At 41.6% G+C, this 230,686-nt stretch carries 224 protein-coding genes, 1 tRNA gene, 1 other RNA gene, 3 pseudogenes and 4 riboswitches (2 of these 233 running past the window's edge); of the genes and pseudogenes, 167 read left to right on the top strand and 62 right to left on the bottom strand.

Features of this window, described 5'->3' with window-relative positions; genetic code table 11:
* From hprK to JOC78_RS08265, 22 genes are all read left to right on the top strand, one after another.
* Nucleotides 1-749: the 3' portion of an HPr(Ser) kinase/phosphatase gene (hprK, locus tag JOC78_RS08370; RefSeq protein WP_204554081.1), read on the top strand. It extends 187 nt beyond the left edge of the window; the window shows 749 of its 936 coding nt (coding positions 188-936); its start codon lies off the left edge, out of view; its stop codon occupies nt 747-749.
* A gap of 27 nt (nt 750-776) precedes the next feature.
* The gene (lgt, locus tag JOC78_RS08365) at nt 777-1,586 is read left to right on the top strand and encodes a prolipoprotein diacylglyceryl transferase (RefSeq protein ID WP_204554079.1); all 810 of its coding nucleotides are present in this window, start codon (nt 777-779) and stop codon (nt 1,584-1,586) included.
* A 31-nt stretch (nt 1,587-1,617) separates the two neighbouring features.
* A complete protein-coding gene (locus JOC78_RS08360; protein WP_204554077.1) occupies nt 1,618-2,559 on the top strand; it encodes a nucleoside recognition domain-containing protein in 942 nt (313 codons plus the stop codon).
* Nucleotides 2,556-3,212: a pyrophosphatase PpaX gene (ppaX, locus tag JOC78_RS08355; RefSeq protein WP_204554075.1), complete on the top strand. Its 657-nt coding sequence runs from the start codon at nt 2,556-2,558 to the stop codon at nt 3,210-3,212. Before JOC78_RS08360 ends, ppaX begins: the two co-directional genes overlap by 4 nt.
* The gene (locus JOC78_RS08350) at nt 3,209-3,691 is read left to right on the top strand and encodes an acyltransferase (RefSeq protein WP_204554073.1); all 483 of its coding nucleotides are present in this window, start codon (nt 3,209-3,211) and stop codon (nt 3,689-3,691) included. Before ppaX ends, JOC78_RS08350 begins: the two co-directional genes overlap by 4 nt.
* Before the next feature lie 464 nt (nt 3,692-4,155).
* A complete protein-coding gene (locus JOC78_RS08345) occupies nt 4,156-5,592 on the top strand; it encodes a carbon starvation CstA family protein (protein WP_204554071.1) in 1,437 nt (478 codons plus the stop codon).
* A gap of 196 nt (nt 5,593-5,788) precedes the next feature.
* On the top strand, nt 5,789-6,973 hold the full coding sequence (locus JOC78_RS08340; protein ID WP_204554069.1) for an ATP phosphoribosyltransferase regulatory subunit: 1,185 nt from the start codon (nt 5,789-5,791) through the stop codon (nt 6,971-6,973).
* The gene (gene hisG, locus JOC78_RS08335) at nt 6,973-7,614 is read left to right on the top strand and encodes an ATP phosphoribosyltransferase (RefSeq protein WP_420829915.1); all 642 of its coding nucleotides are present in this window, start codon (nt 6,973-6,975) and stop codon (nt 7,612-7,614) included. Before JOC78_RS08340 ends, hisG begins: the two co-directional genes overlap by 1 nt.
* A 1-nt stretch (nt 7,615) precedes the next feature.
* Nucleotides 7,616-8,881, top strand: coding sequence for a histidinol dehydrogenase (gene hisD / locus JOC78_RS08330; protein WP_204554067.1), 1,266 nt, complete (start codon nt 7,616-7,618; stop codon nt 8,879-8,881).
* A gap of 22 nt (nt 8,882-8,903) precedes the next feature.
* Complete coding sequence (gene hisB / locus JOC78_RS08325) at nt 8,904-9,497, top strand: imidazoleglycerol-phosphate dehydratase HisB (RefSeq protein ID WP_204554065.1); 594 nt, start codon at nt 8,904-8,906, stop codon at nt 9,495-9,497.
* Complete coding sequence (gene hisH, locus JOC78_RS08320; RefSeq protein WP_204554063.1) at nt 9,498-10,133, top strand: imidazole glycerol phosphate synthase subunit HisH; 636 nt, start codon at nt 9,498-9,500, stop codon at nt 10,131-10,133.
* Nucleotides 10,130-10,858 (top strand): 1-(5-phosphoribosyl)-5-[(5-phosphoribosylamino)methylideneamino]imidazole-4-carboxamide isomerase, encoded by a 729-nt coding sequence (gene hisA / locus JOC78_RS08315; protein WP_204554061.1) that lies wholly within the window; start codon nt 10,130-10,132, stop codon nt 10,856-10,858. Before hisH ends, hisA begins: the two co-directional genes overlap by 4 nt.
* Entirely contained in the window at nt 10,858-11,616 is a 759-nt protein-coding gene (hisF, locus tag JOC78_RS08310) for an imidazole glycerol phosphate synthase subunit HisF (RefSeq protein WP_204554059.1), read from the top strand. Before hisA ends, hisF begins: the two co-directional genes overlap by 1 nt.
* Nucleotides 11,613-12,248, top strand: coding sequence for a bifunctional phosphoribosyl-AMP cyclohydrolase/phosphoribosyl-ATP diphosphatase HisIE (gene hisIE / locus JOC78_RS08305; protein ID WP_204554057.1), 636 nt, complete (start codon nt 11,613-11,615; stop codon nt 12,246-12,248). Before hisF ends, hisIE begins: the two co-directional genes overlap by 4 nt.
* Nucleotides 12,249-12,731: 483 nt before the next feature.
* Nucleotides 12,732-14,252, top strand: coding sequence for a tetratricopeptide repeat protein (locus JOC78_RS08300; RefSeq protein ID WP_204554055.1), 1,521 nt, complete (start codon nt 12,732-12,734; stop codon nt 14,250-14,252).
* A gap of 103 nt (nt 14,253-14,355) precedes the next feature.
* Nucleotides 14,356-15,306: a thioredoxin-disulfide reductase gene (gene trxB, locus JOC78_RS08295; RefSeq protein WP_204554053.1), complete on the top strand. Its 951-nt coding sequence runs from the start codon at nt 14,356-14,358 to the stop codon at nt 15,304-15,306.
* 318 nt (nt 15,307-15,624) lie between these two features.
* On the top strand, nt 15,625-16,083 hold the full coding sequence (locus tag JOC78_RS08290) for an NUDIX domain-containing protein (protein ID WP_204554051.1): 459 nt from the start codon (nt 15,625-15,627) through the stop codon (nt 16,081-16,083).
* A 27-nt stretch (nt 16,084-16,110) separates the two neighbouring features.
* Nucleotides 16,111-17,001: an RNase adapter RapZ gene (gene rapZ / locus JOC78_RS08285; protein WP_204554049.1), complete on the top strand. Its 891-nt coding sequence runs from the start codon at nt 16,111-16,113 to the stop codon at nt 16,999-17,001.
* Nucleotides 16,998-17,960 (top strand): gluconeogenesis factor YvcK family protein, encoded by a 963-nt coding sequence (locus JOC78_RS08280; protein ID WP_204554047.1) that lies wholly within the window; start codon nt 16,998-17,000, stop codon nt 17,958-17,960. Before rapZ ends, JOC78_RS08280 begins: the two co-directional genes overlap by 4 nt.
* A 53-nt stretch (nt 17,961-18,013) precedes the next feature.
* Nucleotides 18,014-18,973: a DNA-binding protein WhiA gene (gene whiA / locus JOC78_RS08275; RefSeq protein ID WP_204554182.1), complete on the top strand. Its 960-nt coding sequence runs from the start codon at nt 18,014-18,016 to the stop codon at nt 18,971-18,973.
* Between the two features lie 31 nt (nt 18,974-19,004).
* Nucleotides 19,005-19,268, top strand: a complete 264-nt coding sequence (locus tag JOC78_RS08270) for an HPr family phosphocarrier protein (protein ID WP_204554045.1) — start codon at nt 19,005-19,007, stop codon at nt 19,266-19,268.
* 125 nt (nt 19,269-19,393) lie between these two features.
* Complete coding sequence (locus tag JOC78_RS08265) at nt 19,394-20,797, top strand: MFS transporter (protein WP_204554043.1); 1,404 nt, start codon at nt 19,394-19,396, stop codon at nt 20,795-20,797.
* 47 nt (nt 20,798-20,844) lie between these two features.
* Here JOC78_RS08265 and clpP read toward each other — a convergent pair whose 3' ends face one another.
* A complete protein-coding gene (gene clpP / locus JOC78_RS08260) occupies nt 20,845-21,441 on the bottom strand; it encodes an ATP-dependent Clp endopeptidase proteolytic subunit ClpP (RefSeq protein WP_204554041.1) in 597 nt (198 codons plus the stop codon).
* 340 nt (nt 21,442-21,781) lie between these two features.
* Here clpP and JOC78_RS08255 point away from each other — a divergent pair.
* From JOC78_RS08255 to JOC78_RS08150, 23 genes and pseudogenes are all read left to right on the top strand, one after another.
* A tRNA-Arg gene (locus JOC78_RS08255) sits at nt 21,782-21,853 on the top strand.
* 211 nt (nt 21,854-22,064) lie between these two features.
* Nucleotides 22,065-23,396, top strand: coding sequence for an RNA polymerase factor sigma-54 (rpoN, locus tag JOC78_RS08250; RefSeq protein WP_204554038.1), 1,332 nt, complete (start codon nt 22,065-22,067; stop codon nt 23,394-23,396).
* Between the two features lie 24 nt (nt 23,397-23,420).
* Nucleotides 23,421-23,663, top strand: coding sequence for a glutaredoxin family protein (locus tag JOC78_RS08245; protein WP_204554036.1), 243 nt, complete (start codon nt 23,421-23,423; stop codon nt 23,661-23,663).
* Nucleotides 23,664-23,818: 155 nt separating this feature from the next.
* Complete coding sequence (locus JOC78_RS08240; RefSeq protein WP_204554034.1) at nt 23,819-24,853, top strand: sugar-binding transcriptional regulator; 1,035 nt, start codon at nt 23,819-23,821, stop codon at nt 24,851-24,853.
* A gap of 106 nt (nt 24,854-24,959) precedes the next feature.
* Entirely contained in the window at nt 24,960-25,967 is a 1,008-nt protein-coding gene (gene gap / locus JOC78_RS08235) for a type I glyceraldehyde-3-phosphate dehydrogenase (protein WP_204554032.1), read from the top strand.
* Between the two features lie 578 nt (nt 25,968-26,545).
* Nucleotides 26,546-27,730, top strand: coding sequence for a phosphoglycerate kinase (locus tag JOC78_RS08230; RefSeq protein ID WP_204554030.1), 1,185 nt, complete (start codon nt 26,546-26,548; stop codon nt 27,728-27,730).
* A 42-nt stretch (nt 27,731-27,772) separates the two neighbouring features.
* On the top strand, nt 27,773-28,534 hold the full coding sequence (gene tpiA / locus JOC78_RS08225) for a triose-phosphate isomerase (RefSeq protein WP_204554029.1): 762 nt from the start codon (nt 27,773-27,775) through the stop codon (nt 28,532-28,534).
* Nucleotides 28,527-30,062, top strand: a complete 1,536-nt coding sequence (gene gpmI / locus JOC78_RS08220; RefSeq protein WP_204554028.1) for a 2,3-bisphosphoglycerate-independent phosphoglycerate mutase — start codon at nt 28,527-28,529, stop codon at nt 30,060-30,062. The genes tpiA and gpmI overlap by 8 nt, the downstream gene beginning before the upstream one ends.
* 27 nt (nt 30,063-30,089) lie before the next feature.
* Nucleotides 30,090-31,385 (top strand): phosphopyruvate hydratase, encoded by a 1,296-nt coding sequence (eno, locus tag JOC78_RS08215; protein WP_204554027.1) that lies wholly within the window; start codon nt 30,090-30,092, stop codon nt 31,383-31,385.
* Between the two features lie 166 nt (nt 31,386-31,551).
* Nucleotides 31,552-32,352 (top strand): annotated as a pseudogene (locus JOC78_RS17850) (cache domain-containing protein); the annotation flags it as partial.
* Nucleotides 32,347-33,297 carry a methyl-accepting chemotaxis protein gene (locus JOC78_RS17845; RefSeq protein ID WP_420829925.1) on the top strand — a complete coding sequence of 317 codons (951 nt, stop codon included), beginning with the start codon at nt 32,347-32,349 and terminating at the stop codon, nt 33,295-33,297. The pseudogene JOC78_RS17850 and the gene JOC78_RS17845, both read left to right, overlap by 6 nt.
* 108 nt (nt 33,298-33,405) lie before the next feature.
* Nucleotides 33,406-33,639 (top strand): preprotein translocase subunit SecG, encoded by a 234-nt coding sequence (gene secG, locus JOC78_RS08205; RefSeq protein WP_204554025.1) that lies wholly within the window; start codon nt 33,406-33,408, stop codon nt 33,637-33,639.
* Nucleotides 33,640-33,822: 183 nt separating this feature from the next.
* Nucleotides 33,823-34,569: an alpha/beta hydrolase gene (locus JOC78_RS08200; RefSeq protein ID WP_204554024.1), complete on the top strand. Its 747-nt coding sequence runs from the start codon at nt 33,823-33,825 to the stop codon at nt 34,567-34,569.
* Between the two features lie 67 nt (nt 34,570-34,636).
* Entirely contained in the window at nt 34,637-36,943 is a 2,307-nt protein-coding gene (rnr, locus tag JOC78_RS08195; RefSeq protein WP_204554180.1) for a ribonuclease R, read from the top strand.
* Between the two features lie 107 nt (nt 36,944-37,050).
* Nucleotides 37,051-37,518 (top strand): SsrA-binding protein SmpB, encoded by a 468-nt coding sequence (gene smpB, locus JOC78_RS08190; protein ID WP_204554023.1) that lies wholly within the window; start codon nt 37,051-37,053, stop codon nt 37,516-37,518.
* A gap of 166 nt (nt 37,519-37,684) precedes the next feature.
* Nucleotides 37,685-38,041: a transfer-messenger RNA gene (gene ssrA / locus JOC78_RS08185) on the top strand.
* A gap of 547 nt (nt 38,042-38,588) precedes the next feature.
* Nucleotides 38,589-38,672: riboswitch (cyclic di-GMP riboswitch) on the top strand.
* 358 nt (nt 38,673-39,030) lie between these two features.
* Nucleotides 39,031-40,689: a diguanylate cyclase gene (locus JOC78_RS08180; RefSeq protein ID WP_204554022.1), complete on the top strand. Its 1,659-nt coding sequence runs from the start codon at nt 39,031-39,033 to the stop codon at nt 40,687-40,689.
* 12 nt (nt 40,690-40,701) lie between these two features.
* The gene (locus JOC78_RS08175; protein ID WP_204554021.1) at nt 40,702-41,064 is read left to right on the top strand and encodes a response regulator transcription factor; all 363 of its coding nucleotides are present in this window, start codon (nt 40,702-40,704) and stop codon (nt 41,062-41,064) included.
* Nucleotides 41,057-44,308 (top strand): ATP-binding protein, encoded by a 3,252-nt coding sequence (locus tag JOC78_RS08170; protein ID WP_204554020.1) that lies wholly within the window; start codon nt 41,057-41,059, stop codon nt 44,306-44,308. The genes JOC78_RS08175 and JOC78_RS08170 overlap by 8 nt, the downstream gene beginning before the upstream one ends.
* A 278-nt stretch (nt 44,309-44,586) precedes the next feature.
* Nucleotides 44,587-44,853 (top strand): hypothetical protein, encoded by a 267-nt coding sequence (locus JOC78_RS08165; protein ID WP_204554019.1) that lies wholly within the window; start codon nt 44,587-44,589, stop codon nt 44,851-44,853.
* A 214-nt stretch (nt 44,854-45,067) separates the two neighbouring features.
* Entirely contained in the window at nt 45,068-45,247 is a 180-nt protein-coding gene (locus JOC78_RS08160; RefSeq protein ID WP_204554018.1) for a YjzC family protein, read from the top strand.
* Between the two features lie 188 nt (nt 45,248-45,435).
* On the top strand, nt 45,436-48,129 hold the full coding sequence (locus JOC78_RS08155) for an ATP-binding protein (RefSeq protein ID WP_204554017.1): 2,694 nt from the start codon (nt 45,436-45,438) through the stop codon (nt 48,127-48,129).
* A gap of 15 nt (nt 48,130-48,144) precedes the next feature.
* Complete coding sequence (locus JOC78_RS08150; protein WP_204554016.1) at nt 48,145-48,990, top strand: CheR family methyltransferase; 846 nt, start codon at nt 48,145-48,147, stop codon at nt 48,988-48,990.
* A 153-nt stretch (nt 48,991-49,143) separates the two neighbouring features.
* On the opposite strand, the gene JOC78_RS08145 is transcribed toward JOC78_RS08150, so the two are convergent.
* Nucleotides 49,144-49,407 carry a hypothetical protein gene (locus JOC78_RS08145; protein ID WP_204554015.1) on the bottom strand — a complete coding sequence of 88 codons (264 nt, stop codon included), beginning with the start codon at nt 49,405-49,407 and terminating at the stop codon, nt 49,144-49,146.
* Between the two features lie 373 nt (nt 49,408-49,780).
* Entirely contained in the window at nt 49,781-50,923 is a 1,143-nt protein-coding gene (locus JOC78_RS08140) for a SpoIIE family protein phosphatase (RefSeq protein WP_204554178.1), read from the bottom strand.
* 227 nt (nt 50,924-51,150) lie between these two features.
* Between JOC78_RS08140 and JOC78_RS08135 the strand changes: the two genes are divergently transcribed.
* Nucleotides 51,151-52,266, top strand: coding sequence for an RNA-guided endonuclease InsQ/TnpB family protein (locus JOC78_RS08135; RefSeq protein ID WP_204554014.1), 1,116 nt, complete (start codon nt 51,151-51,153; stop codon nt 52,264-52,266).
* A 362-nt stretch (nt 52,267-52,628) separates the two neighbouring features.
* On the opposite strand, the gene JOC78_RS08130 is transcribed toward JOC78_RS08135, so the two are convergent.
* A complete protein-coding gene (locus JOC78_RS08130; protein WP_204554013.1) occupies nt 52,629-54,239 on the bottom strand; it encodes an MDR family MFS transporter in 1,611 nt (536 codons plus the stop codon).
* Nucleotides 54,240-54,257: 18 nt separating this feature from the next.
* The gene (locus JOC78_RS08125) at nt 54,258-55,127 is read right to left on the bottom strand and encodes a TetR/AcrR family transcriptional regulator (RefSeq protein WP_204554012.1); all 870 of its coding nucleotides are present in this window, start codon (nt 55,125-55,127) and stop codon (nt 54,258-54,260) included.
* 360 nt (nt 55,128-55,487) lie between these two features.
* Here JOC78_RS08125 and JOC78_RS08120 point away from each other — a divergent pair, with 360 nt between their 5' ends.
* Together JOC78_RS08120 and JOC78_RS17720 are read left to right on the top strand one after the other, a co-directional pair.
* Nucleotides 55,488-56,474: a nuclease-related domain-containing protein gene (locus JOC78_RS08120; protein WP_204554011.1), complete on the top strand. Its 987-nt coding sequence runs from the start codon at nt 55,488-55,490 to the stop codon at nt 56,472-56,474.
* A 296-nt stretch (nt 56,475-56,770) separates the two neighbouring features.
* Nucleotides 56,771-58,048 carry a DEAD/DEAH box helicase gene (locus JOC78_RS17720; protein ID WP_338023188.1) on the top strand — a complete coding sequence of 426 codons (1,278 nt, stop codon included), beginning with the start codon at nt 56,771-56,773 and terminating at the stop codon, nt 58,046-58,048.
* Nucleotides 58,049-58,092: 44 nt separating this feature from the next.
* On the opposite strand, the gene JOC78_RS08110 is transcribed toward JOC78_RS17720, so the two are convergent.
* The gene (locus JOC78_RS08110; RefSeq protein ID WP_204554009.1) at nt 58,093-58,266 is read right to left on the bottom strand and encodes a hypothetical protein; all 174 of its coding nucleotides are present in this window, start codon (nt 58,264-58,266) and stop codon (nt 58,093-58,095) included.
* Between the two features lie 91 nt (nt 58,267-58,357).
* On the opposite strand from JOC78_RS08110, the gene JOC78_RS08105 reads away from it, so the two are divergent.
* Nucleotides 58,358-58,894: a dihydrofolate reductase family protein gene (locus JOC78_RS08105; RefSeq protein WP_204554008.1), complete on the top strand. Its 537-nt coding sequence runs from the start codon at nt 58,358-58,360 to the stop codon at nt 58,892-58,894.
* 33 nt (nt 58,895-58,927) lie between these two features.
* Here the strand turns inward: JOC78_RS08105 and JOC78_RS08100 are convergent, their stop codons facing one another.
* Nucleotides 58,928-61,081: an MMPL family transporter gene (locus JOC78_RS08100; RefSeq protein WP_204554007.1), complete on the bottom strand. Its 2,154-nt coding sequence runs from the start codon at nt 61,079-61,081 to the stop codon at nt 58,928-58,930.
* A gap of 201 nt (nt 61,082-61,282) precedes the next feature.
* On the opposite strand from JOC78_RS08100, the gene JOC78_RS08095 reads away from it, so the two are divergent.
* Nucleotides 61,283-61,792, top strand: coding sequence for a DUF3231 family protein (locus tag JOC78_RS08095; protein WP_204554006.1), 510 nt, complete (start codon nt 61,283-61,285; stop codon nt 61,790-61,792).
* A 25-nt stretch (nt 61,793-61,817) separates the two neighbouring features.
* On the opposite strand, the gene JOC78_RS08090 is transcribed toward JOC78_RS08095, so the two are convergent.
* Both JOC78_RS08090 and JOC78_RS08085 read right to left on the bottom strand, forming a co-directional pair.
* Nucleotides 61,818-62,327 (bottom strand): DUF2812 domain-containing protein, encoded by a 510-nt coding sequence (locus JOC78_RS08090; protein WP_204554005.1) that lies wholly within the window; start codon nt 62,325-62,327, stop codon nt 61,818-61,820.
* Complete coding sequence (locus tag JOC78_RS08085) at nt 62,308-62,670, bottom strand: PadR family transcriptional regulator (RefSeq protein WP_204554004.1); 363 nt, start codon at nt 62,668-62,670, stop codon at nt 62,308-62,310. Before JOC78_RS08085 ends, JOC78_RS08090 begins: the two co-directional genes overlap by 20 nt.
* Before the next feature lie 238 nt (nt 62,671-62,908).
* Between JOC78_RS08085 and JOC78_RS08080 the strand changes: the two genes are divergently transcribed.
* The gene (locus JOC78_RS08080; RefSeq protein WP_204554003.1) at nt 62,909-63,064 is read left to right on the top strand and encodes a DUF1540 domain-containing protein; all 156 of its coding nucleotides are present in this window, start codon (nt 62,909-62,911) and stop codon (nt 63,062-63,064) included.
* 267 nt (nt 63,065-63,331) lie between these two features.
* On the opposite strand, the gene JOC78_RS08075 is transcribed toward JOC78_RS08080, so the two are convergent.
* From JOC78_RS08075 to JOC78_RS08065, 3 genes are all read right to left on the bottom strand, one after another.
* A complete protein-coding gene (locus tag JOC78_RS08075) occupies nt 63,332-64,750 on the bottom strand; it encodes a sensor histidine kinase (protein WP_204554176.1) in 1,419 nt (472 codons plus the stop codon).
* A complete protein-coding gene (locus tag JOC78_RS08070; RefSeq protein ID WP_204554002.1) occupies nt 64,704-65,429 on the bottom strand; it encodes a response regulator transcription factor in 726 nt (241 codons plus the stop codon). Before JOC78_RS08070 ends, JOC78_RS08075 begins: the two co-directional genes overlap by 47 nt.
* Before the next feature lie 164 nt (nt 65,430-65,593).
* Nucleotides 65,594-66,241, bottom strand: a complete 648-nt coding sequence (locus JOC78_RS08065; RefSeq protein ID WP_204554001.1) for a hypothetical protein — start codon at nt 66,239-66,241, stop codon at nt 65,594-65,596.
* Between the two features lie 269 nt (nt 66,242-66,510).
* Between JOC78_RS08065 and JOC78_RS08060 the strand changes: the two genes are divergently transcribed.
* Nucleotides 66,511-67,572 carry an S-layer homology domain-containing protein gene (locus tag JOC78_RS08060; protein WP_204554000.1) on the top strand — a complete coding sequence of 354 codons (1,062 nt, stop codon included), beginning with the start codon at nt 66,511-66,513 and terminating at the stop codon, nt 67,570-67,572.
* Between the two features lie 567 nt (nt 67,573-68,139).
* On the opposite strand, the gene JOC78_RS08055 is transcribed toward JOC78_RS08060, so the two are convergent.
* The 5 genes from JOC78_RS08055 to JOC78_RS08035 form a co-directional block, all read right to left on the bottom strand.
* A complete protein-coding gene (locus JOC78_RS08055; protein WP_204553999.1) occupies nt 68,140-69,525 on the bottom strand; it encodes a short-chain fatty acid transporter in 1,386 nt (461 codons plus the stop codon).
* Nucleotides 69,526-69,529: 4 nt separating this feature from the next.
* Entirely contained in the window at nt 69,530-71,092 is a 1,563-nt protein-coding gene (locus JOC78_RS08050; protein ID WP_204553998.1) for an AMP-binding protein, read from the bottom strand.
* A complete protein-coding gene (locus tag JOC78_RS08045) occupies nt 71,089-72,696 on the bottom strand; it encodes a class I adenylate-forming enzyme family protein (protein WP_204553997.1) in 1,608 nt (535 codons plus the stop codon). The genes JOC78_RS08050 and JOC78_RS08045 overlap by 4 nt, the downstream gene beginning before the upstream one ends.
* 25 nt (nt 72,697-72,721) lie before the next feature.
* Nucleotides 72,722-73,495 carry an SDR family NAD(P)-dependent oxidoreductase gene (locus JOC78_RS08040; RefSeq protein ID WP_204553996.1) on the bottom strand — a complete coding sequence of 258 codons (774 nt, stop codon included), beginning with the start codon at nt 73,493-73,495 and terminating at the stop codon, nt 72,722-72,724.
* Nucleotides 73,496-73,668: 173 nt separating this feature from the next.
* Nucleotides 73,669-75,093, bottom strand: coding sequence for a sigma-54 interaction domain-containing protein (locus tag JOC78_RS08035; RefSeq protein ID WP_204553995.1), 1,425 nt, complete (start codon nt 75,091-75,093; stop codon nt 73,669-73,671).
* A gap of 153 nt (nt 75,094-75,246) precedes the next feature.
* Between JOC78_RS08035 and JOC78_RS08030 the strand changes: the two genes are divergently transcribed.
* The gene (locus tag JOC78_RS08030; RefSeq protein ID WP_204553994.1) at nt 75,247-76,455 is read left to right on the top strand and encodes an acyl-CoA dehydrogenase family protein; all 1,209 of its coding nucleotides are present in this window, start codon (nt 75,247-75,249) and stop codon (nt 76,453-76,455) included.
* Nucleotides 76,442-77,467, top strand: a complete 1,026-nt coding sequence (locus JOC78_RS08025; protein WP_239587067.1) for a phosphotransferase family protein — start codon at nt 76,442-76,444, stop codon at nt 77,465-77,467. The genes JOC78_RS08030 and JOC78_RS08025 overlap by 14 nt, the downstream gene beginning before the upstream one ends.
* A 179-nt stretch (nt 77,468-77,646) precedes the next feature.
* Here JOC78_RS08025 and JOC78_RS08020 read toward each other — a convergent pair whose 3' ends face one another.
* Nucleotides 77,647-78,123 carry a hypothetical protein gene (locus JOC78_RS08020; protein WP_204553993.1) on the bottom strand — a complete coding sequence of 159 codons (477 nt, stop codon included), beginning with the start codon at nt 78,121-78,123 and terminating at the stop codon, nt 77,647-77,649.
* Between the two features lie 211 nt (nt 78,124-78,334).
* Between JOC78_RS08020 and JOC78_RS08015 the strand changes: the two genes are divergently transcribed.
* The 6 genes from JOC78_RS08015 to JOC78_RS07990 all read left to right on the top strand — a co-directional run bounded on the left by JOC78_RS08015 (nt 78,335) and on the right by JOC78_RS07990 (nt 82,719).
* The gene (locus JOC78_RS08015) at nt 78,335-78,481 is read left to right on the top strand and encodes a hypothetical protein (RefSeq protein ID WP_204553992.1); all 147 of its coding nucleotides are present in this window, start codon (nt 78,335-78,337) and stop codon (nt 78,479-78,481) included.
* Nucleotides 78,482-78,528: 47 nt separating this feature from the next.
* Nucleotides 78,529-79,506, top strand: a complete 978-nt coding sequence (locus tag JOC78_RS08010) for a S66 family peptidase (protein WP_204553991.1) — start codon at nt 78,529-78,531, stop codon at nt 79,504-79,506.
* 369 nt (nt 79,507-79,875) lie between these two features.
* Nucleotides 79,876-80,046 (top strand): hypothetical protein, encoded by a 171-nt coding sequence (locus tag JOC78_RS08005; RefSeq protein WP_204553990.1) that lies wholly within the window; start codon nt 79,876-79,878, stop codon nt 80,044-80,046.
* Entirely contained in the window at nt 80,046-80,432 is a 387-nt protein-coding gene (locus JOC78_RS08000; protein WP_204553989.1) for a hypothetical protein, read from the top strand. Before JOC78_RS08005 ends, JOC78_RS08000 begins: the two co-directional genes overlap by 1 nt.
* 205 nt (nt 80,433-80,637) lie before the next feature.
* On the top strand, nt 80,638-81,234 hold the full coding sequence (locus JOC78_RS07995; RefSeq protein ID WP_204553988.1) for a TetR family transcriptional regulator: 597 nt from the start codon (nt 80,638-80,640) through the stop codon (nt 81,232-81,234).
* A gap of 171 nt (nt 81,235-81,405) precedes the next feature.
* Entirely contained in the window at nt 81,406-82,719 is a 1,314-nt protein-coding gene (locus JOC78_RS07990) for a GntP family permease (protein ID WP_204553987.1), read from the top strand.
* Between the two features lie 153 nt (nt 82,720-82,872).
* On the opposite strand, the gene JOC78_RS07985 is transcribed toward JOC78_RS07990, so the two are convergent.
* The gene (locus tag JOC78_RS07985; protein ID WP_204553986.1) at nt 82,873-83,469 is read right to left on the bottom strand and encodes a nitroreductase family protein; all 597 of its coding nucleotides are present in this window, start codon (nt 83,467-83,469) and stop codon (nt 82,873-82,875) included.
* Between the two features lie 166 nt (nt 83,470-83,635).
* Here JOC78_RS07985 and JOC78_RS07980 point away from each other — a divergent pair, with 166 nt between their 5' ends.
* The 3 genes from JOC78_RS07980 to JOC78_RS07970 all read left to right on the top strand — a co-directional run bounded on the left by JOC78_RS07980 (nt 83,636) and on the right by JOC78_RS07970 (nt 84,746).
* The gene (locus JOC78_RS07980) at nt 83,636-83,986 is read left to right on the top strand and encodes a winged helix-turn-helix transcriptional regulator (RefSeq protein WP_204553985.1); all 351 of its coding nucleotides are present in this window, start codon (nt 83,636-83,638) and stop codon (nt 83,984-83,986) included.
* Nucleotides 83,987-84,071: 85 nt separating this feature from the next.
* Nucleotides 84,072-84,209, top strand: coding sequence for a hypothetical protein (locus tag JOC78_RS07975; RefSeq protein WP_204553984.1), 138 nt, complete (start codon nt 84,072-84,074; stop codon nt 84,207-84,209).
* A gap of 138 nt (nt 84,210-84,347) precedes the next feature.
* Complete coding sequence (locus JOC78_RS07970) at nt 84,348-84,746, top strand: hypothetical protein (protein ID WP_204553983.1); 399 nt, start codon at nt 84,348-84,350, stop codon at nt 84,744-84,746.
* Nucleotides 84,747-85,010: 264 nt separating this feature from the next.
* On the opposite strand, the gene JOC78_RS07965 is transcribed toward JOC78_RS07970, so the two are convergent.
* A complete protein-coding gene (locus JOC78_RS07965; protein WP_204553982.1) occupies nt 85,011-85,325 on the bottom strand; it encodes a thioredoxin family protein in 315 nt (104 codons plus the stop codon).
* Nucleotides 85,326-85,509: 184 nt separating this feature from the next.
* Here JOC78_RS07965 and JOC78_RS07960 point away from each other — a divergent pair, with 184 nt between their 5' ends.
* The 8 genes from JOC78_RS07960 (at nt 85,510) to JOC78_RS07925 (ending at nt 93,888) form a co-directional block, all read left to right on the top strand.
* Nucleotides 85,510-85,977 (top strand): hypothetical protein, encoded by a 468-nt coding sequence (locus tag JOC78_RS07960; RefSeq protein ID WP_204553981.1) that lies wholly within the window; start codon nt 85,510-85,512, stop codon nt 85,975-85,977.
* A gap of 194 nt (nt 85,978-86,171) precedes the next feature.
* Entirely contained in the window at nt 86,172-87,338 is a 1,167-nt protein-coding gene (locus JOC78_RS07955) for an FtsW/RodA/SpoVE family cell cycle protein (protein ID WP_204553980.1), read from the top strand.
* Between the two features lie 146 nt (nt 87,339-87,484).
* Complete coding sequence (locus JOC78_RS07950; RefSeq protein ID WP_204553979.1) at nt 87,485-88,822, top strand: D-serine ammonia-lyase; 1,338 nt, start codon at nt 87,485-87,487, stop codon at nt 88,820-88,822.
* A gap of 165 nt (nt 88,823-88,987) precedes the next feature.
* Nucleotides 88,988-89,746, top strand: coding sequence for a FixH family protein (locus JOC78_RS07945; RefSeq protein ID WP_204553978.1), 759 nt, complete (start codon nt 88,988-88,990; stop codon nt 89,744-89,746).
* Between the two features lie 188 nt (nt 89,747-89,934).
* Nucleotides 89,935-91,134, top strand: a complete 1,200-nt coding sequence (locus JOC78_RS07940; protein WP_204553977.1) for a thiolase family protein — start codon at nt 89,935-89,937, stop codon at nt 91,132-91,134.
* 40 nt (nt 91,135-91,174) lie between these two features.
* Nucleotides 91,175-91,564, top strand: a complete 390-nt coding sequence (locus JOC78_RS07935; RefSeq protein WP_204553976.1) for a MaoC family dehydratase — start codon at nt 91,175-91,177, stop codon at nt 91,562-91,564.
* Nucleotides 91,565-91,582: 18 nt separating this feature from the next.
* Nucleotides 91,583-92,320: an SDR family NAD(P)-dependent oxidoreductase gene (locus tag JOC78_RS07930; protein WP_204553975.1), complete on the top strand. Its 738-nt coding sequence runs from the start codon at nt 91,583-91,585 to the stop codon at nt 92,318-92,320.
* A gap of 26 nt (nt 92,321-92,346) precedes the next feature.
* On the top strand, nt 92,347-93,888 hold the full coding sequence (locus JOC78_RS07925) for a class I adenylate-forming enzyme family protein (protein WP_204553974.1): 1,542 nt from the start codon (nt 92,347-92,349) through the stop codon (nt 93,886-93,888).
* Nucleotides 93,889-93,943: 55 nt separating this feature from the next.
* Here JOC78_RS07925 and JOC78_RS07920 read toward each other — a convergent pair whose 3' ends face one another.
* Complete coding sequence (locus JOC78_RS07920) at nt 93,944-94,459, bottom strand: STM3941 family protein (RefSeq protein WP_204553973.1); 516 nt, start codon at nt 94,457-94,459, stop codon at nt 93,944-93,946.
* 218 nt (nt 94,460-94,677) lie between these two features.
* Here JOC78_RS07920 and JOC78_RS07915 point away from each other — a divergent pair, with 218 nt between their 5' ends.
* The 4 genes from JOC78_RS07915 to JOC78_RS07900 all read left to right on the top strand — a co-directional run bounded on the left by JOC78_RS07915 (nt 94,678) and on the right by JOC78_RS07900 (nt 98,576).
* On the top strand, nt 94,678-95,442 hold the full coding sequence (locus JOC78_RS07915; protein WP_204553972.1) for an enoyl-CoA hydratase-related protein: 765 nt from the start codon (nt 94,678-94,680) through the stop codon (nt 95,440-95,442).
* Between the two features lie 59 nt (nt 95,443-95,501).
* Nucleotides 95,502-95,645 (top strand): acid-soluble spore protein N, encoded by a 144-nt coding sequence (locus JOC78_RS07910; RefSeq protein WP_204553971.1) that lies wholly within the window; start codon nt 95,502-95,504, stop codon nt 95,643-95,645.
* A gap of 198 nt (nt 95,646-95,843) precedes the next feature.
* Nucleotides 95,844-98,207 (top strand): PAS domain S-box protein, encoded by a 2,364-nt coding sequence (locus JOC78_RS07905; protein WP_204553970.1) that lies wholly within the window; start codon nt 95,844-95,846, stop codon nt 98,205-98,207.
* Nucleotides 98,208-98,309: 102 nt separating this feature from the next.
* Nucleotides 98,310-98,576 (top strand): hypothetical protein, encoded by a 267-nt coding sequence (locus JOC78_RS07900; protein ID WP_204553969.1) that lies wholly within the window; start codon nt 98,310-98,312, stop codon nt 98,574-98,576.
* 772 nt (nt 98,577-99,348) lie between these two features.
* Here JOC78_RS07900 and JOC78_RS07895 read toward each other — a convergent pair.
* Nucleotides 99,349-102,300 carry an EAL domain-containing protein gene (locus JOC78_RS07895; protein WP_204553968.1) on the bottom strand — a complete coding sequence of 984 codons (2,952 nt, stop codon included), beginning with the start codon at nt 102,298-102,300 and terminating at the stop codon, nt 99,349-99,351.
* Between the two features lie 504 nt (nt 102,301-102,804).
* Between JOC78_RS07895 and JOC78_RS07890 the strand changes: the two genes are divergently transcribed.
* Nucleotides 102,805-103,020 carry a hypothetical protein gene (locus tag JOC78_RS07890; RefSeq protein WP_204553967.1) on the top strand — a complete coding sequence of 72 codons (216 nt, stop codon included), beginning with the start codon at nt 102,805-102,807 and terminating at the stop codon, nt 103,018-103,020.
* A gap of 11 nt (nt 103,021-103,031) precedes the next feature.
* A complete protein-coding gene (locus JOC78_RS07885; RefSeq protein ID WP_204553966.1) occupies nt 103,032-103,913 on the top strand; it encodes an alpha/beta fold hydrolase in 882 nt (293 codons plus the stop codon).
* Between the two features lie 46 nt (nt 103,914-103,959).
* Here JOC78_RS07885 and JOC78_RS07880 read toward each other — a convergent pair whose 3' ends face one another.
* Nucleotides 103,960-104,514, bottom strand: coding sequence for a hypothetical protein (locus JOC78_RS07880; protein ID WP_204553965.1), 555 nt, complete (start codon nt 104,512-104,514; stop codon nt 103,960-103,962).
* Between the two features lie 306 nt (nt 104,515-104,820).
* On the opposite strand from JOC78_RS07880, the gene JOC78_RS07875 reads away from it, so the two are divergent.
* The 9 genes from JOC78_RS07875 to JOC78_RS07835 all read left to right on the top strand — a co-directional run bounded on the left by JOC78_RS07875 (nt 104,821) and on the right by JOC78_RS07835 (nt 112,295).
* Nucleotides 104,821-105,084 carry a YiaA/YiaB family inner membrane protein gene (locus JOC78_RS07875; protein ID WP_204553964.1) on the top strand — a complete coding sequence of 88 codons (264 nt, stop codon included), beginning with the start codon at nt 104,821-104,823 and terminating at the stop codon, nt 105,082-105,084.
* A 168-nt stretch (nt 105,085-105,252) separates the two neighbouring features.
* Nucleotides 105,253-105,897 carry an SDR family oxidoreductase gene (locus tag JOC78_RS07870; protein WP_204553963.1) on the top strand — a complete coding sequence of 215 codons (645 nt, stop codon included), beginning with the start codon at nt 105,253-105,255 and terminating at the stop codon, nt 105,895-105,897.
* Nucleotides 105,898-106,426: 529 nt separating this feature from the next.
* Nucleotides 106,427-107,158, top strand: a complete 732-nt coding sequence (locus JOC78_RS07865; RefSeq protein WP_204553962.1) for a LytR/AlgR family response regulator transcription factor — start codon at nt 106,427-106,429, stop codon at nt 107,156-107,158.
* A gap of 275 nt (nt 107,159-107,433) precedes the next feature.
* Nucleotides 107,434-107,964, top strand: coding sequence for an HXXEE domain-containing protein (locus tag JOC78_RS07860; protein ID WP_338023190.1), 531 nt, complete (start codon nt 107,434-107,436; stop codon nt 107,962-107,964).
* A 63-nt stretch (nt 107,965-108,027) separates the two neighbouring features.
* Nucleotides 108,028-108,142, top strand: a riboswitch (TPP riboswitch).
* Nucleotides 108,143-108,279: 137 nt separating this feature from the next.
* Nucleotides 108,280-110,061 (top strand): phosphomethylpyrimidine synthase ThiC, encoded by a 1,782-nt coding sequence (thiC, locus tag JOC78_RS07855; protein ID WP_204553961.1) that lies wholly within the window; start codon nt 108,280-108,282, stop codon nt 110,059-110,061.
* Between the two features lie 22 nt (nt 110,062-110,083).
* Nucleotides 110,084-110,251, top strand: coding sequence for a serine protease (locus tag JOC78_RS07850; RefSeq protein WP_204553960.1), 168 nt, complete (start codon nt 110,084-110,086; stop codon nt 110,249-110,251).
* Nucleotides 110,252-110,490: 239 nt separating this feature from the next.
* Entirely contained in the window at nt 110,491-110,757 is a 267-nt protein-coding gene (locus JOC78_RS07845; protein ID WP_204553959.1) for a CD3324 family protein, read from the top strand.
* 498 nt (nt 110,758-111,255) lie between these two features.
* Nucleotides 111,256-111,522 (top strand): CD3324 family protein, encoded by a 267-nt coding sequence (locus JOC78_RS07840; protein ID WP_204553959.1) that lies wholly within the window; start codon nt 111,256-111,258, stop codon nt 111,520-111,522.
* 137 nt (nt 111,523-111,659) lie between these two features.
* A complete protein-coding gene (locus tag JOC78_RS07835; protein ID WP_204553958.1) occupies nt 111,660-112,295 on the top strand; it encodes a FusB/FusC family EF-G-binding protein in 636 nt (211 codons plus the stop codon).
* Nucleotides 112,296-112,347: 52 nt separating this feature from the next.
* Here the strand turns inward: JOC78_RS07835 and JOC78_RS07830 are convergent, their stop codons facing one another.
* Genes JOC78_RS07830 through JOC78_RS07820 form a run of 3 tightly spaced genes read right to left on the bottom strand, consistent with a single transcriptional unit; the run spans nt 112,348 to nt 114,274 of the window.
* The gene (locus tag JOC78_RS07830) at nt 112,348-112,881 is read right to left on the bottom strand and encodes a hypothetical protein (RefSeq protein WP_204553957.1); all 534 of its coding nucleotides are present in this window, start codon (nt 112,879-112,881) and stop codon (nt 112,348-112,350) included.
* A 23-nt stretch (nt 112,882-112,904) separates the two neighbouring features.
* Nucleotides 112,905-114,095: an acyltransferase family protein gene (locus tag JOC78_RS07825; RefSeq protein ID WP_338023184.1), complete on the bottom strand. Its 1,191-nt coding sequence runs from the start codon at nt 114,093-114,095 to the stop codon at nt 112,905-112,907.
* Nucleotides 114,083-114,274, bottom strand: a complete 192-nt coding sequence (locus JOC78_RS07820) for a hypothetical protein (protein WP_204553956.1) — start codon at nt 114,272-114,274, stop codon at nt 114,083-114,085. The genes JOC78_RS07825 and JOC78_RS07820 overlap by 13 nt, the downstream gene beginning before the upstream one ends.
* 190 nt (nt 114,275-114,464) lie before the next feature.
* Between JOC78_RS07820 and JOC78_RS07815 the strand changes: the two genes are divergently transcribed.
* The 5 genes from JOC78_RS07815 (at nt 114,465) to JOC78_RS07795 (ending at nt 120,915) form a co-directional block, all read left to right on the top strand.
* A complete protein-coding gene (locus JOC78_RS07815; RefSeq protein ID WP_204553955.1) occupies nt 114,465-114,791 on the top strand; it encodes a nucleoside triphosphate pyrophosphohydrolase in 327 nt (108 codons plus the stop codon).
* Between the two features lie 11 nt (nt 114,792-114,802).
* Complete coding sequence (locus tag JOC78_RS07810; RefSeq protein WP_204553954.1) at nt 114,803-115,678, top strand: phosphorothioated DNA-binding restriction endonuclease; 876 nt, start codon at nt 114,803-114,805, stop codon at nt 115,676-115,678.
* Between the two features lie 13 nt (nt 115,679-115,691).
* On the top strand, nt 115,692-118,133 hold the full coding sequence (locus tag JOC78_RS07805; protein WP_204553953.1) for a DEAD/DEAH box helicase family protein: 2,442 nt from the start codon (nt 115,692-115,694) through the stop codon (nt 118,131-118,133).
* A gap of 17 nt (nt 118,134-118,150) precedes the next feature.
* Nucleotides 118,151-119,911, top strand: a complete 1,761-nt coding sequence (locus tag JOC78_RS07800) for a GmrSD restriction endonuclease domain-containing protein (protein ID WP_204553952.1) — start codon at nt 118,151-118,153, stop codon at nt 119,909-119,911.
* Between the two features lie 188 nt (nt 119,912-120,099).
* A complete protein-coding gene (locus JOC78_RS07795) occupies nt 120,100-120,915 on the top strand; it encodes a hypothetical protein (RefSeq protein ID WP_204553951.1) in 816 nt (271 codons plus the stop codon).
* Between the two features lie 57 nt (nt 120,916-120,972).
* Here the strand turns inward: JOC78_RS07795 and JOC78_RS07790 are convergent, their stop codons facing one another.
* Nucleotides 120,973-121,263 (bottom strand): hypothetical protein, encoded by a 291-nt coding sequence (locus tag JOC78_RS07790; RefSeq protein WP_204553950.1) that lies wholly within the window; start codon nt 121,261-121,263, stop codon nt 120,973-120,975.
* Between the two features lie 129 nt (nt 121,264-121,392).
* On the opposite strand from JOC78_RS07790, the gene JOC78_RS07785 reads away from it, so the two are divergent.
* The 3 genes from JOC78_RS07785 to JOC78_RS07775 all read left to right on the top strand — a co-directional run bounded on the left by JOC78_RS07785 (nt 121,393) and on the right by JOC78_RS07775 (nt 122,830).
* On the top strand, nt 121,393-122,202 hold the full coding sequence (locus tag JOC78_RS07785; protein WP_204553949.1) for a hypothetical protein: 810 nt from the start codon (nt 121,393-121,395) through the stop codon (nt 122,200-122,202).
* Nucleotides 122,203-122,228: 26 nt separating this feature from the next.
* Entirely contained in the window at nt 122,229-122,411 is a 183-nt protein-coding gene (locus tag JOC78_RS07780; protein WP_204553948.1) for a hypothetical protein, read from the top strand.
* 125 nt (nt 122,412-122,536) lie between these two features.
* Nucleotides 122,537-122,830, top strand: a complete 294-nt coding sequence (locus JOC78_RS07775; protein ID WP_204553947.1) for a hypothetical protein — start codon at nt 122,537-122,539, stop codon at nt 122,828-122,830.
* A 59-nt stretch (nt 122,831-122,889) separates the two neighbouring features.
* On the opposite strand, the gene JOC78_RS07770 is transcribed toward JOC78_RS07775, so the two are convergent.
* The 3 genes from JOC78_RS07770 to JOC78_RS07760 all read right to left on the bottom strand — a co-directional run bounded on the left by JOC78_RS07770 (nt 122,890) and on the right by JOC78_RS07760 (nt 124,993).
* Entirely contained in the window at nt 122,890-123,744 is an 855-nt protein-coding gene (locus JOC78_RS07770; protein ID WP_204553946.1) for a glycerophosphodiester phosphodiesterase, read from the bottom strand.
* Nucleotides 123,745-123,995: 251 nt separating this feature from the next.
* Complete coding sequence (locus JOC78_RS07765; RefSeq protein WP_204553945.1) at nt 123,996-124,652, bottom strand: YczE/YyaS/YitT family protein; 657 nt, start codon at nt 124,650-124,652, stop codon at nt 123,996-123,998.
* Nucleotides 124,653-124,846: 194 nt separating this feature from the next.
* Nucleotides 124,847-124,993, bottom strand: a complete 147-nt coding sequence (locus JOC78_RS07760; RefSeq protein ID WP_204553944.1) for a hypothetical protein — start codon at nt 124,991-124,993, stop codon at nt 124,847-124,849.
* 195 nt (nt 124,994-125,188) lie between these two features.
* Here JOC78_RS07760 and JOC78_RS07755 point away from each other — a divergent pair, with 195 nt between their 5' ends.
* Nucleotides 125,189-125,530 (top strand): hypothetical protein, encoded by a 342-nt coding sequence (locus JOC78_RS07755; RefSeq protein WP_204553943.1) that lies wholly within the window; start codon nt 125,189-125,191, stop codon nt 125,528-125,530.
* 74 nt (nt 125,531-125,604) lie between these two features.
* On the opposite strand, the gene JOC78_RS07750 is transcribed toward JOC78_RS07755, so the two are convergent.
* Entirely contained in the window at nt 125,605-126,030 is a 426-nt protein-coding gene (locus tag JOC78_RS07750) for a hypothetical protein (protein WP_204553942.1), read from the bottom strand.
* A gap of 473 nt (nt 126,031-126,503) precedes the next feature.
* On the opposite strand from JOC78_RS07750, the gene JOC78_RS07745 reads away from it, so the two are divergent.
* The 3 genes from JOC78_RS07745 to JOC78_RS07735 all read left to right on the top strand — a co-directional run bounded on the left by JOC78_RS07745 (nt 126,504) and on the right by JOC78_RS07735 (nt 128,772).
* Entirely contained in the window at nt 126,504-127,556 is a 1,053-nt protein-coding gene (locus tag JOC78_RS07745; protein WP_204553941.1) for a hypothetical protein, read from the top strand.
* Between the two features lie 114 nt (nt 127,557-127,670).
* Nucleotides 127,671-128,480: a YitT family protein gene (locus tag JOC78_RS07740; protein WP_204553940.1), complete on the top strand. Its 810-nt coding sequence runs from the start codon at nt 127,671-127,673 to the stop codon at nt 128,478-128,480.
* A gap of 79 nt (nt 128,481-128,559) precedes the next feature.
* The gene (locus tag JOC78_RS07735) at nt 128,560-128,772 is read left to right on the top strand and encodes a hypothetical protein (protein ID WP_204553939.1); all 213 of its coding nucleotides are present in this window, start codon (nt 128,560-128,562) and stop codon (nt 128,770-128,772) included.
* 42 nt (nt 128,773-128,814) lie between these two features.
* Here JOC78_RS07735 and JOC78_RS07730 read toward each other — a convergent pair whose 3' ends face one another.
* Genes JOC78_RS07730 through JOC78_RS07720 form a run of 3 tightly spaced genes read right to left on the bottom strand, consistent with a single transcriptional unit; the run spans nt 128,815 to nt 132,623 of the window.
* Entirely contained in the window at nt 128,815-129,924 is a 1,110-nt protein-coding gene (locus JOC78_RS07730; protein ID WP_204553938.1) for a GerAB/ArcD/ProY family transporter, read from the bottom strand.
* A gap of 18 nt (nt 129,925-129,942) precedes the next feature.
* Nucleotides 129,943-131,148 carry a Ger(x)C family spore germination protein gene (locus tag JOC78_RS07725; protein WP_204553937.1) on the bottom strand — a complete coding sequence of 402 codons (1,206 nt, stop codon included), beginning with the start codon at nt 131,146-131,148 and terminating at the stop codon, nt 129,943-129,945.
* On the bottom strand, nt 131,148-132,623 hold the full coding sequence (locus JOC78_RS07720) for a spore germination protein (protein WP_204553936.1): 1,476 nt from the start codon (nt 132,621-132,623) through the stop codon (nt 131,148-131,150). The genes JOC78_RS07725 and JOC78_RS07720 overlap by 1 nt, the downstream gene beginning before the upstream one ends.
* A 186-nt stretch (nt 132,624-132,809) precedes the next feature.
* Here JOC78_RS07720 and JOC78_RS07715 point away from each other — a divergent pair, with 186 nt between their 5' ends.
* The 4 genes from JOC78_RS07715 (at nt 132,810) to JOC78_RS07700 (ending at nt 135,046) form a co-directional block, all read left to right on the top strand.
* Complete coding sequence (locus JOC78_RS07715) at nt 132,810-134,312, top strand: potassium/proton antiporter (protein ID WP_204553935.1); 1,503 nt, start codon at nt 132,810-132,812, stop codon at nt 134,310-134,312.
* Nucleotides 134,313-134,413: 101 nt separating this feature from the next.
* Nucleotides 134,414-134,611 carry a hypothetical protein gene (locus tag JOC78_RS07710; protein WP_204553934.1) on the top strand — a complete coding sequence of 66 codons (198 nt, stop codon included), beginning with the start codon at nt 134,414-134,416 and terminating at the stop codon, nt 134,609-134,611.
* A gap of 1 nt (nt 134,612) precedes the next feature.
* Entirely contained in the window at nt 134,613-134,756 is a 144-nt protein-coding gene (locus JOC78_RS07705) for a hypothetical protein (protein WP_204553933.1), read from the top strand.
* A gap of 104 nt (nt 134,757-134,860) precedes the next feature.
* The gene (locus tag JOC78_RS07700; protein ID WP_204553932.1) at nt 134,861-135,046 is read left to right on the top strand and encodes a hypothetical protein; all 186 of its coding nucleotides are present in this window, start codon (nt 134,861-134,863) and stop codon (nt 135,044-135,046) included.
* 391 nt (nt 135,047-135,437) lie between these two features.
* Here JOC78_RS07700 and JOC78_RS07695 read toward each other — a convergent pair whose 3' ends face one another.
* The 4 genes from JOC78_RS07695 to JOC78_RS07680 all read right to left on the bottom strand — a co-directional run bounded on the left by JOC78_RS07695 (nt 135,438) and on the right by JOC78_RS07680 (nt 139,250).
* A complete protein-coding gene (locus tag JOC78_RS07695) occupies nt 135,438-136,766 on the bottom strand; it encodes a (Fe-S)-binding protein (protein WP_204553931.1) in 1,329 nt (442 codons plus the stop codon).
* The gene (glcD, locus tag JOC78_RS07690) at nt 136,763-138,175 is read right to left on the bottom strand and encodes a glycolate oxidase subunit GlcD (RefSeq protein ID WP_204553930.1); all 1,413 of its coding nucleotides are present in this window, start codon (nt 138,173-138,175) and stop codon (nt 136,763-136,765) included. The genes JOC78_RS07695 and glcD overlap by 4 nt, the downstream gene beginning before the upstream one ends.
* Before the next feature lie 143 nt (nt 138,176-138,318).
* Nucleotides 138,319-138,711 carry a hypothetical protein gene (locus JOC78_RS07685; protein WP_204553929.1) on the bottom strand — a complete coding sequence of 131 codons (393 nt, stop codon included), beginning with the start codon at nt 138,709-138,711 and terminating at the stop codon, nt 138,319-138,321.
* Complete coding sequence (locus JOC78_RS07680; RefSeq protein ID WP_204553928.1) at nt 138,708-139,250, bottom strand: hypothetical protein; 543 nt, start codon at nt 139,248-139,250, stop codon at nt 138,708-138,710. Before JOC78_RS07680 ends, JOC78_RS07685 begins: the two co-directional genes overlap by 4 nt.
* 397 nt (nt 139,251-139,647) lie before the next feature.
* Between JOC78_RS07680 and JOC78_RS07675 the strand changes: the two genes are divergently transcribed.
* The 9 genes from JOC78_RS07675 (at nt 139,648) to JOC78_RS07635 (ending at nt 150,976) form a co-directional block, all read left to right on the top strand.
* Nucleotides 139,648-141,129 (top strand): aldehyde dehydrogenase family protein, encoded by a 1,482-nt coding sequence (locus tag JOC78_RS07675; RefSeq protein WP_204553927.1) that lies wholly within the window; start codon nt 139,648-139,650, stop codon nt 141,127-141,129.
* 12 nt (nt 141,130-141,141) lie between these two features.
* On the top strand, nt 141,142-142,518 hold the full coding sequence (locus tag JOC78_RS07670) for an NAD(P)-dependent oxidoreductase (RefSeq protein ID WP_204553926.1): 1,377 nt from the start codon (nt 141,142-141,144) through the stop codon (nt 142,516-142,518).
* A gap of 39 nt (nt 142,519-142,557) precedes the next feature.
* Nucleotides 142,558-143,826, top strand: coding sequence for an NAD-dependent dihydropyrimidine dehydrogenase subunit PreA (gene preA, locus JOC78_RS07665; RefSeq protein ID WP_204553925.1), 1,269 nt, complete (start codon nt 142,558-142,560; stop codon nt 143,824-143,826).
* Between the two features lie 37 nt (nt 143,827-143,863).
* On the top strand, nt 143,864-145,276 hold the full coding sequence (gene hydA, locus JOC78_RS07660) for a dihydropyrimidinase (RefSeq protein WP_204553924.1): 1,413 nt from the start codon (nt 143,864-143,866) through the stop codon (nt 145,274-145,276).
* Nucleotides 145,277-145,451: 175 nt separating this feature from the next.
* Nucleotides 145,452-146,924, top strand: coding sequence for an NCS1 family transporter (locus JOC78_RS07655; RefSeq protein WP_204553923.1), 1,473 nt, complete (start codon nt 145,452-145,454; stop codon nt 146,922-146,924).
* Nucleotides 146,925-146,959: 35 nt separating this feature from the next.
* Nucleotides 146,960-147,193, top strand: a complete 234-nt coding sequence (locus JOC78_RS07650; protein WP_204553922.1) for a hypothetical protein — start codon at nt 146,960-146,962, stop codon at nt 147,191-147,193.
* A gap of 35 nt (nt 147,194-147,228) precedes the next feature.
* Nucleotides 147,229-148,431, top strand: a complete 1,203-nt coding sequence (locus JOC78_RS07645) for an NAD(P)-dependent malic enzyme (protein WP_275582016.1) — start codon at nt 147,229-147,231, stop codon at nt 148,429-148,431.
* Between the two features lie 38 nt (nt 148,432-148,469).
* Nucleotides 148,470-149,813: an aminotransferase gene (locus JOC78_RS07640; RefSeq protein ID WP_204553920.1), complete on the top strand. Its 1,344-nt coding sequence runs from the start codon at nt 148,470-148,472 to the stop codon at nt 149,811-149,813.
* Nucleotides 149,814-149,899: 86 nt separating this feature from the next.
* Nucleotides 149,900-150,976, top strand: a complete 1,077-nt coding sequence (locus JOC78_RS07635) for an Mrp/NBP35 family ATP-binding protein (RefSeq protein ID WP_204553919.1) — start codon at nt 149,900-149,902, stop codon at nt 150,974-150,976.
* 216 nt (nt 150,977-151,192) lie between these two features.
* Here the strand turns inward: JOC78_RS07635 and JOC78_RS07630 are convergent, their stop codons facing one another.
* The 7 genes from JOC78_RS07630 to JOC78_RS07600 form a co-directional block, all read right to left on the bottom strand.
* Nucleotides 151,193-151,735, bottom strand: coding sequence for a hypothetical protein (locus JOC78_RS07630; RefSeq protein ID WP_204553918.1), 543 nt, complete (start codon nt 151,733-151,735; stop codon nt 151,193-151,195).
* Between the two features lie 194 nt (nt 151,736-151,929).
* Entirely contained in the window at nt 151,930-152,745 is an 816-nt protein-coding gene (locus tag JOC78_RS07625) for an ABC transporter ATP-binding protein (protein ID WP_204553917.1), read from the bottom strand.
* 104 nt (nt 152,746-152,849) lie between these two features.
* Nucleotides 152,850-153,119, bottom strand: a complete 270-nt coding sequence (locus JOC78_RS07620; protein WP_204553916.1) for a hypothetical protein — start codon at nt 153,117-153,119, stop codon at nt 152,850-152,852.
* A gap of 40 nt (nt 153,120-153,159) precedes the next feature.
* Nucleotides 153,160-154,293: an alanine dehydrogenase gene (ald, locus tag JOC78_RS07615; RefSeq protein ID WP_204553915.1), complete on the bottom strand. Its 1,134-nt coding sequence runs from the start codon at nt 154,291-154,293 to the stop codon at nt 153,160-153,162.
* Nucleotides 154,294-154,321: 28 nt separating this feature from the next.
* Nucleotides 154,322-155,479, bottom strand: a complete 1,158-nt coding sequence (locus JOC78_RS07610; RefSeq protein WP_204553914.1) for a CaiB/BaiF CoA transferase family protein — start codon at nt 155,477-155,479, stop codon at nt 154,322-154,324.
* A gap of 1,094 nt (nt 155,480-156,573) precedes the next feature.
* The gene (locus JOC78_RS07605; RefSeq protein ID WP_338023183.1) at nt 156,574-157,230 is read right to left on the bottom strand and encodes a GntR family transcriptional regulator; all 657 of its coding nucleotides are present in this window, start codon (nt 157,228-157,230) and stop codon (nt 156,574-156,576) included.
* Between the two features lie 183 nt (nt 157,231-157,413).
* Nucleotides 157,414-158,382, bottom strand: coding sequence for an ABC transporter substrate-binding protein (locus JOC78_RS07600; RefSeq protein WP_204553912.1), 969 nt, complete (start codon nt 158,380-158,382; stop codon nt 157,414-157,416).
* A gap of 321 nt (nt 158,383-158,703) precedes the next feature.
* Here JOC78_RS07600 and JOC78_RS07595 point away from each other — a divergent pair, with 321 nt between their 5' ends.
* The 4 genes from JOC78_RS07595 to JOC78_RS07580 are packed head-to-tail and all read left to right on the top strand — an operon-like array spanning nt 158,704 to nt 162,384.
* Complete coding sequence (locus JOC78_RS07595; RefSeq protein WP_204553911.1) at nt 158,704-159,699, top strand: FecCD family ABC transporter permease; 996 nt, start codon at nt 158,704-158,706, stop codon at nt 159,697-159,699.
* Nucleotides 159,696-160,751 (top strand): FecCD family ABC transporter permease, encoded by a 1,056-nt coding sequence (locus JOC78_RS07590; protein WP_204553910.1) that lies wholly within the window; start codon nt 159,696-159,698, stop codon nt 160,749-160,751. The genes JOC78_RS07595 and JOC78_RS07590 overlap by 4 nt, the downstream gene beginning before the upstream one ends.
* Before the next feature lie 12 nt (nt 160,752-160,763).
* Complete coding sequence (locus JOC78_RS07585; protein WP_204553909.1) at nt 160,764-161,588, top strand: ABC transporter ATP-binding protein; 825 nt, start codon at nt 160,764-160,766, stop codon at nt 161,586-161,588.
* Between the two features lie 28 nt (nt 161,589-161,616).
* Nucleotides 161,617-162,384, top strand: coding sequence for a (2Fe-2S)-binding protein (locus JOC78_RS07580; protein ID WP_204553908.1), 768 nt, complete (start codon nt 161,617-161,619; stop codon nt 162,382-162,384).
* 17 nt (nt 162,385-162,401) lie between these two features.
* Here the strand turns inward: JOC78_RS07580 and JOC78_RS07575 are convergent, their stop codons facing one another.
* On the bottom strand, nt 162,402-163,493 hold the full coding sequence (locus tag JOC78_RS07575) for a sugar diacid recognition domain-containing protein (RefSeq protein ID WP_204553907.1): 1,092 nt from the start codon (nt 163,491-163,493) through the stop codon (nt 162,402-162,404).
* Between the two features lie 264 nt (nt 163,494-163,757).
* Nucleotides 163,758-165,590 (bottom strand): L-lactate permease, encoded by a 1,833-nt coding sequence (locus JOC78_RS07570; RefSeq protein ID WP_204553906.1) that lies wholly within the window; start codon nt 165,588-165,590, stop codon nt 163,758-163,760.
* Between the two features lie 335 nt (nt 165,591-165,925).
* Between JOC78_RS07570 and JOC78_RS07565 the strand changes: the two genes are divergently transcribed.
* The 4 genes from JOC78_RS07565 to JOC78_RS07550 all read left to right on the top strand — a co-directional run bounded on the left by JOC78_RS07565 (nt 165,926) and on the right by JOC78_RS07550 (nt 169,781).
* Nucleotides 165,926-166,666, top strand: a complete 741-nt coding sequence (locus JOC78_RS07565; RefSeq protein WP_204553905.1) for a FadR/GntR family transcriptional regulator — start codon at nt 165,926-165,928, stop codon at nt 166,664-166,666.
* A gap of 223 nt (nt 166,667-166,889) precedes the next feature.
* The gene (locus tag JOC78_RS07560; protein ID WP_204553904.1) at nt 166,890-167,609 is read left to right on the top strand and encodes a (Fe-S)-binding protein; all 720 of its coding nucleotides are present in this window, start codon (nt 166,890-166,892) and stop codon (nt 167,607-167,609) included.
* Between the two features lie 22 nt (nt 167,610-167,631).
* On the top strand, nt 167,632-169,065 hold the full coding sequence (locus tag JOC78_RS07555; RefSeq protein ID WP_204553903.1) for a LutB/LldF family L-lactate oxidation iron-sulfur protein: 1,434 nt from the start codon (nt 167,632-167,634) through the stop codon (nt 169,063-169,065).
* Nucleotides 169,065-169,781 carry a LutC/YkgG family protein gene (locus JOC78_RS07550; protein ID WP_204553902.1) on the top strand — a complete coding sequence of 239 codons (717 nt, stop codon included), beginning with the start codon at nt 169,065-169,067 and terminating at the stop codon, nt 169,779-169,781. Before JOC78_RS07555 ends, JOC78_RS07550 begins: the two co-directional genes overlap by 1 nt.
* A gap of 368 nt (nt 169,782-170,149) precedes the next feature.
* Here the strand turns inward: JOC78_RS07550 and JOC78_RS17930 are convergent, their stop codons facing one another.
* Both JOC78_RS17930 and JOC78_RS07545 read right to left on the bottom strand, forming a co-directional pair.
* On the bottom strand, nt 170,150-170,260 hold the full coding sequence (locus tag JOC78_RS17930) for a putative holin-like toxin (protein ID WP_476693181.1): 111 nt from the start codon (nt 170,258-170,260) through the stop codon (nt 170,150-170,152).
* 244 nt (nt 170,261-170,504) lie between these two features.
* A complete protein-coding gene (locus tag JOC78_RS07545; protein ID WP_204553901.1) occupies nt 170,505-170,678 on the bottom strand; it encodes a hypothetical protein in 174 nt (57 codons plus the stop codon).
* A gap of 289 nt (nt 170,679-170,967) precedes the next feature.
* On the opposite strand from JOC78_RS07545, the gene JOC78_RS07540 reads away from it, so the two are divergent.
* The 5 genes from JOC78_RS07540 to JOC78_RS07520 all read left to right on the top strand — a co-directional run bounded on the left by JOC78_RS07540 (nt 170,968) and on the right by JOC78_RS07520 (nt 178,958).
* Nucleotides 170,968-172,242: a sensor histidine kinase gene (locus tag JOC78_RS07540; RefSeq protein ID WP_204553900.1), complete on the top strand. Its 1,275-nt coding sequence runs from the start codon at nt 170,968-170,970 to the stop codon at nt 172,240-172,242.
* Nucleotides 172,243-172,410: 168 nt separating this feature from the next.
* Nucleotides 172,411-173,328 carry a proline dehydrogenase family protein gene (locus JOC78_RS07535; protein ID WP_204554168.1) on the top strand — a complete coding sequence of 306 codons (918 nt, stop codon included), beginning with the start codon at nt 172,411-172,413 and terminating at the stop codon, nt 173,326-173,328.
* 188 nt (nt 173,329-173,516) lie between these two features.
* A complete protein-coding gene (locus tag JOC78_RS07530) occupies nt 173,517-175,901 on the top strand; it encodes a 3-hydroxyacyl-CoA dehydrogenase/enoyl-CoA hydratase family protein (protein WP_275582015.1) in 2,385 nt (794 codons plus the stop codon).
* Between the two features lie 61 nt (nt 175,902-175,962).
* A complete protein-coding gene (locus tag JOC78_RS07525; RefSeq protein ID WP_204553898.1) occupies nt 175,963-177,138 on the top strand; it encodes an acetyl-CoA C-acetyltransferase in 1,176 nt (391 codons plus the stop codon).
* Between the two features lie 32 nt (nt 177,139-177,170).
* The gene (locus tag JOC78_RS07520; RefSeq protein WP_204553897.1) at nt 177,171-178,958 is read left to right on the top strand and encodes an acyl-CoA dehydrogenase family protein; all 1,788 of its coding nucleotides are present in this window, start codon (nt 177,171-177,173) and stop codon (nt 178,956-178,958) included.
* 311 nt (nt 178,959-179,269) lie between these two features.
* Here the strand turns inward: JOC78_RS07520 and JOC78_RS07515 are convergent, their stop codons facing one another.
* Entirely contained in the window at nt 179,270-182,278 is a 3,009-nt protein-coding gene (locus JOC78_RS07515; RefSeq protein ID WP_204553896.1) for an efflux RND transporter permease subunit, read from the bottom strand.
* Between the two features lie 128 nt (nt 182,279-182,406).
* Here JOC78_RS07515 and JOC78_RS07510 point away from each other — a divergent pair, with 128 nt between their 5' ends.
* On the top strand, nt 182,407-183,249 hold the full coding sequence (locus JOC78_RS07510) for a TetR/AcrR family transcriptional regulator (protein WP_204553895.1): 843 nt from the start codon (nt 182,407-182,409) through the stop codon (nt 183,247-183,249).
* Between the two features lie 199 nt (nt 183,250-183,448).
* On the opposite strand, the gene yhfH is transcribed toward JOC78_RS07510, so the two are convergent.
* The 3 genes from yhfH to JOC78_RS07495 all read right to left on the bottom strand — a co-directional run bounded on the left by yhfH (nt 183,449) and on the right by JOC78_RS07495 (nt 185,183).
* Nucleotides 183,449-183,577 carry a protein YhfH gene (gene yhfH, locus JOC78_RS07505; RefSeq protein WP_204553894.1) on the bottom strand — a complete coding sequence of 43 codons (129 nt, stop codon included), beginning with the start codon at nt 183,575-183,577 and terminating at the stop codon, nt 183,449-183,451.
* 339 nt (nt 183,578-183,916) lie between these two features.
* Nucleotides 183,917-184,162 carry a YueH family protein gene (locus tag JOC78_RS07500; RefSeq protein WP_204553893.1) on the bottom strand — a complete coding sequence of 82 codons (246 nt, stop codon included), beginning with the start codon at nt 184,160-184,162 and terminating at the stop codon, nt 183,917-183,919.
* A gap of 118 nt (nt 184,163-184,280) precedes the next feature.
* Nucleotides 184,281-185,183 (bottom strand): aldo/keto reductase, encoded by a 903-nt coding sequence (locus JOC78_RS07495; protein ID WP_204553892.1) that lies wholly within the window; start codon nt 185,181-185,183, stop codon nt 184,281-184,283.
* A 183-nt stretch (nt 185,184-185,366) separates the two neighbouring features.
* On the opposite strand from JOC78_RS07495, the gene JOC78_RS07490 reads away from it, so the two are divergent.
* The 17 genes from JOC78_RS07490 (at nt 185,367) to JOC78_RS07410 (ending at nt 197,836) form a co-directional block, all read left to right on the top strand.
* Nucleotides 185,367-185,723, top strand: coding sequence for an arsenate reductase family protein (locus JOC78_RS07490; RefSeq protein WP_204553891.1), 357 nt, complete (start codon nt 185,367-185,369; stop codon nt 185,721-185,723).
* A gap of 83 nt (nt 185,724-185,806) precedes the next feature.
* A complete protein-coding gene (gene gcvH, locus JOC78_RS07485) occupies nt 185,807-186,190 on the top strand; it encodes a glycine cleavage system protein GcvH (RefSeq protein ID WP_204553890.1) in 384 nt (127 codons plus the stop codon).
* A 366-nt stretch (nt 186,191-186,556) separates the two neighbouring features.
* Nucleotides 186,557-186,901 (top strand): toprim domain-containing protein, encoded by a 345-nt coding sequence (locus JOC78_RS07480; RefSeq protein ID WP_204553889.1) that lies wholly within the window; start codon nt 186,557-186,559, stop codon nt 186,899-186,901.
* Nucleotides 186,902-186,914: 13 nt separating this feature from the next.
* The gene (locus tag JOC78_RS07475) at nt 186,915-187,226 is read left to right on the top strand and encodes a thioredoxin family protein (protein ID WP_239587064.1); all 312 of its coding nucleotides are present in this window, start codon (nt 186,915-186,917) and stop codon (nt 187,224-187,226) included.
* Nucleotides 187,227-187,324: 98 nt separating this feature from the next.
* Complete coding sequence (locus JOC78_RS07470; RefSeq protein ID WP_204553887.1) at nt 187,325-187,678, top strand: SCP2 sterol-binding domain-containing protein; 354 nt, start codon at nt 187,325-187,327, stop codon at nt 187,676-187,678.
* 97 nt (nt 187,679-187,775) lie between these two features.
* A riboswitch (SAM riboswitch) is annotated at nt 187,776-187,884 on the top strand.
* 94 nt (nt 187,885-187,978) lie between these two features.
* Nucleotides 187,979-189,004, top strand: a complete 1,026-nt coding sequence (locus JOC78_RS07465) for a methionine ABC transporter ATP-binding protein (RefSeq protein WP_204553886.1) — start codon at nt 187,979-187,981, stop codon at nt 189,002-189,004.
* On the top strand, nt 188,997-189,665 hold the full coding sequence (locus JOC78_RS07460; RefSeq protein WP_204553885.1) for a methionine ABC transporter permease: 669 nt from the start codon (nt 188,997-188,999) through the stop codon (nt 189,663-189,665). The genes JOC78_RS07465 and JOC78_RS07460 overlap by 8 nt, the downstream gene beginning before the upstream one ends.
* A gap of 27 nt (nt 189,666-189,692) precedes the next feature.
* A complete protein-coding gene (locus tag JOC78_RS07455; protein ID WP_204553884.1) occupies nt 189,693-190,535 on the top strand; it encodes a MetQ/NlpA family ABC transporter substrate-binding protein in 843 nt (280 codons plus the stop codon).
* A gap of 97 nt (nt 190,536-190,632) precedes the next feature.
* On the top strand, nt 190,633-190,998 hold the full coding sequence (locus JOC78_RS07450; protein WP_204553883.1) for a carboxymuconolactone decarboxylase family protein: 366 nt from the start codon (nt 190,633-190,635) through the stop codon (nt 190,996-190,998).
* 298 nt (nt 190,999-191,296) lie between these two features.
* A complete protein-coding gene (locus tag JOC78_RS07445) occupies nt 191,297-191,458 on the top strand; it encodes a YuzK family famiily protein (protein ID WP_204553882.1) in 162 nt (53 codons plus the stop codon).
* Between the two features lie 347 nt (nt 191,459-191,805).
* A complete protein-coding gene (gene sufC, locus JOC78_RS07440) occupies nt 191,806-192,588 on the top strand; it encodes a Fe-S cluster assembly ATPase SufC (RefSeq protein ID WP_204553881.1) in 783 nt (260 codons plus the stop codon).
* A 192-nt stretch (nt 192,589-192,780) separates the two neighbouring features.
* On the top strand, nt 192,781-194,091 hold the full coding sequence (sufD, locus tag JOC78_RS07435; protein ID WP_204553880.1) for a Fe-S cluster assembly protein SufD: 1,311 nt from the start codon (nt 192,781-192,783) through the stop codon (nt 194,089-194,091).
* Entirely contained in the window at nt 194,091-195,320 is a 1,230-nt protein-coding gene (locus JOC78_RS07430; protein ID WP_204553879.1) for a cysteine desulfurase, read from the top strand. The genes sufD and JOC78_RS07430 overlap by 1 nt, the downstream gene beginning before the upstream one ends.
* Nucleotides 195,310-195,747 (top strand): Fe-S cluster assembly sulfur transfer protein SufU, encoded by a 438-nt coding sequence (sufU, locus tag JOC78_RS07425; protein ID WP_204553878.1) that lies wholly within the window; start codon nt 195,310-195,312, stop codon nt 195,745-195,747. The genes JOC78_RS07430 and sufU overlap by 11 nt, the downstream gene beginning before the upstream one ends.
* Before the next feature lie 23 nt (nt 195,748-195,770).
* A complete protein-coding gene (gene sufB, locus JOC78_RS07420; protein WP_204553877.1) occupies nt 195,771-197,168 on the top strand; it encodes a Fe-S cluster assembly protein SufB in 1,398 nt (465 codons plus the stop codon).
* 1 nt (nt 197,169) lies between these two features.
* On the top strand, nt 197,170-197,592 hold the full coding sequence (locus JOC78_RS07415; protein WP_204553876.1) for a hypothetical protein: 423 nt from the start codon (nt 197,170-197,172) through the stop codon (nt 197,590-197,592).
* Nucleotides 197,593-197,611: 19 nt separating this feature from the next.
* Nucleotides 197,612-197,836 (top strand): hypothetical protein, encoded by a 225-nt coding sequence (locus tag JOC78_RS07410; RefSeq protein WP_204553875.1) that lies wholly within the window; start codon nt 197,612-197,614, stop codon nt 197,834-197,836.
* A gap of 201 nt (nt 197,837-198,037) precedes the next feature.
* Here the strand turns inward: JOC78_RS07410 and JOC78_RS07405 are convergent, their stop codons facing one another.
* Entirely contained in the window at nt 198,038-200,032 is a 1,995-nt protein-coding gene (locus JOC78_RS07405) for an alkaline phosphatase family protein (RefSeq protein ID WP_338023181.1), read from the bottom strand.
* Between the two features lie 193 nt (nt 200,033-200,225).
* Here JOC78_RS07405 and JOC78_RS07400 point away from each other — a divergent pair, with 193 nt between their 5' ends.
* From JOC78_RS07400 to JOC78_RS07355, 10 genes are all read left to right on the top strand, one after another.
* A complete protein-coding gene (locus JOC78_RS07400) occupies nt 200,226-200,438 on the top strand; it encodes a helix-turn-helix transcriptional regulator (RefSeq protein ID WP_204553874.1) in 213 nt (70 codons plus the stop codon).
* Entirely contained in the window at nt 200,432-200,857 is a 426-nt protein-coding gene (locus tag JOC78_RS07395; RefSeq protein ID WP_204553873.1) for a hypothetical protein, read from the top strand. Before JOC78_RS07400 ends, JOC78_RS07395 begins: the two co-directional genes overlap by 7 nt.
* An 11-nt stretch (nt 200,858-200,868) precedes the next feature.
* Nucleotides 200,869-202,407, top strand: coding sequence for a CPBP family intramembrane glutamic endopeptidase (locus tag JOC78_RS07390; RefSeq protein ID WP_204553872.1), 1,539 nt, complete (start codon nt 200,869-200,871; stop codon nt 202,405-202,407).
* 141 nt (nt 202,408-202,548) lie between these two features.
* Nucleotides 202,549-203,394, top strand: coding sequence for a DUF72 domain-containing protein (locus tag JOC78_RS07385; RefSeq protein WP_204553871.1), 846 nt, complete (start codon nt 202,549-202,551; stop codon nt 203,392-203,394).
* 18 nt (nt 203,395-203,412) lie between these two features.
* Nucleotides 203,413-204,231 carry a TSUP family transporter gene (locus JOC78_RS07380; RefSeq protein WP_204553870.1) on the top strand — a complete coding sequence of 273 codons (819 nt, stop codon included), beginning with the start codon at nt 203,413-203,415 and terminating at the stop codon, nt 204,229-204,231.
* Between the two features lie 30 nt (nt 204,232-204,261).
* The gene (locus JOC78_RS07375) at nt 204,262-205,653 is read left to right on the top strand and encodes a bifunctional metallophosphatase/5'-nucleotidase (RefSeq protein ID WP_204553869.1); all 1,392 of its coding nucleotides are present in this window, start codon (nt 204,262-204,264) and stop codon (nt 205,651-205,653) included.
* A gap of 135 nt (nt 205,654-205,788) precedes the next feature.
* Nucleotides 205,789-206,538: a sporulation protein YunB gene (gene yunB, locus JOC78_RS07370; RefSeq protein WP_204553868.1), complete on the top strand. Its 750-nt coding sequence runs from the start codon at nt 205,789-205,791 to the stop codon at nt 206,536-206,538.
* A gap of 115 nt (nt 206,539-206,653) precedes the next feature.
* A riboswitch (Lysine riboswitch) is annotated at nt 206,654-206,843 on the top strand.
* A 140-nt stretch (nt 206,844-206,983) separates the two neighbouring features.
* Entirely contained in the window at nt 206,984-208,564 is a 1,581-nt protein-coding gene (locus tag JOC78_RS07365) for a Na+/H+ antiporter NhaC family protein (RefSeq protein WP_204553867.1), read from the top strand.
* Nucleotides 208,565-208,825: 261 nt separating this feature from the next.
* Nucleotides 208,826-210,340: a sodium-dependent transporter gene (locus tag JOC78_RS07360; protein WP_204553866.1), complete on the top strand. Its 1,515-nt coding sequence runs from the start codon at nt 208,826-208,828 to the stop codon at nt 210,338-210,340.
* A complete protein-coding gene (locus tag JOC78_RS07355) occupies nt 210,340-210,447 on the top strand; it encodes a methionine/alanine import family NSS transporter small subunit (protein WP_204553865.1) in 108 nt (35 codons plus the stop codon). Before JOC78_RS07360 ends, JOC78_RS07355 begins: the two co-directional genes overlap by 1 nt.
* Before the next feature lie 46 nt (nt 210,448-210,493).
* Here the strand turns inward: JOC78_RS07355 and JOC78_RS07350 are convergent, their stop codons facing one another.
* A complete protein-coding gene (locus JOC78_RS07350) occupies nt 210,494-211,423 on the bottom strand; it encodes a M23 family metallopeptidase (protein ID WP_204554164.1) in 930 nt (309 codons plus the stop codon).
* A gap of 279 nt (nt 211,424-211,702) precedes the next feature.
* Between JOC78_RS07350 and lipA the strand changes: the two are divergent.
* Nucleotides 211,703-212,641 (top strand): annotated as a pseudogene (lipA, locus tag JOC78_RS07345) (lipoyl synthase); the annotation flags it as partial.
* Between the two features lie 320 nt (nt 212,642-212,961).
* Here the strand turns inward: lipA and JOC78_RS07340 are convergent.
* Complete coding sequence (locus JOC78_RS07340) at nt 212,962-213,627, bottom strand: YhcN/YlaJ family sporulation lipoprotein (protein ID WP_204553863.1); 666 nt, start codon at nt 213,625-213,627, stop codon at nt 212,962-212,964.
* Nucleotides 213,628-213,735: 108 nt separating this feature from the next.
* Between JOC78_RS07340 and JOC78_RS07335 the strand changes: the two genes are divergently transcribed.
* Nucleotides 213,736-214,011: a YutD family protein gene (locus JOC78_RS07335; RefSeq protein ID WP_204553862.1), complete on the top strand. Its 276-nt coding sequence runs from the start codon at nt 213,736-213,738 to the stop codon at nt 214,009-214,011.
* Between the two features lie 101 nt (nt 214,012-214,112).
* Here the strand turns inward: JOC78_RS07335 and JOC78_RS07330 are convergent, their stop codons facing one another.
* Nucleotides 214,113-214,421, bottom strand: a complete 309-nt coding sequence (locus JOC78_RS07330; RefSeq protein ID WP_239587062.1) for a cytosolic protein — start codon at nt 214,419-214,421, stop codon at nt 214,113-214,115.
* 100 nt (nt 214,422-214,521) lie between these two features.
* Nucleotides 214,522-214,788, bottom strand: coding sequence for a DUF3055 domain-containing protein (locus JOC78_RS07325; protein ID WP_204553861.1), 267 nt, complete (start codon nt 214,786-214,788; stop codon nt 214,522-214,524).
* Nucleotides 214,789-214,942: 154 nt separating this feature from the next.
* Between JOC78_RS07325 and hepT the strand changes: the two genes are divergently transcribed.
* Together hepT and JOC78_RS07315 are read left to right on the top strand one after the other, a co-directional pair.
* A complete protein-coding gene (gene hepT, locus JOC78_RS07320; RefSeq protein ID WP_204553860.1) occupies nt 214,943-215,380 on the top strand; it encodes a type VII toxin-antitoxin system HepT family RNase toxin in 438 nt (145 codons plus the stop codon).
* 66 nt (nt 215,381-215,446) lie between these two features.
* A complete protein-coding gene (locus JOC78_RS07315) occupies nt 215,447-216,217 on the top strand; it encodes a TIGR01457 family HAD-type hydrolase (protein WP_204553859.1) in 771 nt (256 codons plus the stop codon).
* Nucleotides 216,218-216,764: 547 nt separating this feature from the next.
* Here JOC78_RS07315 and JOC78_RS07310 read toward each other — a convergent pair.
* A complete protein-coding gene (locus JOC78_RS07310) occupies nt 216,765-217,265 on the bottom strand; it encodes a phosphatidylglycerophosphatase A family protein (protein ID WP_204553858.1) in 501 nt (166 codons plus the stop codon).
* Nucleotides 217,266-217,457: 192 nt separating this feature from the next.
* Between JOC78_RS07310 and yutH the strand changes: the two genes are divergently transcribed.
* A complete protein-coding gene (yutH, locus tag JOC78_RS07305; RefSeq protein WP_204553857.1) occupies nt 217,458-218,465 on the top strand; it encodes a spore coat putative kinase YutH in 1,008 nt (335 codons plus the stop codon).
* Between the two features lie 53 nt (nt 218,466-218,518).
* A complete protein-coding gene (locus JOC78_RS07300) occupies nt 218,519-219,499 on the top strand; it encodes an NAD(P)-dependent oxidoreductase (RefSeq protein WP_204553856.1) in 981 nt (326 codons plus the stop codon).
* A 101-nt stretch (nt 219,500-219,600) separates the two neighbouring features.
* Here the strand turns inward: JOC78_RS07300 and JOC78_RS07295 are convergent.
* Nucleotides 219,601-219,816, bottom strand: a pseudogene (locus tag JOC78_RS07295) (NifU family protein); the annotation flags it as partial.
* Between the two features lie 194 nt (nt 219,817-220,010).
* Between JOC78_RS07295 and JOC78_RS07290 the strand changes: the two are divergent.
* From JOC78_RS07290 to JOC78_RS07255, 8 genes are all read left to right on the top strand, one after another.
* On the top strand, nt 220,011-220,331 hold the full coding sequence (locus JOC78_RS07290) for a YuzD family protein (protein ID WP_204553854.1): 321 nt from the start codon (nt 220,011-220,013) through the stop codon (nt 220,329-220,331).
* Between the two features lie 220 nt (nt 220,332-220,551).
* Entirely contained in the window at nt 220,552-221,910 is a 1,359-nt protein-coding gene (gene gabT, locus JOC78_RS07285) for a 4-aminobutyrate--2-oxoglutarate transaminase (RefSeq protein ID WP_204553853.1), read from the top strand.
* 84 nt (nt 221,911-221,994) lie between these two features.
* Nucleotides 221,995-223,362 carry a sigma-54 interaction domain-containing protein gene (locus JOC78_RS07280; protein WP_204553852.1) on the top strand — a complete coding sequence of 456 codons (1,368 nt, stop codon included), beginning with the start codon at nt 221,995-221,997 and terminating at the stop codon, nt 223,360-223,362.
* Complete coding sequence (locus tag JOC78_RS07275) at nt 223,355-224,752, top strand: APC family permease (protein WP_204553851.1); 1,398 nt, start codon at nt 223,355-223,357, stop codon at nt 224,750-224,752. Before JOC78_RS07280 ends, JOC78_RS07275 begins: the two co-directional genes overlap by 8 nt.
* 16 nt (nt 224,753-224,768) lie before the next feature.
* On the top strand, nt 224,769-226,178 hold the full coding sequence (locus JOC78_RS07270; RefSeq protein ID WP_204554160.1) for an NAD-dependent succinate-semialdehyde dehydrogenase: 1,410 nt from the start codon (nt 224,769-224,771) through the stop codon (nt 226,176-226,178).
* A gap of 245 nt (nt 226,179-226,423) precedes the next feature.
* Complete coding sequence (locus tag JOC78_RS07265; RefSeq protein ID WP_204553850.1) at nt 226,424-227,044, top strand: superoxide dismutase family protein; 621 nt, start codon at nt 226,424-226,426, stop codon at nt 227,042-227,044.
* A gap of 290 nt (nt 227,045-227,334) precedes the next feature.
* Nucleotides 227,335-227,982 (top strand): methanogen output domain 1-containing protein, encoded by a 648-nt coding sequence (locus tag JOC78_RS07260; RefSeq protein ID WP_204553849.1) that lies wholly within the window; start codon nt 227,335-227,337, stop codon nt 227,980-227,982.
* A 126-nt stretch (nt 227,983-228,108) separates the two neighbouring features.
* Nucleotides 228,109-228,951, top strand: coding sequence for an STAS domain-containing protein (locus JOC78_RS07255; protein WP_204553848.1), 843 nt, complete (start codon nt 228,109-228,111; stop codon nt 228,949-228,951).
* Nucleotides 228,952-229,037: 86 nt separating this feature from the next.
* On the opposite strand, the gene JOC78_RS07250 is transcribed toward JOC78_RS07255, so the two are convergent.
* Nucleotides 229,038-230,105, bottom strand: a complete 1,068-nt coding sequence (locus JOC78_RS07250; RefSeq protein WP_204553847.1) for an NAD(P)/FAD-dependent oxidoreductase — start codon at nt 230,103-230,105, stop codon at nt 229,038-229,040.
* 212 nt (nt 230,106-230,317) lie between these two features.
* Here JOC78_RS07250 and JOC78_RS07245 point away from each other — a divergent pair, with 212 nt between their 5' ends.
* On the top strand, nt 230,318-230,554 hold the full coding sequence (locus tag JOC78_RS07245) for a YuzB family protein (protein WP_204553846.1): 237 nt from the start codon (nt 230,318-230,320) through the stop codon (nt 230,552-230,554).
* A gap of 98 nt (nt 230,555-230,652) precedes the next feature.
* Here the strand turns inward: JOC78_RS07245 and JOC78_RS07240 are convergent, their stop codons facing one another.
* On the bottom strand, nt 230,653-230,686 hold the 3' portion of the coding sequence (locus JOC78_RS07240; protein WP_204553845.1) for a DUF2225 domain-containing protein. The gene runs 656 nt beyond the window's last position; the window shows 34 of its 690 coding nt (coding positions 657-690); the start codon falls outside the window, past its right edge; its stop codon occupies nt 230,653-230,655.

Raw genomic sequence — 230,686 nt, 5'->3', positions numbered from 1 at the left:
TTGAAAAGTTAACTAGTCAGGAGAAGCAAGCACGGATGGAACGGCTTTGTGACGATCAAACACCAGCGATCATTATTGCACGTGGCCTAGAGGTGCCGGAAGAGCTGATGGAATCATCCGAACGTCATTCGGTTCCGGTCATGCGTTCAAATTTAACGACGACACGATTATCTAGTCACTTAACAAATTATTTAGAAAGTATGCTGGCACCGACGACAGCCGTACATGGTGTATTAGTAGATATTTACGGCGTGGGTGTGCTGATCACAGGACAAAGCGGCGTCGGTAAAAGTGAAACGGCTCTTGAACTGGTGAAGCGGGGACATCGTCTTGTTGCGGATGACTGTGTAGAGATTCGCCAGGAGGATATTGATACGCTTGTGGGCAGCTCACCGGAACTGATTGAGCATCTGCTTGAAATTCGCGGACTGGGAATTATTAACGTGATGACGCTGTTCGGTACGGGAGCGATTCGCGGACATAAACGGATTTCTTTAAATATTAACTTAGAAATTTGGGATTCCAAAAAGCAATATGACCGTTTGGGTATCGAAGAAGATAAGATGAAAATTATTGATTCAGAGATTACAAAAATTACTTTGCCCGTTCGCCCAGGCCGAAATCTTGCGGTTATTATTGAGGTAGCAGCGATGAATTTCCGATTAAAACGCATGGGTGTGAATACCGCTCAGGAGTTTACGGATAAACTGGCTAACGTGATTAACGATCGTGATCCGGATCAGCTATAGGCGAGAGTGTCAGGAAGGGGAGGAAGAATGGAAGGTTATCCATTAAATCCGATAGCCATTGATTTAGGTCCGCTGCAAGTGCATTGGTACGGTCTGATCATCGGCTTTGGGATTGCATTAGGCTTTTATTTAGCAACAAAAGAAAGTGAGCGTCTCGGCTGGGATAAAGAGATGTTCGCCGATTTATTAATTTGGGCTATCCCAGCTGCCATTATCTGTGCCCGCCTTTACTATGTTATTTTTCAATGGGGCTATTATTCACAAAACCCCGGAGATATTATTAAAATATGGAATGGTGGAATTGCTATACATGGAGCGTTAATCGGGGCAGTTGCCACAGCCATTATTTTCTCGCGTGTGAAAAAGATTTCCTTTTGGAAGCTGGCAGACATTGCGGCGCCTAGCTTAATTTTAGGCCAGGCAATCGGACGCTGGGGCAACTTTATGAACCAGGAAGCACACGGGGGCGAAGTGTCGCGCTCCTTTTTAGAAGGCTTGTCGCTGCCTGATTTTATTATTAATCAAATGTATATTGACGGGACGTATTACCACCCGACATTCTTGTATGAATCGATTTGGAATTTACTTGGATTTGCGCTTCTGATGTGGCTGAGAAAAGTCAATTTGAAACGAGGCGAGATCTTCTTAACGTATGTCATATGGTATTCCATTGGCCGCTTTTTCGTGGAAGGCTTGCGAACAGACAGCTTAATGCTGACGGATTCGCTGCGAATTGCTCAGGTCATTTCGCTGGTCTTGATTGCCGGGGCTGTCACACTGTTTGTCATTCGCAGAAAAAATAAAGAAAACGTGCCATACGATAGTCAATTGGGTTAAGAGAGGAACGAACACAAGGGGAGAAAAAGAGATGATATCAACCATCAAGACAGGCCTGGGGGCAGGATTAAAAACCACCTGGTCGCTTGGGAAAATTATTTTTCCGATCACGTTAATTGTGACATTGCTTCAATATACACCTGTTCTGCCATGGGTCATTGATTTAATTAGTCCGGTCATGAGCATTTTCGGTTTGTCAGGAGATGCAGCCATACCGCTAGTTTTTGGGAATTTTCTTAACTTATATGCCGGAATCGGTGCAATTCTTTCGCTGGATTTAACAGTAAAAGAAGTATTTATACTGGCCGTCATGCTTTCGTTTTCTCATAACTTGCTAATCGAATCCAGTGTAGCCACGCGAGTAGGTGTGAAAATTTGGCTCATGCTCGTTGTGCGAATTGGGCTTGCTGTTATATCAGCAATTGTGATTAACCTCGTATGGAATGGCGGAGGGGAGCTGGCTGTTTATGGAATGATGCCTCCGCAGCAGGATTCACCTGAAGGCGTCATGGAAATATTGTCAGCAGGACTTGTGAAAGCTGGATTTGGTGTCTTTCAATTAGCACTGATCGTCATTCCGCTAATGGTGGGAATTCAGATTCTAAAGGACTTAAAATGGCTGGCCGTCTTTTCACGGTGGATGTCACCGATCACTCGTATGCTCGGCATGAAGGAGAATACGTCAACAACTTTAGCAGCTGGCTTAATGTTTGGCTTGGCGTATGGTTCAGCCGTTATGATCCAAGCGGTGGAAGAGGATGGAGTCAGCCGTAAAGATGTAACCATCGCGTTTATCTTTTTAGTTGCCTGCCATGCGGTCGTCGAGGATACGCTGATCTTTGTTCCGCTCGGCATTCCTGTCTTGCCGCTTCTGCTGATTCGTTTAATTACAGCGATCTTGCTTACGCTGCTTGTTTCCTATTTCTGGAGACGAGCGGAAATTGCTCAAGGAAAGGAAGCAACCATTTCATGAAGAATATCAACACCTTACTGTTTGATCTCGATGGAACGCTGATCAACACGAATGAGCTAATCGTTTCATCGTTTTTGCACACATTAAATCATTATTATCCGAATCAATATGTACGTGAAGATGTCTACCCATTTTTAGGTCCGACACTTCATGAAACGTTCCACAAGATGAACCCGGAAGCGGTAGAAGAAATGATTACGCACTACCGGGCATTCAATCATGCGAAACATGATGAGTTAGTAACAGAATTTGAGGGAGTATTTGAAACAATCCGCACGTTAAAAGAAAACAATTATAAGCTGGCGATCGTTTCGACAAAAATTCGGGAAACGGTGATTAGAGGGTTGAAGTTAACGAATCTAGATCAGTTTTTCGATGTGATTATTTCTTTAGATGAAGTCACTAATCCGAAACCAGATCCTGAACCGCTATATAAAGCGCTCGACTTATTGGACTCTCGGCCGGAAGAAGCGATCATGATTGGCGATAACTATCATGACATCGATGGCGGTAAAAATGCAGGAACATTAACCGCTGGTGTAGCGTGGTCCATTAAAGGTAAGGAATTTTTAGAAACGTTTAAACCGGACTTCATGTTAGAAACAATGCCTGATCTGTTAGATATTTTAGAAATAGGGAAGGCCGGGAAATGAGACGAACGAAACGGTATGAAGTGAAAGGTGCCAATTCTCTTTGGAATATCTATCAAACCGTTTCCTTTTGGAAAACCTTTAAAAATACGGCTGTCATTGAAATCAGCCGATTTGTTCCTTTTATGCGCATGAAAAATTGGATGTACCGGACATTTTTACGGATGAAAATCGGTGAACAGACGGCGCTCGCCTATAAAGTTGTGCCGGACATCATGTTCCCTGAGTATATCTCGATTGGCCGCAACACGATTATCGGCTACAATACAACGATTCTTGCTCATGAGTATTTAATTCACGAGTACCGGCTCGGTGAAGTCGTAATTGGCGACAACGTGATGATCGGAGCCAACTGCACAATTTTACCCGGTGTGACGATTGGGGACGGTGCAGTGGTGTCCGCAGCGACACTCGTTCACCGAGATGTGCCGCCGGGCGCCTTTGCCGGGGGAAATCCGATGCAAATTAAAGAAAGAACATGAAGAAAACTGGCCTTCCGCTTGGGAAGCCGGTTTTTTTGTGGAGTCTTGGGAGAAATCAACGCGATTTCGGTCCGATATTGCAGAAGAATGAGGCTTTATCGGCGCTTTCGGGTACTCTATCAGCGGATGCGGACGTTCTATCAGCGACTTCCATAGAGATATCAGCAACTTTTAGATTATATCGGCAACTTCCAAGGGGATATCAGCAACTTCCAAACACTTATCAGCAACTCCTCCTGTACGCTTCTTTCTCCAATCTTCCACAACCCGTCATAACAACGTATCGCAATCGTCACATCCATTCTATTATTCTAAAAACATATAGTAAAATAGTACTAATTTCGCAAAAATCCAATAATATCGCGATTTTTCTCAAAAAAAGCTTGTTATTTAATTTTTCAGAATATAGAATATAAATTAAATTATTCGACAAAAACGTTTTAGACATCTGGGAGGTTCTACATATGGCAACTTTTTTTGCAGCATTATTATTACTAGTAGGAGGATATGCGGTTTACTCAAAAATTGTTGAGCGCGTATTCGTTGTAGATGATACAAACGAGACACCAGCCTATACAAAGCAGGATGAAATGGACTATGTGCCAATGAGCTGGTGGAAGGGTTCGTTAATTCAATTATTAAATATCGCGGGTCTAGGCCCGATCTTCGGTGCCGTTGCTGGCGCTTTATATGGTCCAGTTGCTTTTATCTGGATTGTTCTTGGTACGATTTTTGCAGGAGGGGTGCATGATTACTTCTCAGGCATGCTTTCCTTACGTCATGGTGGAGCACAATACCCGACACTGGTTGGGCGTTATTTAGGAAATGCAGTGAAGAAAGCAATTAACGTCATTTCGCTCATTCTTATGGTGCTTGTAGCGGCGGCCTTCACAGCAGGTCCAGCTCAACTAATTGCTCAAATCACACCGCTTGGCTTTATGTCAGCATTAGCACTTGTCTTTTTCTACTTTATCTTAGCGGCGGTGCTGCCGGTTAATAAGATCATCGGCCGAATCTATCCGTTATTTGGAGCTATCCTTATCTTTATGGCTGTAGCTATCGCTGCTGCATTGCTAATGGGGGACAAGCCCATCCCGAATCTGACACTTGAAAATCTTCACCCGGGTGAATTGCCAATCTGGCCTTTATTAATGGTGACGATCTCATGCGGAGCAATTTCCGGTTTCCATTGTACACAAAGCCCGATCGTTTCTCGTACGATGAAAAAAGAGTCTGATGGACGTAAAATTTTCTACGGAGCAATGGTTGCTGAAGGCGTAATCGCATTAATCTGGGCGGCTGCAGGTATGACATTCTTTGGCGGTACAGGCGGATTGCAAGAAGCGCTGGCTGCAGGAGGACCAGCAGGCGTAGTTAATGAAATCTCTACTTCTTTATTAGGCACACTTGGCGGGATTTTAGCGGTACTTGGTGTTATTATTTTGCCAATCACAACAGGAGACACGGCTCTTCGTTCGTCTCGAATGATGCTGGCTGAAATGATGGAGAAATTTGTCAATCCAGAGAAAAAGATGGTTCCTGTTTTCATCACATTGGCTGTAGGAGTTCCAGCCTTTATTTTATCAACAATTGATTATTCCTTCTTATGGCGTTATGTAGGGTGGACGAACCAAGTCGTAGCAACAGTTATGCTATGGACGGCTGCTTCTTACCTTTTAAAAGAAGGAAAAGCTCACTTAATCGCAGGCGTACCAGCCTTATTTATGAGTGGTGTGGTTTGTACGTATATCTTTTACGCACCTGAAGGGTTTGGTTTCAGCTACAATACATCCCTATTAGCTGGCGGCGTACTTACATTAGGCATCCTGGCGTTATACGTTTGGAAAATTATTCAGCATAAACAGAAGCGGGCCATCCAACGCAAAACGGTGGCTGCGTAAAGATACTTTGACAAGAAAGCCTTTCAAGTGATCTCGCTTGAGAGGCTTTTGTTCGTTTTTTCGTTCGGATACAATGAAAGAGTCATATTCTTTCTTGACGGAAATTATCAGAAACGTTACACTACTTATAACTTCAATGTGGTAACATATTAGCGAACTAAAGGATTTTCAAAAATAATGCGGTCAGGTGATGATTATGTCGAAATTATTTATGTTTGAAAAACCGGTGGGAATGAGAGATACCCTTCCTCATATTTATGAAACGAAACGAAATATAAAAGATCAGATTGAAAATGAAATGAAGAGCTGGGGCTATCAATTTATTGAAACGCCGGCTTTAGAATATTATGAAACGGTTGGAGAAGCATCAGCCATTTTAGATCAGCAGCTGTTTAAACTGCTAGATCAGCAAGGCCATACATTGGTGCTTCGTCCGGATATGACAGCTCCGATTGCGCGGGTTGCAGCCGCTAAACTATTAAAAGAACAAGTGCCACTCCGTCTGGCTTATTCAGCTAACGTCTATCGGGCGCAGCAGCGTGAAGGCGGGCGTGCAGCAGAGTTTGATCAAATTGGGGTAGAAAACATTGGCGATGAAACGATTAGTGCTGATGCGGAAGTCATTGCTTTAATGGTTTCCTCTTTAAAGAAATTAGGGCTGAAAAGCTTCCCGATTTCCATTGGGCATATCCGGTTTGTCAGTGAATTATTTACGCAAATTCTTGGTACAGAAGAACGGGCAAGTGTGCTGCGCCGTTACTTATACGAAAAGAACTATGTTGGCTATCGTGAGCATGTGAAAGAATTGCCGCTTTCTTCTATTGATAAGCAGCGTCTGTTGAACTTCTTAGAACTTCGCGGCGGAGAAGAGTGCCTGGATCAAGCGGGTTCCTTGATTGAAGGAGAAGCTGGACAAGAAGCGATTGATGAACTTCGCCAGCTGTTTGCGCTATTAAAGGATTATGGAATTGATCAATATGTGAAGTTTGATTTATCCCTCGTCAGTCATATGAGCTACTATACGGGTATACTATTTGAAGTCTATGCAGACGGAGTAGGTTATCCAATTGGAAATGGCGGCCGCTATAACGATTTATTAGAGAAGTTTGGGCGGTCGGCGAGTGCGACAGGATTTGGGCTTCGACTGGACTTTTTACTTGAAGCTGTTGGGGAGCTGGCGGAAAAAGAAAGCGTTCATTGTATTCTTTTCAGCCAGGAGAGACGGAAAGAAGCTATTGACGCAGCGGCGGCGCTTCGTGAACAAGGGGAGCGGGTCGTGCTGCAGGACTTATCTGGTGTGAAAAACGTCGATCATTTTACAAGTGCTTGTGCAGAGGTAAGTTTTTATGTAGGAAAAGCAACAAATGGAGGGGAAGCCTGATGTCGATGCTGACCATTGCGATGCCAAAAGGAAGAATATTTGAAGAAGCTGCTGAATTGCTCCGCTTAGCCGGCTATCAGCTGCCGCCTGAATTAGACGATTCCCGCAAGCTGATCATTGAAGTGCCAGAAGAAAATTTGCGCTTCTTTCTAGCTAAGCCGATGGATGTGGCAACCTATGTGGAATATGGCGTGGCTGATCTCGGAATTGCAGGAAAAGATGTCTTGCTTGAAGAAGATAGAGATGTATACGAGCTTCTTGATTTAAAGATTAGCCCATGTTATTTGGCGGTGGCTGGTTTACCAGATACACCGATGAATGAAGTAGCGCCAAAAATTGCGACGAAATATCCAAACGTGGCATCCACCTATTTCCGTGAGCAAGGGGAACAAGTGGAAATCATTAAATTAAATGGTTCGATTGAGCTTGCGCCTTTGATAGGACTGGCCGATCGGATTGTGGATATCGTTTCAACTGGGCGGACGCTGAAGGAGAACGGGCTCGTTGAATATGAAACGATTGTCGGCATTACATCCCGATTAATCGTAAACCCGGTAAGCTATCGGATGAAGGATGGAGAAATTCATGATCTGGTTGACCGTCTGACAGGGGTTATTGCAGATAAGGCGGTGTCTTCTTAAGATGAAGATTCAAAAGGTAACAGGAGATTTAACATTAAAGCGTTCAGTCGATAATGGAACGGAAGAGCAGCGCGCGGCAGTCCGTGAGATCATTGAACAAGTAAAGCAAGAGGGCGATGCGGCTCTTCGTGAACTGACAGAGAAATTTGACGGAGCTAAGCTGTTTAGCCTCAAAGTGACGCAAGAGGAAATAAACGAAGCCTATACGGAAATGGAAGAAGGCGTCATTGCAATTATTAAAGAAGCGGCAGAGAACATTTCCGCTTTTCACCAGAAACAGCTGCGTGAAACATGGATGTACACAGATGAATCTGGCACGATGCTTGGGCAAAAAATGACAGCGCTTGATTCAGTAGGTGTGTATGTGCCAGGCGGAACAGCTGCGTACCCATCTTCTGTATTGATGAATGTCATGCCGGCAAAAGTGGCTGGTGTAAAACGGATTGTCATGGTTTCACCACCAGGGGCTGATGGCAAACTGCCAGCTGGTGTTCTTGTGGCAGCGGACATTGCTGGAGTGAAGGAAATCTATAAAGTGGGCGGAGCACAAGCGATTGCGGCTCTTGCTTATGGAACGAAATCTGTGAGATCTGTCGATAAAATTACAGGGCCGGGCAATATCTATGTGGCACTAGCGAAACGAGAAGTATTTGGCGATGTGGATATTGATATGATTGCCGGCCCAAGTGAAATTGCCATTTTAGCAGACGATACAGCCATTGCAGAAGAAGTGGCGGCTGATCTTTTATCTCAAGCAGAACATGATGTTCGCGCGAGCAGTGTGCTTGTGACCACTTCAGAAAAGCTAGCAGAGGACACAGCGCTTGAAGTAGAGAAACAATTGAAAGAACTTCCGCGTGAAGAAATTGCCCGTGCGGCGATTCAAAACTATGGCGCCATCTATTTAGCAAAAGACAAGGAAGAAGCCATTGATGTCATTAATCAGCTGGCACCTGAGCATTTAGAAATCATTACAGAACAGGCATTAGAAACAGTCGCATCTATTCGTCATGCCGGCGCCATCTTTATTGGCCGATACAGTTCCGAGCCGATCGGTGATTATTTCGCTGGTCCGAATCATGTCTTGCCGACCAATGGAACCGCTCGTTTTTCAAGCCCATTGTCAGTCGATGATTTCATGAAGAAGTCCAGTCTGATTATGTACAGTGAACAGGCGATTAGGGAAAACGGAGAAAAAATTGCTGCGTTTGCCCGCTTAGAAGGATTGGAAGCACATGCCCGGGCAGTCGAAAAACGCTTGAAATAACACAATAGATGAGGTGTACAAAATGGAACGTTTACGCAGTGCAGAATTAAACCGTTATACCAATGAAACAAAAATAGATTTAAATTTTTCCGTGGATGGGGAAGGAAAATCCGACATTCAGACCGGTGTTCCGTTTATGGATCACATGCTTGATTTATTCACGAAGCATGGCCAGTTCGATTTAACGGTGAAAGCTGATGGGGACGTGGAAGTGGATGATCACCATACAACTGAAGATATTGGAATTTGCCTTGGGCTTGCCTTAAAAGAAGCGCTTGGGGATAAAAAAGGCATCAAACGCTACGGTAATTCGTTTGTACCAATGGATGAAACGCTGGCACAGGTCGTCGTGGATCTCAGCAACCGCCCTCACTTGGAAATGCGCGCTGAGTTCCCTTCGCAAAAGGTCGGCACATTCGATACGGAGCTTGTCCACGAATTTCTTTGGAAGCTGGCTCTTGAAGCCCGCATGAATTTACATGTCATTGTTCACTACGGACACAACACTCACCACATGATTGAAGCGGTCTTTAAGGCGCTGGCACGTGCGCTTGATGAAGCAACGATGATTGATCCTCGCGTCAAAGGGGTTCCGTCAACGAAAGGAATGTTGTAAATGATCGGCATCGTTGATTATGGCATGGGGAATTTATTCAGTGTCAGCAAAGCGCTGGAACGTATTAATATTCCTTATATCATTAGTGATTCACCAGAAGAACTTGGGAAAATGAAGGGATTAATTTTACCGGGAGTCGGTGCATTTAAAGATGCAATGGTTCTATTAAAAGAGAAAAAATTGGATCAATTTTTGCATACATATGTAGACAGCGGCCGCCCGCTTCTTGGGATTTGCCTTGGCATGCAGCTGCTGTTTCAAGAAAGTGAAGAAAACGGACTTCACCAAGGACTAGGATTACTAAAAGGGAGAGTAACGAGAATCCCGGCTGAATTGAATGGCGAATCGGTGAAAGTTCCGCATATGGGATGGAACAAGCTGACATTTAATCAGCATTCTCCTGTCCTGCATGACATTGAGGAAGGCTTCGTCTATTTCGTTCATTCCTATTATGTCAGCGAAATGAAAGAGCAAGATTTAATTGCCAGCTCAACGTACAATGTCACAATCCCGGCCGTTGTCGGTGAAGGAAAAGTATTCGGCATGCAATTTCACCCGGAAAAAAGCAGCAAAGTCGGTATGCAGCTGCTGACTAATTTTGCAAACGCAATGGAGCAATCGGAGGCGATTTTATGAGTTTTACTATTTATCCCGCTATCGATATGAGAGGCGGAAAATGCGTTCGGCTGACGCAAGGGGACTATAATCAAGAAACGGTCTATGGCGATTCTCCATTTGATATGGCCAAGTCATTCGTCGATCAAGGAGCCGATTGGATTCATATGGTGGATCTTGATGGTGCAAAAGACGGTAAGCGCATCAACGACCGCTTTGTCATCGAAGCCGCGCAGAAATTAGATGCGAAAGTGCAGATCGGCGGAGGCATTCGGACAGAAGAAGATGTGAAGCATTATTTAGATCAAGGTGTGGACCGTGTGATCATCGGCAGTCTAGCCGTATCTAATCCTGAACTAGTGAAAGAATGGCTGAAGAAATACGGCGAGAAAATTGCCATTGGTTTAGATGCCAAAGACGGGTATGTGGCGACGCATGGCTGGCTTGAGACGTCTTCCTTAAAAGCGGTTGACCTTGGCAAGGAGCTAGCAGGTGCTGGAGCGAAAACATTTATCTTCACTGATATTGCGACAGACGGCATGCTGTCAGGCCCGAACATTGAAGCGGTAGCGGAATTGGCGAAAGCAACAGGAGCAAGTGTCATTGCATCGGGCGGAGTCAGTTCCATTGAAGATCTGCAAAATGTGAAAAAATATGAATCGGACGGCGTTAGCGGAGTGATTGTCGGAAAAGCTATTTATTCTGGTAAATTCACCGTTTCAGAAGCTTTAAAAGAGGTGAAATAATGATTACAAAAAGAATCGTTCCTTGTCTGGACGTAAAAGATGGACGAGTCGTCAAAGGCATTCAGTTTGTACAGATTCGAGATGCCGGCGACCCTGTTGAATTGGCTCGCGCCTATGATGATCAAGGAGCGGATGAATTGGTCTTTTTAGACATCTCTGCTTCGCACGAAGGAAGAAAAACAATGGTCGATGTCGTAAAAGCGGTAGCATCTGAACTAGCGATCCCATTTACCGTCGGCGGCGGCATCAATGCGCTTGAGGATATGAAAAAAATGCTTCGTGCCGGTGCGGATAAAGTATCGTTAAATACAGCAGCCGTGATGCGTCCTGAATTAATTACCGAAGGAGCGGATTATTTCGGCACTCAGTGTATCGTTGTCGCCATTGATGCGAAGTATGATGAATCAATCGGTTCATGGCGTGTGTACACACATGGCGGACGGACAGCGACCGAACGTGAAGTCATTGCTTGGGCGAAGGAAGCAGTGGAACGTGGAGCTGGAGAAATCCTTTTAACAAGCATGGATAGCGATGGAGAGAAGAAAGGTTTCGACTTGGCGCTCACAAAAGCGGTAAGTGAGGCGGTATCGGTTCCTGTCATTGCCTCAGGCGGAGCAGGAAATGCAGATCATTTTCTTGAAGTGTTTACAGACGGAAAAGCCGATGCGGCGCTGGCAGCGTCCATCTTCCATTATAAAGAGACGAGTGTAAATGAAGTGAAAAGCTTTTTAAAAGACAAAGGAGTGAATATGAGATGAGCGTAAATATTGATAGCTTAACATTTGACGAAAAAGGCTTGATCCCGGCGATCGTTCAAGATGCAACAACTTACGAAGTACTGACGCTTGCTTATATGAATAAAGAGTCTTTGAAAAAAACATTGGATTCAGGTGAAACTTGGTTCTACAGCCGTTCTCGTCAAGAGCTGTGGCACAAAGGGGCTACGAGCGGAAACACACAAAGAGTGGTGAATATTAAGCTGGATTGTGACCAAGATGCACTTGTGGTTCTAGTGAAGCCGAATGGTCCAGCTTGTCACACAGGAACGACGAGCTGTTTTGAGCAATCATTATACGGCGAGCAAACAGAAATTCTGCCTTATACGATTCTGCAAAAGCTAGAAGAAGTGATTGCCGACCGCGAAGAAAACCGTCCGGACGGTGCATACACGACGTACCTATTTGAAAAAGGCGTCGATAAAATCTTGAAAAAAGTCGGAGAAGAAGCAGCGGAAGTCATCATTGCTGCGAAAAACCGCGATACAGAAGAGCTGAAGTGGGAATCAGCTGACTTGCTTTACCACTTGTTAGTGCTGCTTCGTGAGCAAAAAATTGAACTTGCCGACGTTCTCAGTGTGCTGGCGAAACGCCACGAGGATAAAGGGAAGTAATAGGTGGATGTAAGAAGCCGAGATGAAGCTCATTTTTCTAAATGACGCTCCATTGCGGCTTTTTATTTTCACTTGTGTCCCTTTGTTTACACTCGGGCGCGGGTTCTTTACATTGGCAGAGTGGTTTTTTTCATTCAGCAAGCACTTCTTTTCAAAGAGTTACTTTGTTTACACTCGCGTCGCATTTGTTTACACTCGGGCGCGGGTTCTTTACATTGGCAGAGTGTTTTTTTCATTCAGCAAGCACTTCTTTTCAAAGAGTCACTTTGTTTACACTCGCGTCGCATTTGTTTACACTCGGTCCCAGGTTCTTTACATTCACGGGATATTTGTTTTCATTTAAGCTATTTTACATTCATTATTTTGTTTCCTCGCACACAATATTCCACTCATTTTCCACACATAATTATCATTAACTTGTTATCAATTTTCGCCGGGCATGTTATACTACATTAGTTAATTATGTACGTTCGGAGGACTTTCATGAGAAAAGACTCAAAGATAAGAGAAGAGAAAGATAAAGGCCAAGTGGTTTCTTTTCTTCCTACAGGAGAGTATTACTATACAAAAGGATTAAAGGCTCTCAGAAAGAGGGAGCTTCAAAAGGCGAAGAAGTATTTATCTCGCGCCGTAGATTTAGATCCGCTTGAACCGATGATTGCCTGTCAATTGGCTGTGGTTGAAACGGAACTTGGAAATTTCGAGCAATCCAATGGTTTGCTTCATTTTATTTTAGATGATTTAGATCCGCTAATTAGTGAGTGTCACTACTTTTTGGCTAATAATTATGCCCATTTAGGGATGTTTAAAGAAGCGTTTAAGCACGCAAAGGAATATTTAGAGCAGGATGAAAAAGGCGAATTCAGCGAAGATGCGGAAGACCTTTTAGAATTGATCAGTCTCGACAGCGATGATCCATTTGATCTTTTATCTGAGCAAGATGATTTGATCACGATGCAGGAAGAGGCCCGCTACTTGCTTGAAGGCGGCAGTTTTGAAAAGGCGGTTGAACGTCTGGACGAAATGGTCGAGAAGTTTCCTGATTTCTGGTCGGCTCACAACAATTTAGCACTGGCTCACTTTTATTTAGGGGATATCGAAAAAGCGCATCAGGTGCTAGAAGAAGTACTGGAGAAAAATCCAGGCAATCTTCATGCGCTCTGCAATCTGGCTGTATTTATGTACTATGAGAAAAAATATGGCATGCTAAAGGAACTGGTAAATGTTCTTCGCAAGATTCATCCGATGACACTGGATCAGCAATTCAAGCTAGGAGTGACATTTGCCTTAATTGGACAGTTTGAAGATGCTTACCGCTGGCTAAAGAAATTGTATAAAAATGGGTACGACGGGGAGCCAAGCTTTTATTACTGGCTTTCACATTCAGCTTACTTTACCGGTCATCATGAAACGGCAAAAGCGGTATGGAAACAAGTGCTGAAGCTGAGCCCTGAAAAAGAGGGGCAGGAGCCGTGGAATGAAAAGGAAAGAACGAAGGAAGGCTTTGAACATCATGTTCCTTCACTTGTAAAACGGCTGAACAGCGAGCATGAAGAGGAGCGGTTCTTCGGCATCTTTTTGCTGTCGTTAACAGATGATCAAAAGAAGGTCATGAGCCACGCGGATTTTTGTGATATTGATACGCTAAATGTCCATGAAAAAGTCTATATGGCAGATGTGCTTGGGATGCCGATTGATCCGAAGCTTAAAGAAGAGACGAGGGTTGAGCTAGGTCATGAAACGGCCTTGCAGCTCTACAAGCACTTTAAGCCAATCGGCAATGACGAAGCCGGTCTCTTGATGATGTGGTTCTCTATTTTCAACGAAATGCTTCATATTGAAACGAAGCTGAAAAATAAAAAAGCTCTCGCTGCTTCAACGGAATACATCTGGCGAAAGTTCAGGGGAGAGAAAACGTCTCAGACAAAATTGGCAGAGAAATATGATGTTTCTGCGTCTACTGTAGGGAAATATATTAAGTATATTCGCGAGCATCTTCTGTGAGCATAATAATAGACGAAAAGACCAAGATTGCATACGATAGAGTGGTATAGAGAACAATACAAGTAAGGGTATATGAAAACAGAAAATAAAGGAGTGTCTTGTTTTGGCAGAAGAAAAAATTTATGACGTCATCATTATCGGTGCAGGTCCTGCCGGCATGACAGCAGCTGTTTATACATCACGTGCGAATCTTTCCACTTTGATGATTGAACGCGGTGTGCCGGGCGGGCAAATGGCCAATACAGAAGAAGTAGAGAACTATCCGGGATATGACCATATCTTAGGTCCTGAGCTTTCTACGAAAATGTTTGACCATGCTAAGAAGTTCGGTGCCGAATACGCGTATGGCGACATTAAAGAAGTCATCGACGGAAAAGAATATAAAACCATTAAAGCTGGTTCCAAAGAATATAAAGCCCGCGCTGTTATCATTACAACGGGAGCCGAGTATAAGAAACTTGGTGCGCCTGGAGAGCAAGAACTTGGCGGCCGCGGCGTATCTTATTGTGCGGTTTGTGACGGCGCCTTCTTTAAAGAGAAAGAATTGGTCGTAGTCGGAGGCGGAGATTCTGCCGTTGAAGAGGGCGTGTACTTAACGCGCTTTGCTAAAAAAGTAACGATCGTTCATCGCCGTGATGAACTGAGAGCGCAAAAAATTCTTCAAGACCGGGCATTTGCTAACGAAAAAGTTGATTTTATCTGGAGTCATACAGTGAAAGAAATTAACGAAAAAGACGGCAAAGTCGGCAGTGTCACATTAGTATCTACTGAAAATGGAGAAGAGCGCGAATTTCCAACGGATGGCGTATTCATTTACGTAGGGATGCTGCCGTTAACTAAACCATTTGCTAATTTAGGAATTACGAATGAAATGGGCTACATTTTAACGAATGAGCAAATGGAAACGAAAATTCCTGGTATTTATGCAGCTGGCGATGTTCGTGAAAAGATGCTGCGCCAAATAGTAACGGCTACTGGTGATGGAAGTATTGCCGCACAGGCAGCTCAGCACTATATTGAAGAATTGAAAGAGGAATTAGGGGTAGAAGCATAATTGTCATATCTTTTAATGAAGGGGTAATGGTTTCGTCACACCAGTGTAACAGCTTCTTGTTATACTAAGTGAGTGTTAAAGAAATCCCCCAAAATTTAACTTATATCCCTATCCCATTTGAGGTTGTTTCTATTTAATGATCGTTCCTGCCTAATCTTTTAGATCTCTAAAAGACAGGCGAGGATTCGATCATTGAGGACAACCTCCTTTTTTTTTGAAGCCGGAAGCATTGAGATTGTCTGACGGAACATAGTATAATAATAAGAACAAAAAATGCGACGGTTCTTCTTATAGAAGCGATCCTAGAGGTGAAGATGAGTGCAGCGAGTGACGAACTGTTTACTATTAAAAGATGATAAAATCCTTCTTTTACAAAAACCGCGGAGAAACTGGTGGGTGGCTCCAGGAGGGAAAATGGAACCTGGTGAATCAATCAGAGATGCTGTCATTCGTGAATATCGGGAAGAAACCGGCATTTATTTGCGAAATCCAAATGTAAAAGGCATTTTTACATTTATAATAAAAGATCAAGATGAAATTATATCTGAATGGATGATGTTCACCTTCTTTGCGACGGTTAGTGATGGCGTGTCTTTAAAAGAAAGTGACGAGGGACAATTGGAATGGCATTCAGTTGACAAAATTCAGGAGCTGCCAATGGCGGAAGGCGACCGTCATATATTAGATTATATGGTTCATGGCACCGGTATGATTTATGGAGCCTTTACGTATACTCCGGATTTTGAACTTTTATCTTATCGGCTGGACCCAAGCTAAGGGTGAAAACAGAGGGGATGAACGGAAATGAACAACACGGCGAATGATGTTCAATTAGTCATTATTACAGGAATGTCCGGTGCGGGAAAGACGGTCGCAGTTCAAAGCTTTGAAGATTTGGGGTTTTACTGTGTAGATAATTTGCCGCCCACTTTATTGCCTAAATTCTTGGAACTGATGAAAGACTCAGGGAACCAGATGAATAAAGTGGCAGTCGTGATGGATATGCGCGGCAGAGAATTCTTTGACCATTTATTTAAATCTTTGGATGATGCGGCAGAAATGGCATCTGTAACGCCAAAAGTGTTATTTTTAGATGCGGATGATTCTGTGCTTGTGCGGAGATATAAAGAAACAAGACGTTCACACCCGCTTTCACCGACCGGACGTCCGCTAGATGGAATTACGCAAGAGCGTGCACTTCTCGAGGAACTGAAGGGAAGAGCGCAATTTTTATATAATACATCGCAAATGAAGCCGAAAGATTTGCGGGAGAAAATACTAACCGAGTTTTCTTTAAATAAAGAAGCAGCGTTTATTGTCAACGTCATGTCGTTCGGGTTTAAACATGGCATTCCGATTGATGCGGATCTCGTTTTCGATGTGCGATTCTTGCCTAATCCACATTACATTGACCACATGAGGCCGCGAACGGGACTAGATGAAGATGTGTCGAGCTACGTCATGAAATGGAATGATACCCAAAAGTTTCTGGAAAAAGTCACGGATTTGCTGACATTTATGCTTCCTCATTATAAGATGGAGGGTAAATCTCAGCTGGTCATTGCGATCGGATGTACGGGCGGGCAGCATCGTTCTGTTGCGCTGTCTGAGTATATCGGCAATTATTATGCGAAGGATTATGACACTCGCATCACGCACCGCGACATTAAAAAGAGAAAGCTGCCAATGTCATGACACAGAATCAGAAAAAGGTCGTTATTATCGGTGGAGGAACAGGCCTGTCTGTTCTTCTTCGAGGACTCAAAAAACATCCGATCGACTTGTCCGCTATTGTCACAGTGGCGGATGACGGAGGAAGTTCAGGCCGTTTAAGAGATGAGCTGAATATTCCGCCGCCTGGTGATATTCGCAATGTTTTAGCTGCTCTTTCCGACGTAGAACCGCTGGTGGAAACATTATTCCAACACCGTTTCAGTACGAAAAACGAATTGTCCGGACATTCATTGGGGAATTTAATGATCGCAGCTTTATCCTCTATTACAGGGGATTTCGTGCATGCCGTGCAAGAAATGAGCCGAGTGTTAAATGTACGGGGAAAAGTCCTGCCTGCTGCTAATCAAAGCGTGGTTTTGCATGCGGAAATGGAGGATGGCACGGTCGTTTCAGGAGAATCGAAAATACCTTATTCAGGAAAGAAGATCAAGAGAGTGTTTTTAACACCGGAAGATATTCTGCCGCTGCCAGAGACGATTCGTGCGATCAGAGAAGCGGATTTAATCATCTTGGGACCAGGAAGCCTTTTCACAAGCATTCTGCCTAACTTGCTTGTTCCGCAAATAGGAGAAGAAGTATGCAAAGCGAAAGCGCGCAAAGTCTATATTTGCAACTTGATGACCCAAGCTGGCGAAACGCTGGACTTTACGGCGAGTGATCATGTGAAAGCAATATACAGCCATATGTCCTGTTCATTTTTAGACACCATTTTAGTGAACAATGAACCGATTCCGCAGCAAATCAAAGATAAATACAAAGAAGAACTGGCTAAACCAGTTGTGTACGACGTGGATAAGCTGAACGAATTAGGCCTTCATACCATCTTTGATGAGATTGTCAACAAAGAGGGAGGCTACATTCGTCATAATACCAATAAAGTTGCTGATATCCTTTATCAGCTAATACCAGAAAATAATTAGAGTCGAATCTCATCGTAAAAGCGAAGGGGCATCTCGGATTGGAGGTGGCACACTTGTCGTTTGCTTCAGAAACCAAAAAAGAACTAACCACACTCGAAGTGAAGGATTGCTGTGCAAAGGCAGAGCTTTCTGCGCTCATTCGAATGAACGGATCACTTTCATTTTCCAACCGGCTGTTGGTTGTGAATATCCAGACAGAAAATGCAGCCATTGCCAGAAGGATTTATATATTACTAAAGAAAAATTATCAAGTAGATGTGGAACTTTTAGTCCGTAAAAAAATGCGGCTAAAGAAAAATAACGTGTACATCGTACGTTTGAAAGAACGTGCAAAAGAAATTCTCGAAGATCTATCGATTATAGAGGAAGGGTTTACGTTTGTTCATGACATCTCGCCTAAATTACTAAGTAAAAAATGCTGCCGGCGTTCATACTTGCGGGGAGCATTCTTAGCGGGAGGCTCAGTGAACAACCCGGAAACATCTTCCTACCATTTAGAAATCTTCTCATTGTATGAGGAGCATAATCAGGCACTCTGTGAATTGATGAACACGTTTGATTTAAACAGTAAAACGCTTGAACGAAAAAAAGGTTTTATCAATTATTTAAAAGAAGCAGAGAAGATTACGGAGTTTTTAAATATCGTGGGAGCCCATAGCGCACTGCTTCGGTTTGAAGATGTTCGGATCGTCCGTGACATGCGTAACTCAGTGAACCGGCTGGTGAATTGTGAAACGGCTAACTTGAATAAAACAATTGGAGCTGCTTTGCGCCAGGTGGAGAATATCCGTTATATTGAGGCGACAGTAGGTCTTCAAGTTCTGCCGGATAAGCTTCGTGAATTAGCGGAGCTGCGTGTCGCACATCAAGACGTCACGTTAAAAGAACTGGGAGAGATGGTATCTGGCCCAGTCATTAGTAAATCGGGAATTAATCATCGTCTGCGTAAAATAAATGAAATTGCTGAAAAATTACGGGCTGGGGAGTCTTTAGCTAATTCGAAGCAAGTATAAACATACACAGAAAGTCATGAGGGGGAGCAAGATGGTTCAGAAAACAGTAGAAGTTCAATTGAAAACAGGGTTGCAAGCACGCCCCGCTGCGTTGTTTGTCCAAGAAGCCAATCATTTTTCAGCGGATATTTTTCTTGAAAAAGACGGGAAAAAAGTCAATGCGAAAAGCATCATGGGTATTATGAGCTTAGCGATTAATCGCGGATGTACAGTTACTCTATTTGTTGAGGGAAGAGATGAAGAAGCTGCGTTGGAAGCGCTGACAGCTTTTATCGAAGACGAAGGAAGTCTATAATGAAAGAAGCCTGAATAATGGAATCCATTGTTTAGGTTTTTTTGTTTTTAATACGATATTTTATTTGTCGACGTCTACAAAGTAAGCTGAGAGAGTGTTTTAAAAATAGAAAGAAGGAATTTCTTATGCGCGATCAAGAAACACCCTCAGGTTTACGGGTGAAAAAAGAAGGTCTATTATATAGTGCCATTTTTTTAAATACATTAATAACAGTTATGAATACATCGATGTTCAATGTGGCGCTGCCGAAAATAGCCGGCGAATTTCAGCTGATGCCCTCAACCACTTCATTGATCGTCAGCAGTTATTCGATTGCTTTTGCCTTATCAGCCATTTTATATAGTAAATTAGCTAACTCTGTTCCGTTAGCCAATTTGTTAACTTTCGGAATGGCGTGTCTTGGCATTGGATCTCTAGCAGGGATGGCAGCAGTGAATTTTCCTTTGCTAGTGGCGGCCAGAGTCATTCAAGCCATGGGAGCAAGCAGTATTTCTGCCTTAAGCATTATTATTTCGTCTAGATATATCCCGTTTCACCGGCGGGGAGCAGCAATTGGAAGAGTTGCGGCAGCTGTTACTCTTGGCTTTGGTTTAGGACCTTTAACAGGTGGGGTAATCACTGAATATTTCGGCTGGCCGGTTTTATTTGCGGTTTCCATTATATCGGTCATAACCATTCCTGCCTATCAGCTACTTTTGCCGAAAGACAGAGGAGAAAAAACGAAACTTGATATGGCTGGGTGGGCTTATTTGGGTGCCGGAGTTGCTTCTATATTACTGTGGCTTGCCACGCGAAATATACTCTTTAGCGCAGGAGCGCCATTCGTTTGGCTATTCTGGAGGCATATACACCGAGTGCCTCGACCATTTTTAAATCCTGTACTGATCAAAAACCCTATCTTTATTCGGCTGGTCATCATTGCTGGAAGTGTATTCTTTATTAATTTCTCCATCCTGTTTCTGAGTCCATTAATGCTCGCAGGAATTCACGGTGTATCCAATACTGCAATGATTGGTTTCATTTTATTCCCGGGGGCGATCGGTTCCTCAATTGCGTCAGTCGTGGTGGGAAGGATGGTTGATAAAGCGGGGGCGAAGGTAATCATCATTTTTGGGGTCGCCTGCATGCTCGTGAGTTCATTGATTCTATCCAGCTTTGGCGATGTGTCTTATTGGGTGATCATGAGTGTCGTCATCGTGGCAAGCACCGGTTTTGTTTGTATTACGACAGGTGTCCCGAATTTCTTGACGACTTATCTTCCGATGAATGAGGTAAGTACGGGGATTGGCACACTTCAGCTGTTTCAATACATGGGTGGGGCGTTCGGTGTAACTGTATCGGGCTTCATTCTTGATCGGGGAGCGTCGATTCAAGCGTTCAATCCAATTTGGCATCATCCCGATTATCAATTTAGCCAGGCGTTCTTGTTTCTGGCACTGATGGCTTTACTGGCAGGAGCGGTATTTTATTCGTTTTCCAAAAAACTGAAACAAGAAACTGCGGCTGCTGAGCAGACCGTTCATGCATAAAAAAAGCGGCCTCGTTATCATGAACGAGGTCGCTTTTATCATGTTGATTATTTTCCTGGTAATTCATTGCGAGTTAGAATTTGATCAACAAGACCATATTCTTTCGCTCTTTCAGCTGTCATAAAGTTATCACGGTCTGTGTCTTTCGCGATAACATCAAGAGGCTGACCTGTACGCTCGGAAAGAATTTGGTTTAATTTCTCGCGAAGGAATAAAATGCGTTTAGCCGCGATTTCAATTTCTGTCGCTTGACCTTGCGCGCCGCCTAATGGCTGATGAATCATGACTTCACTGTTTGGAAGGGCATAACGCTTGCCTTTCGTACCTGCTGCAAGCAAGAAAGCACCCATAGATGCAGCCATACCAATACAGATCGTTTGAACATCTGGCTTAATGAATTGCATCGTATCATAAATAGCCATACCAGCTGTAATACTTCCGCCAGGGCTGTTGATATAGATGGAGATATCTTTCTCAGGGTTTTCTGCTTCTAAAAATAATAATTGAGAAACAATCGAGTTCGCTACATTGTCATCAATGCCGCTGCCCAGCATAATAATACGGTCTTTTAATAAACGTGAGTAGATATCATAAGCACGTTCCCCGCGGTTTGTTTGCTCAATAACTGTTGGGATTAAATTCATTTTATTTCCTCCTTAGTGTGAACTATCTGTTAAAAAAGTTATGTACTGTAATCATACAATGATGGTCAATGAAGGTCAAATTATTGGACTTAAAATTAGTATTTTCATTCATTTACTACATAGTTTTCTATTATACCCAGATTAAATCCTGCTAAACAGTCAACAAAAGTTCAATTAGCCTATATGTCCAACTCATCTAGGTAACAGATTAACATATGAGGACGGCAGCCAATTTATTCTGTTTATATAGGATTCGGATCACGTTTGGTCAGTCATATTATATTTATATTGCATTATTGAAAGAAGTCCGCTATAATTTTGAAATGTACTTAATAACTAAGCCCTCGTGGTGCAACGGATAGCACGTAAGATTCCGGTTCTTAAAATGGGGGTTCGATTCCCTCCGAGGGCGTTATTTAAATCAGGGAGTTCCTATGTTTGTATGATTTTTATACAAGCGTAGGGACTTTTTTGTTTGTAATATTTACCCCCTTTTTTAAACGACGAAATTCAAAATCCGACTAGGACTTTCCTCATGAAATCATTCCAAATGAATAAATTCTCAATTTTCAATTCTTTATCTCCTTTCCTGTTGTATAATAGAATATAGGGGGGAGAGAATTATGAACATGCATTTAAAGCCAGGTTTATGGCAGCAGCAAACAATGAAGCTTGCGATGACACAGGAATTAACACAGGCTATTGCTCTGCTCCAGTACTCTGCCCAGGAATTAACGGAGTTTTTAGAGGCTAAAACGATGGAGAATCCATTTATACAGCTGGATGTTCCTGAAATGAAAGCGCTTCATTCGAAGAAAGGGCGAGTCCGAGAAAGCGGGAGCTCCTCAAATGACGAGAAGAATTGGGTCGAGCATGTGGCGGATCATTCGCATACATTACTGGATTATTTGCGCATGCAGCTGTCGCTTATTCCATTAGACCCTACTGAAAAGAGAATATTAGATTTCTTACTATATAATATGGATGATAACGGATATATGACGATTTCGATTCCAGAAGCCGCTCAGATGTGCCGGTGTCCTGAAGAGAAAGCAGAAGAAGTACTGGAAATCATTCGTGAGCTCGAGCCAGCAGGGGTGGGTGCATTTCATTTACAGGACTGCCTGTTGCTGCAGCTGCAAAGAATGAAAGATGCACCTGAACTTGTGAAAGTCATGATTAAGGATTACTTTATGGAATTTGCCGATAAAAATTGGCGGCCGCTTGCTAAGAAATTAAACGTAGATGTGAAAGATATACAATCTGCAGCCGATTTTATTCAGAAACTGAATCCAAAACCAGGCGCGCGGTTTCATCATGAACAGCCCACTTATGTGAAGCCAGACGTTACCGTTGCAATAGTGAATGACACCATCGAGGTTCATTTGCTTGAGGATGACTTGCCAAAAGTAGTGTTTCAAAAAGACTATTTTAACGAGCTCGCCATGCACAAGGATCCTAAATTAAAGCAATTTATGAAGGAAAAAGAGAAAGACTATGTATGGCTCTTAAAAAGTCTGGAGCAGCGCAAGCAAACAATTCAGCGAGTGGGTCTGAAAATTGTCGAGAAACAGCGGGACTTCTTCTTTCAGGGACCTAGCCGCTTGCAGACCTTGAATATGAAAGAGATTGCGGAAGAGCTCGAAATTCATGAGTCAACGGTGAGCCGAGCCGTTCGCGGTAAATATATGCAGACACCATATGGCACCTATGAATTGAAATTCTTTTTCCCGTCAGGTATAGCGTCTAATTCAGAAGAAGGCGCCTCTGCACAACAAGTGAAGTCGCGGATGACGGATATGGTCAATTCTGAAAATAAACAAAAGCCATTATCAGATCAAGAAATCAGCAATCGATTAAAAGAGGAAGGATTCAGCATTTCACGAAGAACGGTTGCGAAATACCGAGATCAATTAAATATCGCTTCCTCTTCTAAAAGAAAAAGGTATGATTGAGAAATGAAGAATTGAGGCATTATGATGACAGAGATCTATTTTTACACGAGACCTAACTGCTCCCTTTGTGAAGAAGCGAAATTAAATCTTCAGCTGGTGAGGGAAGATATTCCTTTCACCCTTCATGAAGTGAATATTGACGACAGTGATAAATTAACGGAAGAGTACGGACTGATGATCCCAGTGATTACACATAATAATCATTTGATACAATACGGCCAGTGTGATTATGCGACCATCCGTACATATTTAGAAAAACATTCCTAAAAATATTTAAATTCAGTAGGTTATTGTTTGCTTTCTGATTTTTTCCCTGCTAAAATGTATTTGCAGGCAGGGGATATTTTTTTTGGAGTGTGTGGGACATATTATTTTATTAAGGGACAAAATACGACCCGATTGATCATTTAAAGGAGCATCTTATGCGAACATTACTAGATATTCAAAAAAGATTATTGCCCGATCTGCTAGAGGTCATGCAAAAAAGATATCAAATCCTGCAGTCCATTCGTATGGCTCAGCCTGTGGGGAGAAGAACTTTAGCCCAGGAATTAGGCTTGACCGAAAGGATTTTACGAAGTGAAGTTGAATTTTTGAAGGAACAAGAATTAATCGAGTTTAAAACATCCGGCATGATACTGACCCCAGATGGACAATCCGTTCTGGTGAATTTGGAAGAATTGATGATTGATATTAAGGGTATACACACCATGGAAAGCCAGTTAAAATCTTATTTTTCGCTGGATGAAGTAGTGGTAGTGCCAGGTGACAGTGATCAATCTCCATGGGTCAAAAAAGAACTCGGGACTGCCTGTGCGAATAGTATAAAAAGCCGATTATTGGCAAAGAATATCATCGCAGTAACAGGCGGAACGACCATTGCTGCTGCAGCAAGCGCCATGTCTTCAGAACTCGCTCGTTCAAAGGAACTAGTTTTTGTTCCGGCGAGGGGTGGTATTGGTGAAGATGTGCAGAATCAAGCCAACACAATTGTTGCTCAAATGGCGGCAAATACAGGCGGCACCCATCGAGTCCTCTATGCACCTGATCAAATCAGGAGTGAAGCATACGATTCTTTCATGATGGAACCGGCAATTAAAGAAGTGTATGGAACGATTCAGTCAGCCACGATGGTGCTTCACGGAATAGGTGATGCCCTAACAATGGCTAATCGCAGACATACGACGAAAGAAGATATGGACACGATTGTTAATGGCAAGGCAGTCGCTGAAGCATTTGGCTATTATTTTGATGAGAATGGGAAGATCGTGCATAAAGTATCAACGATTGGACTTCAGCTTGACGATCTCGTTCACGTGAAAGATGTCATTGCGGTAGCGGGTGGAGCCTCTAAAAGCAAGGCGATTCATTCGTACCTGCAAGGTGCTCCAAAGGCTACAGTATTAATTACTGATGAGGCGGCAGCCAAACAATTAATCGAAGAAATGAATCGATGAACATTTTTGGAAGAAGTAATAATTAATGATTAACGTTACATTCTTGACTGTTAATCATTAATTATTAACTATATAATCCTTACATTTTAAAGGAGGAATTTTTAACATGGCAGTAAAAGTTGGTATTAATGGATTTGGACGTATTGGACGCGTGGTATTTCGTGCAGCGCTTAAAAACCCTAATTTAGAAGTAGTAGCGGTAAATGACTTAACAGATGCAAACATGTTAGCGCACCTTTTAAAATATGATACGGTTCACGGCACTTTACAAGAAGAAATTTCTGTAGATGGCGACAGCATCGTAGTGAACGGCAAGAAAGTAAAAGTAGTAGCAGAACGTGATCCTGCGCAATTACCATGGAAAGAACTAGGTGTTGAAGTAGTGGTTGAATCTACTGGCCGCTTTACAAAACGTGCGGATGCAGCGAAGCATTTAGAAGCTGGAGCGAAAAAAGTAGTCATCTCTGCACCTGCATCAGATGAAGATATTACAATTGTATTAGGTGTAAACCACGAGCAGTATGATGCAGCTAATCATCACGTAATCTCTAACGCTTCTTGTACAACAAACTGCTTAGCGCCGTTTGCAAAAGTATTGAACGATAAGTTCGGCATTAAACGCGGTATGATGACAACTGTTCACTCTTATACGAATGATCAGCAAATTCTAGACCTTCCGCATAAAGATTACCGTCGTGCGCGTGCAGCAGCTGAGTCTATTATTCCAACAACTACTGGAGCAGCGAAAGCCGTATCTCTAGTATTGCCTGAGTTAAAAGGTAAATTAAACGGTATGGCAATGCGTGTTCCAACACCAAACGTGTCAGTCGTTGACCTTGTAGCTGAATTAGATAAGAACACAACAGCTGAAGAAGTAAACGCAGCGTTAAAAGAAGCAGCTGAAGGTGAATTAAAAGGTTACTTGGCTTATACAGAAGAGCCGTTAGTATCTATTGATTACAATGGCAACCCTGCGTCTTCAACTATCGATGCTTTATCAACAATGGTTATGGAAGGCAACATGGTAAAAGTTCTTTCTTGGTACGATAATGAGTATGGTTATTCTAGCCGAGTAGTAGATTTAATTGATTACATTGCCAAAAAAGGCCTGTAATTCCTTAAAGTGTTACTCTAATTAAAAAATGTGTTATATTTTTCATCATCTTGGTTGGAAAATATTAACCCACCATCTATAATGTAGATGGGATGAAGGGGAGTGGGGAGATTCCCCCTCCTCTTTCTAATTGATGATGAAGAATGTGTCAGGTCACGCAGTGCTGTAAATGCTAGGTGAAGCAAGGGGCCGAAAAGCCATGAGAACCGTGTTTCACCAGCTAAATGCTTTTAGTGATACACATCTAGTTTGCAATATGTAAGCCAGACCGAACAGGGGGCCGCGAAGCCATGAGAACCCTGTATGGTCAGTTTAGATCCTGCGATTGGTACACGAAATCTTGAAGTGTTTAAGCCAGTTCATACAGAGGGCCGCAAACGCCATGAGAACTCTGTGTGACCAGTTTATGTGCTGCGAGTGATACACAACAAAAAGCTAGAATCAGATAAGCGGGGTTAAACAGGGGGCCGCAAAGCCATGAGAACCCTGTGAGATCAGCTTGGATGCTTTCTATCAGCCCGTCGTTGCCTTGACCATTAAGAGTTGTCAATTTTAATTTGAAAAGGGAGGCCTTTTGAATGAATAAGAAGACGATTAAGGATATTGATGTCAAAGGAAAACGCGTTTTTTGCCGTGTCGACTTTAACGTGCCGATGAAGGATGGGAAAGTCACGGATGACACGCGCATCAGAGCGGCGCTGCCTACTATTCAATATTTGTCTGAACAAGGGGCGAAAGTAATCTTAGCAAGCCACCTTGGCCGTCCAAAAGGTGAAGTGAAGGAAGAGCTGCGTTTAACAGCAGCAGCGGGCCGACTATCAGAACTTTTCGGCAAAGAAGTAAAGAAAACAGATGAAGCTTACGGTGAAAGCGTAAAGGCTGAAATTGAAAAAATGAACGACGGTGACGTATTGCTGCTTGAAAACGTCCGTTTTTATGCGGGTGAAGAGAAGAATGATGAATCTCTTGCGAAAGAATTTGCTGCTCTTGCAGATGTGTATGTGAATGACGCATTTGGAGCGGCTCACCGTGCTCACGCATCAACAGAAGGTATTGCGAAACACTTGCCGGCTGTTGCAGGTTTCCTGATGGAGAAAGAATTAGATGTTCTTGGGAAGGCGTTATCTGATCCTGAACGTCCTTTCACAGCCATCATTGGCGGAGCCAAAGTAAAAGATAAAATTGATGTGATTGACCACCTGCTTGATAAAGTAGACAACCTGATCATCGGAGGCGGGCTTGCCTACACGTTTATCAAGGCTAAGGGGTATGAAATTGGTCAATCATTATTAGAAGAAGATAAAGTGGATTTAGCGAAGCAATTTATGAAAAAAGCAGAAGATAAAGGTGTTAATTTCTTAATGCCTGTAGATACTGTCATTGCAGACCGGTTTGCTGAAGATGCCGAAGTGAAAGAAGTCAGTGTTGATGACATTCCTGCTGATTGGCAAGGTCTTGATATTGGAAGTAAAACGAGAGAATTGTACAAAGAAACCATTCAAAAATCTAAATTGGTGATTTGGAATGGTCCAATGGGCGTGTTTGAAATGGAACCGTTCGCTGGAGGTACAAAAGCCGTAGCCGAAGCGCTGGCAGAAGCAGAAGGTACATATTCTGTCATTGGCGGCGGAGATTCAGCAGCAGCGGTTGAACAGTTCAATCTTGCTGATCAAATGAGCCACATCTCAACGGGCGGCGGAGCTTCCCTTGAGTTTATGGAAGGCAAGCAACTTCCAGGTGTTGTGGCACTGAACGACAAGTAATTTAGTATCGAAAACGATAGTTCCCGAAAGGATGGTTCAATAATGCGTAAACCTATTATTGCTGGAAATTGGAAAATGCATAAAACGTTAGCTGAAGCAACAAGCTTTGCAGAAGAGGTGAAAAGTCTTGTCCCAGATGCAAATGTAGTAGACAGCGTCATTTGCTCGCCTGCGTTATTTTTAGGGCAGCTGGTTCAGGCTGTAGAAGGATCTGAAGTAAAGATTGGTGCGCAAACGATGCACTATGAAGAGAATGGTGCTTTTACGGGAGAAATCAGCCCGAAGGCTCTCCAGGACATGGGGGTAACGTATGTGATTATCGGCCATTCGGAACGTCGTGAAATGTTTAACGAGACAGATGAAACGGTTAACCAAAAAACTCGTGCGGCATTTAAATATGGTTTAACACCAATTGTCTGCTGTGGTGAGACGCTTGAACAGCGTGAAAATGGAGAAACGAATGCATTTGTTGAAACTCAAGTGAAACAAGCGCTTGAAGGATTGACTGAAGAGCAAGTAAAAGAAACGGTCATTGCTTATGAGCCGATCTGGGCGATTGGAACAGGCAAGTCTTCCACAGCTGCAGATGCTAATGAAGTATGTGCGCATATTCGCCAAACGGTTGAGAAGGCATTTTCAGCTGAAGCAGCGGATGCGGTACGGATTCAATATGGCGGCAGTGTAAAGCCAGCTAACATTGGAGAATACATGTCTCAGCCTGATATTGATGGCGCATTAGTAGGAGGCGCAAGCTTAGAGCCTGCTTCTTTCCTGCAATTGCTGGAGGCGGTAAACAATGGCTAAAGCACCGGTAGCTTTAATGATTTTAGATGGTTTTGCCTGCCGGGGCGAAACGCAAGGGAACGCTGTAGCACAAGCGAAGAAACCTCATTTTGACCGGTACTGGGAGCAATATCCCCATTCGCATCTAATTGCGAGCGGGGAGGCTGTAGGTCTTCCAGATGGGCAAATGGGTAATTCTGAAGTCGGTCACTTAAACATTGGCGCCGGCCGCATTGTGTATCAGAATTTGACTAGAATTAATATTTCGATTCGCGAAGGCGAATTCTTTCAAAATGAAAAGTTTCTGCAAGCCATTGCGCATGCGAAAAAAAACGGCACAGCCCTTCATTTATTTGGTCTATTATCTGACGGCGGTGTGCACAGTCATCTCGAACATTTATTTGCGCTATTAGACTTAGCGGCTCAAGAAGGACTTGAAAAAGTATACGTTCATGGTTTTCTTGATGGACGCGATGTCGGACCAAGAACAGCGAAAGAATATATTCAAGCTACGCTCGACAAAATGGAAGAGTGCGGAGTCGGCCAATTTGCTACGATTTCCGGACGCTATTACGCGATGGATCGCGACAAGCGCTGGGAACGAGTAGAGAAAGCTTTCCGTGCAATGGCATGCGGGGAAGGTCCATTGTTTCAAGATCCGCTAGAAGTAGTGGAAGAATCTTATGATAATGGGATCAACGATGAATTTGTGATTCCGTCTGTTATAACAGATAAGCATGGAGACCCAATTGCGAGAGTAAGTGATCAGGACGCTGTCATTTTCTTTAACTTCCGTCCAGACCGGGCAATTCAGCTTTCGAATGTATTTACAAATGAAAAGTTCGAAGGCTTTAACAAAGGAAATAATCACCGAAATGATTTATTCTTTGTTTGCATGACACCTTACAGTGAGACAGTCAAAGGGGTAATTGCCTTTGATTCAATGAACTTGAATAATACGATTGGCCAAGTGCTTTCTGAAAATGGACTGAAACAGCTTCGGATTGCCGAAACAGAAAAATATCCGCATGTGACATTTTTTATGAGCGGCGGCCGTGAAGAAGAGTTTCCTGGAGAAACCCGAATTTTAATTAATTCTCCAAAAGTCGCGACTTATGATCTGAAACCAGAAATGAGTGCGTTTGAAGTGACAGATGCCATCGTTGAAGAAATCGCTAATGATAAGCATGATGCGATCATATTAAACTTTGCTAACCCCGACATGGTAGGCCATTCTGGTCTCTTACAGCCGACTATTAAAGCGGTAGAAGCAGTGGATAAATGCCTAGCTCGCATTGTAGATTTAATTATCTCCAAAGGCGGTACGGCTATTATTACAGCTGATCATGGGAATGCGGATGAAGTGGTGACAACAGATGGCAAGCCAATGACGGCTCACACGACAAATCCTGTGCCGGTTATTGTGACAAAAAAAGATATCGAACTTCGTGAAGACGGAATTTTAGGAGACTTGGCGCCGACGATGCTCGAGCTTCTAAACCTTGAACAGCCGTCTGACATGACAGGGACATCACTAATAAAGAAATAATTTTAATTAGGAAAAGGAGAGATTTTAATGCCAATTATTACTGACATTTATGCGCGCGAAGTATTAGATTCACGCGGTAATCCAACAATTGAAGTAGAAGTATATACGCAATCTGGCGCCTTCGGACGCGCGATGGTACCATCTGGCGCTTCCACTGGTGAACACGAAGCAGTTGAGCTTCGCGACGGTGACAAAGATCGCTACCTAGGTAAAGGTGTACAAAAAGCAGTTGAAAACGTAAACGACGTCATTGCTCCTGAATTAGTAGGCAGCTTTGAAGTATTAGATCAAATTGGAATCGACCAAGCCATGATCGAACTAGATGGAACAGAAAACAAAGGAAAACTAGGTGCGAATGCGATTCTAGGTGTATCTATGGCGGCAGCTCATGCAGCGGCAGATTTCCTAGGTGTTCACTTATACGAGTATCTTGGCGGCGTGAACTCTAAACAGCTTCCAGTGCCAATGATGAACATTGTGAACGGCGGCGAGCACGCTGATAACAACGTAGATATTCAAGAATTTATGGTTATGCCTGTTGGTGCAGAAAGCTTCAAAGAAGCCGTACGCATGGGCGCAGAAATTTTCCATAGCTTAAAAGCGGTATTGAAAGCAAAAGGCTTAAACACAGCTGTTGGAGATGAAGGCGGATTTGCTCCGAACTTGAAATCCAATGAAGAGGCGCTGTCAACCATTATTGAAGCGATTGAAAAAGCAGGATACAAGCCTGGAGAACAAGTGATGCTTGCCATGGATGCAGCTTCTTCTGAGTTCTACAATAAAGAAGACGGCAAATACCATCTTTCTGGAGAAGGTGTGGTTAAAACTTCTGCTGAAATGGTTGACTGGTATGAGGAACTTGCTTCTAAATATCCGATTATTTCTATTGAAGACGGATTGGATGAAAATGACTGGGAAGGCCATAAGCTGTTAACAGAACGCCTCGGCGGTAAAGTTCAGCTTGTTGGAGACGATCTATTCGTTACAAACACGCAGAAACTGGCTCAAGGAATTGAGCAAGGAATCGGCAATGCCATCTTAATTAAAGTGAACCAAATTGGTACGCTGACTGAAACGTTTGATGCGATCGAAATGGCGAAACGCGCAGGCTATACGGCTGTCATCTCTCACCGTTCTGGTGAAACAGAAGATGCAACGATTGCTGATTTGGCTGTAGCTACAAATGCAGGTCAAATCAAGACAGGTGCACCTTCACGTACGGACCGTGTGGCGAAGTATAACCAATTGCTTCGCATCGAAGATCAGCTGGCTGATCTAGCGGTATATCAAGGAATTAAATCTTTCTACAACTTAAAGAAATAAGTTGATTGAATCAAAGCCTGGCACATAAATGCCAGGCTTATTTTTTTTGTCAAATTTAAATAGGTTTGGTCTCTTTTTGAAAGGTGAAAATATTATGATAATTATAGTGAAAATTAGAAAAAAGTGCTAAAATGATAGGAGTATATAAGGGGAAGGCGGGGGGAAAGTGAAGTTTAAATCCATTAAAACCAGTTTTATTGCAATTACACTTGTTTTATTGGCTATACCAGCTTTAATTGTGGGCCTTGTTTCTTTTAGTCAAGCGAAGGATGAATTAAATGGTTTGGGTGAACAAAATTTAAAGAATGATGTACAGTTCGTTCTCTCAACCATCGAGCTTTTAAATAAACAGGTTGAATCTGGGGAACTGCCGCTGAAAGAAGCGCAGGAACAAGTGAAAGTTATGATGCTAGGGGAAAGAAAGTCAGATGGGACAAGACCGATTACAGACAAGTTTGACTTGGGCGCATCCGGCTATATGTTTGTATTAGACGACAATGGGATCTTGCTTGCCCATCCGAAATTAGAAGACGAGGATTTAACCGAAGCTGTGGATCCAGATGGGGTAAATGTTGGACAAGGACTTGTGGATGTAGCAAACGCCAATAAAAATGGCGGATTTCATTATTACCAATGGGCTCTTCCTGAAACAGGTGAAGTAGAGCCGAAAGTAACGTTTATTGCTAAAGATCCCCACTGGGGCTGGAACGTTGGAGCCGGTACATATATGCAAGATTTTAACAGCGGAGCCGACCGGATTTTAACCTCGCTCCTAATTACGCTAGTCGGTGCATTTATTATTGGCGGTTTAATTATTTATCTTTATACGAAGCGTTTGATTGTTCCGCTGCTTCAAGTTGATAAAGCAGTTCAATATATTTCAAAAGGAGATCTAAGTAAGCGCTCTCTTTCTATTAAACGTTCAGATGAACTGGGCCGTTTAGCTGACAACATTAACGTCATGCAAGATGAAATTCGCCACATTATCCATGATGTAGACAAGAATGCCGAGAAAGTGTCGGCGGCTGCTAATGAACTGAACGCGGCGTCTGATGGAGCAACGAATGCCTCTGAACAAATCTCGGACTCCATGTCAGGCATTGCATCAAGTGCAGAGGTTCAGAAGCGATTTATTAATGAAACAACTTCAACAGTGAAGCAGATGAATGACTCGATTATTGTGATCCGAAGCCAATCAAAAGAAGCGGTGGCTGCAACGACAGAAGCAACCGATGCAGCTAAAACGGGAATGAATATCCTTACGTCATCTGCCAGTCAGATGCATGACATTACTGATTCAATTGGAAGTTTGGCAGAGGTGATCTCGACGCTCGTTAAGCAAACGAATAATATTGACAGTATCGTGAAGGTCATTTCTGATATTGCGAACCAAACCAATTTACTTGCATTAAACGCATCAATTGAGGCAGCGCGGGCAGGGGAAAATGGCAAAGGATTTGCTGTTGTAGCCGAAGAAGTAAGAAAACTTGCTGAGCAGTCCTCTTCCTCAACAGGAAAGATTGCTGATCTCATTCAAAATATTCAGCAGCAAGTCAAGAAGGCAGAAGCGACTATGACTCAATCAACAGCGGAAGTGCAAGAAGGCGTTCAGACGATTGATCAAGCCAACAATAATTTTAATGCAATACAAACGGCCATCGATCATGTGAAAGAAGTCATTATCAATATTTCAGATAAAATCGAAAGCATTGGCAGTGACACAGAACAGATCGTCTACTCAGTAGAGTCTCTGGAGTCTGGTGCACATGAAGCGGCTGCCGGTACAGAAAATATTGCGGCTGCGACGGAAGAGCAGCTGGCATCGATCGAAGAAATATCTGCTTCTACTGAGTCACTATCGACGCTTGCTGATGAACTGCATCAATCCGTTCAGAGATTTAAACTAAACTAACAGTGGATAGAGATCGCTGAGCCTCTATTTTGAATTCCTAATTGTTCTTTTTTACTATATTGTGTTAAAATAGTGGTATTCGATTGTTCGTTCGATGGAGGTTTTGATATGCATACATTATTAGTTACTTTGTTAATTATCGTTTCAATCAGTTTGATTGTCGTCGTTCTTTTACAATCTGGAAAAAGCGCTGGTTTATCAGGAGCTATTTCTGGTGGAGCTGAACAGCTGTTCGGCAAGCAAAAAGCACGCGGGATTGACTTAGTATTGCACAGATTAACAGTTGTATTATCCGTTTTATTCTTTGCACTGACGATTGCTGTTTCTTACTTTGGACTATAAAAAAAGCAAGCCCGGCCGCCTAGTTGGCCGGGCTTTTTCTATAGCCGTCCGTCTAAAAGGACACAATCTTAATGAGCAGGAAGCAGGCAGAAGTCTCTCACTGGCTCCTCTTGCATATTTTTCGTAAAATAATGATGATCGTGACATGTTCGGTTCATACTAATATAAAGGAGTTTTTTCATCATGAGACCAGCACTACCTAAACCGTTTACATTTGAAGCAGGAGAACGCGCTGTGCTATTGCTGCACGGCTTCACCGGTAATTCTGCGGACGTGCGAATGCTCGGCCGGTTTTTAGAGAAGAAAGGATACACGAGCCACGCCCCTCATTATAAAGGACATGGCGTACCTCCAGAAGAACTTGTGAAAACAGGACCCGAGGATTGGTGGCAGGATGTAGAGAGCGGCTATCAGCATTTAGTCGATCAGGGCTATAAAGAAATAGCCGTTTGCGGTCTTTCACTAGGCGGAGTATTCTCTTTGAAACTCGGTTACACGCAGCCGGTAAAGGGTATAATTCCAATGTGTGCACCGATGTACATAAAAAGTGAAGAGGTCATGTACAAAGGGGTCGTTGAATACGCCCGCGAATTTAAAAAGTTTGAAGGGAAATCGGCTGACGTAATCGAACAAGAAATAGAAGAGTTTAAAAAGACTCCGATGAACACTTTAAAAGCGCTGCAGAATTTAATTTCTGATGTGCGTAAAAATGTGGATATGATTTATGCGCCAACTTTTGTGGTTCAAGCACGGAATGATCACATGATTAATACCGATAGTGCAAATATTATATTTAATGAAGTCGAATCAAACATGAAAGAAATGAAATGGTACGAAGAATCTGGTCATGTCATTACACTCGACAAAGAAAAAGAACAGCTTCATGAAGATATTTACCAATTTTTAGAACGTTTGGACTGGACAGTTTAAGTCTGACGAATGGAGGGATACAGTGGAACAGCACGCGAATAGCCATGTGGATCGGTTACTGACATATATGAAGGAAGAGTCCTACAAGCCGCTGACAGTGAAAGAGCTTGAAGAAGCGCTTGGAGTAGTCGATTCCGGTGAATTTAAAGACTTTGTTAAAGCATTAGTGTACATGGAAGACAAGGGACTGGTCGTTCGCACGAGAGCGAATCGATACGGTTTGCCTGAAAAAATGAATTTAATCCGTGGGAAAATTTCCGGACATGCGAAAGGGTTTGCTTTTTTAATGCCTGATGAGCAAGGGATGGATGATGTGTTTATCCCGCCGCATGAAACGAATGGAGCTTTAAACGGAGACATCGCACTTGTCCGTGTGACATCTGAATCAAGCGGCTCTAGACGAGAAGGCTCAGTTGTCCGAATTATTGAACGCGGCAAAACTGAAATTGTCGGTACTTACACGGACAGCAAACATTTTGGTTTCGTTGTTCCTGATGATAAAAAATTCGCCAGTGATATTTTTATCCCCAAAGAAGCCGCAAATGGCGCGGTTGAAGGCCATAAAGTAGTGGTGAAGATCACTTCTTATCCTGAAGGCCGAAAAAATGCGGAAGGTGAGGTCGTGACCATTCTTGGACATAAAAATGATCCAGGAGTAGACATTATGTCCATCATCTTTAAGCATGGATTGCCGCAAGAGTTTCCTGAAGAGGTACTGGAGCAGGCGAACAGTGTGCCGGATGAAATTGATGAAGCAGAAATCGGAAACCGCCGCGATTTGCGTGAAGAAACGATTGTGACCATTGATGGTGCAGACGCGAAAGACTTAGATGATGCGGTTATGGTCAAGAAGCTTGACAATGGCAACTATAAACTAGGTGTTCATATTGCCGATGTCAGCTACTATGTGACAGAAGAATCTCCCATTGATCGTGAAGCCTATGAGCGTGGAACAAGTGTTTACTTAGTCGACCGAGTGATTCCGATGATTCCTCACCGCCTATCTAACGGCATTTGTTCATTAAATCCGAAAGTCGACCGGTTAACACTGTCTTGTGAAATGGAAATTAATCCGCGCGGCGAAGTGGTGAACCATGAAATCTTCCAAAGTGTGATTCGTACAACTGAACGAATGACGTATACGGATGTCAATGACATACTAGTAGAGAAAAATGAAGAGCTACGCCAAAAATATGAGCCGCTGGTTCCGCTTTTTGAAGAAATGGAGAAGCTGGCTGAGATCCTTCGTGAAAAACGAACGGCCCGAGGCGCCATCGACTTTGATTTCAAAGAAGCGAAAGTGCTTGTGGACGAAGATGGAAAGCCGACTGATGTCGTTTTAAGAGAGCGTTCTGTAGCCGAGCGTCTCATTGAAGAATTCATGCTATGTGCCAACGAAACGGTGGCAGAGCATTTCCATTGGATGAATGTACCGTTCATCTACCGTATTCATGAAGACCCGAAAGAAGATAAGCTGCAGCGTTTCTTCGAGTTTATTACCAATTTTGGGTTAGTCGTGAAAGGTTCTGCGAATGAAGTGCACCCGCGTGCTTTACAGGAGATTATTGAATCGATTCAAGGAAAACCGGAAGAGATTGTTATTTCGACCGTGATGCTTCGTTCGATGCAGCAGGCGAAATATAATCCTGAAAGCTTGGGGCACTTTGGCTTATCAACAGAGTTCTACACTCATTTCACGTCTCCGATCCGCCGTTATCCAGATTTAATTGTGCACCGTTTAATCCGTACTTACTTGATTGAAGGCAAGATTGATCCTGCTACTCAAGCGAAATGGGATGCGCGTATGCCGGAAATTGCAGATCATACATCCAGCATGGAACGCCGTGCGGTCGATGCAGAGCGCGACACAGATGAGCTGAAAAAGGCAGAATTTATGCTTGATAAAGTGGGTGAAGAATTTGATGGTGTCATCAGTTCTGTAACTAATTTCGGTATGTTTGTGGAATTGCCAAACACAATTGAAGGACTTGTACATGTTTCTTATATGACAGATGACTATTATCGCTATGATGAGCGTCATTACGCCATGATCGGGGAAAGGACAGGTAATGTATTCCGTATAGGGGATGAAATCACTATTCGTGTAGCCAATGTAAATAAAGAAGAACAGTCCATTGATTTTGAAATTGTCGGGATGAAAAATGCCAAACCTCGTCCGCGCATGGACCAGCCGAAAGTGGTAAAAACGAAACCGTCAGACCGTGACCGCAAAAAGCGCGGCCCTCAAGGAAACAGCGAGAAAGAAAGCGGAGAATGGTCTACTCAGCCTCCGCGCAAAAAGAAGAAAAAAGGCAAATTCTTTGAAGGCGTAGCGAAAAAGCAAGCCAAAAAACGTAAGAAAAGAAACGGGTAACAGCAAGAAATAGTTTGAAGGAGCTGTCGTGCAAAAGGTTGAGGCCTAAAACGACCGAAAACAAATAACACGATAGCCCTTCGCTTGAAGAGAGAAAGGTGATCTGTATGCCAAAGGGAGAAGGTAAAGTACTCGCTCAGAATAAAAAAGCGCGTCATGACTTTTTTATCGAAGAGACTTATGAAGCAGGCATTGTTCTTCAGGGAACAGAAATTAAGTCCATCCGCATGGGAAGAGTGAATTTAAAAGACGCCTTTGCCAGAATTCACAAAGGCGAGCTTTATTTATACAATATGCATGTTAGTCCATATGAGCAAGGGAACCGTTATAATCATGACCCGCTCCGGACGCGCAAGCTGCTCTTGCATAAGAAGCAAATTGCTAAATTGATTGGGGAAACAAAAGAAGAAGGCTATTCGATTGTTCCGTTAAAAATGTATTTAAAAAACGGCTATGCAAAAGTGTTAATTGGATTAGCCCGCGGTAAAAAGAAATACGATAAACGAGAAGATTTGAAGAAGAAAGAAGCGAAGCGCGATATCGAACGGGCATTCCGTGATAGACAAAAAATGTAAAAACATTGTTTTGGGTCCGAAAACCTTGATGCAAAAGCATTTTGGTGCCGGACCCGGATGTTTGCGTTTAGAGTGTTTTGTGGTATAATAACTAATGTAACACTTAGCTTTGGATGTATTCCGAGCTTCCGGACGAAGCTGCTTAGGCAGCATTCCTATCTTATATGGGGACGTTACGGATTCGACAGGGGTAGTTCGAGCTTAGGTTGCGAGTCGAGGGGGTCGGCCTCGTTAAAACGCCAAAGCCAATAACTGGCAAACAAAACAATCTTTCTTTAGCTGCCTAATAGCAGTTTAAAGGTTCGCCCCTCCATTACCCGTGTGGTAGGGTAGCGGACTCAAACTTAGCGGGTTACGCCGGATCCCACCGTCTGAGGGAGAAGGAAGAGAATAATCAGACTAGCTGCTTAGACGCCTGTCGATAGGCAGACAAGTTAGCGAAACGCGAATATATCGACTACACTCGTAGAAGCTTAAGTGCCGTTATCTTTGGACGTGGGTTCGACTCCCACCGTCTCCACCAAATACATACATTATGCCTTTGGTGGGCTTACTATTTATAATTGAAAGGCTCTCCCGATTGTGGGGGAGCCTTTTTAAGTGCGTAAATTAAATTTTGTATAGCCTTAAGACATTCTATCTCTCACTTACATATAGCTTGCGAAGTATTTAGAATTGACAATAAAAAATAAGGAACTAGGGAAAGGTGGCTGAAATATATAAGGTTCACTCACATATTCTTGAAAGAGCAGATCAGGCGTTATATTAGTCCAAAAAGAATGGAAGAAATTGAACAACGATTTATCAACCTTACAAATGATATTAAGGGTGTATAGATGAAGTGGGAGTATCAGAAGTTTTTTAGGCATGCTTCTTTTCCTGTGCATCTCTGTCATTTTTGAAGCAGAAAGTTTAATGTTTTTAAGTAATCTGTCTTATCTATTCAATGTATTCTTATGGGTAATTAGCAATGGTTCTATAAGTCTAATAAGCGTTGATTTTTATAAGCGTTTACTATATGATAATTCTAATTAGCAATTTTTTGAATTTGCTAAATAAGGGTATAGTGGAACTTAAAAGGAAGCTTTGAATTATACTTTTCATCTGGGCATCTGAAGTATAAGGAGCTAGTGATGCAACCGACCAATTAGATAAATTGGTCTTTTTTTTTGTTTCCTGAAAGTTCACATGTCAGCTGAACGTTTCCTTACTCATACAAATAGGTTAAGGTATGTTACGATTATCAAGAATCTAGTATATGATGGTGTCAATAGGATTCGCTCAATTCAAATACAAAATCGAAAATATGATAAAGGATATTCATGTCATTTAAGTAAGTAATCCTTTCTTTATTTAACATGGTATATTATGGATTTTGGTAGCGGATTTCAACTTAAGTCGATCAAGAGTCTCTGCATTTGATAAAAAACAAACTTGCTTTATTACAGTCCGTTTTATATGTAGAAGCAATTTTATTCATTTAATATTTTCATAAAGGGAGAAGGAAAGACCATGCAGACTGACAAGTATCAAAAAATGTTTTTTGAACGAACGGATAAAACTTTGAACAAATGGCTGATGAAAGACTACGTCACAGAGAATGAGCTGTATCTTTTACTGCATACGCTAAAGGGGACAGCAGGCTCAATTGGATTAGAGGAAATTGCCGGGGTGATTGAAGAGAAGCTGTTTGTTTTATCGGAGGATAGCTATAAGCCTTGGCCGAGAGCAAAGTGGGAGTTCTTTCTTGACCCGTTGATACGGCTATGTGAGGTGGGGGTAATTGCTAATCAAGTGCCAGCAGCTGAGACGTCAAGAGCTGCTGAACAAGGGATTGGTCCACATGACCTGGATAAAGAGTTTATCTTGCTTATTGATGACGATAAAGAATTTATTACCTACACGAAGGATTTATTAGAAAAGCAGGGATATTCGGTTATGGTGGCCACTAGCGGAGCAAAGGGTTTAAGCCTCATCTATGATATTCAACCTTCATTTATTTGCATAGATATCCACCTCCCGGATATGAATGGCTTCAACATACTTGAAGGTATATTTAAAAAAGCGACCAAAACCTTTATTCCTATTGCAATTGTAAGTGCTGACGCAAGCATTGAAAACCGAGTACGTTCCTATAATTTGCGAGCGCTTGACTTCATTGCTAAACCCATTAATGCAGATATATTTGTCGCGTATATAGAAAACCGGTTAAGCTATAAAAAAGAAATTGAAAAATTAGTTTTAATCGATGAACTTACGAAGGTGTATAACCGTAAATATATGAAGGAACATTTGAATTTGCTTATCAAAAAATATGTTCGTCAAAGCTATGTGTTTTCACTGGTGATTTTAGATTTAGATTTGTTTAAAAATATAAATGATACATATGGACATTTAATAGGGGATGAAGTCCTTAAGATGTTTTGCGATACTGTGAATGAAGTAAAGAGGGAGGAGGATATTTTTTGCCGGTATGGCGGGGAAGAATTTGTTCTGTTATTACCTGGAAGTGAAGAGGAGGCTGCGCAGCTATTAATGGATAGAATTAGACAAAAGCTATCTGTTACTCCTTTCTTTACGGAAAAAGAAAGTTTTAACGTCACTTTCTCAGCAGGAATTATCAGTATCAATGAAGACATTACGCATCCGCAAAAAATGCTGGAATTAGCCGATCAGGCTCTTTATATCGCTAAAGAAACAGGCCGCAACCGAGCGGTGACCTATCATACAGGTTTAGAAATGAAGAAATGTCCGTTAGATATCACGATTGTTATTGTGGACGATGACCATGTGATTCGTTCAATGCTCAAAAACTTCTTTGTACATTGGAAGCCAAGTGAAGCATACAGAATGAATGTCATCGATTTTGAAGATGGAATCAGTTTTCTTTCATCAGATTGGTATAAGCCAAATGGGAAATATATGATTTTACTAGATGGCATGATGCCTGAAATGGATGGGTTTGAAGTGCTGAAAGAGATTCGAAGCAAATATAATCATAAGGATATTCTTGTTTCTATGCTGACGGCAAGGACTGGAGAAGAACATGTGATTAAAGCATTGGATAATGGAGCCGATGACTATATTGTTAAGCCATTTGATACGAGAGAAGTGTCTGCTAGAATCATAGGTTTAATCAAGCGGGTATTCACGCAAAAGTTGACCAAATAAGGGGTAGAAAAAATGAAAAAGATATTAGTAGTTGATGATGAAGAAATCCTTAGAATGCTGATTTTAGACACATTAGAGGATTTAGGATACGAGGTAGAAGAAGCAGAGGATGGTCAGGAAGCGTTGGAAAAAGTAGAGCAGCTAGAGTACGATTTAATGATTCTAGATTATATGATGCCAAATGTGACTGGAATTGAAGTGATCGAGCGTTTACCTGATTCGATAAAAGCAAAACTGCCAGTATTAATGCTGACAGCGAAGGCTCAAGTGGCTGACCGGCAAGAGGTGCTGGATAAAGGGGCAGATTATTTCATGGCTAAACCATTTAGTCCCTCGGATTTAGAAAGTGTAGTGAAGGAGATCCTTAATGGATAACATCGGAAACAACAGTATCAGAACTAATTATATACGATACATTCTTATTCTACTGTTGATCGTGACAGCTGTGTTTACCGCTTTTTTTATGTATAGTCAAGCGCTAAATGATTCTTTGAAAAGAGAACGGGATTCACTGAGAGAAAAGGCGAAATTGGTAGAAGAAATGGACAAAAGTTTTAATCAAATATTTTTTCGGGCAAGGGGCTATTATGCATTTCAAGACGAGAAGGAATTAAGCCTGCTCTATGACAACCTGGAGAAGTTCGAAAAGAATTTAAATCAATTTAAGAAGCTAGATCTTTCAAGCGAAGAAAAAGAACTATATAATAGCTTAATTGAATTTCACGAGAATTATAAAAATAATATACTTCCAATAGCTGTGGGTTTAGTGAAAAATGATGACTATGAAGGGTTAAGATCATTGTCCAGTGGAGGGACAAATGAACTGGTCAATAATTTTGTCAAATTTTCCAGCTCATTTAAAAATGAAACAGATGCTCGATTAAATGAACTATTCCACAAAATTCTGGATCAAGGTCAAAAAACGACCATTCTAGCCTTTGTTGGAAGCGGTTTAACGGTCCTGATTTTTATCATAGCGATCTGGCTGCTATTACTGAACCTGATCCGTCCATTAGAAAAAATGATCGCAGCGACGAATGCATTATCTTTAGGAAATTTCATCAACCTAGACGACATAAATCAGCGTAAGGATGAGCTGGGATTACTGTCAAATGCATTTATTGACATGTCTAAATCCATTCAGGAAAAAGAGGGAGAGCTGACAGCACAAAATGAAGAATTGACTGCTCAGCAGTTGGAATTGGAAGAAAATCAAGAGAGGCTCCAGCATTCATTGACAGAAGTTCACAGCATGACCAAAGCCTTGGATAAATCAGCAGTGGTTGCGATAACAGATAAAGATGGCGTCCTTACTTATGTAAATGATATGTTCTGTGAGCTGACTAAATACTCTCAAGATGAAGTAATTGGGAAAACACAGCAGCTAATCAAATCTTCTTATCACCCCGATTCATTCTTTGAGAATATGTGGAAAACAATTCAAAATGGCGTGATCTGGGGGGATGAAGTTCAATATAAAGCCAAAGATGGCGAATTATTTTGGCTGAAAAATACGATTGTCCCTTATGTAGATGCTAAAGGGATTCCTTATCAATATATAATGATAGGAATTAATATTACGAAAATAAAAGAAATGCAGAAAAAGCTTGCGGCTTCGCTGGAACAATCAGAAGAAACAAAATTGCATTTAGAACAATATGATAAATTAAACCATTCCCTAACCTTCACATTAGACAAGCATGAATTTATTACCGTTATTCATCAATATTTATTTGAACTGCACAAATTCGATTCAAGTATTATGTTTGTGCCAGGGACTAACTTGTATGTATCTCAAGGACTGGCACCAAACAGTATAGAAAAAATATTCAGTTCCTTCTCTGAGGATAAATTGACTAGGCTGCAAAGTGACAAATCATTTGTCATTAAGAGAGAAATGGCGAATGGAAATTGTTTAACGGAAGATGTCTATTATTGCTATGATCTTTACTCTGCTATTCGTAATAAAGAAGGGGAGATTGTAGCTATTTTAGCAGCTACACGTGAAGGCCATAGCTTCCAATTATCAGAGTTAAATGAGATCAATGGAATGATGAACCGAGTGTCCATTGCTTTTGAACGAATTCTCATGCATGAGGACGTGGAAAAGGCTAGAAAGCTGAATCAGGATATTATGGATAATGTGAACGAAGGCATTCAATTTATCTCTGATGATGGAAAACTGATTCAAGTAAACGAAGCTTTCTGCAATATGGTTCAATGCAATGATTGGTCGGTAAGTAATATGGGCTCTAAAAAAGAATGGATTTCCTATTTGCTTGAAAAATGCAATGATACGAGTGAACTTAAAGATTTTCTTCATCGGTCGATTGAAGAAGAATTTAGAGAAACACGTAAATGCCGCTATTCACTAGGGAAAGATCTGAATAATTTCATTGAGGTTTATGCAACGAGCGTGTTTGCTGGCGAAGACAAGATTGGTACGGTGCTGGTTCATCGTGATATAACGAAAGAACATGAAGTGGATCAAATGAAGTCCGAGCTTGTCAGTACGGTGAGTCATGAGCTGCGAACACCGCTATCAAGTGTGTTAGGCTTTACTGAATTGCTATTGAATAAACAAGTAAAACCAGAACGTCAGAAAAAGTACATTGAAACGATTCATAAAGAGGCAAAAAGGCTTACAAACCTGATTAATGATTTCCTGGACCTGCAAAGGATGGAAACAGGGAAGCAGCAATATTACTTTAAACCTACGAACATGGATAAGCTAGCGATCGACGTAGTCAACCGCTTCCGTCATGAAAAAAATCACTCCATCCAGTTAATTGACGGTGCAAGATATGTTGAGGTTTCTGCAGACTATGAGCGGATTGTGCAGGTTTTAATTAACTTGATCGGCAATGCGATCAAATTCTCTCCTAATGGGGGAGAAGTGGTTGTTAGTCTCGAGAATAATGGTGATGATATCCAAGTGAAAATTCAAGACCAGGGTCTAGGCATTCCTGAAAATGAACTGTCAAAGCTATTCCAGAAATTTAAGAGGATTGACAACAGTTCAAGCAGAAAGATTGGAGGCACTGGGCTGGGGCTTGCCATAAGCAAAGAAATTATCTCGAAGCATTCAGGAGAAATTTGGATTGAGTCCGCTGAAGGAAAAGGAACCAGTGTTTACTTCAGTCTTCCTCTCCTTACTAAACCAATGAAAAACAATAAACATATGAGCATCAACAAAGGCTTAAATGTAATGATCGTTGAAGACGATGCGAGCCTGGCTCTTCTTTTATCAGAAGAATTAAAAGGAAAAGGGTATACGGTCATACACCATACGCATCCTCAGCAAGCTTTTGAAGATGCGACAAGATTAAATGTGGTAGGGCTAATCATCGATATTATGCTAGGAGAAGACATAAATGGCTGGGACTTAGTAGAGAAGCTGAAAGAAAACGAACATACGAAGCATATTCCGATTATTATTTCATCAGCACTTGATCGGTCAGATGAAAAAGTCCAACAGTACAATATTGAAAAGTATTTAACCAAACCGTACCCTCCAGAGCAATTATCGAGAGTATTAGCAAACTTTATTAATCAAGAATCAGATCAGGGAACAGTGCATTTCCCAGATGTCCATTATGAAGAAAAAAATAGTGAGTGAATAGCAACACGGATCGACTGTTAAGAATTTCCTTTGTAAAAGATTTTTCTTCTGCTATATTGGTGTCAGTGTACCTTTACAGGAAGAACATCTCAAATAACCGAGCGAGAAGGGGTCTAAATTTTGACCCCTTCTTTTTTATGCCAAATTAATCAACAACGAATTTCCTCATTTCTTGGTCATTCACTCGCTGCGCTGAATAGTATAGAAGTACATAGTTTTTCATAGCCGGTGGAGGAAAAATACCCTGTAAAAAGGTGGGATATGGGGGAAATGATATGATTAAACCTGGGGTATGGGTGAAAATTAAAAGCAAAAATGCGGTGGGCTTTGTGTTAGAGGCAAGTTATCATGGAGCGATTGTGTACGTCATTGAAAATGGCAAGCCAGATGGAAAGCATAAGTACAGCTATCATCGATTAGTGGCTTTAGAAGATGAATTAAACACTGAAGATTTACTTGAACTTGCGAGGCTGGCGGTCGATTTAAATCAAAAAGAATGGTTTATGGAAATTACCGATCGTTTAAGAGAAATACCAGGATAGTGCTCAAGATACCTGTCTGTGAAGTGAGCTAAACAGAGGTCTTTGTTTACTTTTTTCACAGTTCAGGTTATTTTCTATGCCACCACCTAATTTCGACACTTTCCCGGGAAATTTTCGTTTTCAGAACAGTTATAGTATATATTTTGTCATAATAAATCCACGCGTATTCGGAAAAGCTAATGATGTTCCTATTTACTTAAAAGGAGTGAGATCGATGGGGCAAAATCATCAGTTTAAGCCTGGGCAAAAGGCGCCGAATAACGGGTTTTATGTGGAAATTGGCGAGACGGGAAGTACAGTGAACAATCCGCAAAAGATTAAACTTGAAGCGGGAGATGAGTTTCCTGCGACGACTAATCAAAATCGTGTTTGGATGCATCAGCGTAAACCTTAATTCACGAAAAACTGCCGGAGATGTCCCGGCAGTTTTTTTAGGTGTTGACGAAAAGTGTCGAATTTTCATAAAAATTATAATGATTGGTCAATACTTGTAAAGGGTTTGTATAAATAAAATGCGTCTTTCTTTGCTTTTTGTTATATAATGAAAGATAGAAAAGCGAAGAAGGGAAGAGTAGAGAAGCGATGGAGACAAGCAGGAGAATAGGGATTCGTTCTAAGATTATTGCTGGCTACGCGATTATCATTTGCAGTCTCATATTGATTGTTGTGTTAATTAATCACCAAGTGAGTGATATGCAAAAAGAACGTAATTTTATTATAGATCATGACATTAATGTGCTTCAAGAAACGAATGAAGTAGAAAAACATGTGCTTGATATGGTGGCTAGTCAGAGAGCTTATTTAATTACTGGTGATGAGCAATATCTAGAAACATATGAACAGGCAGAAATTGGCTGGAGAACTAATTTAGCTAGCTTATCCACCTTAGTAGGCGACAATCCTTCTCAAGTTAAACGGATCGAGAGTATTCATACACGCATTAAAGAGTGGGTTGAAACGACCGGAGATCCAAAAATAGAGTTCAAGAAGAGGAATCAGGAATCAGCCATTAACGAAATGTTTAAAGTGGATGAGGGCAGAAGACAAATTGCCAACATCCGCAGTCAGCTAAATGATTTTAGAACGATTGAAATTGATTATACTCATTCCCGTGCGGAGCAGCTAAATGAGCAAAATAATTTGGTCTCAAGAATTATGTATATTTCTGTATTATTGGCATTTATTATAGCGGTAGCAATGGCTTTAGGTGTATCAAACTCAATTATTAGAACGGTTGGCGACGTTACTAATCGTATTAGAAATATCACGTCTGGCGGAGATTTATCGAAACGAATTGAAGTGAAGTCTAACGATGAAATTAAAGATCTGGCAGAAGAAACGAATCGAATGCTGCAGGTGATGGAAGACCGTAACTGGCTGCAGGAGAGCACGAATGAAGTATTAAATAAAAATCAAGGTATAGCTTATATTGATGTGCTTTCTAATACATTTATTGCAGAACTCGCCCGTTTGACTAATTCGACTTATGGGGTTATGTATATTCAAGAAGCGTTAAACATGGATGAGTATGTAAAAAGAGGAGCATATGCCGACTCATCTATTGGGAAGGAATCATTTAGACTTGGCGAAGGTTTGATCGGCCAGGCGGCTTTAGAAAAACGAATGATTGTCATTGAAAATAAAAATGAATTTAATGTGATTTCTTCTGGTCTAATTAAGGATGGACAAGCGAAGAGTATTATGATTGCCCCGCTTCTATTTGAAAACGAAGTGATCGGCGTAATCGAGCTTGCGAGTCTCAATGAATATACAGTTCTGCAGCAGCAATTTGTACAAGAAGTGACGCAGTCTGTCGGTATGACGATCAATGGAGTATTGGGCAAAATGGAGATCGAAAAGCTGCTAAGCGAGTCTCAAGCGATGACCGAAGAGCTGCAAGCTCAGTCAGAAGAATTACAGACACAGTCAGAAGAACTGCAAATGCAATCCGAAGAACTGCAAATGATTAATGAGCAATTGGAAAATCGGAATCATGAAGCAGAAGAAAAATCTGCCGAATTGCTGAAAGCTAAAAGTGATATAGAAGAAAAAGCGAATCTTTTAGAAAAAAGCTCTGCTTATAAGTCTGAGTTTTTGGCAAATATGTCTCATGAACTGCGAACTCCGCTAAACAGTATTTTGATTCTATCGGAGATGCTAGAAGAGAATTCAGATGAGAATTTAACCGAAGAGCAAAAAGAGTTTGCTAAAGTAATTCATTCATCGGGGCAGGATTTGCTTAATTTAATCAATGAAATTTTAGATCTCTCTAAAGTGGAAGCAGGGAAATTAGATATTATTTTAGATGAAGTATTCGTTCACGAGATTCCACTTTATATTGAGCGTCATTTCTCCCATGTAGCTGAGAAGAATGGCATTGAATTAGAAGTATCAGCAGACCCGCAATTGATTGACGTCATTCAAACGGATGAAAAACGTCTGAATCAAATCTTAAAAAATCTGCTTTCCAATGCTTTTAAATTTACGGAAAAAGGTAAAGTGGCGGTTACTATTCAAAATTCGAATCAAATGAACAAAGCGATTGAAATTAAGATTAGCGATACAGGAATAGGTATTCCAAAAGAGAAGCACGAGTTAATTTTTGAAGCGTTCCAGCAAGGGGAAGGAGCAACTGTCAGAAAGTTTGGCGGCACGGGACTTGGATTGTCCATCTGCAGTGAGTTTGTTAAATTGCTAAATGGAACTATTACTCTCCACAGTGAAGTAGGAAAAGGAAGCACGTTTACACTCACTATTCCTCATTTAGAAGAAGCGTTTGATGTAGACAAAGCCATGGCAGAAGCAGCGGCTGCTAAAGAAATGATTGCAGCAGAGCCGGAAATTCCAGTCGAATTATCTGAAGAAGAAGCTCTGCCGGTTGAAAGTGATAAGAATGGTCCTTTTAAAGGCAAAAGCGTATTAATTGTCGACGATGACTACCGCAACATTTACGGGTTAGAAAAAGCGCTGACGCATCAAGGAATGAATGTACAAACGGCTATTAATGGTATGGAATGCTTGAAGCAATTGGAGAATAACGAAGTGCCAGACATTATATTAATGGATATTATGATGCCAGAGATGGATGGATATGAAACGATGCGCAGGCTTAGGGAAGAATATCATTTAACAGAAACGCCGATTATTGCTTTAACGGCGAAAGCCATGAAAAAAGACCGGGAAGAATGTTTAGCAGCAGGGGCATCCGATTATGTCAGCAAGCCGCTGAAAATGGATCAGCTCCTTTCCGTCATGAGAGTATGGCTATCAGAGTAAGTGAGGATCGAAGAAATGTTTAATGAAGAATTACATGAGGATGAAAAAGACCCGAAAGTAGATTTAGAAATTGATTTATTGCTCCAGGGGATTTACCGTTTATCCGGATTTGATTTTCGTCAATACATGCGCTCTTCCATTACGAGAAGAGTGCAGCACCGGATGAAAGTGGAAAAGCTCCCATCGGTGACTAGGTTATTAGAAAAGGTCATAAATGAACCGGCTTTTCTTGAGAAAGTCCTAAATGATTTTTCCATCAATGTCACAGAAATGTATCGAGATCCTGCGTTCTTTCATTCCTTTAGAGAGAACGTGATTCCGGTGCTTGCTGAATTAGATGAAATCAGAATCTGGCATGCAGGCTGTTCGTCTGGAGAAGAAGTGTACTCGATGGCCATTCTTCTTCAGGAAGAAGGATTATTTCATAAAGCTAGAATATATGCGACAGACATGAATGAAGCGGTTTTGAATGTGGCGAAGCAAGGTGTTTTTCCAATAAGTAAAATGAAGGATTACACAAAGAATTATTTCTTAGCAGGCGGAAAGCACTCTTTATCTGAATACTACACAACAGATGAGCACTTTGCCTATTTAGATCCAGCCTTACTGAAAAAAATACACTTCGCCCAGCATAACTTAGTGACGGATCAGTCGTTTAATGAATTTCACGTAATTTTATGCCGAAACGTGTTAATCTACTTCACTGTCCCGCTCCAAAACAAAGTTCATGACCTGTTTTATTCGAGTTTAACAGATGGAGGATTTTTAGGACTTGGCATTAAGGAATCTCTGCGTTTTTCCAAATACGGAGAAGCATATGAGGAATTTTGCGGATTTCAAAAAATCTATCGTAAAAAATAGGTGCGTCAATTAAAGGAAGGTTAGGTCTGTTATTAGTAGAATATGAAAGTAGCATAGGTTAAATCTTTTAGTGCAAAAAAGCTCAGAGTTACTAGCTCTGAGCTGATTTTTTGTAGGCAGAATCTTAGACAAATGCATATATGTCTAAGATTTTTATTTGGTTGTAATAGGAGATTCTTGCTTTTCCCATTCTGTCGGTCCCTCGTTAGGTGCAATAAATTTTCGCCAATACTCACCCGTTTCTCTATCGAATATGATTATGTTTTGATCATTTGGTATAAGAAATTCATACCTGTCTTGCTCAATAAAATCATTTTGGGTGTTATTTTCAGCTAATGATTTAGAAATAAGCCAAGAGCTTAAAACAATACATATTCCCAAAAAGACGACTGAAATATCAGTTAATTTTTTATTCATTAAATTTCCCCATTATAATAGATTGAATTTCTTATTCAACGGTTCTAATTACTATTTTCTCTATACACTAGGTCTGCTCTTCTTACACTTAAAAAGGTTAGTATAAAAGAAAAGACAACGAATACCACTGATTGCTAATAAGAAAGAAGTGATGAAGCCGAGGATGGTTTTTACGTCTCTTAATACAGGTTTGTTCATTTGATTACCTCCATATTAAAACGATTAAAACACGTCGAATCATTAGTTTGATTTTAACATAAAATTACAAATGTTTTTTTAGATATTTACAAAGCTTGGCTGTTAATAACAATAGGCCAAATCATAATACGATTTGGCCTATAACTTATTTTAGAACGAAGTGCGACACGATTTTTTACGCTTGAACCTGTATCATCATAATACAGATATCATCATTTTGCTGAGCAGTCTGTTCTTCTGACAAAATAAAGTTAATCGGGGAAATGATTTGGCTCGTCCATTTATTAGATGCAATGCTCTTTAATTTATCTAACATTTGATCTTCGTCTTTTCGGTTGATTTCATAAACGCCATCTGTAAACAGCAGCAGCTGGACATGGTCTTGATACGTAATTTTCGTTGTTTCAATTCTCATTTCCTCAAAAAATCCGATAGCACAGCTGTTTCTTTGCATTTCTACACACTCTTCATTGTCGACAAGCATATAGCCGGAAGGATGACCTGCATTGACGAATTCCACGGTTTTGTTGGCAGGATCAATAATGGTGTAAATAGCGGTAAAATAATAATCCGGGTAGTTATGTTTGTTGGACAAGAGCAGCATATATCTGTTCAATTCTTCCATCACGAGCTTAGGATCTCTCGTTTTGTTAATCGAATCTCGAAGAACAGAGGAAATGTACATGCATACTAGAGAAGATGAAATGCCGTGGCCCATCATATCCAGCAAAATAATCCCGTAACTTCCATCCTCGAACTTGTGCCAATAATATAAATCACCAGCCAGCTTATTAGACGGTAAATGTGATACTTGAATAGAGATATTTTTATCTTGTACTGGCGGATTTAGAAGACTTCTCTGAATTTGCATCGCCAAGTCTAATTCATTCATTAACTTTTTCTCTTGTTCAATATGCCAATCCCGTTCTTTTTTAAGGCGCAGCGCCACCCCGATTCGGGCGATCAATTCCGTTTTATTGATCGGCTTTGTTATGTAATCAAGACCGCCGGCATCTAATGCTTCTGCCAGCTTCTTATTATCTTCAAGCGCTGTAATAAAAATAATCGGAATATCTTTTAAATGATCATAGGTTCGGATCTTGCGGCAGGCTTCGATTCCATCCGTTATCGGCATCATGATATCGAGCAGAATTAAGTCTACATCAGGGGTGATTACTGGCTCAGAATCTAGCCTTAAGTAATCAAACAATTCTGAAGCAGATGAAAGTGACACACAATCCTCATAACCAGCTTGCTTTAATACTTTTTCAATGACAAAAATATTCACTTTATTATCGTCGACAATCACAATTTTCATCAAAAAATGGCAAGGATATCCCCACTTCAAGCGTGTGAAGGGCGTAGCCCAACGGTAAGTGGGGGAGGAATGGCCGTCAGATATGAAATGGTACATAAAAAATTGTAAGATTTTGTACCATATTAAGTATCTGAAACTTCCACCTTGCCCCTCCTTTCTATATTTCAGTTATTTAATTTTCACTAAAAAATTTGGTATAATTTAGTTGGTGAAAGGTGGTGGAATGAATGTCTACAATTACTGCAAAAATACAAATCTATGTTTCTAAAGACCAAGCTGAAAGTTTAAACATAACAACGAATGCTTTTCGTCAGGCTTGTAACTGGTTATCCAAACACATATTCGAAACGAAAAATTTAAACCTAGTAAAACTTAATGAATTGTACTATAAACCATTACGCAATCTATTTGATCTAAAAAGTCAAATGGCTCAATCTGTGATGAAAACCGTCATCGCACGTTACAAGTCAGCCAAATCAAATGGACACGAATGGTCTTTGATTGAATTTAAACGTCCAGAATATGATCTTGTGTGGAACCGTGATTACTCATTAACCCAAAATCAATTTAGCGTGAACACACTTGATGGTCGTTTAAAGCTAAATTTTGAGCGAAAGGCTATGAAGAAATACTTCAATGGCACTTGGAAATTCGGCACGGCTAAATTAGTGCATAAGTACAAGAAATGGTTCTTACACATCCCCATGACAAAAGAGTATCAAAAGTTAGATTTTGTCAATGTAAACAACATTGTTGGTGTTGATTTAGGCCTTAACTTTCTTGCGGCTACTTATGATAGTCAAGGTAAAACCACTTTTTACAATGGACATCTTGTCAAACATAAGCGTGGTACATTTAAAGCCACTCGTAAGCAGTTACAAATGCGACAAACCCCATCTGCTCGTAAGAAACTAAAACAAATCGGTTCAAGAGAAAACCGTTATGTCACTGATGTAAACCATCAAGTGACAAAGGCACTCGTTGATAAGTATCCTAGAGGTACCCTGTTTGTTTTAGAAGATTTAACTGGTGTTCGTTTTGCCACTGAAAAAGTACGGGTGAAAAACCGCTACATTTCTGTGTCTTGGGCTTTCTATCAATTCCGTCAAATGCTTGAGTATAAAGCAGAATTGAATGGACAGAAGGTAATGGTCGCAGACCCAACATACACTTCTCAAACTTGTCCTAAGTGTGGACATATTGAAAAAGCAAATCGTAATAAAAAACGCCACACATTTAAGTGTAAAAGTTGCCAATATCACTCGAATGATGACCGAATTGGTGCAATGAATCTACACCGTAAAGGAATCGAGCATATTGGTGTAGTTGCCGAAAGAGCATGACTCTTGCGGTAGGGGCGAAGTCAGCCGTCCTTATGTTCCACCACTCGAAGGCAGGAGGCTCACGCCGTCTGTACTGCTGGGTAGGAACAAGCGTAGTTGCTCTCTGCGAGGGTAGAAGCACTGTCGAACTCCGACAGACGCAAGCCCTCACTTCAAACAGGCCGCCAGGTAGTTTAGTGGTGGGGCGTTGATCTTCACTGCTCCCTAACGGACATGTATGTATTTTTTTACATTATACTATAGAGGGAAAAATGAAGGGTGAAATATGACTTGATTTAGGGGAGACAGATCTATGAAGTCTAGCATAAATAAAAAGGTTGCTTTCATAAGTCTGAACTTATGAAAGCAACCTCTCGAATCACTTATTTACTTTCTGCAGGCTGTAAATGGGCGGCGTGCTCCGGTTCTTTCTCCGAATTAGAGCTTCGAAGCGGAAGTTCTTTTAAGAAGAAAGTGGTGAACAGAGCGGCTAGCACAATAAACGCACTAACGGTGAAAACACCGGTTAAGGCATAATTTAAAGCTTCTTTTAACAGGTTAATCATTTGATCGAATAAGCCGGTCATCTCCGCTGGAAGATCTGCGCGAATGTCTGCTAATTTATCAGCGTTCATTAATACTTGAGGATCTTTTAATGCACCTAGTGACTGCTCCATTTCAGGTGAAGGTGCGGAAGACGGCTGAACAGCTGTTTCTTTCAATTTATTTTCCATTAAGTGACCCATGACAGAACCAAGAATAGCTACACCGATCGTTCCGCCAATTTGACGGAAGGTTTGCATTGCCGCAGTTGCGACGCCTAAGTATTTATGGCTGACCGCATTTTGAACGGTAATATTGAAAACGGGCATATTCATGCCGAGACCGACTCCAACGATCATCAGCTGAACAATAATGCGCCACATTGGTGAGTCTGGATGAAGCGTAGAATTCAAGAATAAACCTGTGGCCATGATCACAAAACCAGTCAGTGCAAAAATTTTATACTTGCCAGTCTTCGTGATTAAGTTTCCGATCAGAATACTCGATAGCACCATCGAAACAGTCATAACCATCTCGACCAGTCCAGCGACAGTAGCCGAGCGCCCGAGAACCCCTTGAACATAGAAGGGAACATACATAATGGTTCCGAACATTCCCATGCCAAGCAGCATACCGGCGATATTCGATACGGTAAACACACCATTTTTGAACAAATGAAGCGGAAGCACCGGACTCTTCGCTCTCAATTCAATCCAAATGAAAGCAAGAAGTGAAATCACTGTGACGGAGAAGAGCCCAATAATTTGAACAGACGTCCACTCGTACTCGTTGCCAGCCCACGTAAAGCCGAGCAGCAGAGAAATAATCATAATTGTTAAAGTGAAAGATCCAAGATAATCGACTGGTTCTTTCTCTCCTTGGCGAACATGAGCTGGATAGAGACGCCAGATCATCGCAAAAGCAACAAAACCGATCGGAAGGAAAATCCAAAATACCCAATGCCAGTCGTAGTTATCCACAATAAACCCTCCGAGTGTTGGACCGAACAAGCTGGATAACCCAAACACTCCACCAAGCGCCCCTTGCCAGCGGCCGCGTTCACGAGGAGCAAATAAATCGGCAACCGTCGTGAAAGCAGAGGACATAATCATACCCGACCCTAGCCCTTGAATTCCCCGGTAAATGACAAGCTGAATAATGGTTTCTGATGTTCCGCTTAAAAACGCGCCTATCATGAAAATGCCAATTCCAATTAAAATAAATACTTTTCGTCCGTAAATATCGGAAAGTTTTCCAACTAACATGGCTGTGATTGTGGAAGTAAGCATGTAGACGGTAAAGACCCAGTCGAAATACTCCATGCCGCCAATTTGGGCAATGATTTTTGGAAGTGACGTCCCGACAATGGTCATATTAATTGCCGCGAAAAACATGGCCGCCATGACTGCGATCATAATCGAGGCTTTTTGCTTTGGTTCTAAATGTTCCAAGAATGTTTCCTCCTTGTGCTAGCGATTAAATAGCAAATTGGTTAATTTTTTTGCCGGGAATGTAAGGGTGGATTCCTTTTCCATATAAATGAGCAAGGCTTCTATTAAGAACAATTTCGGTTGGTCTTTGTTGAGTTCTGCTTCAATTAATGCAAGTGAATCGATAAACTGCTGATTTTCTGTGCACTGAACTTTTACTCTTAACTCTTCAAGTGACTGCGCAATTTTTTCTTCTTTTAGCCTGGTTGATGCTTCTGTTTTTAAGAAATCTTCCATCATAAAATCGGTCAATAAAGGAACAGGCTGTTCAGCTTGTAAGTGGCGAATCATCGCTTCAATTTTGTTAATCAGCTGTTCGGCCAAATGGTCACTGTCATAGAAATGATCGATTTCAAATGAAATGAATAGGAATTCCTTCATCATTCCTTGAAGAGACATGACTAGATCCCAGCTATAAGGCTCGATGTCAGAACCGAACGTCTCTAGAAGAAGATTCTTTTGCCACAGCAGTATGCGAGCTTTCATCCGCTGCATAATCGGTTTGATTTTTTCCTTATCTTTAATAGGAACATCCTTGAAAAATAGTAAGATAAAATCTTTTTTCTCGATGATATCTGATACTTGAAGACTGATTTGTTTCATTAACTTCTCTTTAGGCGGGAGGGTGACATTGCTAGAAATTCCTTTCGCCTTTTCAAACATGGAATCATGATAATATACAAAAATATCGATGAACAATTCCTCTTTAGAAGCAAATGCTTTGTATAAGGAGCCCTTGGAAATGCCGCACTCCTCCGCAATCTCCTGCATAGATGTATCATGATACCCCTTCATCGAAAAAAGCTTAATCGCCACTTCGAGAATCAGGCGTTCTTTCGTTTCCATCATTACCTATTGCCTCCTTGAATCTATGTATAGAACTATATAGTCATTATTAGAACTAATGGGTCGTAGGTAGAATCATAATCTATTTTTAGGAGGGCGTCAATAGATGATGGGGATGGTAGGGGAATGGGCGAATCGCCGATAGAAAAAGCAAAGCCGCCGTTAGAACTCGGGGAATAACCGATAGAAAGTCCAAAGCCGCCGATAGAAATCGAAAAGCCGCCGATAGAACTCACGAATCCGCCGTTAGAATGTTAACCATTACAAAAATCGGTTATTTTGTTTCAAGTGTTAGCACTTAATAGGAAGGAGATTATCTAAACATGCAGAAATTTATAAAGAACTATCGGAAAGGAGTAACATATGATCATTAAAGAACGAGAAATTCCCCTATCCATTCTAAAGTGTCAAGCTTTACTTCGCAGACTTCCTCCGGATCATCCTCAATACCCATTCATTCAAGAAAATCTTCGTAAACAAATAGCCGGTTACAGAGGAGAACAAGCGATTGATTTTCCACTAAGCTATCTAGATGAAAAAACCTATTCGATTCTTCACTCCACTCGCCTCAAAGGAAAACAACACTATTTTCAAATGGATACCATAGTGATTTGTGCCAGGTTTATTTTGATATTAGAAGTGAAAAATATGGCCGGGACGCTATTTTTTGATCGTGAATACAATCAGTTGATTCGCACAAAAGATGGAGAGGAGATGACATTGGCTGATCCAATACTGCAAGCGAGCCGGCAGGAAGAGGAGTTGGGTAATTGGTGTAGAAAACACCGTTTCCCGGAAATCCCCATTCTTTCATTCGTTGTGATCAGTCACCCTGCGACACGCATCAGCTCCTCATCCACTCATCTCCATCAAAAAGTTCTCCATGGAAATTATCTGCCAACGAAAATCAAAACGATCGAATCTCTTCATTCAAAAAATATTCTCGATCAAAAACAAATAAAGAAGCTAGGTCGATACATGATCAACCACCACGTGCCAAAGGACGATCCTGTGCTAGAGCAGTATAAGATACTTCAGTCAGAAATAATTAAAGGAGTGCATTGCCCAAATTGCGCACACCTGCCTATGGAAAGAGTATATGGAAACTGGATATGTCCAGTTTGCTCATTTAAAAATAAAGATTCTCACTTAGCAGCTTTATTTGATTACTCACTTCTTTTGGGGATGACAATAACCAATGCAGAAGCTCGGGAGTTTTTACGAATTTCTTCTCCTTGTCTAACAAAGAGATTACTACAGACATTGGACTTGCCTTTTTTAGGAGCTAATAAAGGACAAATATATGAATTAAACAGGTTTTATCAAGAACGAATTAAAAATCATAATTAATTAAGTTAGCATTGGGATTGTTTTCTTGACTTGCTGATAAAAGCTTCAAAGTCGCCGATATATTGTGAAAGTTGCTGATAAAGGTGGAAAAGTTGCTGATATGTTACGAAAGTTGCCGATATAAGTGGAAAAGTTGCTGATATACCATTAAAACCGCTTTTGAAACTGCAATCCCTTGAAACTTCTCCACCGTATCTTAAGGTCCATCACAATTCACTGGAATTTTCGCCGCTAATCACCGATATATCGCAATCTTCCACTGTTAAAGGGTATAATAGAGCAAAGAGGTGACCGTAGTGAATAATTTTACAACACTTGGGATTCGTGATGAGCTTGTTCAAAAATTACAGGAACAGAACATTACTTCCCCGACAGAGATACAAGCAGAAACGATACCGGTTTTATTGAACGGACAAGATGTGATTGCGCAGGCGAAGACGGGTACAGGGAAGACATTTGCGTTTTTGCTGCCGATTCTTGAAAAGATTGATCCCGATCAAGCGGAGGTGCAGGCGCTGATCGTAACGCCGACCAGAGAGTTAGCGCTTCAAGTCACGGCTGAGTTAAATCAGTTAGTGGAAGGGAACGAGCAGATTCATGCGCTGGCGGTATACGGCGGGCAGGATGTAGATAAGCAGGTTAAGAGGTTAGCTAACCATAACGTACAAATTGTGATTGGGACACCGGGCCGGTTGCTTGACCATGTAGGCAGAGGCACGATCGATTTAACATCTGTGTCGATGCTTGTACTGGATGAAGCGGATCAAATGCTTCATTTCGGATTCATTAATGAAGTGGAAGATATCATCCGGGAGACACCATTTACGAGACAAACCGCTCTATTTTCGGCGACGATTTCGAAGGATGTTCGAAAATTAGCGAAGCGTTATATGAAAGAGGCACATAATATTCGTGTGCGTGATAAAGAAAGAACGGTACAGGAAATTAAGCAACTTGTGGTTGAGATGACGGATCGTCAAAAGCTTGAAGCGTTGTCACAAACAGTTGATGAAATGAATCCATTCTTAGCGATCATTTTTTGCCGGACGAAACGAAGAGTCAGCAAGCTGTATAGTGAACTGAAATATAAAGGTTATAATGTCGATGAACTCCATGGGGACTTGTCGCAAGCGAAGCGGGAAGGTGTCATGAAGCGTTTCCGCGATGCGAAAATTCAGCTGTTAGTAGCGACGGATGTAGCAGCTCGAGGTCTGGATGTAGAAGGGGTCACACATGTATTTAACTATGACATCCCGCAAGATGTGGAAAGTTATATTCATCGAATCGGCCGAACGGGGCGTGCGGGCGAAGACGGTGTCGCCATCACGTTTGTCGCACCAAAAGACAAACAGGATATACAAATGATTGAAGCTGGAATTGATATGAAGATCGAGCGAAAAGCTGTGGAAATTGATCCGGCGAAAGTGGCTGACCGGCCGGCAAATCCAGACAGGAAGAAAAAAGTAGATCCGAAGCAAAAGCGTGAAGAAAATATTGAGCGGAATAAGCGGGGGCAAAGAGGAACCGGAGCTAAGCGAGGATCTTCAAACCGCAGAGGACGTACGTCCAAATAAAAAAAGACAAGTGCTGTGCATAGTTGCAGCCCTTGTTTTTTCATTTAAACGCCTGTACGACGGCGCTGATTATTCGCTTTTTTTGTTTGCTGATTAGACAGTTTTTTTGTCTCGGTGCTGCCATTTAATGAAGTCTTGCCGCCGTTTTGTTTTTTCTTTAACAGCAACTGTCTGGCCGCTTCTTGCTGGGTCATTTTTTTAGAATTATTTTCGCTCATCCTAGATCAACTCCTTTAAGTTAGGATCTATTCAGTATAAGTGAAAAAAGAAAAAAGGGAAAGTACATTACAAGCGGAAGGAGTGAATGTTATGGTAGAAGAAAGAAAGGTTGTCCTATTTATTGCCGCAAGTCTCGACGGCTATATTGCCAAGTCGGATGGCGATATCAGCTGGCTGAATGAAGTCGAAGGAGAAGGTGACAATGGGTTCACTGATTTTTATAAAACAGTGGATACGATCATGATGGGGAAGTCAACGTACGATCACGTGCTGGAATTGACTGGAGGAAACTATCCTCATGCCGACAAAGAAACGTATGTTTTCACTTCAAAAAGCGGTTTGAGTGATCCAAACATTCAATTTATTAATGAACCGGTAGATCATTTAGTCAGCCGGCTGAAAAGTCAGGAAGGCAGAGATATTTGGCTGGTGGGCGGTGCGAAACTGTTGCAGTCATTTATGGAAGAGAACCTGGTGGACGAGTACATTGTTACGATCGCACCGGTTATTCTTGGTGAGGGAATTCCTTTGTTTCATCCGACAAATACAGAAGTGAAGCTTGAGTTAAAATCAACTAAGGCATTTGGACAGTTCATTCAGCATCATTACGAACGGATCCGCACATAAAAAAACGAACCTTGCGCAGGTTCGTTTTTTTTGTTATTCATGTTCCAATGAGCGTTTCTTCCGAGAGCCAAATGGAAACCACCAATTCCAATCGCCAAGCAATTTCATCAAGCTTGGAACGAGCAGAAGCCGGATGATCGTCGCGTCGATAGCGATGGCTACAGCAATGCCGATACCAATTTGCTTAACAGGTACGATGCCGGTAAAGGCGAACGCGCCGGTGATGACGATCATGATTAAGGCTGCGGACGTAATAATTTTACTTGTATTCGCCAGTCCTTCGACGGTTGAATATGTGTTGTCCCCAGTCTGTAAATAATATTCGCGGATTCTGGAGATTAAAAATACTTCATAATCCATACTTAACCCAAATACGAGACTAAATACGAGCACTGGCAGAACTAATGAGATATCCGATTCATGCAATCCGAAATGTCCGCCTTGAAAGACCCAAACAAGAATACCGAATGTAGAAGTCAGTCCGACTACATTCATGATGATTGCCTTCAACGGAATGATGATCGAACGGAAGGCCAACATTAGAATGAAGAAGGTCGAGATTAAAATAATCGCGACAGCTAGACCGACTTTATCGTAAATTTCATCATAGATTTCCTGATTAAACTTCGGCTGTCCGCCAAACATTAGGTCAACCGGCCAGTCTTGTTCTTTCCATGAGCGCATGAGATCTTGAGCTGCATCCGAGCTTGCCTCGACGTTCAAGTGAACAGGTAAAAGCAGCTGATCTTTCTGAATAAATTGATCGATGGCAGGATCCAGCTGGCTGCGAACTTGCGGCTGCTCAAGTGAGGCGGTCAACTGTTTTGGATCAGTCATTTTGCTGATTGAAAATAAAGAATCAACTTCAGTGACTTTGTCATTCTTCGTAAAAGAGTCTTCAAGCTCTTTCATTTGTTTGAGGCCGTCCTCATTTAGCCAGCCGCCTTCACGCTCTGCGATCACATACACTGTACTTTTATTTTCTTGCATAAATTCTTTTTCAATTTTTTCAAAAGCTGTGCGTGAGTCGAAGCTTTTTGGCAATGCTTCAAATGTCGGTATCGAAAGGTTCATATCTTTGACCGGAAGTATGCCAGCAACTAAGATCGCGATGGCTGTAAGAGCCACAATCACTGGGCGCTTCATAACAAGACCGGAAAATGTACGCCAGCGGTCATTGCTGCTGCGGTCCGTACGAATAATCCGCCATTTATTAATGGATGAACCAGCTAAGTAAAGTAAAGCAGGCAGAAGAGTCAGCGACCCTAAAACAGCGATCAAGATAACGACCATGCCGCCAATCGCCACATTTTTAAAGATATCAATATCAATGACGAGCATAGCACCAAGGCCGATAAATACACAGACTGCCGAGAACAGAATCGAATGTCCGGCTGTATGAATCGCTGTGATAAGCGCTTTTTCTTTTGATTGCTTTTCCAGTTCTTCTTTAAAACGGTTAATAAACAGCAAAGAAAAGTCAATGGATAAAGCGAGTCCTACCATCGGCGCAATGTTCAAAATAAAGATAGCAAGGTCTACTTGCTTGCCAATAAAAGTAAGAACTCCAAATGCGATGATGATTGTAACCGCACCAACGATTAAAGGCAAAATCGATGCGACGACCGTTCCAAAGGCGAACAAGAGAACGACTAGAGCGACCGGCAAACCAATCAACTCGGCACGTTTTAAGTCATCTTGACTCGCTTTATTAATGTCTTCAGAAATAACAGGAGCTCCGGTTAATGTAACTCCTGATTCTTTTTCCGTAATCTTTTTCATATCAGCAATAATGGGAGACATTTCATCAATGCTCTCATTGAAATGGATTAAAGCATAAGCGGAGTCTTCCTTTATAAGTGCAGGATCTTGAAGTGGGGATTGAATGTCTGACGCCAGCTTTAGGTCCTCTATTTCTTTTAGTGTTTCCTGTATTTGATTGGTGAATGCCTGATCCGATTGTTTGTTTTTTTCAAATAAAACAAACAATGTGGACTCGGGAAAATCAAACGTATTGCCTAACTCTTTTTGTACTTGTTCATACTCTCCGTCTGTTCGGAATCCATCTCCTTCAAGCAGGGAGGGAAGCTGGGTGGCGAAATAACCCATGATGCCGACAGCTAATATCCATATAAAGAGAATGGTCTTCGGAAAGCGGACAATGGATGAAGAAATTTTACTTAACATAACAGTAGCTCCTTTTTTTCACATAAAACCATCATACTCTACTTGAAGAATTTTGAAAACGATGAACTATGCTTGGGAAAAAGCTGATCTTCTAGTAAAGAAAGGTGGTTTGTAAATCGGCTCATATTGCCGTGAAAAATGGCTATTCTAATCTTTGTGCAGCAAGAACACCGCACAAAAAAAAACAACGGGGGTTGTCAAATGGGCATTCTAAGCGGAAATCAATCCAATGAACCGATGCATTACGGGGAAGTATTTGCAGTGTGGTCAGCTGATCTTTCGGCAAAAGCGCTAACAGCCTGCTACCAAACGATGCTGAACCATGCAGGAGATGAAGACCTTCGCCGTTTAGTGGAGGAAGCGATCCAGCTTGGAAAGAAAGAAAGCCAAGCCTACGAACAAATTTTGAAAGAAAATGGAGTAGGTTTAGCGCCTACGCCACCGGATCGTCCACAAGCGAACATTGAAGACATTCCTGCAGGTGCCCGCTTCCAGGATCCTGAAATTGCAGCGGCGATTTCACGTGATATTGCCGCTGGTATGACAATGGCGAGTCAAGCAGCGAGCCAGTGTACTCGTGAAGATATTGCAGCAGTATTCCTGCAATCGCATCAGCAACAAGCCGCATTGGGCGGACAATTCCTGAAATTAAATAAAGAAAAAGGCTGGATCGTGGTCCCGCCGCTTAATCGTGAATTAGTGGAAGCCTAAATGTTGAAAATGCCTGGCCGAGTGGTCAGGCATTTCTTCTTAACCGTTTAATTTTCGTCCCCACATTAATAATTGCGAAGATATACAAAACAATCAGCCCGAGGAAAAACCAAGCAACCGTAGAAGGTGTTTCTTGCTGAATAAAAGAGAAGGATATAAATAGCAAAGAGAAAAACATTAGCAACAGAATTTTTAAAAGTCCTTTATACTTCTGAACTTGAGACTCACTGTCGGTATAAATCTCTTCTGTGAAGGCGGTCTCTGCATTTGCTTTGAAATAATGCCATTTAGCAAATTGCGCCACATGCTCCCATCCAGCATCCTGGTAAATAGCAAGGTAGTCATCTAAATCATTATTTTTGGTGGCTTTGTAGTCTAATTTGTAAATGCTGTCATGAGGTTCTGTTTGTTCAAATGTATAGCGAAAGTAAGTGTATTCTTTTAAAGACCAGCCTTGCTGAGCCATGAAGCGCAGCCATTTTTCTTCCTGCTGGTCCTGCCAAGCTAAAAAAATTTTAAATACCTTTTTCTCCATCTGACGTTCCCCCAATTTTCTTAATATAAGTTTCACTGGCGCTAACTAGATCGGAAAGCCGCTTAAACTCTAATTGAGCGACTTGTTTACCCAGGTCGGTCAATGCATAAAATTTCCGACCTTTTTCAGTATCCGATTCTGCAGTTTTCCTAATGATCCCTTGCTTTTCTAACTTGCTGAGCGCCCCATAAAGAGTTCCCGGTCCAAGCTTTACTTCTCCTTGGCTGATCTCATCCACTTTTTGCATGATTCCGTAGCCATGAAGCGGCTGTTCTAGTGCAATGAGTGTATAGAAGGTCGTGTGGGTTAAAGGCAGGAACGAATCCGCTGTTTTTTTATTCATAGTTACACTCCAATAAGTGATTTTATATCGTGTGGCGATATATCGTATAACATAATAATATGACTGATTGGTAAAAAAATCAACTTCTTTTAGCAGAAGAGTTAGAAAAAAAGAATGAATAAGAATAGGTCGTTTCATTCAAAATAAATAAGCCGGTTGAACTCGGCTTGTTAAGAGCTTGCGTGTATTTAATTCCGCGAAATGGTCTACACTATCTGAAAAAGGGAGGTAGTTACACATGGCTAAAGACGTTTTATGTGAAGTTAACAACTGTACGTATTGGGAGCAAGGAAACAAATGTTCAGCAGATGCTATCTATGTGGTCAGTCATAAAGGGAAAAAAGCATCAAATGTAGAAGAAACAGACTGCAAAACGTTCGAACCTGAAATGTAAGACAAAAAAGACAGCCTGCGCGGCTGTCTTTTTTGTTGGATGTGGTTCTATCAGCAACTTTCAGGATATATCAGCAACTTTCAGGATATATCAGCAACTTTCAGGATTATATCAGCAACTTTCAGGATATATCGGCAACTTTCGGAATATTATCAGCAACTTTCAGGATATATCAGCAACTTTCGGGATATATCAGCAACTTTCCGAATATACCGTCACCTTTTAAAATATACCAGAAACCACCGCACGCTCCTCGCAACTAATTCCCTAAACAGGCAGCAAGATCGTAAAGGTGGTGCCAGCAGGGCTGCTCTCTGTCAGCACTAAATCTCCGCCTAAGGCGTTGGCCAGCAATTTGCTAAAGGGGAGGCCGAGGCCTAGGCCGCGCACTTTATATTTTTTACCTTCCCCCCGGTAGAATCGCTCAAAGATTAATTCCTGCTCTTCAAGCGGAATACCAGTTCCGTTATCGGACACATCAATCGCTAAATAGCCGGATGAATGCGTGCGAATTCTTACTTCGATGACTGCTTCTTTTTCTGTCGCCTGCAGGGCGTTGTTGAGTAAATTCACAAGGATCTGCTGCAGTCGGATGGAGTCTGTCCATATGGATAGATCGACTTTCAGCACGTGAAGCTGAATCGCGGCTGTCCCATCTAAGTCCTGACCGAGCTGCCATTGGGCTACCATGTCACTGACCAGCTTGTTTACAGAGTGAGACTCAGCACTTACAGGCAGAGCGTTGGCCGCGAATGAATTGAATTCCAAAAGATCGTTAATCATTTTTTGCATTTTTGCCGTTTCTTTTAATGATATTTCAAGAAATTCTTTCGCTTCGTCTCCCGTCACGACATCATCTTTGACAGCCTGCAACAAGCCGCTGATAGAGGTCACGGGTGTCTTCAATTCATGCGTTACACCTGCCAATAATTCGGTTCGAAGTGCCTCTAATTGCTGAAGCTTCATCGCCATTTCTTTAAAGGAGTGGACCAAGTCGTACACTTCTTGTTCTCGCATTTGATCGGGCAGCTGAATGTCATAATTGCCTTCTTGCACTTGCTTAGCAGCGGCTGCGACTTGACCAATCGGTTTCGAGAGCCTTCTGGATAAAAAGTAGATGGCGGCCCAGCCGAGTAAGCCGAAGCATAGAATCCCCATCGCTAGGAAGCGATATTCCTCGCGATTATCGATCAGTTCATGTTCCGGCTGCAACATAACCACCCAGCCGAAAATGACATCATTCACTTTAATCGGTTTTTTAATTAAGTATAATCGTGTATTTTCATGGTTATCCCATTCAAATTTTTGGACATCCTTATCTTTTTTCAGCACCTTTAATGAGAAGAATTGCTTGTTCATTTGTCCGGCTTGCTGATTAGCAGATAGAACTTGTCCTCTTGCATCCGTAATATAAATTGAAGGAGGGCGTTCAGTTTGTAAAAAGCGATCACGGCTTTTTAACAAATCCTTGTCAACGGAAGGCGCTGCGTCATTCTCCTGATTCCCCGCTATTCGGTTTGCCAATTCTTCTGCGATGAATTCAGAGACTTCCAGTCGGTTTTCAATCGTCGTGTGCCTTAGCCAAAGAGCGGAAAGGGCGGCCATTACGATCAGTCCAATCACTAACGTGGCTGCGTATCTAGTGGTCCAATAGCGAAATAGGGAAATTCGTTTTTTCTTTTTCATAAACACAGAATTGATACCCCAATCCCCGAAGTGTTTTAATTTCTCCCTCTGATTCAGGCCATTTCTTCAGAGATTTTCTTAAACGTTTAATCGATAAGTCCACTGCTCGGTCGCTTCCGTCGTAATCCTGCCCCCAAACGTGTTCAATTAACTGCTCGCGCGTAAATGTCCGATTAGGCTGGGAAGACAAGAACAATAAGACGGATAGATCGCGCGGAGTTAAAGTAATGTCTTCACCGAAGATGGTCACTTTATGAGCGTCACGGTCTATAAACAAGTGGCCGTATTTCGTGGCAGAATTCTCTTCATTAACTGCTTCCGAGCGCCGCAGCACCGCGTGCACTCTAGCCACCACTTCTTCACCAATAAATGGCTTGGATATATAATCATCTGCGCCGCCATTCAGCCCAGATAAACGATAATTCACATCACCTAAAGCGGTAAGCATAATGACAGGGCAGCGATTTGTTTCACGAATTTCTTTTAGAACCGTCCAGCCGTCTGCTTTCGGCATCATCACATCAAGCAGGACTAATGCCGGTTCAGTTTCTTTGAATACATGCAAAGCCTGTTCGCCATCAAATGCCTGCTCCACTTGAAAGCCTGCCTTCACTAAATAAGCCTTTAACACCTGACTGATAGCAGGTTCATCTTCAGCAATTAATATGGTTAACGGCATAGATCTCACCCCTTTTTTGCTATTATACTATCTGGAGAAAACTAAAAAAGTCTAGTCTTAAAACCTGTCCTCATTTCTCGATCATCACAGTGTTTATTATACTCAGCCTGGAGTTCTTGTCTTACTTTTCATAACAAAAAAGCTGTCTCATCCGACAGCTTCATTCATACTCCAGTTCCATATAATCGTTTGTGAAGAGAGAACCCTTCAAGCTCAGCGGCGGCTGTCCCGTGATGAATGCGGATTTCTTTCATTATTTCATAATCGGTTTTGTTTTCAGTCTCAATATTTAATCGTTTGGCTGTTTGCATGAGTTTCTCATGACGGATTTCTTTGTGTAAATCCTCTATGTCTTTTCCAGCAGGGTCGAGTCCAAAACTGGCTGTTTCTTTTTGAAGATTGAATAAAAGAATCTCTTCAAACAGTTCATCGGCTTCTTTACCTGCTGTTTCAATTCCTAAGTTACTGGCCCATTTTTGTAACTTTTCTTCTCTGCTCATATGATTGTGCGGAGCAGATCCACGCTGCTTCATTTTGACTTCACGAACTTCTTTTGCTAAAGCTTCGAGGTCTTTTCCTTCCGTATCGATGCCCAATTCTTCCGCTTGCTGGCGTATGACGTCAGAAAAGTCGCGGCTTTTTATACGTGTCGTTTTCATTTGGCGTCCTTCCTTATGAGGCACAGTCTTGTTTTCTGCATGGGGTGTCATTCCGTTAGAAGAAGTGGAGGCAGCAGCCAACGTAGAAGAGGAGCCAAGGATGCTAAAAGATAAGGCGCCTGTCATTACATAAGTCATCGTTTTTTTCTTCATTTATATATTTCCTCCTGTTCGGATAGACAATGATTAATTTTATACATTTAACATAACGCAGGAATGTGTCAGGTAAATGTCAAGTAATAAGAAATAATAAATTTTGCAATAAATAAAATAGATGTTTAAAATTTCTATTTACGAGAAATGTAAACATATAGGGGAATGGGAATAAGATAGGACAAAAATTGGATTTACTGGCATTGTTCGAATGAGATAAGCTAATAGTTTAGTATAGGCATCATAAAAATGAAAAAGGTGGAACGGCTATGAAACTTTCTACTACAATCTCGACAACTGCTGCTTCCTTACTTCTAGCAGGTGGATTATATGCGGCCCCTGCAGATGCGGCTACTTTTAAAGACGTGCCTGAAAACTACTGGGCACATCAGCAAATCGAGCAAATGGTACAAAAGGGAATTATTACGGGCTATGGAGATCAGACATTCAAAGGTGCTGCACCGGTCACTCGCGCACAAACAGCAACGATGATCGCAAAAGCTATCAAGGCCGATACAGCGAAGACAGGGTCAGTAGCGTTTAAAGATGTTTCTGCTTACTCTTCAAGTTATCCATATATTGTGGCATTAACAAATAAAGGAGTGTTTGCAGATACGGCACAATTCAACCCGCAGCAATCGATTAATCGTGCTCAGCTGGCGAAGGTGCTTGTTCGGGCATTTGATCTGAAAGGCCAATCAAGACAATCATTTAAAGATGTGCCAAAAAGTCATTGGGCTTATAAAGAGATTAATACATTAGCAGCTACAGGCATTATGTCCGGGACAAGCAAAGGACAATTCCAGCCGCATGCTAAAGTTACTCGCTCGCAAATGGCCGTTTATATCAGTAATGCACTTAAATATCTGAATCCGGAAGAGAAGCTGGGCGGCACGAAAGACAAAGTAGCTGGAGCAAAAACAACGGCTCCGTCTGCGAAAGCCCACTCTGAATTAGAGCAGGAAATTTTACTGCTAGTGAATAAGGAACGCGCCAAAAAAGGGGCACAGCCTTTAAAGTTTGCAGACGATGTGGACAAAGTGGCTCAATTAAAATCCGAAGACATGGTGAAAAAGAAATACTTTGACCACTTTTCCCCAACGTACGGCAGTCCATTTGAAATGATGGAGAAATACGGTGTTTCCTATACAATGGCTGGCGAGAACATTGCCGCAGGCTACACAACAGCAAGCGCCGTGATGGAAGGATGGATGAACAGCCCCGGCCACCGCGCCAACATCATGAACCCTGAATACAAGGAAATCGGCATCGGCATTGCCAAAGGCGGAAGCTATGGCACCTACTACACGCAAATGTTTGTGAAAAGATAATATAATTCTTGAATGAGCCTGATCTGCTGGATAGATCAGGCTATTTAGTTTGGGGAAGAAAGTGAACGAGGGGACTGAAACGGTACCCCAATGTTTCACGAGGTTACTGAAAAAGTGGATTCTTAAAGAAAGCCCAGGATTGATGCTGGGTTTTTTAGTTATATGTTTTACTCGGATTGGTTTCTTTTCGCTAATTGATTGGCTGGTTAAGTGTAAAGCTGATGAATATCAATTTTTCCTCTTAAAAGTGAGCCAATAATCGATCCATTTAGTATAGAAAGGCAAAAACAATCTCATTTTCGCCAAATTTTTTTATGTTTTATCGCGCGATCAAGAGCCTACAGGCTATCTAACGGCGGCTTTTGAGTTTCTAACGGCGAATTCGACCATTCTAACGGCGATTCACCATCTGCCTCCGAACGAAAAGCGGTCTCAAACTGTAAGTAGATCAAAGGCTTGGACGGTTTTCGTATTTCACCTCCACCGGGGATGAAGCGAACCGTCTCCACTATTTCCCCTAAAATGAAAAAAGCCCAGCCCTCATAAAGCGAAGGCTGGGTGGCTATTTTAAAGCAATAGGAAAACCGCGGAAATGATGATACCTGTATAAATTAATGTGATGACGGTGAATCCCATAATGTCACGGATTTTTAAGCCGGCGATACCAAGAAGAGGGATCGCCCAGAATGGCTGGATCATGTTGGTCCAAGCATCTCCCCAAGCGACGGCCATAACGATCTTGGCTGGCTCCACGCCCATTTCCATAGCGGCTGGCAATGCAATTGGCGCTTGAATGGCCCATTGTCCTCCGCCTGATGGGACGAAAACGTTCAAAATGCCGGAAGCCAAGAATGTTAGAAACGGCAGCGTTTGACTGCTGGAAATATCAGTAAAGAAGTTAGATAGAGTAGCAGCTAAACCAGACGCGCTGATCATGCCCATAATACCCGCGTAGAATGGGTACTGCAAAGCAAACTGTCCGACACTTGCGGAAGCCTTCAATAAACCTTTTCCTAGCTCGCGAACATTTCCATACAATAGTAGGGCAGCTGTTAAGAACATGAGGTTAACGGTATTCAAGTCTAGTGAGAATCCGTTTGTCATAAAATGATTGCCTAAATAGAATAGTCCCAGCACACCGCCGATCAAAGTCACTAAGCGGCTTTTTTCTAGTTTATCATTCACATAGTTCGTATCTTCTTTCTTTTCTTCCTCGACAATTGTATCTTCTAATAAAGCAGTATCCACCATAAAGCGGTCTTCCTTCCGCTTAGGGTGAATCATTTTCATGACAAATGGCAGAGTGAAGAAAATAAGAACGACGATGGCGATATTCAACATGGAAAACAGTGTATCTGCTGTTGGGATGATGCCGATCTGTTCTTGGAAAATATGGTCTTTCGTTGCAACGAAAAGGGCAGGGGAGGATGACAGTCCGCCTTCCCAGATAACAAATCCTGAATATCCTGCGGCCACTAGCACACGGTAATCAACATCCGGAACTTTTTTAGCTACAAGCTTAGCCATAATACCGGCTACGACCAATCCGAATGCCCAGCTGATTAAGGAAGCGAACAAAGATGTAAAGGTCACAAGCAAAATCGCTGTGTTAGGCGTCTTGCATTTTCCAGCAATATTTTCAAGTGCACGGGATACGGGTTTAGTCAGCGCTAATCCATAACTCATTATGAAGGTTGTAATAATTTGGGCAGTGAAAGTTAATAGACCCCACATTCCATCTCCCCAGTAAAGCATCATATCAAAAGGGCTGTTGTCTGTTACAAAGATTCCAGAGAGAAACGTAATGACGGTTAAGATGATCGCGAAAACAAAAGCATCAGGCAGCCACTTTTCTGCAATGCCGGCAAATACTAAAGCAATTTTAGCCATAAAATTATTTTGCTTCGGTTCATTGGGTACGTGCTTTTCTGGCATATTTTTAACTGGTTCCATTTTATTACCCCCTTGGAATGGAAATCGTGTGTTTTAATTGGTGTTTTTGAATCTTTCCGACAGATGTCCGTGGAAATTCCTTAGTAAAATGTACGGCTTCTGGCACTTTGAACTTTGCTAGTTTCCCTTCGCAAAATGCAATAAGCTCCCGTTCCGTCAATGCGTAACCGTCTTTTAAAACAACAAAGGCATGGATCGCTTCGTCACGCATTTCATCGGGCACACCGATGACAGCGCTTTCAAATACAGCTTCATGCTGATTAATTGCATCCTCAACCTCACTAGCTGCGATATTTTCTCCGGCTCGTTTCATCATATCCTTCTTGCGGTCCACGAAATAGAAGAGACCGTCCTCTGGATTTTTTCGAGCCATATCGCCTGTATGAAGCCAGCCGTTTTTCAACGCTTCATTTGTGGCGTCTTCATTATTAAAGTAACCTTTCATCAGTGTTCTTCCAGGTACACCTTTTACAGTAATTTGACCTTCTTCGCCATCCTCAACTTCGAGCCCATTTTCATCTGTCAGCCGAACCTCATATCCGATAGCAGGGCGGCCAACACTCAAGTTGTTATAAAAACCATCAAGCGGGTTCATGAGCGGTGTGCCGATTGTTTCCGTCATTCCGTAAATTTGCCGGAGAGGGACACGGTATTGATGTTCAAATTGATGCAATTGTTCAGGTGTGATGGTTTGAGCGAAAATGATCAGGCGTAAATTGTGCTCAGCATCTTCCTTTTCAAATGGCTTCTTCAAAATCATTTTTAGCGGAGCAGCGAACAAAGAACCCACCGTGGCATTAAGACGCTTCGCTTGTTTAAAATAGCGGGAGGCACTGAATTTTTCTGTAATCGCGATACTCGCACCAGTCATTAATGCCGGCATGGCTAAATAATATTGTCCGTTGCCATGGAACATAGGGAGGACGATCATGACGCGATCCTCTGGCGATAGGCGCAATGACTTCGACATCACTTCTCCGGCAAATAAATAATTGGCGTGAGTAATCAATACACCTTTTGGCTTAGAGGTCGTGCCGGATGTGTATAAGATAGCTGCAAGATCCTCACTGGAAATGCTGACCTCCATAGCCAATGGATCTGCCTGGTCAATCAACTGATCGAGACTTTCTCCGAATGGAGCTGTCCCTTTACTTCTGGATAAAAATACACCGGAAAGCTGCTGTTGAAATCGGGAGAATTTATCCACATACTCATCTTCTGTAATGACTAATTTAGATTCAGAGTGTTCAAGCAAGTAGGCCAGTTCATCGGCCGTTGATAAAATATTGGTCGGCACCATGACCGCACCAATTGTTGTAATGGCGAACCAGGAAATCATAAAGTCCATACCGTTTGGCAAATGAAGCAGAATTTTATCCCCTTTTTGAATGCCTGCCTGATGAAAGACCTGACCAAGCCTGAGCACCTTGTCGTGAAACTCTCCATAGGTGAGAGAGTGCCTTTGTTCATATTGATCTTCAAAAAGTACGAATGGTTTATCAGAATGCAATGAAACCATCTCGTTTAACACACCAGGAATGGTGCGATTTCCCACAATATCAGTCATGAATGATTTCCTCCTTTAGATGCGATAGTTGATTGAGCTAATTTAGTTTTTAGTACTTTGCCACCGGGATTGCGCGGGAGCTCTTGAATAAATTCTATATGCTTCGGAATCTTATAGCCGGCGAGCTTTTCACGAGTGAAAGATAGAATGTCGTCAGCTGTGATCGTTTCTCCAGGCTTTTGGACAATATAAGCTTTGACCTCTTCTCCAAACAGACTGTCTGGAATTCCTACAACAGAGGCTTCAAGCACTTTGGGGTGAGCGTATAGTGCATTTTCTACTTCAATCGAGTAAATTTTCTCGCCTCCGCGGTTAATCATGTCTTTCTTTCTGTCCATGATGTACACAAACCCATCTTGGTCAAGTAGAGCAATATCACCAGACTTCCAATAGCCGTCGCTAAAAGCGGAACGGTTCGCTTCTTCATTGTTCCAATATTCTTTGACGATCATAGGACCTTTAATGTAGAGTTCGCCAATTTCTCCAGGTCCGCATTGGCTGCCATCAGAATTAACCGTCTTCACTTCGCCAACCGGAACGGGAAGCCCGACTGAACTAATTTTTTCAGGCGGATATCGTTCAGGCATAATCGTCGCTGGCGAACTGGTCTCGGTGGCTCCATAGGCATTATGCATAGACGCGTTAGGAAAGAAGCGATGAATCTGTTTAATCGTTTCCGCTGACATTGGTGCGCCGCCATAAGCGATCGTTTCGACATATTCATATGAATTTGACTGAAAGGAAGAGCTAGACATCAACATGACATAGATCGTTGGAACGTTAAATAGAAACGTGATTTTTTCTGACACTAACGATTGGATAAAAGGTTCCGTCTGATACCGCTCCATTAAAACGATTGTCCCGCCTGTTAAAATCATATGAAAAAGCTGGCCGATCAGACCTGTGACATGGAATAAAGGCACTGCAAGCAACGTCTTTGAATGTTCCGTTGTGTTCATTCGGATCTGATAGCTGATGGAGCTGTGGATCACGTTGGTATGACTGCCTACGGCTCCTTTAGGCGTGCCTGTCGTTCCAGAAGTGTACATAATATACAGACTTTCCGTTTCTTCAACGATCGGAAAGGAGACAGGGGGAGCTGGTTCTTTCAGCAATTCATCGTGAAAAGAATAAAGACCTTGTGTCGGGTCTAATCCATCTATTAACAGACAGCCTTCGAGAGACTCGCTGTTTTGAACCCATTTCAACAAAGGGGAGACCAGCTCTTTTTCAGTAATGAGCAGTTTGGCGCCCGAGTGGGAAAGCATATACGTTAAGTTGTCGGCTGTCAGTTTAGTATTTAAAGGGACGAACATGGCGCCTATCTTGGCGCAAGCAAGTGCCGCTATAACAAATTCAATTCGGTTTCCGGTTAGAAGAGCAATTCGATCGCCTTTATGAATATGGTAATTCTTCATGAGATGAGCAGCGGCGGTATCCGTTTGTTTAACAAGCTCTTGATAAGTTAAGCGGGTCTCATTTTTGATCAGTGCTTCCTTGTCGGGGTACAGGGCCGCTGACTGGATGAGCATGTCATAGACATTGGCCGGACGGTTCGCGTACATTTTCACATCCCTTCCGTACAATTCTCCATCAATAATCATTCTGTTTCCTCCTTATGGCTGCGTTTTATTTAGCGGTCCATCCGCCGTCCACATATAAAATCTGTCCAGTTACATAGCTTGAGGCATCTGAAGAAAGGAAGACAGCGGGTCCTGCCAAGTCCTCTAGTTCTCCGATTCGGTTAGTCATCGTGTTGCTGACGATTGTCTTGTAACGTTCCTCATCATCAAGCCAAGGCTCAGTCATCGGTGTTTTAATATAAGCAGGAGCGATGGCATTCACCGTAATTTGGTGAGGGGAAAGCTCACTTGCCCACACTTTGGTCATTTGATTAATGCCGCCCTTGCTTGCTGCGTAACTTGTTTGAAAGGGCATGCCAATTCCGCCTAATATAGAAGAAATATTAATGATCCTTCCGCTTTTCTGGGAGATCATTTGCCGTGAGGCCGCTTGACCGACAAAGAAAATACCCTTTAAGTTCGTGTCGATTACTTGGTCCCAATCTTTTTCTTCGACTTCCAACAACGGCTTTCTAATATTCATTCCAGCGTTATTAATGAGAATATCGAGACTTCCATGTTTTTCAACGATTTGGTTGATCATGTCGTCTACTTGCTTTTTATCTGTTACATCTGACTGAATATAGGAAACTGAAAGGTCCTGTGATGTCATTAATCCGACGGCTTGCTCTAAGTCAGTGATGTTGCGGCCTGAGATAATAACTTCGGCTCCCTGTGAAGCCAGAGCGCCGGCCATTGCCAATCCAATTCCTTTGCTTCCGCCAGTGACGAGAGCTATTTTTCCATCCAGACGAAATGTAGGAAGCTGACTGAAATCCATTACATCCACCTCGCTTAAAGAATCATTTGTTATTAACAATGCAAGTAAGATGCCAATTCTAAATTTTCTGTATATTTCAGTAGTATCAATGGGTTAGCACAAAAATTAAGGTGGAAAACGTAAAAAAACCGATTCCTTTTCGAATCGGCGATGAAAAATGTAATCGCTTTCAATCACAACCCAAGCTTCTGCCTCTTTTTCACAAGGGCGGATTGACTGATTCCCAGTGCTTCAGCGGCTTTTCTAGTTGAGCGGTGTTCAGCCATTGCACGCAAGATCATTTCGCGCTCGACTTCAAATACGACTTCTTTTAATGTTTTTTGTGAAGGGTTTTTCGGCATCTCGGCCTCATTTGAAAAAGGAAAACAACTGGCATCAATGATTTCTGCCGGAGAAGTGACAGCCAGTCTTTCAATCATGTTTTGCATTTCTCTAATATTGCCTGGCCAAGAATAGTTTTTCATTAAAACAAAGGAGTCATCGGATAGCTGTTTATTTAAACCGTATTTCGTGTTTACTTGATTTAAAAAATGGTGGGCAAGCAAAGGAATATCCTCTTTACGTTCGCGCAGAGGCGGGATGCGGATCGGGACGATATTTAACCGGTAATAAAGATCTTCGCGGAAATCCCCTTTTTCGATCATATACTCAAGGTCTTTATTGGTCGCAGATATGATTCGGACATCAATTTTTATTGTCCGCCCTCCGCCGATCCGCGTCACTTCAAATTCCTGCAGAACCCGTAAGAGCTTCACTTGCAGCTGAGGCGGCATTTCTCCGATTTCATCTAAGAAAATCGTTCCTCCATGTGCTTGTTCGAATAGTCCAGGCCGGCCTTTATCATGAGCTCCTGTGAAGGCACCTTTCTCATATCCGAATAGCTCAGATTCCAGCAAATCTCTTGGTATCGCCGCACAGTTGACTTTAATAAAAGGTTTGTCCCGCCGATCGCTGAGTTTCTGAATTAGGTTCGCGATCACTTCTTTGCCGACACCGGACTCGCCAAGCAATAAGACAGTAGAGTGGACGGGGGCAATTCTCTTTGCAAGCTCCGTGATAAAAGCCATTTTGGTGCTGTTCGCGATGATACCTTCATAGCTGATGAGATGTTCTTTTTCGTGATATTGCTCCAGCTCCTGTAAATATTTCTCCGCAAGTGCTTTCGTACGGTTAAGCTCATCTTTTAAGCCGTTTAGTTTAGAGATGTCTCTGAGGTTCGTGACCACATATGAAATGCGGCCTGACTCGTCAAATATAGGGTTTCCTGTTACAAGCAGTTCTTTTCCATTAACCGTTTGAACTCTTGTCAGCCGTTCTTTTTGCTGCAATACCTGCAATGTAATGGAATCAGAAATAATTCCTTCATCTACCAGGTCACGCATATGTCTGCCGATTAGTTTTTCAGGTTCGACTCCTGTGATTCGAGTGTATGCTTCATTCGTTTTTAAACCAATTCCATTTTTATCAGCAATAAAAATAGGATCATAGCTGGATTCAATCACGGCTTCATAACGCTTAGCCAGTGTTTTTGATTGTTTAAGCTCATTTGCTAGACGCTCGATTTCTTTCTGAGCAGATGTCACTTCGGTTTCGTTCATCAAATCACCTCTTGTTAGTTAATTCTAAATTATCTGATTACTTTTTTCATCACTTTTTCACTATTTAGCAGTGAAAATCTCTGAATTTGAGATGGCACAGAAAATGCAAGTAGAAGGATAAGAAATAGAATAACGAATGGGAGGAATGAAGAGATGTTTAATTTTAACCCTTCAGAAGAACAGCAAAAGATGGTGGAGAAGGCGGAAGCTTTTATGGAGGAACACGTTTACCCGAATGAAAAACATATGGTGCCTCATAGAGGATTGCCAGAAGAGATTTTGAAGCCGCTTCAGCAAAAAGTAAAGGATATGGGATTATGGGCGGCACATATGGCAAAGGATGCTGGGGGCACAGGCATGGGATTTCTTTCTCTCGGTTTATTGTCAGAAGTGATTGGCCGCAGTCCGATTGCTCCATATATATTTGGGTCCATGGCGCCTGATGCCGGAAATGGAGAAATCTTATGGCATGCCGCATCAGAAGAACAGAAACGGAATTATTTGTATCCTCTTGTCAATGGAGATGTCCGTTCTTGCTTTGCGATGACAGAGCCGGAAGTATCAGGTTCGGATCCAAGAATGCTGCAAGCGACTGCTGAACTTGATGGAGATGAATGGGTCATTAATGCGCACAAATGGTTCACAACGGGTGCCATCGGGTCAAGTTTTTCTATTGTCATGGCGAAATCCGATCCCGATGCGCCGCCTCATCAGCAATTCAGTTTATTTATTGTAGATAACGAGAATCCGGGGTTTGAGATTGTTAGAGAAGTACCAGTAATTGGTGACCATTTTACAGGGGGCCATTGTGAAGTGCAGTACACGAATTGCCGAATCCCGAAGGAAAATCTGCTCGGTAATAGAGGAGAAGGCTTTAAGCTGGCGCAGCTGCGTTTAGGACCTGGACGAATTACACATGCGATGCGCTGGATTGGTGTCGCTAAAAGAAGTCTGGATTTAATGATCGGATATGCCACTGAGCGGGAGACGAGAGGAAAACGTCTGGCTGATTTTCAGTCCATCCAAAACTTTATTGCGGATTCCACTGTTGAAATTGAAGCCTTCCGTTTACTTACGTTAAAAGCGGCGTGGTTAATGGATCAGGGAGACGAAGCGCGCCAGGAAATTTCTGCTCTTAAATTCTATGGAGCCAAGGTGCTTCATGATGTCATTGATCGCGCCATCCAAGTGCATGGAGCACTCGGCGTCACCGGCGACACACCGCTTGAAGGCTTTTACCGTGAAGCGCGAACGGCTAGAATTTATGACGGTCCGGATGAGGTTCACCGCATGGTCGTTGCCCGTTCGATGATCAAAGCCTTTGAGAAAAAGAAGGAGGGAGAGGCTGTTGCTAAAAGATGAGACGATTCATTGGGACGCGGTAGAACAGCTGGTACGGTCTGAACTTGGTCTAGCAAGTGAAGTCGGAGAGATGAAGGTTCGTCCCTTCACTTCTGGCTACTCTAATTTGACGTACATCATTCAAATTGGACAGTGGGAAGGTGTATTGCGGCGGCCACCGTTTGGCCAGCTTCCGAAAAAAGCTCACGATATGGAAAGAGAGTACAAGATATTAAGCAGCATTCACCCTGTCTATCCGAAAGCGCCAGAACCGCTTTTGTATGTGGACGATGCAGAAGTGATGGATAAACATTTTTATATTATGGAATTGAAAAAAGGGGTTGTTCTTGATGAGGACATTCCCGCCAAATGGCAAAATGATGAGACAAAGAAATTAATTTCAGAAACATTTATTAAAGAATTGGCGGCTCTTCACAGCATTGATATCTATAAACATGGGCTCGATCAATTAGGGAAAACAGAAGGGTTCTTGGAGAGACAGGTGCACGGCTGGATCAAAAGGTACCACCAATCAAAAACGGAGGATTGGGCCTTTGTCAGTGAGCTGGAGGATTGGCTAATCGACCATGTTCTGCTATCAAGTGAAGCCACAATTGTTCATAATGATTTTAAATTAAATAATCTCATGTTTCAGGAGGATAACCCGAATCTCATCACCGCAGTTTTTGATTGGGAGATGTCGACAGTGGGAGATCCGCTGTTAGATCTTGGTGTCAGCCTGGCATACTGGACAGAAGCAGGAGAAGCGGAAACAGGATTGACCGCAGTAACCAATCAATCTGGTTTCCTGACGAGAAAAGAATTGGCCGCCATTTATGCCAAGGAAACCGGGCGCGACCTTGAGAACATAGATTACTACATTAGCTTCGCTTTTTATAAAATAGCTGTCATCTTACAGCAAATCTATGCCCGCTACAAGCGAGGCGAAGTGAAGGATGAGCGGTTTGCTAACCTTCATATCGGCATCGGCAACTTGATGCAGCAGGCTTGGGATACCGCAGGAGGAAAATAAAGTATGGGAAGGCTAAAAAACTCAGGTGAAGGCGAATAAGTGTGGTTTCAGGGCGAATAACCTAAATGCGAGAGCAAATAAACCACATCCGAAATATAAAAATTTTACTTTGAAGGATAAGAACTACCACGCCTTATCCCATAAAGAAAGACATCCTCATGCTCGAGGATGTCTTTTCTCTATTTCGGCTGCTGTTCGATATATTTTTTGGCAATGTCGTAGCAATCATTGATGTGAGAGTTGCCGAGGTATTTCATAGCGCTGAAGCTGATTCCGGCTGCGGCGGCTTGTCCGGCAAAGGGTATGAACTTCGCGACTTGTTTGACAGCAATTTTCGTGCTGACTTTTTTCAAGAGATGGGTGATGACTTGTTTAGTAATGACTTTTCCGATGAGCTCACTACCTGCAGAGGTGATCATGACGAGAAGCACGCGTTTCGTTTCCTGGTCTAGCTCTTCGACTTGTTCGTGGGAGAGGCCGAATTTTTTATTAATAGCCGGCAAAAGTTCGGACATCATAGCCACATCAGCTGCGACATCTGTTCCGAGGATGGGAATGACGGCTGCAGCGGCGGATGCAGACGCACGTTTCGTCACCATTTTTTCGCATTCTAATTTAATCTGATCTAATTCCTCTATTGTTTGAGGAAGGGCCATCATGGTTCCTCCTATTCTCGTTTTCTTTTATTATAAGCCTTTTCACGAAAATAACGACGGGAAAACATCGAATCTTAAAAAATAGACCAATTAAACTAAATGTGTCGAAAAAGGAATATTTTTGAAGTTTCTGTTGGCGAACGGCTAAATTTGTAGTATGATGTTGCTGTCTACATAAATAGTAGTCTATTAAATGATTGAGGTAAAAATCATGCCGAAAGATCAAGAAAATCTGCTTTTAGTAATGCAAGAAGTGTTTACAGAAGCACATCGAGAAGATTCAAAAGTAGAAATGGTGATGCACTTACTGACGCAAAGATTAGAAGAATTATATAAAGAAAAAGTGCAGATCAGATGAGAAGCGGCCATTGAGTTGCTTCTTTTTTTATAGGGGGAGGAATGAATATGCTGCCGCCGCGACTGCAGCCAGGGGATGAGGTAAGAGTAATTGCTCCATCTACAAGCATGGCGATCGTTAAAGGAGAACAGGTAAGACTAGCAACTGAACGGTTAGAAGGCTTTGGGTTTAGAGTATCATTTGGCCGCCACGTTAATGAACATGATATCTTTTTTTCAGCCTCAGTGGATGAGCGTCTAAGCGATTTACATGAAGCGTTTGCTGATCCGAATGTCAAAGCGATTCTGACAGCCATTGGAGGCTATAATTCCAATCAGCTGCTCTCAAGAATTGATTATGACCTCATCAAAAATAACCCGAAAATCTTATGCGGGTACAGTGATATAACGGCACTGCAGTTAGCCATTTATCGTAAAAACGGTTTAATTACCTATTCAGGTCCGCATTTTTCCACATTTGGCATGAAGCAAATGGCTGATTATACGGTTCAAGGATTTTTTACTGCTCTGACGAATGATGCACCATTTGAATTAGAACCCTCAGAGCAATGGAGTGATGATAAATGGTATTTAGACCAGGATCAGCGCAACTTTTATCAAAATTCAGGGCACCTTGTCATTCAAGAAGGTTCCGCAGAAGGAACATTAATTGGAGGGAATCTTTGTACGATGAATCTGCTCCAAGGCACTGAATATATGCCATCGTTAAAAGGGGCGGTACTCGTGATTGAAGATGATGAAGAATCGCATACGATGTCATTTGACCGCGACTTGCAATCACTTCTTCAGCTGCCGGATGCAAAAGAGCTGAAAGCCATCCTCATTGGGCGTTTTCAAAAGGGATCGAATGTGACAGAGACGGCTCTTGTGACACTGCTGAAAAATAAACCCGAACTTAGTGATATACCTATTATCGCAAATGTGAATACCGGCCACACAGACCCTATTGCCACATGGCCGATCGGAGGCTATGCGGAAATTAGCGCTCAAGGAGAAAAGGCCGATATTTTTATCAAACAGACCTAGCAGAGACGGGCTTAATGTATTTGAGATATTCAAGCGCACGAAGTCTTCTTTTTTTGATTTTTATCTCTCATATATGGAGACCCAAAAGCACAAGGCGTACACACCGGTTTATAACTCCAATCAGCTGCTGTCTAGAATTGATTATGATCTCATAGAAGAGGGGAAATGACATTGTTGACTATACTCCCAATCGTTGGGTAATATATAAATAGAAGGATAAATATTTTCTCTGCCTAATTTGCCTTTTTTTGCATATACTATCTTCACAAAAGTAGGTGAAGGAGGTGTGCAATGAAAAAAAGGAGGAGGAATAAAATGTTAAAGTCTGGTTCGAAAACTTTATCTGCACCAGGTAGAGCTCGCAGAAGATTGAAACGAATTCAGGGTGCTCATAAATTAGCGGCAGCAAATGCCACAATGTCCCGTCGAGTGGACATGCTAAGACAGCAAGAGAACCAACCAGTATTAAAAGTCGAAAATGGAGTAGCCGTTAATTTAGACTACAATAACCCTTCACATTCAAGATGGCTCGAAGATTAATGGTAAAACCGGGTCAGATTATCGATATATACTTTCCATTCAAACCACCAATTCTGCCGGGCCAGGCATCAGGAAAATACCGCCCGGCTCTTATTATGTCTGTGGCTGACGATGGAACTGCTATAGCTGTAGCAGTAAAGATTACTTCCTCTGAACCCACTGCTAGATTTCCTGATCGAATTGAGATTGTTCATTGGCAGGAGGCCGGATTAGATAATGAATCCTATGCCGAAGTAGAATCAGAGATAGCTATTACCGTCAGCGGTCCTATTACTCTACGAGGAGAATTAAATCCTGTTGATTTTAATAGCATTTTATTGGAATATCATAAGTTTAAGAGAAAAAGAGTAATACGAAACTTACATAGAAGGGGCCCTCGCAAATGAGGGTTCTTTTACTATCTGTCTGTCTATTCATTGAATCCTTCAAAGGTGTTATCAAGGACCAAATGTGTAAACCGTTGTGATATTCAGACCTAGCAGAAACTGGCTTAATGTATTTGAAGAAATTCAAATCACATCAAGCCTTCTTTTTTTTGATTTTTAGCAGAGAGAGAGTAAAATGGGTATAGGGGAAAGCGAGGGGGATGCAGTGAATAACAGGCAAAAGCAAGGACAGCAAACAAAACAAAAGATTCTTAATACTGCGTTAGAACTATTTGCGGAAAAAGGGTTCCAGCATGTGACGGTAGATGAAATTGTTCAGAAGACCTCTACTTCTAAAGGGGCGTTTTATAACCATTTTAAATCGAAGCATGAAATCTTCTTAGAAAAATTTAAGGAAATTGATGATTTCTATATCTCCTATATGGAGACGCAAAAACATGAGACGGATACAACGGTTTATCATCGACTGATCACATTCTTTCAAACGCAAATGACATATATAAAAAAAGAGCTGGGACTCGATCTCGTACAGCAAATTTATATTCATGAAATCAATTCAGAAAGAGACAGTTTTTTTGTCAATGCAGAGCGGCCTTTATATAAAATCATGACGGACTTTTTCCAGGAAGGTCAGGAAAAGGGAGAGTTTCGAACGGATGTCTCGCCAGAATTTATGGGCACCTGCATCTCTAGAGCGATCCGAGGCTTATTATACGATTGGAGTATTTTCGGTCACTCACTTGATATTGAAACAGAGGGGATTACCTATTTAACATATTACTTAGATGGTTTAAAAAAGTGAGGAGCTGCCATGAGAAATTTTCATGGTATTTTTTTATGGAGAAAAATTAATAAAAAAGAAAGATTCAGAATATATTGACAAAGACTATAGTCTGTATGTAAGATGGAGTAGAATATTTCACAGACTATAGTCTAACTAAATGAAAGCGTTCACAAAAAAGGAGGGAAAAAGATGGAGTTTTGGGGTGTAGCGGTCGTATTTATCTCACTGGCTTTATTAATTTTTTTAGCGTTAAGAGGGTTTAGTATTATTATCATTGCGCCAATTGCCAGTTTAGTGGTGATTTTCCTGACGCAGATGCCTGTGCTCGAAACCATGCAAGAAAATTACATGACGGGATTTGTTAACTTCGCGAAGAACTTTTATTTAATCTTTTTATTTGCCGCAATGTTTGGGAAGTTCATGGAAGACAGTGGAGCGGCCCGTTCGATTGCGGAAGGGATCTTAAAAGTAATTGGAAGAGGAAGTAAATTTAATGTTTTGATCGCCATTGTGGTGATTTGTGCGCTTTTGACATACGGAGGGATTAACGTATTCGTCGTCATCTTCGCCATTCTGCCGATTGCCAAGCCTTTATTTAAAGAGCTTGATATCCCTTGGCACTTGTTTATGGCCGCTTACTTTTTCGGAGTCGCCACATTTACGATGACGATGCTGCCGGGAACGCCAGCTATTCAAAACGTTATTCCGATTAAATATTTCGGAACAGATGTCATGGCTGCTCCGCTTCTAGGAATTGTGGCCGCCATCACAGTCATTGCGTTTAATGTTCTTTATTTAAAACGTGCTTTAAAAAAATCAGAGGCCAAAGGCGAAACCTATTTATCTATGAAAAATCTTGAAAATAGCGACACTGAAATCAAAGATCAATATGAAGGCAAAAAGCTTCCTCACTTTTTCCTGAGCATGGTGCCGCCAGCCTTTTTGTTAATTACATTAAATGTGTTTAAAATGGAAGTTTTATATACATTGATGCTGTCTGTGCTGGTGTGTCTAGTGGTGTTCTGGCCGTATATTGATAAGAAAATTCAGACGATCAATGTGGGCGCGAAAAATACGGTGCTGCCGATCGTGAATACGAGTGCGGATGTAGGATATGGAGCCGTTATTGCTGCTACGGCAGGGTTTGCTGTCATTTCCGGCTGGCTCGCTGATATTCCGGGAAGTCCATTAATTTCCCTTTACCTTGCCACGACGTTCTTAGCAGGTATTACGGGTTCCGCTTCCGGTGGACTTGGGATTGCGATGGAAACATTATCAAGCACGTATATTAACCTTGGGCTGGACCCAGAAGTGCTTCACCGCGTGGCGGCCATTGCTTCGGGCGGATTTGATGCTCTTCCTCATAATGGAGCCGTCATCACCGCGCTTGCCGTGGCAGGTCTGACACATAAAGATGCCTACAAGCATATTTTCATCACCTGTGTCATTGGTCCAGTTGTGGCAGCTGTGCCGGCTTTATTGATTGGTATTTTCTTTTATTAATAGAAACAAAAAGCAGCGGGGGAATCTCCGCTGCTTTTTGCATTTCATCTTGTTCAGCAAAATACGCTAGGGGCTCGGGTCAAATACCTTCCACAAAGTTTGTGAAAGCCTATTTGCCCGTCGCTGCTGGACGAGCGTATTTTGCATTTCGTATTACTTATATACTTTTACGCGCTCTTCAATTGGGCTGAATTCTTTTTCGCCAGCTGGTGCGGCGGGTTTGCCGAATGGCATTTGGGCAATGAGCTTCCAGCTTTGTGGAATATTCCACTCTGCCGCTACTTTTTCATCGATCAGCGGGTTGTAATGCTGAAGCGTTGCACCTAAGCCTTCTTGCTCTAAAGCCGTCCAAACAACAAGCTGAATCATGCCGGAAGATTGGTTAGACCAAACGGGGAAGTTGTCAGCATATAAAGGAAACGCTTCTTGCAATCCTTTTACTACTTCTTGATCTTCAAAGAAAAGGACAGTGCCATAGCCGTTTTTGAACATCGTCATTTTTTCTTCTGTCGGTCCGAAGTTTTCTGCAGGCACGACTTCTCTTAATTGATCGGTTGTAATATCCCATAATTTATCGTGTTGTTCACCTAAAAGAACAATCGCACGGCCGCTTTGAGAGTTAAAAGAAGAAGGTGTATGCTTCACAGCAAATTCAACGACTTCTTGGATCTTTTCGTCAGAGATGACAGGTTCTTTGCTGATTACATAAATAGAGCGTCTTTCTTGAATTGCTTGATAAAAGTTTGACATAATAATTCCTCATTTCTTTTTTATATATAATATGTTTATTTGTTACCTTTCGTAACAAAGTATATAAATATAAATTTGGGTTGTCAAGTAACTATGTTTATTTAAGTGTAGAGATTTCAAATTAGACGTAAAAGAGGTATAATGGAAAGATAAAGAGGTGAAAGAGATGAAAGAAGTTCAGCTCTGTCCCAAGTTTGAAAAGGCTATGCAATTGCTAGGAAAACGTTGGACAGGATTAATTATTAATCAGCTACTATTGGGTTCTCAGCGGTTTTCGGCAATTAAAGCTGGTTTGCCAATCAGCGGAAAGCTGTTAACCGAGCGGCTGAAAGAATTAGAAGAAGAGAAAATAGTGACGCGAAAAGTCTACGCAGAAGTACCGGTGCGTGTGGAATATGAACTAACAGAAAAAGGGCGTGAACTCGAGCCGATCATAAAAGAGATTGAAAAGTGGGGGCATAAGTGGGTGACGCTTGAAGAGGAACCAAAGGGCAGCGAGGATACGGACTGCTTCTAAAGTAGGGAGTTTCATTCTCAGATTGATGGGTATTAAAAGAAGTGTTACACTTTATTTTATTTAACATCAAAGAGGAGAAACCGTTATGACAGAGGAACAGCAGAAGCTGCTTGCCATTATGGAACAAGCCTATGAGAAAGGGCAAAAACAAGAAACACAAGTCGCCCACATCATGGAATTAATTAAAACGCAACTTGGCTCGGTTTTGAGCACTCAAAAATAATAAGAAAGGCGCCTTATCCGATTTACTTCGGGAAGGCGCCTTTCTTTTGTTTAGTTTGAAAGAGTTTCATGAAAATGGATGTATGGACGTCTTTGTTACTCCTTTCGCGCATACAGTGATAAAAAGGTGCGAAGGGAAGTGGCAACGATCAAACAATCATTCGAGCAATTTTTTTATAATCCTTATATTCTGCTAGTGTTTTGTACGATGGCTTTTGCATCCTTTCTTACGCTATTTTATATAAGCTGGATCTTGATCGCCGTTGCTGCGGGCAGTGCGATAGGGTTTGCTCTTTACATTAAAGTCGTGTACCGTTTCTTTTTCTTCTTAGAGCTGCCGTGGGTCGGTAAACGAGGGGATGAATTATTCATGTCGATCTGGTATGCCTGGCCTGTGTATATATTGGCGGGGGTGCTGATTTACCTGACAGAAGGAGAATTGTGGACGATGGCTTATGCAGCTGGCGGCGCAGCAGGGATTTTAATTGGGGAATGGAAAAGCAGCAGCAATTCGGAGCTCCAAAGAGAAGTCGGGTGAAATGGCTGGGGAGATGGGCTCAATTGACGGTTGCGAAAAGCAAATCTCAAAAAAAGTGTATTTATCATTTTATTAATATTCACTTTTGGGGCTCTATCAGCGGCTTTCCAGATTCTATCAGTGCATATTGAGGCTCTATCAGCGGCTTTCCAAATTCTAACGGCGGAAAACCGATTTCTATCGGCGATTTTGATAAATGCAGCAACCCATACTCAATAAAATAAAACGGAGACAACCCTTAAACTGGCTGTCTCCGTTTATCTATTATACTGTTTGCAAAAATTCCTGCACTTGCTCAGGGCTTTTCGCGTTGGCGCTATGCAAATGAGCGATTTTTTCGCCGTTTCGATAGACTAATAGACTTGGAATGCCCATGACCGTGTATTTTTCGGCGATTTCCGGGAATTCATCTTTATTCATTTCATACCAGCCATATTGATTATATTCTTTCATAATCTCTTCAATAAACATATCCATTCGGCGGCAGTCCGGGCACCAGCCGGTAAAGAATTTCACCACAACTGGCTGATCTTGCGAAATTAATTCTTCAAATTGCTCGTTGCTCGTAATTAACTCCATGTATGATTCCTCCTTGGCTGATTACATTGGCCATTTCTTTCTTTTCCATTGTAGTAGTGATTCGCATTTATGACAATTGTTAATCGATCGTATTAAGCTTTTGTAACGGCGAGTGTATTTTTCGCTGTTTTTTTCTATAATAAAAGAAGATGGGTTCACCACCAGAAGGAAAGGAGATTCACCTATGCACCTGGCCTATGGCGTCACAGGGTTTTACAGCAGCGGAGATAATCCGCCGCCAAGAAACGCCGGCAATCTTTTTAAGGAAATGTGTTATTCCGCTGCCCGGAAGATCAAGGGTGACGTGATTGTTTACAATAAGCCGCAGCTCCATACCAACTTTTTTGAAGCGGTGATCGATAACGGTTCAAAGCGGCTTCATATATTACTAAATGCGCATTATCCGCTTGTCGCTTTTGCCTCTTCTGTAGAGACAGGGCATATCACCTTTTATGATGAGCCAGCGCTGGCAGAAGAATTTAAAGGCTTTTACGTGTGTGAAGCAAGAGAGTTAAATCAGCTGCTGCAAGTGAAGCGAACTCCTGACTTTACGATTTCTCATCAGCATGATTTGAATACAGCAGAACTGAGTCAAATTATGCATTGGGAACCCAATACGATTGGTGAAATTGTTTTTAATTTTTGGGATTAAATTCAATATTTTTGTGCGTTCAAGTTTTCCCCTATACGGTGCACCAAGCGGCTGGCGTATCTGAGGGAAAGCTTTTTTTGAACTGTAAATTTTTTGTTTAGGATTGAGCGTATCAGACGTTTGGCTGTTGTGAATTTGGGCGATAGCGTTATAATGTGTAATAGTGCTATTTTTTAAGAAAGAGGAATCGTTTGATGAATTCTCCTAACCAAAACTTCAGCCGTATTGATTACGGATTAATATTAATACTACTAATGATGTTTTTAGTCAGCTGCATTGCGATTTACAGTGCCCAAACAACCGGGCAGTATGGAACGAATTTCGTGCTGCGGCAAGTGATCAACTATGCAATTGGCATTGTGATTGTTCTCGTAGTCATACGCTTTGACTCGGATCAGCTAATGAGTATCTCTTGGTATCTTTATGGACTAGGTATCCTTTTGCTTGCGTTTTTAATCGTGGCACCAAGCGGGATCGCTCCTACCATCAATGGCGCAAAAAGCTGGTATAAAATTCCGGGATTAGGCCTTATTCAGCCTTCCGAGTTTATGAAAGTCTTTTTACTGTTAACCTTGTCGAGGGTCATGGTGATTCACCATCAAAAAAATCCAGTCAAAAGCATGGAAACAGATGCTTTGCTCCTTGTGAAATTAGGGGCTGTCGCAGGGCTGCCGCTCTTGCTTGTTCTTCAGCAGGATCTAGGGACTGCCCTTGTTATTTTCTCCATCCTGCTCGGGATGATCTTTTTATCTGGCATAACATGGCGCCTGATCTTGCCGCTGTTTGGAACAGCATCTGCCTTAATGGCCGGCATTTTCTATATGGTGCTTTGGCATCCGCAATTGCTTGAAAAGTACCTTGGGGTCAAGCAGTATCAGTTTGGCCGGATTTATTCCTGGCTCGATCCATACAATTATGAGAGTTCGACAGGTTTCCATTTAACCAGATCCTTGCTTGCGATCGGTTCTGGGCAAACAATGGGGAAAGGCTTCGGTTACCGCGAAGTCTACCTGCCAGAAAGCCACACCGACTTTATTTTTAGTATTGTTGGAGAAGAGTATGGATTTATCGGCAGCAGTATTGTCATTAGCTTATTCTTCTTGCTCGTCTATCATATTACGAAGCTTGCTTTAACGACGAAAATTAACTTTTATTCTTATATGTGTGCGGGAATTATAGCGATGGTCACCTTCCATGTCTTCCAAAATGTTGGGATGACAGTCGGCCTTTTGCCAATCACAGGCATTCCTCTTCCATTTATTAGCTATGGAGGAAGTTCTCTCATGGGAAATATGATGGCCATGGGACTTGTATTCTCAATCACCTATAATGAACGGCACTATATGTTCGCTTCTGAATAAAGAACCGTCCCTTGATTGGGGCGGTTTTTTCATTAGTTTTTGCCAAAGCACTCATTTGATTTTTCACAGATAAAGTAAGAAAATTAAAGGTATATTCAAGTTTCGTCAACATACATCATTTATTCAGAATAGGGGAGCGGATGAATATGCAGACAATCATCGCGGGTAAAACGAAAGCAGACTGGCTAGAAGAGATCCCTTTACTGAAACGAATAGTGGGATTGGAAGAGGTGTTTTGGACAAATCCAAGCCTTGTAACATTTGCGCAGGCAATTGAAAAAGCACCATTAAGCATGGATGACGTGTTAGACGCTGAAGCTCGGTGGCAGCGCTTCGCACCGTTTTTCATGAAAGCTTTTCCTGAAACCGTTCCATCAAAAGGTTTGATTGAATCGCCGGTGAAAGAAATTCCGGATATGAAAATAAAAATGAAGCAGCTGGGTGAAAGCATTGAAGGCAATTGGCTGATTAAATGTGACAGTCATCTGCCGATCTCTGGTTCTATTAAAGCGCGAGGCGGGATCTATGAAGTACTGAAATATGCAGAGACACTCGCGATGGAACAGGGACTTCTTACAAAAGAAGACAACTATGCGAAACTTGATGAGGAATCTTTTCGAGAATTCTTTTCAAATTATTCAATCGTTGTCGGATCGACTGGCAACCTTGGTTTAAGTATCGGCATCATGGGGGCGGCACTGGGATTTCAAGTGGTTGTCCACATGTCACTAGATGCGAAAGAGTGGAAAAAGAATCTGCTTCGGGAGAAAGGTGTGCGCGTTGTCGAGCACGCATCGGATTATAGTTTAGCTGTCGAGGAAGGCCGGCGGGAAGCAGAATTGGATCCGCGGGCTTATTTTATCGATGATGAGAACTCCAAGGATTTATTTTTAGGATATGCAGTAGCTGCCCTGCGGTTAAAAGAACAACTCCAGCAGCAGGAAGTCACAGTAGATGCCAATCATCCGTTATATGTATATTTGCCATGCGGAGTAGGCGGCGGGCCTGGCGGTGTCGCATTCGGACTTAAACTCGTATTTGGCGATCACGTTCATTGTTTCTTTGCCGAACCGACTCACTCACCTTGTATGCTGATTGGGCTGTTGACAGGCAAGCATGATCAAGTGTCCGTACAGGATTTCGGCATTGACAACCGGACAGATGCCGACGGGCTGGCAGTAGGAAGACCGTCTGGATTTGTCGGACAGCTGATGGAACCATTCCTAAGCGGTTCATACACTGTAAGCGATGAAACGATGTATGTATTATTAAGTCTGTTAAAAGAGGTGGAAGGGCTGGAACTGGAACCCTCCGCTTTAGCCGGAGTAGCAGGTCCTCTTCACTTGCCAAAAGAATTGGCGACAAGGAATGCGACCCACCTATCCTGGGCGACCGGCGGAAATATGGTGCCGGAGGAAATGAAAGCTATTTATGAAGAGAAAGGCAAGTCGATTCGAATGTTGGGTGGAGAGTTTCGCGAATAATGGATGAATTCAGCTTAACTTACACTTGAAAATTAGCTACTTATTGATGATTGCTTTTTTGATGCGAGAGATTTTTATCTAATCAGTCACATCCATTTCATATTTTCTTCACATCTTGAGGGTAAAATGTACTTCACAACACGTTCGATGAAAAGAGGTTTCCTGATGAAGAAAATATGGATGATTGCTATAAGTATTTTGCTACTATTAGTCGCCGGATGTTCAGGTGAAGAGAGTCAAAAAGAAAAAGCACCAGAGAAAAAAGAAAAAATAGTTTCCCCTTTAGATGTAAAGATTCAAATGCCAGAGGAAATCGTCCCTAATCAAGAGGTGAAAGTGGAAGCTCATGTGACCCAAGGAGATAAGAAGGTGGAGGACGCAAGCGAAGTAAAGTTTGAGGTCTTTAAATCCGGCGTGAAAGAGACAGAGATGATCAAGGGCGAACATCAAGGGGAAGGAATCTACTCCATGAATAAAGTGTTTGAAGAAGAAGGATCCTATTCTGTCGTTGCTCACGTCACTGCTCGCGACTTACATTCCATGCCGAAAAAAGATTTTCAAGTGGGTTCCGGTGAAGCCCATCATCATGACGCCACAACGGCTGAGCATTCGCACGATCACGGACACCATCATGGCAGTACGGCAGAAATTGACTTTCAAGCAATTGAGAACATACAATTAAATGAAGAAACGCTTTTAGCGGCTAAAATAACAAACGAAGGCCAGCCGCTATTAAACGCAAATGTTCGTTTTGAAATTTGGCCAGAAGGCATCGAGAAACATGAATTCATCGATGCAGAAGAAAAAGATGGAGAGTATGAAGCCAAGTATACCTTTTCAGAAAAAGGGAAGTTTACAGTAAAAGTGCATGTGGAGAAAGAAGAGCTGCACGAGCATATAGAAGAAATAGTTGAAGTAAATTAAGCATACTCTTTTACAGAGTCCTTATGAAGGCAAAGGATTCTGTAAAAGAGTTTTTTTTATTATGTTGATATAACGGTCTATTTAGAATTGTTTGACAATTATCAAGCAGACTACTATAATTTATATACAGACTGTAGTCTGTCATACATATTTTGAAAGCGCTTTAACTATAAAGGGGTGGGAATGAAATGAGGACGGTCATTGTATCTGGGAAACGTTCGGCCTTTGGAAAATTTGGCGGCAGTTTAAAAGAGCTCTCCACAGTGGAATTAAGCGGAAAAGTGATGAAGGCAGCGGCTGATGAACTTCCATTGCCTGCCGAAGCTGTGCAGGAAGTGAATTGGGGAGTGTGCACGCAGGCGGAATCGAAAGAAGTGGTCGCACCCATTATTGCGCGCCAATCTTTATTAAAAGCGGGATTTTCACCGCAGACGATTTCCGCAACGATTGATCAGGCTTGCTGCTCTGGCATGGCTGCCATCAAGCAAAGCTATTATTCTATTGAGCGGGGAGAAGTAGATGTTTCGCTAGCCGGTGGGGCGGAAGTGATGAGCCGCACACCGATTGTCGTTCCTTCTTTGCGATGGGGAAACAAAATGGGCGATGTCACGTTAAATGATCCAGTCTATGGTCTTCGCTACCATGATTTTAATTTAGTATCTGTCGATGCGTCAGAAGTGGCAATGGATTATGGAGTTGACCGGAAGCAGCAGGATGAATTCGCTCTAGATAGCCAGCAGAAGTGGAAGAAGGCGCAAGAAGCGGGTCAGTTCGAGGAACAAATCCATCCAATTACCATTTCTTCTAAACGAGGCGAGCAAGTGTTTCGAGTGGATGAATCACCTCGCGATACCACTTTAGAGAAGCTGTCAAACCTTCCAACGGTCTTCAATGCGCCGACGATTACCGCGGGAAATGCGCCAGGACTAAGTGATGGAGCAGCGGCTCTCACATTGATGTCCGAATCAGCGGCAGCAAACCACGGTATTAAACCGCAAGCGAAAATTATTACCGTCGCAAGTGTGGCTGATGATCCAAGAAACATTGCGACTGTTCCTGGACAAGCCATCTTAAAAGCCTTGAAGCAAGCAAACTTAACAGTGGATGATCTTGATTTGATAGAAATTAACGAAGCGTTCGCAGCGGTTCCGTTAGTGAGCTCACTCGTGTTAACCGATGGTGACCGAGCGCGGGCTGCCGAGCTGCACAAGCGTTTAAATGTGAATGGCGGTGCGATTGCGCTTGGTCATCCAGTGGGCGCAAGCGGAGCACGAATTGTTTTATCGCTGATCCATGCATTGAAACAAAGAGGCGGCGGATATGGCGCAGCCAGTATTTGCGGCGGTTTAGCGCAAGGGGAAGCGATCATTGTCCATGTAGAAGCTTAATTTAAAATAGAGCAAAGTCTGTTCAAGAGGAGGGAATAAATTGAAGGTTGGAGATACACATGAGTATACGAGAACGATTTCTGAAAGTGATAACTACTTATTCGGCGGAGTGATCGGCGATTCGAATCCGTGGCATTTCAATGAGGAGTTTTGCAAGAAGACACCTTTTCAAACAAGGATTGCCTATGGCATGCTGCCAGCCTCTTACTTTGCGACCGTTTTTACGCAAATGTTTAAACAGCCGGTTTTATATATGGAGCAGAATGTAAAGTTCTTGAAGCCTGTTAAATTTAACGATACGATCACAGCTCGCTGTACGATTCTGAAAGTAGACGGCGATAAAGTAACCCTCGAAACGGTGGCGTTGAACCAGCACGAGGAAGAAGTGTTATCTGGTACGGCACGATTAAAGGTCTTAGCTAATTTGTAAAAAGAAGGAGAGAGAAAGATGAATCTTACAGGGAAAGTCGCATTTATTACAGGGGCAGGCAGCGGAATTGGCGCGGCGATGGCAGAAACTTTTGATCAGGCAGGGGCATCTGTTGTTATTTTTGACTTAAATCCAGCGGGGCAGGAAGTAGCTGACTCTTTGAAGAATCCGAGCTTATTCGTTAATGGAAATGTAACGAGTGCCCAAGATATTAAACAAGCTGTGCAAGCGAGTATAGAGACGTTCGGAAAGATTGATATCCTTATCAACAATGCAGGAATCTTCCGAGATAAGAAACTTCTGCAGATGTCTGAAGAAGAGTGGGATGCCGTTCTTGATGTGAATTTAAAAGGGGCCTTTACTGCGATGAAAGAGATTGGCCAGCATATGATGGAAAATAAATACGGAAAGATTATCAATATTTCATCGGTCTCACATAAAGGAAATTTCGGTCAAGCGAATTATTCAGCATCAAAAGCAGGACTTGTCTCTTTAACGAGCACGGCCGCGTTTGAATTATCTCCCTATGTCACAGTGAATGCTATTGCACCTGGCGCAATTGATACGCCGCTTTTTCAATCCATGGATGAAAAAGGGAAGCAAAAATTCCTGAAAAAAATTCCTCTGAAACGAGCGGGAAAGCCGGAGGAAATCGCTCAAGCTGCGCTATTCTTGGCATCTGATGCGTCAAGTTACATCACAGGCACGCTGCTAGAAGTAGACGGCGGGTTAACAACAGGACTGAATTTGCGGTAATACATAGCGGAAGAAAGGGTGATCGTATGTTTAAGCCAAACATGGACTTCATGAATGTGGGGATGATGCTGACTAGGAATGCGCGGCATTACCCTAATAAATTGGCCGTGATTCATGGGGATGAGCGGCTCACTTATCGGCAATTTAATGAAAGAGTCAACCAAGTAGCTCATTCATTGCTTCAATTCGGCTTTCAAAAGGGCGACCGCCTGGCGATGCTGCTTCCCAACAGCTTAGAAATGCTTGAACTGTTTTGGGCGACAGCTAAAATTGGTGTGGTCATTGTTCCGTTAAATCCGATGGTTAAGGGGAAAGATAACGTTCACCAATTAAATGACTGCCGGCCTAAAATGCTCGTTTTTCATCAGTCGTATGAAAAGGAAATAGAAGAAATCAAAAATCAAGTTACATACATTGAACATTTTGTTGTCACAGGGCAATCAGAAGCCGACGATTCTTCGTACCACAATATGAAAGAAAACAGCCGTTCAGAAGAACCGAATGTGACTGTCACAGAAGACGATGTGGTAAATATTATGTACTCTTCTGGAACGACCGGACTTCCAAAAGGAATTGTTCATACCCATAAAACCCGGGTGATGTATGCCTTTTTGTGGGGGATGGAATACGGTGTGACAGCGGAAAGCGTCGTCTTATCTTCAGGCAGTCTCGTCTTTAATGGCTCTTTGGCCTTCATGTATCCGACCATTTGTGCGGGGGCAACCTATATTTTAGAAAGTAAATTTAATAAAGAGAACGTCATGGGCTTGATTGAAACAGAACAAGTGACTCATACAATGATGGTACCGACTCAAATTATTACGATACTTGATCTGCCAGCGTATGAGCCGAAGCGGTTATCTTCATTAAAGGTGCTGCTGACGCTTGGTGCTCCGCTTCCAATTTCCCGTAAAGAACAAATCTGTGAACAGCTACCGGGCATTTTATTTGAATTGTATGGTTTGACAGAAGGATTCTTAACAACGTTGCGGCCGGATTACGTGCTGAAGAAACCTGGATCAGTCGGTCCTCCGATGATCTTCAATGAATGCAAGATTGTGGATGGCGAGCTAAATGAAGTGCAGACAGGAGAAGTAGGCGAAATTGTTGGCCGAGGCCCCACGCTGATGGCAGGCTACTTAAATAAGCCGGAAGAAACGCTCCATACAATGATCGACGATAAATGGATCAAAACAGGTGATCTTGGATATGTGGATGAAGATGGCTACGTCTACTTAGTGGATCGAAAGAAAGACATGATCATCTCGGGCGGCGTGAATATTTATCCCCGTGATATTGAAGAAGTTGCAAGCGCGCATCCATCAGTGTCACAAGTGGCCGTTGTCGGAGCACCCGATGAAAAGTGGGGAGAGATTCCTGTGGCGCATATTGAATTAAAGCCAGGTGAGAGAGTGGATGAAAACGAATTAATGGCGTGGGTGAATGAACGTGTGCCTGCTAAATATCAGCGGTTGAAAGCACTCTATATTGTTGATGAACTGCCAAAAAACGCGTCAGGAAAAATTTTGAAGCGGAAGCTGAGAGATCAATACAAAGAAGTGAAGTGACCGTAGGAAAAGAGGCTGTCTGAAAAACATGATTTTGAGACAGCCTTAATTTTCTTTACTGAGGAACTGATTCGAATAGTGAAACATTAGGCGTGCGCCGGTTCAATTCTTCTAACAGCCGATCCTTTTCCTTCAAATGTCCCCAGGTAATGTTATACATCGGATAGCCCATTTTGACATTCATCTGCGAGAGCTTTTTCAATTTTTTAGGCATTAACTGACTGTATTTTTCTTCATCACTTAAGACAAGTCCGATAAATTTGTTATTGTGAATTTCATAAAAAATATAGTCCTGAATATCATGCCAATCAACATGTACCGGGTGGTCTGGCAGAACGTATAAGATCAGCGCGGAGTCCGTCACTGTGACATAGGGGTTTGTATTCATCGTTTTTTTGATTAATAAGTACGTCACCCACCCCATGAATATAGCGAATAATACGGTCAAAAAACCAATTAAAGGGCTGTTTTCCTGAAACATTTCATAAGCTATATAAATGGGAAGTAAGACAAAAGCCAAACTGAGGATAGCTAATAAGCCGAGTTTCGTTTTAGATTCATAAAAATCCATAATATCGCTCCTTTCTCTAATTGTTATAATCTTACTAAATAGATTTACATAGACGCTATACCCCGTAACTCCTAGGATATATCTCATTATCCAAATTTTATAAAAAATTATTCCTTTTATAGGTAATCTGTACTTGACTAAAGTTAACTGAACATTCAAACTTAAATTACTAACAAGAAACGGTGCAAAAAGGAAAAAATGAATGAGGAGTTGAAAACGTGGAATTTTTATCATTAAGAACTTCTGATGAAATCGCTTATGTGACTTTGGAGAATCCTCAAGTATTTAATACCCTGACCTTTCAATTAATTGAAGAATTAGATGGCTGTCTGAAAGAAATAGCAGCGAAACGAGAAGTAAAAGTTGTGGTAATTGAAGGCTCGCAGCGAGTATTTAGTGCGGGACATAGCTTAAAGGAAATAGAAGCTCGCACAGAAAATGAAGTGTTGGCTCTTTTTCAGCGATGCCAGCTATTAATGCGCACGATGAGAGACATTCCTCAGCTGGTTATGGCGAAAGTGCAAAGCGCAGCAGTAGCAGCTGGATGTCAATTGGTAGCCGCATGTGATTTGGCGATTGCCAGCGATCAAGCGAAATTTTCGACGCCGGGCATCAATAGCGGATTGTTCTGCAGCACGCCAGCGGTCTTCCTGAGCCGGAATGTCGGCCGCAAAAAAGCAGTAGAAATGCTCTTTACAGGAAATTTTATTTCAGCAGAAGAAGCGTTGCAGGAGGGCTTAGTGAACAAGGTCGTTCCGGTTGCTTCTCTTGATGAAGAAACTGAAAAATTTGCTAAGAATATTACGAAACAAAGTTTAAATATTATTGAATTAGGGAAAAGGCAATTTTACCAGCAATTACAAATGGAAGATTTCCAAGCGTTAAATTATTCAACTGAGGTTATTTCATTAAACACGAAACATCCAGATGCGCGCGAAGGAATCAGTTCATTTTTTGAAAAGAGAACACCCGTCTGGAATTAAGGAATAGCTCATATCTTTCTAATCCTTAGGAGAAACTATTCTCTAAAGGAGGGATGAAGATGAGCAACCCAAAAAGAAACAGCAAAGATTTCGCGCCTAACCAAGTAGGAACTCAGTCACGTTCACATGGAGGCAATAAAGGAAAGCAAATGCAAGACACGTCGGGAAAGAATCCGCAAGTGATCCAAACAAAGGGCGAGTAAACGCTTAATGCTTTTGTATACGCACATCCGGCGGGGGCAGTTCATGCTCTTGCTGGATTTTTTGATGGCTTTAAATGAGGGGCAATTCATTCGGAAGGTTAACAGGAAGTAAATATTTTACTATACATATTTTACTAGTCAATATATGCTGAATTTATTAAAATAAATGGTAAGTTAAGAGAAAAAAGGAGCATAACTATGCAAAGCATACATTTTTCATATTATTTTAATGCTATGGAAGAATGGGTCTTTTTAGTAGAGAAGACGGATCAGGACTTGTTTTATGTGGAACTGAACGATGCAGCAAGGAACGGATTGGGGACATCGGTTTTAGGTAAGCGTTTACAAGATGTGCTGCCTCCTGAAAGATACCACTATATCAGTGAATATTATTACCGTTGTATAGAAGAAAAGAAACCTGTTCAGTATGGGGATCTAAATCTTTTTTCAGCAAAAGCTGAAGCGTCCGAAACCACCATTTCACCGGTAATTGAAGAGGATGGTTCTTGTTACCGGGCCATTGCAATCACGAAAAGTATGGCTAGGCATAAGAAAAAAGAAGAAGAGTACCAATTTATGACTTCCTTTTTATCGCATACAGCAGATGCAGTTTTAATTGTTGGAACCGACTATCGCATTTTAAAAATTAATGAAGCATTTGAGGATCTTTTTGGCTGGAAGCAAGAAGATATTCTAGGCAAGAAGTGGCTAGAAACTGGATTGGTTCCAGAATCTGAATATATAAACGTGAACGTAGCGTTAAAGAAGCTAGCTAAAGGCGGAAAGACCATTGCACAAGAAACCTATCGTTTAAATAAACAAAAACATCTCATGCCTTTATCCATTAGCTACTCCCCCTTAATGAATGAGCAGGGCGAACTAGTGGCTTATTCGATGATTTATCGTGACATCCATTATTTGAAACGATTAGAAAACGAACTGGCGATTAGTAAACAAGAATATAAATCTCTCTTTACTTATAATAGTGACGCGATTTTTATGATCGACAGCGAGGGAGTTATTATTAAAGCAAATGATGCTTGTGAGCGGGTGTCTGGATATGCATCAGATGAAATAATTGGGGTAGACTTTAAGCGCTTTCTTATGAGTAAAGATCAAGAAGAAGTGCTTGGCTCCATTGGTGAAATCAAGAGCTATGATTTAACGATCTTTCACAAAGAGGGCAGCACGATCTCCCTTGAATGCACCAACGTTCCAATTATCGTTGAGGGCTACAATAGGGGGACGTATATTATTGCTGAAGATGTGACCGAACAGCGGCTGACAGAAAGAAAATTGGCTCAGTCACTTCGGGATCTACAAAACTATAAAGAAGCGCTGGATGCCTCAGCCATTGTTGCTATTACTGATACGCGAGGAGTGATCACCTACGTGAATGATATGCTCTGTTCCATTTCAGGGTATAAGCGGGAGGAATTAATTGGCCGTACTCACCGTGTTCTTAATTCCAATTATCATTCTTCTGCTTTTTTTGAAGAGATGTGGGCGACGATTACGGATGGTCAAGTGTGGAAAGGCGAAGTGCGGAATCAGAGGAAAGACGGTTCTTACTACTGGCTGCAAACGACCATTATTCCGCTTTTAGATGTCGATGGTGAAATCACGCATTACGCGGCTATTCGCACGGACATTACGGATAAGAAACATGCCATTGAAGCACTGAAAGAAAATGAAGAAAAATATCGAGTGATTACAGAGAACTCCTTAGATTTAATTAAAGTCTTAAATGCTGATCACCAGTTAACCTACGCCTCTCCATCCTACCGCTACATGCTGGGACTTGAAGAAGAGCAATTGATGAGGCATGGCGCCTTTCATGCAATAGCGGAGGAGGATCAGCCGATCTTAAAGGATTTGTTAGATCAAATCCATTACCATCAAGAAGCGGTCACGGCTGAATATCGGTATATCACGCCTAATGAATCCGCCTTGTGGGTTGAAACAAAAGGCACGCCGGTGATCGAAGAAGGTGAGCTTCATTCGATTATTTTATCGGGGAGAATTATTACTGAGCGAAAACAATATGAAGAACAACTTCAGCATCAAGCGAATCATGACAGCTTAACTGGACTCGCTAACCGAAGATACTTGCAAGAGAAAATTGATGAAGTCCAGCAATTAGCAGAAAACGGCCAGGAAGCCGGATTTGCGATTCTACTGCTTGATTGCGATCATTTCAAAAGTATAAATGACACATTCGGGCATCAAACCGGAGACGAATTACTGATTGAGTTTGCCAAACGGCTGAAATCCTGCGTGCGTAATTGGGATGTCGTCGCCCGATTGGGAGGAGACGAATTTGTCGTTTTAGTAAGGAATGTACTGAATCAAAAGATGCTGCATCTAATTGCTGAGCGAATTATGGAGGAGCTTCGAAAAGAATATGTGCTAAGTGAACATACGATCCAAGCAACTTCAAGCATGGGAGTCGCTCTGTATGCAAATGACGAAACAACTGCAGAAAAGCTGATCCAGCAGGCTGATCAAGCGCTGTATCGGGCAAAAGAAAATCGGAATACGTATCATATATTTGGAGCATGAGCAAAACCGGGAACCACTCTTATTGGGTGGCTGCCGGTTTTTTTGTGTTTGGGAATATTTCTGCTGATACGGGCGAAAAGCAGTCGGTGGTGACGGATTAGCATGCTGCGGATAGCCGCAGCGGAGGCGGCGCTAAGGCATGGGATCGGATTAGCGAATACCTGGCGATTGGAGAAAAGAACGGTGGCACCGGCGGTATTTAGTGGTTTGGCAGGAATATATGGGATTTTGGAAAGAATAATAGGTGAAACGGAAAGAATATTGGTCAAATTGGAAAGAATATTGGTCAAATTGGAAAGAATAAAGGTCAAATTAGAAAGAATTCTACGCCAAACGGAAAGAATGAGACGCGGCACCAGCCGGATTTAGCGGTTTGGCAGGAATGTAGGGGATTTTGGAAAGAATAATAGATGAAATGGAAAGAGTATCGGGCAATATGGAAAGAATAAAGGTCAAATTGGAAAGAATTCTACGCCAAACGGAAAGAAAGAATCGTGGCACCAGCCGGATTTGGCGGTTTGGCAGGAATATATAGGAATTTGGAAAGAATAATAGGTGAAATGGAAAGAATATCGGTCAAAGTGGAAAGAATAAAGGTCAAATTAGAAAGAATAATACGCAATACGGAAAGAAAGAACCGTGGCACCAGTGGGATTTGCCGGTTTGGCAGGAATATAGGAGACTTTGGAAAAAATAATAGATGAAATGGAAAGAGTATCGGGCAATATGGAAAGAATAAAGGTCAAATTAGAAAGAATTCTACGCAAAACGGAAAGAAAGAGACGTGGCACCGGCGGAATTTAGCGGATTGACAGGAAGATAGGGGAGTTTGGAAAGAATAATAGATGAAATGGAAAGAATATTGGGCAAATTGGAAAGAATAAAGGTCAAATTGGAAAGAATTCTACGCAAAATGGAAAGAAAGAGACGTGGCACCGGCGATATTTAGCGGATTGCAGGAATATAGGGGAGTTTGGAAAGAATAATAGATGGAATGGAAAGAATATTGGGCAATTTGGAAAGAATAATAGGTAAAACGGAAAGAATATCCCCCAAATTAGAAAGAATCCTCCCCGAGAACGCAGCCAAAATGAAATAAAAAAACCCGAAACAGCACCAGCAGTTTCGGGATTAAGTCATTTTACTTATTTTTTTGGAAAAACACCCGAGGTCCTTCTAAATGCCAGTCGTAGCCGTTCGGGAAAGGGTCTCTTTTTAACTGAAGGGTCAGCTTGTTTAAGAGCGGAATTAGGTCAGAGCGCTGATCCTCGTTAATAGCAAACTCTAGTCCGTATTCATACAGATCATCTCCGCTGTCTTCTTTCCATTTGATTTTACCTAAGAACGCTTGGTCGCGGCCATTTAAGCTAAAGTTCATTTCTAAGATAAGCTCTGGATGAACCGGCAAGTTGATGTTGGAGATGAAGCAAAGCCCGCCGACGCCTACGTTCTTGATTAAGATCGGGGAACTACCGACTTGCACTTTCTTTCCTTTCAATTCTTTTAAGCTCATCATGCCTTTTAACGGATGGTGAAAGTGAGCTCTAAAGTACTTTCTTCGATTCACAAACCCGTTTTTGGTCGCTGGAGGAATCGGCTTTAACCGGCCTTTTTCCAATAATACGACGAATTTATTTGACAGCACTGGTTTGCTGAAAAGGAAACCTTGGATAGATGGCACTTCAATCTGCTGGAAAAATTGCAGCTGCTCTAATCTCTCTACACCTTCTAAGACAATATCAATGTCGAGTTCTTTCGCGAGATACACCATGCTTTTGATCAGTGCTTGACGCTTCGGATCTGTGCACATATCGCGCACGAGGTCACGGTCAATTTTAATCGCATCCAAATCGTATTTCATTAGATAGGAAATCGAAGAATACCCAGTTCCTACATCATCTAATGAAAATTTAAGACCAAATTCTCTTAGATCTTGGATAATTTCTCTGACGATGCTTTCTTGATGCAGGATAGCCGACTCCGTAATCTCTATTTCGATTAGTTCTGGAGGAATCTGGTGTTTGTTAATAGCGGTCTTCACCTCATCTTTAAAGCTTGGGTTTAAGAATCTCTTAGGAGAGATATTTAGAGAGATGGGAACCACTTTTCTACCTTCATCGATCCATGTTCGTAAGTTAGCACACACAGATTCAATGACCCAGTCGCCAATTTCTAAGATCAATCCGTTCTCTTCAGCAAGCGGAATGAATTCATTCGGAGATACACGTCCCCATGTTGGATGATTCCAGCGAATCAGCGCTTCGGCTCCGGTAATTCTTCCGGTTTTCGCATCGACCTTTGGCTGATATTCAAGGAATAGCTGGTTTAAAGCCGAGGCGTGACGCAGATCCTTCTCTAATTGAAAGAGCTTATAAGATTCCACATTCATGGAAGATGTGTAGAATCGATAAGTGGAACGGCCAACTTCCTTCACTCGCAGCATTGCGGTATAGGCGTTTTTTAGAAGCTGGTGAGGGTCTTGTCCGTCGGCTGGATACGTGCTTATTCCGATGCTGACCGTCAACATGATTTCAAACTCTTCGATGAAAAATGGGCGTTTCATTTGTTTAATGATCGTTTTTGCAACGTCCTCAGGATCATCCATTGTGCTTTTGATGGCAATGGCGAATTCGTCTCCGCCAATTCGGGCGAGCAGCGCTTCACTTGGAATCAGCTTCTGTAATCTGGCCGCTGTTTCTTTAATAACCCCGTCGCCAACCGAATGACCGAGTGAGTCATTGACTTGAGCGAAACGGTCTAAGTCGACATATAAAATATACATCGGCACTTGATCCGTCTGGGTTAATAGATCTTGCTCGAAGGCATAGCGGTTTGGCAATCTAGTTAGAAAATCATGGTTAGTCATAAATTGCATTTGGTGTTCATAGTCTTTTTGATCGGTGATGTCCGTCACTAACCCATCAATGCGTATGAGCCGGCCTTCTTCATCTAGGATCGGTATGCTGTTATCGCTCACCCATTTTGTTTGAAATAACGGGGTGATAATCCGGTATTCATGCTGGAGTTTTTCGCCATTATATAGAGCGGATTGTTTAGAAAGCACCGTTTGCTGATCGTCAGGGTGGATCATATCGAACCAGACAGAAGGCTGGTTGATGAACTGCTCTTTCGGCAATCCATAGATCTTCTCGACACCTTCAGAACAGAATACGACTTGATTTTCAATCGGATCGAGAGACCAGACAGCGACGTCCAATGAATCGAGTATTTGCTTCGATCGGCTCGTTAGCTGGCTGAGGCGAGTCTCTAATTCTCTAAGTTTCGTCACTTCACGGATCACACCATTCACTTGAAGAGGCTTTCCATTGGAAGAGAATTTCACCATTCCTTCAATCAGAGAGGATTTTTTCTCCCCTTTGCCGCTAATGATGGCAGCCTCTAAATAAAAACGGTTCTTTTCAGGCGTCGCTTGTTGAATCAAACTGACGAGCTTATTGCCATCCTGGTGTTCGATATATTGAATGACTTGATCGAGTGATTTCGCCGTTCGGCTATAGTCAATATCTAGAATTTCGCATGCTTGTTTTGACAATAACGCCTCTTTATTAGGGATATCATGCTGCCAGCTGCCGATATGGGCAATTTTCTGTGACATGCTTAGATTGTCCTTCACCCTATCGAGTTCCCGGCTTGCGCGTGTCAGCTCTGTCACATCTTTACAAATGCCATAGACGCCAATGATTTGTCCTTCGATTACTAGGGGAATGTTTGTGATATGAATATCTATGGTATGCCCGTCCTGATGAAGTCCGACTGTTGTGTACTGAACTGTTTCTCCGCGAAGAGCCCGTGTGAAATGCTGCTGAACAGCTGGAAGTTCGGAAGCTAATAAGTAGTGTTTAAAGTGTGTCTGAGCTTTCTTTTGAGTCATGCCGAACATAGTAAGAATTCGAGCATTGCAATCTAAAATATTTCCTTTTAAATCTATTGTATATATTCCATCTGGATGATTTTCAAAAATGGATTGAAGCATCTTTTGCTGATCGGCTTTGTAGACACTTTCAGTTGAAGTTAGCTTTGAAATGCTAGCTTGATAGCGTTTGTAGTTTTCTTTCATTTTTTTTACAATCATAGTATCAACTCTCTTCCTGAAAATGAATGAGTTTATATGGTTAACACTGTCGTTATAGTGATATCTTACCATAAAAATATAAGTATTTGTAGAAAATTGGTGAAAAATTACATTATACAACCGTTGTTTTTTAATTATAAATATATTAAACAGTAATAAAATAGATAAAAATGTATAATTATTAGGTGAATTTACCTATAATTTTAAGGTTTATAAAAGATAAAAAAGCATTATTTCTTTATAGTAAATATCTGGATATAGTCTATGGGATGGTGAGATTCAGGCAAATCAGAAACAAAATGTACGTCTTACTAAAAAGTGTTTTATTTACATATTTTTTAAAAAGTAGTAAGTTCTTACTATATACATATAATTGGAATAGGGAATAGAGAGGTTTACCTGCTGCATTTGTCGTGAAGGTAAAGGAGTGATCTAATCATACATATCGTAGAGTTAGAGAAGAATTATATAGTAAATAACATAAATTGATTGGGGGTGAAGAATATGTATGAGGGAACGACATGGTTTGCTGCAGATGGATTCATCGCTATTATCACTTTTCTGCCGCTGATGATCTCTATCATTCTTACGAGTCTTGGCATATATGTGGCCATAAAGTTTGTTCAGTTTATGCGGACAAAGATCAGCCTAGACAAACAGCGGAACGAACAATTAAATGAACTGATTATCGCGGTTAAACGAAAAGAAATGGAAGAATAGGGGCGGACAAGATGGGAGAGAAAACGATCTACAAGGGTAAAACAGGAAGGAAAACGATTCAAGATCACTATGAAAACTATTTACACACGCTGCCCTTTGAGGTGGAGCGCAATTATGTGGATACGAGTTATGGCAGAACGCATATGCTGATGGCCGGTCCGAAAGATGGGAAGCCTTTATTTATTTTGCAAGGCGGCAACTGCATTAATCCGATGACTTTATCTTGGTTTTCCCCTTTAGCGAATCAGTACCGAATCTATGCGCCGGACACGATTGGGCATCCTGGATATAGTGATCAAACAAGGATATCTGCCACAGATCATAGCTTCGCGCAATGGGTTCAAGAGTTAATGGATCATATGGGGTTGAATAAGTGTGCATTCATCGGGCCTTCTTACGGGGCAGGGATCACTTTAAGATTAGCTGCTTATATGCCAGAGCGAATAGACTGTGCTGTATTGGTCTCTCCATCGGGTTTAAAGCTGGGCTCTAAGCTGAACATGATTAAACAAATCGTACTGCCTATGCTGCTGTTTCTCGCCACTTCATCCGACAAACACCTGAGTAAAATTGCCAATCGGATGTCCGCTAATACAATGAAGGAAATGGATAAACAAATCATTGGCGATATCTTTAAGCATACGAAGCTTGAACAGGAGATGCCAAAGTTAACAGAAAAAAAAGAGCTGCTTGCCTATCAGCAGCCCACTTTGATCATTTCTGGCAATGAGGATGTATTCTTTCCTGAACACTTAATTAAACAAGCAGCACATGAAGTGATCCCTAATTTAACCGATTTTAAATCGTACGATATGGGACACTTTCCTTCGGAGGAACATTTCATTCACATCAATGAAGACATCCGCCTGTTTTTACATACCTACTATAAATAATTTTTGCGTTTTTATCGCACATCGCGAAGAAGGGTCAGCGATGGGCTTAGGATGCCGGGTTTTTAATGGTCATAGTCCCGGTGGTTTTGGCCATTTCAATCATCTTAAAGGCTCTAGAGTAAGAGCTTTGAACGGTCTCTTTGGTTTTCTTATTCTTGTCGAGTGTGATACCGAAATAGCTGTCTTTATAATACCCAATTAAATATTCGTTCGACTGCAATTCATGAGCTTGTTCATAGGATAGCTTTTGATCAATAAAGGCGAGAATCACTTTTTCAGAATGAATAAAGAAAATAGGAATGGGGGATTGTAAATAGCTCTCGGCATATTGGCTGTCGGCTGCTTCTGACAAAAACTCTTTATTAATAAAAATAGCGTCGGCCTTCTGAGTGTTTTCTTCCATGAGGTCTTTAAGTGTGAGTGGAATAAAGTGAATATGTTTTTCACGTACGTCTGGAAGCTGTCCGATCACACCGATGTTCAATTGTTTTCCTTTGTATTCAGGCAATAAGGTATTGGAATTGGCGGTATGAATGACACAGCCAGTCAAGAACAATAATAAGATCGATAAATTAAATGTATTCAGCAGATTTTTTTTCATTGCATATCTCCCTATCAGACATAATGAAAGAAGAGTTGTGAGGAAACTCGAATCTTGTCCTTTGATGGTAACACAGTAAATGGAAAAGACAGGCCGAGTAATCGAAAAGTAAATAAATAGATACATAGAATTCCTTATATAACATTTCGTTTTCATTTGTAAAAAATCAGCGACCAACAATATTTGTCATTTTTCAACAATTTTTTAAAAATATGAAAGGAAATTTTGAGAGGTTGGTGGAATATCTTATAAGGAGTTCTATACTTAACGTATGTTTTATTTTTTTGGATCGAAGGAGGAAGTTAGATGCAAAGATACAGAAGAAGAAACACGCCTGCATTTACTGTCTTGGCTTATTTCACATTCTTTGCCGGGGTCTTTTTGTTCAGCATCGGATTATACAATGCCGACAATCTGCAGCTAAATGAAAAAGGTTATTATATTGCGGTTATGATTCTAGTGGCAGTTGGAGCGATCCTGACACAGAAGGTTACACGAGATAATGCGGAAGATAATGAGATCCTAGCCGAACAGGAAAGACAGCAGAACATGTCTCATAAAGGGGATTGATTGGACAGCTCGACATTGTCTAATTAACTAATGAAAGGTTCAATTCGAATAGGGATTGAACCTTTTTTTCATGGGATATAACGCATTTACTAAAGCGGTTCGTTTGATTCCCTTGTTTTGCTTTGAAATAATGGAATAAGAATAGAACATGGGAAGGGGCTGGAACAAATGAACGTTTTATTAGCAGGAGCCAACGGGCAAATTGGGAAGCATTTAGTTCAACTCTTTAAAGAAAGCAATGAACATACTGTACGGGCGATGGTTCGAAAAGAAGAGCAAGCAGAAGAACTGAAGCAAGCAGGTGTTGAAGCGGTTGTGGCTGACTTGGAAGGGTCGGTGGAACAATTAGCGGAAGCGGCGAAAGGCTGTGACGCGATCATTTTCACTGCTGGATCCGGCGGCCATACTGGGCTTGATAAAACGCTGCTGATTGATTTAGACGGGGCAGTGAAAACAATTGAAGCGGCTGAACAAGCAGGGATCAAACGGTTTGTCATGGTCAGCGCGCTCGGAGCCCATAATCGGGACAACTGGAATGAAGCCATCCGTCCTTATTATGCAGCCAAACATTATGCGGATCGAATGCTAGAAGCGAGCGGGTTAACTTATACGATTGTCCGTCCCGGCGGTCTTCTGAATGAACCGGGTACTGGAAAAGTCGCTATGGCTGAAAATCTAACTAGAGCTGCTATTCCTCGAGAAGATGTCGCGCGCACGGTATTGGCTGTGTTAGATGAACAAAAGACTTATAACCGTTCTTTTGATCTCGTTTCGGGTGATACTGTAATTGAAGAAGCGGTTAAAGGGATATAATTTATCGGTTACAGGCCAAATCAACTGATTGATTTGGTCTTTTTTTCTGACGAAAAGGAAATTCTTCAGAAATCCACTAGAGGAGGACGATCAAGTGAGTACCGCTACATGGGTGGCGATATGTATCGCTATTTTTTCAGGAGTTCTGGCCGCAAACAGCAAAAAGAAATCATAACAAACAGGCTCCACGGCTAGAAGCTGCGGGGCCTGTTTGTTAGGTTTTGTAAGGAATCGTCGGTTTAGGAGCGGTTGCCACTTCGATAAATTGACCTTATTTTAGAAAGTTTCAAACCATTTTCAGAGGAGAAATTTAACAGGAAAAAAGTTAAAAAAGAAAAGATGATGGTTCTTTCTTCCTGTTTATAGTTAATAGATCGTTTAAGGACTGAAATGCTCAATAATTCTCTTTCAGTCATTTAATCATTTCGCTAAAATAACAATAATAGTTTTTTACATGAAAAGATTACCTGTATTCACGGGGAGAACCAAATGAATGCAGTGAATAGTAATAATAGTAGAGGGGATTGATATGAATTTAATTAAAACCATACTTGCGGATGATCATCCCGATGCGTTAGAGATTCTAAACTTTTTAGTAGAGCAGCATGATTCATTTGAAATCGTGTCCTTGTGTAAGGATGGTGAAGAATTAATGAATCAAGTAGCTATTCATCGACCGGAATTAGTGGTAACAGATATTCACATGCCGAAAACGAATGGAATGGAAGCCCTTCAAAAATGCCAAGACGTTAACCGGAACTTGAAGTTTATCTTCGTCACAGGGTATAGCGATTATGCCATTGAAGCGTTTGATATGTCAGCTGTTGATTATGTAGTCAAGCCTTTAGAATTAACCCGGCTGTTTAAAGCGTTAGAAAAAGCAAAACTCATGATAGAACAAGACAAATTCCCTGTTTCAAGTGAAAACCGGAATATACTAACTGTCAAAAAGGATGGCTCTTTCTATTACGTACCGGCATCAGATATTTATTTCATTGAAAAAGCAGGGAAGAAATGCCGGATACATACAAGTAAAAAAGTGTATGAGACCAATGAAAAAATTACGGATTTAATGAAGGAATTAGATGGCGGTTTCTTTATGGCCCACCGGTCGAATATTGTGAATTTAGAGGCGATCTCCCATGTGACACAGAAAAATGAAACTTACTTAGTTTACTTCGAGAACTATTCGGAGCATGCGCATATTTCTAAACTGAAATTTAAGGAATTCCAAGAAAGAATGAAGAGTGTGAAAAGGTGAAGTTGCCGTTAGCCCAGATTCGATTTCATATAACGTATGGGTTTACCAGAGATGGAGACCGCCCTTTGAGCTGCGGTCTCTATTTTTTTATGGGGAATTGCCGCTTTTTTCAAAGTCGCCGATAGAATCCCATTATCCGCTGATAGAATCGGGAAAGGCGCTGATAGGGCTCTGCTTTCCGCCAGCTGAGGCCCATATTAAGCTCCTATCCCATACGATAAGAAAGCTAAAAGTAATTTTATGTTAAAATTAGTATAAATTATTTTATATGAACGCTGGGTGATCTTATCAAAACTAAAAAATATGAAGTTTCAATCCTAACTACACTCATTTGGCTGTTCCCGCTGTTGTATTTGATACATGATGTGGAGGAGATCCTTACAGTCGAAAAATTTCTTATGAAACATTCAGATCGAATTCCTATTAAGGTAACTTCCATGGAGTTTACAATGGCATTTTCACTCTTATGGATCGTAGCTGCAATCGGATGTTACCAAGCTTCAAGAAATAAAACATTCCTAGGGATGACGCCCATCACTTTCATTTCTTTTTTAGTACCGGGTATTCTGTTAGCTAATGGCGTTGGTCACGTATTCCAATTTATTTTCTTTAGAGACTATGTTCCAGGTATCCTTACTTCCATTCTGATTATCTTTCCTTACTCCTATGTTGTCTTACACTACTTGTTCAGCAAGAATTTGCTGACTCATAAAAAATTTATACTCTTTTTCTTACTAGGGTTTGTTTTGCAAGCCCCTTTGGCAGCACTGGCTATTTGGGTCTCAAAAACAGTTCTAAATTTGTAGTTCTGAAAATTCCCCCTTTTATTTCCTGAGAGACTCCTATATAATAAAAATCAAATTTAATACATTCATAACTAGGGGAGTCCAATGAGCTGGGCTGAGAAAGAAACGCGAGGAAGTTTCTTGACTCTTGGGACCTGATCTGGCTCATACCAGCGTGGGGAAGTTAACGTACCTAATCATGCAACACTACTTCTGCATACATATGAGCCGGGCCAACCATTCGTTGGACCCGGCTTCTTTATGTCTTCTGCAAACTTTTCCTCTTTGTATGTGTTGGATCTTGTCCTTTCATTCATAAAAAAGGAGAGAGTAACCATGCAAACATCTTCAGTACAAAATCACATTTCCATCATGTCTAATTTTCCAGGGAGCAAGAAAGTATATGTGCAAGGTTCAAGACCTGACATTCAAGTGCCAATGAGAGAGATTCAGTTAAGTCCGACGACAGGCACGTTTGGTGAGGAAGAAAATGCCCCTCTTCGTGTATATGATACGAGCGGACCTTATACCGATCCGAACTATACAGTTAATATTAAAAAAGGATTGCCAGCTATACGCCGTGCGTGGATTGAGGAACGAGGAGATGTAGAAGAATATGAAGGTCGTGACATGAAGCCAGAAGACAATGGCTACAGTGATCTAAATGATCCGCGGGCGAACATTCATGTGTTTCCAGGTCACCAACGCAAGCCATTGCGTGCGAAACAAGGCAAGAATGTCACGCAGCTTCATTATGCAAAGCAGGGGATTATTACGCCTGAAATGGAGTTTATCGCCATCAGGGAACAATGCACACCTGAATTCGTCCGTGAAGAAGTGGCTAGAGGACGTGCAATCATCCCATCGAATATAAATCATCCGGAATCGGAGCCGATGATTATCGGCCGGAACTTCCACGTTAAAATCAATGCGAATATCGGAAACTCTGCCGTCTCTTCATCGATCGAAGAGGAAGTGGAAAAAATGACTTGGGCGACGCGCTGGGGTGCGGATAATATCATGGATCTATCCACAGGCAAGAATATTCACTTTACGAGAGAATGGATTATTAGAAATTCAGCGGTTCCTGTTGGGACAGTGCCTATTTATCAAGCACTGGAAAAAGTAAAAGGAATTGCGGAGGATCTGACATGGGAAATCTACCGTGATACTTTAATTGAACAGGCAGAACAAGGCGTAGATTATTTCACCATTCATGCGGGGGTGCTGCTGCAATACGTCCCTTTAACGGCTAAACGAGTGACCGGTATTGTTTCGCGAGGAGGGTCGATTATGGCCCAGTGGTGTTTATATCATCATCAGCAAAGCTTCCTATACACGCATTTCAGAGAGATTTGTGAAATTATGAAACAGTATGATATCGCCTTCTCACTCGGCGACGGTTTGCGTCCGGGTTCGATTGCAGATGCCAATGATGAAGCCCAATTTGCTGAACTGGAAACACTAGGTGAGCTGACTCAAATCGCTTGGGAGCATGACGTGCAAGTGATGGTGGAAGGGCCGGGACATGTGCCGATGCACTTGATCAAAGAAAATATGGATAAACAATTAGAAGTTTGCAAGGAAGCTCCTTTTTATACGCTGGGTCCTCTGACTACAGATATCGCGCCTGGCTATGATCATATTACGTCAGCCATTGGAGCGGCGATGATTGGCTGGTACGGAACGGCAATGTTGTGTTATGTCACGCCAAAAGAGCATTTAGGGTTGCCGAATAGAGACGATGTCCGCGAAGGGGTCATTACGTATAAAATAGCGGCTCATGCGGCGGATTTGGCGAAAGGGCATCCGGGTGCGCAGAAGCGAGATGATGCCTTATCGAAAGCTCGTTTTGAATTCCGCTGGAGAGATCAGTTCCATCTATCACTCGATCCTGAACGGGCGATTGAGTATCACGATGAAACGCTGCCGGCAGAAGGTGCGAAGACTGCTCATTTCTGTTCGATGTGCGGACCGAAATTCTGCAGCATGAGAATCTCGCAGGACATTAGAAATTATGCGAAAGAAAATAAGCTGGAGACGAAAGAAGCCATTGAACAAGGCATGAAGGAAAAAGCGGAAGAATTTAAAGAAAAGGGCGGCACGCTTTATCAGTAAACGAGACTAGGGGGCTATCTGGATGGAAGTTCATCAGATTGAAGAAAAAATGAAACAGTTGAGACTGCAACTGTTTGTAATGGAGGAGCGGAAGAAAGAAATTCAAGAGAAGTGCACCCATGATTTTACAGGCAATGAGCATTATCAGACATGCAGGAAGTGTCATAAAGTTGAGGTGCTTTATTATTAAATTAGATTAGATGCAAGTAAGCGAAACATATCTTATAATGTTGGTAATAAATAGATAGTATAGGAGGTGATGGCGGTGGTACATGATGTGCCGAATATTGCAGCCTCTCATGCAAAATCCAGTGTTAGATGGGCGATGCTTTGCATGAGAACATAATCGATATCGCCATAGGGCTTTTACCCTTTCTAATACTTGATTTTGCCCCTTATTGATTCCAATAAATAAGGAGCTGCAAAACCATGAAGGAAGTAAAAGCGAGCACAGTTCTGCCGCACGAATTGATCCTTGAGATTCAGAAGTATATCCAGGGAGAAACAATTTATATTCCGAAAGCCAAGTCCGCCTGCAAGAGATGGGGCACGTGTTCGGGGATCAGGCAATCCATTGATGAAAGAAATGCTGCTATGAAGCAAGCGTTTCAGAATGGGGCAACGATGGAACATTTGGCAGAGGAGTATCATCTGGCTATTGAAACCGTGAAAAAAATCATTTATACGAAAAAATAAAGCAGATCAGCACTGAACTTTTCGAAGGTTCAGTGCTTTTTTATGGTGAGTTTGATTTCTAATCATTTTCCACATATAAAAAAGAAAGTCCAGATTCTATAATTAGAATGAACAAGTAAGCATAGGAAGTGAATGTAATGGAAGCATTTATGAGAGCTGATCAATATCAGTTTATTAAAAAGCAGGCCAAAAATTTACAGGCAATGAGCATTATCAGACATGCAGGAAGTGTCATAAAGTTGAGGTGCTTTATTATTAAATTAGATTAGATGCAAGTAAGCGAAACATATCTTATAATGTTGGTAATAAATAGATAGTATAGGAGGTGATGGCGGTGGTACATGATGTGCCGAATATTGCAGCCTCTCATGCAAAATCCAGTGTTAGATGGGCGATGCTTTGCATGAGAACATAATCGATATCGCCATAGGGCTTTTACCCTTTCTAATACTTGATTTTGCCCCTTATTGATTCCAATAAATAAGGAGCTGCAAAACCATGAAGGAAGTAAAAGCGAGCACAGTTCTGCCGCACGAATTGATCCTTGAGATTCAGAAGTATATCCAGGGAGAAACAATTTATATTCCGAAAGCCAAGTCCGCCTGCAAGAGATGGGGCACGTGTTCGGGGATCAGGCAATCCATTGATGAAAGAAATGCTGCTATGAAGCAAGCGTTTCAGAATGGGGCAACGATGGAACATTTGGCAGAGGAGTATCATCTGGCTATTGAAACCGTGAAAAAAATCATTTATACGAAAAAATAAAGCAGATCAGCACTGAACTTTTCGAAGGTTCAGTGCTTTTTTATGGTGAGTTTGATTTCTAATCATTTTCCACATATAAAAAAGAAAGTCCAGATTCTATAATTAGAATGAACAAGTAAGCATAGGAAGTGAATGTAATGGAAGCATTTATGAGAGCTGATCAATATCAGTTTATTAAAAAGCAGGCCAAAAAGTTAGTGAATGGACACTCTGCTGCCAATGATCCGGCTGTGTTAAAAGCTTTAAAAGCAATGGTTCTAGAAAGTGTCATCGCTCTGTTCTCAACGATCAGTGACGAACAAAAGCTGGTGCTAGAATCAATAATAGATGTGAATGATCAAGAAAAAGCAGACATATATATCGAAAACTTACAGCCGTATGTCACCCCCTTTCAAACAACAGAGCCGATGGTGAAAAAGCTTTTTCCTAAAGCGAAAAAGATAAAAGTTCCTTCATTAGATCACATGGATTTGCTTGGTACTTCTTATTTAAGCTGGTTTGATCCAGGGACGAATAAAAAATACCTAGTCACAAAACTCGACGATCAATGGATCGGTTTACAAGGTTCATTCCGTCCACTCAACAAGAAAGGCATCTGCGCGCTTTGCCATCAATATGAAGATGTAGGGATGTTTCTTGTTGAAGAAAAAGGGAAAGTGCAAGGCACATTTACGAAAAGGGGCAATTATATTTGCCGAGATGCAGAGGTATGCAATCAGCATATCGTAACATTGGATCACTTGGGGGAATTCATAGACCGGGTAAAGAAATAACAGGCTAGAAGCCCTTCCTGTCATAATGGCAAGGGCTTCTAGCTATTCATACTTACAAAATATCAAATTCAGCACCTTTAGGATACAAGACGATGTATTCTTCCTCTTCCGGATCTTCGAAAGCAATCTTTACGTCGGAAAGTAAGTCATGATTCGCTAACTCACCGAGGATCGATTCGGCTGCTTTTTCCGGATCAATGACATAGTTATAGATATTAGCGGTTCCACTTCCGATATCGCCGCCGTCACAATGGCCATTTCCCGTCCAGCCTAAGCACTCATTCATTAAGTCTTCTACATCGTGCCGCTTCTTGAGCATCTTATTTGTTTCATTTTCTTCATAGCTGAATTGCACGACTAATTCAATCAGTTCTTCTTCATCTACATAATCATAGCCTTCTTTATCTACCTTTTCCTGTGCGAGCTGGCTCATTACTTTTGATGGGAATTGGGAAAAGGATAGTTTTCTTTCTTCTGCTTCTCCAGTATCTCCTACGACTCCAGAATGAATCGTTAGCATCTTTCCCTCATTCCACACTTCCCAGTAAAGAGTTTCGTCTCCCTCTTGTTTTATTAATTTAATCAAGGTTTACCCTCCATTCACGATGACTAAGAATGTATGTTTACAGATCTTGATTCAGTTTCAGGCATCTGTCTTTCTTTCTTTTTCCCTTTCATGCCAAATAATAATCTAAGTACAAAAAAGCGGCGAATGATGAAATGGTACACAACCGCTATGATGAGGAAAGAAACGATGAGAAGAAAGGATAGTTTCATCGGCACAGTCCAAGGCAGATCACGGATCAGAAAGCCAATCATCACAATGATGGGCTGGTGCAGAACATAAAATGGCATGGAAGCTTCACTGCCATAGTTCAGATAGCGATGAGAGAATGATAAATACTTGTCTCCTAAATAAAAGATGCACATGAGCCAGCTCCATCCATTTAACACGTGAACGGCATAGAATATCATGCTGCTGAAAGTGCCAGGTTTGGGATAATCGATCATAAACCATGTAATAAAGACAGCAGATGATATAACCGCTGTCGTTCCATGAAGCTTAATCGTTGACCGAATGGCAGGCTTAAAGGAGGGACTGGAGAAAAAGTAGTAGCCATAGATAAATACAAGCAAGTAAAACAGCACATCCCAGCCGCCTAAATTGATTGTTTGAATAATGCCGATACAGATTAAACTCAGAGGCAAAAGGACAAAGTGAAACCGTTGAAAGTTCCGACCACCACTCACTTTGGAGAACAAAGGCAAGGTAAGAAACGAGAAAGCCAGCAGCACCAGTACATACCATAAATGCAAGCCGACAAACGCAAAATTCCCTGGGCCCCCAATGTCTAAATAAAGTCCATCAAAATAATGAGGGACGAATTCGAAAAACGATCCGTTAAACTGACCTCTCGTGATCCGTTCAATAAATACTTGCGGCGGGGATAAAATAAAAACACCGAATACAAGCGGAATGCCAAGCCGAGCCAGCCTTTCGCGGAGGTAGCTAGAGCCTCTGCGTTTTTGCCATGCGTAAAAAACACTCATTCCTGACACGGCAAAGAAAATCGGCATCAGCCAAGAACCAATTAAAAGAGAAGCCACTAGAACCCCGCCTGAATTCAGCTCCGAATTCTTCACATGCCAGGGAAACGGATTAACAAACATCAAGCAATGATAAACGAACACCGCAAGCGTCGCGATCACTTTAATCCAATCTAAATCATATTGCCGGTTAGAATACTCCTTCATTAAACTGCTCACCTCATCAAACATAGATACAGCTAATCGATCCACCCTAGCATAGCTGCTGTGACAATTAATCCAATAAATAGCAAGCCTTGGGCGAGCCACTTGCTAAACTTCTTTCGTCGTGCAGTTCCATTCTGTATAAATCTTAATTTAGAAACCCCGTAATCATAAATGAATCCAGTCAAAAAAACTGCCAACATAAAAAACAACAGTTCAAATAGCAAGTCCCACCCTCCTTTTCGCATAGGTGATTCGTCACTATTACTATAATTATACAATCATTGTTTTTTCGAAAGAATGCCTTTTTTCAGATAGGAGGAAATTTTTGGTGAGGAAAACATGGTCAGAGCCATAAAAATAGTTGCCTACTTCTGGTAAAATGGTGATAAACAAGAAATAAAGGGAGAGAGTTATATGCCTGTTTATAATAAATTAGTTCGCGATCGGATACCTGAAGTGATTGAGCAAGCAGGAAAAACGTTTACTACACGTATACTGGATGAACAAGAATACAAGCAGGAACTTCGAAAAAAGATGGACGAAGAATTAGTAGAATACAAGACAGCTAACAACGATGAAGAGGCGATGGAAGAATTAGCTGATCTTTTAGAATTGATCCATGCAGCCACTAAAATACATGGAGCCGACTTTGACCAGCTTGAATCGATTCGCAAGAAAAAAGCAGACAAGCGCGGCGGGTTTGACGAGCGAATTTATTTGATCGAGGTGGAGGATGAATAGGAGGGGAAGACATGGATATCACAACCATTTTGCATTGGGTAGATGAATTGCGACTTCATCGTTCAAGTAAAGCGGGTACAGCCTTAAAAAAACCTTTGCTCCTATTGCTGCTTCTATCTAAAATTGACAATGACGAACGTGTAAAAAATGTATTTAAGTACAGTGAGGTTGAGAAAGAATTAGATTTATTAATAAGAAACTTTGGTAATAGAACGAGTGGTGCAAAGCCTTATCAGCCATTTCACCACCTAAACTCTTCTCCGATCTGGGATCTGCATCTACCCGTAGGTGTGGAATTGACAAGTGGAAAAACAGCCAATGTATCACTTTTAAGACAAGAATCGGTTTACGGATTTTTAAATGAAGAAGCCTTTCATTTACTAAAACATGATGAACGGAGCAGAACCATCCTGATCAATTACATCCTAGAAAAATTTTGGCCACAAACGATTCAAGACGAATTAAGGTCCTATTTCAACTTCTCTTTCTATAACCCATATAAGCAATTAAAAAGAGATCCAAAATTCGCTCCGAAAGTTCTGGCAAACTTCCGGTATAAATGTGCAATGTGCGGCTTTCAAGCCCATTTTAATCAAATTCCATTTGGGTTAGATGCAGCACATATTCTCTGGCATTCCTTTGAAGGACCCAGCACGGTAGAAAATGGCCTGTCACTTTGCAAGTTGCATCACTGGGCTTTTGATAAGGGTGTACTTACTGTACTTCCAGATAAGAAAATAAAAGTATCCAAGCACTTTGTCGGGTCAGAAAATAAAAGCCAAAAATATATTGAAGATCTTGATGGAATCACCTTATTGGACTGGAAAGAGGTTGAACCTTCTAAAGACTTCTTTAGTTGGCATAACGAGAATATATTTATTCAATAGATTGAGGTGGAGGATGAATAAACTAGAACTAATCACACAAAATTTAGTGCACTCAATAACGGATCTTTCAAGTAAGGCAGATGAAATTTATATCTTAACTTCATTTGTCATGAAATCTGGTGTGAAAAAAATTCTTCCTGTTTTAAAGGAAGCGGCCTCACGAGGAGCACAGATACGTGTTTGTACGGGGGATTATTTATATATTACACAGCCAGATGCTCTTCAATTACTTGTGGAGGAAGTACCTGAAGCAGAAGTTCGGTTATGGCAGAGCGGTGGGAAATCGTTTCATCCCAAAGCATATTTGTTTCGCATGCCTAATAGTAGCCATTTGATTGTCGGTTCTTCGAATATGTCTGCTTCTGCTCTCAGTTCAGGAGTTGAATGGAATCTGCATGCACCATCAAGCGTAGATGAACAGATTTTTGAAACAGCAGTTGAAGAATTTATGAATGTTTTTTCACATGACTACACTATCTCCATGAACCAAGAGTCTATTAAAAGGTACAGAGAAGGTTACGAAAAATTTCATGAAAATAACTCTGTCGCCGTCCAATGGTCGAAATCAGAAGAAATAGATCTTATGTTTTCAGAGCCTAAAGATCAGGCAGAGATTATTCATGACGAAAGAGAATCCTACATAACAAAGCCAGACATTTTAGAACCGCGTCCAGCACAAAAAGAAGCATTGCGAGCACTGGAAAACACAGTGGAAGAAGAATATGAACGTGCACTTGTGGTCATGGCTACTGGACTTGGCAAAACATATTTGGCAGCTTTCTTCGCTCAAACTTTTAAAAGAATTTTATTTGTTGTACATAGGGAAGAAATTCTAGAACAAGGAAAGAAATCTTTTTTGCATGTGATGCCCGATCGGACGGCAGGGCTATTAAATGCTAAACATAAAGAAAAAAATGCGGATATGATCTTTGCATCTGTATTTACTATTGGCATCAAACATCACCTTGAAAGCTTTAGGAAAGATGATTTTGACCTTATTATTGTGGATGAATTTCATCATGCCGCTGCTTCTTCCTATAAAAATATTTTAGAGTACTTTGAACCAAAGTTTCTTCTCGGGATTACAGCGACGCCGGATCGAATGGATAATAAGGACGTCTACAGCCTTTGTGATGGGAACATGGCCTATAATATTCATTTTTTAGAGGCGATTCAAAAGCAATGGCTGTCTCCATTTATTTATTATGGAGTTTACGATGATACAGATTATTCGGCTATTTCATGGCTTGGCACCCGTTACGATCAAGAAGAATTACTGCAAGTTCAGCTAAAAGAAAGTATGGCTGAGAAAATATTAAACGCATGGGAAAAGCACCGCCAAACGAGAACGATAGGTTTCTGTTCATCTATTAAACAAGCTGAATTTTTAAGTGAGTTCTTTAACCGAGCTGGATGGAAAACCGTTGCTCTGCATTCTCGGACAAAAAACATCACTAGACCAACAGCGATTAAAAAGCTGGATCAAGGAGAATTAGATATTATCTTCACCGTTGATTTATTTAATGAAGGTGTGGATATCCCATCTGTTGATACACTGCTGTTTGCACGTCCGACTGAATCATTAACTGTTTTTACCCAACAAGTAGGACGGGGCTTGCGGATAGCTGAAGGCAAGAGTCACTGCGTCATCATTGATTTAATTGGAAACTACAGAAATGCGGATGTGAAGCTGCAAGTATTTGACACGGACCCTGATCGAAAAGGTAAAAGCACAAACGTCATTCCAACTGTACCTAGCAACTGTCAAATTGACTTTGACTTGGAAGCCATCGATTTGTTGAAAGCGATGAACCGAAAGAAGAACCCACGAAAAGATCAATTGTTATATGCGTTCGAAGAGCTGAAATTGGAATTGGGTAGACGGCCGACATACTTGGAGTTTCATTTGAATGCTAAATCAGACAGTAAAGCAATAAAGGATTATTATCAATCGTATCCAGGACTATTGTTTTCTGTAGATGAAATGAGCAGCGAAGAAGATAGCGTCTATGAACAATATAAGGATTGGTTCAAAGAGGTAGAAAGTACAGGGATGACTAAAAGTTATAAAATGATTGTCCTATTATATATGCTTTCAAAAGGCCCTGAACGATGGCTTGAGCCCATTACACCATTAGAGGCTGCACCATTCTTTCATAGCTACCTGACATCAAAAGAGTATCGTAAACGGATTGACTTTTCTGATAAAAAAGGTAAGCAGCTCGCTGAGTATAATGAAAAGAAAGTTGCTCAATTGATCGCGGAGATGCCTATGGATAAATGGAGTGGGACTTCAAATGGACTGGTTTCATTTGATGGTAATAAATTTACTATTCAACTGGAAGTTAACGAAGCAGATAAAGAGATATTGTACGACTGGACGAAGCAAATCTGTGAATATAGGCTGCATTGGCATTTTGAAAGGAAAGAAGAGAATCTAAAAAAATTACAGTAGAGGGATAGGGTGAAGGTATGGCTTTTCAAACACCAATTACAATCAAAAAAGTAATAGAAAACATTCATAAAAAGAAATATTTACTGCCGGCCATTCAGCGTGAATTTGTTTGGGGAACGGATCAAATAGAGAGGCTGTTTGATTCATTGATGCAGGGATATCCAGTTGGATCGTTCCTGTTTTGGGATGTGAAAAAAGAGAAAAGTAAGGAATTCCAATTTTACGAGTTTATTCGTAACTATCATGAACGGAATAATCGTCACAATCCGATTGCAAGCATTGAAGGAGAAGAAGACATTATTGCCATTTTAGACGGGCAGCAGCGTTTAACTTCGATGTATATTGCGTTAAAAGGATCGTATGCCTATAAGTTGCCAAGAATGAGAAGAGAAAATCCATTAGCTTATCCCGAGCAGCAGCTTTATGTTGACTTGCTGGGTCCTTCTGAAGACTTTGACACTGTATATGATTTTCGTTTTTTAACAGAGGAAGAAGCCAATAAAGAACATGAAGATGCTTTTTGGTTTAAAGTATCTGATATTCTCAATATCAACGATCATTTTGAAGTGAATCAATATTTAATAGAACATGATTTAAGTTCCATTGAAAAAGAGAAAGCTTTATTTGCTAATCAAACATTGTTCAAACTATACAAAGCAATTAATGAAACACCAAGCATTAACTACTATTTGGAAGAAGAACAAAAATTAGATAAAGTTTTGAATATATTCATTCGTGTGAATAGCGGTGGAACAACACTTAGCTATTCAGATTTACTGCTGTCTATTGCAACTGCACAGTGGAAGACGAAAGATGCTAGACAAGAGATTACTAAATTTGTAGATGAAATAAATCAAATTGGCAATGGTTTTAACTTTGATAAAGATTTTGTCTTAAAGGCCTGCTTGGTGCTCTGTGACTTTAAAGATATTGCATTTAAAGTGGATAACTTTAATTCAGACACGATGCAAACGATTGAGCAAAAATGGGACGAAGTGAAAGAAGCGATTCGATTAGCAATAAATGTAGTTTCGAGCTTTGGTTATAATCAAGACACTTTAACCTCTAATAATGCGATCATTCCTATTGCTTACTATTTGTTAAAAAAGGGAACTCCTCATAACTACGTTCAATCAAAGCATTACCGTGCAGATCGCAAGTTAGTAAATAAATGGCTCATATTAGGTCTGCTTAAACGAGTATTCAGCGGACAGCCCGATAATGTACTGCGGCCATTAAGAAGAATTATAGCGGAGAACCATGAGCAGTTCCCTCTTGAATTAATCATTGAAGATTTTAAGGGGAGTACCAAATCATTTTCATTTACCAGTGATGAGATCGACAATTTGCTTTCTTATCAGTATGGTCAAAAACATACCTTCTCCATTTTGGCACTATTATATCCGACCATAGATTTTAGAAATAAATTTCATGTCGATCATATTTTTGCTAAGAGCCTATTTACTAAGAGAAAGTTACTCAAAAAAGGGGTGCCAGCTGAAAAAGTGGATGGATTCATTGAGCGAGTTAATTCCATTGCTAACCTGCAATTACTCGAGGAAATACCAAACATTGAGAAGTCTGATATGGATTTTGAAGAATGGCTAAATGAAAATTATAAAGATCAAGCAGCCAGGAAAGATTATTTAATCAAACACTACATTCCGAGCGGAAATTTGACACTTGTTGATTTTGAAAAATTTATTGAAAAACGGCAAGAAGTACTATTTAATAAACTACAATCAATTGTCAGTATCGGTGACGAGTTAAAGTTATAAGTAATCATGTAAGACGATGGGGTTTATATGCCCTATCGTCTTTTCGGTGAGTAAAAAAAGTCTCCAAAAAACATACCAATTTTGACCAATTAATCGGTTTTTTCAAGTAATGTATTTTCATTTGCTATAATTAACACTTCGGAATAAACATACCAATCAACTTAGAAATTAGGAGAATGAACAAGTAAATGGAATACTTAAAACACGAACTTTATGAGAATAATAGATTCCTGCATATAAAACCAGAGGAACTGCACTTAACTTTAGATGAGGTCAATCGAATGTCTTTGGATGAAGTGGTTGAATTGTCTGCAGTTGTCATTGGTCCACATAATGCATTGCATTGTGGTCGGAGGTGGTTAGAGTTAAATGGCCGTCATCATATTATGCAGCAGGTCTTAGAAAATGCGGGTCTTAATAAAATAACTGTGCTAGAAATGATACAAGAATTGATCGATGAAAAGGACAAAGTATCAGACGAAGATATTCTGCAAAAACATCCCATGCTTTTTGATTACTTAGTTAAATATTATAAAATCCCTGAAAAATATTTCAGAGAGTACAAGATGGTTCGAAAGTATGCTCACTGGAAGCCGAGAAGAAAACCGTTAGTTTTAATCTATTCGGAACTCGGGAGACGGTTTGAGGATTTAGTGGGAGAACTGTTGGAAGAAATTCAAATTCCATTCACGAAATATAAGTGCGGTAAAAGAGGCTGTGAACCGGACTTTATTATTAATGACTCCCATTGGATTGATGCTAAGTTAAGTGAACATACGGTATTTAATTCAGAGACGATGCAGAAATATGAGCCTCATATTGAGAAATTAACGATTATCTACCTTCGAAAAACATCCCAGTTAGAATACAGACGAATGGTTTCTCCAAAAACAGAGTTGATTCATATTTCACACTACATGGATAACCTATCAAGCCAAAGAAGGGCGTATTATGACGAGCAGTTGAAAGACATAGAGACTAAAACATTGAAGTATCTGAAATGATTTTCATGCATTTCAAGAAATTATTGAGCAGAGCGGTAACTTCAAATCTATACCGGTCTATTCTTTTTGAGAGCACAAACCCCAATAGCCTTTTCCTTTTTTATGGACAGCGTAAAAAAGATCTGACTCATCACCAGGTTTACCTTTAAAACGGGTGCAGTCACTTGAATGATCATAAATGATTGAGCGGATTCTAGACTCAGGATTTTCATAATAATTCAAGTCTATAAATGTTTCAGTTTTGATTTTCTCATAAATATCTTTAAGGTGCGCTGTGCCGCCTAAAGAATCTATAACATCTATAATTATTGTTAATAGTTCAGAAGTAGGTGTGTTCTCTTTTTTCATTATTTACATTCCTTTGCCAAAGATAAGTAGTAATTTCATACTACCATATAATTACATTATAAAACCGATAATTAACACTTAGGAATAAACATACCAATCAACTTAGAAATTAGGAGAATGAACAAGTAAATGGAACAATCGAAAAACGAACTTTATGAAAATAACCGATTCCTGCACATTAAACCGGAAGAATTGCATCTAACTTTAGATGAAGTTAATCGAATGTCTTTAGATGAAGTGGTGGAATTGTCAGCAGTTGTTGTCGGACCACATAATTCTTTTGAACGTGGATGGCTAGAGCGGAATGGCCGACACTATATTATGCAGCGCGTTTTAGAAAATGCGGGTCTCAATAATATTACAGTGCCAGAAATGATTTATGAGTTGATCGATGAAAAGGGGAAAGTATCAGATGAGGATATTTTGCAAAAACATCCCTTGCTTTTTGATTACTTAGTTAAATATTATAAAACGCCTGAGAAATTTTTCAGAACGTATAATATGGTTCGAAAATACGCTCATTGGAAACCAAGAAGAAAACCTTTAGTTCTCATTTATTCAGAATTAGGGAGACGCTTTGAGGATTTAGTGGGAGAACTGCTGCAAGAAATTCAGATTCCATTTACGAAATATAAGTGCGGTAAAAGAGGCTGTGAACCAGATTTTATAATTAATGACTCCCATTGGATCGATGCTAAGTTAAGTGAACACACGGTTTTTAATTCAGAGACGATGCAGAAATATGAGCCTCATATTGAGAAATTAACGATTATCTATCTTCGAAAAACATCCCAGTTAGAATACAGACGAATGGTTTCTCCCAAAACAGAGTTAATTCATATCTCACACTATATGGAAAATCTTTCAGCAGAAAGACGGGCATATTATGACGAGGAGCTAAAGGATATTGAAACGAAGACATTAAAATACCTGAAATAATAGCTTTAACCTTTGAGGTAACTGCAATGAAATTCTCTCCAAACGAAATCCTAACCTTCGAACAAATCCTCGTTCAAGTAGTCGAAGTCAATACAGAATCGGTTGTGTTTAAAATACTGAACTCCGGTTATGAAGGAGATGCAGGCAGTTTAATGGAAGTACCGTTATCTTACTTGGAGGAAAAGAAAGATGAAGTAAAGAGAGCATGACGGGAAAAGCCACACTCTTACAATCAAAGTTTACTCTGCCGTTTTTTGAAAAAGTTTGGATTGCTGCCAAACAGGCTAAACTAACACTGTAGAAAAAATTCGAATGATTGGAAAGGGTGTTACTATTGGCTAATACACATTTGCATCACACGAATGATACGGTAAAAGAATCGGGTAAGTATATTTGTGCCGCTGGGGAAGCGAGAGAGCTGCAGCAAGGGGATACATTCCCTGAGTGTCCAGTATCTCATGAACCAACGACTTGGAAGCATGCGGATCATGAGCATCAAAGCGGAGAAGATGTGACGGAAACAGGTACGTATGTGGATCGCGATGGTGAGAAGGTGGAGCTTAAACTAGGGGATACCTTCCCGAATTGTCCGAACACCGGTCAGCCGACTGGATGGAAGCATGCTTAATGGAACGTAAATAGGAAAGCCCCTCCTTTCATAAGTGAATGGAGGGGCTTTTTTAACATTTATTTACCTTTTAAAACCTCATTCAGACGGTCAGGGAAATTCGTGAAAATTCCTGTTACTCCCCAGTCGATCAGTTTTTGCATTTCTTCTTTTTCATTCACAGTGTACGGATGGATCTCTAGTCCGCTGTTAACGACTTTATGTACGTATTCCTGGTCAATCATCGAGCTGTTCGGTCCGATTCCGATGGCATATTGCTTTACTGCAGCAAGCTCTGCATCACTGAGTGTTGCAGGGCTTGTATACCACATCAGCTGTACTAGATTAACAGAAGGATCAAGATCGTGCATTTTTAATAAGCTAGCCGCACTGAATGACTGCACGAGAAGCGTGTCTTTATTAATGCCATATTGCTTTACTTTCTCAAGCAGTGCTTCTTCCATTCCTGGGTACACTTCAGGAGATTTGGTTTCAATATAATAGTTAGCATTCTTGCCAAACGTTTGGAATACTTCATCAAGTGTCGGCACCTTCAGTCCGGCATATTCCGGCTTAGCCATTTCTGGATACTTTTCATTGAACCAAGAGCCAGCATCCAATTGCTTGATTTCAGCAAGCGTGTGATCCTTTACCTGTCCTGTTCCGTTCGTTGTGCGGTCAAGCGTCTCATCGTGCATCGCAATCAATTCGCCGTCCTTTGTCATTTGTAGGTCGATTTCAATATAGTCACCGTGCATTTGCTCACCCATTTTATATGAAGTGATCGTATGCTCAGGCGCATGACCTGACGCACCGCGGTGGGCTACGTTCAGAATGTCTTTATCGTTTGATGAAGCACCTGCAGATAGGCTTGTCCCCATAATAGATAACCCCATAACAGCCGCACCTAATGCAGCTTTCCATTTTACAGTCATTTTGATCTCTCTCCCTCGCTCTAGTTGTTTTATAGCTCACAACAAAAATAACAAGGGAATATAAAGCGATGGTTACAGCATTATAAACATTAAGTAAATACTATATTACTTATCTGTTATTTAATAAAAAGCAAAAAAAAACGCACATCAAAATAGATGTACGTTCAAAAAATGTTTATAAATAGTATTCAATTTGCCGAGGAGCTGTACAGCCTAAACAAAGAGCATGTGATGAAAACGAAGACCATTCATTAAAGCCTTCCAATCCTGAAGCGCCTGATGACGATGTGCAAAAGCCTATTTTCAATCAAATGCTTCAACCACTTTTGACAGATTGGCAGTGTCATTTGAATGATCTTGCCTAAGAATAAAGCGATAAAGACCGTTCCGATTCCCACCGGTCCGCCAAGAAGCCAGCCTAAAAGAAAAACGGCTACTTCCATGCCATTCCTGACAAAGGCTATGCTCCAGCCAGTCTTTTCAACAATTAGCAGCATTAAACTATCACGCGGGCCTGCGCCTACATCTGCTGATACATACAGACTGATCCCAAACCCAAGAATGATGACGCCAATCACAAAAAACATGAATTGTACAAGAAATGATTGCGGCGTGATGAGCAGGGCGTTAAATAGATCGATGAACACACCGAGCAGTAGCATGTTTAAAACAGCACCAGCTTTCGGCGGTGTTTTCGTTCCTGCCCAAGTGGCCAGGATAATGATGATTCCGGTAATGATCGACCATGTCCCAATCGACAGTCCAAGCTGCTTAAATAAGCCATAATGAAAGACATCCCACGGGCCAATGCCCATAACTTTTCCTTTAATCGTAAACGCAACTCCCAGTGCAAGAATCACGAGACCTATCGTAAAAAACGTCCATCGTATAATAAATTCACGACGCATGAAGCACTCTCCATTCTGATCTTTCCTATCAGAATACACGTTGAATAGTATTCTGAAATAGTTTCCTCAACTACTTTAGCACAGATGAAAGCGTATATTAAATAGTTAATTGGAGAAAGCCCAACAATAGATCAAGAATGGAAAGGATTAGAGTTATACATCAGGCCTTTATTTTTATTAAGCGTTCATTATTATCATTTCTTTTCGACTTTGCCATCATTGCCTTTATCCAACCCGGTGGCGCGATTAATCGTTTGTGCGATTAGATTTAAACCTTGATCCATCGCATTCATTGAACTAGATTTTTGACCAATTTCTTTAGAGTTGTCTTCCTTTTTCATTTCGTCACCTCCTATAGCATAGGGTTCGTTTTAAATTGAAATAATATGCGAATATACTTACTCTTTGTCTTTCTGTAAACTCGATTTCATTAAACATACATACGATGTAATTAAACAGCAATCATTCTGAAAAGTTTGGTTGTTACAATGGAGGATAGCCAAAAGTCTAGATTCACAAAGCAAAGGAGTGACGATATGGAGGAGCATGTGGAAAAATCATTGAAAGAGTGGAAAACAGAGATCTGTGATTTATTAAATGAAATAGATAGAGAATACGAAGAGATGAAGCGGGATTTGCAGGTGTATTCTTATAAGTTCAGCATCACGAAGCAAGTCATTCAGTCAACGGTGAATGACGAGATCATCCGCAATATTCGTGAATTGTACCATACACCATTTGAGAAGAAATTTACGCAGCTGAAATCAGACATTAAAGATCTTGAAGAAAAGAAAAAAGTATTCCAAATGTTTGTGGATAAGATCGATAAAGTAAAAGTGAAAAAAGAAGAGGACAAGCCACAGCTGCCTATGCAATAATACATACTAAATGAACCGTCTCCAATGGACGGTTCGTTTTTTTATGTAAAGAGGTAGCCTAAACGGCTGACCTCTTATGGAGTGTAATCTAACAATTTCAAGAGCTCATTGACGTCACCTTTAAAGGTGAAAAGACGAGCCTGATTTTGTTTATCAAGCACCAGCAAAAACGGTTTTTCCTTTTCTCCGACGACCACGATCACTTGATCTACAGGCTCGTTCATCCATTGATTCTGGAGTTGAACGGCCGGTTCCAGTGGGATTTTGATCATAAATCCTTCTTTTGGAATCGGACTGGCCTTGCGATAAAGGTCAGTGATGTTTGTGAGATAAGTTTTCGCTTCTTTTTCAATGGCTGGATTTACTGGACGGGTCTTCACGACTTGTTCCTGCTTGATATCAAATATTTCAACTTGGCCGCTTGCGTTCGGCTGCGCCAAGGCGTTCGGTGTGAATAAAAACATGATCAATAAACAACTTAACGCTAATTTATATCTCATTTACAACACCTCAAAAATAGGTTGTTCATTTAGGGTGTGAATTATGATGTTATTGACTGGAAATTGCGGAGGTTAAAGGGGAATTACGGGCGACGAGCGGTAATTTTGGGAATATTGAGGGACATTTTGAACTTGATCATCTGCCTGCCGGGGTGCTATCAGCCGCTTAGGATGTTCTAACGGCGGATAAGTGAATTCTATCGGCGGCTTTGGTAAATCTAACGGCGCCTTTGGACGTTCTATCGGCGGTTAATGGAATTCTAACGGCGCCTTTTTACTTTCTAACGGCGATTTAGGAAATAATTTAATGATCATTCTATTTTCACCATTTATTTTAGGACGGATGAGTAACTAATCCAACACAGAAAAAAACCAAAAGTATTTGTTTCCTTATATGTCATATTTAGTAAAAAATAAACCGCATTCCTAGCGTATAATAATAGTAACAACACTAACAAAGCAGGTGAAGTTACATGCAAACATCAGCTGAATTCAAAACAAAATGGAAGTGGTTTATCCCGGTCGCTTTACTGATCATGATATCCAATTATTCAGCGCACCACCTATTGACCTTGCCACCGGAGGATCAATATTGGATGACGGTCGGAACGTTAATTGATTTTGTCGTCGTGCTGCCGCTCCTGGCCTATGTTATGATCCTTCGCAAAAAAAGGTCAATTACACCAATACTGGGAGTCGCACTAGCCGGATTTTTTGTGGGCAAAATGATGCTGCCGGATGGACGGCTTGCCGGAATGGAGTGGGTCGGCTGGGTACTGGTAACTGGAGAAGCCGCTCTGTTTGCTGCAGAGATTTGGATCATTTTTTCACTCTTTCGCTGGGTTCGTAAAGTGAAAGCGGATCTTCATGCAGAGAAGGGAATTTTGCCGCCTGCGATGGCACTTTCACTCAAAGCAGATCAGCAATTTGCAGGGAACCGTTTAGCCAACATTTTGATGACGGAATATCAACTGATCCGCCACGCATTGTTCAGCTGGCGAAAAAAGGCGCCGGCATCTCCCCAGCATTTCACTGCTCATAAGAAAACAAGTGTGATTGCCTTCTACATCATGCTGATTCATGCGATTGTGCTTGAAACGGTGGGCGTACATTGGTTGATTCACTCCATCAATCCTATGCTTTCATGGGTGCTTCTGCTATTGAATGTATACACGGTCCTGTTTTTCATTGGAGAAATTCATGCGATCCGTTTAAATCCGATTACGGTCGAGCATCATCAGGTTTCCATTCAAATGGGATTAATGAAACGGATTCATGTACCTTTTGCATCCATTCAAGCAATGAAAGCACCAGAACATGGGGAATACAACGAACATGATAAAACCGCTTTTCATGGACTTTATGCTGATTTAGAAAAAGGCGAGCCGCATCTTGTGATTGAGCTAAAGGAACCGCTGCAAGCGAAGTCAATGTACGGGATCACGAAACAAGTGGAGAAAATCTACCTTCGTTTGGATGACCCAGCCGCATTTACTGCGATGATAAAAGCGAAAATGGAGGAGTGAGAGAAAGATCTCATTTCTCCATTTTTTTGCTTTTCAGAAAAAACTATTATCTCTTTTATTGCCAATTTCTCCTCTATAATTAATTATATTTAGTTGGAAAAAGGGGGAGAAGAGATGGGGCAAATTATTTTGATGCTCGTTGGTTCATTTTTAGTGGGGGTTGCATACAATTTATTTCTGATTCCCCATCATATTTTAAGCAGTGGTCTTAGCGGCATTGCGATTATGCTTGGAATTATTACGCCGATCAATACCGGGGTGCTGAACTTTCTGCTTAACCTCCCATTGCTGATTGTTGGAGTATTTAAGCTAGGGAAACAATTTATTTTCTATACCATCTTTGCGGTTGTGGCGATTTCCGTCAGTCTGTATGTCGTGCCAGTCGTGGAAATATCGACTGAACCGATTCTTTCTTCTTTATTTGGCGGAGTGATCACAGGACTTGGGATTGGGCTGATCTTTCGGGCTTCTGGATCATCTGGCGGGTTTGATATTATCGCCATGCTGTTAACGAAGAAAAGAGATTTCCCGCTTGGCGCTCTTCTATCAGCGATGAATGCGGTAGTCGTCATTATTTCTGGTTTTATTTTTAGCTGGGATGCCGCACTTAATACAATGATCGCCATTTATGCGACAGGAAAAGTTGTGGACACGATTCACACGAATCATATTAAACTGACGTTAATGATTATTACGGAAAAAGGGGAAGAAATGAAGCAGTCGCTGCTTTCCAATCTTTACCGCGGAGTGACGGTGATGAACGGTCAGGGAGCCTATACAGGTGAAGGCCGTACCGTGTTAATTACTGTATTGACTCGTTATCAATTAACCGATGTGAAGAAGCTGATTCATGATACCGATCCCAGTGCATTTGTGAACATTACGGAAACGGTCGAAGTGGTTGGGTCTTTTCACCGGACATAAGTGTTTTAGAGAAAAAGGAGTAAGTGGACCACCTTTTGGGTAAATGTATATATATTACAGTTACCTTGGAGGGTTCATGATGAAATATTTAAAGGTGCTCAAGAGTTTTCAAGAAGGATCAAGTGAAGTCAGCTTCGAGTTTGAAAAAGGAGAATATTACCCGATAGACAGCATGGCGGAGGATTTAATTACAGTGAAAGTAGAGGATCCTGAAGATCAGTTTGGCGGTAAAGTCAATGTCTCCGTGAGTGACGAATCCAACTTTGAAATTGTTGATGAACCTGAAGAATAATAAGTGAAGAACATCCCTTGAACGCCAGAGGGATGTTCTTTTTTATCCAGATTTATTCATCGGTGGAAGAGTCTTATGACGCTTAAACAACAGTCCAATTGATAAAATGACGACTAAAAGAAGGTAGAGGCCGAACCAGTAAACCGTCCAATAGGTGGAAACAAAGTTTGAGAAATGAATGATATCTGGATGTAAAACATTGCTTAAAATGATGATTAGCGCTGCCCCCGGAAGGATGAAAATTTTGTCCGTCTTCCGATTTAAGATGTACTTTAAACCATGTGTGGCGGCTAGAAACGAGATCGTGATCTTAACGAATATACCGAAAATCCAGATAGTCGCTACAATAATTTCGATTCGTTCAAATAATTCAGTTGCCGTGACATCTTTCACTAAATCATAAGTTGGATACGATTCACGGCTGATAAGGCTCGGCCCATGATCGCCAATGGCAATAAATATCACTAGGGTTAAGATCATTCCAGATATAAATAACGTCAGTAAAAATTCAGGTATGACTTTATCTTTTTGTTTAATGTAAGTAATAAAAACAGTGATGAGAATAATCTCGATGAATGGAAAGCCGATGGTCGGATAAGCTCCTTTTAAGATAGGCATAATTCCTTCTCCTAACACCGGTTTTAACTTTTGGAAAGTAAACTGATTGATGACTAGAAGCAGGGCAATGAACAGAAAGATCACCATGAAAGGAGCCAGCAGCTCATTCACCCGAAAGACATTTTCAAATCCAATATAAGCGGAATATACGACTAGCCCCATAATCATAATCTGGTAAATATATATGGAACTGTTAGGGGTGACGACTGTAATCATAAAATTGCTTAAATTACGAACAATTAAAGCAGCTAGGTGAATTGCAAACCATACGATGATTAAGCTGACAAAACGGCCTCCCCATTTTCCTATAACTGCTTCGAGAAGTGTATAAATCGAATGGTAGCGATATTTTTTTAATAGAAGCAAGAGAGGAAGGTTAATGATCACTCCGGCCAACGTAGCTACAATCATAGAAATCCATGCATCCTGCAGGGCGTAGACAGTGGTAAGGGCAGGAGCCATCAATAAAGAGCTGCCCGTTAAGAAGCTGATCATCGCCCAATTAAATTGCCATTTAGATAAAGTTGGCTTCAATGATGCTCCTCCTTCCTTTTACTTATTGTGCTCATGAATACTCTTCACCCGAGAACCTGGAGATGAAATACGGATATCAGCTTTTACGATCACTTTTGCTTGTTTAAAATTCTTTGGCCACTGTTTCTCTCGCTTTTTAAATTCCTGTGGCATCTCTTGATACAGCAATTCTCCAAACCCCAGTACATCGGACGAATATTTCTGCGCTCTTTTCACCGTATCGTGCATATCTTTTTCGATCGATTTCTCTAGTGCCTGATTGAGCTTAGGGTAAGTAGCCGGATCACTCAATGGATAGCCGCAAGTAATTTCTTGAAGAATGCCTTTTCCTTTGACATGAATAGTGTAAGTCAGTTGTCCATTCTGAATGGAGGGTATGATTTTTGTTTTGACTTTAGGAAGCATGGCGCCGATATCGCCTTTGCCTTTAGGACAGGCTGCAATATACCAGATAGATTCTTCCGTACGGTTTTGCATAAATGACCATGCCCGGGTTTCCCGAACGGAATACCATCCGACTAGCTTCGCGTTCTTAAAGATCGGCAGTCCGGTTAATTGAAATGTTTTTTTGTTTCCGTTTGAAGACTCATATTCCTCGTCTTCTGATATTTCCTCTCTCGTCTTTACTCCATAACTGACGACTTGTCTAGTTTTGGAGAATTGCCAGTCTAGCACTTGTTCTAGTTCAATCCATTCAGTTAATCCAATGGAACCTGAAGTATTCTTCGCTTGTCCTTCAAGTTTGGTAGAAGGGTTGGCTTCAATAGCCGTGTACAAGCTTAAAATCTTTTGAGCCGTCGTGTCTTTTGCTACGAACACAGGAAAGTTATGTCTGATTTGATAAAATCTTGCGAAGAAGTCTGTCATTTTTTCAAGTCCAGTATCGCGAGCAAAACGTTCTCCGATTACTAAATATCCTACGTTGTGGAAGAATAAATGTCGGGAGAAGTTACTCTCCGCCTCTCTTAGAGCTTTTAGAATCGTTTTGGCCTTATATGAATAAGTATAGACAGGCAAAGCATTCGTTTCGGGGGACTGGGTATTATCAGACGTTCCAATTCCTCCGGGGTTCGTCACTTGCAAATGAAGAATGACTCCATCTTTTGCATAGTCAAGCCCAATGGCTGTGATCAGCTGCAGCTGGTTTAGTTCTGTTTTGCTGATACATCCTGATAGGTTGATTAATAACGTCATCGATAGGAGAAGAGTGATCCCCTTTCTCATCACTGTTTCCCTCCTTTATTCAGCAGCTTCCATTGATGGATCCATACGGGAAGGCGAATGAAGCTATCTTTTAGCCCTTTCATGTGCATGGGAGAAAGAGGTGTTAAATAGGATCGACCGAACGAATTTAAAGAAGCCATATGAATGATTAAGGCAATTAAAAAGATGAATAGTCCAAACATGCCGGTGAAGGCAGCGATGAATAAGGCGAAGAAGCGCAGCAGCCGAGCCGTTCCTGAAAAGGCGTAATAAGGAGCCACGAAGCTTGATATCGCCGTTAAAGAAACAACAATAACAATCACTGGAGACACAAGGCCAGCTGCAACAGCCGCTTCACCAATAACAATGGCGCCGACGATAGAAACAGCAGGTCCAATTGGTCTTGGCATCCGAATTCCGGCTTCTCGAAGAATTTCGAAGATAACCTCCATCACCAGCGCTTCAGCAAATGAAGGGAAGGGAACTCCTTCTCTTTGCGCAGCTAAACTAATCAATAAATTGGTCTGAATAAGTTCTTGATGAAAGGTAGTCACAGCAACATACAAGGCTGGAAGAAGCATGGAAATAAAAAAAGCAGTAAAACGGATAAACCTGATGAGAATGGCTAAATCAAAACGGTGATAATAATCCTCAGAAGCCTGAAAGAACGAGAAAAAGGTGGCAGGTGCAATTAACATGAATGGCGTGCCTTCCATCATGATGACGACTTTGCCTTCTGCAATGGCTGCACAGACAGTATCTGGCCGTTCAGATGAATGTAAAGTTGGGAAAGGAGAATATTTCTTCTTCTCAATCAGTTCTTCAATCATTCCCACATCAAACACCTTGTTCGTCTCAATGTTTTGAATGCGCAGCCTTACTTGTTCAAGGACAGCTTGATCAACCGTTCCATCTAAATAGGAAATTAATATTTCCGTTTTTGTAATACGTCCTATTGTATATTTTTCGAAACGCAAGTTCGGATTCGCAATCCTTCTTCTCATTAAAGAAGTGTTAATAGAGAGTGTTTCGACGAATCCTTCTCGCGGACCTGTAACTAGCGTTTGCGCTTTAGGCTCTTCTACATTTCTTCCTTGCCATTGAGGCATAGGGATAACGAATGAATTAGAATAGTTCTCAACGAACAAAATAATAGCTCCATGAAGCAGTTCATTCATTACTTTCTCAGAATCTGTTACCGAAGAAATAGGCGAAAACACTTCAATTCTGTTAATGAGATCTACAGGGGAAAGTTCTTCGAGTTCCGATTCTTTCATCCATGTCAAGAGTGGTCGAAGGATCGATTCCTCAATACTCGCTTTATCCACAAGTCCATCAATAAAGCAGAGAGAAAAGTCTAGCGGGTAGTCTGTAACTTGTTTAGTGACAAAGTCCGGACTGTTGCCCATTCGTAACTTTAATTCTTCTATATTCTGAGAGGGTACGTTCGAAATCACAAATGGTTGAGGCGCTGCAGATTGTTCGCTCGATCTCATTTCTCATCACCTCAGTATGTTTTATTTTACATTATGAACAAATCCATCCAATTTTATACAAGAGGTTTAAACTTATAAAAGAGGTCGGATTATTGGTGAAACATATTTGTTTGTAATAAAATTAAAGGTAAGTAATTAAAACTGTATGTCTGCAACCAACAGGAACGGACTTTAAGGGGATGGAAAATGGGTGTAATTGAAAATATTATTTTGCTATTATCCGTTTTATTGATGATAGGGGTCTTTACTGCCAAGTTTTCGACGAAATTAGGTTTGCCTGCCCTTGTGCTCTTTATTGCAGCAGGGATGGTTCTCAGCCGCTATATTTATTTTGATGATGCATGGCTGACTCAATTGATCGGAACACTCGCGCTCGTTGTCATTTTATTTGAGGGCGGGCTTCAAACTGATTTTAAGAATGTAAAAAGTGTGTATAAACCTTCTCTTGCATTGGCAACGATTGGTGTGTTTGTAACGACAATTGTGATTGGTGCAGCGGCGAAATATTTGCTCGATATTAGTTGGTTAGAAGGGATGTTGTTTGGAGCGATTGTTGGTTCGACCGATGCAGCGGCTGTGTTTAGTGTGCTCGGGAATAAAAATATTAAAAGAAGACTAACTTCTGTACTTGAAGCGGAATCAGGCACGAATGATCCGATGGCTGTATTTCTTACAATTACTCTGATTCAGTTAATTCAGGCGCCAACGTTTGAACCATTCAGTTTGTTGCTGCATTTTCTTTGGCAAATGGGAATTGGTTTATTCATGGGCTTGCTGATGGGGAAATTCTCTGTGTGGGTTATTAATAAAATCAACCTGGATTCATCTGGGCTCTATCCGGTGTTGTCCATTGCCTTAGCCATATTTGCATTCAGCACGACAACGATATTTAATGCGAGCGGATTCTTGGCTGTGTATGTGATGGCTGTTTTAATTGGAAATGCGGAGCTGACATATCGCCATTCCATTATTGGTTTTAATGAAGGATTCGCCTGGATGATGCAGATTGTCATGTTTATCTTGCTCGGCTTGCTTGTTTTTCCAAAGGATTTACTTGTTGTGGCGTGGCAAGGGATCGTATTGGCCGTCCTGTTAATGGTCGTAGCGCGTCCAGTTGGAGTCTTTGCCAGCTTAGTCTTCAGCCGATTTGATGTTCGTGAAAAGCTATTCATCTCCTGGGCAGGGTTAAAAGGGGCGGTACCGATTATTTTAGCGACGTATCCGCTAGTAGAAGGCTTAGAAAACAGCCAATTGATCTTTAATGCGGTATTCTTCGTCGTTCTGACATCTGCACTTGTCCAAGGGGCAGCCATTTCTCCGGTAGCGCAGTATTTAAAAGTGATGGGAACAAGCAAAAAGATTCAAGCGCCCCACAGCTTGGAATTAGTATCAATGGGAAAAACCAATAGTGAAATGATGGAGCTGCAAATTAATGAAGAAACCTACGTGGCGTATAAGGAAATTCAGGACATCGAACTTCCGCCGCATACGCTGATTACGGCGGTTATTCGCGGCAGCAAGCTGATTACTCCATACGGCGGAACGGTACTTAAGCCAGAGGATGTTCTCTATATTTTAGTACCTAAGAAGAGGAAGAAAGAAATAAGGGCTCTGTTTTTGAAAAAAGAAGAATGGACCACCTTCGACCGGCCGTCGATTGTTCGAACGAGAGAAGACGAGGAAGAATAAAGGGAAATCTCCGCTGGGGGTTCCTTTTTTTTTTTGTTCTGGCGAGACAAGAGGCCGCAGCACAGACACAATCGGCAGGAATATAGAAGAGTTTGGACCGAATGTGGAGGGAAACAGAAAGAATAATACCGAGATTGGAAAGAATCCAGCGTGAAATGGAAAGAATATCGCGCGAAGTGGAAAGAATGCGGCAGCGAAATAGCGGTGAATGGGTGATCGGACGGAATAAAGTGCAAACTAGAAAGAATAATAGACGAAATGGAAAGAATGTTGCCGAGATTGGAAAGAATACCGAATGAAATGGAAAGAATATCGCGCGAACTGGAAAGAATGGAGCAGCGAAATAGCGGGGAATGGATGATCGGACGGAATAAAGTGCAAATTGGAAAGAATAATAGAGTAATTGGAAAGAATGTTGCCGAGATCGGAAAAAATCCAGCATGAAATGGAAAGAATATCGCGCGAACTGGAAAGAATGGAGCAACGAAATAGCGGTGAATGGGTGATCGGACGGAATAAAGTGCAAACTAGAAAGAATAATAGACGAAATGGAAAGAATGTTGCCGAGATTGGAAAGAATACCGAATGAAATGGAAAGAATATCGCGCGAACTGGAAAGAATGGAGCAGCGAAATAGCGGGGAATGGATGATTGGACGGAATAAAGTGCAAACTAGAAAGAATAATAGTCAAATTGGAAAGAATATTGCCGAGATCGGAAAGAATCCCACATGAAATGGAAAGAATCCCGCGCGAACTGGAAAGAATGCGGCAGCGAAATAGCGGCGAATGGGTGATCAGACGGAATAAAGTGCAAACTAGAAAGAATAATAGTCAAATTGGAAAGAATATTGCCGAGATCGGAAAGAATCCCACATGAAATGGAAAGAATATCGCGCGAAGTGGAAAGAATGCGGCAGCGAAATAGCGGTGAATGGGTGATAGGACGGAATAAAGTGCAAACTAGAAAGAATAATAGTCAAATCGGAAAGAATATCGCCGAGACAGGAAAGAATCCCGCGCGAATTAGAAAGAATATCACCTCAAATAGAAAGAATGCCCCGAGTAACCTTCCCAACTCCATACAAAAAAGGCTGCTTCAGCAAAAGCAGCCTTTTTAATAACGTTATTCTATCGCCTCAAGCAGCAAGTCTACAATATGAACGGCGCGCACTTTATCGGATAGTCCTTCGCGCTCAATTCCGAGCTTCATTTGGAGCAGGCACCCAGGGTTAGCGGTCACGATGGTGTGCGCCGCTGTCTCTTTCGCTTTTTCCATTTTGTGATCGAGAATCTGCATTGACATTTCAGACTCGGTGATATTATAGATACCGGCCGAGCCGCAGCAACGATCAGCGCCTTCCATCTCTCTGAATTCCGCGCCTTCAATCGCACCCATCAGCATACGCGGAGCCATGAAAGTTTTCATGACGTTCCGCAAGTGGCATGAATCTTGATACGTTAAGATTTGCGGATTCGTAAGCTTCAGTGGGAAATTTTTATGGAAATCAAGCTCAAATAGAATTTGAGTAATATCTTTAATTTTCGCCACAAACGCTTTCGCTCGGTCCGCCCACTCAGGATCGCCTTTCAATAGGTGATCGTACTCAATCAAGAATGCACCGCAGCCGCCGGCGTTCGTTATAATATAATCCGCCTCGCATTCTTCAAAAGCGGCAATGTTTCGTCTCGCTAATTCTTTCGCGCCGTCTTTTTCACCGCTGTGGCCATGAAGTGCGCCGCAGCAAGCTTGCGTTTTAGGAATTGTAATGTCGCAACCGGCTTTTTGCAGAAGCTTCATCGTCGCGTTATTCGTTTCCATAAACATTGTATCCATTAAACAGCCGGAGAAAAAGGCAACGGTCGCCGTTTTCATCATGCCTTCAGCTTGTAAAAATGTAGGACGGTTCTTCATTTCGCGTTTGCTTGGCACTTGCGGAAGCACGCGTTCCATCGTCCGCAAGTTCTCAGGGAACAAGTTCATAAAGCCTACTTTACGTACAGCTGTTTGTAAACCGGTACGCTGATATAATCCGAGCAGGCTCGTAACTGTCACCATGCGATCTTGGTGAGGGAATAGTCCTTTAAAGACCACATTACGCAGCGCTTGAACCGGTGCAGAGAATTTCTTGTTTTGGTGAATAATGTCGCGCGCTTCTTCAAGCAGGTGACCATACTTTACACCTGATGGACAAACCGGTTCACAAGCACGGCAGCCAAGGCATAACTCTAGGGAACGCTCCACATCTTCATCCGGCTCAATTAATCCGTCTACGACCGCCTTCATTAACGCGATTCGGCCGCGCGGAGAATGGCTTTCCTGATAGCCTGATTCAATATAGGTCGGGCAGGAAGGGAGACAGAAGCCGCAGCGCATACAGTTTAATAGTTCGTTTTCATCCATCCGTGACTGAAATTCTGTTTGAATCGTCCGTTGCTCTGCTGCTGTTGTCATTTCGAGATCACCATCCGTTTACGGCTTTCTTTAGCAAACATTTTGCCAGGGTTCATAATATTTTTCGGATCAAATGAATGCTTGATCGCTTTCATGGCATTAATTCCTTCAGCACCGAGCTTCCATTCCAAGTAAGGGGCTTTCATGACACCTACACCGTGTTCTCCAGTGATGGTACCGCCAAGGTCAATTGCTTTGGCAAAAATTTCAGCAAACGCTTCTTCCACGCGTTCCATTTCTTCATGGTCACGGGCATCCGTTAAGCAAGTCGGGTGCAGGTTTCCATCTCCAGCATGGCCGAATGTACAAATATTCACGTTATGCTTAACCGCGATTTCATTGATTGCTCTTACCATTTTGGCAATTTCCGAACGAGGAACGGTCGCATCTTCTAAAATTGTGGTCGGCTTCAAGCGAGCTAATGCAGACAAGGCTGAACGGCGGGCTGTACGAAGAGCGTCCGCTTCGATTTCTGTTTGAGCTACTTGTACAGAAATCGCCATTTCGCTTTTACAGACTTCAGCCATTTTCTCCATATCACGGGCAACAACTTCTGCTGGGCCGTCTTGTTCGATTAAAAGAACCGCTTGTACATCTGTCGGCAGTCCGATTTGTGCGAAGTCTTCTACTACTTTCAATGTCGGCTGATCTAAGAATTCAAGAGTGGTAGGAATAATTTTGTTCGCAATAATCTTAGAAACCGAGCGAGCGGCTGCCTCTAAATCTTGGTATAAAGCAAGCATTGTTTGCTTCGTCTCAGGCATCGGAATCAGCTTCAATGTCGCTTCTGTTATCACGCCAAGCGTTCCTTCAGAACCCACGAATAAACGAGTTAAGTCATAGCCTGCTACGTCTTTAGCCAATTTGCCACCAGTTTTGATAATGTCTCCATTAGGAAGCACAATCTCAAGAGCCAATACGTAGTCACGAGTAACTCCATATTTCAGCCCGCGCAATCCGCCGGAATTCTCATTGATATTGCCAGCAATTGTTGAGATCTTCATGGAACTTGGATCTGGCGGATAGAATAAGCCGATTTTCTCTACGGCATGAATCATATCCAGTGTTACAACGCCTGGCTGCACCGTTACTGTTAAATTTTCTTCGTCAATTTCAAGAATTTGATTCATGTGTTTAAAAAGCAGTACAATTCCGCCTTCAGTTGGGCAAGTTCCTGCACATAGGTTGGTGCCGGAGCCGCGGGGGACGATCGGAACTTGATGTTCGCTGCAGACTTTCACAATTTCTGAAACTTCTTTTGTATTGCGCGGAGCTACAACGGCATCCGGCATTGATTGAAAATTAGGGGTCGCATCATATGAGTAAACAAGGCGGCCTGCTTTGGAATCATCCACATTCTCAGGTCCGGCAATCGCCATTAACTTTGTCTTTACTTCTTGAGAGTACATCATTATATCCTCCTGTCGTGCCTTGTTTGTCGAAAGGCATCGATTCTTCTTATCTAGTATAGAAAAGAAAGCGCTTTGAAACTATGGAGGATCATATAAAAAAAGAAGGCGAATTGCCTTCTTTTTTGTGTGTTTATATAAAATTATGATTTATTTTCTTTGTTGTATTGGTCTAATCCCTTTTTGAACAGTTCTAAAAGAATATCATGCTGTGTTTTGCTGATGACATGGTTTTTAATTTCGTTCAGTTCAGCCACAAGTTCGGCATCCAAGTGTAGGTTAACGGTTTTTCCTTTGTCTCGCGGCTTAATTTCGTATCCGCTTTCTTTTTCATTCGCATACCCTTCAAGGAGCATGCTCTCATCAAACCATTCCTTTTTAGGAATCCAGATGCATTCTCCCTCAAAAAAGATCTCCGTTAAGTCTTTGCTAAAAGAAATATCTACAGGGTACTCATTTTTCTTATTGGCTTCTTTCAGTTTTCTTGCGATCTCTTGGTTTTGGGTAGTATTTTTCAGTTTGATCCTTGCTTTCATTCTTCATCCACCTCTTGATCGGTCTTTTTCATCCACTTTTCATGGACGTTCGTTACGATGTCAAAGGAACCTTCAATTTGAAGTGTATATTCAAATGCATCCTGATTCAATGATGAATCGATAATGATGCCGATCAATGGAGAGGCACCAGGTTTGGTCACCTCTACTCGATCAAGTACTTCATAGTCCGGCTTTAGGTAACCTTTTTCATGAAGGAATTGATAGGACAGCACCTTTGGATATAAGAAGCGTTTCTTTCCTTGTTTCGTGTGCAGCGCCCAGAATTTTTCTCTCTCCTCAACGACCTCTCCTAAATAGCCTTCATCGGCCCATCGCTTGATTGTAGACATATTCACTTTCTTACCAGTGTGTTTAAAAATCAAGTCCACAATCTCTTTGGAGGAAACATATTTCTCCCGCTCTTTTTCCTGTTGATCCAGCGCTTTTAATTGCTTGCGCATGTCCTGTAAAGATTGTTTATAAAACTCAATTTTCTCTTCAGCTAGCTTTATACTCTCTTCCAATTCAGTTCTCTTCAAAAACTTTCACTTCTTCCTATGTATTTGTCATCCGTCATACCTTTTAATATATACCTACATTTTACAACACAAACACCATTTATTGGTGAACAGAGTTCGACAAATCTCGAAATTTTAAAAATGGGGTCAGTCCCTCGCTGCTTTAAAGCGGCGGGGGACTGACCCCTAAACTACAATATCTAATTGAGAAGCGATATCAATTATAAATGATGAATAAAATTAATTCAATATTTAATATAATAAAATGCAATCAATAGTATTGACAAAGTATTTTTAATATCATACTATTCTAATTAAGAATATTAAGAAAATTCAACAAGCACTCTTTTACGAAAGGGGACTCACAGCGACGGTTCAAATTCAAAACCAATGATTTTTAGAATTTGGAGGGTGAAAAATGACAGTAACACAAAAAACAAAAACGTATAACAACTATATCGGGAATGAATGGGTTCCTTCACAGACTGGTGAAACATTCACGGTCACGAACCCAGCAGATCAGCGCATCGAACTTGGAATTTGCCAGCAGTCAGATGAAACAGATGTGAAAGCAGCTGTAGATGCAGCGAAAAAAGCACTAAAAAGCTGGAAAACGGAAGCAGCTCCAGAGCGAGGACAATACATTCTTCGCGCTGCTAGCTATATAGAAAACCGCTCAGAGGAATTTATTGAGCAGCTCATTAAAGAAGTAGGGAAATCTTACGCGGATGCGAAAGCGGAAGTGGTAAGAACGATCAGAGCGATGAGGTTCTTGGCTGGTGAAGCTGAACGTTTGACTGGTGAAACGATCCCATCTTGGGACAAAGAAATTATTGGTTACACAAAACGAGAAGCTATTGGAGTTGTAGGGGTGATTACACCTTGGAATGTTCCATTGGCGATTGCGGCTTGGAAGATTGCGACCGCTCTATCATGCGGATGTACAGTCATCTTTAAACCATCAAGCCAAACACCTCTTGTCAGCCTATGGCTGGTAGAAGCTTATCAGGATGCAGGATTGCCTGCCGGAGTTCTTAACTTTGTAACAGGACCTGGACGCGCAGTTGGAAATGCCATTGCGAATCACCCAGATATTAAAGCGATCAGTTTCACAGGCTCTAACGGAGTAGGACTAGGAATCAATCAATTAGTGGCTAAACGAGGCGGACGCTTCCAGGCAGAGATGGGCGGTAAAAACCCATTTGTTGTACTAGAAGATGCTGATTTGGAACTTGCTACAGATCATGCCATTGCCGGCGGATTTGGAGAAAGCGGACAAAGATGTACAGCGACAAGCCGGATTATCGTTTTGAAAGCGATTGCAGAAGAGTTTATCGCATTGCTTAAGAAAAAAGTAGATGCATTAAATGTTGGAAACCCATTGAATGAAACGTCTCAAATGGGACCTGTTATCGATCAAGGGTCTATGGAAAGTGTCCTTAATTACATTGAAATTGCCAAAAAAGAAAATGGCGTTTTAGTATCTGGAGGCGAGCGCCTAACAAATGGTGATAATGCGCATGGATTCTTTGTTGCACCGACGCTTTTCCGTGGAATCACACCGGACATGACCATTGCTCAAGAAGAAATTTTCGGTCCAGTCATCAGCATTATGGAAGCAGAAGATTTCGATCAAGCGATGGAGTGGGCGAACAATGTGGAATATGGTCTATCTTCAACTATTTATACGAATGATTTAGAAAGAGCTATGGTATTTATCAACAGTATTGAAGCTGGTTTTACCCATGTGAATATGCCTTCTACTTATAGCGAACCTCAATTCCCATTTGGCGGAATCAAAGCAACAGGCATTGGCGGTGTTCGTGAAGTAGGAAGTACAGCTGTTGATTTCTATACAGAATATAAAACTGTTTATATTAAACCGCATGCAAAAAGGTGAGGAGGGTCAATTATGCATTTAAACCGAGTAAAGAATAAGAAGATTTCTGTAGAAGATTTAACATTGAACTTTCGTGAGATTGAGCCAGCGTTAACAGAAACAGAGGCCATTAACGAGTCCAATCGCTGCCTTTATTGTTACGACGCTCCATGTATTAAAGCTTGTCCGACAAGCATTAATATTCCTTCTTTCATTAAGAAAATTGCTTCTGGCAATTTAAAAGGGTCTGCAAAAGTCATTATGGAAGCCAATCCAGTGGGGGCAAGCTGTGCACGTGTTTGTCCAACAGAAGAGTTATGTGAAGGAGCTTGCGTACTAAATGATGCCTCTCTTCCTATTATGATTGGTAACTTGCAGCGCCATGCAACAAACTGGGCCATTCAAAATAATGAACAGTTATTTGAAGCAGGCGAAGCAAACGGTCAAACAGTTGCGATCGTTGGCGGCGGACCAGGCGGATTGTCAGCAGCGCGTGAATTGGCGCGTCTTGGCTACCAAGTAACGATCTTTGAAGCAAAAGAAAAAGCGGGTGGATTGGATACATTCGGAATTGTTTCCTTCCGTTTACCGCAAGAAGTTTCCCTATGGGAAGTTGAACAAGTTGAAAATCTTGGTGTAGAAATCCGCACAAACACAATGGTCGGCCGTGATATCTCTGTAGAAGAGATCGTCAATGGCTATGACAAAGTTGTTCTTGCGATCGGGATGTCTAAAGTGCCAATGCTTGGCATTGAAGGCGAAGATGCAGATGGCGTATACGACGCAATTGATTGGGTGGAAAGCACAAAAACACCACCGCTTGATCAGCAATTCATCGGCAAGAAGATCGTGGTTGTTGGTGCCGGTAATACAGCGATTGATGCGGCTACGTGTTCTGTCCGCTTAGGCGCAGGAGACGTGAAAATGGTTTACCGCCGTACAGAAGCAGAAATGACGGCTTATGAGTTTGAATATGAATTTGCGAAGCAGGACGGCGTTGAATTCAGATGGCTGACACAGCCGGTTAAGATTCTGAAAGACGCACAAGGCAAAGTTGAAGGCTTGCAATGTGTCCGCATGGAGCTTGGAGAACCGGATGAATCAGGCCGTCGTCGCCCAGTTGCTGTGGAAGGTTCAGAATTTACGATCGAAGCGGATGCAGTGATTAAAGCGATTGGTCAAACTCGTTACGTCAATTTGATTGAAGAGTTCGGTCTTGAGCATAATTGGGGAATTGTCAAGATCAATATGGACACGTACCAAACATCTAATCCAAAAATTTACGCAGTGGGCGATGTTATTTTTGGAGACGGACAAGGCGATGCGATGGTTGTAACAGCAGCTAACCAAGGTAAATTAACTGCTCACTCGATTCATCAGGAATTCATTAACCAACAAGTAACTGTATAAAACGATAAATCAACTTAAAAAAAGGCAGGAGGAATTCGAATGGCAGACTTACGCGTGAATTTTGCCGGCATTAAAGCACCAAATCCTTTCTGGTTAGCTTCAGCGCCGCCGACAAACACAGGGTATCAAGTACAACGAGCTTTTGAAGCAGGCTGGGGAGGAGCCGTGTGGAAAACACTAGGCGATCCAATCTTAAACGTTTCATCTCGTTTTGCGGGAACGAACTTTAACGGACAGCGTGTCGCAGGATTCAATAATATTGAGTTAATTACAGACCGTCCGCTAGAAGTGAACTTAAAAGAAATCTATGAAACGAAAAAACGTTTCCCAGATCATGCTGTCATTGCTTCTCTAATGGTTGAGCCTAAGCAAGAAAAATGGCATGAAATCGTAAAGAAAGCGGAAGCAGCAGGTGTTGATGGCTTAGAACTAAACTTCGGCTGTCCGCACGGAATGGCTGAGCGTGGAATGGGAGCGGCATCTGGCCAAGTTCCTGATTTGGTTCAAAAACAAACAACTTGGGCGAAAGAAGTAGCTCAAACACCAGTTATCGTTAAGTTAACACCAAACATTACAGATATCACAGCTACAGCTTATGCGGCTGTTCAAGGCGGAGCTGATGCGATCAGTATGATCAATACGATCAACAGCTTAGCTGGAGTAGATCTTGATTCATGGAAAACGTTCCCGAATGTTGCTGGTAAAGGGGCTCACGGTGGTTACTGTGGACCAGCTGTTAAACCAATTGCCTTAAACATGGTGGCAGAATGTGCCCGTCATAAGGATATCAACTTGCCGATTTCTGGTATGGGTGGAGTTTCTGATTGGAAAGATGCGGTTGAATTTATGCTTATGGGCGCAGGAAGCGTTCAAGTATGTACAGCAGCGATGCATCATGGATTCAGCATTGTTGAAGACATGATCGATGGCTTAAATAACTACTTAGACAGCCGTCAAATTGCAACTGTAGAAGGCATTATTGGTAAATCAGTAAGCAATTATTCTGACTGGGGCAACTTGGACCTTAACTACAAAGTCGTGGCGCGCATTAACAATGATACTTGCATCAACTGTAATAAGTGCCATATCGCTTGTGAAGACACGTCTCACCAATGTATTGATATGTTAACGTCTGAAAACGGAAATGCCTACCTTGAAGTTCGTGAAGAAGATTGCGTAGGCTGTAACCTATGTTCAATCGTCTGCCCGGTTGATGGCGCGATCGACATGGTTGAAATTCCGAACGGAGAGCCAATGACTTGGAACGAGCGTCAAAAAGCAATCCAGCTTCCAGTTTGTAATTCATAATACTTAGATTTTCAATACGACAAGGAGGAATAGAGTAATGAAGAAACTCATTAAGAACGGAACAGTTGTCACAGCAACAGATCAATATGAAGCTGATGTGCTCATTGAAGACGGTAAGATTACAGCGATCGGATCGAATTTGAGTGATAAAGCGGATGAAGTCATCGATGCCAAAGGTGCGTACCTTTTCCCAGGTGGAATTGATCCCCATACGCATTTAGATATGCCATTTGGCGGGTCCGTTACTTCCGATGATTTTGAAACGGGAACGATTGCAGCTGCTTATGGCGGTACGACAACGATCATCGATTTCTGTTTGACGAATAAAGGGGAGCCGTTAAAAAACTCTATTCAAACTTGGCATGATAAATCAAAAGATAAAGCGGTTATCGATTACGGATTCCACTTAATGATCGGTGAAGTAAACGATGCCGTATTGAATGAAATTCCTGAGATTATTGAAGACGAAGGAATCACTTCTTTTAAAGTATTCATGGCCTACAAAAATGTTTTCCAAGCGGATGATCAGACATTATTCCGCACACTGTTAACAGCGAAAGAGCATGGCGCGCTCGTTATGGTTCATGCTGAAAACGGAGATGTCATTGATTATCTAGTAAATGAAGCGTTAGAAAAAGGCAACACGGATCCAATTTATCATGCATTAACAAGACCTCCTGAAGTAGAGGGAGAAGCGACAGGACGTGCTGCTCAGTTAACGGGTCTAGCTAACTCGCAATTATACGTCGTTCACGTATCTTGTGCGGAAGCTGTAAAGAAAATTGCAGAAGCACGTCAAAAGGGCTATCAAGTTTGGGGAGAAACTTGCCCACAATACTTGGTGCTTGATCAAACGGACTTGGAAAAACCGAACTTTGAAGGTGCAAAATATGTATGGTCCCCGCCTCTGCGTGAGAAGTGGAACCAAGAGGTATTATGGAATGCCTTGAAAAATGGCCAGCTTCAAACATTAGGATCTGATCAATGCTCTTTCAACTTCAAAGGTCAAAAAGAATTAGGTAAAGGTGACTTTACGAAGATTCCAAATGGCGGACCGATCATTGAAGACCGTTTCAGCCTATTCTTCTCTGAAGGCGTGAAAAAGGGCCGGATTACGATCAATCAATTTGTTGATATTGTTTCTACTCGCACAGCCAAGCTATTTGGGTTATTCCCTCAAAAAGGCACAATTGCTGTTGGAAGCGATGCAGATATCGTTATCTTTGATCCGAACCAAGAACGAACAATTTCAGTTGATACGCACCATATGAATGTGGATTATAGCGCGTTTGAAGGAATGGAGATCACTGGAGAGCCTGTATCTGTTCTATCTCGCGGAGAATTCGTTATTAAAGATAAGCAATTTGTCGGCAAGCCGGGCAATGGCCAATATCTAAAGAGAAAACGTTACGAAAGCCAAACAGAAATACCTGAGAAAGTTCTTCAATAGTAGTTGCCAATGGTTAGGAATCAGCATCTTCCGAGGGATGCTGATTTCCTGCAAAAAATGAAGTCTTTAAAGGAATGTAACACTGCAGCCAAAAGGAAGGAATCATTCCTTCCTTTTATTTACCCATCACCGACAATTCCTTAAACAGCCTTTAATATAAAAAAGGAGAATTGTGATGAAAAAAAATGATAAGTACTTAAAGTCTCCCGATTTACTTCCAATCGCTCATAAGGATCGAAGCATTAGTACTTTTGGTTTCTCTGTATTATGGGTAGGGATGGCGGTCGTTTTAGCAGCTTTTGCTTTGGGCGGTGCAGGTGTTCAATCTATGCCATTAATATGGGTGCTATTAGCATCACTGATAGGCTGTGTAGCAATCGGTTTATTAATTACTTTAATAGCAGATATCGGGATTGAACATGGCGTGTCGTTTCCGATCTATCTAAGAGCTCCATTCGGTACGGTTGGAACACACATCCCATCACTTTTGCGCGGGCTTGCTGCCTCGATCTGGTTTGGGATTAACTCGTATTTCGGAGCCGCGGCGATTAACGGAATCTTGAATGTCTTAACAGGATTTGATAACTGGTTTATCTGTTTCTTCCTATTTGTAGTCGTTCAAGTAGTTAACACGTCCATCGGGATTAAAGCCGTTGAAAAGTTTGCAGATTTAGCTGCACCAACGATCATTCTCATTTCGTTATGGATGTACTACACGTTAGTGGATACAGCTGATGCAGCTGGTAAAGATGTATGGTCTTGGGTAGAGAGCCCAGCTTCAGGTGCCGTTCTATTTACAGCGTTCTTAACAGTGGTATTCGGCAACATGGGGTACTGGTCTACTTTAGCCGCAGATATTTCTTCGCTTTCAAGGTTTATCAAAGCTCCACAGTATGAAAAGAATTGGTTTAAGAGAAACAAAGGAGCACTCGTTGGGAGTGTAGTCGCTCTGCCGTTAACACAAACATTTGTTGTAGCTATTGGCGGTGTGGCGTATATCGCTGTAGGAAACTATGATCCGATTGTTGCTTTGCAAGAATCAGCCAGTGGAATTGTCTTAGCGATCCTGTTGTTAATGATCGTCTTTGCTCAGTGGTCTACGAATACAACAGCAAACTTAGTGCCAGCAGGAACCATTTTCTCAAATGTGGGAGGCCCAAAGGTTCCATTCTATGCAGGTGTTATTATCGCAGGGATCATCGGAATGGTGACACAGCCTTGGAATCTATTCAATATGCTGATTCCATTCTTGCTAGTTATCGGCGGTGTCTTATCAGCGATCGTAGGAATTTTGTTTGCTGATTATTACTTGCTTCGTAAACGCCGGGTCAATGTACCAGACTTATATGAATATGACGGTCAATTCCGTTATCATATGGGAATCAACTGGGCAGGAATGATTTCTTGGGCAGTTGGAGGCACAGCAGCTGTGATCTTCTCCAATTACTCATTTGTCGTAGGATTCGGATTAGCGGCTGTTTGCTACTACGTACTAACAAAGTTCTGGTGGTTCAAATTGTACAAACAAGCTGAAATTGAAGAACCAAGCGATGAAAAATATCTAGGAATTACGGTTGGACGGGATTGGAAAATTGTCACGGATGAAGAAATGATCACTGAAGAACAAACTGTTATTGAAAATGTCTGATTATTCTGTATTTAACTGTTGGGAGGAAAATAAACATGTCATCATATAAAGAGTTTTTAGAAGAAAAATTAAAAATTGATGAATTGCTGGAGAAAGGTTACAAGATTGCTGGTGTGAATGAAACATTAAGCGGCGCATTCGTTGAATTCGACCGTCCATTGAATGATCTTAGCCAAGCGGAAAAAGTGGAGCTTCATATTTTAACGGCTGATGCACGCAAGTATTTCTCTAACATTATTATTGCTGAACAAAAAAAGGCGATGGCTTAACACCATTATAAAAAGAGGAGTGACGCTACTTGAATATGAAAGAGAAGGCTCTAGCGCTTCATAAACAATATACCGGAAAGCTTAATGTTGGTATTAAAATGCCAGTTGAGAATTCAGAGGATTTAAGTTTAATCTATTCACCAGGCGTTGCTGAACCGTGTAATGAGATTGCCATCGATGAAGAAAAACTATACGACTACACCATTAAAGGGAATTTCGTGGCAGTGGTTTCGGATGGCTCAGCTGTATTGGGACTGGGAGACATTGGTCCTGGAGCCTCCATGCCCGTCATGGAAGGAAAAAGCGCCCTGTTTAAAATGTTTGGAGGAATTGATGCGATTCCGCTTTGTTTGGATACGAACGATGTCGACAAGATCGTTGAAACAGTCAAATTGCTTGAACCGACATTTGGCGGAATTAATTTAGAAGATATTTCAGCTCCAAGCTGCTTTGAGATTGAAGAACGACTGAAACAAGAAATGAACATTCCTGTGTTTCACGATGATCAGCATGGCACAGCGATTGTCACCGCGGCTGGTTTAATCAATGCGTTAAGTGTTGTGAAGAAAAACCTTCGCGATATTAAAGTAGTGGTGAACGGAGCTGGTGCAGCAGGTGTCGCAGTCGTTAAGCTGCTTTTATCCATGGGAGTCAAGGAGATCATTTTATGTGATTCTAAGGGTGCTATTTTTGAAGGGCGAACGTATCGGATGAATCCGATGAAAGAAGAACTGGCCAGACAAACGAATAAAGATCGCCTAGAAGGATCTTTGGATGATGTGATTGCAGGTTCTGACGTATTCATTGGTGTATCTGTTGCGGGAGCTTTAACTCAGGACATGGTAAGGAAGATGAATAAGGATTCGATCATTTTTGCCATGGCTAATCCTGATCCTGAAATTTTGCCGGAGGATGCGAAAGCAGCAGGTGCCCGAGTAGTGGGTACTGGCCGGTCAGATATGCCGAATCAAGTCAATAATGTCTTAGCCTTTCCAGGAATATTCAGAGGAGCTCTTGATGTCCGGGCTAAGGAAATCAATGAGGAAATGAAAGTCGCAGCCGTGTATGCGATCGCGGAAATCGTTGATTCACACGAAGTGAACGAGGACTATGTCATCCCATCGCCATTCGATGAGCGCGTTGTGGCACGAGTTGCCAGCGCCGTAGCGAAAGCAGCCATCGCGAGCGGTGCTGTAAACAAGACGAAAGTTCAAAAAGAACCACTTTTAACACAATAAAGTTAGCTAATTAAATGAAATGGACTGGGGGTCATTCCATGCAAGTACAAACAGAAACAAAATCACTTGCCGAAAAAGATAAAGCGCATTTATGGCATTCAATGTCAAAATTTAATGCAAATGCAAACCCGATGATCGCGGCTGAAGGGGAAGGTTCATGGTTTAAAGACATGGAAGGGAAGAAGTATTTAGATGGAGTTTCCGGTCTGTGGTGTTTAAATCTTGGGCATGGCCGCAAAGAAATCGCACAAGCGGCCTACGAGCAAATGGTGAATATTTCTTATTTCCCATTAACAGCGAGCCATGTGCCGGGGATTGAACTGTCGACAAAGATCAGTGAACTATTAAAAGCACCATATACGACATATTTCTCAAACAGCGGGTCAGAAGCGAATGAAGTGGCCTTCAAAATTGCCCGCCAATACCATGTGCAAAATGGAAATCCAGGCAAGTATAAATTTATTTCTAGATACCGTGCGTACCATGGATCTACACTTGGCGCGTTAAGCGCAACGGCACAAGCAAACCGTAAACAGAAGTACGGCGCGAGTGCTCCTGGATTCTTGCATGTTCCGCCGCCGTACAGCTATCGAAGCACATTTGAAAATGATTTGGCAGCAGCCGATTATATCGATGAAGTGATCACTTGGGAAGGTCCTGAAACAGTAGCAGGCTTTATATTAGAGCCATTTATTTCAGGCGGTGGGGTGCTGATCCCATCGAAAGCCTACTTGACGAGAGTAGCTGAAATTTGTAAAAAGCACGATGTTCTATTAATAGTAGATGAAGTAGTTTCAGGTTTTGCGAGAACAGGTGAAATGTTCGGCTTCATGCACTCAGAAGGCGTACAGCCAGACATTGTTACAATGGCTAAAGGCTTAACGGCTGGCTACTTGCCGCTCGGAGCCACAGCTGTTCGCACAGAAATTTACGATAAGTTTAAAGAAGAAGGCGACAAAGAGCATTTCCGTCATGTCTCTACATTTGGCGGACACCCAGCAGCTTGTGCTGTCGCATTAAAAACCATTGAAATCATTGAGAAGGAAAATATTGTGCAGCGCGTGGCTGAAGCCGGACCGTCTGTGCTAAATGATTTAAAATCTCTTGAATCATTGGATATCGTCGGAGAAGTTCGCGGAGTAGGGTTCTTGTTTGGTATTGAACTCGTTCAAGATAAGAAAACAAAAGCACCTGCTACTGATGAGCTTGTCGGCAAGATCATTGCGACTTGCAAGGAGAGAGGATTGATTGTCGGCCGTAATGGTGACACCGTTCCAGGCTATCAAAATATCCTGATCATTGCGCCGCCGCTGTCTTCTACAGATGAAGATTTAGAATTCCTGACAGATACAGTGAAAGCTGTTATACGCGAAAATAGCTAATCTATGAATGGTGAGCATGAGGTCAGATCAATGTCTGATTCCATGCTCACCATTATTATAAAAACAACGAGAAGGGATGGAGAAGAATGTTAACAAAAGAGAAAGTTCTTAAACTAGCAGGAATGATTCAAGATCCTATTTTACATAAAAGCGTGCAGGTGAAGGAAGTCAAGATCAAAGAAAACTATGTAGGCTTGAAAGTAGGACTTTCTAAAACAGGCACACCTCAGCAGCTGGAAATTCAGCAAAAGCTGGTAGACCTTCTGAAAGAAGCGGGCGCAGAGTCAGTGGGCTTGCGTTTTGAACAGCTGACTTTAGAAGAGTTGACGCCTGATGAAGCAAAGAAAGTAAATCCAGGAGTACCTCCGCTTTTGTCCCCCAACAGTAAAACAGCCTTCATTTCCATCGCAAGCGGCAAGGGAGGCGTAGGCAAATCCACAGTATCATCGAATTTAGCCGTAGCCTTGAGCCGCCTTGGCAAAAAAGTCGGTCTGATCGATGCCGATATTTATGGGTTTAGCATTCCGAATATGATGGGTATAGAGAGAAGACCTGAGATTGTGAACGATAAAATCATTCCGCCAGAACGTTTTGGTGTGAAGGTGATGTCCATGGCATTCTTCAGTGAAGATAATTCACCAGTATTATGGCGCGGACCGATGCTTGGCAAAATGTTAAACAGCTTTTTTACCGAAGTGAACTGGGGCGAACTAGACTATTTGCTTCTAGATCTGCCACCGGGAACAGGGGATATCGCTTTAGATGTTCACAGCAAACTGCCTACATCGAAAGAGATTATTGTGACAACCCCACATCCAACAGCTGCCCACGTAGCCGTTCGTGCAGGTAAAATGGCGTTGAAAACGAACCATGAAATCCTTGGGGTTATTGAAAATATGTCTTACTTCCAAAGCGAAGAAACAGGCAAACCAGAGTACGTGTTTGGCCGCGGAGGCGGAGAAACATTAAAGAACGAGCTTGCGACCGACCTATTCGGCCAGCTGCCGCTTGCTCAGCCAGATGAAAACAGTGCGGATTCTTCGAGATCCATTTACGGAGCCGATCATCCAGTTGGAAAAGTCTACGAATCCATTGCTTCTAGAGTCGCTGCTAAAGTAGAAATGGAACAATTCGCAGATGCGGTTCTTGAAGGGATGAAGTAAGAATACGGAAGATGTTTAGGAAGGAGCGACAGGTTAAGTATCTAAGCTTTTAACTAATGGAGGGTATTTGACCTAAGCTCCTACTAATTCTCGTACGAATTTTTAAACGTCCAGAACTGTAGTTGGCTTCAACTTGGAGAGACTGATGATTTTATTGCAAAAAAAAGAAGACAAGGCAGTCTAAACTTTCTTGTACTTCCATTTAACTATTTATTGTTATAGGATGTTTTTTACTTTTAAATCATTGATGTTAAAGGCTAGATCAATCTCTATGTTATCTATTTGAGAGTCCTGATCATAAATAATGTAATAAATAATCTCTTCGTTAATGTGATAGACGATGCCATCGTAAGAGTGATGCAATAAGTATTCTTTAATGGCTTCACCAATTTGTTTGGAAATTTCAGATTTATTTTCTTTCAGCTGCTCCTCAAGAAAACCGGTATCTCCGTATTTCCAATTAATGGCCGTACGGCGCAAGCGGCTTTCGCTATATTGATAGTTCAAAATAAAAGGATGGTTAAAGCTGATTTTTTGCTTCAATACGACTGCCTGTTCCTCATTCTCTGCTTCCGCATGGCAAAAAGCATACTGAGCTGCTAGTTCCACATCGTTAATGAGATAAATACCTGAACCAAACAATGATCTTGCAGCGACACCATTATCAAAATCTCTGGATTCATTTCGGTCATACCTCTGCTGATTGACTACCACTTCCGCTTCTTTTAAACTCACACCTCTATATGCTGTTCTCTTCATTATATACAACCTCCCACCAATATTTTAATATGCATTGTTGTCTATCTATCTTTATCTCTATTTTTAGCAGGGACTGACTTTTTTAATTTGCGGTTTATTTCTAATATACAGAAAATGGAAAGCGCTTTCATTTAGAGAGCCCATTATTTTTTTGTTTAACGAAATAATGGGGGATCATAAATCCTCTTTAACTATTATACCTTATTTTTTGATTTAATTCTGATCCATGGACGGTCATCTTCCCAAGTAAGAGAAACTGGAAGCTGGAATGTCTGCTCGAGTACCTCTTCATTCAGAACGGCATTCTTTTCTCCTGCAGCCACAATATTGCCTTTGCTAATTAATAAAGCATGTGTAACTGAAGGGACTAATTCTTCAATATGATGAGTCACATATAACAAAGTAGGGCCCCCAGGCTGTGAGATCATGTCTTCAATGGTAGATAGCAATTCTTCTTTCGCATAGATGTCTAATCCATTGCAAGGTTCGTCTAGAATTAAAAGACGAGGAGACGACATTAATGCCCTTGCAATCATCACTTTTCTTTTTTCACCTTGAGATAGGGAAGCGAATGCTTGGTCAGCTTTATGAGTGATTCGCAGCTTTTCAAGCAGCTGAGTTGCTTTTGTCATGTCTTCATCAGTGATCTCATCGAACAAACCGACAGACGCATGCTTTCCGCTTAATGTGACTTCAAGTGCCGTATCTCTCGGGCGAGTTTGGAATTTATCATCTAAAGAAGTGCTTACCCAGCCAATCGATTTACGCAATTCCGGGATGTTAACTGAACCGAATCGATGGCCCAATACATGAATGCTGCCGCCATTTGGCCATTGATATCCCGTAATCATTTTCAAAATAGATGTCTTGCCGGACCCATTTAAACCTAATACTGCCCAATGCTCGCCTGTTTGTACATTCCAAGAAACATGGTTTAAGATATTCCGTCCTTCACGTTTCCACACAATGTCCTCCAAGCGGATGACATCACAGTTGTTTGATTCGTTCATTCCTGTATCCTCCTATGCATCTTTCAACAGATGGTTGTTTTAATATATATTTGCTATAGAAATCAAAAATCCTTCATTTGTTAGAAAATTCAATAAAAAATATTTCAGGAACGGTGCAGCTGATTGATTTTGTGCTGCTGATTAAATGCGTAAAGCTGCTGACATATTCCTGAAGTCGCTGGGAGGTGGACAAAGGGCGAATCGCCGATAGAATTCGCGAAGCCGCCGATAGAATCCACAAAGCAGCCGAAAGAGCATCCTACACCGCCGATAGAACGACAAAATTCGCCAGTTACGCGTCTGTCACCGCCAAAATCAAGCTTCATAAGCAAGAATCCAGCAACAATATGAAAAAACGGCTCTAAAGAGTGCACTCCTCGATGGGGGACACTGCTTCTGAGCCGCTTATATTCATTATTTTACTTGAAGTACGGCTTTCATGGCTTTTTCAACTGGAACGTAATCGAAGCCTAGGTCTTGTGCGACTGCTTCATACGTGATTTCACCGTTTGCCACATTGACGCCAAGAGCAAGGGCTGCGTTTTCTTCCACTGCAAGTTGCACACCTTTATTGGCAATCTGCAGCCCGTATGGAACAGTTACATTTGTTAAGGCAATCGTTGACGTTCGAGGAACAGCTCCAGGCATATTGGCCACTGCATAATGAACAACACCATGCTTTTCATACGTTGGGTTGTCATGTGTCGTAATATGATCCACCGTTTCAAAAATACCGCCTTGATCAATGGCAACGTCTACAATGACAGAGCCAGGAGACATGGATTTCACCATTTCTTCCGTTACTAGTTTAGGCGCTTTAGCACCTGGAATTAATACGGCGCCAATGACTAGGTCTGAATCCTTCACGGCATCCGCAATATTCAGCGGATTAGACATTAACGTTTGAATAGAGGAGCCGAAGATATCTTCTAACTGGCGAAGACGGTCGGCGCTTAAATCCACAATCGTTACATCCGCACCAAGACCAGCCGCTATTTTCGCTGCATTGGTTCCGACGACACCGCCACCGATAATGGTGACTTTACTTTTTCGAACGCCAGGAACGCCGCCTAACAGAACACCTTTTCCGCCTCTTGGACGTTCAAGGAATTGCGCGCCAATTTGTGCCGACATTCTTCCGGCCACCTCACTCATTGGCGTTAGTAGTGGCAATGTACGGTTCACTGAAACTGTTTCATAGGCAATTGCTGTCACGCCGTTTTCTTTCAGTGCTTTCGCAAGGGCTGGTTCAGCAGCCAGGTGAAGGTAGGTAAATAAAATCAGCCCCGGACGGAAATAGCCGTATTCCGATTCAATCGGTTCTTTTACTTTCATGACCATATCCGCTTGTGCCCAAACATCCTTCGCGTCAGCCGCGATTGTTGCGCCAGCTTCGATATAATCTTCGTTAGTAAATCCGCTTCCAAGACCGGCATCTTGCTCAATAAGAATGGAATGATTCGCTTGTGTAAAAGCTACAACGCCAGCTGGTGTAAGTGACACTCGGTTTTCATTGTTTTTAATTTCTTTAGGAATTCCAATTAACATTTATTTTTCCTCCATCACATCTATATTTTTATTTAACGGCTTCATCCAAGGAATAGCCAAGTTCTTGCAAAATAGCTTCCGTATGTTCTCCAAGACTTGGCGGTGAGCTAGTAATTCTGCCTGGAGTTCTGGAGAATTTCACAGGTGTGCCAAGCATTTTCACTTTTCCTAACACAGGGTGGTCATTTTCAACAACCATTTCCCGGTCTTTCATGTGAGGGTCCTCAAGAATATCAGAGAACTTATTCACAGGTCCGCATGGGATTTTGACACTTTCAAACATTTCTAGCCATTTCGCCGATGGCTGAGTACGGAATGTTTCCTGCAGCAAGCTGATTAATTCATTGCGGTTGCTGACTCGCAGCGGATTCGTCTGGAATTTCGGATCATTTAGCTCATCCATGTTCATGACACTGACGAATTTTTCCCAAAGACCGTCATTACCGACCGCAAGAATAAAGTGTCCGTCCGCAGACTCAAACGCTTGATAAGGAACAATATTCGGATGTTCACTGCCGAGCGGTTCCGGATTTTTGCCGGAAGCGAAGTAGTTGCCTGCCAGATACGTTTGCCAAGAAACGATGGTATCTAGGAGAGACACATCAATCCATTGACCTTCTCCTGATTTTTCCCGTTCTAATAAAGCTGCGAGAATGCCAAATCCAGCCCACATACCCGTTCCTACATCAGCTAGTGAAAACCCAGCTTTTGTCGGCGGTCTTCCAGCTTCTCCCGTCACGGACATTAATCCGCCCATTCCTTGTGCCAGCACATCATATCCCGGCTTTTGAGCGTAGGCGCCCGTTTGTCCGAAACCAGAAATAGAGGCTAGAATGATTTTCGGATTATGCTTCTTTAACACGTCATACCCGATATTTAAGCGATCGATGGTACCGGGACGGAAATTCTCGACAACCACATCTGCCTTTTCAACCAGTTTTAAAAAGATTTCCCGATCCGTATCTTTTTTCAAGTTAAGAACGAGACTTTTTTTATTTCTGTTTACACTTAAAAAGTAGGCGCTCTCATTTTCTACGAAAGGAGGACCCCATTGTCTAGTATCATCACCTTGAGGACTTTCAATCTTAATCACTTCTGCGCCTAAATCAGCTAATGTCATTGTGCAGTATGGCCCGCTTAAGATCCGTGTTAAATCAACAATTTTAATGCCTTCTAATGCTGACATGTCATCATCTCCTTTTAAATTAGGCTTTCTTTTTTCAACGAATGATTGGGTTCCTTCAGGAAAATCTACAGGTTCTGTACGTAAGGCATTCCTGTATCCCACGGAAAGGAAATTGTGGGGAAATGGTAGGCGATGATCCGTTTAATGATTAAATATGTGAATATTCAGTAATTTACAGCGGTCAGGTAATCAGACACGGACAGGCAGTTAGTCCATGCTTCATATAGAAGAGATTTAACTGCCTAAATGCCTGATTAGTTAATCAAACGAACAGTAGGGGATGTACATAACTCCAAGGGATAGAGATGCACCAATAAATTGTCGACAATCGACCTTGTGACCATCGTAATATATTTTCTAGTGCAATGCAATATATTTTTTAAAATATTATAAATATTATAAAATTAATATATCTAATCACGCAATCATTTTATTTAAAAATAAAAATAAATGCATTTTTGGTAAATAATAAACTGCTTTTCATGTGAAAGCAGCTTTACTCATGAGAGGTGCGCCAGTTGAAATCAGAGAGATTCTTTCTGGTTCTAGCAGAATTCTTTCCAAATTAGCTAATAATCTTTCCAATTCGGCAGATATTCTTTCTGAAATGATAGAGATTCTTTCAATTTGGCTGGAATCTTTCCAAAAGCCGAGATAATCTTTCTGATTTGAGTTGGAATCTTTCCAAATCAGCTAATAATCTTTCCAAAACGGCCAATATTCTTTCTGGAATGATAGAGACTCTTTTAATTTGGCTGGAATCTTTCCAAAAGCCGAGATAATCTTTCTGGTTCGAGTTGGATTCTTTCTAAATTAGGTAATAATCTTTCCAATTCGGCAGATATTCTTTCTGAAATGATAGAGATTCTTTCAATTTGGCTGGAATCTTTCCAAAAGCCGAGATAATCTTTCTGATTTGAGTTGGAATCTTTCCAAATCAGCTAATAATCTTTCCAAAACGGCCAATATTCTTTCTGAAATGATAGCGACTCTTTTAATTTGGCTGGAATCTTTCCAAAAGCCGAGATAATCTTTCTGCTTTTAGTCGGAATCTTTCCAAACTCACTGTTATTCTTTCTAAATAAAAAATCCCCTCACTTGGTGGGGGATTTAAATTGCAGGTTCAGTCGTGTGATCACTGCTTGGTTATGGTCTTCTAAGAGCGAGCTTGCTTCATCAAATTGTTTATTTTTCAATAAGTGGATGATGGTTTGGTGCTCTTCATAGGATTTCTGGATATGTTCTCCTTCGAGAAATGAAAGGAGCTGGAGGGAGAGTAGCTGTTTGCTTAATTTCTGATACAGTTCATGAATGACATTGCTTTGGCTCATCCGAATAATGGTCATATGAAATTCCTGGTTGAGGAGGGCATACTGTTTCTCATCATGTAAAGTGGCGCCCATTTGTTCGACAAGATCTTCCATTTTTATTAGGCAGGATTGATGATCACTTGCTGATTGGATTCGTTTCATCGCCATTTTCTCTAGGGTCATGCGAATGTCTAACAGGTCATTAATTTCACTTTGGCTAAAGCCTTTTACGATGGTCCCTTTTCGAGGGATCCGCTCAACTAGTCCTTCTGTTGCTAAGAGATACAGGGCTTCACGAATGGGCGCCCGGCTTGTGCCGTACTCGGAAGCGTAATTCGATTCAATGATTTTTTCGCCTGGCATCAGGTCGCCTGTCATGATTTGCTTTGTGATTTTATCGGCAATTTGCTGGGGAAGGGAGTGGTGAAATACGTTCGTCACAGTCGTTGCACCTCCATGGTCGTTTGTCGACATTTTGGGATAATTATATGATAACAGCTTGGATAAAACAATTAGATCAACAAAGACCCCTCAGCCATAAGCTGAAGGGTCTGTAGTCTGTTATTTATAAATAATCGGCTCAGCTTCAAGAACGAGGGGGGTGTTCATGAATGGAAGGAGCAATCATTTATCTGCCATGAATTTTTCGATATCATCAAGCATTTTGTTTGCAGCAAGAACGCCGCCAGAAGTGTTCCAGATCGAGTCGTCTACTTTATGAACGTTTCCAGCTTTAGATGCTTCTAGTTTTTTGAACAATGGATCGTTAATCCAGTCTTCTTCAACCTTCGTACCTTCTCCGTCACCTTCGTCATAAGTGAAGTAGAATAATACATCTCCATCCATCGCAGGAATTCGTTCTTTCGTTACGCCTTTTTCAGCAAAGTCAGGTTTGTCTTGCTCTGCCGGACGGGCAAAGCCTAATTGATCAAGGATAACACCTGAGAATGAATCTTTATGATAGATGCGCACATCTCCGTTCATAAAACGAACCATTGAGATTTCTTGATTCAGCTTATCGCCAAGATCAGCTTTCATGTCTTCAATGCGCTTATCGTACTCAGCGATAACTTCTTGGCCTTTTTCTTCTTTATTTACAGCTTTCGCATACAGCTCGAAGTTTTCTTTCCAGTTGCCGCGCAATGTTTCAGCAAATACAGTTGGAGCAATCGCATTTAACTGATCATAGATTTTTTCTTGACGCATTTTGTTACCAATAATTAAATCTGGTTTTAATTTAGCAATCGCTTCTACGTTGACCGGATCTTCCATACCAACTACTTCTACATCTTTCATGTCTTCTTTAATGTGATCATACCAAGGGTCGCCAACCCATGATTGAACGGCTCCAACAGGTTTAACATCAAGTGCAAGAAGAGCTTCTGTTCCTTCATTTGTTAAAATCACGACACGTTCAGGTGTGCCTTTAATTTCGGTTTTGCCCATCGCGTGCTCAACCGTATACGATTCAGCTGCTTTTTCTTTATTATCTTTTTCCTTTTCTTCTGTCTTTTCCTCTTTTGTTCCGCAAGCGCCTAGTGCAAGGAGCAGAATAAGAGAAAGGAAGACTGCTAGTGATTTTGTCCACTTCATATGTATGATTCCTCCTATATTTGGTTGTGCAATATTATTAAGCGCAGCTGGATCAGCCGGCATCTTAACCGAAAAAAGTGGAAGGTGACACGCAGGGGTCTGTCTGCATCATGTGTCACCCTCGAAAAATGCATATTATTATGATGAGGGGGCCGAGAGATGATAATGATTATCATTACCGGCTATAAGAATGATCATACTTCAAGTGAGAATCAATGTCAACTATAAATGATAATGATTTTCAAAGTCATTGACGAAAATATATTTCTTTCCTACAATATAAATATTGACAGGTGTACGAACACCATAAGGAAGGTTCATATGAAAATTGGTGCAAAGTTTGGTTTATTAGTAGGAGGCATGCTGGGAATGGTCCTGCTGATGCTTTTGAGCATTGTATATGGCTATACCCATACTTCTTGGCGAATAGTGTACGAATCGTTTATTTCATTCAATGAGTCTAGTGAACACTTAATCATCCAGCAGCTGCGTATGCCGCGCGCTCTAATAGCAGCCGCAGTAGGTGCCAGTCTGGCTATGTCTGGGGTGATCATGCAGACGCTGACCAAAAATCCTTTAGCTTCACCAGGTATTCTCGGAATCAATGCCGGAGCAGGATTTTTTGTTGTCGTCGGATTGACTGTCTTTCATATTAACGGCATTCAGTCATTTGCCTGGCTTGCCTTTATAGGAGCGGGATTTGCGGCGTTTCTTGTATTTGCGATCGGTTCGGCCGGCCGCGAAGGTTTAACGCCAATGAAACTGACACTTGCAGGAGCTGCTATCGCTGCCATGTTCTCATCTTTTACACAAGGTCTTCTTGTTCTCAATGAAGCAGCTCTTGAACAAGTGTTGTTTTGGCTGGCAGGGTCTGTGCAAGGCAGAAAGCTCGAAATGCTGACAGCCGTGTTTCCTTATTTAGCTGCGGGATGGATATTGGCGCTGCTGCTCGCTGGAAAGCTAAATGTACTGGCTATGGGGGAAGATGTCGCGAGAGGGTTAGGGTTGAAAATTGGCCTCATCAAATTAGTGTCTGCTATTGCTGTCGTGCTTCTTGCAGGGGGCGCAGTGGCGATTGCTGGACCAGTCGGATTTGTCGGCATTATCATTCCCCATATTGCCAGAAAATTGATTGGGGTAGATCACCGCTGGGTGCTGCCGTTTTCAGGTTTGCTTGGCGCCATGTTGTTATTGGCCGCTGATATTGGCGCCAGATATGTGATTATGCCTCAAGAAGTGCCAGTAGGTGTCATGACGGCTGCCATCGGAGCTCCGTTCTTTATTTATATAGCAAGGAAGGGGATCGGTGCCCGATGAAACGATATGAAACTCGCAGACTTTTTGGTGATCAATTTTCTTTTTTAATGGATAAGCAAGCCGCTAAAAAAATTACTCTTCTATTTTTTGGATTAATCATTGTATTCGTAATGAGTGCCGCTTTAGGAGATATCAAACTAAATTTACTCACAGTTCTTCAAACGTTTGTTGGAGGCGGAACGGACTTTGATCAGCTGGTCGTCTATTCGTTTCGAATGCCGAGAATGCTTATGGCACTCTTAGCAGGTATGTCGCTCGCAGCTGCAGGATCGATTTTGCAGGGGATGGTTAGAAATCCGCTGGCTTCACCGGATATTATCGGGCTGACGGCAGGAGCAAGCGCGGCCGTAGTGGGATTTCTGGCGATTTTCAGTAATGAAAGCAATATTTTGACCGTCAGCATTCATTGGCAGCCGCTCGCGGCATTTCTAGGCGCCTCACTTGCGGCACTGGCTGTCTATCTATTTGCATGGAAAGACGGGATATCACCTGTGCGTCTTGTGCTGATTGGGATTGGAATTGCTGCTGTAATGCAAGCGATTACCACTCTTCTAATGATTGTCGGTCCGATTCATCATGCAGCAAAAGCTAATATTTGGATTACGGGAACGGTTAATGGCGTGAACTGGAGGGAAGTGACGATTCTAGCTCCTTGGGCGATAACTTTGTTAATCATAGCCTGGCTCCTGTCCCGACATGTCAACATTCAGGAATTGGGGGATGAATTAGCGATTAATGCAGGTGCTAAAGTAGAATGGCAGCGGTTTCTGCTCATTCTCCTTGCTACAGGACTTGTAGGTGGAGCGGTCGCATTTGCTGGAGGGATCGGCTTTGTCGGTTTAATGGCTCCGCATATGGCTAGAAGAATCGTGGGTTCTTCATTTGGCGCATTGCTGCCGGCATCCGCGCTGATTGGCGGAATGCTAGTGATGGTTGCTGATTTAATTGGCCGAACGCTGTTTTTGCCTTTAGAAGTTCCGGCAGGTGTGTTTACAGCAGGTATTGGCGCCCCGTACTTTATCTATTTATTATTCCGCACAAAGCAATCTTAAGGAGTGTAGAGCATGGAAAGCAACCGGATTACGACAGAAAAGCTGACCTTATCTTATGGACAGACTGTCATTATAGATGAACTTGATTTAGCGATTCCAAAAGGGAATATCACCGTCTTGATCGGTGGGAACGGCTGTGGAAAATCAACACTGCTCCGGTCAGCGGCGCGGCTGTTAAAGCCTGTGGGTGGAGGGGTGCTGTTAGATGGCCAGTCGATCCACAGCATGCCAACGAAAGAAGTGGCGAAACAAATGGCGATTTTGCCTCAATCTCCAACAGCGCCGGAAGGATTGACTGTATTGCAGCTAGTAAAGCAGGGGCGTTATCCGCACCAGACATGGCTGAAACAATGGTCGGCGAAAGACGAAGAGGCTGTGCAAAAGGCGTTAGCAGCTACAGGGCTAAAAGATTTGGAAGACCGGTTTGTGGATGAATTATCAGGAGGACAGCGGCAGCGAGCCTGGATTGCCATGACTTTGGCACAGGATACGGATACCATTTTGCTTGATGAACCAACTACTTATCTTGATATGACGCATCAGATTGAAATTCTTGATTTGCTGTTTGATTTGAATGAAAACGAAGGACGTACGATCGTCATGGTGCTTCACGATTTGAACTTGGCTTGCCGCTATGCACACCATATCGTGGCGATTAAAGATAAAAAAGTGTATGCACAAGGAGCACCGGAGCGAATTATCAGCTGCGGTTTAGTAAAGGACGTATTTCAAATGGATTGTCAGGTAACAGCTGATCCTTTATTTGGAACTCCTTTATGTATTCCCTTTGGAAAAGGCCGCTGTATTTTAGAGAATCCTGTTCTTTTAGAGAAATAAAAGGGCAGTCACAGAAAGGATGGTTGAGATGGATCTTGCACTTGCATGGACGGAGGAGGAAAAGCAGCTGTTAGAAGGCGCGTGCCGATATACTTTTGATAAGGCTGAAGATGTTTATGGTATGCCCTTGAAGGACTTTACAGATGAAGAGAAGCTAGCTGTTTTTTTAGAACAAGCAGCTGAACGAATGTGCAGCCCGGATGGGAAAGTGGCCGCTTCGATTCTAATGAAAAGGTATGCGTTTCTTTTCGTTGGTGCGCTCGCTTCCTGGTCTTTTTTCAGAAAGCCTCTGATGATTCAAGAACAAGACGCCATGCTCATCCATTCTGAACAAAACGGAAACTGGCTCCCAAACTTTTATCTTGGCAAGAATCCGGAATCAGCGTGGCAAATAGAAGAGGTGATTCGCCATATTGGAAAAGTGGTAGAAGCAGCTAGAAAAGCTTCTAAGCTTTCTAATTTAATCATGTGGGAAAATATCGCCATCTACGTTTTTTGGCTATATGAAACTGTGGCAGAAGAGGAACGGTTTGCTTCTGTTCGTGACAGAGCAAGAGCGGACTTTCATTGGCTTCTCGCCCCAGAGCAAGCGAAATTATTTGGGAATTACCATGCCAATCCGTTAGCTAGATATGTGAATGAAAAAACAGCTGTGGAAGGCCGAGATGCATTGGTTCGGGTTCGTACGACTTGCTGCTTTAATTATCGGCTTGATAAAGAAGGGGCAAAGAAGTGCGGGAGCTGTCCGAAAGGCTGTATTCCAATTAAACCACGCAAACAAACAAGCGGTGCTTAAATTCGAGCACCGCTTTGTTATTGCTTATTTAACATCCACGCGAGATAAAGACTGAGCTGATCTTTCAGAAGCTTCGGATTTAACCCCGTTGCTTCTTCAATTTTTTTGAGACGGTAGTGGAGCGTATTAATATGAATCGGAATCGAGTCCGCTGCTTGCTTATAGGAGAAATTATGAGTGAAAAGAGCGTAAAGAGTAGCCAACAATTCGGGTTCTCCTTGAATAGGAGCGATTGTCCGCTCAAGAAATTGTTGTTTGGTTTCTGTGCGAATGTCTTCTACAATCATCTCTAATGTCAATTGGTCATCATGAACAATGGAAGAAGTGGCTAAAGCTACTTTCAATGCACGTTCTGCTTGAAGAAAGGCCAATTTTAACTGATTAGAAGGCAGCGAGGAACCGATGCCGATCGCCACAGAAGCACCAAGTTGTTTTTCTAACATTAGCTTCCATTTTTCAACTAGGAACGTTAAGTCGTTCAGTTCATGATCCAGCAGTACTAGAAGCCGGTCATTTCCCCAGCGGATCACGATGGTGTTGCTGGTTCCTCGAATAGATTGAGAGAAATTTCGCCACACTGGTTTAAATGAAATAAGCGAAGCGGGCGGATAGTGAATGAGAACAGCTTGCCTGTGTGCTGTTAAATCAATGCCTAGAAGTTTCGCTTTATTAAGGAAAGAATCGCTCCATTCACGTTTTTCCATCCAATCGAAGACAAAGGCTTCTAAAGAACGTGCTTGCCATTCGATCTCCTCTTGATAATAGCTTTCCTGAATAAAAAGCTCCGTCATTTTTTTCAGCAGCTCCCCATATCCAGACACTTTGTCGGGTGAGCCTGTAATGCCAATTACGCCCTCCACTTCGCCTTGGAACATAATTGGCAAGTTAATCCCTGCCTTTACCCCGCTCCATTGATTTTCATCTTCTTTCGTGATAATTAATTTTTCGCCAGTTTTACTGACTTTTACAGCACCTTCATGAAACACCCCTAGACGATTCGGGTTGGTGCTGGCAATAATCATGCCGTCTGTATTCATCACGATGATATCTTCGTCCAAAAGTTTGCGCACTTCATGGATGATTTTTTTCGCCAGCTGCGGCTGAATCACAGTCATCACCATCCTTTGGTGAAAAGTAGTTAGTTGTACGGAATATTATACAGGAACACGAGGGATTCGGCTAAAAGTGGGTTTGCCAGCTAGATAAGTGAATGTTTTTGGCTAGGGATGAGAAAACGATTATCTCATCGGAAATGAAGATACATCTGCGAACAAGAAACTATCCTCGTGTAAATAAGCTGATTTCAGTTTTTCAATAAATAAAAAAGCTGCTCTTGTGTGAACCAGTCACAGAAAGAGCAGCTTTTTGTCATATTAAACAGCTTTTGTGTTAGTGGAATTAGCGACCAATCCTTGACCTTTATAAGTGATCAAACGGAACAGGTAAACCATTACAATGACCGCATAAATGAAGAAGTAAACATTAACGCCGCCGTGGATCAGAGCCATTCCGAAGAATCCGCCAGCTAAGATATAGTAAGTCATCGGAAGCATGACTCGGCGGATCAATGCGCCTTCTTTACCAACAAGACCAACTGTAGCAGAAGCAGCTACGACGTTGTGTACGCAAATCATGTTTCCAGCAGCTCCTCCGATTGCTTGAAGGGCTACAACAATACCAGCTTGATTCACATTCAATCCGATGTTTTCAGCCGCACCGAATTGGAATAAAGAGAACATCATGTTACTGAATGTGTTACTGCCGGCAACGAATGCGCCAAGTGCTCCAACAGCAGGAGCAAAGATTGGCCAGAAATCACCAGAAATAACAGACACAGTTTCAGCTAAAACAAGAGGCATGTTCTGCCCAGCTAAATATTGAACAGATTCAGCGACTTTATCCGCGCTTAATGATGTGTTTAAGAAAATCTTGATCATTGGAACCGCGAAGATCAAGGCAGCACCGGCAGCAATAACAGTCTTAAATGACTCTTTCCACGCTTTCGCGTAATCTTTGCTGTTCATGCCGTGCAAGAAGTAAGTCAAAACTGAGACAACGATGAAAATAAATCCTGGCAAGTATAACGGTGTAGAAGCGGTATTGATGCCAGAGCCAAATACATTTTCAAATAAAATCGTAAACTTTGGATCTTTCAAAAATGCAGTTACTGGTTCAACTGTACGTGAAATCACTAGTAATCCAGCAACAAGTACATATGGAAGCCAAGCCATCCAGATGGAAATTGCTTTTTTACCTTCAAGAATCTTCGCTGGTTCATGGTTAAGCTTGCCGAACCAGTCTTCTTCCCACTTGCTTCTTTCTTCAAAGTCGAAATATTGTCCTTCTTTAGGCGTTAAGAATCCAGCTTTAGCAGCAGGAACGACAATGATTAAACCAATAAGTGAACCTAAAAGTGAAGGGAACTCTGGCCCTAAGATTGTTGCGATAATGTAGTAAGGAATTGTAAAGGAAAGACCAGCAAATAAAGCGAACTTCCAAACTTGCAATCCTTCACGGAAAGAGCGTGCTTTTCCGAAGAAGCGAGTTAACATCGCTACCATAAATAAAGGAATAAGCGTTCCGATTACACCATGAATTAACGCAACGTTAGACGTAATGTAAAGAATATACTCAGCAAAGTTCATGCCTGAACCTTTTAATGCGGCTAAGACAGCGGGCTGATCTGTTAAACCAGTATGAACACCTACTTGAATCGGTGTACCAATCGCTCCGAAAGATACAGGCGTACTTTGGATGATTAAAGCTACCATAACAGCTGCCATTGCAGGGAAGCCAATGGCTACTAATAAAGGTGCAGCAATCGCAGCAGGTGTACCGAATCCGGCAGCTCCTTCAATGAAAGCTCCGAATAACCAGGCAATGATGATTGCTTGAATTCGGCGGTCAGGAGAAATGCTGATAAAGCCTTGGCGGATTGTATGGATCGCGCCGCTTTCTTTCACAGTATTTAATAGTAAAACAGCTCCAAGAACGATAAACATAATATCAAGTGCAGTAAACAATCCGTTAAATGCAGAACCAGCTACGACGTTAGCGTCTGTTCCCCAAACAAAAATAGCTGTAAGAACTGTAACGACTAACGCAACAGGCATCGCCCGGCTTGCCGGCCAGTTTAAAAATACTAGAAAAATTAAAATAGAAACCACAGGCAATAAGGCGATTAGCGACAATAAAGTCAAACTCATAGTTTTTCCCCCTAATAAAAAAGTAACAAACATATCCGGTGCTGGATAACCTCTAAATAAAATGAAAATTCAGATTATTATTACCGGTTATCTATTTTTACACCGGGTATTTATAAGGTCATTCACTCATCAGATGATTATATGGTAATATTAATGTAAGCGTATGCAAATTGCAATATTTTTTAAAAAATATGTTACGTTTTTGTGAATTTTAACAAAATGGTAAAAAGTGTTCATTCATCAACAAGGTAAAAAGAAGTGAAAAAAAGAACTTTGTAAATAGTGGTTTTGTTGAGTAAAATAGAATTATTGCGAAAAGAACGAGGTGCAAGAGGATGGCTTATAAGCGAATTAAACCAAAGAAAATATATGAAGAAGTCGCAGAAGCACTGCTATTAATGATTAAAGAAGGGGAACTTCAGCCCGGGGATAAAATTGCGTCCGTTGAGCAGCTGGCTGAGAATTTTCAAGTAGGACGATCCGCTGTCCGTGAGGCATTATCCGCGCTGCGTGCAATGGATATATTAGATATTCGCCAAGGTGAAGGTACATATGTAAAGGCATTTTCACCTAAAGGAATTGCCTATCCCATCCAAAACGCTGTGTTGATGAACAAAACCGATATTTTACACTTGCTTGAAGTTCGTAAAATTATGGAGGTTGGAGCTGCATATACAGCAGCAGAAAAGAGAACAGAAGAAGACTTGCTGAAAATGAGAGCGGCATTAGATGAAATGAGCAAGTACTCGAATGACATTGAAAAAGGGGAAAAGGCAGACTTGCGTTTTCATCTAATTATTGCCGAAGCCACGGGTAACCCGCTTTTATCGAGTTTAATGAATCATGTATCTGATTTAATGGAAGAGACGATGAAAGAAACACGCAGAATCTGTCTCTATTCTGAAAAGACAACCGTAGATAAACTTAACGAAGAACATGAGGCTATTTTTCAAGCAATTCTCAACCAAGATCCTGAGCAAGCCCGTTTGGAGATGCGCGGTCACCTCCTCAATGTAGAAAAGGTATTATCAGAACATATGCTTGAGATGGAGAAAAAGCAAATAGAGCTTCCATAGGTTAACTTGCAGAGGCTGCTCTTTAGGAAAGCAGCCTCTTTTTCACGTCTTAAAGAGAAAGCAGATCGACTCTAGTAAACATATTTTTTATAAAAGCGCTATCATTTGTCTACAAAAAGGAAATGTTTTGTAGTATGATGGATTCAAGAGTGTTTAGTCATCAGATGACCAGTTGTTTTGACATCCACGAGATTAACACAACTATATAAAGAAGGTGAATATGATGAGGGTTTCTATATTTATTACTTGTCTTGTCGATATGTTCCAAACAGACGTGGGAAAAGCCATGGTAGAGATATTAGATAGATTGGGCTGCGACCTTGAATTTCCAGAGCGTCAAGTATGCTGCGGACAGCCGGCCTTTAACAGCGGATATGTGGAAGAATCTAAAGGCGCGATGAAAAAGATGATTGAAACATTTGAGAATGCCGAATACGTGGTGACGCCATCTGGTTCTTGCGCAACTATGTTTAAGGAATATCCACATGTTTTTAAAGGGGATCCGATCTGGGAGCCGAAAGCGAAACAATTAGCAGAGAAAACATATGAGTTTACACAATTTATCGTTGATGTACTAAAGGTTGAGGACCTAGGCGCTAAATTGCCAGGAACGGCCACTTACCATCCTTCTTGCCATATGACACGTCTATTGGGTGTGAAGGACGCACCGATGACACTTTTGAAGAATGTAGATGGTCTTGATTTTGTCCCGCTGCCTAACGCACATAACTGCTGCGGATTCGGAGGAACGTTTTCTGTTAAAATGGGGCCGATTTCTGAGCAAATGGTAGATGAAAAGGTTGCTAGTGCAGAAGAAGTAGAAGCGGATTATTTAATTGGTGCTGACTGTGGCTGTCTAATGAATATTGGAGGCCGAATGGAGCGTAAAGGAAAACCGATTCGCGTGATGCATATAGCAGAAGTATTAAACAGCCGAGGGTAATAGCAGAGAGAGGTGAACAACGATGTCAATGAAATTTGGTGCTGAAGATTTTAAAGGACGTGTGAAAGGAAACATTGATAACACGTTCATGCGCGGTGCAGTCGCATCTGCCCAAGAACGGTTGCGTACGCGGCGATTAGATGCAGCAGAAGAGCTTGGTAACTGGGAAGATTGGCGTTCGCATGGGGAAGAAATTCGCCAGCATGTCCTGGAAAACTTAGATTATTATTTAGAACAATTGAGTGAAAACGTTTCAAAACGCGGCGGCCACGTCTTTTTTGCAGAGACAGCTGAGGAAGCGAATCGATATATTGAAGAAGTCGTGAAGAAAAAGAACGGCAAAAAAGTGGTTAAGTCGAAATCAATGGTAACGGAAGAGATCAACTTAAATGACTGTCTGGAAAAGGCAGGCTGTGAAGTGATCGAAACGGATCTTGGCGAGTACATTCTTCAAGTGGATGATCATGATCCGCCTTCGCACATTGTTGCACCAGCGCTTCACAAAAATAGAGAGCAGATTAGAGAAGTGTTTTCTGAGAAACTGGCTTATCAAAACACCTCTAAGCCAGAAGAATTGGCTTTGCATGCGCGGGAAATGCTCCGAAAGGATTTCTTATCTGCAGATATCGGAATTACGGGATGTAACTTTGCGATTGCTGAATCAGGCTCTGTCAGCTTAGTTACAAACGAAGGGAATGCACGCTTAGTAACCGCGATTCCAAAAACACAGATTACAGTGATGGGGATGGAGCGGATTGTTCCGACGTACGAAGAATTCGAAGTACTAGTAAGTTTATTGACTCGAAGTGCTGTTGGCCAAAAGCTGACAAGCTATGTGACAACATTAACTGGCCCAAGAGAAGAAGGCGATGTGGATGGACCGGAAGAATTCCACTTAGTCATTGTGGATAACGGACGTTCGAAGATTCTTGGAACTGAATTCCAATCCGTTCTTCAGTGTATCCGCTGTGCGGCGTGTATTAATGTTTGTCCGGTGTACCGTCATATTGGCGGCCATTCTTACGGATCGATTTACTCTGGGCCTATTGGTGCTGTGCTGTCACCTCTATTAGGAGGATATGATGACTTTAAGGAACTTCCTTATGCCTCAACTTTATGTGCAGCTTGTACAGATGCGTGTCCGGTAAAAATTCCGCTTCACGAATTATTGCATAAGCACCGTCAAGTCATTGTCGAGAAGGAAGGGCGCGCGCCTGTTTCCGAGAAATTGGCGATGAAAGCGTTCGGACTTGGAGCAGCATCCAACCCATTATACGGAATGGGTTCAAAAATGGCTTCAGCAGTCATGAAGCCATTTACAAATGGAGATCGGATTTCAAAAGGCCCGGGTCCTTTGAAGGCTTGGACAGAGCTTCGTGAATTCCCGGCACCGGAAAAAGAGCGTTTCCGTGACTGGTTTAAAGATTATCAAAAAGAGAAAGGCGGCGACAACTAATGACAGGCACGATTCATAACCGCGATTCTTTTTTAAGCAATATTTCAAAAAGCTTAGGCAGAGAAAAAAAAGCGTCCGTAGAACGTCCGAAATGGAAATTCCAGCCGCAGCATGAAGTATTAAAGGGAGCATCACAAGACGAATTGATGCAGGTGTTAAAGGATCAATGCCGCTTGATTCATACAGAGTATATTGAAACCACTCGTGAAGAGCTGGCAAACACATTAGCATCTACAGTTAATTTATACGGCGGCGGTCCACTGTCACTTTGGAACGACCCCCGTTTTGAAGAGTATGGCCTAAGCGAATTAGTTCACAGCACTTGGCCGTCTGAAAATAAAGAAATCAATATTTGGGATCCTGCAATTGGAGAGAAAAATATTGAACTCGCAGAAAAAGCGAATATCGGTATTACATTTACTGATATGACCCTAGCTGAATCCGGAACTGTCGTTTTATTAAGCAGCAAAGATAAAGGCCGCTCGGTCAGCCTTTTGCCACAGCAATATATTGCGATTATTCCTAAAAGCACGCTTGTCCCGCGAATGACTCAAGCAGCACAAGCGATCAGCAAAAAAGTGCAAAATGGAGAATTGATTCCGTCATGCATTAACTTTATTACCGGACCAAGTAACTCCGCCGACATTGAGATGAACCTTGTCGTTGGTGTGCATGGTCCCGTGAAGGCCGCTTATATTGTCATCAGCGATTGTTAATATAAACAGACAGCCAGCCGAAATATTTTCGGCTGGCTGTTTTAAATTAGGATATGGGTTAAAAATAGAGCATTAGGATAAAAATAAATCTATTTAACATTAACTAACACACAATCTAGGGATCGTAACGGACAGGAACTGTACCAGAAACAGAGCGGTTTAAATACCAGCTTTGTTTTAAGAGAATACAGCTGTATATTTTACGTATGAATGTGGTAAACTAAATATATAATAAAAAGAGACTGAGTGCGTCAACACTCAGTCAATGCAGCTGATATACCGCAAGAAGTGCGGTTGACCAGTGATGAATAAAAAGGTGTTACAAAGAGAGTAGCCACCCTGCTTACCTGGTCGTTAGCGGAGGGTGGCTACTTTTTTCTATTGGTGTATAGAGCAATCATCGCAATAACAGCTGATGTTGCTGTTGCGAGTAATATACCAGCTTGAAATAGCATATTCATTGCATCATAAGTCACCATATTAACACCCCCTTTCTCAAGGGAGTGCCAACCGCCCATCCGCTATATATTGCTGCAAATTTTAGTGTATCATTTTTCACTTTATATAGCGATGAGATTTTCCAATAGTTAATAGAGTTGCTAATAAACCAGTTCAATGCTCTGCTAAACAAAAAGTGGGGAACATTATCGATCTTTTTTCATGCTTGGCAAGTGGTTTCCCAAAATCCCGTTTGTTAGCTACACTGGAAGTGATAAAATAATTCTATTTCTTCAAAATAGCATATGTCCGAATCATCGAACCAATGAACATAATAAGAGCGCCGCCAAGCAGCAAGTAGGTAAATGTCGATTTCTCAATAATATTTAAAGGATAAAGCAAGCTCGAAAGAATGAGTAAAACTCCAATCGCAGACAGCGCCCAGGACAGTTTCTTCAATTTATGACACCTCAATTTTCTTCTGTTCCTCTCATTATATATGAAAAACAGCATAGATTGGCGATTGAAAATGAATCATTTAAAATATACAGATAAAACATAATAATTTCTACCATTCATTAATTACTTTATAGTAATATGAATATGAGTGGAAAAATGAACAATAGAAAAAATCAAATTTTAACATTCTTAAGATAGAAATGTGACATATTAAATATTTTATAGTAAAATATGACTAGTAATAACCGTGTGAAAAGATAAAAATCCATATAGAAAAGTGTGGGGAAAGATGGGATTAACAGAACATCTCGTTTTTAGTTTAAGTTTTTTACTTGTTCTCTTGTTCTTCTTTCAATTGTGGCTTGAGCGTATGAATAAATATCCTGATCAATTTAGCTATTATATTTACTTTATCTTGTCCTTGCTAGCTTGCATGATTCTTACTACATCGGTGTCAGATGAATTCTACTTCGATTTAAGGCAAATTCCGCTGACGCTTGGAGCGCTTTATCTCGGTTTAAATGGCGGATATGTGCTGGTTGTCATTATGCTTGCCATTCGGGCCTTTTGGGGAATTGATGCTGGGTTTTGGACGGCATTTTGGATCTATATCATAAATTCATCAATAGTAGGATTACTGCACATGAAGTTTACTGCGCAAAAGCTGGGGCATAAAGTTATATTTGCTTCCGTTTTAACAATGCTTCCTTCTATAATATGGGGATTAGTTCAACTTAAATATACAAGTCAAACGATACATATTGAATTTATGTTCGACTTTTTAATCATCCCTTTCCTTAGCACCATTATCATCACTTACACGATAGAATCAGTAAAAAAACGGATGCTGTTAAAAGATCAAGTGATTAAAGCAACGAGAGTGGAAGCTGTCAGTCATTTGGCTGCCGCTATTTCTCATGAAGTTCGCAACCCTTTGACAACCATACGCGGATTCTTACAATTAATTAGCGATCCTTCTTTTTCAAACGAAAAGAGGAAAGAATTCTCTTCAGTTGCCATCATTGAACTCGACCGGGCAGAAAGTATTATCTCAGATTACTTAACTTTTGCGAAACCGCCAATTGAAGAAGTATCTATGATCCATGTGCAGGAAGTGCTGCAAAGAGTGGCGAAAGTTGCGACTCCGCTTGCCAATATGAACAGTGTGGAAATTAGCATTGAGCCCACTGACGACCAGTGGATGAAAGGTGACAAGAATAAACTGCATCAAAGTCTATTAAACATTGTTAAGAATGCCATTGAAGCAATGCCGAACGGCGGATTTCTTTCACTAGAAACAAACAGCGCTCATAACAAAACGAGAATTATCATTCGTGACACAGGAGTGGGAATGACAACTGAGCAATTAGCTCGCTTAGGAGAACCTTATTTTTCCACTAAAGGAGAATCTGGCACCGGAATAGGCATGATGGTCACTTTTTCGATTATCCATGCCATGAAAGGTGTAATAGAGGTAGAGAGTGAACCGAATAAAGGAACGAGTTTTGTATTAAGTTTTCCGGCCGTTAAATACGAAATAGTTCATAGTGAAGCGCAAAAATAATTTGCGTTTTTTTCTTGTATTTATAAATAGTTTTTCGTTTATGCGTTTTAGGGATATTTATGAGTGGTATGGGATGGTAAGATAAAAAAGAAAACGCTTACAGTTTTTGAGCATATAATAATAATGAGATAACTTGATTGAACAAGATGGTGAGGAGGGGGTTTCATGATGGAACAAGCAATGAGAAACTTCTTTTTATTTTTATCTAAAAATAAACCAATTACGAAAATGGCTAAGAAGTACGGTTTACAATTTGGAGCGGCGCGATTTGTCGCGGGTGAACGAATCAATCAAGCGGTAGAAGTGATTAAAGAACTGAATAAGAAAAACTTATGTGTCACCATCGATTACTTAGGTGAATTTATCGATAACGAAAGAGAAGCGAATGAGATGGCGGATCATTGCATAGAAGCTATCGAAGCCATCGCACGTGAAGGACTGGATTCCCAGCTTTCATTAAAATTAACATCCATGGGTCTCGACCTGTCAGATGAGATTGTTATGAGCAATATGCGGCGAATTCTCGAAGCGGCCGAGCGGCATGATGTATTCGTTACGATTGATATGGAAGACTATTCCCGCTGCGGAAAGACGCTGGAGATTTTTAAACAGCTGAAAAAGGAATATGATCATATCGGAACAGTCATTCAAGCCTATTTATACCGTACCGAAGAAGATATGAAAGAACTTGACGCATACTCTCCTAACTTACGACTTGTGAAAGGAGCCTACAAAGAATCAGCCAAAGTAGCTTTTCCCGAAAAGAAAGACGTAGATGAAAACTTTAAGAAAATCATTAAAATGCATTTATTAAATGGCAATTATACAGCTGTTGCGACACATGATGATGTGATGATTGAGTACACGAAACAACTAGTGAAAGAGCACAAGATCCCGAAAGATCAGTTCGAGTTTCAAATGCTTTATGGGATTTGCACAGAAAGGCAGCATGAATTAGCCAATGAGGGGTATAAGATGCGTGTCTATGTTCCATACGGCACCGATTGGTATGGCTACTTTATGAGAAGACTGGCTGAGCGTCCGGCGAATGTGGCATTTATCGTAAAGGGAATAATGAAAAAATAAGAGTCGCAGCTGCGACTCTTATTTTTATGTTAATGGAGAAAACATAAGCGGCAGGGAGAATTGAAAATAAAATTAGAAAATTTACATTTTTTAATTTTTTAGGATTGATTCTCACATATACATGGGTTATATTAGAAATAGAAATAATGAATGAGTATTCATTCAAAGGTGCGAAGGGGGAAATTACGTTGGTTCTTCATATTCAAAAGGCTGCCGTACTAGGTTCAGGAGTGATGGGGTCAGGCATTGCCGCCCATTTAGCGAATATCGGCATTCCATCGATATTATTAGATATTGTACCTCGTGAATTAACAAAAGAAGAGGAAGCGAAAGGGTTAACGCTTGAAGATGCTGCTGTTCGCAATCGATTTTCTGCAGGGGCTCTGCAAAAGCTATTAAAGCAGAAGCCTGCACCGTTAGCGTCTAAAAAAAATCTTGGTTTAATCACAGCTGGCAACTTAGAGGATGATTTAGATCAACTCTCAGATGTGGACTGGATCATTGAAGTGGTTGTTGAAAACCTTGATGTGAAAAAGCAAGTGTTTGAAAAGGTGGAAAAATACCGGAAACCGGGAAGTGTTGTCAGTTCCAATACGTCAGGAATTTCAATCGAAGCAATGGCAGAAGGACGGTCAGAAGACTTCCGCAAGCATTTTCTAGGTACGCACTTCTTCAATCCGCCCCGCTATTTAAAATTACTTGAAATTATTCCGACAAAGGATACGGATCAAGAAGTATTAGAATATATGAAAGCATTTGGCGAGAATACACTTGGCAAGGGAGTGGTTCTTGCGAAAGATACACCAAACTTCATCGCGAACCGCATCGGTACATACGGTTTGCTGAAGACAGTTCAAGAAATGCTGAAAGCCGGATTATCAGCTGGTGAAGTAGATTCTTTAACTGGTCCGCTGATTGGCCGTCCAAAAAGTGCTACATTCCGTACGCTTGACGTCGTTGGTTTAGATACATTCATTCACGTGGCGAATAACTTATACGAGCAAGTGGAAGGCGAAGAGAAGGACGTCTTTGACATTCCTGAATTTATGAAGAAAATGCGTGAGAATGGCTGGCTTGGAGCAAAGTCAGGTCAAGGCTTCTTCAAAAAAGAAGGCAAAACAATTTTAGAATTAAATCCAGAAACGATGGAATATGGTGAGCGGAAGAAATTAAAAGCTGCTTCTGTCGAAATGGCCAAACAGCAAAAAGGCACATCAGCCAAATTGAAAGCGCTTGTTTATGCAGAGGATCAAGCAGGACAATTTTTATGGAAGATCATTTCACCGGTTCTCACGTATTCGGCTGAGCTATCTGGAGAGATTGCAGATGATATTGTCGCCATCGATCAGGCGATGAAATGGGGATTCGGCTGGAGCCATGGTCCATTTGAAATATGGGATGCGATCGGTGTAGAGAAATCCGTTCAAAAGATGGAAGCGGAAGGAATGACTGTCCCGGCATGGGTGAAAGACATGGTGGCAAACGGCAAGACGTCTTTCTATCAAGCGAATGAGTCTGGCCTAGCTTTCTATCAAAATGGAGACTATCAAGATATTCAAAAGAATCCAAAAGAGATGGATTTAAAGAAATTGAAAAAGCAGGGCAAGCTGATTAAACAAAACAGCGGAGCTAGCTTAATTGATATTGGTGACGGGGTTGCACTATTAGAATTCCACTCACCAAACAACGCCATTGGAATGGATATCGTGCAAATGATTAATTTCGCTGTTGATGAAGTCGAGAAGAATTACAAGGGACTCGTCATCGGCAATCAAGGAAAGAACTTCTGTGTTGGTGCGAACTTAGCCATGATCTTGATGGAAGCGCAAGACGATAATATTTGGGAAATTGAAATGGTCGTTAAAGGCTTTCAGCAAGCGATGATGAAAATAAAATACAGCGCGAAACCAGTGGTAGCTGCACCGTTTGCTATGACACTTGGAGGCGGAGCCGAAGTTTGCTTGCCGGCTGCACATATTCAAGCAAGCTCGGAAACGTATATGGGACTTGTTGAAGTAGGTGTTGGCTTGATTCCAGGCGGAGGCGGCAATAAAGAGCTGTATATTAAACACTTAAACCAAATGCCGAATGGAATGGCTTATGATTTGCAGAATGTAGCGAATAAAGTATTCGAAACGATTGCAATGGCGAAGGTTTCCACATCGGGTGAAGAAGCAAGAGACAATAACTTCTTGAATAAAGCGGATGGAATCAGTGTGAATCAAGACCATTTACTTTACGATGCAAAACAAGCGGCGCTGCATTTATATGAAAATGGCTACACAGCACCAATCAGAAAGAAAATCCCAGTCGTAGGGGAAACGGGATATGCCACGCTGCTTTTAGGAGCACAGACAATGATGAAATCCGGATTTATTTCCGAGCATGATTACACGATTGCGAAAAAATTGGCGTATGTCATTGCCGGCGGAAAACTTCCATTTGGAACAAAAGTAGATGAAGAATACTTGCTGGATTTAGAACGTGAAGCATTTTTAAGTTTAGTAGCTGAACCGAAAACACAGCAGCGCATGCAGCATATGCTCGTGAAAGGAAAACCATTACGTAATTAATGAACGGATAGATTTAATAGAAGAAACTAGGAACGATAGTGAAGCGAGGGGGAGAAAGCGGATGAAAGAAGCAGTCATTGTCGCCGGGGCAAGAACTCCGGTCGGACGCGCAAAGAAAGGGACGCTCGCAACGGTTCGCCCGGATGATTTAGGGGCGCTCGTTGTCAAAGAAACGTTAAAGCGTGCTGGAAATTATGAAGGAGACATTGATGATTTAATCATTGGATGTGCGATGCCGGAAGCAGAACAGGGATTGAATATGGCCCGGAATATTGGTGCTCTGGCAGGACTTCCTTACACAGTGCCAGCGATCACGATCAATCGCTACTGTTCTTCTGGTTTGCAATCAATTGCATATGCAGCGGAGCGGATTATGACCGGCCAAGCTGAAACGATTATTGCAGGCGGTGCCGAATCCATGAGTTTAGTGCCAATGATGGGGCATGTGGTTCGCCCGAATATATGGCTGGCTGAAAATGCTCCTGAATATTATATGGGCATGGGTCACACAGCTGAAGAAGTCGCGAAGAAATACGACATTTCCCGTGAAGATCAGGATGCCTTCGCCGTTCGAAGCCATGAGCGTGCAGCAAAAGCGATCGCTGAAGGAAAATTCCAAGACGAAATTGTTCCAGTAGATGTGACGCTTCGACAAGTAGGAGCAGATAATAAATTAAAAGAAAAGAACATCCTTTTCTCACAAGATGAAGGGGTTCGCCAAGGCACGACGGTGGAAACATTGGCGAAGCTTCGTCCGGCATTTTCAACAACGGGTACAGTAACTGCAGGAAATGCCTCGCAAACAAGTGATGGAGCGGCTGCAGTGATGGTGATGGAGCGTGAAAGTGCAGAGTCTCAAGGCTTGAAGCCAATGGCAAAATTCCGCTCATTCGCTGTCGGCGGCGTGCCTCCAGAAATTATGGGAGTCGGTCCGGTAGTAGCAATTCCAAAAGCTTTAAAATTAGCAGGTCTGGAACTGTCTGATATCGATCTATTTGAGCTAAACGAAGCATTTGCGTCGCAGTCGATCCAGATTATTCGCGAGCTTGGACTTGATGAAGAGAAAGTGAACGTAAACGGAGGCGCAATTGCGCTAGGACATCCACTGGGCTGTACGGGTGCAAAACTAACCCTTTCTTTAATTCATGAAATGAAGCGCCGTAACCAGCAATTCGGCGTAGTAACAATGTGTATTGGCGGCGGTATGGGTGCTGCAGGCGTATTTGAAATTTTATAAGCTAACTACTATTTGAATAGGGGGATATTAACATGGCAAATCAAACGGAAAGCAATGTTGTAAAAGGCGGGGCATTTTTAATTGAGGATATGACTTATGACCAAGTATTTACTCCGGAAGATTATTCAGATGAGCAAAAAATGATTGCCAAGACGACAGAAGAATATGTCATGAACAGTGTGCTGCCGGAAGTGCCATACCTTGAAAAACACGAGTTTGATCGCTCTGTGAAACTATTGCAAGAAGCTGGAGAACTTGGACTTTTGGGAGCGGACGTTCCAGAGGAATATGGCGGACTGAGTCTGGATAAAGTCTCCTCAGCATTAATCGCGGAAAAAATGGCAGTAGCTGGCGGGTTCTCGATTACGCATGGTGCCCATGTGGGAATCGGCTCTCTTCCAATCGTTCTTTTCGGAAACGAAGAGCAAAAACAAAAATACTTGCCGACACTCGCGACAGGTGAGAAGATCGCTGCTTATGCTTTAACGGAGCCGGGTTCAGGTTCTGACGCATTGGGTGCGAAAACAACGGCGAAACTGAATGATGCAGGCACGCATTATGTACTAAACGGAGAAAAGCAATGGATTACCAATGCCGGTTTTGCTGATGTGTTCGTTGTTTACGCCAAAATTGATGGCGATAAATTCTCTGCCTTTATCGTTGAAGGCGAGTTCCCTGGCGTTTCAACAGGAGCGGAAGAAGAAAAGATGGGAATTAAAAGCTCCTCGACCCGTACATTAATTCTGCAAGATGCTGAAGTGCCAAAAGAAAATCTGCTTGGTGAAGTGGGCAAAGGCCATATTATCGCGTTTAACATTTTGAATATCGGCCGCTACAAACTAGGAGTAGGTACAGTAGGAAGCTCGAAACGTGCGCTTGAAATCACATTGAAGTATGCGAATCAGCGCCAGCAGTTTAAAACACCAATTTCCTCTTTTAACTTAACAAAAGAGAAATTCGGTACAATGGGCGCTAAATTATATGCGAATGAAAGTGCGATCTACCGCACAGTAGGCTACTTTGAAGACCGCATGAGCCAGATGTCAGAAGAAGAGCAAAAGAATGGTTTGGCGATTGCAGGTTCGATTGCAGAATATGCGATTGAGTGCTCACTTGGTAAATTCTTCGGTACAGAAGTGCTTGATTATATGGTAGATGAAGGCGTACAGATCCATGGCGGCTATGGCTTTATGGAAGAGTACGAAATCGCAAGAATGTATCGCGATTCCCGAATTAACCGTATTTTCGAAGGTACGAATGAAATCAACCGTTTGATCGTACCAGGCACGTATGTTCGTAAAGCTTTCAAGGGCGAGCTTCCTCTGTTTGAAAAAGCGAAGGAACTTCAAGATTCATTAATGATGATGATGCCTGAAGAGGTCGGGACAGAAACGTTGGCACAAGAAAAATATTTAGTGAAAAACGCTAAGAAAATCGCTTTGCTTGCTGCGGGCCTTGCTGTTCAGAAATACGGCAAAGAATTAGAGCAAGAGCAGGAAGTATTGTCTAACCTGGCTGATATTATTTCCAATGTATATGCGATGGAATCTGTTGTTCTTCGCACGGAAAAAGCAATTGCAGCAACAGGCGAAGAGAAAAACAAGCAAAAAGTTCTATACACGGAGATCTTCTGTCAAGAAGCATTCAATGAACTAGAAGCTCATGCGAAAGAAACATTAGTTGCTGTGGAAAGTGGAGACAGCCTGCGTATGATGATGTCTGTCCTACGCAAACTAACTCGCCATACACCAATCAATGTCATTGCGAAAAAGCGTGAAGCTGCTGCAAAATTAATTGATGCAGAACGCTTCGCTGTTTAAAAAACAATCAAACGATTGAACGTATTGACCTGCTAATGAAGCAATGAATGTAAGACATGACTGCACTACCCATTCAACTACACCAAAATGTTTGGCCGTTCCGATATTGGAGCGGTCTTTTTTTATATGAAGCTTTAGCGGTGTACCATTGGAAGAACGGCTTTTGAAAGAATTATGACTAGATGTTGATTTATCGGATGGAGTCTAGCGAATTCTCTTTATGGGGGCAATTAAATATGAAAAGAAGTCCAACTCCCATGGGAATTGGACTTCTAAACTCTTCTATTTAAAGCTAAATTTTATACTTTCAATCAGGCTTTCTTCTTTTTCCGTTTCATTAATACTTCATAAACAATTGGCACGATAATCAGGGTAAGCAGGGTAGAGCTGGTTAAGCCGCCAATGACGGTAACGCCCAATCCTTTAGAGATCAATCCTCCGCCTTCAAATCCGAGAGCCAATGGCAGCAGGGCTCCGATGGTCGCCAAGGCGGTCATTAAGATAGGACGCAATCGGGTAGCTCCTGCTTCAAGCAAAGCCTCGCGAGTAGAGAAACCTTCCTGTTCCTTATGAATCACGCGGTCAATCAATACGATGGCATTCGTTACCACGATTCCAATCAGCATGAGCGCCCCAATCATGGAAGAAATACTAATCGTCTCACCGGCAATTAAGAGAGCAACTAGAGCCCCGATAATTGTGAATGGCAGAGAGAAAAGAATGGCCAGAGGAGCGAGTCCGCCTCCAAATGTAATCACCAATATTAGGTAGACAATCGCTACAGCTGCCAGCATAGCGAGGCCCAGCTGAGTAAAGGATTCATTAATATCCTGTGTCACACCGCCCAGTTCCACATCGGTGCCCGGCGGTAATTCAAGTGCATCTAGCTTTTTCTGTAGGCTTGCTGATGCAGCAGACACGTCTTCGCCTTTCAATTCACCGCTTACGTCTACGAATACTTTTCGGTCGCGTCTTGAAATGGTATCTGATGTTTTGCCTTCTTCGACGTTCATAACATCACCAATTGTCACCGTTTGACCGGTATTCGTCTGGATAGATTGGGAGGTTATGCTATCAATTGATTTATAGTTTTGAACGGGAACTTCAACGTACACATTTAAATCTTTCCCATCTTTTTCAACCGTGGTGAGTATTGGCTTCTCTCGTACTGGAGAGAGCTTCATCGCTACTTGGCCGGCTGTTAACCCTGCAGCAGCCAGCTTTTTCTGATCAGCTTTCAGTGTATATTCTTCATAAGAGTCAGCTAGACTCGTTTCTACCTTTTTGAAATCACCGCTTTTATTCATCATTTCTTCTACATCTGAAACGAGCGGTTCAATATCTGAAATGTTATCTCCAAAAATGTTGACGGCAATTTCGTTGCTGCCGGCACTAGCAGAAAAGTCTTGTGTGGCCCATTTGCCATTTTTAGCTGATTCTTGCAAATCAACGATCACGTTATCTTTTTTCTCTGTAAAATTCTTCGTCTCGTCTTTATAGATGACATAAAACATCGCACTGTTTGTTTGTCCTGGACTCATTGGATTGGCACTGCCAACCGAATACTGAACGGTTTTGACATCTGTTTTATTCATAAAATAAGTTTCTGTTTCAAGGGCGATCTCTGCCACTTCTTCTTGGGTCTGCCCAGGTTCAGGGGAATAAGTGACAACTACCATTTTTTCCTCTTCGCCTGGAAGGAAGCTTACACCAATTTTTGGCACTAGGAAAAAACTGCCTGCTAACAGCAAAATCGCTGTTAAAAAGGTAATGATTTTATGGTTAAGTGTCCAGTTCAACAAAGAACGATATTTAGCCGCTAGTAAACCAGGCTTTTCTTCATGGTTTTTCGTTTTGACGCCGCGTTTAAACATAGTGTGTGCTAGCATCGGCACGATTGTAACTGCCACTAAAAGAGAAGCTGAAAGAGCAAATACAACTGTCAATGCGAATGGTAAAAAGAGTTCTCCAACTGGTCCATCTACTAAACCTAATGGCAAGAAGACAGCAATTGTTACCAAGGTGGAGGACATAATCGGAAGAAACATTTCTTTGGTTGCTTCACGAATTAATTCTTTTCCTTTTAATTTTTCCTCTTTCAGAGCCAGTCTTCGATAAATATTTTCTACGACAACAATTGAGTCATCAATGACCCGACCAATAGCCACGGTCATTGCACCAAGTGTCATGATGTTTAAAGTGATATCCATTTGCTTTAACAAAATAAGTGCGATCAAAATAGATAACGGTATCGAAATGACAGAGATAATCGTTGAACGTACATCACGCAGGAATAGCAAGATGATAATAACAGCAAAGATGGCTCCGAATAATGCTTTGCTCAGCATCGTTTTGACCGATTCTTCAATCGGACCGCCTTGATCAAATGTAGTTGTAATTGTCAGACCATCAATATCAGATTTAAACTGAGTCACTTTTTCTTTGACTTCATTCGCCACATCCACCGTATTGGCATCGGCTGCTTTGACGATTTGCAGGCCAATGGATTCCTGACCGTTTGTTCTTGAGATCGATTCCGCTTTGCCAGCGAATTTAATTGTGGCTATATCGGAAAGAGTCATCGGGCCTATTGGCAGGTTTTTCAGATCTTCAAGAGTTGTAATATTTCCATCTATCATGACCGATTTTTCCGTATCGCCAAAAGTAAATAAACCGAGCGGTGCGACTAGATCAGAAGCTTGAATCATTTGTGTCACAGTTTCTTCGTCTAACTTGAGCTGTGCAAGTTTCTCTTTATTAAATACAACACTTGCTTGCTCGATTTGCTGCCCGGACATTTGAACGGTTGCGACGCCTTCAAGTCCCTCGAGCTCAGGCACAATATTTTTCTCCGCAACAGCTGTTAGTTCGGACAGAGATAAATCTTTATCCGACAGACTGAGTGCCATAATTGGAAAAGCGTTAATACTTAACCGTGAGACATCAGGCTCTTGTACATTTTTAGGGAAGTCAAGATCGGCTAAGGCTTCTGCTGCTTCCTGTTCTGCTTTTTCCATATCGGTGGAGAAGGAATATTCCACTTGGACGGAAGATGCATTTTGAAAGGAAGTAGAACTAACAGTTTTTACTCCATTTAAATTTTGAAGTTGTTTTTCAATAGGTTCTGACACGCTATTGGCCACTTCTTCAGGTGTAGCACCCGGGTATATCGTAGTCACGGTTACAATGGGAGGGGTAATATTCGGAAGGGTTTCCAATTTCATAGAAAGTCCTGAATATAAACCAGCCGCTGTAATGATCGTCGTGATTAGCCAGACGGCAAATTTGTTTTTCAAGACGAAATTAATTAATTGATTCATCTACAAGCTCCTCTTTGACCAACCGGTCATTTTTTACTCAATATATATGACTGATCGGTCAACTGTCAATGAAAATTGTTTTAAAATCATGACCGATGAGTCATAATGAGAACATGAGGTGAACATATATGAATGAAAAGAAAAGACGTTTAATAGAAGAGTCGATGAAGTTGTTTGCCGAAAAAGGCTTTGCTACAACTTCTATTCAAGAAATAGCAAAGGTATGCGGTATTTCAAAAGGAGCCTTTTACTTACATTTTAAATCGAAAGAAGAGCTTTTACTTGCGGTTCTAAACTATTATTTTGAACTTTTATTTGAAAAATTGAATGAAATAGAAGAGGAAAAGCTATCTCCTAGGGAAAAGTTCATTAAGCAAATCGAATGCCAAGTGCGAGAGATTCATCAGCATAAAGAGTTTCTTATTATGCAAGCTCGAGAAAATGCCATTCCTTATAATGAGGAGATTGAGAAGTTTATCTTTAAAATGCGTAAAGAAACCAATCAATTTTATCGAAAGCGGCTTTCAGCTATTTATGGAGAGAAGGTTGATCCCTATTTTTGGGACCTGTCAATCACTCTTCAGGGAATTCTCCATGCCTTCCTTCAGTTAATGATGACGGATCATATCCAAATTAACTATCGCCAATTTGCCGTGTATGTTCTTAACTGTGCGGATGATTTAGTAGAAGGATTTGAAAAACGTACGCATCAGCCCATTATTCCTCCAGTGGTGATGAATGAATTATTTCAGGAAAATACAGACGATCACTGGATTCTTACCCAGCTTTCTATATTCAAGGGGGAAGAATGGACGGAAGAAATCATGGTCTCTCTTGATGTGCTTGAAAAGGAAATTCAAACGGGTGAACCGCGTTCTGCTATGTTGCGGGGAATGCTGGCTAATTTGTCAGAAGAAGCAGCTTTTCAAACATTTGTGGATAAAATGAAGGAATACTATTATTTGAAATAAAAAGTAGGCTGACTCCACAGATCGTTAAACAGCGATTAGGCGAGTCAGCTTGTTTTTATTGGTAAGGAGGGGGGACTATCTTTCTGTATTACAACAGATGGGAAGAGAGAAAATGAACGCAAAAAAAAATCCGCTCTGTCTCATATGAACAGGCGGATCATCACGTGAATGTTTTGGCTATTATCAAGATCGTTTCTCCTTACTCTTCTACTTTGCTTAGGCAGTGCTCACACTCGCTATGGTAAGACTCATGTTGTTCGATGATTTGTCCTCCGCATTGGCAGCACTCTTTTCCTGGAATGTTACGGTAGAATTCTAATGGCATCATATTGATGACCTCCTCGTTTTTAGTATGTGTTGTTGTTAAATTCATTGTATTATAACAGAAGTGATAAGTCAACACCTGTTATATAATTGTTTTTGAGTTTTTTGAAAAATAAAAAAACACCTTCCAAGCCTAATTAATCAGGTTTTTGGTGTTCATGTTTATAAAAATCTGCAGCTTTAAAAAAATATTTTTAAAAAATTTTTTCTTTTTCTTATTAAAAAAGAGAACTGCTAGGAAACAGTTCTCTTCTTGGTATTTGTCCATGTTTCAATGCTGGGCACGAAACTAGACGTTAATAATTTTTATGCCTAGTTGTATAGCAGATGCTGCTTTTTACTATTAAAGCTGCTTGACCATATTAATAATGGCTTCTGCTAATTTATCTGTATCACCTTCATATAGGTGGTGGTTGAGTGATGTCTGCAGGTGATCGAATTGGTGCGTGAATTCATCGAGCTCATTAAAGCTTGCGGACCAATTAATCATCGGAATCGCCACAATGTATCGACCATCTAAGGTCTTATTCAAAAAGACTTCCGCTAGCTTGTTGCCGGATAAATTTATTTTTTCAAATGATGAGATCACGCTACTAACTCCCTTCGTACAGTGAAACCTGTTATATAATTATAACAAAAAATCTGCCTTACATGTAAAAGGCAGATTTTTTGTTCCAGCAGATGGAATGTCTTTAACAATATTTTAATTAAGGCACCTCATGTCCCATAGATGTCTGCAGGATATCAAACCATTGTTCCCGGTTTAGATGTACGTCAAGAGCTTGAACAGCATGGTCGATTCGCTCTTTTTTACCTGAACCTACAATTGGAATAATCGAAGCTGGATGAGCTAGCAGCCAAGCGTAGAGGACTTGGTCAATGCCGTTTGCTCCTGTGTCCTTTTGGATTTCGACTAACTTTTCCCGTAATCTAACCGCTTTTTCATCATCAGCTGAAAAGATCTTTCCACCGGCAAGTGGAGACCAAGCCATGGGAGCGATTCTTTTTTCTTGGCAAAGGTCGAGTGTGCCATCTTCAACATTTTCGAGCTGGTAAGCAGACAATTCAATTTGATTGGTCACAAGTGGGAAATCCAAGTAAGACTGCAGCATAGCAAATTGTGATTGTTTAAAATTCGATACCCCGAAGTGGCGAACCTTTCCCGATTGTTTTAATTCAAGGAAGGCTTCTGCTGTTTCCGCCGGATTCATAAATGGATCTGGACGGTGAATGAGGAGGACATCAATATAGTCTGTCTGTAAGTTTTTTAATGATTGGTTAACAGAGGACACGATATGTTCTTTGCTAGTGTCGTACTGTTTAATCGTGTGAGCCGGACGATTTTTCGATTTGAGTTTAATGCCGGTCTTTGTGACGATTTCCATTTTCTCGCGAAGTTCAGGCTTTAACGCCAACGCTTCACCGAATAAAGCTTCGCAAGTATAGCTTCCATAAATATCCGCATGATCAAAAGTCGTGATGCCCTGATCCAGGCAATGTTCGATTAGATCAAGCGTCTGTTCTTTCGAATACTGCCAATCAGATAAACGCCACAACCCGTGAACGATCCTTGAAAAAGATAAGTCTTCTGTCAATTGAACTCGTTGCATATACATCTCCTCCTGTGGCACTTATTTTATTCTTGTTAAAAGAAAAACTCCAGCAAATGCATTCACTTTTAAGAAAAATTGAAGAAAATAAAAAGGATAAAGAGTATGAATGTCGAAAATAATTAAAGTTAGGCCGCTGCACATTGGCCGACTGAATGAAAAGTAGAGGAGGACGGCAAAGGTATGGCGCTTACATTTTATTGGTATCCCAAATGCGGGACGTGCCGCAAAGCAAAGAAGTGGCTGGAAGAACATCAAGTGGAGTTCAAAGACGTACATATTGTTGAGGAGCCGCCTTCGAAAGATGAGCTGCAATCGATGGTGGAAAAAAGTGGGCTGGAGCTGAAGAAATTCTTTAATACGAGCGGCCAGAAATATCGTGAGCTTGGGTTAAAGGACAAGGTGAAAACCGCTTCAGAAGACGAACTTCTTACGATTCTTGCCTCTGACGGAATGCTGATTAAGCGTCCGCTAGTGACAGATGGAGAAAAGGTAACCGTTGGCTTCAAAGAAGATCAATATGAGAAGGAATGGTTATAATTCCAGCAGAAAGTATGTTTTCTTGCTTTGTGCCTTTATAATAGGTAAAGTTTTAATTGAAATTATATAATGGAGGGATTCAGATGAGTACACCAGCAGAATTACGTTATTCAGAAGAACATGAGTGGGTAAAGGTAGAAGGAGATAAAGTTCGTATCGGAATCACAGAATTCGCGCAATCCGAACTTGGAGATATCGTATTCGTTGAACTTCCGTCTGTTGGCGATGAAGTGAAAGCCGATGAGCCTTTCGGAAGTGTAGAATCTGTTAAAACAGTATCTGAACTTTATGCGCCTGTCAGCGGTAAAGTAGTAGAGGTAAATGAAGATTTAGATGACAGCCCGGAATTCGTCAACGAATCTCCATACGAAAAAGCATGGATGATCGTTGTTGAACTATCTGACGCTTCACAAGTGGACAGCTTAATGACAGCTGAACAATACCAAGAAATGACTCAAGAAGACTAATCTTGAACACTATGAGAGCCTGCAAACTGAATTCGGTTTGCAGGCTCTTTTTGCGTGATGAAAGTGGTTTGTCTGACCGTCGAAAGGAAAGAAACCCTAGTGAGTGAAAAAATTTCACTTCGAATGAAAACAAACGGCTGTAAGTGAAAACAATTGAGGTCTGAGTGAAAACAAAACTGGTAAATGAAAAGAAAGATGCGCTGTTGGAAAACAAATAGGATTTAGCGAAAAGAAACTCATACTGAGTGAAAACAACCATGATTCAGTGAAAACAAAATCAATGAGTGAAAAGTCATTTCGTAACTTTTGCATTTCCTTTTAAAAAAAGAGAAAATATAGGTAGAAATCAGCATTCGGTAAAGGGTGATGACGGTGGCAGCGGAGAAGAAGATTATTGTTGAGGGCACGTCTGATAAACGGAAAGTGCAGGAAGTGGTGAATGAACCAGTCGAGATCATTTGTACAAACGGCACAATCGGTTTAACCAAAATGGATGAATTAATCGATGAGCTGTTTGAGCACGATGTGTATGTGCTTGTCGATGCAGATGAAGCGGGTGAAAAGCTGCGCAAACAATTTGTCCGTGAATTTCCGGAAGCGCAGCATCTCTATATTGACCGCGTGTATAAGGAAGTAGCTTCTGCTCCCTATCGCCACTTAGCTTCGGTGCTGTTGAGTGCGAATATTGATGTGCGCAGAGAGTTTCTTTAAAAGGATGGATGATATGAGTACGACACAAGAGCAAGAATTATATACAAAAATCGAGCAAGCGGATTTGCTGGCAGTTTATGCTTATGCGCCTATGTGCGGTACGTGTGAACTGGCCGGAAAAATGCTTGATGTTGTGGAAAGTGCTGTAAAGGAATATGAATATACCCGAATCAATTTAAATTATTATGAAACGTTTGCGGAGAAATATGCGATTGAAAGTGTTCCTTGCTTGCTAATTTTCAGCAATGGTGAATTAATGGATAAGATCTATGCCTTTCAATCCGTTCCGTATGTATATGAACAGCTTCAGCGTTATATGAAATAAATTGCCGATATTTGCGTAAGAAATGTCGAGTGATTTATAAAGGAAGATTCCCCGTTTTCTCTAACAATATATAGATAGAGAAAATGGAGGGGAAGAAAATGAACGATTGTCTTCAACTATTGCAAGAGGCTTGCCGAGACCGCGCGCATATAAAGGGATTTTTACCCGCTGAGGCCGTAACTATTCAGCTAGAAACAGTTGAAGGATGCTGGCTGCTTTCGATTAGCCAACAGGGAATGAGTTGCGAAGAGAGTCAATCTTCCTCACCGGATTTGCGGATCATTGGGAGTCTCGAGACGATTTCCTCCTGGTTAACCGGGCGTGAGCGGCTGCAGACTCATCTTAAATTAGGTTCTCTGAAAGCAGTTGGCTTCTATCGTGTGCAGCTGTGGTTTGAATCATATGTATGGCTATGCCGGCCGTATGAGCAAAAGCATGCAGTAAATATTTAAATTAATTTTCTAAATAATTATATTTATTTGTTGACATTGTTTAAAAACGGGTGTTAAAATCCTTTAAGTATAAAGCACTAACTGAAAATTTAATTTACTCTTATCAAGAGTGGCGGAGGGATGTGCCCTATGAAGCCCGGCAACCGTCAGCGATCGTGCTGAAAAGGTGCCAATTCACACAAAGCTGTGGCTTTGAAAGATGAGAGAAAGGTATTTTTAAACGACAAAGCCTTTCTGCTCACATGCGGGAGGCTTTTTTATTTTAGGTTAATTAATGGACATTCGAGGAGTTGAGGCATCATGATTTCGATTGCAAACGTAAAAAAGGTGTTTTCTACTAGAAACGGACCAGTTACGGCGGTAGATGATATAAATTTAAACATTCAAGAGGGAGAAATCTTCGGCATTATTGGCTACAGTGGAGCGGGAAAAAGTACAATGATCCGTATGCTGAACGGGTTGGAAGCACCCACTTCAGGAACTGTGACTGTAGCAGGCAGAGAGATTTCCAAAATTAAAGGAGGCGCGCTTCGAAAAGCTCGCCAGGAAATCAGCATGATCTTCCAGCATTTTAACCTTCTCTGGTCAAGAACGGTTCGGGAGAATATCGCTTTTCCGCTTGAAATTGCAGGGATCGGCAAGAAGGAAAGAAAAGAGCGAGTGGACGAGCTGATTAAGCTGGTAGGACTAGAAGGAAGAGAAGATTCCTATCCTTCTCAGCTGAGCGGCGGACAAAAACAGCGGGTTGGCATTGCAAGAGCGCTGGCTAATAATCCGAAAGTGCTTTTATGCGATGAAGCGACATCTGCGCTTGATCCGCAAACAACGGACTCCATTTTAGAACTGCTAGTTGATATTAATAAACGTCTTGGTTTGACAATCGTGCTGATTACACATGAGATGCACGTGATTAGAAAAATTTGTCACCGGGTAGCTGTGATGGAAGAGGGACGTGTAGTAGAAATAGGTCCCGTGCTCGATGTGTTTAAAAAGCCGGAGCAGCCGATTACTAAGCGCTTCGTTCAGCAGGTAACGGAACCGGAAGAATCAAAAGAAACGATTCAGCATTTACTAGAGCAAATGCCAGAAGGACAAGTAGTGAAGCTGACGTTTATCGGAGAATCAGCGGAACAGCCGATTATTACGGAGTTAATACGCCGATTTAACATTGCGGTAAACATTGTGCAGGGGAAAGTCTCCCATACACAAAACGGAGCATATGGCTCATTATTCGTTCACTTAACTGGACCGAAAGAAGAAGTCACCGGAGCGGTAGCCTACTTAGAACAGCATCAAGTCGACTCGGAGGTGATTACCTATGCTTAACCAATGGTTTCCAAACGTAGATGGAGAAAAGATGTGGGAGGCCACGATTGAAACTTTGTATATGACGGGAATCTCTGTTCTTGTCACTTTTATATTAGGAACAGTCTTAGGACTCCTGCTGTTTTTAACATCAAAAGATAACATTTGGGAAAATAAAATCGTTTATACGATTGTCGCGGCATTTGTAAACGTGTTTCGCTCCATTCCGTTCATCATTTTAATCGTTTTATTAATTCCTTTTACAAAAGCACTAGTAGGTTCCATTATTGGTGAAAATGCAGCTTTGCCTGCGTTAATTATCGGTGCAGCTCCATTTTACGCGCGGATGGTGGAAATTGGTCTAAGGGAAATTGATAAAGGAGTCATTGAAGCGGCGAAAGCGATGGGGGCAAAGACAAGCACCATCATTTTTAAAGTGCTGCTGCCTGAATCGATGCCCGCTTTAATATCCGGTATTACGGTTACAGCCATTGCATTAGTTGGTTACACAGCGATGGCCGGCGTCATTGGTGCAGGAGGACTTGGAAACCTTGCTTACCTAGATGGATTCCAGCGCAGCCGAAATGACGTGACTATAATGGCAACGATCATTATTTTAATCATCGTATTTGCTATTCAATTTATTGGTGACAGGTTTACCACTAAGTTGGATAAGAGATAATAGATATAAAAAAGGAGGAAACATGTAATGAAAAGGTGGTTATTAGCTTTACTTACAGCTACAGTGGTGCTGGCTTTAGCAGCATGCGGCGGAGCTGACGAAAAGGAAGAAAAATCTGAAGGCGGCGACAAAGACGATAAGAAGATCGTTGTTGGTGCTTCCAATGTTCCACATGCCATTATTTTAGAGGAAGCAAAGCCTTTGCTTGAAGAAAAAGGGTATGAATTAGAAATTGAAACGTTCCAAGATTATATTTTGCCGAACAAAGTATTAGATGAAGGTGAATTAGATGCGAACTATTTCCAGCACGTTCCATACCTTGAATCTCAAAAGAAAGAACATGGCTACAAATTTGAAAATGCTGGCGGAATTCACATTGAGCCAATCGGTGTTTATTCTAAAAAGCATAAAAGCTTAGAAGAACTGCCAAAAGGCGCAAAAATTTTAATGAGCAGCTCAGTTGCCGATCACGGCCGTATTTTAACAATGCTTGAGAAAAAAGGGTTAATTAAGTTAAAAGAAGGCGTGAAGAAAGAAGAAGCAAAAATTGAAGATATTGAAGAAAATAAAAAGGATTTAGAGTTTGATTACAATTATGAAGCATCACTTCTTCCTCAAGTGTATAACAATGGAGAAGGCGACGCGGTGTTAATTAACTCTAACTATGCGATTGATGCAGGTTTGAATCCTTTAAAAGATTCCATTGCTGTAGAGGATAAAGAATCTCCATATGTGAATGTCATTGCTGTCCGCAGCGGTGACGAAGATAAAGAGAAAATTAAAGCATTAGTGGAAGTTCTTCGCTCGAAAGACATTCAAGACTTCATTCTTGAAGAGTGGAAAGGTTCTGTTGTACCGGTTAACGAATAAGTTCTAGTAAAAACTGACTCCATTGGGGTCAGTTTTTTTGTATATAAAATCTATATAGATGCATATTAAGCAAGAGAAAAAATGGAGGTGGGGCACTATGCAACAGGAATCTTATAACTCAACACAAGCCGCGTTAATGGAATATAAAGAAGGTCTTGGAGTTTTCTCAGAAAAGATGCCGGACCTTGCTCATCATTATAACGAGTTTACAGCCGCATGCTTTAAAGAAGGAAAAATTGCTCAAAAAGAAAAGCAGTTAATTGCTTTGGGAATTAGTGTTTATTCTCAAGATGAATATTGCATTATTTATCATGTTAAAGGATGCTTAGACCAAGGATGCAGTGAAGAAGAAATCTTGGAGACATTAGGAGTTGCTGCTGCTTTTGGCGGTGGAGCTGCAATGAGCCAGGCGGTCACACTTGTGCAAGAAGCAGTAATGGAGCTGCAAACAGGCAGTCATTAACACCTTATTGTACTCCTGCTTGATCCTTTAAGGGGTCAAGCTTTTTATTGCGGTAATATGGAGATTGAAATATCTAAATATTACGAATATGGGAGGAAAAGGTTTATATTTTACGTATGCGGATAAATAACAAGTGTCAGCAAGAAATATGAGTTGTGAGCAAGTGATAAGGCGGAATATGCGTTTTGTATATTACTGCCATCCTTGCTAAGATAAGAGAGTCTTAAATGTTTCAAAAAACTGAAAGGATTGATTCCCCATTAATAGTAACTCACTAAATTTCTCGTACACAGAAGGTATGGAAAAAGCTATGCACGGAGCCCATGGAGTAGGATATGAGGTTTACAGTCAAGAGCACAAAGTGAGAATGGATGTTGAAAAGAAACGTGAAGAAGAGTATATCGAAAGCCAACGGATGGTAGCAGACTATAACCGCAAGTTTACCAATCATATATCATAATGTTTCAACTGAAAAAGCCAGCGACTAAATCCGCTGGCTTTTTCAGTTATATGCGTTTAATTGAAAATACGGGGATTCACTCTATCAATCATTATTTATACATGTATATACAAAAAACAAGATAACATAACCTTAAAAATATTGGATAAAATAAAGAAGATATAGGCGAATTGTATAATATTGAGAAAATTCGTTCAGTTTTTGAAATTAATTTTATGATTTAAGAAACAAATAGTTTTCACTGGTTGAATATAGTTTTCATTTGTTATAAGATTGTAATGAGAATAAATTGAGAATGACAATAAACGTCGACAATAGAGATCGATAATGATGATGGAGGTATAGAGATGACAGCTTCAACTTTAACAGTTAAGGATTTACACGTAGCAATTGATGGGAAAGAAATTTTAAAAGGTGTAAACCTTGAAATAAAAGGTGGAGAATTCCACGCAATCATGGGTCCAAATGGAACAGGTAAATCAACTTTATCTTCTGCAATTATGGGTCATCCTAAATATGAAGTGACTTCTGGAAGCATCTTGCTAGATGGTGAAGATGTATTAGAAATGGAAGTAGACGAACGCGCTCGTGCGGGTCTGTTTCTTGCGATGCAATACCCAAGTGAAATCAGCGGAGTAACAAATGCCGATTTCCTACGTTCTTCTATTAATAGCCGACGCGAAGAAGGCGATGAAATTTCATTAATGAAGTTCATTCGCACAATGGATCAAAACATGGAGTACCTTGAAATGGATCCTGATATGGCACAGCGTTACTTAAATGAAGGCTTCTCCGGCGGGGAGAAAAAACGCAACGAAATTCTTCAATTAATGATGATCGAACCGAAAATCGCGATTCTTGATGAGATCGATTCCGGGTTAGACATTGACGCATTGAAAGTTGTTTCAAAAGGAATTAACAAAATGCGCGGAGAAGATTTCGGCTGCTTAATGATTACTCACTATCAGCGTCTTCTTAACTATATTACACCTGATAAAGTACACGTAATGATGCAAGGCCGCATTGTTAAGTCCGGCGGTCCAGAGCTTGCACAACGTCTTGAGTCAGAAGGTTATGACTGGATTAAACAAGAGTTAGGCATTGAAGACGAAACTGTAGGTCAAGCCTAATAATAGAGATCACTCTATATGAGGCAGCGGAGGCTGGCGAAAGGCCAGGCCTCTCATGCTTTTCTTTGATAGAACGTTTCTATAGATAGTTAAAGGAATGGGCGCTTGAATTTAGGGGCAGGTTTGAGTCCCCATTTCAAGCGTTTGCTATACAGAAGAGCCCGATCAGCCCGATAGCTTAGGAGGATGAACATGACTGTAGAAATTAAATTACCAGCAGACAAAGAGTATATACGCTCATTGTCAGAAGAAAAAGGCGAGAGCCAGTGGCTGACAGATATGCGCCTGGCTGCTTTAGATCTTGCATCTGATCTGCCGATGCCAAGACCTGATAAAACAAAGATCGACAAGTGGAATTTTACAGAATTTGATTATAAAGAGTTAAAAAGTGAAGCGTATGCTTCTTTAGAGGAACTTCCTGAACAAGCGAAGGTTTTAATAGATCTAGAAAAACAAGATAAAAACTTATATGTACAGCGTAACAATACAGCTTCTTTCCTTTCTTTAAGCGAAGAGCTAAAGGCACAAGGAGTTATTTTCACTGATATTGTGACAGCTGTTAAAGAACATAGCGATCTTGTACAAAAGTATTTCATGTCTGATGTTGTAAAAGTGAATGAACACAAGCTGACGGCGCTTCATGCTGCATTAATGAACGGCGGAATCTTCTTATATGTTCCGAAAAATGTAGAAGTAAAAGAACCAATTCAAGCCGTTTTTGTTCAAGATGACGCGAAAGCAACTCTTTTCAACCATGTGCTTGTGGTAGCAGACGATAACAGTTCAGTTACTTACGTTGAAAACTATGTTTCGACAACAGATGTGGAAAACGGTGTAGCTAACATTATTACGGAAGTGGTTGCAGGAAACAATGCAAATGTTGCTTACGGTGCAGTGGATACATTAGCAGCGGGTGTCACTACTTATGTGAACCGCCGCGGAATCACAGGCCGTGATGCACGCATTGAATGGTCATTAGGATTGATGAATGACGGCAATACGATTTCTGAAAACGTAACGAACTTAATCGGAGATGGCTCTGTAGGCGATACGAAGACAGTAGTCGTTGGCCGCGGCAAGCAGTCTCAGAACTTTACGACAAAGGTCGTTCATTTCGGTAAAAACACAGAGGGCTATATTCTTAAGCACGGCGTAATGAAAGAGGAAGCGAAATCTATTTTCAATGGCATCGGAAAAATTGAACATGGTGCTTCTAAATCGAATGCCGAGCAGGAATCACGCGTTCTAATGCTAAGTGATAAAGCTCGCGGAGATGCGAACCCTATTCTTTTAATTGATGAAGATGACGTAACGGCAGGACACGCGGCATCAGTTGGACGTGTAGATCCATTGCAGCTTTACTATTTGATGAGCCGCGGAATCACTCAGCAGGAGGCAGAGCGTTTAGTTATTCACGGTTTCTTAGCACCGGTTGTGAACAAACTTCCGATCGAAGGCGTGAAGAAGCAGCTGACGGAAGTGATTGAAAGGAAAGTTCGCTAATGAATATCAAGGAAATTAAACAATATTTCCCGATTCTTCATCAAGAAGTGAACGGTCATCCGCTTGTGTATTTAGACAGTGCAGCTACTTCTCAAAAACCTGTTCAGGTAATTGAGGCCTTGGATAAATATTATCGCGAAGACAATTCCAATGTACACCGCGGAGTCCATACGCTTGGCACGAGAGCAACGGACTCTTATGAGGGAGCGCGCGATAAAGTGCGTAAATTCATCAATGCAACGGCCACGGAAGAAATTATTTTCACCCGCGGAACAACGACTGCGTTAAACCTTGTTGCTTCTAGCTACGGCCGTGCCGAAGTGAAAGAAGGCGATGAAATTGTCATCACCTATATGGAGCATCACAGCAATATTATCCCTTGGCAGCAGCTGGCGAAAGAAAAAGGCGCAACGCTTAAATATTTGCCGCTGCAAGACAATGGTTCGGTTTTATTAGAAGATGCGAAAGAAATCATTACTGACAAAACTAAGATTGTTTCGATCATGATGGTTTCCAATGTGCTTGGAACGATTAATCCGGTAAAAGAAATTGCTAAAATTGCCCACGAAAAAGGAGCAATCATGGTAGTCGATGGAGCGCAGTCTGCTCCGCATATGAAGATCGATGTTCAAGATCTTGATTGTGACTTCTTTGCACTATCAGGACATAAAATGTGCGGTCCAACCGGCATTGGGGTTCTATACGGTAAGAAGCATCTTCTTGAAAAGATGGAGCCGGTTGAATTTGGCGGAGAGATGATTGACTTCGTCGGTCTGTATGAGTCAACTTGGAAAGAGCTTCCTTGGAAATTCGAAGGCGGAACTCCGATTATCGCAGGTGCGATTGGTCTTGGTGCCGCAATTGATTTTCTTGAAGAAATCGGCTTAGATGAAATTGAAAAATATGAGCATCAGTTAGCTGGCTATGCGATTGAGCAAATGAGTACAGTAAACGGCATGCAGATTTACGGTCCGCGTTCCGGGGAAGAACGTGCCGGTCTCGTTACATTTAATCTCGATGACGTGCATTCTCATGATGTGGCAACGGTTCTCGATGCAGAAGGAATTGCTGTTCGTGCCGGCCATCATTGTGCACAGCCTCTAATGAAGTGGCTTGAGGTTTCGGCGACAGCTAGAGCGAGCTTTTATGTGTATAACACAGAAGAAGATATTGACAAGCTAGTGAAAGCTCTTGTCAAAACAAAGGAGTATTTCAGCGATGTCTTTTAATAATTTAGATCAGCTGTATCGACAAGTGATCATGGATCATTATAAGAATCCACGCAATAAGGGACGGATTGAAGACGGAAGCTTAACTGTGGATATGAACAATCCAACTTGCGGCGACCGCATTCATTTAACATTGAATGTGGAAGACGGCAAAGTCACAGATGCAAAGTTCGATGGTGAAGGCTGCTCGATTTCTATGGCCTCTGCTTCTATGATGACACAGGCAGTCAAAGGAAAAGATATTGACACAGCGCTGAAGCTTTCGCAAATTTTTTCCGATATGATGCAAGGAAACGACTACCCGGATGATATAGAGCTTGAAGATATTGAAGCACTTCAAGGTGTGGCGAAGTTTCCGGCGCGTATTAAATGTGCGACGCTTGCATGGAAGGCGATGGAGAAAGGTCTTAAAGAAGATCAGCAATAACACCATGATAGGAGGAATGTAAGATGGCTAAAAAAGCACCGGAAATTGGCGATTACAAATACGGTTTTAAAGATAAAGATATTTCAGTTTACCGCTCAGAACGCGGACTGACTCGTGAGATCGTGGAAGAGATCTCTAAATTAAAAGAAGAGCCTCAGTGGATGCTTGATTTCCGTTTGAAATCATTAGAGCATTTCTACAATATGTCTATGCCGCAATGGGGCGGGGACTTGGCTTCCTTAAATTTTGATGAAATTACGTATTACGTAAAACCTTCTGAGCGTTCAGAGCGTTCATGGGATGAAGTGCCTGAAGAAATCAAACAAACATTTGATAAATTAGGTATTCCTGAAGCGGAACAAAAATACTTAGCGGGTGTTTCCGCTCAGTACGAATCAGAAGTGGTTTACCACAATATGAAAGAAGAACTTGAAGATCTTGGGATCGTCTTTAAAGATACAGACTCAGCTCTAAAAGAAAATGAAGACATTTTCCGTCAGTATTGGGCGAAAGTCATTCCTCCGACAGATAATAAATTTGCGGCATTAAATTCAGCTGTATGGTCAGGCGGATCTTTCATCTATGTACCGCCAGGCGTAAAAGTAGATACGCCGCTTCAAGCTTACTTCCGTATTAACTCTGAAAATATGGGTCAGTTCGAGCGTACATTGATCATCGCTGACGAAGGTTCAAGCGTACATTATGTAGAGGGCTGTACAGCACCTGTTTACACAACGAACTCTCTTCACAGTGCGGTAGTTGAGATTTATGTAAATAAAGACGCTTATTGCCGCTACACAACGATCCAAAACTGGGCAAACAACGTCTACAACTTGGTGACAAAGCGTGCGACATGTGAAGCGAATGCAACAATGGAATGGATTGACGGCAACATCGGCTCTAAGTTAACAATGAAATACCCAGCGGTCATCTTAAAAGGTGAAGGCGCGCGCGGTATGACATTGTCCATTGCCCTAGCAGGTAAAGGCCAGCACCAAGATGCGGGAGCGAAAATGATTCACTTAGCTCCAAATACATCATCTACGATCGTATCTAAATCGATTTCTAAGCATGGTGGTAAAGTAACTTACCGTGGAGTTGTTCACTTCGGTAAAAAAGCGGACGGCGCTCGTGCGAACATCGAATGTGATACATTAATTATGGATAATCAATCTACTTCTGATACGATTCCTTACAATGAAATCTTGAATGACAATATTTCATTAGAGCACGAAGCAAAGGTATCAAAAGTATCTGAAGAGCAATTGTTCTACTTGATGAGCCGCGGTATTTCTGAAGAAGAAGCGACAGAAATGATCGTCATGGGCTTCATCGAGCCATTCACAAAAGAATTGCCAATGGAATATGCCGTAGAAATGAACCGTCTGATTAAGTTCGAGATGGAAGGTTCGATCGGTTAATATGGAAAAACCCAATCTGCGGATTGGGTTTTTTACGTGGGTTGAAATCTGCGTGGTGGGTGGTGAATGCTGCGATGGAGAGAGCGAAATCTTCGCCCCGGCAGGATTAGGTGCAAAATCGGACAGAAACACGGCCGGAATGGAAAGAATAAATGGGAAATTGGAAAGAATAAGAGCGAATTTGAAAGAATATCACGACATTTGGAAAGAATATCACGACATTTGGAAAGAATATCACGACATTTGGAAAGAATGCCGCGCGTGGAGGATCATAATCGTCGCCCCGGCAGGAATAAAGGGGAAATCGGACCGAAACGCGGCCGGAACGGAAAGAATAAATGAGATTATGGAAAGAATAAGCTGCAAAACGGAAAGAATATCACGATATTTGGAAAGAATGCAGCGCGTAAAGGATCGCAATTAGCGCCCCGGCAGGAATAAACATGAAATCGGACAGAATCGTGGCCGGAACGGAAAGAATAAATGTGAAATTGGAAAGAATATCACGACATTTGGAAAGAATGTCGCGTGTGGAGAATCGCAATTTGCGCCTCGGCAGGAATAAAGGGGAAATCGGACAGAAACGCGGCTGGAACGGAAAGAATATCACGACATTTGGAAAGAATGCAGCGCGTGGAGGATCGCAATCGTCGCCCCGGCAGGAATAAAGGGGAAATCGGACAGAACCACGGCCGGAACGGAAAGAATAAATGTGAAATTGGAAAGATTAAGCGGTGAAACGGAAAGAATATCACGATATTTGGAAAGAATGCCGCCCCTCATAGAGAAAATCCACCACAATCGCCCCGCTCAAACCATAAAAAAAGGAACATTTTAAGATTTTCACTTAAAATGTTCCTTTGAACAAACTATTTTTTAACCAGTTCTTTAATTGGTTTGCCATCAACGAAGTTAGGGGTCTCGAGTTCCATCCACTTATAGGCAGTGGGAGCAATATCGAGAACGCTTATATCTCGTTTAATTTTTTTCTTTTCAATTTGATCTCCATAAGCAAAAAAGACAGGCTGGAGCGTTTTTCGCTCGGGATTGCCGCCATGGCTGCCTAGTGCAACAGAAGGACGGATCGGTGAACCCACATGGTTATCCACAATATATCCCTCTGCCGCGGAAAGAACGACATCTCCCGTGTTCGTATGATTACTATTTTTTAATTTCTTGGAATCGGATTTCAGAATCTGTTCGTAAGGATTTTCTTTCTTGTCGGTGACGACGGCGTAAGAGCTTGCAAGCAGTTCCTTTACACTATCCATACTCCAGCCGTTTGTATCTAAGTCCGTTTTAAACGTGTCATAATGCAGGTTTAATAGTTTCTTCCTTGATGAAAGTTTCCGCTCATCTTTTATCTTAGTAAAAACCTCAACAATCTCTTCCTGTACTTGTTCATATTCTTTCTCTGTAACTATGCCGCCTTTTTCGCGGCCTTTTTTATTAATATACACATGGGCCATTGAACCGCTGGATACTGCATATGCTTTGGACTTAGAGATATCTACTTTTCCTTCTTTATCTAAAACAAGCAATCCGGCTTTCTTTAATTCATAATTTGGAGAAATGGATGAGTGAACTGGTTCCATGCCATGATCGGACACAATCATTAATCGGTCATTGCTGTCCATTGCTTTCAACGTCTGTCCAGTTGTCTCATCTGCTTTTTTATAAGCCCATTTCACATAGCTCATATATTCTTTGGATTTTCCTTCTTTATGACCTGGCTGACGGGGATCTGTTAAAAGAAATTCATGTTCTTCATGATCAATCTGCGGGTTATAAAACATAAGCAAATCAGGCTGATATTGATCTTTTACATACAATGATACATCGTTCATCCAGTCTACAAAGCGACCGCTGATTTCTTCATATTCTTTTCTCGTAATCCAGCCTTTTTTAAATGCAGGTGTATCATCTTGGTCGGGGAAGAAGCCAAACTTGTTTTTGATTTCCTCTGAAAAATTTCCGGGTCCTTCGATCACCCCTGATGTGATGGCTGTCCGATATAATTTGGCGGATGATAAATCGGGCTTTACCCCTTTTAATTTAAACCAAAAACCTGCTGATTGACCTTTTTTCACTTTTAGATCTTTGGCAGCCCAATCATTTGCCTGAAAAGAAACATCGCTCTCATCAATCGTTTGATCCTCTGACAAATAAAAATGGGTGTAGTCCGTTTTGTTATTGTCTGTTGCATCGAGAGCCAGAAGATGCAGTTTTTCATTCTTTCCTTTTTGAACTTTAATAGACAATTCTGCTGATTTGGCTGGGGAATAACTTTCAGGTGTATTTGTCCAGTTTTCCGCTTTTTTAAATTTGAGATTTTCTAGCTTGCTTTCAGACCATGTCTGACCATAATAAATGGCATAATCCGCTTCCTTTTTGCCTTTTGGGTTAGAGCCAGGAAAGCCGATAGTCGCTGTGGTTTTTCCTTGATTTCTTACTTCTCTCCATAGTGGCGGCACATCAATGTTAGCTAAAAAAGCATCCTGTGTCTCTGTCAGCTTCGTATCAGGATAATGAAATTCATTGCTGACAAAGCCGGTTTTTTCTGGCTTTGCCCCTGTTGCAATCGAAGCGTGGGATGCGGCAGTTAAAGAGGGGTTAACGGTTGTCACGTTTTTAGCAACCACACCGTTTTTTTGAATCTTTTTAAAATGAGGCAGCATTCCGTCCTTTATGTATTGTTGAGTTAAATCGTGACGCATTCCATCAAAAGACAGAATGATTGTTGTTTCTTTATCAGGTGCTTGTGCATAAGCTGCGGCAGCTCCCGGCAGCAGTGACAATGATAATGTCAAAGTCACAACTTTATAGTATAGCGATCTAATTGTTCGATTTTTTCCCCGTGACACGAAGTTTCCCCCTAAAATTTCTATAGTAGTTTCATATTCCACGTTTTTAAGAGAGTAAAACAAAATTGAAGATTCGCATATTACATCAGATAGTCAATAACTTGTTACAATTATATGGAAAAATGACAAGGATCATTTACATTTTGTTATAGATCATTTACGCTTACATTAAATAGTGAGGTGAAATTTGGAAATGTTAAAGAATAGAGTCCGTGAATTGCGTGCCAGATTTCGTATAACGCAGCAGGATTTGGCTGATCGTATAGAGGTTTCGAGACAGACGATCGGTTTAATTGAAAAAGGAGATTATGCGCCGTCTATTACGCTGGCATTAAAGATTGCTCGTGAATTTCAGTTACCCATTGAAGACATATTTTATTTAGAAGGAGACAAGGAATCATGCTGAAAAAAGTGTTTCAATCACCATTGTTTAATGCACTTCTAATTTTGAGTTTTGGCCTGATCTTGCTTGGGGAGCATTTCAAGAACGAAGTACCGAGTTGGCTAAACATTGATCCATTCGTCTTGATCATTCCTCTTTTTCTGTTGATGGGACTCATTCCAATTCATAATCGAAAGAATCCCAACGATCGGATCAAGCCGACACTCATGCCGATGGAGTTTAAGGAAGAGGATGAAGGGCTTAAGTGGATTACCTTTCAAGCAACAAGAAAGGTCTATATTTTCTTTGCATCTTCCATGCCTTTTGCCATTGCTTCTGTCGCTTACCTTCACCATATTCCATACTATCCTCTGCTTTTATTAATTGGACTCGGGGTGATCCAGTATCTGATTTATTGGTACGAAATTAGAAAATATCGATAGGGGGATGGCACATGGATACGTATTATCTAGTTTGGCTCATCATACTGGCGGTGGGGTTAGAAGCTTTTTTGATCTTTTTAATGGTGAAATACAAGAAGGGAGATATTGACGAGAACCCCTTCTTCACAATGATTCAAAAGGAATGGAAGGTCATTTATTATGCTTTCTTTCGCTGGAGAACGGCTCATCATGATCAAGATGGACAGTCTTTTTCCTTGCATAAGCAGTCGAACTACTATTGGTTATTTTTAGCCTTGATGCATGAACAAGTGATTGAAATGGTTGTGTTTCATATCTATTTAAAAGCAGAGGCTCCATCCATGGCCTATATACTAACTGCTCTGCATATATACAGCATTCTTTACATTTTAGGAGACTATAACTGGCTGAGAAATACACCGGTTAAAGTGAAAAATAATCTTGTAGAAATGAAGATTGGTTCAAGAAGAGAATTTCATTTTCATATAAAAGACATCCAATCGATTCAAAAGGCTGCCATTCAATATGATCAAAAAGGCGGAATGATCCATGAAAAGGGAGTGTTTCACGTTACGGCTTTTCCTAGGCTGCTGACGCACATCTTCGGCATGGGTGATGAGTTAAAGTACGAAATCATTTTTACATCTCCTAGAATCTCGAAAAGTTATTTTGGTATAAAAAAAGAAGTGAATAAAGCATTCCTATATATTAAAGAATCGGATCAGCTGGCTGAGCTGCTCGAGCAGAAGATGGATCAATATGTGGATGAAGTGAGTGAGGTACAATCAGCAGAACCAGCGGAAGTGATCAGTAAACAGCCGCTGATTCATTGGAAATTATATTTTACCATTCTTGGGATTAATGCGGCCGGTGCAATGGCTATTGTTCCTTATGCACTGGCAAGGGGAAACTTTCATCAGGAGATGGGAGTATCAAAGACGGAATTCTTCTTTATATTCACTGGTCAAATGATAGTAGAGTCAGCTATCCTTATTTTTTTAGCGATGCTGATGGCGAAAAAGGTACATGTAAAGACACCGATTTTAGATACAGTCGTTTCCAAGAATAAATTGGACGCAATATATATGAAAAAAATGCTGGCGGCAGCGGGCTATGGAGTACTTGCGGCCCTTCTCATTATCCTCATCAGTCTGACCATTTCTAAGCCGCTTGGAATAGATAATTCTTCGATTAGTGAACCAGTCTGGTGGCTAGGGATCATGGGTTCGTTTGGTGCAGCAGCCACAGAAGAAACGATTTTTCGCTTCTTCTTAATCACCTTCGTCTTGTGGATCGTTACTAAATTAAGAAAGCGCTCTCACATACAAACTTCTGATTATTGGGTAGCGATCATATTTGCTTCCTTGATCTTCGCGGGACTGCATTATGGAATCGCTTCTGCTACTTATGAAATGACTATTGGTTTATTTCTAGGTATGCTTTTAATCAATGGAACAGGAGGAATTGTATTTGGACTGCTGTTTCTCAAGTCAGGGATTGAATTTGCCATGATCGCTCATTTTATGGCGGATATTGTGATTCACGTGATTGCTCCGCTGTTTATTTCATAATTTAACGTTCTCACCTCTTCTTTGATAGGGTGAAATTCCGGTTTAATTGGGTAATAGTAAAATAGTGCGGAAAGTCTTCCGTTTTTACTTGAAGAAGACGCCACTTAAATATGCTAAAATGAACGAATAAGAGGTGATTTCATGCTGAACATTGGTGTGACGGGATGGGGAGACCACGATTCTCTATATACAAATGGCACTTCTTCTCGTGATAAATTAAAAGAATATGCCGCTCATTTTCCAGTTGTTGAGGTGGATGCGAGCTTTTATGCTGTGCAGCCGCTTAGGAATATGCAAAAGTGGACGGATGAAACACCTGAGCGCTTTCAATTTGTAGTCAAGGCGTATCAAGGGATGACCGGGCATGAGCGCGGTGAAATTCCTTTTGATTCGAAAGGAGAGATGTTTCAAGCATTTCGTGAGTCACTGCAGCCGATGACGGAGAGCGGTAAGTTATCCATGGTGCTCTTTCAGTTTCCGCCTTGGTTTGACTGCCAGCGAAAGAATGTTGATTATTTACGTTATTGCAGGGAGCAGATGGGAGACCTGCCCTTGGCGCTAGAGTTCCGTCACCAATCATGGTATTCCAAGGCCTACTTAGATCAAACCCTTACCTTCATGGAAAAGGAAGGGTGGATACATTCTGTCTGCGATGAACCGCAAGCGGGAGATGGGTCAGTGCCTATCATATTAAAAGCAACGCACCCAGAGAAAACGCTGGTCCGTATGCATGGAAGAAACCGCAATGGCTGGCGAAAGCAAGGGAATAAAAATTGGCGTGATGTCCGCTATTTATATCGTTATAATGAAAACGAATTGAAGCAGTGGGCAGACTATGCGAAGGCATTATTAAAGCAAAGCAAAGAAGTATCTATCTTATTTAATAATAATTCAGGCGGGGATGCAGCTGATAATGCGAAACAGTTCATTGAACTAACGGGGACAGAATATCATCATTTAGCACCGAAACAGCTAGATTTATTTTAACGTTTGGAGGAAATGGTTGTGGAGTGGGTTTTACTGATGAGCATTGGTCTAGTAGCAGGGACGATCGGCTCGTTAATCGGTCTTGGCGGCGGTGTGATCATTGTTCCTGCTATTCTATACTTTGGATCAATGGCCATGCTGTTGGATTTATCACCGCAGCAAGCGGTAGGTACGTCACTTATTATTATGATCTTTACCGGCCTGTCTTCTACTCTTGCTTATATGAAATATAAAACCGTCGATTATAAAAGCGGGTGGATATTCTTCATTGGCAGTGGGCCAGGGGGTATTGCGGGAGCTTATGTGAACCGCATTTTAAATATGGAATCTTTTCAAGTCTACTTTGGTATCTTTATGATCATCACGGCTTTAATATTGATGTTCAGATCTAAGGTCAAGCCTCTTCCGGCAGCGGGAAAAGGCGGTATTCAGCGAATCTTTACTGAAAAAAATGGCCAACAACTTACATATAGCTTTCAGCCGTCACAGGCTATTCTAATCGCCTTTTTGATCGGTTTTCTTTCCGGGATATTTGGTATTGGCGGCGGTTCCTTGCTTGTGCCGGCAATGATTTTGCTTTTTGCTTTTCCGCCCCATGTAGCCGTGGCAACGTCTATGTTTATTATTTTTTTGTCAGCGATTATTAGCTCTTTAACTCATGTTGCATTTGGACATGTGGTGTGGCTGTATGCGCTGGCCTTAATTCCGGGAGCTTGGATTGGAGCTAAAGCAGGAGCTTATCTCAATACAAAATTGAAATCGAAAGCACTTGTATCACTGCTTAGAATTATTTTAATCATCATCGGCATACGATTAATATATCAGGGTCTTGCTTAACTCTTTCCGCAAGAAATGAGGTGTTTATCTTTGAAAGAAACCATTCATATTTATCATACCAATGATCTTCATAGCCATTTCGAAAATTGGCCTCGCATACACCAGTTTTTGCAAGATAGAAAAGTGACACATACAGAAGCAGGAGAAGATGTGCTGGTCGTTGATTTAGGAGACCACGTCGATCGTGCCCACCCATATACGGAGGGTACGCTTGGCAGAGGCAATGTCAAGCTCTTAAATGAAGCTGGCTATGATGCGGTTACCATTGGAAATAATGAAGGAATTACCCTCTCTAAAGAAGGGCTGAACCGGCTTTACGAGGAAGCAGAATTCCCAGTGGTCATCGCGAATCTGTTCGACAAGCAAGGACAGCGGCCGCAGTGGGCGATTCCTTATAAAATCTTTGAATTAAGACAAGGTTTAAAGGTAGCTATTACGGCAGTAACCGCTTTTTTCTCTGTATCCTATGAACAGCTGGGCTGGAAACTGTCTGTTCCTTTAGAAGAGTTAAAAAAGCAGGTAAACGATCTGAAAGAACAAGCAGATCTTGTCATTGTCTTTTCTCACCTTGGCTTGCATGATGATGAAAAGATCGCAGAGGAATTGCCTGTGGATCTAGTGCTCGGCGCTCATACTCATCACTTATTGCATGAAGGAAAAGAAATCAATGGAACTCTTCTCGCGGCTGCGGGCAAATTCGGATATTATGTCGGACATGTGGAAATTGATATAGACCCTTTAACTAAGCAGGTTCTAACGAAAAGAGCAAGGGTGTATGAAACGAATAAACAATTGAAAGCACCTAAACAAGAAAAGCAGCAAATTGAGAGTTATACAGCATTGGGAAAACAAGTACTAAAACAGCCGATTGTCTCCCTTCCTGTTCCCCTGGAAAATCATTGGTTTCAGCCTTCTGTTTTACCCGAAATGCTAAATGAAGCGCTGCTTGAATGGTGCGAAGCGGATTGCGCTTTTTTAAATGCCGGTGTGGTGCTGAATGGACTCTCAGAAGGAACAGTGACGAAGTATGACCTGCACCAAATGCTGCCTCATCCAATTAATCCTTGTTTAATCCTTCTTTCTGGTGCGGAGCTTAAAGAGGTCATTAAACAGACCCTCGACGAGAAGTGGCCGCATTTGGCTATTAAAGGACTCGGTTTTAGAGGGAAAGTGATGGGACGCTTTGTGTACAGTCAAATTGAAGCGGATCTTGAGAAATACACATTTAAAGTAGCAGGAAAAGAGATTGAACCGAAACGAATCTATCGGGTGGCTACATTGGATATGTTCACCTACGGACACTTCTTTACCGAGCTGTACAGGGCAGCGGACAAACAATACTTTATGCCGGAATTTCTCAGAGACGTAATGGAATGGAAGCTGCTTCAGCTGTATCATAAGCCGGAATGCAGCGAATTGTAGAGGCTGAATCCATCTAAGTGCGGATGACTCTTGCAAATATTTCAATCAATTAAAAAACATCTTTGCCTAAAAAATATTTTTGCGTTATCCCTTCTTCTTGCCGCATACATATAGCTAATAGAAGGAGGGGTTTTTTTGGCTGCGCCTAGAAAATGGAAAACGAAAAGAGGGCCGCTCCCTCTGCAATATGTCTTATTAATTACCCTGATTCTCTTCACTTTTTCGACTGCTTCAAGCCTTTGGATCATCAATGAAAGTGTAAAGCCAACTCTGCTCAGCTATGCGGAAACGGAGACGAGAAGGATTGCAGCGATGGTGATCAGTAAAGCGATTAACAAAAAAATAGCTCATGTCATTGATATTAATGACATCATTGAAACGGTTCCGGGTGATACAACGACGACTAAATTTAATACGGAAATCATTAATCGAGTGCTTGCTGAAACCACAAATTTAGTGCAGTTGAACTTAAAAGAAGCGGAAAAAGGAAATTTGCAGGCGCTTGAGCTGCTGGCTGATGTAGAAATTGAAAACGAAGAAACGGAAAATTCAGAAGGCATTGTGTACACGATTCCTTTAGGGCAAGTGACAAATAACGCTTTGCTCGGAAACTTAGGTCCTAAAGTGCCGATTCGATTTCATGCCATTGGTGATGTGAAGTCGGATGTGAAATCAAATGTAAAACCTTATGGCATTAATAATGCATATGTAGAAGTGTTTATTGAAGTAGAAGTCAGCGTGCAAATCATTGTTCCATTTGCCACAAAAGTGACAACTGTTAAGCAGGATATTCCTGTTGCAATGGGGCTTATACATGGCCAAGTTCCGAATTTCTATAACGGAGGCGGAAATACTTCACCATCCATTACAGTACCTGCCAAATAGACAGACTGTGGCAGGAGAGGGTGGTTTTGCAAGGGAAGGCAGGAAAAAGGTCTTGGCAAAAGAATTATTAACTGTTACACTTTTACTAACTGAATAGTTGAACCTTATCACAATCCGGTGGGGTAGAGGCTGCAGAATTAATGAGTAAACAGCGTGAGGATGACAACAGAGATCGCGGTTGAAAGGTGGTTTTGCCGAAGTACCATATATGTGTCAGCATAGTTGGTATTGGGGTTATTCTGAAAAAGAGTAACACTCTCATTGCAGAATGAATAGATTGTCTGTAATGGGGAGCTACAGATCGCGATGGAGGAAAGACTTGCATTACGACAAAAGGTAATGATAGTTTTCTCTATCAATGCCTTTTTTTTGTGCTTAAAAAAGCGCAGGTGTACATTTCCGATTCCGTAGTCCGCCTCTTTCACATCAACAGGAGGAGAAAAAAATGGAAAATACAATCTTTTCGTTATTGCCCCCAGCATTAGCCATTTTAATGGTTATTCTGACGAGGCGAGTACTGCTTTCATTAGGAGTGGGAATTATTGCTTCCGCTTTATTGCTTGCAGATTTTAACTTAGGAAAAACAGTATCGATTGCCTGGGGAGCTGCTTCAGGTAATGTATATGCAGACGGAGAATGGAGTACGTGGAACCTTTACATTGTGTTCTTTTTACTTATTCTTGGTATGATCACTGCGTTTATTAACATATCCGGTGGAAGCCGTGCGTTTGGAGAATGGGTAACCACTCGAGTGAAATCAAGGGTTGGCGCTCAAATTATGGCAGCGATCCTCGGGATTATTATTTTTATTGATGATTATTTTAACGCACTTGCGGTCGGACAGATTTCACGTCCAATTACAGATCGCCAGCGGATTTCACGTTCTAAGCTTGCTTATATTATTGATTCAACATCAGCTCCGGTTTGTGTTGTTTCTCCAATTTCTAGCTGGGGAGCGTACATTATTGGGATTATCGGAACGATTCTCGTATCACATGAGGTCACTCAATATACGGCATTCTCTGCGTTTTTGCAAATAATACCAATGAATTTCTATGTATGGGTGGCTTTAGGACTTGTTTTCCTTTCAGCCTACATGCAATTTGATTTTGGTCCGATGAAAAAGCATGAAATGCATACGATTCAAACAGGAGAGGTTCACCCGACAGATCGCGAAGCTGCGGGCGAATTGAAAGATGATCTGCCTGTCAGTTCAAAAGGAACGGTTGGAGATTTGCTTTGGCCAATTATTGCTTTAATTGTTGGGACAGTAGCTGCAATGCTTTGGACCGGCAGCCAGGCGGTTGAAGGAGAAGTGACGATTCTAAAGATCTTTGAAAGCACAGACGTAGCTAAATCATTACTGTACGGCGGTTTGTTTGGGTTATTGGTTTCAGTCATTATGTTCCTCCGTCAAAGCATGGTCTTTAAAGGCGTCGATACTGGCATCTTCTTTACAGGTGTGTGGGAAGGCATTAAATCAATGCTTCCTGCGGTTTATATTTTATTCTTTGCTTGGACGATCGTCGCATTAATTGGCGAGCTTGAAACAGGAAAGTACTTGGCAGGATTAGTTGAGAAATCCAACATGGATATTGCCTTCTTGCCAGTCGTTTTATTCCTTGTAGCAGGGGTCATGGCTTTCTCTACAGGAACGTCATGGGGATCATTCGGCATCCTTCTTCCGATTGCTGGGGAAATCGCTGCATCAACAGACATTTCACTTTTGCTTCCAGCCATGGCGGCAGTTCTAGCCGGAGCGGTATTTGGAGATCATTGCTCACCTATTTCAGATACAACGATCCTTTCATCAACTGGAGCAGGAAGCAATCATATTGATCACGTTCTAACCCAGACTCCATATGCCTTATTAGCGGCTGCGATTGCTGCTATTGGGTTTGTAGTCATTGGTTTCACAGGAAATGCTTGGATTTCATTAGCTGTATCACTCGCATTATTAGTGGCGACGGCTTTTGTTTTGAAAAAGATGAATCCAATGGATGAGGTTGTAGAAGAATCTAAATAGTAATTTTGTAGCTGGCTCATGAAATTTTCTTTTCTTTTTTTCGCCATAAACTTTTCAGGAATTTAGAGAAGTTGACGCATAGAAGAGAAGATCACATACATGAGCCAGCTTTTTTATGCATGGAAAAAATTATTCTTAAAAAATTTTTGAAAATAATATTTACTATTACATAATTACTAGATATAATAATGATGATAATTTTAAATTGTCTGAATAAAGGTAAAATTTCTAAAATAGGATAGAGTTATAGGAGGGATTATTATGGATCAACAACGTCAGCAGTGGGGAACAAGAGCAGGTTTTATCTTGGCTGCAGTCGGGTCTGCAATTGGGTTAGGGAATATTTGGAGGTTTCCTGCAGTCGCTTATGAAAATGGTGGAGGCGCTTTCTTTGTTCCGTATTTATTCGCATTATTAACAGCAGGTATTCCGTTATTAGTTCTTGAATTTACAATTGGACATAAATACAAAGGTTCAGCTCCATTATCGTATGCGCGATTAAGCAAAAAGTTTGAATGGCTTGGCTGGTGGCAGGTGGCGATTTCATTCGTTATATCTACTTATTACGCCGTTATTATCGCTTGGGCGATGTCGTTCTCATTCTTCTCCTTTGATTTAAAGTGGGGAGACGATCCAGGAGGCTTCTTGTTTGGAGAGTACTTAAAGTTAGCTGAAGCTCCAGGAGAAGTTGGAGGAATTGTTTCAGGTGTATTTATTCCGTTAGTCGTTGTTTGGGTGATTACACTAGGAATCTTAGTTAAAGGTGTTAAAAAAGGGATTGAGGCAGCAAACAAAATCTTTATTCCTGCACTTGTTATTTTATTCTTAATTATTGTTGTACGGGCACTGACTTTAGACGGAGCTATGGCAGGTCTTGATGCATTCTTCAAACCGAATTGGAGCACCATTGCTGATCCAAAAGTTTGGGTAGCAGCTTATGGTCAAATCTTCTTCAGTTTATCAATCGCTTTTGCAATAATGGTCACATATTCAAGTTATCTTCCAAAGAAAACAGATTTAACGAATAATGCATTTATTACTGGTTTTGCAAACTCAGGTTTCGAACTTTTAGCTGGTATTGGCGTATTCGCTGCATTAGGCTTCATGGCTCAGCAGCAAGGAGTGCCAATTAATGAAGTAGTTACAGCAGGAGTGGGCTTGGCTTTCGTTGTCTTCCCGCAAATTATTAACGAATTCCCTGCATTCAATGGCCTGTTTGGCACACTATTCTTTGTCTGTTTAACACTTGCTGGTTTAACGTCATTGATGTCGATTGTTGAGACATTTGTCGCAGGTGTACAAGATAAATTTAATGTTTCGAGAACAAAAGCCGTATTAGTCGGCGGGGGCTTATCCGCCATTATCTCGATTCTGTTTGCAACAAACGGGGGCTTGTATTTCTTAGATGCGGCAGATTATTTCATTAACCAATTCGGTGTTGCACTAGCTGGATTAGTGGAAGTAGTAGTTGTTGCATGGGTACTAAAAGAGCTTAACAATCTTAAATCACATGCAGACAGCATCTCAGATATCATGCTGGGTGCTTGGTGGAAAGTATGTCTTGCGGGTATTACACCAATCATCTTAGGTTACATGATGTTCCAAAATATCTTAACGAACATTAAAGATAATTATGAAGGATACCCGACTAGCTTCTTATTATATTCCGGATGGGCTGTAGCCATTGGCGCCATTGTCATTGGATTTGTGTTCATGTCATTGAAATGGAGAAAGAGTCCTCATGAAATGAATAATGGAAATAAGGAGGTATCATAATGTCAGGCAGCGCAATCGTGATGATGATTATGGGAATAGTAATTATTTGGGGCGGGCTTGGAGCAAGTATTGCAAACGCAGTGGCTAAGTCCAAAAAGGCCAAGTAAATAAGAAGAAGGGTGTATAGCTGAATGTGCTATACACCCTTCTTTATTAGGAGTCTGATTGCCGCTCCCAATTTTTCAAATGAGGATACGGATCAAAAGACCATTCGTTTTTGCCATTGTCCTTGTACATGCCAAAATGCAGATGCGGAGGGAATTTTCCTGATGTGCCAGGCGGGCCATAGCCTGTGCTGCCGACACCGCCAATGATGGTGCCGGGTGCTACAGTTTGTCCAATTTTTAAGCCATCAGCAAACCCGTTTAGGTGGGCGTAGTAATAGTATGTGTTATTGATATCGCGGATGCCAATTCTCCAGCCGCCAAAGCGGTTCCAGCCCTTCATTTCTACGATACCGTATGAAACAGAACGGACTGGCACGCTGTAATTGGCAAAAATATCGGTTCCTTCATGGGTTCTTCTGCCGCCCCAACCGCGAGCATCTCCCCACGTATTCTTATATGAATAGTTAAACCGTTTAGGAAGAGGAAAAGTTTTATCCTGCAAGTTCAGTTTTCCATAGTTTTTATACATCATGGCGTTACCGATAATTAGACTGACTGACTTGTCCCGCTGATAATAGCGCCATAAGGCAATTTTTATGTTGTCATGGTCGGTCCCATAAGATAAAAGGTATTTTCCAATGGCAGCTAATACATCTTCGCTATCCGTCCGGTCTGCTTTCCCATCCCCATTTCCATCTACACCAACCCCATGAAAGAAAGCAATAGTTAAAGGGGAAGTATCCTCATGATTAGGGTTCATATACCCCGCCCACTTTTCCGGCGGAATATAAACAGAAATGTTATCTTTAGGTTTAGGCAAGTCATCCCTTACAAACCGGAGACTTCTTTCATATTGATCGATCCCTGCATAGTAATACCAGGGGATCGCAGTAGCTGTCTCCATCTTTTTAAATAATTCCATCCGGTTCTGATACATTCTTTTATCAGCTTCGGTTTCGGCCGCTTCAAAAGGCATCGCATTCAGAAACCATATGGATAGAACCAGCCAAATGACTTTCTTCAAAAATATTCCCTCCCATTAGTAAAGGTTTCCTTTTATTTTGCGATAAAAAGCAGAAAATCATTCATGAAAATACTGTATTGTTCCGCTAGACATGAAAAGTTGTGTTACAATATTTACTGTGATAAAGTGTCAAAAGAACGTACTTTCTTTCTTTTAGATGAGGGTCTGTTTTAGTCGACTGATACAGGCTGAGCCATACATAGTCACTCTGGACTCTTTTTGCTATAACAGAAACGAATGGAGATGAAGAGAATGAGCAAAAAAGAGGAACATTTGCGTAAACCGGAATGGTTAAAAATAAAGCTTAATACGAATGAAAACTATACAGGTTTAAAGAAAATGATGCGCGAAAACAACCTGCACACCGTTTGTGAAGAGGCCAAGTGTCCTAATATTCACGAATGCTGGGCAGTTCGCCGGACAGCAACATTCATGATCTTAGGTGATGTATGTACGAGAGCCTGCCGTTTTTGTGCGGTTAAAACCGGTCTTCCAACAGAATTGGACTTGCAGGAACCAGAACGAGTAGCTGATTCTGTTCAATTAATGAACTTGAAGCATGTTGTTATTACAGCCGTTGCCCGTGATGATTTAAAAGATGGCGGGGCAGCCGTATTCGCAGAAACAGTTCGTGCCATTCGCAGAAAGAACCCGTTTACTTCTATTGAAGTATTGCCTTCAGACATGGGCGGCGTGGAAGAAAATCTTCGTGTGCTTATGGATGCGCGTCCTGATATTATGAATCATAATATTGAAACGGTGAAACGCTTGTCTCCAAGAGTCCGTGCCCGTGCAAAATACGAACGTTCTTTAGAGTTTTTGAAGAGAGCCAAAGACATGCAGCCGGATATTCCAACGAAATCGAGTATCATGATTGGGCTTGGCGAAACGAAGGAAGAAATTATTGAAACGATGGATGATCTGCGTGCGAATAACGTGGATATTATGGCGATCGGCCAATATTTGCAGCCTTCTAAAAAACACTTGAAGGTGCAAAAATATTATCACCCAGACGAGTTTGCGGAGCTTCGTGAAATCGCTATGACAAAAGGCTTTAGCCACTGTGAAGCGGGACCTCTTGTCCGTTCTTCTTACCATGCCGATGAACAAGTAAACGCAGCTTCAAAGGCCAAACAAGAACAAGGTGAAATCGCTTCGCTTGAAGCATAAGATAGCAAGGAGCCGCTCTCTTCGTGAGAGCGGCTCCTTACATATGCAGAGAATCTGGCATCAGCTTCGGCAACCAAGTGAGTTGCTGATAACCCGAGCAAAGTTGCTGATAAATCTAAAAAGTTGCCGATAACCCGAGCAAAGTTGCCGATATCGTCTAAAAAGCCTATTTGCCCTTCACACCTGAGCAAACGACTTTTACATTTCGGATTGTCCAGTAAAATACGCTAGGAGCTCGGGTCAAAAGATCAGACACCATAAAGGCAAAGAGCGCCTTTTTGGTATCTGCCTATTTGCCTGTCGCTCCTGAACAGCGCATTTTACATTTCTTTGTCAGCCTTGGTTTCTCCATTTGGGTTTTCGCCTTCTACGGTGCTTTTGCCTTGTGGAGAGTTAGCTTTCATTAATTTGATGGTTTTTTCGATTGTGTCTTCGGCTCCATCCATGTTAGGGCCCATTGGTGCAATGTTTTCGATGTCACGGCGAAGGCCGGTGTCATCGGTTACGTAGACATGGTACCAGCGTGGAACGACACTCATGGCTGTCCGCTTTACTTGGTCAGCGGCATTCATGCGTTCTTTTTTTGTTTTTGCATCGGTATCATAAGCGATCAATACTTCCTCATCAGTTACGAGCACAGAACAGTCATTGACTGATGGATTTGCTACACTTAGTTTACTGATGGCATCAGCCGTACGCTCCCGATCCATGGTATACATATCTTTATAAGAAACGGTTTGTCCTTGGATCGGACTTTTTTGCTGGCGGACATAGCCGAATTCAGCATTTGATCGTTTGGTCATGACCTCGTCTTTATACGTACGGGTTTCATTTTCGTTATAAAGGTCTTCACGGTCACGAACATTCAGTGTATTCCCATTTTTATGAACCATTCCTTGCTCATCAGCAGCATTGTCATTATTCATATTACAGCCTGCAAGCATCACGAAGCTTGCCACACCCATAGCTAATAGTGGTTTTTTCATTTTTAGCACCCCCTAGGCATTAGATTGCCCTCGGTTTATTGATTTTTTGCTTAGTAATTTATGGCGAATCCGCTATAATGAAAGAAGGATGAAAAGGATGGTGAAATAATGGTTTGTATTCAAAATCATTGCTATGAAATCATTGATGAAAATAACGATGGATTTAATGAGGAAGTATTCCGTGAACGATACAGCGACATTTTAACTAAGTATGATTACATTGTAGGCGACTGGGGATACGGTCAGCTGCGATTAAAGGGCTTTTATGATGATAAAAATCAAAAGGCTTCATTTGATTCTAAAATCGGCACATTAAAGGAATATTTATATGAATACTGCAATTTCGGCTGTGCCTATTTCGTCGCAAAAAAAATAAAGAAGTAATCAAGGGAGAATCAAGCATGTAATGGCTTGGTTTTTTCTTTTTTTTAGAGGGAGCATTTACAAAAAGCTGCCTTTGTAAAATGAAGGCAGCCTGATCTTTGTTAAGACGTAGATACGTCATCGTATGGAGGACTTTCATTCTCTTCTGGGTCGTCGTGGGGCGGGTGGGCACCTTCCATTTGTCTAGGCAAATGCTGATGCAGCGTCTTATTTTCATAGTTAAAGGCACTGTAATATCTTTGTCCTTCTTCCCATGGAGTGGACTTGTTGCTAACGGGTTTGTCTTTATTAATTGGTGATCCATAAGGTCCTTCCGGCAGCTGCTCAGGCGTTAAAAAGTTGCGTCCGGCTTCTACATTCGAAAAGTCTGTATATTTTTCTTCCTCTTCCATTTCATCGTTTGGAAACATGGTGAACACCTCCAGCGTCTTTTCACATTAATTTGTCCGAGAGCGGGTGAAATATTCGCATGAAAAAAGGATTCCCAATTGGAAATCCTTTGAGGCTGCATTAGATGACTTCATATAAAAAATCGCGAAGTTCACTTGCTTCTTCTTCGTTTAATTGGAAAGCGTGTTCGAGATAACCGGGTTCATCTAAATCATCGCGGCCAATGATAGCAAAGCGGCTGCCCTGAATATTTAAGACTAATTTCTTTCCGTAATGCCGATCAGTGTGAGTGATGGCAAGGTCATAGCGGTGATGTTCACCCATGAATGAAACGAAACGGGTTTTCGTATCTTCTGTGTCATCATACAAGAAAAATCTTTCTGACATATCGATCCCTCCCTCAAGTTAAGAGCGGCGCATAGTGCGGCCAGTAGTCTTTTCATTGTAACAAATGAAAGTCCGAGTGGATAGGAATGTTTTCTCTTAAGAATTAATGGTAAAATAAGAAGGAATCAAAAGAAGTGATGGAAGGGTGCTCACTGTGTATTTTGTGGATCGGGAAAAAATCGAAGAAACATTAAAGTTCATGGAAGTTCAGCTTTCGGCTTTTGAAAAACAAAGCCAATGGGAATCAGCACTGGAGTTAGCCGCTTTAGAACGGATGGCTCACACGGTGATTGAATCTATTTTAGATGTAGGAAATGCGATGATTGATGGGTTTATCATGCGTGATCCAGGAAGCTACGAAGACATCGTAGATATTTTAGATGACGAGAAGGTGATTACGAAGGAAATGACAGCTTCTTTGAAAGTCATGGTAGGTCTGCGAAATCCGTTAGTTCGTTATTATACGAGAGTGGACCATGAAGAAGTGAAGCAGGCATTCTCAGATCATTTAGATGCCTTGAAGATGTTTCCTGAAAAGGTAAGAGCCTATTTAGTGTATGAATTAGGCCCAGTTTCTGCGTTTAAACCATAAGATGCGGCGCTTTCTTATATGAAAGCGTTTTTTTGCGCCATAATAATAAACAGAGGTGACGAATAAATGAAATCATATAAAGGATATTTAATCGATTTAGATGGAACGATGTATCGAGGCACGGAAAAGATTAAAGAAGCAGGAGACTTTATTTCCAGGTTGAATGCGGCGGGCCTTCCATATTTGTTTGTAACGAACAACTCATCAAGAACGCCTGAACAGGTGGCAGAGAAGTTAGTTGGATTTGATATTCCAACAACGCCTGAACAAGTGTTCACCACATCTATGGCAACCGCTAGTTTTATTGCCGAGAAAAAAGCCGGAGCGACTGTGTATGTGATTGGGGAAGAAGGCATTCGGTCAGCACTTGCTGAAAAAGGGCTAGAGCTAGTTGACCATGAACAAGCGGATTTTGTTGTAGTGGGCATTGACCGGGGAATTACGTATGAAAAGCTGGCAACTGCCTGCTTAGCCGTTCGTAACGGAGCAACGTTTATTTCTACAAATGGTGATATTGCGATTCCAACAGAGCGGGGCTTGCTGCCGGGGAATGGATCACTGACATCTGTAGTAGCGGTCTCTACCCAAACGGATCCGATTTTTATCGGTAAGCCAGAATCCATCATCATGAATCAAGCTTTAAAGGTGCTCGGAACCGATAAAGAAGACACGATCATGATAGGCGACTACTACGACACAGATATCCTTGCTGGCATTAAGGCGGGGATGGATACGCTCCTTGTTTACACTGGTGTGACGCAAAAAGAGCATTTAGAGAAGTATCAGGAGCAACCAACTTACACAATTCAAACATTGGATGAATGGGAAGTGAAATAAAAAAGATCCGGCCGCATTGCGTGGGCAGCTGAAAGAATCTTTAAAGGGCAGCTGTTTAAATTAGCAGGGTGATTGGTTGTTTTCACTTCTGGATGCTTCGCTTTTCGCAGGGGGTGAGGTGAACCTCCTCTGCGTGGGCTCTCTAGTCACGACTTGAAGAATACACAATTTTTGACAGAGAAAGGGCGCCTAATTTTTAGGCTTGTGGTCATTCGCCGATAGAATCGAGGAAGCCGCCGATAGAAAGTCCAAAGCCGCTGATAGAATCACGAAACCCGCCGATAGACAGCTCTATCGGCGTTAATCGTACAATAAAACAAAAAGCAAAATTGACGAAATAAGGCTGTTTTTGCCTATTTGTTCTATAGTGATCCGTAATCGGCTCAATTTTAAGAAGAAGACTTAATTTTTGGCAGCTAATTGCTTCATCATCCAGTCAATTAGCTGAAAAAAAGCAACCTAAAACAAAAAACCAGGATCGATCCACATTTATGGAATCATCCTGGTTTTTTTTAGAATTCACTTTTTCAAACGCGGCCGGATTTTTTTATTCTGTATGTGCAGCCCGGTGAGCCAGCCTGCTTGAAGCGGCTGCGGCAATCGCTCCGATAATATCATCAAGGAAGGTATGCACCTTGCCATGCGACTTATCGTTTAAATGATCGAGAATGCCGGGTTTTTGCTTATCGATGTACCCGTAATTCGTAAACCCGATGGAACCATACACATTCACAATAGATAGGGCAAGTATTTCGTCCACGCCGTATAGTCCTTCATCGGATTCGATAATGGATTGAAGCGGTTCTTCAAGCAATCCTTTTTCCGCCAGTAGATCCATTTGAATACCTGTTAAAATCGCGTTTTGAACTTCACGTTTTCTGAGTACGCGTTCCACGTTTTCGCGGCATTCCTCTAGTTCAAGGTTTGGATGGTATTTTTGCTGCAGGAACAAAACAAGTTCAGCGATATCATCAATCGTCACTCCGCGCTCTCCAAGCCAGCGGCGCGCTGTCTGTTCCGACATACTCATAACTTTCTTCTCCTCCATAGTCATACAATCACCTTTTTCTCTAATATGTTAGTCTAAAGCAGATCTTCTTGCTATTAGTATTCAAGACGTGAATATAGAAACCCTTTAAATCATTGTATTCAACAACTGCCGTAATCATTCTATTAACTATATACCCAGTGACGTTCGTCCTTATTCATAATGACCGTAAAATGTAAGGAGGAGAAATTTATGGATGGAAAATCTTTATTAGAAAAACACTTTCAACTCCAGCCTGAACAAGTCGTAGTCGAAGGGAGCGACACTCGCTATTTAAAACAAGACTTTATTTATTCTATTATCGATGTAACAAAAGTGGAACAAGACTTTTTGCTGGATTATTATCATATGTCCAAACATTTAATTGACCAAGGTGATCGAAGAGTTTCCGCTTTTGTGAAGAGCAAAGACGAGAAATTTCTGGTGACGGAAGATAAGCAGGAGTTCGTGGTTTTACAGAATAAATATAGGAAAAGCGGTCAATATTCTTCAATTGCGAAGGAGCTTGCAATGGTTCATAAGCGCGGACGGACACTGACCGAGGAAGTGAAAGCCGTTAATTATCTAGGACTATGGAGATCTCAATGGGAGAAAAGAGTAGATGATCTGGAAAAAAGGGTGATGAATATAATTCAGCAGCCTCCATATGAACCATTTGATACTTTAGTGGCAGAGGTATTTCCTTATTATATGGGGCTTGCGGAGAATGCGATTCAATACGTCGCTGACACGGAAATGGATGATCAGCCGCTTCTCAGTGATTATGGAACAGTGTGCCATCGGAGTTTTCATGAGAAAGCTTGGGGGAATCAGACGAATTGGCGAAATCCCTTTGACTTAGTATTTGATCATGCGGGCAGAGACCTGTCTGAATGGATTCGTTCCTCCTATTGGGACCGGACTTTGTTCTATCAATCCAACTTGCAGAACTTTCTTCAAGATTATCAGCAAATAGAAAAGCTGTCTCCTTTTTCATGGCGACTGATTTACGCAAGGCTGCTGTTTCCAAGTCACTTTTTTGATTGTGTCGATCAGTATTTTTCAAGTGCCTCCATGCATGTGAAAAAAGTGAATGAAGACCGTCTAAAAGGGTATGTTCAAAAGACGAGAGAGTATGAGAGGTTTTTAGGATCCTTTTATGAAATGGTGCAAGTTCCTGTTAGGAGTTTGAAAATTCCGGAAATTATTTGGTTAAAGTAAGAGTACCTATGGTAAAATGATAGGGCGAAGAGTGACGAAAAAGAGGTGGAAATGTGAAACCATATGTATATGTGACAAGAAAAGTGCCAGAAGAAATTTATCATAAGCTTCAAGAGCAGTATGATGTAGACATGTGGCCGGAAGAAGAAGTTCAGGTGCCGAGGGAGCTGCTTTTAGAAAAAGCACAGAAGGCAGACGCTTTGCTAACTGTGATTTCTGATCAGTTAGACGAAGAGCTTTTTTCCGAAGCGAAGAACTTGAAAGTCGTAGCTAATATGGCTGTCGGTTACGACAATGTCGATTTAGATGCGGCAAGCAAACATCAAATCGCGATCTGCAACACTCCGGATGTATTAACGGATACGACGGCTGATTTAACGTTTGCCTTACTGCTTGCAACGGCTCGCAGAATGATCGAATCTGCAGAGTTTGTGAAAGAAGGAAAGTGGAAGAGCTGGTCTCCGATGCTTCTTGCCGGAACGGATGTCCACCATAAAAAAATCGGGATCGTCGGAATGGGGAAAATCGGAACTGTCGTGGCAAAAAGAGCCGCAGGTTTTGATATGGAGATTATTTATCATAACCGCAGCCGTCATGAAGTGGCTGAAGAAATGCTTGGGGCAACGTATTGTTCCTTCGATGAATTGCTAGAGACAGCGGATTTTGTTGTTTGTCTTGCTCCGCTTACTGAACATACAAGAGGAATGTTTCAGCGTGAACAATTTCAAAAAATGAAAAAAGATGCCATTTTTATTAATGCAAGCCGTGGTGCCATCATTAATGAACAAGCTTTGTACGATGCATTAGTTGCAGGCGAGATTGCAGCGGCAGGACTGGATGTATTTGAGAAAGAACCTATTAGTGCGGATCATCCGCTGTTATCCCTTTCAAATGTTGTCGCTTTGCCTCATATCGGAAGTGCAACGAAGGAAACCCGGATGGCGATGATGGAAACTTGCTGTGAGAATCTTGATGCCATCTTTAATGACCGTCCTCCAAAAACGCTAGTAAACAAAAATTTACTTAGCCTATAATAAGCTGTCTGCCACTTTTTCCTGCTGGAGAAGGTGGCATTTTTCTTTCCAAATAAAAAACCGGTAAGACATTTATCGTGTCTCACCGGTCGGCAGTTTAATTAAAATACTTGCTCTACTTCTACTACGCCTGGCACTTCTTCTAAAAGAGCACGTTCAATTCCAGCTTTCAACGTGATCGTTGAACTTGGGCAGCTGCCGCATGCGCCTAAAAGGCGAAGCTTAACGATACCATCTTCGATATCAACAAGTTCACAGTCTCCACCGTCACGTAAAAGGAATGGACGTAATTTATCTAATACCACTTGCACATCATCAATCATTTGTTGTTCTGCCAATGTAATCGACTCCTTTCATCTACCTATAATATATTATAATGATTATAATTAAAAAAATCCATCGATTGATAAACATTTTCACTATGAAGATGATTTTAATTCGATGATACTTGACTTTTAGTATAAAATGAAGAAGAAAATAGTTAAAGTTTATGAAAAAGTGGAGGTTCTTAATGAGAAAACCAGTTGAGATTATTGTATATGGAACAGAACAGCTTTGCCCAAGCTGCGTCAACTTGCCTTCATCTAAAGAAACCTATGAGTGGCTTGAAGCGGCTTTAGCTCGTAAGTATCCCAACCAGCCATTTTTCATTAGTTATGTCGATATATTTCAGCCGCAGGAAGAAGAGGAGAAACAGAATTTTGCCCAAAAAGTGATAGATGAAGACCTTTTTTATCCTGTAGTGGTGCTCGAAGGGGAAATTGTAGGGGAAGGCAATCCTAAATTAAAGGCGATCTATAAAGAAATGGAGAAGCATGGGTATACAGAATAAAGGAAATCCGACTTGGGTTTCTTTTTTTATGGATAAATAACCCATATATAAATTGTTTAAGTCAATATAGAGTTAATTAATTCACAAGTGACTTACTGACACCTAGATTTAATGTGAAAAAACTTAGAAAACTCATTTTTTTCTACCTTTTCAGACTTGGCACGCTTTTTGCATATATAAATATGTAAATAATTAAAGCAAGCTGAAAAGGGGAGTAAACATGACAAAACAATTTGCTAATATGACAGTTCAAGTACCAGGAGATAAAGCACAGAGTCTAGTTGAAAGAAGAAAACAAGCCGTTCCTCAAGGAGTCAGCAATGGAGTGCAAACATTTGCTCAATCTGCTGAAGGAGCGCTAATCCATGATGTTGACGGTAATACATTTATCGATTTCGTTGGTGCGATTGGCACAATCAATGTCGGCCACTGCCATCCGAAAGTGAAAGAAGCCTTGCATAAACAAGTAGATCAATACATTCACACAGGTTTCAATGTCATGATGTATGAGCCATACATTGAATTAGCAGAAAAATTGGCTGCGATTGCACCAGGCGACCATGACAAACAAGTCATTTTGTTAAACAGCGGAGCAGAAGCGGTAGAAAATGCGGTTAAAATTGCTCGTAAGTATACGAAGCGTCAAGGAATTGTATCATTCTCACGCGGGTATCACGGCCGTACGTTAATGACGATGACAATGACAAGCAAAGTAAAACCTTATAAATTCGAATTTGGCCCATTTGCTCCAGAAGTATACAAAGCGCCATTCCCTTATAACTATCGCCGTCCAAGCAGCACAACAGAAGAACAATACGAAGATTATATCATTGAGCAGTTTAAAGAGTTCTTCATTAATGATGTAGCACCTGAAACTGTCGCTGCTGTTGTGATGGAGCCGGTTCAAGGAGAGGGCGGATTCATCGTTCCATCTAAACGATTCGTGCAAGCTGTCTATGAAGAGTGTCAAAAACACGGCATCTTGTTCATTTCGGATGAGATCCAAGCTGGTTTCGGACGTACGGGCCGTTATTTCGGCATCGAGCACTTTGATGTAGTGCCTGATTTATTAACGGTATCTAAGTCTATGGCTGCGGGACTTCCAATCAGCGGTGTAATTGGCCGCAAGGAAATCATGGAAGTTTCATCTCCGGGAGAACTTGGCGGAACATATGCAGGAAGTCCGCTTGGCTGCGCGGCTGCTTTAGCAGTGCTTGATATTATGGAAGAAGAGCAATTAAATGAGCGCGGTGAGAAACTTGGTGAAGTAGTGATGAACCGCTTCCGTCAACTAGCTGATAAATATGAAGAGATTGGTGAGGTTCGCGGTTTAGGTTCTATGTGCGCAATGGAATTAGTGAAAGACAAAGAAACGAAAGAGCCGAATAAAGAGTTAACGAACTTAATTATTGCTGAAGCAAATAAGCGCGGATTATTGCTTCTGAGCGCTGGTGCATACGGTAATGTTCTTCGAATTCTTATGCCTTTAGTTATTACCGATGAGCAATTAGCTGAAGGGCTGGATATTTTAGAGGAATCAATGGCAGCTGCTGTCTCACACTTATCTGTAGAAGTGTAATTTCCTGAAGAGCATAGGCTAGCTTATCCCCTCGTTCATTTTTTGGTATAATACAAGAATCATTTAACGGGGGGAAGGCTTGTTATGAATCATCCTCAGGAACCAGTGTACAGTGAATTGTATGATATTTTCGAATCGTCTTTCGATGAGATCTTTGTAACCGATGCCAATGGAGTGGTTGTCCGTGTGAACTCCACTTGTGAAAAAAACTATCAGATGGCAGCGGTTGATTTAATTGGAAAGCACGTGAAAGAATTAGAGAAGATGGGGATATTCTATCCTTCTGCTACATTAAAAGTAATTGAACGGCCGCAGCCGATTGAGATATTTCAAATGACCAATTCTGGGCGCTATCTGCATGTGCGGACAAGACCGGTCTTTAATGAAGATGGTGATTTAAAAAGTGTCATCAGCTACTCACGGGATCTAACTGAAATTATGCAGCTTAGACATCAAGTGGAAGAGATGGAGGATCAGATCGCCACATACAAGAAAGACTTTCATGAGCCGCTTGAAGTAGAAGGATTAATTACGAAGAGTGAAAAAATGGAACGGGTCATGGTGACGATCCGCAAGATTGCTAAAGTGAATACGACGGTGCTTTTGCTAGGTGAAACGGGTGTGGGGAAAAGCCGCATCGTCCGAACCATTCATCAGTTAAGCGAACGGCGTAATGAAGTGTTAAATGAAGTGAATTGCGCCGCATTGCCAGATCAGCTGCTTGAGTCAGAACTATTTGGCTATGAAGGCGGTACATTTACAGGAGCTTTTCGAGAAGGGAAAAAAGGGTTGATTGAGTTATCCAATAATGGCACGCTGTTTCTCGATGAAATCGGTGAATTGTCATTAACAGCGCAAAGCAAACTTCTGCATGTGCTGCAGGAGAAACAGATCCGTCCCGTTGGAGGAAAATATCCGATCTCTTTAAACTTGCGAATCGTTGCGGCAACCAATAAAAATTTAGCTGAGATGGTCGAGCAGGGAACATTTCGAAGAGACTTATACTACCGATTGAATGTGGTGCCTATTCAAATTCCTCCGCTGCGGAAAAGAAAAGAAGATATCATTCCGCTCACTTATCATTTTCTGGACTACTTTAATCAACAATATGATTGCCAGGTTCGATTTTCTCCCAAAGTACTAAATGCCTTTCTGGATTTTTCATGGAAAGGAAATATTAGAGAACTTGAAAATATGGTCGAGCGTCTTGTCGTTACCAGTGATAATGTGGTTACTCTTAACGACTTGCCGATTGAAATGTTTGAACAGAATTTTGTGAAAAAAGGAAATACATTGCCAGAAGTGCTAGAAGAAGTAGAACGCAATATGGTGATTCAGGCTTATGAACAATTTTCATCTACTTACAAAGTGGCTGAGTTCTTAGGAATTAGCCAATCATCTGCAGCAAGAAAAGTAAAGAAATACATCGAGAGGGTTGAAGGAGATGGATAATAACAAGCAAGAAATGAAAAAGGTTTTATCAAAAACGGACGTATTATTTTTAGCAATTGGAGCAATGCTCGGCTGGGGCTGGGTTGTTTTATCAGGAAACTGGATTCTTGAAGCAGGCTCCATCGGCGCAATTATCGCCTTCGTGATTGGCGGATTGCTCGTTACATTTGTTGGGCTTGCGTATGCTGAATTGGCATCCGCTATGCCGGACTCTGGCGGAATCAATTATCATGTCAATCGGGCGATGGGAAGAAAAGCATCGTTCATCGCATCTTGGGCGATTACGCTCGGTTACGTATCGGTTGTTACATTTGAAGCCGTAGCCTTGCCGACCGTTGTGGATTATTTAATTCCCAACTATCAAACTGGATACTTATGGACAATTGCAGGCTGGGATGTCTACTTGACTTGGGTGCTGATTGGGTCAGTCGGAGCCATTTTATTGACTATTTTAAATTACATTGGGGTAAAAGAAGCTGCAGTAGCGCAAGTTGTCTTGACCAGTGCAATTGTTTTAATAGGGCTGCTGTTAGTTTTCGGTTCAACGATCAATGGGGATACGAGTAATTTAGATCCTTTCTTTGTAGATGGGGCAGCTGGAATTATGGGCGTATTAATTATGATTCCATTCCTGTTTGTCGGATTTGATGTCATTCCTCAGGTGGCGCGTGAAGCGAACATTCCAGGCAGAGATGTCGGTAAAATCTTGATTGTATCAGTCGCCTGTGCGGTTATATTTTATTTAATGGTTGCTTTTGGCGTATCAATGGTACTGGATGATGAGGCGTTAAAATCCTCACAATTAGCGACGGCTGATGCGATGGCAGCAGCATTTGGTTCTCCGATCTTTGCTAAGATCTTAATCATTGGGGGAATCTGCGGGATTGTAACAAGCTGGAACGCATTCATTATCGGAGGCAGCCGAGTGATTTACTCGATGGCACATAACGGAATGCTGCCAAACTGGTTTGGACAGCTGCACCCGAAATATAAAACACCGACGAATGCCATTGTTTTTCTTGGTGGATTAGCTGTATTTGCTCCGCTGTTAGGACGTCCTGCTCTTGTGTGGATCGTTGATGCCGGCGGACTTGGAATTGTGATTGCTTACTTCTTAGTGGCAGTATCCTTCATAAAATTACGTAAAAACGAACCTGAAATGGACCGTCCGTTTAAAGCAGGGAAGTCGAATGCAATCGGCTGGCTGGCAGTTATCATGAGCTTTGGTTTTATCGCTTTATATATGCCGGGCATGCCTGCAGCTTTAATCTGGCCGTATGAGTGGATTTTATTTGCCGGCTGGGCAGGGATAGGTGTATACTTCTTCTGGCAGATGACTAGAGAAAAATATCAGAATAAAGAGAAAAGTGAGAAACGGAGAGTCGGATAATATGAAAAATTGGAAAATGTATATTAATGGCGAGTGGGTAGACGGAGATAAAAAAATCGAGATTATTAACCCAGCAGTGAACGAAGCGTTTGCGACTGTTCCTGATGGAGGAACGGAAGAAGCGGAAAGAGCGGCAGATGCTGCTTATGAAGCATTTAAAACATGGTCGAAAAAAACAGCGGGCGAGCGCAGCGCTTATTTGAACAAGTGGTTTCAGCTGATTGATGAAAACAAGGAAGAGATCGGCAAGCTGATGACAGAAGAACAAGGCAAGCCGCTGAAAGAAGCGATTGGTGAAGTGAATTATGCTAATAGCTTCATTTCCTGGTATGCAGAAGAAGGAAAGCGCATTTACGGTGAAACGATCCCTGCGTCTGATCCGAAGAAACGGATTATCGTACAAAAGCAGCCAGTTGGAGTGATTGCAGCCATCACGCCTTGGAACTTCCCAGCTGCTATGATTACTCGTAAAGTCGCACCTGCTCTAGCAGCAGGCTGTACAGCAGTAATTAAACCGGCGGAGCAGACACCTCTAACAGCGATCCGTTTAATGGAACTGGCTGAAGAAGCGGGTATTCCAAAAGGTGTGCTCAACCTAGTAACTGGTGATGCGAAATCCATTGGGGAAGCATGGATGAAAGATGGCCGTGTACGTAAAATTTCTTTTACCGGATCAACAGAAGTTGGAAAGCTTTTGATGCGCGGTGCAGCTGAAACGATGAAGAAAGTATCGTTTGAGCTTGGCGGACATGCACCATTTATCGTGACGGAAAGTGCGGATCTTGAGAAAGCAGCAAAAGGATTAATCGCTTCTAAATACCGCAACGCTGGACAAACTTGTGTCTGCGCAAACAGAGTCTATGTTCACGAATCCGTAGAACAAGCATTTACGGAAGCGTTCGTGAAAGAAGTAGAGAAATTCAAAGTTGGAAACGGCTTAGAAGAAGGCGTGGATATTGGCCCATTAATCGATGAAGACGCTGTAGCGAAAGTAGTTGGCCAGCTGGATGATGCGAAAGAAAAAGGCGCGAAAGTAGCCATCGGCGGCAGTGCGCTAAAAGATTCAAACGGGTTCTTCGTGGAGCCGACTGTGTTAACAAATGTATCAGATGACATGCTTTGCATGGTGGAAGAAACATTTGGCCCGATCGCACCGATCACAACATTTAAAACAGCAGATGAAGTGGTAGAGCGCGCTAACAACTCACCATTTGGATTAGCGGCTTACGTATTCAGTGAAAACATTTCTGAAGCCATTCAAATTTCAGAAGGACTGGAATATGGAATCGTTGGCTTAAATGACGGACTTCCATCTGTTGCACAAGCGCCATTCGGCGGCTTCAAAGAAAGCGGCCTCGGACGCGAAGGCGGTCACTATGGCATTGAAGAATACCTTGAAATCAAATACATTTCATTAGGATTTTAATTGAGTGAAAGACACTCTGCTTCCTTTAGGACGCGGAGTGTCTTTTTTTTGGGCTTTGACGGGGTCCAGGTACGAGAGCGAAAAAATGTGATGTGAAGGACAATAAGTGGAGTGTGAACAAAAATAACTGTTTGACATAAGCAAAACGAAGGATATTAATGAACTTCACTATATTATGTTTACACGTCTTTTATTTAGTGAAAAGTGGATACTGGTACATATTTTAGGTGGAAGGGGACTAATGAATGAAGAAATGGATGTATGTCATGATGCTGATAGGGTTAATTTTTGTTTTAGCGGCATGCGGCAACAAGGATGAAGCGGAAAAAACGGAAGAAACACCAGTAGATGAGCCGGCAGTTGAGGAAACTCCTGCAGAAGAACAAGCTAAAGAGCCATCTGAAGAAACAGCGAGTGAAAAATTGATGGTGACGTTAAATAATGCGAATGAGGAAGAGGTTGGTACCGCAGAGCTTGAGGAAACGGATAAGGGTGTAAAAATTAAGTTAGATGCCAAAAACCTTCCGGCTGGCACGCATGGGTTTCACATTCATGAAGAAGCTAAATGTGAAGCGCCAGACTTTAAATCCGCTGGGGGTCATTTTAACCCAACAGATGCCAGCCACGGAGCAGACCATGAAAAAGGCCCTCACGCAGGCGACCTGCCTAATTTAGAAGTTGGGGAAGATGGGACGGTGCAAGAAGAATTCACTGCAGAAAAGGTGACTCTTAAAACGGGAGAAACGAATTCTTTGCTAGCAGAAGGCGGAACGTCACTTGTCATTCATGAAAAGGCAGATGATGGGAAATCACAGCCGTCAGGAGATGCAGGCGATCGTATAGTATGTGGAGTTATAGGTGGGTAGACAATAGAAAAAGAAGGTGAAAAAAAGTTTGGGCATCTATCTTATTGTCCAAACTTTTTTAAGGTGTGTGTCAAATTTAAACAAAAAATAGAAAAAGAGAGTTTTGATTCTTTTATCATAGGGTAAAAGAACTATGTGTAAGGAAAAAATAGTTGAGGAAAAATTTTTGACTCACATACAATTTCCTCTCGAATAGCATGATACAATATGTTGTAATAAAACTATTCAACTGTTTAAATGTTCCTTATAATATAAATATTGAAGTACTGAATAATAGGAGGATAAAAGTTTTGTCTAATCAAGTTACTCTCAACAGCACTGTATTTTTATCCAAATTGATCACTCAGTATGCCTATATACATGAAAAAACAGTAGGCAAGACAGCAGGTGAATACGTTCGGCAAATTGGACTCCGTACAGGGGAATGGATCGAGGGTTTATATAATGATCAGCATACAGGCCCATGGACGGTTGATGAGTATGCGGCGATCATCGTAGACTTGAAAAATTCAATTGGTGGACACTTTTATATTTCAGAAGTGCATCCGGATCATGTGGTAGTGAAATCGACCGCTTGTCCGTTTGGAGAGGCTGTGCAGGATGCACCTCATTTATGTAATATGACCTCGAGTGTATTTGGCGGTATGGCTTCCCGTCAATTTGGCTACGCCAAGGTCTCTCTAAGAAAAAGAATTGCATTAGGGGATCCAGGATGTGAAGTAGCTGTCTATTTCCAGCCAGAGGGAGCAGATGAAATAGGCGATGTTTATGAAAACTTGCGCAGAACACCAGACAATGGAGACCCGTTTAAATGGGAAGAAGAAACCATCTCACTTCTGCATGAAGAATTAAGGCAAAGTGATGAGCTCATTATGAAATTATTAAATGAGCTTGAAGATTTGCGGAATCAAGTAAAAGGCGATCAAGGACATAGATGAGTAAAGTTGCAGGTGAGAATGTCTCACATTTTTTCTTTGTGTTACAAGAGATAAGTGATTAACTTAGATTCTATATTTTTTTAAAGTTCATTTGAAATTGGACATTCTTTAGTTGGAGGATAGGGTATGGAAAACGAGTTGCGATTTTTAGGAGAGAAGATTTTAGAAAGAAGATATCAAATAGCGGAGCGCATTCATGAAAACACTAAGCATCAAAATCCGGACTATATTAACGTTTCGTATGATGAGATCATTGAGGTAAAAGTAAAGTTCATCGAAATGTTTGGCGACATACTGGTAAACCAGCCGGAAGAAGAAGCTGCTTCTCGAATGATTTTGTCTTATGGGAAAGAAATGGGGCAAGCGGCTTGCCAATTCGGCATTTCATTAGATGAAGCATTAAAATCTACGACAGAGTATCGGACCTATATATGGGAAGAGCTAAAGAAAATTATTAAAGAAAATGATATGAGCATTGATACGGTCTTTGATGTGAATTTTGTCCTTGACCCGCTTCTTGATCAAGCAGTTTATGCTTTTAGTTCAGCCTATGTGCATTTTCATCAGGAGACACTTGAAAAGTCTAAAATGGCTTTTTTAGAACTATCAGTTCCGGTGGTTCCTATTACGACAGGTGTAGCCATCTTACCTTTGATTGGCCATATTGATACAGAAAGAGCCAGCCTGCTAATGGAAGAAGTGCTTCAAAAAGCGACTAAATATAAACTCACACATTTGCTGTTTGACTTATCGGGTGTACTTGTTGTTGATACCATGGTAGCTGATCAAATCTTTAAAATTGTGGACGCGCTTTCTTTGCTTGGGGTTAAAACGATGTTAATTGGGATCCGGCCGGAAGTGGCTCAAACTATGGTGACACTCGGTGTGGATTTCAGCGGAATCACGATTGAAGCCAATTTAGAACAAGCGTTAAAGCATTTACAGCAATCCATAAAATTATTTTCCTAATAAAAAAGGATGAATCCCCATGCATACACGAATGGGGATTCATCCTTTTGTTGTTCTATGATGTTTGTTCTAAGGGGAGTATATACTTATCCGTTATGATATTTGTACATCCAAAGGACACCTGATTTAAGGAAGCGAGCGACTCGGCCTGTAATTGCCCGGTCAGCTACAAAACCAAATCCTTGCTTCTTGCCGAGTGAACCTAGAATTCCTTTTAATTTCATTTCAGGCATCGTTTCAGGCAGCGGTTCATTCTTCCAGCGCTTCTGAAGAACTTGTACAATTTGTTCCGCTTGCTCCTCAGCTAACTGGGCACTCGGTGCATGAGGAAGACTAGCACAGTCACCTACAACATACACATGCTCGTCTTCAGGCAAGTTATGGTAAGGAGTGAGTATCACACGACCTGAAGAATCAGCTTCTACTTCCATGTTGCGAACGACTTGACTAGGCTGAATCCCAGCTGTCCACACAACCGCATCCATTGGATAAGTGTCTTCATGATTATGTATCGTGTGAGGCTCGACTTTCGTGATATTGGCATTGTTAATCACTTCTACTCCATGATCGACAAACCATTTGTGAATGTAGCGGCTCAGACGCTCCGGGAAGTCTTTTAAAATTCGCGGACCGCGGTCAAACAATTTAATATCAAGGTCTGGGCGGCTTTCCCGTAATTCACTGGCCAGCTCAATTCCGCTTAACCCTGCTCCTACTATGCCAATTTTAGATCCTGCAGGCATGTTGGACAATGTCTGATACGTTTGTCTAGACTTTTCAATTGACTGAATACTATGGGTGTATTCATCTGCTCCTGGCACATTGTGATACTTATCTTCACAGCCAAGCCCAATCACTAGGTCATCATAGGAGACAGCGTCCTTATCTTTTATAAGGACTTGTTTATTGTCTCGGTCAATTCCAGTGACTTCGCCATATACAACATTCAAGCGAGAGTGCTCAGGAAAGGCAACTCGAACTTCATGATCAGAAATCGTTCCTGCTGCCAAAGCATAGTATTCTGTTTTTAAACAATGGTACGGTACTTTGTCTACTAATGTGATTGATACATCTTCTGGCAAGTGGTTAGGCAGCAAGCGCAAAAGAACACGCATGTTTCCATAGCCTCCGCCAAGCAACACTAACTGTTTCATCGTAATATCCCCTTTTGTCTATATGTATTAAAGTATGAGCACATGAAAGGATTTAAAGTCACAAAAAAGTCATATATTTTTTCTACCATAAAGAGTATATCGAAATAAGCCGCTTTTCACAACACGCAGCAAGGATTTTAGAAATAAAGTTTTCTGCTTTTCTCACGTGCCGTGAGATAGTAGAATAGGAAGGAAGAGGTGAGAACAAGCGAATGAAACCAATCATTGAGTTCTGTATCAGCAATTTAGCAAACGGTGCGCAAAAAGCGCTTGAAATATTAGAAAGAGATCCTAATCTCGATGTCATCGAATATGGGTGTACAGGCTATTGCACAAGGTGCGCCGAAGGCTTATTTGCCCTGGTAAACGGAGAAGTAGTCGATGGTGAGACCCCGGAGGCTCTAGTAGACAACATTTATGATTATCTTGAAGAAAACCCGATGTTTTAATGGTGAAAGGGACTGTCAGTTAAAGGCAGTCCCTTTTCCATGTGAAGCCGAATGTGCCTAACTAAAAAAGGACTGCTGTTTAGTTCAGTCCGGTCTGTTTAGGATGAGTGCTTCATTGTTTCTCTTAATTCA

The sequence above is a fragment of the Bacillus ectoiniformans genome (genome assembly GCF_016908875.1).
Classification (GTDB): domain Bacteria; phylum Bacillota; class Bacilli; order Bacillales; family Domibacillaceae; genus Bacillus_BX; species Bacillus_BX ectoiniformans.
This window is presented reverse-complemented; position numbering and strand designations above follow the sequence as displayed.

What these genes read in the sequence shown, in the direction of transcription:
- lgt (WP_204554079.1), top strand. Translation starts at nt 777, where the DNA reads ATGGAAGGTTATCCATTAAATCCGATAGCCATTGATTTAGGTCCGCTG.
- JOC78_RS08360 (WP_204554077.1), top strand. Translation starts at nt 1,618, where the DNA reads ATGATATCAACCATCAAGACAGGCCTGGGGGCAGGATTAAAAACCACC.
- ppaX (WP_204554075.1), top strand. Translation starts at nt 2,556, where the DNA reads ATGAAGAATATCAACACCTTACTGTTTGATCTCGATGGAACGCTGATC.
- JOC78_RS08350 (WP_204554073.1), top strand. Translation starts at nt 3,209, where the DNA reads ATGAGACGAACGAAACGGTATGAAGTGAAAGGTGCCAATTCTCTTTGG.
- JOC78_RS08345 (WP_204554071.1), top strand. Translation starts at nt 4,156, where the DNA reads ATGGCAACTTTTTTTGCAGCATTATTATTACTAGTAGGAGGATATGCG.
- JOC78_RS08340 (WP_204554069.1), top strand. Translation starts at nt 5,789, where the DNA reads ATGTCGAAATTATTTATGTTTGAAAAACCGGTGGGAATGAGAGATACC.
- hisG (WP_420829915.1), top strand. Translation starts at nt 6,973, where the DNA reads ATGTCGATGCTGACCATTGCGATGCCAAAAGGAAGAATATTTGAAGAA.
- hisD (WP_204554067.1), top strand. Translation starts at nt 7,616, where the DNA reads ATGAAGATTCAAAAGGTAACAGGAGATTTAACATTAAAGCGTTCAGTC.
- hisB (WP_204554065.1), top strand. Translation starts at nt 8,904, where the DNA reads ATGGAACGTTTACGCAGTGCAGAATTAAACCGTTATACCAATGAAACA.
- hisH (WP_204554063.1), top strand. Translation starts at nt 9,498, where the DNA reads ATGATCGGCATCGTTGATTATGGCATGGGGAATTTATTCAGTGTCAGC.
- hisA (WP_204554061.1), top strand. Translation starts at nt 10,130, where the DNA reads ATGAGTTTTACTATTTATCCCGCTATCGATATGAGAGGCGGAAAATGC.
- hisF (WP_204554059.1), top strand. Translation starts at nt 10,858, where the DNA reads ATGATTACAAAAAGAATCGTTCCTTGTCTGGACGTAAAAGATGGACGA.
- hisIE (WP_204554057.1), top strand. Translation starts at nt 11,613, where the DNA reads ATGAGCGTAAATATTGATAGCTTAACATTTGACGAAAAAGGCTTGATC.
- JOC78_RS08300 (WP_204554055.1), top strand. Translation starts at nt 12,732, where the DNA reads ATGAGAAAAGACTCAAAGATAAGAGAAGAGAAAGATAAAGGCCAAGTG.
- rapZ (WP_204554049.1), top strand. Translation starts at nt 16,111, where the DNA reads ATGAACAACACGGCGAATGATGTTCAATTAGTCATTATTACAGGAATG.
- JOC78_RS08280 (WP_204554047.1), top strand. Translation starts at nt 16,998, where the DNA reads ATGACACAGAATCAGAAAAAGGTCGTTATTATCGGTGGAGGAACAGGC.
- JOC78_RS08270 (WP_204554045.1), top strand. Translation starts at nt 19,005, where the DNA reads ATGGTTCAGAAAACAGTAGAAGTTCAATTGAAAACAGGGTTGCAAGCA.
- JOC78_RS08265 (WP_204554043.1), top strand. Translation starts at nt 19,394, where the DNA reads ATGCGCGATCAAGAAACACCCTCAGGTTTACGGGTGAAAAAAGAAGGT.
- clpP (WP_204554041.1), bottom strand. Translation starts at nt 21,441, where the DNA reads ATGAATTTAATCCCAACAGTTATTGAGCAAACAAACCGCGGGGAACGT.
- rpoN (WP_204554038.1), top strand. Translation starts at nt 22,065, where the DNA reads ATGAACATGCATTTAAAGCCAGGTTTATGGCAGCAGCAAACAATGAAG.
- JOC78_RS08245 (WP_204554036.1), top strand. Translation starts at nt 23,421, where the DNA reads ATGACAGAGATCTATTTTTACACGAGACCTAACTGCTCCCTTTGTGAA.
- JOC78_RS08240 (WP_204554034.1), top strand. Translation starts at nt 23,819, where the DNA reads ATGCGAACATTACTAGATATTCAAAAAAGATTATTGCCCGATCTGCTA.
- gap (WP_204554032.1), top strand. Translation starts at nt 24,960, where the DNA reads ATGGCAGTAAAAGTTGGTATTAATGGATTTGGACGTATTGGACGCGTG.
- JOC78_RS08230 (WP_204554030.1), top strand. Translation starts at nt 26,546, where the DNA reads ATGAATAAGAAGACGATTAAGGATATTGATGTCAAAGGAAAACGCGTT.
- tpiA (WP_204554029.1), top strand. Translation starts at nt 27,773, where the DNA reads ATGCGTAAACCTATTATTGCTGGAAATTGGAAAATGCATAAAACGTTA.
- gpmI (WP_204554028.1), top strand. Translation starts at nt 28,527, where the DNA reads ATGGCTAAAGCACCGGTAGCTTTAATGATTTTAGATGGTTTTGCCTGC.
- eno (WP_204554027.1), top strand. Translation starts at nt 30,090, where the DNA reads ATGCCAATTATTACTGACATTTATGCGCGCGAAGTATTAGATTCACGC.
- JOC78_RS17845 (WP_420829925.1), top strand. Translation starts at nt 32,347, where the DNA reads ATGCAAGATGAAATTCGCCACATTATCCATGATGTAGACAAGAATGCC.
- secG (WP_204554025.1), top strand. Translation starts at nt 33,406, where the DNA reads ATGCATACATTATTAGTTACTTTGTTAATTATCGTTTCAATCAGTTTG.
- JOC78_RS08200 (WP_204554024.1), top strand. Translation starts at nt 33,823, where the DNA reads ATGAGACCAGCACTACCTAAACCGTTTACATTTGAAGCAGGAGAACGC.
- rnr (WP_204554180.1), top strand. Translation starts at nt 34,637, where the DNA reads ATGAAGGAAGAGTCCTACAAGCCGCTGACAGTGAAAGAGCTTGAAGAA.
- smpB (WP_204554023.1), top strand. Translation starts at nt 37,051, where the DNA reads ATGCCAAAGGGAGAAGGTAAAGTACTCGCTCAGAATAAAAAAGCGCGT.
- JOC78_RS08180 (WP_204554022.1), top strand. Translation starts at nt 39,031, where the DNA reads ATGCAGACTGACAAGTATCAAAAAATGTTTTTTGAACGAACGGATAAA.
- JOC78_RS08175 (WP_204554021.1), top strand. Translation starts at nt 40,702, where the DNA reads ATGAAAAAGATATTAGTAGTTGATGATGAAGAAATCCTTAGAATGCTG.
- JOC78_RS08170 (WP_204554020.1), top strand. Translation starts at nt 41,057, where the DNA reads ATGGATAACATCGGAAACAACAGTATCAGAACTAATTATATACGATAC.
- JOC78_RS08165 (WP_204554019.1), top strand. Translation starts at nt 44,587, where the DNA reads ATGATTAAACCTGGGGTATGGGTGAAAATTAAAAGCAAAAATGCGGTG.
- JOC78_RS08160 (WP_204554018.1), top strand. Translation starts at nt 45,068, where the DNA reads ATGGGGCAAAATCATCAGTTTAAGCCTGGGCAAAAGGCGCCGAATAAC.
- JOC78_RS08155 (WP_204554017.1), top strand. Translation starts at nt 45,436, where the DNA reads ATGGAGACAAGCAGGAGAATAGGGATTCGTTCTAAGATTATTGCTGGC.
- JOC78_RS08150 (WP_204554016.1), top strand. Translation starts at nt 48,145, where the DNA reads ATGTTTAATGAAGAATTACATGAGGATGAAAAAGACCCGAAAGTAGAT.
- JOC78_RS08145 (WP_204554015.1), bottom strand. Translation starts at nt 49,407, where the DNA reads ATGAATAAAAAATTAACTGATATTTCAGTCGTCTTTTTGGGAATATGT.
- JOC78_RS08140 (WP_204554178.1), bottom strand. Translation starts at nt 50,923, where the DNA reads ATGAAAATTGTGATTGTCGACGATAATAAAGTGAATATTTTTGTCATT.
- JOC78_RS08135 (WP_204554014.1), top strand. Translation starts at nt 51,151, where the DNA reads ATGTCTACAATTACTGCAAAAATACAAATCTATGTTTCTAAAGACCAA.
- JOC78_RS08125 (WP_204554012.1), bottom strand. Translation starts at nt 55,127, where the DNA reads ATGATGGAAACGAAAGAACGCCTGATTCTCGAAGTGGCGATTAAGCTT.
- JOC78_RS08120 (WP_204554011.1), top strand. Translation starts at nt 55,488, where the DNA reads ATGATCATTAAAGAACGAGAAATTCCCCTATCCATTCTAAAGTGTCAA.
- JOC78_RS08110 (WP_204554009.1), bottom strand. Translation starts at nt 58,266, where the DNA reads ATGAGCGAAAATAATTCTAAAAAAATGACCCAGCAAGAAGCGGCCAGA.
- JOC78_RS08105 (WP_204554008.1), top strand. Translation starts at nt 58,358, where the DNA reads ATGGTAGAAGAAAGAAAGGTTGTCCTATTTATTGCCGCAAGTCTCGAC.
- JOC78_RS08100 (WP_204554007.1), bottom strand. Translation starts at nt 61,081, where the DNA reads ATGTTAAGTAAAATTTCTTCATCCATTGTCCGCTTTCCGAAGACCATT.
- JOC78_RS08095 (WP_204554006.1), top strand. Translation starts at nt 61,283, where the DNA reads ATGGGCATTCTAAGCGGAAATCAATCCAATGAACCGATGCATTACGGG.
- JOC78_RS08090 (WP_204554005.1), bottom strand. Translation starts at nt 62,327, where the DNA reads ATGGAGAAAAAGGTATTTAAAATTTTTTTAGCTTGGCAGGACCAGCAG.
- JOC78_RS08085 (WP_204554004.1), bottom strand. Translation starts at nt 62,670, where the DNA reads ATGAATAAAAAAACAGCGGATTCGTTCCTGCCTTTAACCCACACGACC.
- JOC78_RS08080 (WP_204554003.1), top strand. Translation starts at nt 62,909, where the DNA reads ATGGCTAAAGACGTTTTATGTGAAGTTAACAACTGTACGTATTGGGAG.
- JOC78_RS08075 (WP_204554176.1), bottom strand. Translation starts at nt 64,750, where the DNA reads ATGAAAAAGAAAAAACGAATTTCCCTATTTCGCTATTGGACCACTAGA.
- JOC78_RS08070 (WP_204554002.1), bottom strand. Translation starts at nt 65,429, where the DNA reads ATGCCGTTAACCATATTAATTGCTGAAGATGAACCTGCTATCAGTCAG.
- JOC78_RS08065 (WP_204554001.1), bottom strand. Translation starts at nt 66,241, where the DNA reads ATGAAGAAAAAAACGATGACTTATGTAATGACAGGCGCCTTATCTTTT.
- JOC78_RS08060 (WP_204554000.1), top strand. Translation starts at nt 66,511, where the DNA reads ATGAAACTTTCTACTACAATCTCGACAACTGCTGCTTCCTTACTTCTA.
- JOC78_RS08055 (WP_204553999.1), bottom strand. Translation starts at nt 69,525, where the DNA reads ATGGAACCAGTTAAAAATATGCCAGAAAAGCACGTACCCAATGAACCG.
- JOC78_RS08050 (WP_204553998.1), bottom strand. Translation starts at nt 71,092, where the DNA reads ATGACTGATATTGTGGGAAATCGCACCATTCCTGGTGTGTTAAACGAG.
- JOC78_RS08045 (WP_204553997.1), bottom strand. Translation starts at nt 72,696, where the DNA reads ATGATTATTGATGGAGAATTGTACGGAAGGGATGTGAAAATGTACGCG.
- JOC78_RS08040 (WP_204553996.1), bottom strand. Translation starts at nt 73,495, where the DNA reads ATGGATTTCAGTCAGCTTCCTACATTTCGTCTGGATGGAAAAATAGCT.
- JOC78_RS08035 (WP_204553995.1), bottom strand. Translation starts at nt 75,093, where the DNA reads ATGAACGAAACCGAAGTGACATCTGCTCAGAAAGAAATCGAGCGTCTA.
- JOC78_RS08030 (WP_204553994.1), top strand. Translation starts at nt 75,247, where the DNA reads ATGTTTAATTTTAACCCTTCAGAAGAACAGCAAAAGATGGTGGAGAAG.
- JOC78_RS08020 (WP_204553993.1), bottom strand. Translation starts at nt 78,123, where the DNA reads ATGGCCCTTCCTCAAACAATAGAGGAATTAGATCAGATTAAATTAGAA.
- JOC78_RS08015 (WP_204553992.1), top strand. Translation starts at nt 78,335, where the DNA reads ATGCCGAAAGATCAAGAAAATCTGCTTTTAGTAATGCAAGAAGTGTTT.
- JOC78_RS08010 (WP_204553991.1), top strand. Translation starts at nt 78,529, where the DNA reads ATGCTGCCGCCGCGACTGCAGCCAGGGGATGAGGTAAGAGTAATTGCT.
- JOC78_RS08000 (WP_204553989.1), top strand. Translation starts at nt 80,046, where the DNA reads ATGGTAAAACCGGGTCAGATTATCGATATATACTTTCCATTCAAACCA.
- JOC78_RS07990 (WP_204553987.1), top strand. Translation starts at nt 81,406, where the DNA reads ATGGAGTTTTGGGGTGTAGCGGTCGTATTTATCTCACTGGCTTTATTA.
- JOC78_RS07985 (WP_204553986.1), bottom strand. Translation starts at nt 83,469, where the DNA reads ATGTCAAACTTTTATCAAGCAATTCAAGAAAGACGCTCTATTTATGTA.
- JOC78_RS07980 (WP_204553985.1), top strand. Translation starts at nt 83,636, where the DNA reads ATGAAAGAAGTTCAGCTCTGTCCCAAGTTTGAAAAGGCTATGCAATTG.
- JOC78_RS07975 (WP_204553984.1), top strand. Translation starts at nt 84,072, where the DNA reads ATGACAGAGGAACAGCAGAAGCTGCTTGCCATTATGGAACAAGCCTAT.
- JOC78_RS07965 (WP_204553982.1), bottom strand. Translation starts at nt 85,325, where the DNA reads ATGGAGTTAATTACGAGCAACGAGCAATTTGAAGAATTAATTTCGCAA.
- JOC78_RS07960 (WP_204553981.1), top strand. Translation starts at nt 85,510, where the DNA reads ATGCACCTGGCCTATGGCGTCACAGGGTTTTACAGCAGCGGAGATAAT.
- JOC78_RS07955 (WP_204553980.1), top strand. Translation starts at nt 86,172, where the DNA reads ATGAATTCTCCTAACCAAAACTTCAGCCGTATTGATTACGGATTAATA.
- JOC78_RS07950 (WP_204553979.1), top strand. Translation starts at nt 87,485, where the DNA reads ATGCAGACAATCATCGCGGGTAAAACGAAAGCAGACTGGCTAGAAGAG.
- JOC78_RS07945 (WP_204553978.1), top strand. Translation starts at nt 88,988, where the DNA reads ATGAAGAAAATATGGATGATTGCTATAAGTATTTTGCTACTATTAGTC.
- JOC78_RS07940 (WP_204553977.1), top strand. Translation starts at nt 89,935, where the DNA reads ATGAGGACGGTCATTGTATCTGGGAAACGTTCGGCCTTTGGAAAATTT.
- JOC78_RS07930 (WP_204553975.1), top strand. Translation starts at nt 91,583, where the DNA reads ATGAATCTTACAGGGAAAGTCGCATTTATTACAGGGGCAGGCAGCGGA.
- JOC78_RS07925 (WP_204553974.1), top strand. Translation starts at nt 92,347, where the DNA reads ATGTTTAAGCCAAACATGGACTTCATGAATGTGGGGATGATGCTGACT.
- JOC78_RS07920 (WP_204553973.1), bottom strand. Translation starts at nt 94,459, where the DNA reads ATGGATTTTTATGAATCTAAAACGAAACTCGGCTTATTAGCTATCCTC.
- JOC78_RS07910 (WP_204553971.1), top strand. Translation starts at nt 95,502, where the DNA reads ATGAGCAACCCAAAAAGAAACAGCAAAGATTTCGCGCCTAACCAAGTA.
- JOC78_RS07905 (WP_204553970.1), top strand. Translation starts at nt 95,844, where the DNA reads ATGCAAAGCATACATTTTTCATATTATTTTAATGCTATGGAAGAATGG.
- JOC78_RS07900 (WP_204553969.1), top strand. Translation starts at nt 98,310, where the DNA reads ATGCTGCGGATAGCCGCAGCGGAGGCGGCGCTAAGGCATGGGATCGGA.
- JOC78_RS07895 (WP_204553968.1), bottom strand. Translation starts at nt 102,300, where the DNA reads ATGATTGTAAAAAAAATGAAAGAAAACTACAAACGCTATCAAGCTAGC.
- JOC78_RS07890 (WP_204553967.1), top strand. Translation starts at nt 102,805, where the DNA reads ATGTATGAGGGAACGACATGGTTTGCTGCAGATGGATTCATCGCTATT.
- JOC78_RS07885 (WP_204553966.1), top strand. Translation starts at nt 103,032, where the DNA reads ATGGGAGAGAAAACGATCTACAAGGGTAAAACAGGAAGGAAAACGATT.
- JOC78_RS07880 (WP_204553965.1), bottom strand. Translation starts at nt 104,514, where the DNA reads ATGAAAAAAAATCTGCTGAATACATTTAATTTATCGATCTTATTATTG.
- JOC78_RS07875 (WP_204553964.1), top strand. Translation starts at nt 104,821, where the DNA reads ATGCAAAGATACAGAAGAAGAAACACGCCTGCATTTACTGTCTTGGCT.
- JOC78_RS07870 (WP_204553963.1), top strand. Translation starts at nt 105,253, where the DNA reads ATGAACGTTTTATTAGCAGGAGCCAACGGGCAAATTGGGAAGCATTTA.
- JOC78_RS07865 (WP_204553962.1), top strand. Translation starts at nt 106,427, where the DNA reads ATGAATTTAATTAAAACCATACTTGCGGATGATCATCCCGATGCGTTA.
- thiC (WP_204553961.1), top strand. Translation starts at nt 108,280, where the DNA reads ATGCAAACATCTTCAGTACAAAATCACATTTCCATCATGTCTAATTTT.
- JOC78_RS07850 (WP_204553960.1), top strand. Translation starts at nt 110,084, where the DNA reads ATGGAAGTTCATCAGATTGAAGAAAAAATGAAACAGTTGAGACTGCAA.
- JOC78_RS07845 (WP_204553959.1), top strand. Translation starts at nt 110,491, where the DNA reads ATGAAGGAAGTAAAAGCGAGCACAGTTCTGCCGCACGAATTGATCCTT.
- JOC78_RS07840 (WP_204553959.1), top strand. Translation starts at nt 111,256, where the DNA reads ATGAAGGAAGTAAAAGCGAGCACAGTTCTGCCGCACGAATTGATCCTT.
- JOC78_RS07835 (WP_204553958.1), top strand. Translation starts at nt 111,660, where the DNA reads ATGGAAGCATTTATGAGAGCTGATCAATATCAGTTTATTAAAAAGCAG.
- JOC78_RS07815 (WP_204553955.1), top strand. Translation starts at nt 114,465, where the DNA reads ATGCCTGTTTATAATAAATTAGTTCGCGATCGGATACCTGAAGTGATT.
- JOC78_RS07810 (WP_204553954.1), top strand. Translation starts at nt 114,803, where the DNA reads ATGGATATCACAACCATTTTGCATTGGGTAGATGAATTGCGACTTCAT.
- JOC78_RS07805 (WP_204553953.1), top strand. Translation starts at nt 115,692, where the DNA reads ATGAATAAACTAGAACTAATCACACAAAATTTAGTGCACTCAATAACG.
- JOC78_RS07800 (WP_204553952.1), top strand. Translation starts at nt 118,151, where the DNA reads ATGGCTTTTCAAACACCAATTACAATCAAAAAAGTAATAGAAAACATT.
- JOC78_RS07795 (WP_204553951.1), top strand. Translation starts at nt 120,100, where the DNA reads ATGGAATACTTAAAACACGAACTTTATGAGAATAATAGATTCCTGCAT.
- JOC78_RS07790 (WP_204553950.1), bottom strand. Translation starts at nt 121,263, where the DNA reads ATGAAAAAAGAGAACACACCTACTTCTGAACTATTAACAATAATTATA.
- JOC78_RS07785 (WP_204553949.1), top strand. Translation starts at nt 121,393, where the DNA reads ATGGAACAATCGAAAAACGAACTTTATGAAAATAACCGATTCCTGCAC.
- JOC78_RS07780 (WP_204553948.1), top strand. Translation starts at nt 122,229, where the DNA reads ATGAAATTCTCTCCAAACGAAATCCTAACCTTCGAACAAATCCTCGTT.
- JOC78_RS07770 (WP_204553946.1), bottom strand. Translation starts at nt 123,744, where the DNA reads ATGACTGTAAAATGGAAAGCTGCATTAGGTGCGGCTGTTATGGGGTTA.
- JOC78_RS07765 (WP_204553945.1), bottom strand. Translation starts at nt 124,652, where the DNA reads ATGCGTCGTGAATTTATTATACGATGGACGTTTTTTACGATAGGTCTC.
- JOC78_RS07760 (WP_204553944.1), bottom strand. Translation starts at nt 124,993, where the DNA reads ATGAAAAAGGAAGACAACTCTAAAGAAATTGGTCAAAAATCTAGTTCA.
- JOC78_RS07755 (WP_204553943.1), top strand. Translation starts at nt 125,189, where the DNA reads ATGGAGGAGCATGTGGAAAAATCATTGAAAGAGTGGAAAACAGAGATC.
- JOC78_RS07750 (WP_204553942.1), bottom strand. Translation starts at nt 126,030, where the DNA reads ATGAGATATAAATTAGCGTTAAGTTGTTTATTGATCATGTTTTTATTC.
- JOC78_RS07745 (WP_204553941.1), top strand. Translation starts at nt 126,504, where the DNA reads ATGCAAACATCAGCTGAATTCAAAACAAAATGGAAGTGGTTTATCCCG.
- JOC78_RS07740 (WP_204553940.1), top strand. Translation starts at nt 127,671, where the DNA reads ATGGGGCAAATTATTTTGATGCTCGTTGGTTCATTTTTAGTGGGGGTT.
- JOC78_RS07735 (WP_204553939.1), top strand. Translation starts at nt 128,560, where the DNA reads ATGAAATATTTAAAGGTGCTCAAGAGTTTTCAAGAAGGATCAAGTGAA.
- JOC78_RS07725 (WP_204553937.1), bottom strand. Translation starts at nt 131,148, where the DNA reads ATGAGAAAGGGGATCACTCTTCTCCTATCGATGACGTTATTAATCAAC.
- JOC78_RS07720 (WP_204553936.1), bottom strand. Translation starts at nt 132,623, where the DNA reads ATGAGATCGAGCGAACAATCTGCAGCGCCTCAACCATTTGTGATTTCG.
- JOC78_RS07715 (WP_204553935.1), top strand. Translation starts at nt 132,810, where the DNA reads ATGGGTGTAATTGAAAATATTATTTTGCTATTATCCGTTTTATTGATG.
- JOC78_RS07710 (WP_204553934.1), top strand. Translation starts at nt 134,414, where the DNA reads ATGTGGAGGGAAACAGAAAGAATAATACCGAGATTGGAAAGAATCCAG.
- JOC78_RS07705 (WP_204553933.1), top strand. Translation starts at nt 134,613, where the DNA reads ATGGAAAGAATATCGCGCGAACTGGAAAGAATGGAGCAGCGAAATAGC.
- JOC78_RS07700 (WP_204553932.1), top strand. Translation starts at nt 134,861, where the DNA reads ATGGAAAGAATGTTGCCGAGATTGGAAAGAATACCGAATGAAATGGAA.
- JOC78_RS07695 (WP_204553931.1), bottom strand. Translation starts at nt 136,766, where the DNA reads ATGACAACAGCAGCAGAGCAACGGACGATTCAAACAGAATTTCAGTCA.
- glcD (WP_204553930.1), bottom strand. Translation starts at nt 138,175, where the DNA reads ATGTACTCTCAAGAAGTAAAGACAAAGTTAATGGCGATTGCCGGACCT.
- JOC78_RS07685 (WP_204553929.1), bottom strand. Translation starts at nt 138,711, where the DNA reads ATGAAAGCAAGGATCAAACTGAAAAATACTACCCAAAACCAAGAGATC.
- JOC78_RS07675 (WP_204553927.1), top strand. Translation starts at nt 139,648, where the DNA reads ATGACAGTAACACAAAAAACAAAAACGTATAACAACTATATCGGGAAT.
- JOC78_RS07670 (WP_204553926.1), top strand. Translation starts at nt 141,142, where the DNA reads ATGCATTTAAACCGAGTAAAGAATAAGAAGATTTCTGTAGAAGATTTA.
- preA (WP_204553925.1), top strand. Translation starts at nt 142,558, where the DNA reads ATGGCAGACTTACGCGTGAATTTTGCCGGCATTAAAGCACCAAATCCT.
- hydA (WP_204553924.1), top strand. Translation starts at nt 143,864, where the DNA reads ATGAAGAAACTCATTAAGAACGGAACAGTTGTCACAGCAACAGATCAA.
- JOC78_RS07655 (WP_204553923.1), top strand. Translation starts at nt 145,452, where the DNA reads ATGAAAAAAAATGATAAGTACTTAAAGTCTCCCGATTTACTTCCAATC.
- JOC78_RS07650 (WP_204553922.1), top strand. Translation starts at nt 146,960, where the DNA reads ATGTCATCATATAAAGAGTTTTTAGAAGAAAAATTAAAAATTGATGAA.
- JOC78_RS07645 (WP_275582016.1), top strand. Translation starts at nt 147,229, where the DNA reads ATGAAAGAGAAGGCTCTAGCGCTTCATAAACAATATACCGGAAAGCTT.
- JOC78_RS07640 (WP_204553920.1), top strand. Translation starts at nt 148,470, where the DNA reads ATGCAAGTACAAACAGAAACAAAATCACTTGCCGAAAAAGATAAAGCG.
- JOC78_RS07635 (WP_204553919.1), top strand. Translation starts at nt 149,900, where the DNA reads ATGTTAACAAAAGAGAAAGTTCTTAAACTAGCAGGAATGATTCAAGAT.
- JOC78_RS07630 (WP_204553918.1), bottom strand. Translation starts at nt 151,735, where the DNA reads ATGAAGAGAACAGCATATAGAGGTGTGAGTTTAAAAGAAGCGGAAGTG.
- JOC78_RS07625 (WP_204553917.1), bottom strand. Translation starts at nt 152,745, where the DNA reads ATGAACGAATCAAACAACTGTGATGTCATCCGCTTGGAGGACATTGTG.
- ald (WP_204553915.1), bottom strand. Translation starts at nt 154,293, where the DNA reads ATGTTAATTGGAATTCCTAAAGAAATTAAAAACAATGAAAACCGAGTG.
- JOC78_RS07610 (WP_204553914.1), bottom strand. Translation starts at nt 155,479, where the DNA reads ATGTCAGCATTAGAAGGCATTAAAATTGTTGATTTAACACGGATCTTA.
- JOC78_RS07600 (WP_204553912.1), bottom strand. Translation starts at nt 158,382, where the DNA reads ATGAAGTGGACAAAATCACTAGCAGTCTTCCTTTCTCTTATTCTGCTC.
- JOC78_RS07595 (WP_204553911.1), top strand. Translation starts at nt 158,704, where the DNA reads ATGAAAATTGGTGCAAAGTTTGGTTTATTAGTAGGAGGCATGCTGGGA.
- JOC78_RS07590 (WP_204553910.1), top strand. Translation starts at nt 159,696, where the DNA reads ATGAAACGATATGAAACTCGCAGACTTTTTGGTGATCAATTTTCTTTT.
- JOC78_RS07585 (WP_204553909.1), top strand. Translation starts at nt 160,764, where the DNA reads ATGGAAAGCAACCGGATTACGACAGAAAAGCTGACCTTATCTTATGGA.
- JOC78_RS07580 (WP_204553908.1), top strand. Translation starts at nt 161,617, where the DNA reads ATGGATCTTGCACTTGCATGGACGGAGGAGGAAAAGCAGCTGTTAGAA.
- JOC78_RS07570 (WP_204553906.1), bottom strand. Translation starts at nt 165,590, where the DNA reads ATGAGTTTGACTTTATTGTCGCTAATCGCCTTATTGCCTGTGGTTTCT.
- JOC78_RS07565 (WP_204553905.1), top strand. Translation starts at nt 165,926, where the DNA reads ATGGCTTATAAGCGAATTAAACCAAAGAAAATATATGAAGAAGTCGCA.
- JOC78_RS07560 (WP_204553904.1), top strand. Translation starts at nt 166,890, where the DNA reads ATGAGGGTTTCTATATTTATTACTTGTCTTGTCGATATGTTCCAAACA.
- JOC78_RS07555 (WP_204553903.1), top strand. Translation starts at nt 167,632, where the DNA reads ATGTCAATGAAATTTGGTGCTGAAGATTTTAAAGGACGTGTGAAAGGA.
- JOC78_RS07550 (WP_204553902.1), top strand. Translation starts at nt 169,065, where the DNA reads ATGACAGGCACGATTCATAACCGCGATTCTTTTTTAAGCAATATTTCA.
- JOC78_RS17930 (WP_476693181.1), bottom strand. Translation starts at nt 170,260, where the DNA reads ATGGTGACTTATGATGCAATGAATATGCTATTTCAAGCTGGTATATTA.
- JOC78_RS07540 (WP_204553900.1), top strand. Translation starts at nt 170,968, where the DNA reads ATGGGATTAACAGAACATCTCGTTTTTAGTTTAAGTTTTTTACTTGTT.
- JOC78_RS07535 (WP_204554168.1), top strand. Translation starts at nt 172,411, where the DNA reads ATGGAACAAGCAATGAGAAACTTCTTTTTATTTTTATCTAAAAATAAA.
- JOC78_RS07525 (WP_204553898.1), top strand. Translation starts at nt 175,963, where the DNA reads ATGAAAGAAGCAGTCATTGTCGCCGGGGCAAGAACTCCGGTCGGACGC.
- JOC78_RS07520 (WP_204553897.1), top strand. Translation starts at nt 177,171, where the DNA reads ATGGCAAATCAAACGGAAAGCAATGTTGTAAAAGGCGGGGCATTTTTA.
- JOC78_RS07515 (WP_204553896.1), bottom strand. Translation starts at nt 182,278, where the DNA reads ATGAATCAATTAATTAATTTCGTCTTGAAAAACAAATTTGCCGTCTGG.
- JOC78_RS07510 (WP_204553895.1), top strand. Translation starts at nt 182,407, where the DNA reads ATGAATGAAAAGAAAAGACGTTTAATAGAAGAGTCGATGAAGTTGTTT.
- yhfH (WP_204553894.1), bottom strand. Translation starts at nt 183,577, where the DNA reads ATGATGCCATTAGAATTCTACCGTAACATTCCAGGAAAAGAGTGCTGC.
- JOC78_RS07495 (WP_204553892.1), bottom strand. Translation starts at nt 185,183, where the DNA reads ATGCAACGAGTTCAATTGACAGAAGACTTATCTTTTTCAAGGATCGTT.
- JOC78_RS07490 (WP_204553891.1), top strand. Translation starts at nt 185,367, where the DNA reads ATGGCGCTTACATTTTATTGGTATCCCAAATGCGGGACGTGCCGCAAA.
- gcvH (WP_204553890.1), top strand. Translation starts at nt 185,807, where the DNA reads ATGAGTACACCAGCAGAATTACGTTATTCAGAAGAACATGAGTGGGTA.
- JOC78_RS07480 (WP_204553889.1), top strand. Translation starts at nt 186,557, where the DNA reads ATGACGGTGGCAGCGGAGAAGAAGATTATTGTTGAGGGCACGTCTGAT.
- JOC78_RS07475 (WP_239587064.1), top strand. Translation starts at nt 186,915, where the DNA reads ATGAGTACGACACAAGAGCAAGAATTATATACAAAAATCGAGCAAGCG.
- JOC78_RS07470 (WP_204553887.1), top strand. Translation starts at nt 187,325, where the DNA reads ATGAACGATTGTCTTCAACTATTGCAAGAGGCTTGCCGAGACCGCGCG.
- JOC78_RS07465 (WP_204553886.1), top strand. Translation starts at nt 187,979, where the DNA reads ATGATTTCGATTGCAAACGTAAAAAAGGTGTTTTCTACTAGAAACGGA.
- JOC78_RS07460 (WP_204553885.1), top strand. Translation starts at nt 188,997, where the DNA reads ATGCTTAACCAATGGTTTCCAAACGTAGATGGAGAAAAGATGTGGGAG.
- JOC78_RS07455 (WP_204553884.1), top strand. Translation starts at nt 189,693, where the DNA reads ATGAAAAGGTGGTTATTAGCTTTACTTACAGCTACAGTGGTGCTGGCT.
- JOC78_RS07450 (WP_204553883.1), top strand. Translation starts at nt 190,633, where the DNA reads ATGCAACAGGAATCTTATAACTCAACACAAGCCGCGTTAATGGAATAT.
- JOC78_RS07445 (WP_204553882.1), top strand. Translation starts at nt 191,297, where the DNA reads ATGGAAAAAGCTATGCACGGAGCCCATGGAGTAGGATATGAGGTTTAC.
- sufC (WP_204553881.1), top strand. Translation starts at nt 191,806, where the DNA reads ATGACAGCTTCAACTTTAACAGTTAAGGATTTACACGTAGCAATTGAT.
- sufD (WP_204553880.1), top strand. Translation starts at nt 192,781, where the DNA reads ATGACTGTAGAAATTAAATTACCAGCAGACAAAGAGTATATACGCTCA.
- JOC78_RS07430 (WP_204553879.1), top strand. Translation starts at nt 194,091, where the DNA reads ATGAATATCAAGGAAATTAAACAATATTTCCCGATTCTTCATCAAGAA.
- sufU (WP_204553878.1), top strand. Translation starts at nt 195,310, where the DNA reads ATGTCTTTTAATAATTTAGATCAGCTGTATCGACAAGTGATCATGGAT.
- sufB (WP_204553877.1), top strand. Translation starts at nt 195,771, where the DNA reads ATGGCTAAAAAAGCACCGGAAATTGGCGATTACAAATACGGTTTTAAA.
- JOC78_RS07415 (WP_204553876.1), top strand. Translation starts at nt 197,170, where the DNA reads ATGGAAAAACCCAATCTGCGGATTGGGTTTTTTACGTGGGTTGAAATC.
- JOC78_RS07410 (WP_204553875.1), top strand. Translation starts at nt 197,612, where the DNA reads ATGAAATCGGACAGAATCGTGGCCGGAACGGAAAGAATAAATGTGAAA.
- JOC78_RS07400 (WP_204553874.1), top strand. Translation starts at nt 200,226, where the DNA reads ATGTTAAAGAATAGAGTCCGTGAATTGCGTGCCAGATTTCGTATAACG.
- JOC78_RS07395 (WP_204553873.1), top strand. Translation starts at nt 200,432, where the DNA reads ATGCTGAAAAAAGTGTTTCAATCACCATTGTTTAATGCACTTCTAATT.
- JOC78_RS07390 (WP_204553872.1), top strand. Translation starts at nt 200,869, where the DNA reads ATGGATACGTATTATCTAGTTTGGCTCATCATACTGGCGGTGGGGTTA.
- JOC78_RS07385 (WP_204553871.1), top strand. Translation starts at nt 202,549, where the DNA reads ATGCTGAACATTGGTGTGACGGGATGGGGAGACCACGATTCTCTATAT.
- JOC78_RS07365 (WP_204553867.1), top strand. Translation starts at nt 206,984, where the DNA reads ATGGAAAATACAATCTTTTCGTTATTGCCCCCAGCATTAGCCATTTTA.
- JOC78_RS07360 (WP_204553866.1), top strand. Translation starts at nt 208,826, where the DNA reads ATGGATCAACAACGTCAGCAGTGGGGAACAAGAGCAGGTTTTATCTTG.
- JOC78_RS07355 (WP_204553865.1), top strand. Translation starts at nt 210,340, where the DNA reads ATGTCAGGCAGCGCAATCGTGATGATGATTATGGGAATAGTAATTATT.
- JOC78_RS07350 (WP_204554164.1), bottom strand. Translation starts at nt 211,423, where the DNA reads ATGCCTTTTGAAGCGGCCGAAACCGAAGCTGATAAAAGAATGTATCAG.
- JOC78_RS07340 (WP_204553863.1), bottom strand. Translation starts at nt 213,627, where the DNA reads ATGAAAAAACCACTATTAGCTATGGGTGTGGCAAGCTTCGTGATGCTT.
- JOC78_RS07335 (WP_204553862.1), top strand. Translation starts at nt 213,736, where the DNA reads ATGGTTTGTATTCAAAATCATTGCTATGAAATCATTGATGAAAATAAC.
- JOC78_RS07330 (WP_239587062.1), bottom strand. Translation starts at nt 214,421, where the DNA reads ATGTTTCCAAACGATGAAATGGAAGAGGAAGAAAAATATACAGACTTT.
- JOC78_RS07325 (WP_204553861.1), bottom strand. Translation starts at nt 214,788, where the DNA reads ATGTCAGAAAGATTTTTCTTGTATGATGACACAGAAGATACGAAAACC.
- JOC78_RS07315 (WP_204553859.1), top strand. Translation starts at nt 215,447, where the DNA reads ATGAAATCATATAAAGGATATTTAATCGATTTAGATGGAACGATGTAT.
- JOC78_RS07310 (WP_204553858.1), bottom strand. Translation starts at nt 217,265, where the DNA reads ATGGAGGAGAAGAAAGTTATGAGTATGTCGGAACAGACAGCGCGCCGC.
- yutH (WP_204553857.1), top strand. Translation starts at nt 217,458, where the DNA reads ATGGATGGAAAATCTTTATTAGAAAAACACTTTCAACTCCAGCCTGAA.
- JOC78_RS07290 (WP_204553854.1), top strand. Translation starts at nt 220,011, where the DNA reads ATGAGAAAACCAGTTGAGATTATTGTATATGGAACAGAACAGCTTTGC.
- gabT (WP_204553853.1), top strand. Translation starts at nt 220,552, where the DNA reads ATGACAAAACAATTTGCTAATATGACAGTTCAAGTACCAGGAGATAAA.
- JOC78_RS07280 (WP_204553852.1), top strand. Translation starts at nt 221,995, where the DNA reads ATGAATCATCCTCAGGAACCAGTGTACAGTGAATTGTATGATATTTTC.
- JOC78_RS07275 (WP_204553851.1), top strand. Translation starts at nt 223,355, where the DNA reads ATGGATAATAACAAGCAAGAAATGAAAAAGGTTTTATCAAAAACGGAC.
- JOC78_RS07270 (WP_204554160.1), top strand. Translation starts at nt 224,769, where the DNA reads ATGTATATTAATGGCGAGTGGGTAGACGGAGATAAAAAAATCGAGATT.
- JOC78_RS07265 (WP_204553850.1), top strand. Translation starts at nt 226,424, where the DNA reads ATGAAGAAATGGATGTATGTCATGATGCTGATAGGGTTAATTTTTGTT.
- JOC78_RS07255 (WP_204553848.1), top strand. Translation starts at nt 228,109, where the DNA reads ATGGAAAACGAGTTGCGATTTTTAGGAGAGAAGATTTTAGAAAGAAGA.
- JOC78_RS07250 (WP_204553847.1), bottom strand. Translation starts at nt 230,105, where the DNA reads ATGAAACAGTTAGTGTTGCTTGGCGGAGGCTATGGAAACATGCGTGTT.
- JOC78_RS07245 (WP_204553846.1), top strand. Translation starts at nt 230,318, where the DNA reads ATGAAACCAATCATTGAGTTCTGTATCAGCAATTTAGCAAACGGTGCG.